Source organism: Epilithonimonas hungarica (assembly GCF_900102265.1).
In the GTDB taxonomy this organism is placed as follows: Bacteria; Bacteroidota; Bacteroidia; order Flavobacteriales; family Weeksellaceae; genus Epilithonimonas; species Epilithonimonas hungarica.
This window is the reverse complement of the sequence record NZ_FNBH01000003.1, coordinates 1-230686: the sequence shown is the minus strand read 5'-3', so window position 1 is coordinate 230686 and position 230686 is coordinate 1. Positions and strand designations below refer to the sequence as shown.

At 35.5% G+C, this 230686-nt stretch carries 221 protein-coding genes, 2 tRNA genes and 1 other RNA gene (1 of these 224 cut by a window edge); 92 read left to right on the top strand and 132 right to left on the bottom strand.

The features are described 5' to 3' along the window. Both BLT30_RS12865 and BLT30_RS12860 read right to left on the bottom strand, forming a co-directional pair. A protein-coding gene (locus BLT30_RS12865) for an autotransporter outer membrane beta-barrel domain-containing protein (protein ID WP_089873950.1) crosses the window boundary here: on the bottom strand, window positions 1-680 show its 5' portion. It extends 664 nt beyond the left edge of the window; 680 of the gene's 1344 nt are visible here — the first part of the coding sequence; its start codon is at window positions 678-680; its stop codon lies beyond the left edge, outside the window. A gap of 7 nt (window positions 681-687) precedes the next feature. Continuing rightward, window positions 688-1137: a T9SS type A sorting domain-containing protein gene (locus BLT30_RS12860; RefSeq protein WP_089873949.1), complete on the bottom strand. Its 450-nt coding sequence runs from the start codon at window positions 1135-1137 to the stop codon at window positions 688-690. Between the two features lie 98 nt (window positions 1138-1235). On the opposite strand from BLT30_RS12860, the gene tpx reads away from it, so the two are divergent. Both tpx and BLT30_RS12850 read left to right on the top strand, forming a co-directional pair. Beyond that, complete coding sequence (gene tpx / locus BLT30_RS12855) at window positions 1236-1733, top strand: thiol peroxidase (RefSeq protein WP_089873948.1); 498 nt, start codon at window positions 1236-1238, stop codon at window positions 1731-1733. Between the two features lie 67 nt (window positions 1734-1800). After that, window positions 1801-2373 carry a Crp/Fnr family transcriptional regulator gene (locus tag BLT30_RS12850; RefSeq protein ID WP_089873947.1) on the top strand — a complete coding sequence of 191 codons (573 nt, stop codon included), beginning with the start codon at window positions 1801-1803 and terminating at the stop codon, window positions 2371-2373. Between the two features lie 67 nt (window positions 2374-2440). On the opposite strand, the gene tatC is transcribed toward BLT30_RS12850, so the two are convergent. Both tatC and BLT30_RS12840 read right to left on the bottom strand, forming a co-directional pair. Then, complete coding sequence (gene tatC, locus BLT30_RS12845; protein ID WP_089873946.1) at window positions 2441-3259, bottom strand: twin-arginine translocase subunit TatC; 819 nt, start codon at window positions 3257-3259, stop codon at window positions 2441-2443. A gap of 47 nt (window positions 3260-3306) precedes the next feature. Beyond that, window positions 3307-4266 (bottom strand): KpsF/GutQ family sugar-phosphate isomerase, encoded by a 960-nt coding sequence (locus BLT30_RS12840; protein WP_089873945.1) that lies wholly within the window; start codon window positions 4264-4266, stop codon window positions 3307-3309. A 186-nt stretch (window positions 4267-4452) separates the two neighbouring features. Here BLT30_RS12840 and recQ point away from each other — a divergent pair, with 186 nt between their 5' ends. From recQ to BLT30_RS12820, 4 genes are all read left to right on the top strand, one after another. Beyond that, entirely contained in the window at window positions 4453-6663 is a 2211-nt protein-coding gene (gene recQ / locus BLT30_RS12835) for a DNA helicase RecQ (RefSeq protein ID WP_089873944.1), read from the top strand. Between the two features lie 76 nt (window positions 6664-6739). Then, entirely contained in the window at window positions 6740-7810 is a 1071-nt protein-coding gene (locus BLT30_RS12830; RefSeq protein WP_089873943.1) for a glycosyltransferase, read from the top strand. Between the two features lie 15 nt (window positions 7811-7825). Beyond that, window positions 7826-8749: a sterol desaturase family protein gene (locus BLT30_RS12825; RefSeq protein ID WP_245707179.1), complete on the top strand. Its 924-nt coding sequence runs from the start codon at window positions 7826-7828 to the stop codon at window positions 8747-8749. Between the two features lie 2 nt (window positions 8750-8751). Then, window positions 8752-9207, top strand: coding sequence for a hypothetical protein (locus BLT30_RS12820; RefSeq protein WP_089873942.1), 456 nt, complete (start codon window positions 8752-8754; stop codon window positions 9205-9207). A 31-nt stretch (window positions 9208-9238) separates the two neighbouring features. On the opposite strand, the gene BLT30_RS12815 is transcribed toward BLT30_RS12820, so the two are convergent. Beyond that, window positions 9239-9655: an NUDIX domain-containing protein gene (locus BLT30_RS12815; RefSeq protein ID WP_089873941.1), complete on the bottom strand. Its 417-nt coding sequence runs from the start codon at window positions 9653-9655 to the stop codon at window positions 9239-9241. 130 nt (window positions 9656-9785) lie between these two features. Here BLT30_RS12815 and BLT30_RS12810 point away from each other — a divergent pair, with 130 nt between their 5' ends. The 3 genes from BLT30_RS12810 to BLT30_RS12800 all read left to right on the top strand — a co-directional run bounded on the left by BLT30_RS12810 (window position 9786) and on the right by BLT30_RS12800 (window position 13042). Further along, the gene (locus BLT30_RS12810) at window positions 9786-10415 is read left to right on the top strand and encodes a response regulator (RefSeq protein ID WP_089873940.1); all 630 of its coding nucleotides are present in this window, start codon (window positions 9786-9788) and stop codon (window positions 10413-10415) included. A gap of 3 nt (window positions 10416-10418) precedes the next feature. Beyond that, window positions 10419-12152: a tetratricopeptide repeat-containing sensor histidine kinase gene (locus BLT30_RS12805; protein WP_089873939.1), complete on the top strand. Its 1734-nt coding sequence runs from the start codon at window positions 10419-10421 to the stop codon at window positions 12150-12152. Between the two features lie 83 nt (window positions 12153-12235). Beyond that, entirely contained in the window at window positions 12236-13042 is an 807-nt protein-coding gene (locus BLT30_RS12800; RefSeq protein ID WP_089873938.1) for a laminin B domain-containing protein, read from the top strand. Between the two features lie 49 nt (window positions 13043-13091). Here the strand turns inward: BLT30_RS12800 and mnmD are convergent, their stop codons facing one another. Continuing rightward, entirely contained in the window at window positions 13092-13766 is a 675-nt protein-coding gene (mnmD, locus tag BLT30_RS12795) for a tRNA (5-methylaminomethyl-2-thiouridine)(34)-methyltransferase MnmC2 (protein WP_089873937.1), read from the bottom strand. Window positions 13767-13849: 83 nt separating this feature from the next. Between mnmD and BLT30_RS12790 the strand changes: the two genes are divergently transcribed. The 3 genes from BLT30_RS12790 (at window position 13850) to BLT30_RS12780 (ending at window position 16700) form a co-directional block, all read left to right on the top strand. Further along, on the top strand, window positions 13850-14920 hold the full coding sequence (locus BLT30_RS12790) for a branched-chain amino acid aminotransferase (RefSeq protein WP_089873936.1): 1071 nt from the start codon (window positions 13850-13852) through the stop codon (window positions 14918-14920). Window positions 14921-15068: 148 nt separating this feature from the next. After that, on the top strand, window positions 15069-15581 hold the full coding sequence (locus tag BLT30_RS12785) for an FKBP-type peptidyl-prolyl cis-trans isomerase (protein ID WP_089873935.1): 513 nt from the start codon (window positions 15069-15071) through the stop codon (window positions 15579-15581). Window positions 15582-15602: 21 nt separating this feature from the next. Then, the gene (locus BLT30_RS12780) at window positions 15603-16700 is read left to right on the top strand and encodes a peptidylprolyl isomerase (RefSeq protein ID WP_089873934.1); all 1098 of its coding nucleotides are present in this window, start codon (window positions 15603-15605) and stop codon (window positions 16698-16700) included. 75 nt (window positions 16701-16775) lie between these two features. On the opposite strand, the gene BLT30_RS12775 is transcribed toward BLT30_RS12780, so the two are convergent. The 6 genes from BLT30_RS12775 to BLT30_RS12750 form a co-directional block, all read right to left on the bottom strand. Beyond that, entirely contained in the window at window positions 16776-17312 is a 537-nt protein-coding gene (locus tag BLT30_RS12775) for a biliverdin-producing heme oxygenase (RefSeq protein ID WP_089873933.1), read from the bottom strand. Further along, window positions 17293-19500, bottom strand: coding sequence for an ATP-binding protein (locus BLT30_RS12770; protein WP_089873932.1), 2208 nt, complete (start codon window positions 19498-19500; stop codon window positions 17293-17295). The genes BLT30_RS12775 and BLT30_RS12770 overlap by 20 nt, the downstream gene beginning before the upstream one ends. A 211-nt stretch (window positions 19501-19711) precedes the next feature. After that, window positions 19712-20953: a DUF1015 domain-containing protein gene (locus BLT30_RS12765; RefSeq protein WP_089873931.1), complete on the bottom strand. Its 1242-nt coding sequence runs from the start codon at window positions 20951-20953 to the stop codon at window positions 19712-19714. A gap of 3 nt (window positions 20954-20956) precedes the next feature. Continuing rightward, window positions 20957-21913 carry a D-2-hydroxyacid dehydrogenase gene (locus BLT30_RS12760; protein ID WP_089873930.1) on the bottom strand — a complete coding sequence of 319 codons (957 nt, stop codon included), beginning with the start codon at window positions 21911-21913 and terminating at the stop codon, window positions 20957-20959. Between the two features lie 161 nt (window positions 21914-22074). Continuing rightward, entirely contained in the window at window positions 22075-23130 is a 1056-nt protein-coding gene (gene serC / locus BLT30_RS12755) for a 3-phosphoserine/phosphohydroxythreonine transaminase (protein ID WP_089873929.1), read from the bottom strand. Between the two features lie 27 nt (window positions 23131-23157). Next, on the bottom strand, window positions 23158-23508 hold the full coding sequence (locus BLT30_RS12750; RefSeq protein ID WP_027382188.1) for a 4Fe-4S binding protein: 351 nt from the start codon (window positions 23506-23508) through the stop codon (window positions 23158-23160). Between the two features lie 49 nt (window positions 23509-23557). Here BLT30_RS12750 and BLT30_RS12745 point away from each other — a divergent pair, with 49 nt between their 5' ends. Beyond that, the gene (locus BLT30_RS12745; protein ID WP_089873928.1) at window positions 23558-24592 is read left to right on the top strand and encodes an acyl-CoA reductase; all 1035 of its coding nucleotides are present in this window, start codon (window positions 23558-23560) and stop codon (window positions 24590-24592) included. A gap of 11 nt (window positions 24593-24603) precedes the next feature. On the opposite strand, the gene BLT30_RS12740 is transcribed toward BLT30_RS12745, so the two are convergent. After that, window positions 24604-24897 carry a zinc ribbon domain-containing protein gene (locus tag BLT30_RS12740; RefSeq protein ID WP_089873927.1) on the bottom strand — a complete coding sequence of 98 codons (294 nt, stop codon included), beginning with the start codon at window positions 24895-24897 and terminating at the stop codon, window positions 24604-24606. A 153-nt stretch (window positions 24898-25050) separates the two neighbouring features. Between BLT30_RS12740 and BLT30_RS12735 the strand changes: the two genes are divergently transcribed. Next, window positions 25051-27483, top strand: a complete 2433-nt coding sequence (locus tag BLT30_RS12735) for an alpha-ketoacid dehydrogenase subunit alpha/beta (RefSeq protein ID WP_089873926.1) — start codon at window positions 25051-25053, stop codon at window positions 27481-27483. A gap of 4 nt (window positions 27484-27487) precedes the next feature. On the opposite strand, the gene BLT30_RS12730 is transcribed toward BLT30_RS12735, so the two are convergent. Continuing rightward, window positions 27488-27748 (bottom strand): hypothetical protein, encoded by a 261-nt coding sequence (locus BLT30_RS12730; protein ID WP_089873925.1) that lies wholly within the window; start codon window positions 27746-27748, stop codon window positions 27488-27490. Between the two features lie 173 nt (window positions 27749-27921). Here BLT30_RS12730 and BLT30_RS12725 point away from each other — a divergent pair, with 173 nt between their 5' ends. The 4 genes from BLT30_RS12725 to BLT30_RS12710 all read left to right on the top strand — a co-directional run bounded on the left by BLT30_RS12725 (window position 27922) and on the right by BLT30_RS12710 (window position 31242). Beyond that, window positions 27922-28422, top strand: coding sequence for a GbsR/MarR family transcriptional regulator (locus tag BLT30_RS12725; protein WP_089873924.1), 501 nt, complete (start codon window positions 27922-27924; stop codon window positions 28420-28422). A 197-nt stretch (window positions 28423-28619) separates the two neighbouring features. Further along, window positions 28620-29438 carry a DCC1-like thiol-disulfide oxidoreductase family protein gene (locus tag BLT30_RS12720; RefSeq protein ID WP_089873923.1) on the top strand — a complete coding sequence of 273 codons (819 nt, stop codon included), beginning with the start codon at window positions 28620-28622 and terminating at the stop codon, window positions 29436-29438. A gap of 62 nt (window positions 29439-29500) precedes the next feature. Beyond that, entirely contained in the window at window positions 29501-30217 is a 717-nt protein-coding gene (locus BLT30_RS12715; RefSeq protein ID WP_089873922.1) for a YqjF family protein, read from the top strand. 134 nt (window positions 30218-30351) lie between these two features. Next, entirely contained in the window at window positions 30352-31242 is an 891-nt protein-coding gene (locus BLT30_RS12710) for a TIGR01777 family oxidoreductase (RefSeq protein ID WP_089873921.1), read from the top strand. A gap of 48 nt (window positions 31243-31290) precedes the next feature. On the opposite strand, the gene mgtE is transcribed toward BLT30_RS12710, so the two are convergent. Next, on the bottom strand, window positions 31291-32610 hold the full coding sequence (mgtE, locus tag BLT30_RS12705) for a magnesium transporter (RefSeq protein WP_089873920.1): 1320 nt from the start codon (window positions 32608-32610) through the stop codon (window positions 31291-31293). Between the two features lie 67 nt (window positions 32611-32677). Beyond that, complete coding sequence (locus BLT30_RS12700) at window positions 32678-33253, bottom strand: pyruvate decarboxylase (protein ID WP_089873919.1); 576 nt, start codon at window positions 33251-33253, stop codon at window positions 32678-32680. 135 nt (window positions 33254-33388) lie between these two features. On the opposite strand from BLT30_RS12700, the gene polA reads away from it, so the two are divergent. The 5 genes from polA to BLT30_RS12675 all read left to right on the top strand — a co-directional run bounded on the left by polA (window position 33389) and on the right by BLT30_RS12675 (window position 38366). After that, the gene (gene polA, locus BLT30_RS12695) at window positions 33389-36220 is read left to right on the top strand and encodes a DNA polymerase I (protein ID WP_089873918.1); all 2832 of its coding nucleotides are present in this window, start codon (window positions 33389-33391) and stop codon (window positions 36218-36220) included. A 50-nt stretch (window positions 36221-36270) separates the two neighbouring features. Then, window positions 36271-36540, top strand: coding sequence for a YciI family protein (locus BLT30_RS12690; RefSeq protein WP_027382175.1), 270 nt, complete (start codon window positions 36271-36273; stop codon window positions 36538-36540). Between the two features lie 12 nt (window positions 36541-36552). Then, window positions 36553-36903: a bleomycin resistance protein gene (locus tag BLT30_RS12685; protein ID WP_089873917.1), complete on the top strand. Its 351-nt coding sequence runs from the start codon at window positions 36553-36555 to the stop codon at window positions 36901-36903. A 6-nt stretch (window positions 36904-36909) separates the two neighbouring features. Further along, the gene (locus tag BLT30_RS12680; protein WP_089873916.1) at window positions 36910-37251 is read left to right on the top strand and encodes an SdpI family protein; all 342 of its coding nucleotides are present in this window, start codon (window positions 36910-36912) and stop codon (window positions 37249-37251) included. Between the two features lie 89 nt (window positions 37252-37340). Next, window positions 37341-38366 carry a M28 family metallopeptidase gene (locus BLT30_RS12675; RefSeq protein ID WP_089873915.1) on the top strand — a complete coding sequence of 342 codons (1026 nt, stop codon included), beginning with the start codon at window positions 37341-37343 and terminating at the stop codon, window positions 38364-38366. 68 nt (window positions 38367-38434) lie between these two features. Here the strand turns inward: BLT30_RS12675 and BLT30_RS12670 are convergent, their stop codons facing one another. Together BLT30_RS12670 and BLT30_RS12665 are read right to left on the bottom strand one after the other, a co-directional pair. Next, window positions 38435-39202: an NUDIX hydrolase gene (locus BLT30_RS12670; RefSeq protein ID WP_089873914.1), complete on the bottom strand. Its 768-nt coding sequence runs from the start codon at window positions 39200-39202 to the stop codon at window positions 38435-38437. Further along, the gene (locus BLT30_RS12665) at window positions 39180-40343 is read right to left on the bottom strand and encodes an MFS transporter (protein ID WP_175487187.1); all 1164 of its coding nucleotides are present in this window, start codon (window positions 40341-40343) and stop codon (window positions 39180-39182) included. Before BLT30_RS12665 ends, BLT30_RS12670 begins: the two co-directional genes overlap by 23 nt. Window positions 40344-40588: 245 nt before the next feature. On the opposite strand from BLT30_RS12665, the gene BLT30_RS12660 reads away from it, so the two are divergent. Genes BLT30_RS12660 through BLT30_RS12640 form a run of 5 tightly spaced genes read left to right on the top strand, consistent with a single transcriptional unit; the run spans window position 40589 to window position 48775 of the window. After that, on the top strand, window positions 40589-43510 hold the full coding sequence (locus BLT30_RS12660; RefSeq protein ID WP_089873912.1) for a SusC/RagA family TonB-linked outer membrane protein: 2922 nt from the start codon (window positions 40589-40591) through the stop codon (window positions 43508-43510). 10 nt (window positions 43511-43520) lie between these two features. Further along, complete coding sequence (locus BLT30_RS12655; RefSeq protein WP_089874341.1) at window positions 43521-45056, top strand: RagB/SusD family nutrient uptake outer membrane protein; 1536 nt, start codon at window positions 43521-43523, stop codon at window positions 45054-45056. Then, a complete protein-coding gene (locus BLT30_RS12650) occupies window positions 45056-46492 on the top strand; it encodes a glycoside hydrolase family 30 protein (RefSeq protein WP_089873911.1) in 1437 nt (478 codons plus the stop codon). The genes BLT30_RS12655 and BLT30_RS12650 overlap by 1 nt, the downstream gene beginning before the upstream one ends. An 18-nt stretch (window positions 46493-46510) precedes the next feature. After that, window positions 46511-47299: a glycoside hydrolase family 16 protein gene (locus BLT30_RS12645; RefSeq protein WP_089873910.1), complete on the top strand. Its 789-nt coding sequence runs from the start codon at window positions 46511-46513 to the stop codon at window positions 47297-47299. Window positions 47300-47335: 36 nt separating this feature from the next. Further along, entirely contained in the window at window positions 47336-48775 is a 1440-nt protein-coding gene (locus BLT30_RS12640) for a glycoside hydrolase family 30 protein (protein ID WP_089873909.1), read from the top strand. Window positions 48776-48824: 49 nt separating this feature from the next. On the opposite strand, the gene BLT30_RS12635 is transcribed toward BLT30_RS12640, so the two are convergent. Then, entirely contained in the window at window positions 48825-49331 is a 507-nt protein-coding gene (locus BLT30_RS12635; RefSeq protein WP_139166656.1) for a hypothetical protein, read from the bottom strand. A gap of 177 nt (window positions 49332-49508) precedes the next feature. Further along, window positions 49509-50612, bottom strand: a complete 1104-nt coding sequence (locus tag BLT30_RS12630) for a M14 family zinc carboxypeptidase (RefSeq protein ID WP_089873907.1) — start codon at window positions 50610-50612, stop codon at window positions 49509-49511. A gap of 924 nt (window positions 50613-51536) precedes the next feature. On the opposite strand from BLT30_RS12630, the gene BLT30_RS12625 reads away from it, so the two are divergent. Both BLT30_RS12625 and BLT30_RS12620 read left to right on the top strand, forming a co-directional pair. Beyond that, window positions 51537-52052 carry a helix-turn-helix domain-containing protein gene (locus BLT30_RS12625; RefSeq protein ID WP_089873906.1) on the top strand — a complete coding sequence of 172 codons (516 nt, stop codon included), beginning with the start codon at window positions 51537-51539 and terminating at the stop codon, window positions 52050-52052. 21 nt (window positions 52053-52073) lie between these two features. Continuing rightward, window positions 52074-52145: transfer RNA gene (locus tag BLT30_RS12620), tRNA-Arg, on the top strand. Window positions 52146-52489: 344 nt separating this feature from the next. Here the strand turns inward: BLT30_RS12620 and BLT30_RS12615 are convergent. From BLT30_RS12615 to BLT30_RS12590, 6 genes are read right to left on the bottom strand one after another with little or no spacing between them, the layout of a single operon-like run. Next, a complete protein-coding gene (locus BLT30_RS12615) occupies window positions 52490-53509 on the bottom strand; it encodes a CLH domain-containing protein (RefSeq protein ID WP_089873905.1) in 1020 nt (339 codons plus the stop codon). Beyond that, window positions 53502-55211, bottom strand: coding sequence for a hypothetical protein (locus BLT30_RS12610; protein ID WP_089874340.1), 1710 nt, complete (start codon window positions 55209-55211; stop codon window positions 53502-53504). The genes BLT30_RS12615 and BLT30_RS12610 overlap by 8 nt, the downstream gene beginning before the upstream one ends. Further along, window positions 55195-57585 (bottom strand): hypothetical protein, encoded by a 2391-nt coding sequence (locus BLT30_RS12605; RefSeq protein WP_089873904.1) that lies wholly within the window; start codon window positions 57583-57585, stop codon window positions 55195-55197. Before BLT30_RS12605 ends, BLT30_RS12610 begins: the two co-directional genes overlap by 17 nt. After that, the gene (locus BLT30_RS12600) at window positions 57576-58319 is read right to left on the bottom strand and encodes a hypothetical protein (RefSeq protein WP_089873903.1); all 744 of its coding nucleotides are present in this window, start codon (window positions 58317-58319) and stop codon (window positions 57576-57578) included. The genes BLT30_RS12605 and BLT30_RS12600 overlap by 10 nt, the downstream gene beginning before the upstream one ends. Continuing rightward, entirely contained in the window at window positions 58292-59425 is a 1134-nt protein-coding gene (locus BLT30_RS12595; RefSeq protein ID WP_089873902.1) for an AAA family ATPase, read from the bottom strand. Before BLT30_RS12595 ends, BLT30_RS12600 begins: the two co-directional genes overlap by 28 nt. A gap of 15 nt (window positions 59426-59440) precedes the next feature. Then, window positions 59441-60082, bottom strand: coding sequence for a hypothetical protein (locus tag BLT30_RS12590; RefSeq protein ID WP_245707178.1), 642 nt, complete (start codon window positions 60080-60082; stop codon window positions 59441-59443). Between the two features lie 126 nt (window positions 60083-60208). On the opposite strand from BLT30_RS12590, the gene BLT30_RS12585 reads away from it, so the two are divergent. After that, window positions 60209-62404 carry a B12-binding domain-containing radical SAM protein gene (locus BLT30_RS12585; RefSeq protein ID WP_089873901.1) on the top strand — a complete coding sequence of 732 codons (2196 nt, stop codon included), beginning with the start codon at window positions 60209-60211 and terminating at the stop codon, window positions 62402-62404. A gap of 35 nt (window positions 62405-62439) precedes the next feature. Continuing rightward, window positions 62440-63126 (top strand): DUF1826 domain-containing protein, encoded by a 687-nt coding sequence (locus BLT30_RS12580; RefSeq protein ID WP_089873900.1) that lies wholly within the window; start codon window positions 62440-62442, stop codon window positions 63124-63126. A 129-nt stretch (window positions 63127-63255) separates the two neighbouring features. On the opposite strand, the gene BLT30_RS12575 is transcribed toward BLT30_RS12580, so the two are convergent. Together BLT30_RS12575 and atpD are read right to left on the bottom strand one after the other, a co-directional pair. Next, the gene (locus BLT30_RS12575) at window positions 63256-63537 is read right to left on the bottom strand and encodes a FoF1 ATP synthase subunit delta/epsilon (protein WP_089873899.1); all 282 of its coding nucleotides are present in this window, start codon (window positions 63535-63537) and stop codon (window positions 63256-63258) included. 84 nt (window positions 63538-63621) lie between these two features. Beyond that, window positions 63622-65130: a F0F1 ATP synthase subunit beta gene (gene atpD / locus BLT30_RS12570; RefSeq protein WP_089873898.1), complete on the bottom strand. Its 1509-nt coding sequence runs from the start codon at window positions 65128-65130 to the stop codon at window positions 63622-63624. Window positions 65131-65290: 160 nt separating this feature from the next. On the opposite strand from atpD, the gene BLT30_RS12565 reads away from it, so the two are divergent. Next, window positions 65291-66217 (top strand): bifunctional riboflavin kinase/FAD synthetase, encoded by a 927-nt coding sequence (locus tag BLT30_RS12565; RefSeq protein WP_089874338.1) that lies wholly within the window; start codon window positions 65291-65293, stop codon window positions 66215-66217. Between the two features lie 54 nt (window positions 66218-66271). On the opposite strand, the gene BLT30_RS12560 is transcribed toward BLT30_RS12565, so the two are convergent. The 9 genes from BLT30_RS12560 to BLT30_RS12515 form a co-directional block, all read right to left on the bottom strand. After that, window positions 66272-68530, bottom strand: coding sequence for a glycoside hydrolase family 3 C-terminal domain-containing protein (locus BLT30_RS12560; RefSeq protein WP_089873897.1), 2259 nt, complete (start codon window positions 68528-68530; stop codon window positions 66272-66274). Window positions 68531-68703: 173 nt separating this feature from the next. Next, window positions 68704-69057, bottom strand: coding sequence for an MmcQ/YjbR family DNA-binding protein (locus tag BLT30_RS12555; RefSeq protein ID WP_089874337.1), 354 nt, complete (start codon window positions 69055-69057; stop codon window positions 68704-68706). Between the two features lie 97 nt (window positions 69058-69154). After that, window positions 69155-69817: a histidine kinase gene (locus tag BLT30_RS12550; RefSeq protein WP_089873896.1), complete on the bottom strand. Its 663-nt coding sequence runs from the start codon at window positions 69815-69817 to the stop codon at window positions 69155-69157. Window positions 69818-69906: 89 nt separating this feature from the next. Then, window positions 69907-70629 carry a 3-deoxy-manno-octulosonate cytidylyltransferase gene (kdsB, locus tag BLT30_RS12545; RefSeq protein WP_175487186.1) on the bottom strand — a complete coding sequence of 241 codons (723 nt, stop codon included), beginning with the start codon at window positions 70627-70629 and terminating at the stop codon, window positions 69907-69909. A 72-nt stretch (window positions 70630-70701) separates the two neighbouring features. Beyond that, complete coding sequence (locus tag BLT30_RS12540) at window positions 70702-71955, bottom strand: pyridoxal phosphate-dependent aminotransferase (protein ID WP_089873894.1); 1254 nt, start codon at window positions 71953-71955, stop codon at window positions 70702-70704. A gap of 191 nt (window positions 71956-72146) precedes the next feature. Further along, window positions 72147-73868, bottom strand: coding sequence for a phospho-sugar mutase (locus tag BLT30_RS12535; RefSeq protein ID WP_089873893.1), 1722 nt, complete (start codon window positions 73866-73868; stop codon window positions 72147-72149). Between the two features lie 18 nt (window positions 73869-73886). Further along, entirely contained in the window at window positions 73887-74588 is a 702-nt protein-coding gene (locus tag BLT30_RS12530; protein ID WP_089873892.1) for a GIN domain-containing protein, read from the bottom strand. A 312-nt stretch (window positions 74589-74900) separates the two neighbouring features. After that, complete coding sequence (locus tag BLT30_RS12520) at window positions 74901-75854, bottom strand: glycosyltransferase family 2 protein (RefSeq protein ID WP_089873890.1); 954 nt, start codon at window positions 75852-75854, stop codon at window positions 74901-74903. Between the two features lie 100 nt (window positions 75855-75954). Then, complete coding sequence (locus BLT30_RS12515; protein ID WP_089873889.1) at window positions 75955-76542, bottom strand: DUF4199 domain-containing protein; 588 nt, start codon at window positions 76540-76542, stop codon at window positions 75955-75957. A gap of 132 nt (window positions 76543-76674) precedes the next feature. On the opposite strand from BLT30_RS12515, the gene ffs reads away from it, so the two are divergent. Next, window positions 76675-76772: signal recognition particle sRNA small type (gene ffs / locus BLT30_RS12510), an RNA gene on the top strand. A gap of 95 nt (window positions 76773-76867) precedes the next feature. On the opposite strand, the gene BLT30_RS12505 is transcribed toward ffs, so the two are convergent. The 6 genes from BLT30_RS12505 to BLT30_RS12480 all read right to left on the bottom strand — a co-directional run bounded on the left by BLT30_RS12505 (window position 76868) and on the right by BLT30_RS12480 (window position 82767). Further along, window positions 76868-77551 (bottom strand): metal-dependent hydrolase, encoded by a 684-nt coding sequence (locus BLT30_RS12505; RefSeq protein ID WP_089873888.1) that lies wholly within the window; start codon window positions 77549-77551, stop codon window positions 76868-76870. 6 nt (window positions 77552-77557) lie between these two features. Further along, on the bottom strand, window positions 77558-78538 hold the full coding sequence (locus BLT30_RS12500; protein ID WP_089873887.1) for a tetratricopeptide repeat protein: 981 nt from the start codon (window positions 78536-78538) through the stop codon (window positions 77558-77560). A gap of 28 nt (window positions 78539-78566) precedes the next feature. Beyond that, window positions 78567-79496 (bottom strand): 1,4-dihydroxy-2-naphthoate octaprenyltransferase, encoded by a 930-nt coding sequence (gene menA, locus BLT30_RS12495; RefSeq protein WP_089873886.1) that lies wholly within the window; start codon window positions 79494-79496, stop codon window positions 78567-78569. Next, entirely contained in the window at window positions 79497-81038 is a 1542-nt protein-coding gene (locus BLT30_RS12490) for a serine hydrolase domain-containing protein (protein ID WP_089873885.1), read from the bottom strand. A gap of 28 nt (window positions 81039-81066) precedes the next feature. Continuing rightward, entirely contained in the window at window positions 81067-81903 is an 837-nt protein-coding gene (locus BLT30_RS12485; RefSeq protein WP_089873884.1) for a 1,4-dihydroxy-2-naphthoyl-CoA synthase, read from the bottom strand. 372 nt (window positions 81904-82275) lie between these two features. Further along, window positions 82276-82767, bottom strand: a complete 492-nt coding sequence (locus tag BLT30_RS12480; protein WP_089873883.1) for a DUF4920 domain-containing protein — start codon at window positions 82765-82767, stop codon at window positions 82276-82278. Between the two features lie 186 nt (window positions 82768-82953). Here BLT30_RS12480 and BLT30_RS12475 point away from each other — a divergent pair, with 186 nt between their 5' ends. Continuing rightward, window positions 82954-83769, top strand: a complete 816-nt coding sequence (locus BLT30_RS12475) for a head GIN domain-containing protein (RefSeq protein ID WP_089873882.1) — start codon at window positions 82954-82956, stop codon at window positions 83767-83769. A gap of 76 nt (window positions 83770-83845) precedes the next feature. Here BLT30_RS12475 and BLT30_RS12470 read toward each other — a convergent pair whose 3' ends face one another. From BLT30_RS12470 to parS, 4 genes are read right to left on the bottom strand one after another with little or no spacing between them, the layout of a single operon-like run. Continuing rightward, window positions 83846-84622 (bottom strand): zinc ribbon domain-containing protein, encoded by a 777-nt coding sequence (locus BLT30_RS12470; RefSeq protein WP_074234111.1) that lies wholly within the window; start codon window positions 84620-84622, stop codon window positions 83846-83848. Between the two features lie 2 nt (window positions 84623-84624). Then, complete coding sequence (locus BLT30_RS12465) at window positions 84625-85722, bottom strand: Nif3-like dinuclear metal center hexameric protein (RefSeq protein WP_089873881.1); 1098 nt, start codon at window positions 85720-85722, stop codon at window positions 84625-84627. 10 nt (window positions 85723-85732) lie between these two features. Further along, the gene (locus tag BLT30_RS12460) at window positions 85733-86185 is read right to left on the bottom strand and encodes an RES family NAD+ phosphorylase (protein WP_089873880.1); all 453 of its coding nucleotides are present in this window, start codon (window positions 86183-86185) and stop codon (window positions 85733-85735) included. Between the two features lie 6 nt (window positions 86186-86191). Beyond that, window positions 86192-86650: a type II RES/Xre toxin-antitoxin system antitoxin gene (gene parS / locus BLT30_RS12455; RefSeq protein ID WP_221405583.1), complete on the bottom strand. Its 459-nt coding sequence runs from the start codon at window positions 86648-86650 to the stop codon at window positions 86192-86194. A gap of 122 nt (window positions 86651-86772) precedes the next feature. Here parS and BLT30_RS12450 point away from each other — a divergent pair, with 122 nt between their 5' ends. Both BLT30_RS12450 and BLT30_RS12445 read left to right on the top strand, forming a co-directional pair. Beyond that, window positions 86773-87600, top strand: a complete 828-nt coding sequence (locus tag BLT30_RS12450; protein WP_089873879.1) for an ion transporter — start codon at window positions 86773-86775, stop codon at window positions 87598-87600. Between the two features lie 104 nt (window positions 87601-87704). After that, window positions 87705-88502 (top strand): alpha/beta hydrolase family protein, encoded by a 798-nt coding sequence (locus tag BLT30_RS12445; RefSeq protein ID WP_089873878.1) that lies wholly within the window; start codon window positions 87705-87707, stop codon window positions 88500-88502. On the opposite strand, the gene BLT30_RS12440 is transcribed toward BLT30_RS12445, so the two are convergent. The 11 genes from BLT30_RS12440 to BLT30_RS12390 form a co-directional block, all read right to left on the bottom strand. Next, on the bottom strand, window positions 88474-89277 hold the full coding sequence (locus BLT30_RS12440; protein WP_089873877.1) for a patatin-like phospholipase family protein: 804 nt from the start codon (window positions 89275-89277) through the stop codon (window positions 88474-88476). The genes BLT30_RS12445 and BLT30_RS12440 overlap by 29 nt on opposite strands. 66 nt (window positions 89278-89343) lie before the next feature. After that, window positions 89344-90735, bottom strand: coding sequence for a dihydrolipoyl dehydrogenase (gene lpdA / locus BLT30_RS12435; RefSeq protein WP_089873876.1), 1392 nt, complete (start codon window positions 90733-90735; stop codon window positions 89344-89346). 86 nt (window positions 90736-90821) lie between these two features. After that, complete coding sequence (locus BLT30_RS12430) at window positions 90822-92972, bottom strand: VWA domain-containing protein (protein WP_089873875.1); 2151 nt, start codon at window positions 92970-92972, stop codon at window positions 90822-90824. 11 nt (window positions 92973-92983) lie between these two features. Next, window positions 92984-93508, bottom strand: coding sequence for an RNA polymerase sigma factor (locus BLT30_RS12425; protein ID WP_089873874.1), 525 nt, complete (start codon window positions 93506-93508; stop codon window positions 92984-92986). 174 nt (window positions 93509-93682) lie between these two features. Then, window positions 93683-94294: an inorganic pyrophosphatase gene (locus BLT30_RS12420; protein ID WP_027382114.1), complete on the bottom strand. Its 612-nt coding sequence runs from the start codon at window positions 94292-94294 to the stop codon at window positions 93683-93685. Between the two features lie 8 nt (window positions 94295-94302). Then, on the bottom strand, window positions 94303-94812 hold the full coding sequence (locus tag BLT30_RS12415) for a DUF7935 family protein (RefSeq protein ID WP_089873873.1): 510 nt from the start codon (window positions 94810-94812) through the stop codon (window positions 94303-94305). Window positions 94813-94862: 50 nt separating this feature from the next. Beyond that, window positions 94863-95768: a hypothetical protein gene (locus tag BLT30_RS12410; protein ID WP_089873872.1), complete on the bottom strand. Its 906-nt coding sequence runs from the start codon at window positions 95766-95768 to the stop codon at window positions 94863-94865. Further along, entirely contained in the window at window positions 95768-96445 is a 678-nt protein-coding gene (gene radC, locus BLT30_RS12405; RefSeq protein ID WP_089873871.1) for a RadC family protein, read from the bottom strand. The genes BLT30_RS12410 and radC overlap by 1 nt, the downstream gene beginning before the upstream one ends. Continuing rightward, window positions 96445-96927 carry a murein L,D-transpeptidase catalytic domain-containing protein gene (locus BLT30_RS12400; protein ID WP_245707177.1) on the bottom strand — a complete coding sequence of 161 codons (483 nt, stop codon included), beginning with the start codon at window positions 96925-96927 and terminating at the stop codon, window positions 96445-96447. The genes radC and BLT30_RS12400 overlap by 1 nt, the downstream gene beginning before the upstream one ends. 186 nt (window positions 96928-97113) lie before the next feature. Continuing rightward, window positions 97114-97782 (bottom strand): ABC transporter ATP-binding protein, encoded by a 669-nt coding sequence (locus BLT30_RS12395; protein WP_089873869.1) that lies wholly within the window; start codon window positions 97780-97782, stop codon window positions 97114-97116. 73 nt (window positions 97783-97855) lie between these two features. Continuing rightward, complete coding sequence (locus BLT30_RS12390; protein ID WP_089873868.1) at window positions 97856-100186, bottom strand: ATP-dependent helicase; 2331 nt, start codon at window positions 100184-100186, stop codon at window positions 97856-97858. 156 nt (window positions 100187-100342) lie between these two features. On the opposite strand from BLT30_RS12390, the gene BLT30_RS12385 reads away from it, so the two are divergent. Further along, window positions 100343-101422 carry an FUSC family protein gene (locus tag BLT30_RS12385; RefSeq protein WP_089873867.1) on the top strand — a complete coding sequence of 360 codons (1080 nt, stop codon included), beginning with the start codon at window positions 100343-100345 and terminating at the stop codon, window positions 101420-101422. Window positions 101423-101439: 17 nt separating this feature from the next. On the opposite strand, the gene BLT30_RS12380 is transcribed toward BLT30_RS12385, so the two are convergent. The 3 genes from BLT30_RS12380 to BLT30_RS12365 all read right to left on the bottom strand — a co-directional run bounded on the left by BLT30_RS12380 (window position 101440) and on the right by BLT30_RS12365 (window position 103935). Beyond that, window positions 101440-101784 carry a TMEM14 family protein gene (locus BLT30_RS12380; RefSeq protein ID WP_089873866.1) on the bottom strand — a complete coding sequence of 115 codons (345 nt, stop codon included), beginning with the start codon at window positions 101782-101784 and terminating at the stop codon, window positions 101440-101442. Window positions 101785-101968: 184 nt separating this feature from the next. Beyond that, entirely contained in the window at window positions 101969-103027 is a 1059-nt protein-coding gene (locus BLT30_RS12370; protein WP_089873865.1) for a hypothetical protein, read from the bottom strand. Beyond that, a complete protein-coding gene (locus BLT30_RS12365) occupies window positions 103024-103935 on the bottom strand; it encodes a glycosyltransferase family 2 protein (protein WP_089873864.1) in 912 nt (303 codons plus the stop codon). Before BLT30_RS12365 ends, BLT30_RS12370 begins: the two co-directional genes overlap by 4 nt. Window positions 103936-104029: 94 nt before the next feature. Between BLT30_RS12365 and BLT30_RS12360 the strand changes: the two genes are divergently transcribed. From BLT30_RS12360 to BLT30_RS12335, 6 genes are all read left to right on the top strand, one after another. Continuing rightward, entirely contained in the window at window positions 104030-105127 is a 1098-nt protein-coding gene (locus BLT30_RS12360) for a TlpA family protein disulfide reductase (RefSeq protein ID WP_175487184.1), read from the top strand. A gap of 104 nt (window positions 105128-105231) precedes the next feature. Beyond that, entirely contained in the window at window positions 105232-106422 is a 1191-nt protein-coding gene (locus tag BLT30_RS12355; protein WP_089873862.1) for an MFS transporter, read from the top strand. Window positions 106423-106466: 44 nt separating this feature from the next. Continuing rightward, a complete protein-coding gene (locus tag BLT30_RS12350) occupies window positions 106467-107993 on the top strand; it encodes a SulP family inorganic anion transporter (protein ID WP_027382099.1) in 1527 nt (508 codons plus the stop codon). 658 nt (window positions 107994-108651) lie between these two features. Beyond that, window positions 108652-110244, top strand: a complete 1593-nt coding sequence (locus BLT30_RS12345; protein ID WP_089873861.1) for a peptide chain release factor 3 — start codon at window positions 108652-108654, stop codon at window positions 110242-110244. Window positions 110245-110351: 107 nt separating this feature from the next. After that, the gene (locus BLT30_RS18405) at window positions 110352-111419 is read left to right on the top strand and encodes a PIN domain-containing protein (RefSeq protein ID WP_175487204.1); all 1068 of its coding nucleotides are present in this window, start codon (window positions 110352-110354) and stop codon (window positions 111417-111419) included. A 225-nt stretch (window positions 111420-111644) separates the two neighbouring features. Beyond that, window positions 111645-112589: a DUF4349 domain-containing protein gene (locus BLT30_RS12335; RefSeq protein ID WP_089873859.1), complete on the top strand. Its 945-nt coding sequence runs from the start codon at window positions 111645-111647 to the stop codon at window positions 112587-112589. Window positions 112590-112658: 69 nt separating this feature from the next. Here the strand turns inward: BLT30_RS12335 and BLT30_RS12330 are convergent, their stop codons facing one another. Beyond that, entirely contained in the window at window positions 112659-113201 is a 543-nt protein-coding gene (locus tag BLT30_RS12330; RefSeq protein WP_027382095.1) for a hypothetical protein, read from the bottom strand. 183 nt (window positions 113202-113384) lie between these two features. Continuing rightward, a complete protein-coding gene (locus BLT30_RS12325) occupies window positions 113385-114488 on the bottom strand; it encodes a pyridoxal phosphate-dependent aminotransferase (RefSeq protein WP_089873858.1) in 1104 nt (367 codons plus the stop codon). A gap of 167 nt (window positions 114489-114655) precedes the next feature. On the opposite strand from BLT30_RS12325, the gene BLT30_RS12320 reads away from it, so the two are divergent. The 3 genes from BLT30_RS12320 (at window position 114656) to BLT30_RS12310 (ending at window position 117485) form a co-directional block, all read left to right on the top strand. Further along, a complete protein-coding gene (locus BLT30_RS12320) occupies window positions 114656-115387 on the top strand; it encodes a CPBP family glutamic-type intramembrane protease (protein WP_089873857.1) in 732 nt (243 codons plus the stop codon). A 10-nt stretch (window positions 115388-115397) separates the two neighbouring features. Then, window positions 115398-116600, top strand: coding sequence for a sensor histidine kinase (locus tag BLT30_RS12315; protein ID WP_245707176.1), 1203 nt, complete (start codon window positions 115398-115400; stop codon window positions 116598-116600). 177 nt (window positions 116601-116777) lie between these two features. After that, on the top strand, window positions 116778-117485 hold the full coding sequence (locus tag BLT30_RS12310) for a LytR/AlgR family response regulator transcription factor (protein ID WP_089873855.1): 708 nt from the start codon (window positions 116778-116780) through the stop codon (window positions 117483-117485). Between the two features lie 34 nt (window positions 117486-117519). On the opposite strand, the gene BLT30_RS12305 is transcribed toward BLT30_RS12310, so the two are convergent. From BLT30_RS12305 to BLT30_RS12270, 8 genes are all read right to left on the bottom strand, one after another. Beyond that, complete coding sequence (locus tag BLT30_RS12305; RefSeq protein WP_089873854.1) at window positions 117520-119085, bottom strand: glycoside hydrolase family 10-like protein; 1566 nt, start codon at window positions 119083-119085, stop codon at window positions 117520-117522. An 81-nt stretch (window positions 119086-119166) separates the two neighbouring features. Then, window positions 119167-120000: a formyltetrahydrofolate deformylase gene (purU, locus tag BLT30_RS12300; protein WP_089873853.1), complete on the bottom strand. Its 834-nt coding sequence runs from the start codon at window positions 119998-120000 to the stop codon at window positions 119167-119169. Window positions 120001-120062: 62 nt separating this feature from the next. Further along, window positions 120063-121871 (bottom strand): translational GTPase TypA, encoded by a 1809-nt coding sequence (typA, locus tag BLT30_RS12295; RefSeq protein ID WP_089874335.1) that lies wholly within the window; start codon window positions 121869-121871, stop codon window positions 120063-120065. Window positions 121872-121996: 125 nt separating this feature from the next. Continuing rightward, on the bottom strand, window positions 121997-123154 hold the full coding sequence (locus BLT30_RS12290) for a class I SAM-dependent methyltransferase (RefSeq protein ID WP_089873852.1): 1158 nt from the start codon (window positions 123152-123154) through the stop codon (window positions 121997-121999). Window positions 123155-123240: 86 nt separating this feature from the next. Then, window positions 123241-124638 (bottom strand): MFS transporter, encoded by a 1398-nt coding sequence (locus tag BLT30_RS12285; RefSeq protein WP_089873851.1) that lies wholly within the window; start codon window positions 124636-124638, stop codon window positions 123241-123243. A 40-nt stretch (window positions 124639-124678) separates the two neighbouring features. Next, complete coding sequence (locus BLT30_RS12280; protein WP_089873850.1) at window positions 124679-125767, bottom strand: agmatine deiminase family protein; 1089 nt, start codon at window positions 125765-125767, stop codon at window positions 124679-124681. Continuing rightward, complete coding sequence (locus BLT30_RS12275; RefSeq protein WP_089873849.1) at window positions 125757-126119, bottom strand: four helix bundle protein; 363 nt, start codon at window positions 126117-126119, stop codon at window positions 125757-125759. Before BLT30_RS12275 ends, BLT30_RS12280 begins: the two co-directional genes overlap by 11 nt. Window positions 126120-126212: 93 nt before the next feature. Then, a complete protein-coding gene (locus tag BLT30_RS12270) occupies window positions 126213-127088 on the bottom strand; it encodes a carbon-nitrogen hydrolase (protein WP_089873848.1) in 876 nt (291 codons plus the stop codon). A gap of 179 nt (window positions 127089-127267) precedes the next feature. Here BLT30_RS12270 and BLT30_RS12265 point away from each other — a divergent pair, with 179 nt between their 5' ends. The 5 genes from BLT30_RS12265 (at window position 127268) to BLT30_RS12245 (ending at window position 132666) form a co-directional block, all read left to right on the top strand. Then, window positions 127268-127681, top strand: coding sequence for an acyl-CoA thioesterase (locus BLT30_RS12265; RefSeq protein WP_089874334.1), 414 nt, complete (start codon window positions 127268-127270; stop codon window positions 127679-127681). 165 nt (window positions 127682-127846) lie between these two features. Further along, window positions 127847-129982 carry a S46 family peptidase gene (locus BLT30_RS12260; protein ID WP_089873847.1) on the top strand — a complete coding sequence of 712 codons (2136 nt, stop codon included), beginning with the start codon at window positions 127847-127849 and terminating at the stop codon, window positions 129980-129982. 60 nt (window positions 129983-130042) lie between these two features. Further along, window positions 130043-131044, top strand: coding sequence for a polysaccharide deacetylase family protein (locus tag BLT30_RS12255; protein ID WP_089873846.1), 1002 nt, complete (start codon window positions 130043-130045; stop codon window positions 131042-131044). A 51-nt stretch (window positions 131045-131095) separates the two neighbouring features. After that, window positions 131096-132160 (top strand): GNAT family N-acetyltransferase, encoded by a 1065-nt coding sequence (locus BLT30_RS12250; RefSeq protein ID WP_089873845.1) that lies wholly within the window; start codon window positions 131096-131098, stop codon window positions 132158-132160. A gap of 8 nt (window positions 132161-132168) precedes the next feature. After that, window positions 132169-132666, top strand: coding sequence for a MepB family protein (locus BLT30_RS12245; protein WP_089873844.1), 498 nt, complete (start codon window positions 132169-132171; stop codon window positions 132664-132666). 4 nt (window positions 132667-132670) lie between these two features. On the opposite strand, the gene BLT30_RS12240 is transcribed toward BLT30_RS12245, so the two are convergent. The 5 genes from BLT30_RS12240 to BLT30_RS12220 all read right to left on the bottom strand — a co-directional run bounded on the left by BLT30_RS12240 (window position 132671) and on the right by BLT30_RS12220 (window position 137042). Then, on the bottom strand, window positions 132671-134080 hold the full coding sequence (locus tag BLT30_RS12240; protein WP_139166653.1) for a hypothetical protein: 1410 nt from the start codon (window positions 134078-134080) through the stop codon (window positions 132671-132673). 203 nt (window positions 134081-134283) lie between these two features. Then, window positions 134284-135045: a triose-phosphate isomerase gene (gene tpiA / locus BLT30_RS12235; RefSeq protein WP_089873842.1), complete on the bottom strand. Its 762-nt coding sequence runs from the start codon at window positions 135043-135045 to the stop codon at window positions 134284-134286. A gap of 6 nt (window positions 135046-135051) precedes the next feature. Next, window positions 135052-135402, bottom strand: coding sequence for a tellurite resistance TerB family protein (locus tag BLT30_RS12230; protein ID WP_089873841.1), 351 nt, complete (start codon window positions 135400-135402; stop codon window positions 135052-135054). A gap of 8 nt (window positions 135403-135410) precedes the next feature. After that, on the bottom strand, window positions 135411-136487 hold the full coding sequence (locus BLT30_RS12225; protein ID WP_089873840.1) for a BT_3928 family protein: 1077 nt from the start codon (window positions 136485-136487) through the stop codon (window positions 135411-135413). An 18-nt stretch (window positions 136488-136505) separates the two neighbouring features. Beyond that, the gene (locus BLT30_RS12220; RefSeq protein WP_089873839.1) at window positions 136506-137042 is read right to left on the bottom strand and encodes a DUF1599 domain-containing protein; all 537 of its coding nucleotides are present in this window, start codon (window positions 137040-137042) and stop codon (window positions 136506-136508) included. Window positions 137043-137173: 131 nt separating this feature from the next. Between BLT30_RS12220 and folP the strand changes: the two genes are divergently transcribed. The 5 genes from folP to rplI all read left to right on the top strand — a co-directional run bounded on the left by folP (window position 137174) and on the right by rplI (window position 141368). After that, the gene (folP, locus tag BLT30_RS12215; RefSeq protein ID WP_245707175.1) at window positions 137174-137998 is read left to right on the top strand and encodes a dihydropteroate synthase; all 825 of its coding nucleotides are present in this window, start codon (window positions 137174-137176) and stop codon (window positions 137996-137998) included. Window positions 137999-138267: 269 nt separating this feature from the next. Beyond that, window positions 138268-139902 (top strand): T9SS type A sorting domain-containing protein, encoded by a 1635-nt coding sequence (locus BLT30_RS12210; RefSeq protein ID WP_089873838.1) that lies wholly within the window; start codon window positions 138268-138270, stop codon window positions 139900-139902. Window positions 139903-140024: 122 nt separating this feature from the next. Then, window positions 140025-140366: a 30S ribosomal protein S6 gene (rpsF, locus tag BLT30_RS12205; protein WP_089873837.1), complete on the top strand. Its 342-nt coding sequence runs from the start codon at window positions 140025-140027 to the stop codon at window positions 140364-140366. Between the two features lie 26 nt (window positions 140367-140392). Then, window positions 140393-140695, top strand: a complete 303-nt coding sequence (gene rpsR, locus BLT30_RS12200; protein WP_027382072.1) for a 30S ribosomal protein S18 — start codon at window positions 140393-140395, stop codon at window positions 140693-140695. Between the two features lie 154 nt (window positions 140696-140849). Then, window positions 140850-141368, top strand: a complete 519-nt coding sequence (gene rplI / locus BLT30_RS12195) for a 50S ribosomal protein L9 (RefSeq protein ID WP_089873836.1) — start codon at window positions 140850-140852, stop codon at window positions 141366-141368. A gap of 67 nt (window positions 141369-141435) precedes the next feature. On the opposite strand, the gene BLT30_RS12190 is transcribed toward rplI, so the two are convergent. After that, window positions 141436-141978 carry a thioredoxin family protein gene (locus BLT30_RS12190; RefSeq protein WP_089873835.1) on the bottom strand — a complete coding sequence of 181 codons (543 nt, stop codon included), beginning with the start codon at window positions 141976-141978 and terminating at the stop codon, window positions 141436-141438. An 86-nt stretch (window positions 141979-142064) separates the two neighbouring features. Here BLT30_RS12190 and BLT30_RS12185 point away from each other — a divergent pair, with 86 nt between their 5' ends. Genes BLT30_RS12185 through BLT30_RS12175 form a run of 3 tightly spaced genes read left to right on the top strand, consistent with a single transcriptional unit; the run spans window position 142065 to window position 144477 of the window. Continuing rightward, the gene (locus BLT30_RS12185) at window positions 142065-142943 is read left to right on the top strand and encodes a lysophospholipid acyltransferase family protein (RefSeq protein ID WP_089873834.1); all 879 of its coding nucleotides are present in this window, start codon (window positions 142065-142067) and stop codon (window positions 142941-142943) included. Further along, window positions 142943-143923: a glycosyltransferase family 2 protein gene (locus tag BLT30_RS12180; protein WP_089873833.1), complete on the top strand. Its 981-nt coding sequence runs from the start codon at window positions 142943-142945 to the stop codon at window positions 143921-143923. The genes BLT30_RS12185 and BLT30_RS12180 overlap by 1 nt, the downstream gene beginning before the upstream one ends. Beyond that, window positions 143923-144477, top strand: a complete 555-nt coding sequence (locus BLT30_RS12175; protein WP_089873832.1) for a 3'-5' exonuclease — start codon at window positions 143923-143925, stop codon at window positions 144475-144477. The genes BLT30_RS12180 and BLT30_RS12175 overlap by 1 nt, the downstream gene beginning before the upstream one ends. Window positions 144478-144548: 71 nt before the next feature. Here BLT30_RS12175 and galE read toward each other — a convergent pair whose 3' ends face one another. Continuing rightward, complete coding sequence (galE, locus tag BLT30_RS12170) at window positions 144549-145568, bottom strand: UDP-glucose 4-epimerase GalE (protein ID WP_089873831.1); 1020 nt, start codon at window positions 145566-145568, stop codon at window positions 144549-144551. Between the two features lie 15 nt (window positions 145569-145583). Continuing rightward, window positions 145584-146723, bottom strand: a complete 1140-nt coding sequence (locus BLT30_RS12165; RefSeq protein ID WP_089874332.1) for a DegT/DnrJ/EryC1/StrS family aminotransferase — start codon at window positions 146721-146723, stop codon at window positions 145584-145586. Between the two features lie 142 nt (window positions 146724-146865). Here BLT30_RS12165 and BLT30_RS12160 point away from each other — a divergent pair, with 142 nt between their 5' ends. Continuing rightward, window positions 146866-148464 (top strand): S8/S53 family peptidase, encoded by a 1599-nt coding sequence (locus BLT30_RS12160; RefSeq protein WP_089873830.1) that lies wholly within the window; start codon window positions 146866-146868, stop codon window positions 148462-148464. 60 nt (window positions 148465-148524) lie between these two features. Here BLT30_RS12160 and BLT30_RS12155 read toward each other — a convergent pair whose 3' ends face one another. From BLT30_RS12155 to BLT30_RS12120, 8 genes are all read right to left on the bottom strand, one after another. Further along, window positions 148525-149397, bottom strand: a complete 873-nt coding sequence (locus BLT30_RS12155; RefSeq protein WP_089873829.1) for a ChaN family lipoprotein — start codon at window positions 149395-149397, stop codon at window positions 148525-148527. Between the two features lie 79 nt (window positions 149398-149476). Next, a complete protein-coding gene (locus BLT30_RS12150; RefSeq protein WP_089873828.1) occupies window positions 149477-150499 on the bottom strand; it encodes a hemin-degrading factor in 1023 nt (340 codons plus the stop codon). 82 nt (window positions 150500-150581) lie between these two features. Then, on the bottom strand, window positions 150582-151226 hold the full coding sequence (locus BLT30_RS12145) for a class I SAM-dependent methyltransferase (protein WP_089873827.1): 645 nt from the start codon (window positions 151224-151226) through the stop codon (window positions 150582-150584). A gap of 125 nt (window positions 151227-151351) precedes the next feature. After that, window positions 151352-152128: a heme ABC transporter ATP-binding protein gene (locus tag BLT30_RS12140; RefSeq protein WP_089873826.1), complete on the bottom strand. Its 777-nt coding sequence runs from the start codon at window positions 152126-152128 to the stop codon at window positions 151352-151354. Beyond that, entirely contained in the window at window positions 152125-153165 is a 1041-nt protein-coding gene (locus BLT30_RS12135; RefSeq protein WP_089873825.1) for a FecCD family ABC transporter permease, read from the bottom strand. Before BLT30_RS12135 ends, BLT30_RS12140 begins: the two co-directional genes overlap by 4 nt. A 137-nt stretch (window positions 153166-153302) precedes the next feature. Continuing rightward, window positions 153303-154184 (bottom strand): heme/hemin ABC transporter substrate-binding protein, encoded by an 882-nt coding sequence (locus BLT30_RS12130; protein WP_089873824.1) that lies wholly within the window; start codon window positions 154182-154184, stop codon window positions 153303-153305. 18 nt (window positions 154185-154202) lie between these two features. Further along, entirely contained in the window at window positions 154203-155306 is a 1104-nt protein-coding gene (locus tag BLT30_RS12125; protein ID WP_089874331.1) for an HmuY family protein, read from the bottom strand. Window positions 155307-155316: 10 nt separating this feature from the next. Next, a complete protein-coding gene (locus tag BLT30_RS12120) occupies window positions 155317-157455 on the bottom strand; it encodes a TonB-dependent receptor plug domain-containing protein (RefSeq protein WP_089874330.1) in 2139 nt (712 codons plus the stop codon). Between the two features lie 104 nt (window positions 157456-157559). On the opposite strand from BLT30_RS12120, the gene BLT30_RS12115 reads away from it, so the two are divergent. From BLT30_RS12115 to lipB, 3 genes are all read left to right on the top strand, one after another. After that, window positions 157560-158351, top strand: coding sequence for a T9SS type A sorting domain-containing protein (locus BLT30_RS12115; RefSeq protein ID WP_089873823.1), 792 nt, complete (start codon window positions 157560-157562; stop codon window positions 158349-158351). A gap of 188 nt (window positions 158352-158539) precedes the next feature. Next, window positions 158540-159814, top strand: a complete 1275-nt coding sequence (locus BLT30_RS12110) for a T9SS type A sorting domain-containing protein (RefSeq protein ID WP_089873822.1) — start codon at window positions 158540-158542, stop codon at window positions 159812-159814. Window positions 159815-159922: 108 nt separating this feature from the next. Then, a complete protein-coding gene (gene lipB, locus BLT30_RS12105; protein ID WP_089873821.1) occupies window positions 159923-160633 on the top strand; it encodes a lipoyl(octanoyl) transferase LipB in 711 nt (236 codons plus the stop codon). Window positions 160634-160642: 9 nt separating this feature from the next. Here the strand turns inward: lipB and BLT30_RS12100 are convergent, their stop codons facing one another. After that, entirely contained in the window at window positions 160643-161998 is a 1356-nt protein-coding gene (locus BLT30_RS12100) for a deoxyguanosinetriphosphate triphosphohydrolase (RefSeq protein ID WP_089874329.1), read from the bottom strand. A gap of 71 nt (window positions 161999-162069) precedes the next feature. On the opposite strand from BLT30_RS12100, the gene BLT30_RS12095 reads away from it, so the two are divergent. The 3 genes from BLT30_RS12095 (at window position 162070) to BLT30_RS12085 (ending at window position 163890) form a co-directional block, all read left to right on the top strand. Next, complete coding sequence (locus BLT30_RS12095) at window positions 162070-162804, top strand: DNA-formamidopyrimidine glycosylase family protein (RefSeq protein ID WP_089873820.1); 735 nt, start codon at window positions 162070-162072, stop codon at window positions 162802-162804. Window positions 162805-162906: 102 nt separating this feature from the next. Further along, entirely contained in the window at window positions 162907-163587 is a 681-nt protein-coding gene (locus BLT30_RS12090) for a DUF2461 domain-containing protein (protein WP_089873819.1), read from the top strand. 102 nt (window positions 163588-163689) lie between these two features. Next, a complete protein-coding gene (locus BLT30_RS12085; RefSeq protein WP_089874328.1) occupies window positions 163690-163890 on the top strand; it encodes a YqaE/Pmp3 family membrane protein in 201 nt (66 codons plus the stop codon). 80 nt (window positions 163891-163970) lie between these two features. Here the strand turns inward: BLT30_RS12085 and BLT30_RS12080 are convergent, their stop codons facing one another. From BLT30_RS12080 to BLT30_RS12065, 4 genes are all read right to left on the bottom strand, one after another. Next, entirely contained in the window at window positions 163971-166883 is a 2913-nt protein-coding gene (locus BLT30_RS12080; RefSeq protein ID WP_089873818.1) for a M16 family metallopeptidase, read from the bottom strand. Window positions 166884-167025: 142 nt separating this feature from the next. Then, window positions 167026-167499: a hypothetical protein gene (locus BLT30_RS12075; RefSeq protein WP_139166651.1), complete on the bottom strand. Its 474-nt coding sequence runs from the start codon at window positions 167497-167499 to the stop codon at window positions 167026-167028. Window positions 167500-167666: 167 nt separating this feature from the next. Continuing rightward, window positions 167667-168308 carry a hypothetical protein gene (locus BLT30_RS12070; RefSeq protein ID WP_139166649.1) on the bottom strand — a complete coding sequence of 214 codons (642 nt, stop codon included), beginning with the start codon at window positions 168306-168308 and terminating at the stop codon, window positions 167667-167669. 10 nt (window positions 168309-168318) lie between these two features. Continuing rightward, a complete protein-coding gene (locus BLT30_RS12065; protein ID WP_089873815.1) occupies window positions 168319-168888 on the bottom strand; it encodes a hypothetical protein in 570 nt (189 codons plus the stop codon). Between the two features lie 149 nt (window positions 168889-169037). Here BLT30_RS12065 and BLT30_RS12060 point away from each other — a divergent pair, with 149 nt between their 5' ends. After that, entirely contained in the window at window positions 169038-169349 is a 312-nt protein-coding gene (locus tag BLT30_RS12060) for a DUF3817 domain-containing protein (RefSeq protein ID WP_089873814.1), read from the top strand. A 54-nt stretch (window positions 169350-169403) separates the two neighbouring features. On the opposite strand, the gene BLT30_RS12055 is transcribed toward BLT30_RS12060, so the two are convergent. The 4 genes from BLT30_RS12055 to BLT30_RS12040 form a co-directional block, all read right to left on the bottom strand. Beyond that, on the bottom strand, window positions 169404-170321 hold the full coding sequence (locus BLT30_RS12055; protein ID WP_089873813.1) for a ribonuclease Z: 918 nt from the start codon (window positions 170319-170321) through the stop codon (window positions 169404-169406). Window positions 170322-170376: 55 nt separating this feature from the next. Beyond that, complete coding sequence (rdgB, locus tag BLT30_RS12050; protein ID WP_089873812.1) at window positions 170377-170961, bottom strand: RdgB/HAM1 family non-canonical purine NTP pyrophosphatase; 585 nt, start codon at window positions 170959-170961, stop codon at window positions 170377-170379. 194 nt (window positions 170962-171155) lie between these two features. Further along, on the bottom strand, window positions 171156-171971 hold the full coding sequence (locus BLT30_RS12045) for a CPBP family intramembrane glutamic endopeptidase (RefSeq protein WP_089873811.1): 816 nt from the start codon (window positions 171969-171971) through the stop codon (window positions 171156-171158). Then, complete coding sequence (locus BLT30_RS12040; protein ID WP_245707174.1) at window positions 171971-172888, bottom strand: ABC transporter substrate-binding protein; 918 nt, start codon at window positions 172886-172888, stop codon at window positions 171971-171973. Before BLT30_RS12040 ends, BLT30_RS12045 begins: the two co-directional genes overlap by 1 nt. Before the next feature lie 182 nt (window positions 172889-173070). Between BLT30_RS12040 and BLT30_RS12035 the strand changes: the two genes are divergently transcribed. After that, window positions 173071-173144, top strand: a tRNA-Arg gene (locus BLT30_RS12035). 258 nt (window positions 173145-173402) lie between these two features. On the opposite strand, the gene BLT30_RS12030 is transcribed toward BLT30_RS12035, so the two are convergent. The 5 genes from BLT30_RS12030 to kdpB form a co-directional block, all read right to left on the bottom strand. Continuing rightward, window positions 173403-175127 (bottom strand): ATP-binding protein, encoded by a 1725-nt coding sequence (locus tag BLT30_RS12030; protein WP_089873809.1) that lies wholly within the window; start codon window positions 175125-175127, stop codon window positions 173403-173405. Further along, window positions 175127-176248: a histidine kinase gene (locus BLT30_RS12025; RefSeq protein ID WP_089873808.1), complete on the bottom strand. Its 1122-nt coding sequence runs from the start codon at window positions 176246-176248 to the stop codon at window positions 175127-175129. Before BLT30_RS12025 ends, BLT30_RS12030 begins: the two co-directional genes overlap by 1 nt. A 77-nt stretch (window positions 176249-176325) precedes the next feature. Continuing rightward, a complete protein-coding gene (locus tag BLT30_RS12020; RefSeq protein ID WP_089873807.1) occupies window positions 176326-177417 on the bottom strand; it encodes a porin in 1092 nt (363 codons plus the stop codon). A gap of 85 nt (window positions 177418-177502) precedes the next feature. Further along, entirely contained in the window at window positions 177503-178066 is a 564-nt protein-coding gene (locus BLT30_RS12015; protein ID WP_089873806.1) for a K(+)-transporting ATPase subunit C, read from the bottom strand. Window positions 178067-178079: 13 nt separating this feature from the next. Then, window positions 178080-180146 (bottom strand): potassium-transporting ATPase subunit KdpB, encoded by a 2067-nt coding sequence (gene kdpB, locus BLT30_RS12010; protein ID WP_089873805.1) that lies wholly within the window; start codon window positions 180144-180146, stop codon window positions 178080-178082. A gap of 153 nt (window positions 180147-180299) precedes the next feature. On the opposite strand from kdpB, the gene BLT30_RS12005 reads away from it, so the two are divergent. Beyond that, complete coding sequence (locus BLT30_RS12005) at window positions 180300-180656, top strand: four helix bundle protein (protein WP_089873804.1); 357 nt, start codon at window positions 180300-180302, stop codon at window positions 180654-180656. Window positions 180657-180755: 99 nt separating this feature from the next. Here BLT30_RS12005 and kdpA read toward each other — a convergent pair whose 3' ends face one another. The 13 genes from kdpA to BLT30_RS11940 form a co-directional block, all read right to left on the bottom strand. Then, window positions 180756-182453: a potassium-transporting ATPase subunit KdpA gene (gene kdpA, locus BLT30_RS12000; RefSeq protein WP_089873803.1), complete on the bottom strand. Its 1698-nt coding sequence runs from the start codon at window positions 182451-182453 to the stop codon at window positions 180756-180758. Window positions 182454-182549: 96 nt separating this feature from the next. Beyond that, entirely contained in the window at window positions 182550-182627 is a 78-nt protein-coding gene (locus tag BLT30_RS18495; protein ID WP_139166674.1) for a potassium-transporting ATPase subunit F, read from the bottom strand. A gap of 358 nt (window positions 182628-182985) precedes the next feature. Further along, entirely contained in the window at window positions 182986-184332 is a 1347-nt protein-coding gene (locus BLT30_RS11990; protein ID WP_089873801.1) for a sigma-54-dependent transcriptional regulator, read from the bottom strand. A gap of 388 nt (window positions 184333-184720) precedes the next feature. Then, window positions 184721-187222: a cation-translocating P-type ATPase gene (locus BLT30_RS11985; RefSeq protein WP_089873800.1), complete on the bottom strand. Its 2502-nt coding sequence runs from the start codon at window positions 187220-187222 to the stop codon at window positions 184721-184723. Between the two features lie 98 nt (window positions 187223-187320). Then, window positions 187321-188013 (bottom strand): DUF1003 domain-containing protein, encoded by a 693-nt coding sequence (locus BLT30_RS11980; RefSeq protein ID WP_089873799.1) that lies wholly within the window; start codon window positions 188011-188013, stop codon window positions 187321-187323. Between the two features lie 346 nt (window positions 188014-188359). After that, a complete protein-coding gene (locus BLT30_RS11975; RefSeq protein ID WP_089873798.1) occupies window positions 188360-188578 on the bottom strand; it encodes an SHOCT domain-containing protein in 219 nt (72 codons plus the stop codon). A gap of 4 nt (window positions 188579-188582) precedes the next feature. After that, window positions 188583-189116: a Dps family protein gene (locus BLT30_RS11970; protein ID WP_317040533.1), complete on the bottom strand. Its 534-nt coding sequence runs from the start codon at window positions 189114-189116 to the stop codon at window positions 188583-188585. 96 nt (window positions 189117-189212) lie between these two features. Then, window positions 189213-189875 (bottom strand): BON domain-containing protein, encoded by a 663-nt coding sequence (locus BLT30_RS11965; protein WP_089873797.1) that lies wholly within the window; start codon window positions 189873-189875, stop codon window positions 189213-189215. Between the two features lie 684 nt (window positions 189876-190559). Then, window positions 190560-191624, bottom strand: coding sequence for an MlaD family protein (locus tag BLT30_RS11960; RefSeq protein ID WP_089873796.1), 1065 nt, complete (start codon window positions 191622-191624; stop codon window positions 190560-190562). Window positions 191625-191630: 6 nt separating this feature from the next. Next, window positions 191631-192410, bottom strand: coding sequence for an ABC transporter ATP-binding protein (locus BLT30_RS11955; protein ID WP_089873795.1), 780 nt, complete (start codon window positions 192408-192410; stop codon window positions 191631-191633). A gap of 5 nt (window positions 192411-192415) precedes the next feature. Next, the gene (locus BLT30_RS11950; protein ID WP_089873794.1) at window positions 192416-193174 is read right to left on the bottom strand and encodes an MlaE family ABC transporter permease; all 759 of its coding nucleotides are present in this window, start codon (window positions 193172-193174) and stop codon (window positions 192416-192418) included. Window positions 193175-193264: 90 nt separating this feature from the next. Next, window positions 193265-193930, bottom strand: coding sequence for a BON domain-containing protein (locus BLT30_RS11945; RefSeq protein WP_089873793.1), 666 nt, complete (start codon window positions 193928-193930; stop codon window positions 193265-193267). Between the two features lie 244 nt (window positions 193931-194174). Then, on the bottom strand, window positions 194175-194789 hold the full coding sequence (locus BLT30_RS11940; RefSeq protein ID WP_139166647.1) for a hypothetical protein: 615 nt from the start codon (window positions 194787-194789) through the stop codon (window positions 194175-194177). Between the two features lie 135 nt (window positions 194790-194924). Here BLT30_RS11940 and BLT30_RS11935 point away from each other — a divergent pair, with 135 nt between their 5' ends. The 6 genes from BLT30_RS11935 (at window position 194925) to BLT30_RS11910 (ending at window position 200615) form a co-directional block, all read left to right on the top strand. Next, window positions 194925-196355, top strand: coding sequence for a L,D-transpeptidase family protein (locus BLT30_RS11935; protein ID WP_245707173.1), 1431 nt, complete (start codon window positions 194925-194927; stop codon window positions 196353-196355). Window positions 196356-196367: 12 nt separating this feature from the next. Further along, complete coding sequence (locus BLT30_RS11930) at window positions 196368-197249, top strand: universal stress protein (protein WP_089873791.1); 882 nt, start codon at window positions 196368-196370, stop codon at window positions 197247-197249. A gap of 132 nt (window positions 197250-197381) precedes the next feature. Further along, window positions 197382-198581, top strand: a complete 1200-nt coding sequence (locus BLT30_RS11925) for a PAS domain-containing sensor histidine kinase (RefSeq protein ID WP_089873790.1) — start codon at window positions 197382-197384, stop codon at window positions 198579-198581. An 18-nt stretch (window positions 198582-198599) separates the two neighbouring features. Next, a complete protein-coding gene (locus BLT30_RS11920) occupies window positions 198600-199652 on the top strand; it encodes a response regulator (RefSeq protein ID WP_089873789.1) in 1053 nt (350 codons plus the stop codon). A gap of 79 nt (window positions 199653-199731) precedes the next feature. Continuing rightward, complete coding sequence (locus tag BLT30_RS11915; protein ID WP_089873788.1) at window positions 199732-200094, top strand: Rossmann-fold NAD(P)-binding domain-containing protein; 363 nt, start codon at window positions 199732-199734, stop codon at window positions 200092-200094. Window positions 200095-200183: 89 nt separating this feature from the next. Beyond that, the gene (locus BLT30_RS11910; protein ID WP_089873787.1) at window positions 200184-200615 is read left to right on the top strand and encodes an Hsp20/alpha crystallin family protein; all 432 of its coding nucleotides are present in this window, start codon (window positions 200184-200186) and stop codon (window positions 200613-200615) included. A gap of 328 nt (window positions 200616-200943) precedes the next feature. On the opposite strand, the gene BLT30_RS11905 is transcribed toward BLT30_RS11910, so the two are convergent. The 11 genes from BLT30_RS11905 to BLT30_RS11855 all read right to left on the bottom strand — a co-directional run bounded on the left by BLT30_RS11905 (window position 200944) and on the right by BLT30_RS11855 (window position 211449). Next, on the bottom strand, window positions 200944-201633 hold the full coding sequence (locus tag BLT30_RS11905) for a DUF4397 domain-containing protein (protein ID WP_089873786.1): 690 nt from the start codon (window positions 201631-201633) through the stop codon (window positions 200944-200946). 210 nt (window positions 201634-201843) lie between these two features. Continuing rightward, window positions 201844-202590, bottom strand: coding sequence for a LytR/AlgR family response regulator transcription factor (locus tag BLT30_RS11900; protein WP_089873785.1), 747 nt, complete (start codon window positions 202588-202590; stop codon window positions 201844-201846). 35 nt (window positions 202591-202625) lie between these two features. Beyond that, window positions 202626-203597, bottom strand: a complete 972-nt coding sequence (locus BLT30_RS11895; RefSeq protein WP_089873784.1) for a sensor histidine kinase — start codon at window positions 203595-203597, stop codon at window positions 202626-202628. A 32-nt stretch (window positions 203598-203629) separates the two neighbouring features. Then, window positions 203630-204511: a DUF6268 family outer membrane beta-barrel protein gene (locus tag BLT30_RS11890; RefSeq protein WP_089873783.1), complete on the bottom strand. Its 882-nt coding sequence runs from the start codon at window positions 204509-204511 to the stop codon at window positions 203630-203632. Further along, window positions 204504-205634, bottom strand: coding sequence for a hypothetical protein (locus BLT30_RS11885; protein ID WP_139166645.1), 1131 nt, complete (start codon window positions 205632-205634; stop codon window positions 204504-204506). Before BLT30_RS11885 ends, BLT30_RS11890 begins: the two co-directional genes overlap by 8 nt. Before the next feature lie 194 nt (window positions 205635-205828). Continuing rightward, a complete protein-coding gene (locus BLT30_RS11880) occupies window positions 205829-206221 on the bottom strand; it encodes a DUF6515 family protein (protein WP_139166638.1) in 393 nt (130 codons plus the stop codon). 195 nt (window positions 206222-206416) lie between these two features. Further along, complete coding sequence (locus BLT30_RS11875; RefSeq protein WP_089873780.1) at window positions 206417-207088, bottom strand: ABC transporter ATP-binding protein; 672 nt, start codon at window positions 207086-207088, stop codon at window positions 206417-206419. A gap of 212 nt (window positions 207089-207300) precedes the next feature. Beyond that, window positions 207301-208542 (bottom strand): ABC transporter permease, encoded by a 1242-nt coding sequence (locus BLT30_RS11870; RefSeq protein WP_089873779.1) that lies wholly within the window; start codon window positions 208540-208542, stop codon window positions 207301-207303. A gap of 55 nt (window positions 208543-208597) precedes the next feature. Beyond that, window positions 208598-209731, bottom strand: a complete 1134-nt coding sequence (locus BLT30_RS11865; RefSeq protein WP_175487183.1) for an efflux RND transporter periplasmic adaptor subunit — start codon at window positions 209729-209731, stop codon at window positions 208598-208600. Window positions 209732-209762: 31 nt separating this feature from the next. Next, window positions 209763-211070, bottom strand: a complete 1308-nt coding sequence (locus BLT30_RS11860) for a TolC family protein (protein WP_089873777.1) — start codon at window positions 211068-211070, stop codon at window positions 209763-209765. 13 nt (window positions 211071-211083) lie between these two features. Then, complete coding sequence (locus tag BLT30_RS11855; protein ID WP_089873776.1) at window positions 211084-211449, bottom strand: DUF2147 domain-containing protein; 366 nt, start codon at window positions 211447-211449, stop codon at window positions 211084-211086. Between the two features lie 203 nt (window positions 211450-211652). On the opposite strand from BLT30_RS11855, the gene BLT30_RS11850 reads away from it, so the two are divergent. From BLT30_RS11850 to BLT30_RS11830, 5 genes are all read left to right on the top strand, one after another. Further along, complete coding sequence (locus tag BLT30_RS11850; protein WP_089873775.1) at window positions 211653-212249, top strand: TetR/AcrR family transcriptional regulator; 597 nt, start codon at window positions 211653-211655, stop codon at window positions 212247-212249. 64 nt (window positions 212250-212313) lie between these two features. Then, a complete protein-coding gene (lpdA, locus tag BLT30_RS11845; RefSeq protein ID WP_089873774.1) occupies window positions 212314-213717 on the top strand; it encodes a dihydrolipoyl dehydrogenase in 1404 nt (467 codons plus the stop codon). A gap of 30 nt (window positions 213718-213747) precedes the next feature. After that, window positions 213748-214182, top strand: a complete 435-nt coding sequence (locus tag BLT30_RS11840; protein WP_089873773.1) for a GNAT family N-acetyltransferase — start codon at window positions 213748-213750, stop codon at window positions 214180-214182. A gap of 52 nt (window positions 214183-214234) precedes the next feature. Beyond that, the gene (locus BLT30_RS11835; protein WP_089873772.1) at window positions 214235-214690 is read left to right on the top strand and encodes a VOC family protein; all 456 of its coding nucleotides are present in this window, start codon (window positions 214235-214237) and stop codon (window positions 214688-214690) included. Window positions 214691-214700: 10 nt separating this feature from the next. Continuing rightward, on the top strand, window positions 214701-215513 hold the full coding sequence (locus BLT30_RS11830; RefSeq protein WP_089873771.1) for a class I SAM-dependent methyltransferase: 813 nt from the start codon (window positions 214701-214703) through the stop codon (window positions 215511-215513). Between the two features lie 82 nt (window positions 215514-215595). Here BLT30_RS11830 and BLT30_RS18400 read toward each other — a convergent pair whose 3' ends face one another. Both BLT30_RS18400 and BLT30_RS11825 read right to left on the bottom strand, forming a co-directional pair. Continuing rightward, window positions 215596-215721 carry a hypothetical protein gene (locus BLT30_RS18400; RefSeq protein ID WP_262488088.1) on the bottom strand — a complete coding sequence of 42 codons (126 nt, stop codon included), beginning with the start codon at window positions 215719-215721 and terminating at the stop codon, window positions 215596-215598. 138 nt (window positions 215722-215859) lie between these two features. Further along, on the bottom strand, window positions 215860-216465 hold the full coding sequence (locus BLT30_RS11825) for a DNA alkylation repair protein (RefSeq protein ID WP_089873770.1): 606 nt from the start codon (window positions 216463-216465) through the stop codon (window positions 215860-215862). 638 nt (window positions 216466-217103) lie between these two features. Here BLT30_RS11825 and BLT30_RS11820 point away from each other — a divergent pair. The 4 genes from BLT30_RS11820 to BLT30_RS11805 all read left to right on the top strand — a co-directional run bounded on the left by BLT30_RS11820 (window position 217104) and on the right by BLT30_RS11805 (window position 221474). Then, a complete protein-coding gene (locus BLT30_RS11820) occupies window positions 217104-218354 on the top strand; it encodes a site-specific integrase (RefSeq protein WP_089873769.1) in 1251 nt (416 codons plus the stop codon). A gap of 230 nt (window positions 218355-218584) precedes the next feature. Further along, window positions 218585-219511, top strand: coding sequence for an SMEK domain-containing protein (locus tag BLT30_RS11815; RefSeq protein WP_089873768.1), 927 nt, complete (start codon window positions 218585-218587; stop codon window positions 219509-219511). A gap of 2 nt (window positions 219512-219513) precedes the next feature. Continuing rightward, complete coding sequence (locus tag BLT30_RS11810; RefSeq protein WP_089873767.1) at window positions 219514-219750, top strand: hypothetical protein; 237 nt, start codon at window positions 219514-219516, stop codon at window positions 219748-219750. Further along, complete coding sequence (locus BLT30_RS11805) at window positions 219747-221474, top strand: DUF2326 domain-containing protein (RefSeq protein ID WP_089873766.1); 1728 nt, start codon at window positions 219747-219749, stop codon at window positions 221472-221474. Before BLT30_RS11810 ends, BLT30_RS11805 begins: the two co-directional genes overlap by 4 nt. A 74-nt stretch (window positions 221475-221548) precedes the next feature. On the opposite strand, the gene BLT30_RS11800 is transcribed toward BLT30_RS11805, so the two are convergent. From BLT30_RS11800 to BLT30_RS11790, 3 genes are all read right to left on the bottom strand, one after another. Continuing rightward, entirely contained in the window at window positions 221549-221830 is a 282-nt protein-coding gene (locus tag BLT30_RS11800) for a helix-turn-helix domain-containing protein (protein ID WP_089873765.1), read from the bottom strand. Further along, window positions 221827-222225, bottom strand: coding sequence for a helix-turn-helix domain-containing protein (locus BLT30_RS11795; protein ID WP_245707172.1), 399 nt, complete (start codon window positions 222223-222225; stop codon window positions 221827-221829). The genes BLT30_RS11800 and BLT30_RS11795 overlap by 4 nt, the downstream gene beginning before the upstream one ends. Window positions 222226-222516: 291 nt before the next feature. Then, window positions 222517-223017 carry a DUF3408 domain-containing protein gene (locus BLT30_RS11790; RefSeq protein ID WP_089873764.1) on the bottom strand — a complete coding sequence of 167 codons (501 nt, stop codon included), beginning with the start codon at window positions 223015-223017 and terminating at the stop codon, window positions 222517-222519. A 548-nt stretch (window positions 223018-223565) separates the two neighbouring features. On the opposite strand from BLT30_RS11790, the gene mobA reads away from it, so the two are divergent. Next, a complete protein-coding gene (gene mobA / locus BLT30_RS11785) occupies window positions 223566-224000 on the top strand; it encodes a conjugal transfer protein MobA (protein ID WP_089873763.1) in 435 nt (144 codons plus the stop codon). A gap of 4 nt (window positions 224001-224004) precedes the next feature. Continuing rightward, window positions 224005-225267 (top strand): conjugal transfer protein MobB, encoded by a 1263-nt coding sequence (gene mobB, locus BLT30_RS11780; RefSeq protein ID WP_089873762.1) that lies wholly within the window; start codon window positions 224005-224007, stop codon window positions 225265-225267. 16 nt (window positions 225268-225283) lie between these two features. Here the strand turns inward: mobB and BLT30_RS11775 are convergent, their stop codons facing one another. Further along, on the bottom strand, window positions 225284-225664 hold the full coding sequence (locus BLT30_RS11775) for a Fur family transcriptional regulator (RefSeq protein WP_002984834.1): 381 nt from the start codon (window positions 225662-225664) through the stop codon (window positions 225284-225286). A gap of 109 nt (window positions 225665-225773) precedes the next feature. On the opposite strand from BLT30_RS11775, the gene BLT30_RS11770 reads away from it, so the two are divergent. Then, window positions 225774-226049 (top strand): hypothetical protein, encoded by a 276-nt coding sequence (locus BLT30_RS11770; RefSeq protein ID WP_002984835.1) that lies wholly within the window; start codon window positions 225774-225776, stop codon window positions 226047-226049. Window positions 226050-226057: 8 nt separating this feature from the next. Next, window positions 226058-226666, top strand: a complete 609-nt coding sequence (locus BLT30_RS11765) for a class I SAM-dependent methyltransferase (RefSeq protein WP_002984837.1) — start codon at window positions 226058-226060, stop codon at window positions 226664-226666. A gap of 92 nt (window positions 226667-226758) precedes the next feature. Here the strand turns inward: BLT30_RS11765 and BLT30_RS11760 are convergent, their stop codons facing one another. After that, window positions 226759-227106, bottom strand: a complete 348-nt coding sequence (locus BLT30_RS11760; protein ID WP_089873761.1) for a winged helix-turn-helix transcriptional regulator — start codon at window positions 227104-227106, stop codon at window positions 226759-226761. A 91-nt stretch (window positions 227107-227197) separates the two neighbouring features. Here BLT30_RS11760 and BLT30_RS11755 point away from each other — a divergent pair, with 91 nt between their 5' ends. From BLT30_RS11755 to BLT30_RS11745, 3 genes are all read left to right on the top strand, one after another. After that, window positions 227198-227722, top strand: a complete 525-nt coding sequence (locus BLT30_RS11755; protein WP_089873760.1) for a dihydrofolate reductase family protein — start codon at window positions 227198-227200, stop codon at window positions 227720-227722. A gap of 234 nt (window positions 227723-227956) precedes the next feature. Then, on the top strand, window positions 227957-228700 hold the full coding sequence (locus BLT30_RS11750) for an RteC domain-containing protein (RefSeq protein WP_449401665.1): 744 nt from the start codon (window positions 227957-227959) through the stop codon (window positions 228698-228700). Window positions 228701-228963: 263 nt separating this feature from the next. Then, a complete protein-coding gene (locus BLT30_RS11745; protein WP_089873758.1) occupies window positions 228964-230514 on the top strand; it encodes a type I restriction-modification system subunit M in 1551 nt (516 codons plus the stop codon). The last annotated feature ends 172 nt before the right edge of the window (window positions 230515-230686 follow it).

Here is a 230686-nt window from a genome sequence, read left to right as displayed (position 1 = left end):
AAAATTACATTTCCTGTTTGATCTGCTAAAAATTTAATTTGGTCTCCTGATTTTAGATAAATGAAACCATTAAAACCAGAACCAAACGGTTGAATATTTTTGCCAAATTCAATCGAAGATGTCGCAGACCAATTATTAAAAGAACCATATAAATATAAGTTTGATGGACTTGTGCTTGATGAATTTGAAGTTGGTAAAGATAGTTGTCCAGCATCATTTACTTTCACTTCATAAGGAGTTCCGTTCGGAGAGACCAAAGTAATTCCTTGTCCAGCACCGGTCACAACAGTTTTGCTAACTTGAGCATAAGGAACACTCATCAATTGATTCACTCCAACATTAGTATAATTACTTCCGCCAGTTGGGTCAATTTCCACTTTTACAAATTTTGTATTCGTTCCCCAATTGATTCCGCCGAAGTTTCCTGTAGTTGCAGTCCCTTGTCCGATATTAAGATTAACCAAACCTTTGGAATTGGTTGTTTTTGTATGAGTCTCAGTATATAAGACAGTTCCTGTTGCAGAATTGTCCAGAATGCTGATTCTTAATTTTACATTTCCATTAGCAATTGGCGCACCAGCAGAGTTGAATGCAATTGTTTGATAAGTAAAAGCTTGTGGAACTTGTGAATAGGCTAAAGAAGCTAAAAATAAGCTTAAAGCGATATAGAGTTTTTTCATTTGGTTTTTATTTTTTTATAATTTTTATAGGTTTGATGTCTGTATTTGTAAAATAAAGTAGATAAATTCCTGTATTGAGGGAGCGTAAATCTATTTTATCCGATTCGATTTTTGTTTTTAAAATCATTCTGCCGGAATTGTCGTAGATAACAGCTTCGTCAATTTTAGTTTTCGAACTTAATTGTAGATTGATAAAATCGGCAGTAGGATTGGGATAGATTTTAACTTCGTCTTTCAATATTTCATTAATACCTAAAACCTTTAAATTGGTTTGGTATAAGATTCCCAGTGTTCCGGAATTAGCATCATCCGGATTAGACGGTATTACATAGATTTCTCCTACAGAATGGCTGAAAGAATTCTCAGAAACAGCACCGGAATTAATATTCCCAATGACCGACTGAGCGCTTCCTAACAAAGGAAAAACCAGTAATACACCAAAATAGAGTTTTTTCATTTGTGTATTTAATAATTTGGGCGCTAAAATAAGAATATTTGTTAATATTTATTTCGAAAAAAAATATCTAATTTTGAGTCTTACTAAAAAATAAAACAATGTCACAAATTACATTCAAAGGGAGTCCTATCAATACGGTTGGAACTTTGCCGGAAGTTGGAACTATCGCTCAGGAATTTACATTAGTCGGAGCAGATCTATCAGAAAAACATCTGGCCGATTATACTGGAAAAAAAGTATTGTTGAATATCTTCCCAAGCATCGATACGGGCGTTTGTGCTGCTTCTGCAAGACAATTCAACAAAGAAGCTGGTTCTTTGGAAAATACTGTTGTTATTAATGTTTCCAGAGATCTACCATTTGCGCTTAATAGATTTTGTGCGGCTGAAGGTCTTGACAATGTAGAAGTGTTGTCGGACTTCAGAGGGAATTTCGGAGAAGATTACGGCGTGACTTTGGACGATTCCCCATTGAGAGGTTTGTTGAGCAGAGCAGTTATTGCTTTGGATGAGAAAGGAACAGTAATCTATACAGAGCAAGTTCCGGAAATAGGGCAGGAACCTAATTACGAAAACGCTATCAATGCATTGAAATAAAATTTCAATTAAAATAATTCATATTAACGGAAAATCCATTACTTTAGATTTTCCGTTTTTTTATTTTATGGACGTACTAAAAAACATCTATCAGCATCCCGCTTTTTCTGAAGAAGGCCTCAGTCTGATCTTCAATAAACACGAAAAGATAAATTATAAGAAAGGTGATTTTTTCTTAAAGGAAAATGAAATATCCAATGATTATTTCGTACTGGAAAGTGGCGTTGTGCGTTCGTTTGTTTATGATATCAATAATGATGATATCACGATTAATTTCTTTACGATCAATGATATTATTATAGAAGCGTCTTCAATATTCCAAAGAATTCCTTCGATAGAAAATATACAGGCGGAGACAGATTGTGTGGTTTGGAAGATCAGTTATGAGGATTTTCAGGAATTGTTCCATAGTATTCCGGCGCTTACGGAATGGGGAAGAGCGTGGATGTCTTATCAGTTATTCTATCTTAAAAACCGTTCTGTGGAAATGATAACCAAATCAGCTACAGAACGTTATCTTTCTTTAATTGAAGAAAAGCCTGATGTTCTGAAATTTGCACCACTTAAAAATGTGGCTTCTTATCTTGGGATTACGGATACGTCTCTGAGCCGCATTAGAAAAGAAATTGTTAAAGGTTAATTTTAAACTTATTCTAATAAAAAGATCAGCAATTATGATTGGCTGATCTTTTTATTTTTATCCGGGCTTAGTTTCCGTTTTTCAGATATTGTCTTTGCATTTTCTTGTAAATAAAGTTTGACATCAAAACACTTATTTCATAAAGGATAACTAACGGAAGTGCCGCTGCCATCATGCTCAGAACATCAGCAGGTGTAATGATCGCTGCAACTACCATTATCAGGACAATAGCGTGTCGTCTGTAAGTTCTGAGGAATTTTGGTGTCAGTATTCCGATTGATGTCAAAATATAAACGGCAATTGGAAATAGAAACACAACACCCATCCCTAGTGTAACTTGCAAGAATAGAGTAGTGTAATCTGACAGATCGAAAAGCTGAACGATATTATCCGAAACCTTGAACAGCAACCCAAAATTGATCGCGAATGGCAAGATCAGAAAATAGCCCGTCAAAACACCGCACATAAAGAGGATCCAAATAGAATTGATATAGAAAATAGAATTCTTTTTTTCTTTCGGCATCAGTGCAGGACTGATGAATTTCCAAATTTCCCAAACGATATACGGAAAAGCCAAGACAACTCCCGAAAATATTGAAACTGCCATCATCACATTGAACTGTTGAAACAATTGCTTCTGCTGAACACTGAATTGTGCTGGTAAAATAAAACTGTCATTGCCTGTCAGTTCTCTGGAGTAATGATTCACGATCCGGAATGTCAAGAAATCATTTCTTGTAGGTCCGAAAAAAATATGGTCCATTACCCAATTGATATTGAACCCGACAATAACCGCCAAAATCACAATTGCCAAAATAGACCTCACCAAATGTGCTCTTAGTTCTCCGATATGCCCAAGAAAGGACATTTCCTTTTCTTCACTCATTATTCTATATTAATAATAAATTATAATTGATCTTATGATTCTTAAGATTAATTAATCCCTTCGTCAAGTAACGTATGAATGTCAATAATCCCGTAATATTTTCCACCGTTTGTGACAATTAATTGTCCGATATTATATTCTTTCAAAATTTGCATTGCTTCTTTCGCAAGATTATCTTTATCAATGATTTTTGGATTTTTACTAATGATGTCAGAAGCTTTTACTTTAGAAATATCATCTTGATCAAGAAGCATTCTTCTGATGTCTCCATCTGTGATTACGCCAACAATATTTTCATCGTCGATAACAACAGTGATCCCATGTTTTGAGCCACTTACTGATATGATCACATCTCTGATGCTCGATTCCGGAGAAACTTCCGGTTTGTTCTGAGAAACAAATTGTTCCACTTTTGCGGTCAGGTTTTTACCAAGACTTCCTCCGGGATGAAACTTCGCAAAATCAATATCTTTAAAACCTTTCAGTTCCATCAAACAGACTGCTAAAGCATCGCCAAGAGCCATTTGAACTGTTGTAGAGCTTGTTGGTGCCAATTTATTTGGGCAAGCTTCTTTGTCAACGTGAGTATTCAGAATAATATCAGACGCTTTTCCAAGTTTACTTTCAGGATTTCCTGTCATCCCGATTAGAACAGAAGAATAATCTTTCAGAAAGGGTAAAAGATTAACGATCTCCTGAGAATTTCCCGAATATGAAATGCACAAAACAATGTCCTGTTTTTGAATAACGCCCAAATCTCCGTGAATAGCTTCCGCTGCATGTAAAAACTGAGACGGTGTTCCTGTAGAGTTAAGCGTTGCAACAATTTTATTTCCAACATGTGCCGATTTTCCAATGCCGACAACTATCAGTTTTCCTTTTGACTCATTGATCGCCAAAACACTTTTGATGAAGCTGTCGTTTAATCTGTCTCGCAGTTTTTGCAATTCGTTAATTTCTATATCTAATGCCTGATGGGCATTGGAAATGATTTCTTTTGGATTCAAAACTTTTAAAAATGTTTGATTATTTTTTTTAATAATATTTATTTTGTATCTTCACGCTAATAATTTTAACAAGGAATGAAGTTTTCGGGCTTCATTTTTTTATCCACTAAAATCAAGGATTCTCTTGTTAGATCTTAGTCGTTTAACTTTCAACAAAATGCAAATTTAGCAAACAATATCTTAAGGATGGACACAAAAGACATCAACTTATCTGCAGAACTGAAAAAATATTTTGGTTTTTCTAAGTTCAAGGGACAGCAGGAACAGATCATCAAAACTCTTTTGGGAAATAATGATGTATTTGTATTGATGCCGACAGGAGGCGGAAAATCTCTTTGTTATCAGTTGCCTGCACTTATTTCGGAAGGAACAGCTATTGTTGTTTCCCCTCTTATTGCATTAATGAAAAATCAGGTTGACGCTGTTAATGGGCTGTCGTCTGATGAAGGCGTAGCTCACGTTCTTAATTCTTCTCTCAATAAGTCACAGACAAAGCAAGTTATGGATGATATAACGGCTGGTAAAACCAAGTTGCTGTATGTTGCTCCGGAATCCCTCATCAAAGAAGAATATCTTGAGTTTCTGAAAGAAGTGAAAATTTCTTTTGTTGCTATTGACGAAGCGCATTGTATCTCGGAATGGGGACACGATTTTCGCCCGGAATACAGAAATCTGAAAGGCATTATCGATAAAATTGCTGAAGTCCCTGTAATTGCTTTAACTGCGACCGCTACACCTAAAGTACAAGACGATATCCAGAAAACTCTGGGAATGAACAATGCTTTGGTTTTCAAGGAAAGTTTCAACAGAGCTAATTTGTTCTATGAGATCCGCCCAAAAGTGAACGTGGATAAAGAGATTGTAAAATTCATCAATCAACATAAAGGAAAATCGGGTATTGTCTATTGCCTTAGCCGAAGAAAAGTAGAAGAGTTTTCTCAGCTTTTGCAGGTCAATGGCATCAACGCTTTACCTTACCATGCAGGTTTGGATCAAAAAACAAGGGTTCTCCATCAAGATAAATTCTTAATGGAAGAGGCAGATGTGATTGTTGCAACCATTGCTTTCGGAATGGGAATCGATAAGCCTGATGTTAGATTTGTAATTCATTATGATATTCCGAAATCTCTGGAAAGTTACTATCAAGAAACCGGTCGCGCAGGGAGAGATGGAGGAGAAGGTTATTGCCTGGCATTTTATGACCCTAAGGATATTGAGAAATTAGAAAAATTCTTGGCTCAGAAACCTGTTTCCGAAAGAGAGATCGGACTTCAATTGCTGAATGAAGTGGTCGGCTATGCCGAAACATCGATGAGCAGAAGACAATATCTTCTTTATTACTTCGGTGAAAAATTCGACCCGATAAAAGGTGAAGGCGCAAAGATGTGTGACAATTCACAAAATCCACCAAAACTAAAAGATGCGACAAAAGACTTGAAAAAAGTTTTGGAAATGATCAAGTCTTTGGGTGAAAAATTCCGTACAAAAGATCTGATCTCCATTATTGCAGGGAAAGAATCTGCCGTTACTAAATCTTATAAATTAGAACAAACTGATTTTTTTGGATTTGGAAAAGCAGAAAGTGATAATTATTGGAAATCGATTATCAGACAAGCTACTGTTCAGGATTATCTTAAAAAGGATATAGAGACCTACGGTGTACTGAAACTTTCTGAAAAAGGAAAAGAAGTCATCGATGGGAAATCCAAAAGTACATTTCTAATTGCAGAAGATAGAGAGTACGACCTATCCCAGATCAAATCAAAAGCAGATAGCGATCTGATACAGACCCAAGCTGGTGGTGGACTTGACCAGTTATTGTTTGGACAATTGAAGGAGCTTCGTAAGACCGTGGCCAAAAAACATGGGATACCACCTTACACGGTTTTCATGGACCCAAGTTTGGAAGATATGACAGTCCAATATCCGATAACAGTAGAAGAAGTAGCCAAGATCTATGGTGTAGGAGAAGGTAAGGCCAGAAAATACGGAAAAGAATTTGCAGATTTCATCAAAAAATATGTTGAAGACAATGAGATAGAAAGAACCCAGGATATGGTGATGAAACAAGTGGCAAACAAATCCAGCCACAAGGTTTTTATCATCCAGAATACTGATAAGAAGATCGATCTGGAAGATATTGCCAAAGCGAAAAATCTCTCCATGACAGAACTTCTTTCCGAGATGGAAAGTATCATTTATCAAGGCACAAAACTGAATATCGATTATTATATCGATGAGAATTTTGATGAAGATATTGTAGAAGAATTTATGGATTTCATGAAAAATTCTGAAAGTGACAGTATGAAAACCCTTCTGGCAGAATATGGAGATGATCTTACAGATGAAGAAGTAAGGATTTTGAGAATCAAATTTATAAGCGATGTAGCTAACTAAATACACCAATTGTTGGAGAATTTTCCAACAATTTTTATTTATAGGATTTACCAATTCGGTTTTGTAATTTTGATAGATGAAAAAATCAATCATTTTCATATTGCCCGATCTGGAAACTGGAGGTGCAGAGCGCATTATTACAACGATTGCAAACCATCTTCCAAGAGACCGATTCTCCCCATCAATTCTTTTGTTAAGAAAAGAAGGTGCATATCTTGATTTTTTGAAACCGGATGTTGAAATCATTGACATTCAAACGCCTAGAATTAGAAACTCTTTGAAACCAATTCTTCTGGAGATCAAACGGAGAAAGCCTGATATTGTGTTTTCTGGTTTTGGAGAGGTGAATGCTTATTTGTCATTATTCATAAGATTATTTCCTAAAACCAAGTTTATAGCAAGAGAAACCAATGTTGTTTCCCAGCATGTGACCAGAAAAGAAATCCGTTTTTTTTATAAATTCTACAATGGATATGATAAAATCATTGCTCAGAGTAATGATATGCAACACGACCTTGTTAAAAATTTTGGTATCAAGAAAAAGAAATTGGTTAAGATCAACAATCCGGTCGATATCAATTTCATTGAAGAAAAACTGAAAGAATCCGAACGTCCAATTGAATTCTCTCATCAGCACAAAAATGTAGTTGCTATTGGAAATCTCTCCGCCAGAAAAGGTTTTGACAATCTTTTGAAAGTTTTTTCAAGACTTAAGAATCAGAATATTTTGCTTCACATTCTTGGCGATGGAAAGGATAAAGAAATGCTTTTACAGATGAAAGAAATGTTGGGATTGGACCATGTTATTTTTCATGGGAAGAAAAGTAATCCTTATCAATATCTCAAATATGCCGACTTGTTTATTTTATCCTCACGTTACGAAGGTTTCCCAAATGTTCTTTTAGAAGCTGGAGCCTGCGGGATCTATTCTTTGGCAAATAATTGTCCAGGTGGAATTGACGAAATCATCCTGGATCAAATCAATGGAGAGATAGCAAATATCGACAATTACGATAGCTTTGCTGAAAAAATAAAACACGCTGTACATAAAAATAATAACAAAGAGAATATAAAAGAATCAATCAAAAACAGGTTTTCCAAGGATATCATTTTGCAGATGTATGAAGACCTGCTTTGGAATATCTAAGAATTCAAATTAAATATGCTTAAAGAGATTTTCAGTGAAAATGGTCAGGGCATCATTTATATGTGGTCTATCCCGATTCATGCTGTTGTGATTTTAGGAGAGATGGTTTACAGTCATTTCAACAAAGAAAAATTATATGAAACCAGAGATGTTCTGTCAAATGTTTATCTGGCAGTTCTAAATTATGGATTAGACTTGCTAATGAAAGGCGTTTCTATGGCTGTGATGTTTTTCTTTTATCATCATCGTCTTTTCAATTGGGAATTCAATGTTTGGTATTTTGTGGCCGTTTTTGTTTTGCAGGATTTTGCCTATTACGTTTTGCATTATGTGGATCACCATTCCAGGGCATTTTGGGCAGTTCATATCACGCATCACAGTTCAGACCACTTCAATATTACAACAGGATTTAGAAGTCCCGTTTTACAACCATTATACAGATACTTATATTTTTCGCCATTAGCATTTTTGGGCTTCAACCCTTGGCATATAATGGTTGCCTATTCTGTATTGCAGGTCTATGGGACCTGGGTTCATACGCAAACGGTCAAGAATCTTGGATTTTTGGAATGGTTTATGGTAACACCTTCTCATCACAGGGTTCATCACGCTTGCAACATCCGGTATCTTGATAGGAATATGGGAATGGCTTTGATTATTTGGGACAGAATTTTCGGAACATTCGAAAAAGAAGTTCCTGAAGTTCCTATTAAATATGGAATCTATCCAAAGATGGAAGATAATGGTCCGGTAAATCTGGTTTTTTATGAATGGAGAAAAATAGCAGTAGATTTGAAACAGCCTGATTTGAAATTTACAGATAAACTAAAATATCTTTTCTATTCTCCGGGCTGGCGACACGACGGAACAGGAAAAACCGTCAGAGATTATCAGAGAGAAGAATTGGAAAGAAGAATGAAAAAACAAAAAACATTGTAATTATGAGAAAATTGATTTCATACATCGTTTTATTATTGATTTTAATTAATTGCAATTCGTCAGTTAAGTCCGGCGACTCAACGCTCAATGAAAAAGTTCCTTACAAAGAAGCTAAGAATTACTTTGTTAAAAATAATATCGATGCTGTAATTGATAGTCCAAAGTTTGAAACACAACAGGAATTTGATAAAGTTTTCGGAATGGCAACAACTATGAGAGAGAATGGTAAACCGACGCCAATTGATTTCTCTAAAGAATTTGTGGTCGCTCAAATCGAAGACCCTTCAACCCAAAGTATAGAACTGAAACCTGTTTCGATAAGAAAAAACAGTAATGTTCTTGAAATCAAATATAAAAGGATCGCAGGTGAAAATCAATCTTACACCACTCAAACTGCAATGATTCTGATTATTGATAGAAAATCCGAAGGCGATATCAATTTTGTAGAAGTTCAATAATTATATAGATTAAATAAAAAATTCCTGGATCTTAATTCAGGAATTTTTGTTTTGCTATGTCAAAAACGCGTTTGTCAATTGGCAACGGGAAAGGATTTGCTCCTTCCAGCGGAATCCATTCTGTCTTTTCGATACAAGGGTCTAGAATAAGAAGGTCTTCTTCATTTAAGATTTCAGCCAAATAATAAACTGTTATAAGTTGCTCATTGTCTCGGAATCTGGAAACCAAAAAATCATCTTGAGTATAAAAATGTTCCTTGATCTCGATCTCAAGATTTAGTTCTTCTTGAAACTCTCTTTTAAGGCATTCTAAAGTGCTTTCTCCAAATTCCAACCCACCTCCCGGCAATTTTAAAAGATGGTCTCCGGCATATTCTTCATGAAGTGCGAGTACTTTATTGTCTTTTATACAAAGCGCATACACACGAATGTTGATTTTGTCTATCATCAGTTATTGATTTCGGGTTTTAAAGTTATGATTTTTTGTGTTAATGACAAGGCTATTTGATAATTTATACGCCTTTTTGCGTATTTCAATAATTAATTAATAACTTTAAATTCGTTGTTTTATAGGAGTAATGACAAAAAAGAAAATTTGTATTGTAGAAGATGATCCCGATTTGCGAGATGCAATGGGATTGATGATCCAGTACACACAGGATTACGAGCTTTCCGGAAGTTTCAAAAACTCGGAGGAAGCTTTGGAAAACATTCCGGTTCTCTCTCCTGATGCCATTTTGATGGATATCAATTTACCCGGAGAAAGTGGAATTACCTGTGTTAGAAAGATCAAATCAAAACTTCCGCAAGTTCTTATTTTGATGTGTACATCTTATGAAGATGAGGATAAGATTTTCGCCAGTCTTCAGGAAGGTGCAACAGGATATATCTTGAAAACAGAAGGTCCTGCAAAAATCATCAGTGCTTTGGACGAACTATTTGAAGGTGGAAGTCCGATGAGCGGAAGCATTGCCAGAAAAGTAGTAGCCAGCTTTTGTAACTTCGAAAATAAAAAACTGATTTCTGAAGGATTGACTGCGAGAGAGCAGGAGATCCTTGACTTACTTTCAAAAGGTTTGATGAATAAAGAAGTGGCGTCTATTCTGGAAATTAGCCAAGGAACGGTTCGGAAACATATCCAGAATATCTACACAAAATTACACGTCAATACCAGAGTAGAAGCCGTGAACATCTACCTTAAACGATAAACGATGAAATCTTTTTTACTCATTATACTTTTATTTCTTTTTGCTGGTCATAATGGGCAGATAACAAAAGGTTTCGATAATTGTAAAACGAACGGATGTAAGGCGAAAGAATCGTTCAAAGCCTCAAAATATTATTTAGAAATTGACAGCATCAATCTTTCGCAGAAATGGCTTGATATCACCAAAGATCATCATCCGGAAAATAGCAATGATGCTTTGTCTTTTCATATTCTAAGCCTGCAGTCTGAAATTTTTTATTATGTTGGATTATCCCAATTTGGAAATCAGGAAGCAAAGAAAGCGGTGAAAAAAGCAAGGTTTCTTAAAGATAGTTTGTTGATTTCTGATGCTTATTTTTTCGAAGGACTCAATCTTTATGAGTTAGGAAAAAATAACGATGCTGAAAAATCATTCAGATTATCATTGAATTTTTATCCTGAAAATCCTAAAAAAACATTTTTTGAAACCATTGGAAATGAACATATTCTTAATAATATTTCTCAGCTCAAACGGACAATTGGAGAAGCGGATTCGGCTTTGTATTACAATCAAAAAGCTTACGATATTGCTCTGAAAAAGAACAGCAAAAGAGCTATCGCAAACTGTGAACAAACTTTTGGTGAAATCTATCAGTTGAAAGGGGATCTGATCCAATCCAACCAATTTTTCCTGAAAAGTATTGAATCGGCGAGACGTTTTAGGAACTTTGATGTTGCTTTGCTTAGCTACGGTTTACTTCTGAAAAATGAAGTTAATAATCCCAAAGTTTGCAAAAATTATTTCAATCAGGGAGAAACGCTTATCGAGCAACAAAATATAAACCTTTTTTTCAGACGAACTTTCTATGAATATGCTTTGCAGGCATTCGAAAAGATGAACTCATCAGAAGATATTCGAAAAGTTCAATCAAAAATCATTGTACTTGTCAACGAAGAAAAGTCCAAAAATAATGTTTACATTCAGGTCATCAGTAATCAATACATAAAAAACGAAAATAAGCTTCTGAATCTTGAAATCGAGAAACTCAAAAGAAAGAGAAAGATCTCTGTACTTCAGCTTTTGGTTGCTGGTCTTGCAATTGTGATCATGGCTTTGACCATTATTATTTTTAGAAGGAAAAATAAAATCCAACAAAAACTTCTTCAACAGAAAACCGATATCAGCAAGGATTTGCACGACGATATAGGAAGTGGTTTGGGGAGTATTCTTATCCATTCCGAATTGCTTTCAAATAACAAAATTTCGAGTGAACAACAGCAGAAATTATCTTCTAAAATCTACGAAGTCGGAAAGGAAATTTCACAAAAACTCAATACATTTATTTGGTCTTTGAGTAATGAGAATAACGATTTGAGAAACTTCTGTGAGTATGTTTTTTCTTACGCCAACAATCTCACGGAAGAAACTGATATCAAATTAATTTGTACAAAATCGAAAACTTTGGATCTATCAAAAGAATTGGATGGGCAAATCCGTAAAAATCTTTTCTTCTGCATCAAGGAAATTCTCAATAATTCCCTGAAACATTCTTCCGCAAAAACAATTAAAATCTCTGTGAATATAATTGACAAGAAGACTTTAGAAGTTATAATTTCTGACAACGGAACTGGCCTGAAAAAAGAAAACCAATTCGGAAACGGAATCATGAACATTAAAAACAGAATAAAAAACCTAAATGGAAACGTTTCTTTTCAGAATAATAATGGATTGACCGCAATCATTACGGTTCCTATTTGATTTCCTATACGCACAATGTCGTATTGTTTTGATTTTCAATTTGTTTGAATTTTACATCTATTAATAATTCAAACATTGGTAAAATGAAAACAAAATTATTTTCTTTTTTAGGTCTTATTGGTTTTACACTAATTTTTTCGCAGGATATCACCAGTACTTTTGATACAGATGACGAAGGCTGGCTAGTTGTTGGAGATGCCACAAGTAGTGCTCCGGATTGGCATTCTACAAATGGAAATCCTGGTGGTTATATTTCTGCAGATGACACAGTTGCTGGCGGCGTTTGGTATTGGGAAGCTCCAAGTAAATTCAAAGGGAATCAACTGGCGTCTTTTGGGAGGAATTTGAAATTTCAGCTGACTCAGAATAATTTTTCAAGTCCATTCGACTACTATGATGTAATTATCGAAGGAAATAATAAAACCTTAGTTATAGATTTATCTCCAAATCCTCTTGCAACTTGGACGCAGTATGTTGTGAAATTAGATAATTCTGTTGCTTGGAAAATCAACACGTTTGAAGGAGATCTTGCTACCAATAATGACATTCAAGAAGTGTTATCCAACATTGCAAGTCTTAAAATAAGAGGAGAATTCGAATCCGGTCCAGACACAGGTCAATTGGACAATGTGATTTTAGAAAGCAATTCTTTGTCTGTTGATGATATCCAAAATAAGAAGTTTCAGGTTTATCCAAATCCAACTAAAGATTACATCAATCATTCTAAGGACTATAAAAAGCTGGAAGTAATAAGTGTGGATGGAAGAGTATTAATGACCAATTCTAATAATTCTAAAATTAATTTGTCAGATCTTTCTGCTGGAATTTATATAATTAGGGTTTATAATCTTGATGATTCAATTAGAACATTTAAAATTATTAAAAAATAAAATATTAATTGATCAATAAAAGCAGAACTCGATTGAGTTCTGCTTTTTATTATTTTTTCCAAGCAATCAGCATTTCTCTTTTTCCAGGTGGGCCTTGTCTTTTCTCGACTTCGAAACCTAATTCTATTAAGGCTCGTCTCATAGTTCCTTTGGAAGAATAAGTTGTCAATAATCCTCCTGTCTTCATTTTGGATGCAACGATCTCAAATATTTCCTTTTCCCAAAGGTCAGGCTGAACTCTTGCTCCAAAACAATCAAAATAAACCAAATCGATAGGAGGTAGATCCATATTTTTTATATTGAAGAAGTCGTCTTTTATTTTTTTGAGATTAAAATTAACATCTAGTTCAACTAATTTTTCCCATTCCGTTTTGTGGATTTTTAAAGACAGATCTTTAAGGATTTGGTTCGGAAATAATTCAGAATAAGACAATTCTGATGCTTCTTCAAAAAAAATCGGATATTTTTCTACGCCAAAATAATTGATCACATGATTTTTGTCATTTCGCAAATATTCATCAAATGTTACCAAAACGTTAAGACCTGTTCCAAAACCTAACTCTAAAATATTAATTTCACAATAATTTATTAAATTAAGTCCATTTTTGACAAATACATGTATTGCCTCTTGTAAAGCACCATGTTTAGAATGATAGGTTTCATTTAAATCATTGATTAATAATGTATTACTTCCATCACTAGTGCTGATCAATTCTCTTTTCAAAGTATTTTTTTACAAAATTAAACTAAATTTTTATTATTAAAAAATTATTATATATTTGTAATACCTCAACAAAAAATTAAAAAATGATAATTCAAAAATCTACCAACCCAAGAATCTCAACATTCGATCCTGATAATTTTTCATTTGGAAACACTTTTATCGACCATATGATAATTTGTGAATATGAGAATGGAAAATGGGGGGACGTTCAATTAGTACCTTACGGTCCGATCGGTTTTACCCCTGCAATGATGGGGGTTAATTACGGGCAAGCATGTTTCGAGGGAATGAAAGCTTATAAAGATAAAGATGGTCATGTATTCCTTTTTCGTCCAGAAAAGAACTTTCAACGCATTAACAAATCCGCAAAAAGATTGGCAATTCCTGAGATTTCCGAAGACATATTCCTGGAAGGCCTGAAAGCTTTGGTAGATATAGATAGAGACTGGATCCCACACGGAGAAGGAATGTCTTTATATCTAAGGCCGCTTTTATTTGCGACAGAAGAAGCGCTTAAAGCTAGGATCTCAGAAAAATATATGTTCGCCATCGTTGCAACACCCGCTAAAAGTTATTACACCGCACCCGTTTCTGTAAAGATTGCCGACCATTATTCCAGAGCGGCAAGTGGAGGCGTGGGTGCTGCTAAAGCTGCAGGAAACTATGCTGCATCTTTCTACCCGACACAATTGGCCATAGAAGAAGGCTACGAGCAAATTATCTGGACGGATGATTGTTCACATGAGTATTTTGAGGAAAGTGGTACGATGAACGTTTTTGTAAGGATCAATGATACCATTTATACCCCAAAGACTTCTGATAAGATCTTGGATGGTGTTACAAGAGATAGTTTTATCCAACTTGCCAAGAAAAGAGGTATCGAATTGGTCATAGGTGATGTGAAAGTTTCTGATGTTATCGAAGCTCAAAGGAACGGAACCCTGAAAGAAGTTTGGGGTGTTGGGACAGCGGTTGTTACAAGCATTTTTCAAGCATTGGGCTACCAAGGCGAGCATCTTTTATTACCGGAACTTTCTGACGAAGAAAGTTTTGCCGCCATGCTGAAAAAAGATCTGGTAGACATCCAGACCAATAATGCAGAAGACCCTTTTGGATGGAGAGTTTTGGTTGAAGAAAATGTCTATAGTCTTTAGAGTTAAATAAAAGTAAATTGAAGAACAAAGACCGGAAATTATTTTCCGGTTTTTGTTTTAATGATAATTAAGTCTATTAAAATTCTTATTTTTGCACCTGTCCTCTGGAGTTTTTTGTTTTATTGCTAGAGAACACTTGATCCGATCAATGAAAAAAGTAATTTATATAGCATCTCTGATATTGTTGACAGCTTGCGCAAAGCAGCCAAATATCCATCAATCCGAAGAACGAACTATGACGGAAAGCGATTTGGAGATCTCCAAAAACAGAACCAAAGAACTTAATGATCTAGAACGATTGCAGATACAAGATTGGATCAATTCTCAAAGTGTGAAATATTATCCAATGGGAATGAATTATTGGGTCAACATCCCAAATCTCGAAAACAAACATCGCAAGAATGATGGGGAAAAAGTCTCCTATGAATATTATATCTATGATTTTGACAGAACCAAAGTTTACGAAACACCTATAGGAAATACAAATGTCACCTTTGGACGCTTCAACGAAATGGACGCCGTAGAAGATGTCATAAGATATCTGGAAAAAGGGCAAGAAGCGGAACTATTGATCCCATCTGTTTTAGCTTACGGGACATATGGTGATAACAAAAAAATAACCAATGATACACCTTTGATCATTAAAGTAAAAGTATTATAAAAAACAACGATATTATAAGCAATGAAGAAAATTATAGCACTTTCTATAACATTATTAACATTAATAAATTGTAAAACATTGGAAATAGACAAAGAAGTTTATAAAAGTCTGCCAGACGGACTTTATGGGAATTTGGTAACGAGCAAAGGGGATATTCTGGTGAAATTCGAAGATGAGAAATCGCCGGTTACCGTTGCTAATTTTGTAGGCCTTGCTGAAGGTAAGATCGAAAACAAATCCAAGAAAAAAGGAGAACCTTTCTATGATGGTACAATTTTCCACAGAGTGATCAAAGATTTCATGATTCAAGGTGGTGATCCTCAAGGAACAGGAATGGGAGATCCGGGCTATAAATTCGCTGATGAGAAAAACGATCTTCAACACACAGGAAAGGGAATTTTATCTATGGCTAATTCCGGACCTAATACCAACGGTTCACAATTCTTTATTACAGAAGTTGCAACGCCTTGGTTGGACGGAAGACATACTATTTTTGGTAAAGTTGTACGTGGTGAAGCCGTTATCGATTCTATTGCGAATGTAGAAAAAGGTGCTCAAGACAAGCCTAAAACGGATATCGTTCTTACCAAAGTTGCCGTTTTTGGTAAAGGAGACAAATACAAGCATTATGATGCATCAAAAGTTTTCGCTGAAGGAAAAGAAAAAATCGAAGAAAAAAATAAGGCATATTTAACTAAAGCCGAAGAAGAGAAGAAGAGAAAAGAAGAGGAGTTCAAAGCCAATCAACAAAAATTGGTTGATAACCTAAAGGCAGGAATGCAATCTACTCCTTCCGGATTATTCTATAAAATCACAAAAACAACGACTGGAGCTGCTCCAACGGCAGGACAAACTGTTGCTGTGCATTATGCCGGGAAATTGGTAAATGGAGAAGAGTTTGACAATTCTTTCAAAAGAGGGCAGCCTATCGATATTCCAATTGGTGTTGGACAAGTTATCAAAGGTTGGGACGAAGGAATCATGCTTCTTAAAGAGGGTGAAACTGCAACATTGTTGATCCCGCCAACTCTGGGTTATGGAGAAAGAGGAGCAGGAGGTGTCATCCCACCAAATGCATGGTTGGTTTTCGATGTGGAACTAGTTAAAATCGGAGGTTAACCTATACACATAATAACAAGAAAAAGGAGCGAAATTAATTTCGCTCCTTTTTCTTGTTAAAAATATTGGTATCTATTATACTAATAGCTGATAAGCCTTTTTAGCTCCGGTCACACAATCGTCATATTGTTCTTCGGTAATTTTCTCATCAATAATAGATTTGAATTCCTGCCAGAACGGTCCCGTATTTTCTCCATAAACTCCAAAATAATTGAACTCTATATTTTCGAATTCCGGGTTTCTTTTCAGTTGCTTTGCGATGACATTTCCACCCAAAGTTGAACCTTCCATAACGTATAAAGCACCAAAAGCCTCTGCTTCGTTTTCAAGATTTTGAGTAGGAGCTTCTGACTGTGTCTCAATGTTCAAATTATTTAAATCAACTTTAAGAGCATCCACCTTGCTTCTTAGGTCCAATTTCAATTCAGGATAACCTTTCAATTGTTCCTGGATCTGAGGTTCATATCTGCTGATCAGCTTATAATTATGAATCAGTAATTTCTTATAATCATCTAAAGTATATGACTTATCGAAGATCTTTTGAGATTGTAATTTCGCTTCTGTATCGTCGTGTTGTTGTTTTGTCTGTTCCTTAAGAAATACTGAAATCATAATTGGGTTTTTGAAATTTTAATATAAATGTTGTTCCTTTTCCACTTTCGCTCTCATAGCTTATTTTTCCACCCATCTTATCCATCAGATGATGAACAATGCTTAGTCCTACACCATTTCCGTGGAAATCTTTTGCATTACTCATTCTACTGAAGATCTTGAACATTTTATTAGAATCTTCTTTTTTAATTCCTATCCCGTTGTCGGATATCCTATAAGTTACATCATCTTCATAGACCTCTCCCACGATCTTGACTTGAGGTTTTTCTGATTTTGAAGAATATTTCACAGCATTGCCGATGATGTTCACAAAAACCTGATAAACCATTGTTTGATTCCCCAAAACTTCCGGAGTGTCCTCTATGATGATTTCTGTATGAGGGGAGTTGAAACTTATTTTTGACTCCTCAGCTAATTTATTGATCAATGAATCCACTTCAACCCGTTTGAGTTCTATTTCAGATTTTTTGATCTTGCTTAGCTCAAGTACATTTTTGATCATATCACTCATAGAATCAACCTGATTAATGATCGCATCAATGAATTTCTTAGAATTATCATTAACTTGAGACGTTCTCTGAAGCATCTGTGCATTTAGTTTGATGACAGTTAGCGGTGTATTGAGGTCATGCGAGATCGTATAAGAAAAGGTATCCAATTCTTGATTCAGTTCCTTTAACTTACTATTAAGGTCTTGAATCTGTGATGATTTGGTGTGAGATGCTTTTAGAATGACAGATGTGATCCATTTTGCCGATTCTATCTCCTTGATCTTCCAAGGTAGGGAAGTCCCTTTCACATATTCTTTCCAGACCTCAAAGGATTTTCTTGGGGAAAATTTGATGATCTCTATACCATCTTTTATTTCTGAAACAGTTCTTTTTTCTGGTTTTCCTGCCCATTTGATTTTTTGGCCTTGCTCTTTTCTCAGCCAGATCAGCATATCGGAAGTATTATTTCCCAAAACACTGATGATGATCCCACAACTGGTTTCCGGATTTTCTAATTCCGTATCGATCTTTTTACAGAAAGTATCGGAAATAAATATATTTTCCTCAAAATCCTGATTGTTATCTATGCTCCATTTGATGATCTTTTCTATATCAGAATTATTCGGTACACTTCCTGCCGTTATTATCTCATTATTGATTTTAATAATCATTCCATCAGCATCGCAAGTTTCTCTTATATCCTGAATATTATTCTCTAGACCTTTTTTAAAACTCTCTTCACTGAGGAGATTTTGCCGAAGCGAGATATTATTGAGATTGATTCTCTGATATTCTTCCAAAGTTTGTAGAGACCTGTTCGCCGAAAATGTATTGGCAGATGTCCGGGTAAGCGTCTCCACCAACAATCTGCTTTGTATGTCCAAATGTTTTGGTTTTGCATTTTGACAAGCTACCAATCCCCATAATTTACCATTCACAATGATAGAAGTACTGAAACTTGCTTCTACGCCTGCATTTTTGAGATACTCTCTGTGAACGGGAGAAGAAGACCTGGTAACGCTGTATGTCAGATCAATATTTTCCTTGGGAATGATACCAACGATCGGGAATGTTTTCCCAGAAACATGCGAAGTAATCCTTACTGGATTTTTAAGATATAGTTCCCTTGCCTGCGCAGGAATATCAGATTCCGGATAGTGCAGATGTAGATAACTATCAAGGTCAGGCTTTACCAATTCTTCTATCACTTCGCCACTACCGTCATACAGAAACTGGTAGATCATCACACGATCAAAATCTATGATCTCCTGAATTTCTTTTAGCAAAACAGCCCAGACATTATTGTCATTGGACATTCTCAGAATATTTTGAACTGCCGCATATTCCTTATTGATCTTATGATTCGGAAGGACTTTCTCTATCTCAAAAAAAGTGATCTCATTATTGGTATGGATACTTAAGGTATATTCTTCGTTTTTAAATCCAATATGCTGTATTGCAAGATTTTCATTGGAAGAATAATTTTCCCAATTGACATCGATATCATAATTTTTGAAAAATGCATGAATGTCTGTTCCAATGACAGAATCAGAACCTAAAGAAAACAGCTCCAAAACATTCTGGCTGTAAGAAACTATTTTAGAATTTTGAGTGCCAATTAGAAAACCGTATTCCTGGACTTCTCCACAGATATGAATGGGTTCCTGATCACAATTGATATATTCCTTGGGGTACATAATTGATTATTAATTTGATATACCTTTTGTGTTTTGTCTAGTAAAGATATATAATATAATTAACAATTGTTAATTATATTTGGAATTTGAGTTTTATATTAAAAATATTTTGTTTAAGATGTTGGATTTCAATTTCAAAAGTTAAATTAACAGATATAGGGTAATAAAAAAATGGCAATAACTGCCACTTTTTATTCTATTTCCTCAAAGGTTACTTCATATCATACATTATCAAAGCTGTGATGAGTTTCGGTTCGATCAGGGTACATTTTGGAGGCATTTTGATCTCTTTATCAGAAACTTTCAATAGATCCGTAAAACTGATGGGATAGATTCCGAATCCTACCTTATATTCTCCGTTGTCCACTCTTTCTTTCAGGTCGCTGATCCCATTTATATCAGATGTTCCCTTTTGATAGGTGATTTTATCGGTATGTTTCGCATTCTCTATTCCGAAGATCTTTTCGAAAATATATTTGTCGACTAAATGATGGTCCAAATCATTTCCATTTCTGTTTTCCTCACGGATATTGTGCTTCACGTGCAGGCTATAAAACTTACCATTTAGATACATGCTGATGTGGAACTTCTGTGAAGGGAAATAAGGAGCTTCCCCTTTTTCGTGAATTTGGAAATCCTCTTTTAGCTTTTCTAGAAAATCTTCTTCTGATAGGCCATTTAAATCCTTAAGAAGACGATTGTAGTCATTGATCTTGATCGATTGGTTAGAAACTATAAAGCTGTAAACAAAGTTATAGTGCTCCGTGCCGTGTGATCTTTTACTTTTATCTCTTTGTTTTTTTGCATATTCCGCAACAGAACCTATACGATGATGGCCATCTGCAATGTAGAACGAATCAATAGGGTCAAGAACTTCCTTGAATTGCTGAAGTTTCAGCCTGTTGTCAATTCTCCAGATCTTATGCTTTACGCCCTTTTCATCTTTGTAATTGATGATTGGAACATTCTTTTGTTCATGGGTCATCAATAATTCTACTTTCGAGTTAGAATGGTAGGTCAGAAGAACAGGCTCAGCCTGAACGCCTACTTTTTCAAGGTAATGTGCCATTTTCATTCTTCTTTCGGTGATTGTAGATTCATGCTTCTTGATTTTCCCTTCCCAGAAATCATCTACACTTACCAACCCCATAAGTCCTCTGAAGGTGGTTTTATCTGGCATTGTTTGTTCGTAGAGATAATATGCAGAATCATCCTGCATTAATTTTTTATCCTCTAACATCTCTTCAAAATTAGATCTGATCTTTCGAAGGTTTCTATCTACATCTTTTGACTTGCTAACAACAGCAGGTTTTATCATTTGAATGTAAGAATCGTCCTGTTGTGCCTTCTTGTTGATCTCTTCCTGAGTAAAATTATCCAAAGAATAAGTAGGAAAAACATCGACAAGGTCAGGGTTTGGTCTGATTCCTCTAAATGGTTTAAATACTGGCATATATTATAGTTGAGCTTTTATTTTAATAATTTGTTGTGCTAACTCTTCCCCGATTCTGTTTTGAGCATCGATCGTGTTTCCGCCGACATGAGGAGAAAGAGATAGGGCAGGGTTCATTAATATCAATACTTCCGGGACAGGTTCTTTTTCAAAGACATCCAAAGCGGCACCATAGACCTTTCCGCTTTTTATAGCGTCTAATAAAGCCACCTCATTGATGACACCACCTCTTGCTGTATTGGCAATGAAAACACCTTCCTTCATCAGTCCTAATTCTTTGGAATCAATCAGATATTCGCCTGTGAAGCCTGTATTGAGGCTTATAAAATCGGCATTTCTTAAAACTTCATCTAAATTTACAGATTTAATTTCGAAATCCAAGGATTGACCATCAAAAAAGGTAAGCTGAATTTTCTCAGTTTTCGGTGTTCTGTTGTAAGCTAAGATTTTCATTCCGAGAGAAATACCCATTTTGATCACTTCGATTCCAATATTTCCCATTCCGATGACGCCAAGGGTTTTTCCGGAAAGTTCAGTCGCATTGTTGAATGACTTTTTAAGCGCATTGAAATTGGTTTCCCCTTCCAAAGGCATCAATCTGTTGCTCTCGTGGAGAAATCTTGCCAATGAAAAAAAATGAGCAAAAACCAATTCTGCAACAGATTTGCAAGAAGCTTTTGGGGTATTGATGATATAAATACCTTTATCAATCGCATATTCTACATCAATGTTATCCATCCCGATTCCGCCACGACCGATGATTTTAAGATTCGGACATTCATCTATCAGATCTTTTCTGACCTGCGTGGCACTTCTCACCAAAAGAGCATCAACATTGTTATCATTGATGAATTTGCTCAGATGTTCAGGAGATACTCTGGCTTCCAAAACCGTAATATCTGCCTCTTTCAGAAGCTGAACTCCCTTTTCGGAGATTCCATCATTAGCTAATACAATCATTGTTTAATTCAAAAATCCTTTAGTTACTGGGTTTTCTTGATTTGTTTGAGTTAAAAATCAAGGTTGGCTAAGATACGACTTTTTCTCCTGATTAACATTATATTAACAAAAAAACGTCCTGAATTAACAAGGACGTTTCTGATTTATAAGGAGAAAAGTAATTATATACTCTTCATCACATCTACTAAAACCTGCACGCTTTCGATTGGCATCGCATTGTAAATACTTGCTCTGTAGCCGCCCACACTTCTGTGACCGTTCAGTCCACTGATTCCAGCAGCTTTCCATGCTGTATCAAAAGCTTCCTGCTTAGATTCATCTGTCAGAGTGAAAGTCACATTCATAAAAGAACGGTCTTCAACAGCTGCCACACCTTGGAAATTCGGATTGTTGTCGATTTCGTCGTAAAGCAATTTGGCCTTGGCATTATTCTTAGCTTCAGCTGCCGCAATTCCACCGTTTTCTTCCAGATGCTTCAATGTCAAATAAGAGGCATAAACCGCAAATACCGGAGGTGTATTAGACATTGATTCTTTATCGATATGAACTGCGTAATCCAGATAAGTTGGAATCTGTCTTCTTGTTTTTCCAAGAATTGATTTTTTAACCACGACCAAAGTTGCCCCAGCCGGACCCATATTTTTCTGAGCACCTGCATAGATCAGATCGAACTGAGAAAAATCCAACTGTCTGCTGAAAATATCAGAAGACATATCGCAAACCAAAAGTGTGTCTACTTTTGGGAAAGACTTCATCTGGGTTCCAAAAATCGTGTTGTTGGAAGTACAGTGGAAATAATCGTATTCTGAACCAACAGTAAAATCTTTTGGAATATAATTATAATTAGACTCTTTAGAAGAAGCAACAACATCTACATTACCAATCATTTTAGCTTCCTTTATTGCGCCTGACGCCCAAGTTCCCGTGTTGGTATAAGCTGCTTTTCCGTCCACAGACAAAAGATTGTAAGGAACCATCAAAAACTGAAGACTTGCTCCGCCTTGCAGATACAGCACTTCATAATCGTCGCCAAGATTCATCAGTCTTTTTACAATAGCACGAGCTTCATCCATTACCGCAACGAAATCTTTACTTCTATGGGAGATCTCCAAAAGAGACAAACCAATTCCGTTGAAATCAAGGATGGCTTCCGAAGCCTTTTGGAAAACTTCCTGTGGTAAAATACTTGGACCTGCGCTAAAATTATGTTTTTTCATTAGTTTATTTTGATTAAGTGATTTAGATTATTCGTTGTGAAGGAAGGCCTTTTTAGCTAGAAGTTGCTCTTCAGTTTCTACATGGTCTTCATCCGGTACGCAACAGTCCACAGGGCAAACAGCCGCACACTGCGGTTCCTCGTGAAAGCCTTTACATTCGGTACATTTGTCGGTTACAATGAAGTAATAATCGTCCGCAACAGGTTCCTGAGCTGCATTTGCATCTACAGTAAGGCCTGATGATAAAACTACCATTCCTCTCAGTTCTGTACCTTCTGACGCTTTCCAGTCTACAGCTCCTTCATAGATGGCGGTGTTGGGACATTCCGGTTCACAAGCACCACAATTTATACATTCATCAGTTATCTTGATAGCCATTGCTATTTTATTTTTAATTTTGTGCAAAATTACAAAAAAAAAGCCAGCTATGCTGAACGAAAACAAAATTTTGGGGCTCGAAAAATTAGGAAATTTCATCAAAGATTCTTTAAAAAAAGAGGAAGATAATTACAATGAAAAAGAGGAACGCTTAGCTTATCTGATGACGCGCTCTGAGATTGAAAATCCTTGGTTCACAAAAGAGAACCAAAGATACAATTTAGAACAATGGTCAGGACTTTTCACCAAAGAAAATATCGAAAACTGGCTTTCAAAATATCAACTTTCCAATACTCCTAAAAGAGTAGGGCTGATATTGGCAGGTAATATTCCGCTGGTTGGATTTCACGATGTTATTTCTGTGATATTGAGCAACAACATCCCTGTCATCAAATTATCCTCAAAAGACCGGTTGGTTTTGCCTTTCCTTTTAGAATTATGGAATGAATTTTCAAATCAAGAAATTGAATATCATATTGTTGAAAAATTAGAAAACTTCGATGCGGTTATCGCAACCGGAAGCAACAATACCGCGAGATATCTGGAATATTATTTCAAAAACAGCATGAGTATCATCAGAAAAAACAGAACTTCTATCGCGGTTTTGAAAGGCGATGAATCGGATGAGGAATTGAAGTTATTATCCAATGATATCTTCCGGTATTTTGGGCTAGGCTGTAGAAATGTAACGAGAATCTTGATTCCCAAGGACTTTAAGTTAGACAGATTATTTGAGAATTTCATCAATTACCGGGAAGTCATTAATCATAATAAATATGCCAATAATTATGACTATAACAAAGCGATCTATTTACTGAACAGAGATCTTTTCTGGGACAATAATTTTGTAATGATGAAAGAAGATGAGAAACTGTTCAGCCCGTTATCTGTGATTAATTTTTCCCGTTATGAAACTTTGGACGAAGTAAAACAATTCGTAGAAACCAACAAAGAAGAAATCCAAACCATTGTTGCAAAACCAGAATTGGGATTGGAATCGATTGGTTTTGGAGAGTCGCAAAATCCTTCATTGGATACCTATGCGGATAATGTCGATACGATGGCTTTTTTATCGGTGATTTAATTTATTTATCTTTAAACCACATCAATACTGACGATCAGTACGGAAAGTATGATACAGAGTAGAGCAACAAAAAAAAGTATATCAGCAATATTCTCTAATATATTAGACGTTTTTTCCTTTGTTGATTTTATTGCTAAAAATGATAAAATACAACTTATTGAAAGACAGAAAATAGCTCCCACAGCAAATTCGTCCAGATAAGAATGATGATTGAACTTGGTGATCTTCAAAGAAGTCAATATGACCAAACAAAATCCTAAAAGATTTGTAGAAGCGTTAAGTATATGTGGCGCGGTTTTGTTCATTAAAATATATTTTGATTAAATTTATCAAAATATTATACAAATCAAATAGTGTTTATCATAGTTTATAAATACTTAAAAATTTCTTTAAAACTCAAAATATCATTTTCGTAAAAATTAGCGAAAAAATTTTATATTTGTCAAAATACTCAGGCTATGCAATCAACTTATATAGAAACTCAACAAGTATCATTTCAGGACTTCAAAAATAGTGTGATCCATGATTACCGTTTGGGAAGAATTTCTCGTGAGATGTCATATTTGGGAAGGCGAGAAGTGCTTACGGGTAAAGCAAAATTCGGGATTTTTGGAGACGGGAAGGAGTTGCCGCAGTTGGCGATGGCGAAGGTTTTCAGAAACGGGGATTTCCGTTCGGGCTACTATCGCGACCAGACATTTGCTTTGGCAATAGACGCTGTTTCTATAGAAAGCTTTTTTGCACAATTGTATGCAGATACAAGCGTAGAAAGGGAGCCTGCTTCTGCCGGAAGACAAATGAACGGCCATTATGCAACAAGAAGTTTGAATGAAGACGGAAGCTGGAAAGACCTAACAGCCCAAAAGAATATATCATCAGATATTTCTCCAACCGCGGGACAAATGCCGAGGTTATTAGGATTGGCTCAAGCCTCTAAGATTTACAGATCTGTAAAGTTTGAGGGTTCCGAGAAATTCTCAAAAGACGGAAATGAAGTTGCTTTTGGAACGATTGGAGATGCTTCTACAGCCGAAGGTCATTTCTGGGAAACCCTAAATGCAGCGTGTGCTTTGCAGGTTCCTATGATTGTTTCGATTTGGGATGATGGTTATGGGATCTCCGTACCTACACAAAACCAAAGAGCTAAAGCGGATATTTCTGAGATGCTTTCAGGTTTTCAAAGAAACGAAGATGAAAAGCAAGGCTGCGAGATAATCCAGGTGAAAGCGTGGGATTATCCAGCATTGATGGAAGCTTATGCAAAAGCAGAACATTTCGCAAGATACGAGAGCGTTCCTGTCATAATTCACGTGACTGAAGTGACCCAGCCTCAGGGACATTCTACTTCCGGTTCTCACGAACGTTACAAATCGGAAGATAGATTGAATTGGGAATCTGAGTTTGATGGATTATTGAAATTCAGAGAGTGGATTTTGGACTATAATATAGAAATCGAAGGTCAGGAAGAAGTTTTAGCAACTATTGAAGAATTGGATTCAATTGATTCTGAAGCTAAAAAATTAGTGAAGGAAGGTCAGAAGAGAGCTTGGGAATATTATCAGAACACAATTTCTGAAATTAAAAATAAAGTTCTTCCAATGATCGAATTGCTTCAAAACCAGAATTCTGAAATTGGTACTTTGATTGAAAACTTCAAAAAAATAATTTCGGTTTCCAAAAAAGATGTTTTTTCATTGGTAAGGAAATCTTTGTTGGTGACAAGAACTAATCATTCTTCAGAAAGACAACAACTTCAGAATATTTACAATGAAATCCTGAAAGTTGAAAAAGATAATTATTCTTCCCATTTATATTCGGAATCTGAATGGAAAGCAACAAATGTGAAAGAAATCGAACCAATATTCTCTGAAAATTCGGAAGATGTGGACGGAAGAGTTGTTATCAGAAATAACTTTGATAGAATCTTTGAAAAATACCCTGAAACTCTTGTTTTTGGTGAAGATGCCGGAAATATCGGAGATGTGAATCAAGGTCTGGAAGGACTTCAGGAAAAATATGGTAATGTAAGAATTGCTGATACGGGCATCCGCGAAGCAACTATTCTTGGACAAGGAATTGGCTTGGCAATGAGGGGTTTAAGACCAATTGCGGAAATACAATATCTAGACTATATATTGTATTGCCTTCAAGGGATGAGCGATGATTTGGCAACAGTCCAGTATAGGACAAAGGGCGGCCAAAAGGCTCCAGTAATTATCAGAACAAGAGGGCATAGGCTAGAAGGCGTTTGGCATTCTGGCTCGCCAATGGCAGGAATTCTAAATTTGTCTAAGGGTATCAACATCTTAGTTCCAAGAAGCCTGACAAAAGCTGCAGGATTCTACAATACAATGCTACAAAGTGATGAACCAGCTTTGATCGTAGAATGCCTGAATGGCTATCGATTAAAAGAAAAACAACCAGATAATCTAGGCGAATTCACAGTTCCTGTTGGGAAAATAGAAGTGACCAGAGAAGGTAAAGATGTGACTTTGGTTACTTATGGCTCAACTTGGAGAGTGGTGACAGAAGCGGCTAAGGAATTAGAAAAATTAGGAATTTCTGCAGAAGTTGTTGATGTTCAATCATTGATCCCTTTTGATTTGACACATGAAATTGCAGAAAGCGTGAAGAAAACCAACAGATTGGTAGTTATAGATGAAGATGTAGAAGGAGGAACTTCCGCGTTTATTCTTCAACAGATTTTAGAAAAACAAAAAGCTTTCAGATATTTGGATTCAGAACCCTTGACCATTGCCGCGAAAAATCACAGACCAGCATATGCAAGTGATGGGGATTATTTTAGTAAGCCTTCCGCAGATGATATTGTAGAAAAAGTTTATGCTATGTTCAATGAACTTGATCCGATTAAAAATCCTGCTATTTACTAATTTTTTAAAAATTAAATAATCCAAAGAAAACTTTTGAAGATTCTATTTTCAAAAGTTTATTTTTTTGAAGGTCTTCTATGAAATTTTGTTCGGTATCATGACGGATCAGAATATTTTCGAAAGTCGCTTTTCTATAGGAGTAAGCTTCCATAAAATCTTGATTGTCAATCCATTTTTGATGGTCCATTTTTTTCATCCAGCTCACGAATTCGGTTTCCGATTTTGTACGGAAACTTTTTTTTCTTTTTATTAAAGTATATTTCATAGTTTGTTTTTAGCAAATTTAACATTAATAAACCGTTATTCTTGGTTAAATTATAATTAAGTTTTCATTAAAAGTATTTGTTTCAATTCAGAAAATTTATTTAATTGTTTCAATAATTTTTGAAAGTTTAGAAAATTTAATTATATTTGTACAAGAATTTAATCATTACAAATATGAAACTCGACGAAGCCAAAGAAAAATACATCCAGACCTGGGGAACTTTTGCCACCAATTGGGGAATCAACAGAACAATGGCGCAGGTTCACGCACTTCTTCTGGCAAGTGGAAAACCGTTGTCCACCGATGATGTGATGGAGCAGTTGGAAGTTTCGCGCGGTAATGCCAATATGAATCTTCGGGCTCTGATGGATTGGGGAATTGTAAAAAAAGAATTCGTGAAAGGGGATAGGAAGGAATATTTCATTGCTGAAAAGGATGTCTGGTTTCTATTCAAACAGATTACAAAAGAACGTAGAAAACGGGAAATAGAACCTGTTGTCGCATTTTTGGAAGAATTAAAAAATGTAGATGACGATTCTCAGGAAGCCAAAGAATTTATCAAACTGATGGAAGATTTTGGAAACGTGACCAACAAGATCAACAACATAATGGACTTAGCGATAAAAAGCGATGACCATTGGCTGGTTGGAAAGATTACCAATTTATTGAAGTAAATGTCATTCTGAGCCTGTTGAAGAATCTAAAGGAATTCATTTTCCTTTTTTATTTCAAATTAATTTTCAAAAATTACTGAAAATATAAAAACATTAATAATTATGAAAAACCTAATATTTAAAATCATAATGTTCTTCCTTTTCAGAAGAAACCGAAGAACAAAGGGCGATTTCCTAAACCTTTAAAATCAAATACAATGAAAACTTTACAAAACCATGTTCTGATTTACGACAACGATTGTCCAATGTGTAATATCTATTCCAAAGGATTTATAAAAAGCAGAATGCTTGATGAGAATGGAAGAGAGGCTTTCTCTGAGATTTCTCCAGAAATCAAAAATATGATTGATTTTCACCGTTCAAAAAACGAAATAGCATTGATCAATACCAAAGAAAATAAAGTTATTTATGGATTAGAAAGTCTTTTGACAATCATTGGTAATTCTTTTCCGACTTTTGAAAAAATCGCGAGAGTAAAACCTTTGTATTGGTTTTTTCAAAGGCTTTACAAATTTGTGTCTTTCAACAGAAAACAAATCATTCCTTCGGCAAAAGATTTGACAAAAGACAATTGTGTTCCGGATTTCAATCTGAAATATAGACTTTTCTATCTTGGATTTGTTTTAATGTTTTCCGCTTATGTTCTAGGGTTTTATAATCAAAGATTGTTTCCGGATTTTAAAAACAACTTCGGGATAGAGTTCTTCATTTGTTGTATGCAAATCGTTTGGCAGAGTACATTTATGGGGATCTATCTTAAAAATAGAATTTGGGATTATCTTGGTAATATGATGACAGTTTCTCTACTCGGAACTTTACTTTTAATTCCAACTTTATTCTTTTATTTTAGTCAGATTTTCTATTTTATTTACTTCGGAATTGTTGTGTTCATCATGTTTCTGGAACATTTGAGACGATGCAGAATCTTACAATTTGGGATTGTTCCTACGATTTCCTGGATGATCTTCCGACTTACTTTCGGAGTGGTTCTTCTGTATATTGTCACGAATAGCTAAAAACTCAAGGAGCAAATCTGTACAATTAGCTTGACCTGTAAGCATTATAAAAAATTAAAAAGATGAAATTCCTAACCGCAGAATGGCGAAAACTGGCCATCATCAATTACGAGATCAATCCGGAAATTCTAAAACCTTATTTACCAAAAGGAACCGAACTCGATTTTTACAAAGAAAAATGTTTGGTAAGTCTTGTTGGTTTTATGTTTCTCAATACAAAACTTCTTGGGATTTCTGTTCCTTTTCATAAAAATTTCGAAGAAGTTAATTTGAGATTTTATGTGAAAAAATTGGAAAATGGGGACTGGAAAAGAGGCGTTGTCTTTATTAAGGAAATCGTTCCTAAAAAAGCTTTGAGCATGGTTGCCAACAAATTTTATAATGAAAATTATTGCACTTTGCCGATGGCACACTCAATTATTGAATCTGATAATGAACTTTCAGTTTCTTACAGCTGGCAAGCTTCAAAACTGAATACAATGACATTAAAAGCTGACAATATTCAGGGAGAAATGATTGAAGGCTCTGATTTCGAATTCATTACCGAACATTATTTCGGGTTTACCAAAAACGAAATTCAAACTTCTGAATACGAAGTGAAACATCCAAAATGGAATTTCTACAAAATCAAAAATTATGAACTAACAGTCGATTTCAAAGAAAATTATGGAAGCGTTTTTACTGTTTTAAATAATTCAAAACCAATATCAGCAATGCTTGCCGAAGGTTCTGAAATTGAAGTTCACACCAAGAGAAATTTGGAATTTACTATTAATTAAAAAAGCATTTTAAACCACATAGACACATAGTTTTTTATTTACTAAAAGATAAACTTTGATATTCTACTATCTGTTCTTTTTCCTTCCAAAAATTTAATATTATAAATGTGGTCAACCTAAAAACATTAAATACAATGAAAATAATCATCGCAGCAGGAACCGGTTTCCTTGGCAAAAACTTAGAGCAATATTTTCTAAATAAAAATCACGAAGTTAAAATCCTGACCAGAAATCCAAAACGTGAAAACGAGATTTTCTGGGATGCAAAAGCTTTGAGCAACTGGAAAGACGAATTAGAAAATTCGGATGTTCTCATAAATCTTGCAGGAAAATCCGTGGATTGCAGATACAACGAAAAGAATAAAAAAGAAATCTATAACTCCAGAATAGATTCAACACGAGTTTTACAACAAGCCATTGACGAATGTCAGAATCCACCAAGAATCTGGATAAATGCAAGTTCCGCAACCATTTACATTCACTCAGAAACGAATCTTAATACCGAAGCTAACGGAATCATCGGTGATGATTTCTCAATGAATATTTGTAAAAGTTGGGAAAAGGAATTCTTTAAAATAGATAATCAAAATATCAGAAAAGCCGCACTTCGAGCTTCTATTGTTTTAGGGAAAAATGGTGGCGCTTTTCCAAAATTTAAACAGATCTCAAAGCTTGGACTCGGTGGCAAACAGGGCAGAGGAAATCAATTGATGAGCTGGATTCATATTGATGATTTTTGTGAAGCAGTTAATTTCATTATTGAAAATGAAAATCTTCAAGGTGCAATCAATATCACGGCTCCCGGTCCTTTATCCAATGAAGAAATGATGAAGCAAATGCGTGAAAAAATCAAAATTCCATTTGGGATTCCAAGTCCGGTTTGGTTGTTAGAACTAGCTTCAATATTCATTAAAACAGAAACTGAATTGATGCTGAAAAGTAGAAATGTTTATCCTGAAATTCTTATTGGAAATGGATTTCAGTTCAAGTATGATGATTTTGAAAAAGCTTTGAATGAATTATGATTTAATTTTAACAATTATCAAAACAATGAGAAAAACAATCGACTTGGTTTATAACAATTTTCCTGTAAGAAACAATCCAGCAACTGAAAAATAGATGATCAACCCTGTAACATCTACAAGCGTTGCAACAAATGGAGCAGAAGAAGTAGCCGGATCTAGTTTTAATTTTTTAAGAATAAAAGGAACCATAGACCCGGAAAGTGTTCCCCAGAGTACGATCATTATTAAGGAGACTCCTACACTTAATCCTACAAACGGCCAATATTCCCCATAATTGAAAAAACCTGCTTCGTGCCAGATCATAATCCTTAAAAAACCAATAATACCAAGAATACTACCAAGAAATAGCCCCGTGAAGATCTCTTTTTTCATAACATACCACCAGTCTTTCAAACCGATTTCCTGAAGGGCCATTGCCCGGATTATCAATGTTGCTGCCTGTGATCCGGAGTTACCTCCACTGGAAATAATTAATGGTACAAACAGTGCCAAGACAACAGCTTTCTGGATCTCATCTTCAAAATACCCCATTGCAGAGGCAGTTAACATTTCTGAAAAGAACAAAATGATCAGCCACATTCCTCTTTTCTTTACCATTTCGATAAGAGAGGTCTGGGTATAAGGAACATCCAAAGCTTCAAGACCTCCAAATTTCTGGATGTCTTCCGTATTTTGAGATTCGATTTGATCCAAGATATCATCGATAGTTACAATTCCTACCAAGACTCCATTTTCTGTGATGATCGGTAATGCGCTTCGATCATATTTTTCAAAATAGGGAACTGCATTTTCTTTAGAGGTCGTTGTTTTGATCGCAACAAAATGATCATCACAAAGCTCAGATATCAATTGCTCTTCGTCAGCCAATAGGAGAGAACCAATGGTAATGTCATCTATCAATCGATTTCTTTCATCTACAACATAAAGAAAATTAAGAGTTTCCACTTTCTTTCCAACTTTCTTGATCTGCTGAAAACATCTTTTTACAGTCCATTCTTTTCTGATCTGGACGTAATAAGGCGTCATAAGACGCGCAATAGAATCAGCTTCGTAGCCTAATAATTTAAGAGCAACCCGTCGCTCCTGAGGATTCAGAAGGTTGATAGAGTATTTGATCAATTCATCCGGAAAATCTTCAAAAAGCTGGGTCCTGTCATCGGGAGACATTTCGTTCAAGATATCAGAAACCTCATGACTTGCAATACTTCTAATCGTATCTTCCTGGAAATCAGGGTCAAGATGTGAGAAAACTTCTGCCTTCTCAGATCTTGGTAATTTCAAAAACTGCAGGATACGTTCTTCCGCTGGCAACTTGCTCAGGGATTCGGCAATATCCGCAGGATTTAATATGATCTCTTGATTCTCGATACTTTAAAATTTTTGCACTGCAAAAGTATTAAAATCTTAAGAAAAAAAAGTATTAAGATTACGTAAATTAAGATGCTTTTCTTAGAATTACCTGTCGATTTCGGAGTTCTTTCTCCATTTTTCTGATGGCACCTTTTGTCCCGATGATCACAGAGTTTTCTGCACTTCCTAGCAATCTTGCATTTCCTTTATAAGTATCATAAGAAGTTTCCATTACAAAGTTCCCTTTGGAATCATACAATTTTAGGCTCACAACAACTTGATTAGAAAACACATACTTGCCAAATCCTACTTTGAAATATTTCACTTTCGGGATCACAGCAACGTCGGCATTATTATTTTTACAGATCTCTTTTATCATTTTAGAATCCACTTCATCAAAAGGAATAGAGGTATTGACCTGGAGATATTTGACACTGCCTATGGATCTCATCTTGTCAGATGTTGCATTGTAGAAGGCAGAAAAAGTAGGGTCTTTTATTTCTGTAATATCAGGGAAAACTTCTGGCTCGAAATAAAGGACTGTTTTTATACCGTTGATCTTTGCATCCTTGTTGAAATAAAGAAGGCTGTCCCCATAATTGGCACATGAAACAAAAAAGCAGATCATAAAAACAGAATAAAAGTGGTAATTTTTCTTCATTGTATTAATGCAGCAAAAATACAACCAAATTTCATTATTTATAGCAAAAATTTAAGATTTTTTAACAAAAACTTTTTTTATTATTTTAAATGTATTCATTATCGAAATCGGTTACAAATTATTACTTTTGTTTTTATGACTTCTATAGACAAAAGATTATATCTCATCGATGCCTACGCCATGATTTTCCGTGGGTATTTTGCATTTATTAAAAATCCTAGAATTTCGACAAAAGGACTGAACACGTCTGCCATTTTCGGGTTCACCAATTCTTTGATAGAATTGATCAAAAGAGACCGCCCAACACATTTGGCAGTCGTCTTTGATGTGGGAAGGACCAATGTTCGTCACGAAGACTATGCCGAATATAAGGCCAATCGTCTGGAAACTCCGGAACCTATTCTTTTAGCGAAACCTTATATCAATAGTATTTTAGAAGCTATGCATATCCCGATTTTGGGAGTTGAGGGTTATGAAGCAGATGATGTCATTGGAACGATTGCATGCAAAGCCGAAAAGCAGGGCTATAATGTTTTTATGGTAACGCCGGACAAAGATTTTGCACAGCTGGTTACAGATAAAATTAAGATGTACAAACCCAGCTCAAAAGGGGGAGATATTGAGATTTTGGGCGTTGAAGAAGTCAAAGCTAAATATGAAATCGAAAATCCGAAGCAGATCATCGATTATCTTGGAATGATGGGTGATGCTGTAGATAATATCCCAGGTTTGGAAGGTGTGGGCGAAAAGACAGCCAAGAAGTTTATCCAGGAATTTGGATCAATGGAAAATCTTTTGGCGAATACGCATCAGTTGAAAGGAAAACTTAAAGAAAAAGTTGAAGCAAGTGCAGAAAGAGGCTTATTATCCAAAAAGTTAGCAACTATTCTTTGTGATGCTCCAATCGAATTTATTGAAGAACAATACGACCTAGAAGTTCCGGATTTTGAGAAAGTAAAGGAAATCTTTGATGAACTGGAATTCAGAAGACTTTACGAAAATCTTTACCGTGCGTTCTCAAATAAAGAATATATAGAAGAATTGCTAGACAACAACGATAATAAAACTGAGAAAGCAAAAGATTCTGCAGTTCATAAAAATGGAACGATGGATCTCTTTGCAAGTTTTGAGCAATTGGAACAGGCGACCACAACAAAAACAAATATCAAAGAGAACGATCATCTTTACCAGTACATCGATTCCCCAAAAGCGCAGAAAATCCTATTAGAAAACCTTTTAAAACAAAAAGTCGTATGTTTTGATACGGAAACAACTTCTCTTAATGAGTTGGAAGCAGAATTGATCGGTATGAGCTTCTCCTATAAAAAAGGCTTGGCGTATTACATTCCGATTTCTGAAGATCAGGAAGAGGCACAGAAGACAGTTGAGATCTTCCGTCCATTTTTTGAAGACCAGAATGTTCTGAAAATTGCTCATAATTTGAAATACGATTACAAAGTTCTTCAGAATTACAACATAGATGTATCAGGGAAGTTGTTTGACACAATGATCGCTCATTATCTTTTGAATCCCGACGGACGACACGGAATGGATTATCTTTCTGAAATGTACCTGGATTACAAACCTGTTTCTATTGAGACCTTGATCGGAAAAAAAGGGAAAAATCAGTTGACACTTCGTGAAGTTGATATTCCTACTCAAACGAATTATGCTGCAGAAGATGCAGATGTTACGTTTCAATTATATGAATTATTTGCGCCCCAACTAGCTAAAGAAAACTTAGAGGAATTATTCTACACCGTCGAAATGCCGTTGATGAAAGTTCTTGCCAAAATCGAACTGAATGGTGTGAAGCTCGACAGCAATTGGCTGGCGAAGGAAAGTATTGATTTGGAAAATGATTTGCGACTATTAGAATCCAAAATATTCGAATTATCCGGAGAAGAGTTCAATATGAACTCACCAAAACAATTGGGAGAGATCCTTTTCGAGAAAATGCAGCTTGACCCAAAAGCGAAGAAGACCAAAACCGGACAATACGCTACATCGGAAGATGTGCTTCAGAAATTATCTTCCAAGCACGATATTATTTCATCGATCCTGGAATATAGAACGTTGCAAAAACTGAAATCAACTTATGTGGATGCTTTGCCAAGTCAGATTGATAAAAAAGATAACCGTGTTCATACCACTTTTGCACAAACTGTCGCAGCAACAGGACGTTTGGCAAGTGTAAACCCTAATCTTCAAAATATCCCGATCCGAACTTTGAGAGGACAACAGATCCGTGGTGCGTTTGTTTCTGATGAAGGAAAAAAAATCATCTCTGCCGATTATTCTCAGATCGAATTAAGACTGATCGCCGAGATCTCCGGTGAACAAAATATGATCGCCGCTTTCCAAAATGGGGAAGATATCCATGCTTCTACAGCAGCAAAACTCTTCGATGTGGCTTTAGAAGAAGTGACGAAAACACAGAGAAGTCAGGCAAAAACAGTGAACTTTGGTATTATTTATGGACAAGGTGCGTTCGGATTAGCTGATCAGACCGGACTTTCCAGAACTGAGGCCAAGAAAATGATCGATGCTTATTTCGAGACCTATCCAAGGCTTAAAGAATATATGAACGAGCAGATCGAGAAAGCAAGAAAACTCGGTTATGTAGAAACGATTTTGGGAAGAAAACGCCATTTGAAGGATATTAATTCAACAAACTTTGTGGTAAAAGGTCACGCTGAAAGGAACGCCGTGAATGCACCAATCCAGGGAAGTGCAGCCGATATCATCAAATTGGCAATGATAAAGATCGACAGTGAGCTGGAAATTCAAAAGCTAGAAACCAAAATGCTTTTACAGGTCCATGATGAATTGCTCTTCGAAGCACCAATCGATGAAGTGGAAACTGCGACATCTTTGATCAAAAAAGAAATGGAATCTGCTTTTCCAACGAATGTTCCTTTGTTAGTAGAAGTTGGTGTTGGGGATAACTGGCTGGAAGCGCATTAATAAAAATTATGAATTATAAATGATTTAATAAAATTTAAAAACAAACAAATATGAAAGCAGTAATTTTTTACGAACATGCGACAGACAAAACAATGGACGAGTTTATGGCCGTTTTCCCACGTCACGAAGAATTTGAAGCAGAGTTTATAAAGTCTGGAAAGGTTTTGGGAACAGGCGCTTTTGGAAACCCTGGTGAAGGGGCAATGGCCATTTTTGTGGACAAAGAAGCTGCAGAAGCTTTTGTGAATGGCGATCCTTTTGTACAGGAAGGTTTAATCGCTAAAGTCACCATCAGAGAATGGAATGATGAATTAGCCTAAAAGTTTTAAATTATGATCTCACAGATAATTCCAAAGATCCCTTTTATTGACAAAGGAAAAACAATTGATTATTATAAGAATCTGGGATTCGAGTTTGTTGCGGATTATGATAATTATCTGATCGCAAACTATAACAATTCCGAGTTGCATTTTTTTGAGTTCAAGGACCTTTCCCCAGCAAAGTCAGATTTTATGCTTTATCTCAAAATTTCGAATAACATTGATAAATTCTTTGAACAGACAAAAGCGAAGGGTATCGAGATCCATCCAAATGGAAACCTTGAAACAAAACCCTGGAACATGAAAGAGTTCTCTCTTTTGGATCCAGCCGGAACATTGCTGACCTTTGGAGAGAAAATATAGAACAAGATGGAAAAATTAACACTTGTTCCAAATTTAACCGGCGCTATTTTCATTATGGCAGGATTGGCCATGCTAATTTTTCCACCTAAAAAGATCAACAGTTTATATGGTTACAGAACGCAGAGATCTATGAGAACCATAGAAAACTGGAACTTTGCCCAAAGGCTTTGTGCAAAATTATTATTGATTGCAGGATCTCTACTTTTATTGATAGGAATTGGAGGAATAGTTTTTGGTCTGAATGAAAAAATTATTGATTCATTTGGATTGATCTCGATGATCATATTTGCTATTATCCTAATTATCATAACAGAAATTAGAATTAAAAAGTTTGAAAAGTCTTTGTAACAATCATTCCATTACTTCGACTTAATATTAAATTTGATTTATGAAATCGCTTGCGGTTACATATGGCATTAGAAAAATAAACTCTACATATGAAAAATATAAAACTATATGGTTTTTTGATGGGCGTTGCTCTACTTAACAGCTGTGCTTCTACAAAGAATTTTTCTTACGACGGAAAAGGCTTCAAGGATGCTTATAATAGTATTACTTCGGAGGAACTGAAAACCAACCTTTATGTGATCGCGGCGGACGATATGGAAGGTAGAGATACAGGAAGTGCCGGCCAGAAAAAAGCAGGTGTTTATATGATCGAGCAATACAAAAAAAATGGGATCGGTTTCCCTGCAGCTTTAGGTTCTTATTATCAGAAAGTTCCATCCGAAGCAATGAAGAAATATGGAGAAACTCTTCCGGATTCTGAGAATATTATGGCTTTCATAGAAGGTTCTGAAAAACCAGACGAAATTATTGTAATTTCTGCACATTACGACCACGTTGGAATGAAGAAAGGAGAAATCTATAACGGCGCTGATGATGATGGCAGTGGAACCGTTGCCGTAATGGAAATTGCCCAGGCTTTTCAGGAAGCTAAGAAAAAAGGTTATGGACCCAAACGCTCTATTCTTTTTCTGCACGTAACAGGTGAGGAACACGGACTTTTCGGTTCCGAGTACTATTCTGACCATCCTGTTTTTCCTTTGGTAAATACTGTTGCTGACCTTAATATTGATATGATAGGACGTGATGACCCGGAGAACAGAGGCAAACAATATGTTTATGTAATTGGTTCAGAAATGTTGAGTTCTGAGCTTAAGAAGATCAATGTTGCCGCAAATGACAAGACAGTAAAGCTTGAACTCAATTATAAATATGACGACCCAAAAGATCCTCAAAGATTATATTACAGGTCAGACCATTACAACTTTGCAAAGCATAATATCCCGGTAGCATTTTTCTTTGACGGCATCCACGAGGATTATCATAAACCAACCGATACGCCCGATAAAATCGATTATCCATTGCTTCAGAAAAGAACGCAACTGGTTTTCACAACGGCTTGGGAACTGGCTAACAGACCAGACAGAATCGTAGTTGATGGAAAAAATGACAGATAATAATTATCTAATTAAAGAATAAAAAGACGACAAATATTTGTCGTCTTTTTATTTGTAAGCTCATGATTCTATTTATCAAAATCCGATTGTTTGATCTCGGAACCTTCCAAAAAACGATAGAGATAAGGTGCTTTGTTCGCTGAACCTGTAAAATGTTTTTCCAATCTTTCTAAGATGTTCATACTCAATATTTTTCTTTGAAAGTTGTTGCGTCTTAATGGTTCGCCAAGAATGGCTTCATAGAGATGTTGAAGTTCCTTCATCGTAAATTTATCAGGAAGAAGATTGCTTCCCATTACCTGATAATCAATATTTTTTCTGAGATAGAGTAGTCCTTTTTCTATCATTTCCTTGTGATCAAAAGCCATATTTGGCAATTCGCTGATATTGAACCATTGGCAGACCTCGTTGAAAGAATCCGGAAAAGTGTAAGTCAACGTGTAATCTATTAATGCACAATAACCTACAGAGATAAAACGTTGATAGATCCAGTGGTTTTTATCGACTTCTATATTTTTATTTTCCAGAAGTTTTTGGTGGGTATTATTCTCTGTCCTTTTAATATCCCCAAATGTGTAGAATTGTTCCAAAAATACATCAGAAAGATGTGTCCTCTCGTACAAAGTTCTGGCTGCTGCATCATTGAGGTTCTCATCGTTGAAAATAAACCCTCCAGGTACAGACCAAAGATCCAGGTCATGATATTTCAACAAAAGAACTTTGAGAGTATCCTTATGAAAGCCGAATATCACGCAATCAACCGATACGTGTTCCACAAAATCATTGGTATCTATTAACTCTTTTAGGTTCTGTTTATTCTTGTTGATTCCAGTCATAGGTTATTGTTGTTTTATTTAGAAAAAAAGTGAGACCAAATATAATTAATAATGGCAAAGAAATGAACAAAGGATAATAAGAACTTGCATTTTTATGAAAAATAATAGCCATATAAAGCGATCCGACGGAGCTTCCTAAAGATGAACATACTACAATCAATGAAACAAATAAATGGGTTTTTCCTTTTGAGACCTGATTCAGAACTTCCGAATTGTAAAGCGGGAAAAGAGGAGACAGGAACAATCCGATTACAGGGATTATAAATATCAATAAAAATCTAGATTCGTTATAAAAACAGGATATTAATACTTGAGATATTCCTAATATGAAAAAGACCATAAAAAGGCAAACGAAAACCATCTTTAACCAATAGAACCTCAATACCAGCTTGCTTGTGGCAAATCTCCCAAGAAATGAGAACAAGGCCAAAAAAGCCGATGATTGTAATGCAAAATAAGAATTGACATGGAGATTATTTTTGAAAAAACTAGGTAGCCAGGAATTAAAACTTTGTTCCACAAAAACCATGAAAAAGACGATGATGAAAAAATAGATCAGCTTTGGTTTCAAAAAAAATTTCCATCCACCAGATTCTTTTTTTGTATCAGGGAATTGTTCCTCTTCAATTTCAGAATTTCTAAGCATCAATACATTGATCATACTTAAAATGGCAATCACCCAAAATCCGTACTTCCAATATTGTGCATAATCGCTTGTCAACAAACTTCCAAAACCGATATTCACAAAGAAGATACCTATCATAAAAGATGCATCTACGCTGGAAACAGCACTTGCCAGTTGTTTGTCCTTGAAATTATTTTTGATAATACTGAAAACCGAAATTTTTGCCAAGGCAAAACCGACACCTACGATACTCAACCAGATCTTGAAAAACCAAAATGCATCAACCAATGGGAGGGCAATAGAACTGATCATTATAAAGATCAAAGCAAAGATAAGGGCATTTTTGTTACCAGTTTTAGCGATCCAGTTGACACATAATAATGAAACTACAGCCATTGGAATATCCTTGAAAGATTCCAAAATACCAAGACCTTTATAAGAAACCTGATCTGATAATTGCAATATGATAACGCCCATGCTATTCAGCAACATTGAAAATATCAAAAAGCTGAGCATAAGAGGGAGTTTTATTTTGTTTTTATTAACACTCATTTATACGTTCATTAACTTTAAATTAACACTAAGGTGCATTTTTGGGGATTCCAAATATAATAAAAATAATAAATTTTCATGATAATTATACCGTTAAATGTCCTATAAATAAAAGGGTTATTAAAAAAAATGAAAAATTATTTTGTCATATCAAAAAAAAAGATACTTTTATTGTCTCAGTTTGAGATTAACAAAAAATTAATTAAAATATGAACTTAAAGTATTCAAAATGTCTTGGGTTAGCAGCTGTACTTTACTTCACAGCAAACTACTCAGCTCAGCAACGGGTAAGTGACACGGCTTCTAAAGAAAAAGTAATAGAAGAAGTAGTGGTTATCGGTTATGGGACTCAAAAGAAAAGCAATGTGACAGGAGCCATTGCCAGTATCAAAGCTTCTGATATTGAAAATATTCCAGCAGGTAAACCAGAACAGGTGTTACAAGGTAGAGCTGCAGGTGTTTCTGTAGTTACTAATTCTGGACAACCAGGAGCTCCTGCTACGATACGTGTGAGAGGAATTACCAGTTTTGGAGCTGGTAGCAATAGTCCTTTATGGGTTGTTGATGGTATAGTTGTCGATAATATTGGATGGCTTAATCAATCTGACATAGAAAGTATTGAAGTCCTTAAAGATGGTGCTTCTTCTGCAATTTATGGTGTTTCGGCGGCTAAAGGAGTTATTCTTGTAACTACCAAAAAAGGTAAGAAAGGAAGACTAAATCTTTCTTATAATGGTTTTTATGGTTTTGGAAATGCTTCAAAAAAATTAGATCTTTTGAACGCATCACAATATGCAACCGTCATAAATCAAGGATTAGTAAATGATGGTGGTACACCGCGTTTTTCAAATCCAGAATCTTTAGGAAAAGGTACGGATTGGCAAGATGCTATTTTCGGAACGGGTGAAAAATCTTCTCACGAGATAAGCATCAATGGTGGAAACGAAAAATCAACTTATTATGCTTCTTTTGGTTATTTTGATCAGACAGGAATAGTATTACCTGAAATGTCATATTATAAAAGACTAAACGCTAGACTTAATTCTACACATAAAGTTACTGATTATTTGACTATAGGGCAAACTCTTGCTTACACTCATACCAAATCACAAGGGATCAGTCCAAATGAAGAATTTGGTGGACCTTTAAGCTCTGCTATTAATTTGGATCCAACTACTCCTATTGTTGTAACAGATATTAATTCTCAACCCTTTCCATCAGATTATTCCAACCAATATATAGTTAGGGATGCGAATGGAAACCCATATGGAATTTCACATTATGTAAATCAGGAGATGACCAATCCTTTGGCTTTCCAAGAAATTCAACGCGGAAGATACAGTTGGACAGATGATTTTATTGGAAATGTTTTTGTTGAAGTAAAGCCAACAAAACATCTCAATTTTAAATCAAGTCTTAATGGGAAAAAATCTTATTGGGGAAGCCAAGCTTTTACACCTTTATACTATTTAAGTCCAAATTACAGCAATGTAAATTTTAATAATTTGAATAGAGTTAACGAAAACAAATTTGAATGGAGTATGGAAAATACTTTAAATTATCAAAATAAGTTTGGAGACCATAATTTGAATATTTTAGTTGGGCAGGGAGTTTATAGATATAATATTTCAAGCGGCGAAAGTTTAACCTATTCCAATTTGCCAGTAAATAACTATCAAGATGCTTCATTTAATTTTGGAATTTCTCAGGATAACATTACCGCTACTGGATGGGATGGGGTAGAAACCCGAAAAGTATCTTATTTTGGAAGATTAATCTATGATTACAAAGATAAGTATCTTCTTACAGGAACTATAAGAAGAGATGGTTCTTCAAAATTTGCTACAAACAATCATTGGGGAACTTTTCCGTCTATATCGTTAGGATGGAATATTAATAAAGAAAATTTTTGGCCAGAAAATAAAATTATTAATACTGTAAAACTTAGAGGAGGTTATGGAGTTTTAGGTAATGATGAAATGGATAATTTCAAGTTTGCAAACTTTATGGTTTCAGGAAGTAACTATACCAATTCTGGAAATAATATCATTATTGGATATGCACCAAGTACATTAGAAAATCCTACTCTGAAATGGGAAGAAACAAGTCAATTAAACATTGCTGCCGATATCAGATTTTTAAGTAATTTCACCTTTACAGCAGATTTATACGAAAAGAAAACAACTGGTATATTGAGACAAGTCAATATACCTGGTTACGTAGGTGTACCTAATCGACCTTGGGCAAACGTCGGGGATATGACCAACAAAGGTATCGAACTTGAATTAGGCTACAAGAAGAATTGGAATGATTTCGGGATTTCAATCAATGGAAATTTTGCAGCTGTTAAAAACGAAGTTACAAGACTTGAAAATGACATTGAATTTCAAAATTTGTATGGTTTTCAATCAATGGGGTCGGTTACAAGAATTGCTGTTGGTCAACCTTATGGTGTTTTCTTTGGTCATTCATATGAAGGTGTTTTCCAAAATCAAGAGCAAATTAATTCTTATACCAATAGCAATGGAAATATGTTGTTACCAAATGCCAAACCAGGAGATTTTATTTGGAAAGATATAAATGGTGATGGTGTAATCAATGAAGATGATGTAGAATATTTGGGAAGTTCTATTCCAAAATTTAATTATGGACTAACAGTCAACTTAAACTATAAAAATGTTGACTTTATGGTGTTTGCACAAGGGCAAGGTGGAAACAAAATTTTCCAAGGATTAAGAAGGTTAGATATGCTTGATGCTAATTATCAAACCAAAATTTTGGATAGTTGGAATGGCGAAGGTTCTACAAACGAAAATCCAAGACTAACAAGAAATGATCCAAATCATAATTATTCTTGGATGTCAAATTATTATTTGCAAAAAGGAGATTATTTAAGAATTAAGCTAATTCAAGTTGGATATACAATTCCAAAAGATGTTACAGAAAAATTTGGAATGGGTAAAGTTAGACTTTATATAACAGGTGAAAATCTTTTCACTTTTACGAAATATACAGGATATGACCCAGAAATAGCAGGAAGAAATAACTCTGACTCAGATTCTATAGGTATTGATAGAGCATATTATCCGCAAGCAAGAACTTTTTTATTTGGAGCCAACATTCAATTTTAATTTAAAAAAAATGAAATACAGAAAAAATTTATATAAAAGTCTTTCGATATTTTTATTATCGGGACTAGGTTTGGGAATCATCTCCTGTGGTGATGATTATATCAATGATGTGCAGAACTCAGGACAGTTTGATACTGAAAATTATTATCAAAATGAACAGCAAAGTTTTAGTAGCTTGGTTTCTGTTTATGATATTTTAAGAAAATATTCTGGAGGTTTTGAGAATACAGTAACATTTTTCAATGCTGGTTCTGACGATTTTTATTCCGGAGGTGGTAGCTCTACAGATGGAGCTGGAATTCAAGGCATTAACAACTATACCATCAATACTAATACTATGCCTGCTAGCTATTGGAGAGATTACTATCAAGGAATTGCAAGAGCTAATTTATTGATTGATAGAGTGCCTGGAGCGAATATGAGTGATAATCTTAAAAATAGATTTATTGCTGAAGCAAAAGTTCTTCGTTCTCTATATTATTTTGAATTACTAAGAATGTTTGGAAATATTCCACTTATTCTAAAACCCATCAATGCAACAGATGATTATTGGAATATTCCGCAAGCGCAACCAAGTGAAGTATACACACAAATAGAAAGTGATATAGTCGCTGCAATTCCAGACCTAATGCTTACTGCTGATGCTGGTGATAAAGGGAGAATTACTCAAGGTACTGCCAGAGCAATATTAGGTAAGATTTATCTTTATGATAAAAAAATGCCACAAGCAGCAGAACAATTTGCACAAGTGAATGGGACACCTGGAGGAACAAGTCAATATGGTTACAAATTAGTTTCTGATTATGCAAGTCTTTGGGTTGTCGACAACAAATTCACCACTGAATCGATTCTGGAAATTATGCATACAAATAAAGGAAACTCAGATTGGGGCTTTTGGGGACAAGGTAATGATGAGGGTAATTCTATAAACATTATGGTTGGTCCTCGTTCATATTCTTTGAATACTAATTTTCCTAATAATAATGCTCCAGATTTAGTATCAGGATGGGCTTTTAATCCAGTTACAAATGATTTATTCAACTTTATGCAAAATGATCCTAGATTGGATGCTACAATTTTAAATATTAAGCAACTCCAATCTGACAATAAAGTTACATATTCATCCGCATTTTCTGATACTGGATATTTTTTAAATAAGTATATGCCAACAAAAGATGAAGTTTCCACATTACCTGGAGCTGCTGAATTAAATTTCCGTCAAAACTATATTGCTATTAGATTAGCAGATACATATCTAATGGAAGCTGAAGCATTAGGAGCAACTGGAACAAGGGCACAAGCTTTATTAGATGCTGTTAGAGCTAGAGTTGGATTAGGTTCAGTTCCTGTTTCTTTACAAGCAGTTAAAGATGAAAGAAGAAGAGAATTAGCTGGTGAAGGCCACCGTTGGTTTGATCTCGTAAGATGGGGAGATGCTCCTTCTAAATTATCATCTAAGGGTTTTGTTGCAGGCAAAAATGAAATTATGCCTATCCCATTTAATGAATTACCAAATACTGCAATGCATCAAAATCCCAATTATTAATGGTATTCTTTAACATATCAAATTATTATTTTCTTAAAAGTGCTGCAATTTTTGCAGCGCTTTTTTCAGTTTTATTTTTTTCAGCACAAAAATCTGTTTCAAAGAAAAATCCTAAATCGGCAGCTGTCTGGCTCACAAAAGCAGACGAAACTGTAAAGCTTCAGAAGCAAAGCGATATTTTTTTTAAAAATACTTCCAATAACTATCAGACCATTGATATCGATGCCGGGCAAAGATACCAGACCATTGATGGCTTCGGATATACTTTAACTGGTGGAAGCGTTCAAGTAATTAATCAATTATCTCCCGCTAAGAAAGAGGAACTATTACAACAGCTTTTTTCAAGTAGTGATAATTCCATTGCTGTCAGTTATTTGAGATTGAGCATTGGTGCATCAGACCTCAATGGGGAGGTTTTTTCTTATAATGATCTTCCAGCTGGTCAAACAGACACATCCTTATCTCAATTTTCAATGGCCAAAGATCAGGCTGTTATTGATATGCTGAAAAAAATTCTGGCCATCAATCCAAATATCAAGATCATTGCAACACCTTGGTCACCTCCTGTTTGGATGAAAGACAATGGAAGCAGTATTGGTGGAAGTCTTTTACCCCAATATTATGGTGTTTATGCTCAATATTTTGTTAAATATATTCAAGGGATGAAAGCACAAGGAATTACTATTGATGCCATTACACCTCAAAATGAGCCGTTGCATCCTGGTAATAACCCAAGTATGTATATGACATCTGCTCAGCAAGGCGACTTTATAAAAAATCATTTGGGTCCTGCTTTTCAGAATGCAGGTATCAATACCAAAATTGTTCTTTATGACCATAACTGCGACAAACCGGATTATCCGATGGATATCTTAGCCGATGCTGAAGCGGCAAAGTATGTTGACGGTTCTGCATTTCATTTGTACGCTGGAAATATCGGTGTTCTAAGTAATGTTCATTTGGCTTATCCAACTAAGAATCTTTATTTTACCGAACAATGGACTGGAGCAAATTCTTCATTCTCAGATGATCTGATCTGGCATACAAAAAACGTCATTATCGGTTCTATGAGAAACTGGAGCAAAATAGCTCTTGAATGGAATGTTGCCAACGATGCTTCCTATAATCCTCATACCCCTGGTGGTTGTACAGAATGTAAAGGAGCAATTACAGTCAATTCCAGTGAAATGTTTACAAAAAATGTAGCTTATTACATTATTGCCCAGGCTTCAAAGTTTGTTCCTCAGAATTCCCAAAGAATTGCATCTACACAGCCTGGAAGTTTAAGTTCTGTAGGATTTGTAACACCTGGCGGAAAAATCACACTTATTGTTCTGAATGAAGGTAACAATACCGAAAACTTCAATATCAGATACAACAATAAAAGTGCAGCAACTTCTTTGCCTCCAAGGTCTGTAGCGACTTTCGTTTTTTAATCTGATAAATTAATTATAATGAAAAGTATCATTTCAATTTCTGGTATCGTTTTATTGTCAATTGCTATTTCTTGTTCTACAGCAATGGAAAAGCGGGTTTTGGTCTTTCAGGATGAATTCAGTGAAAATTCTATTGATCCATCTAAATGGACTTTTGAAACAGGAGGAGATGGTTTCGGGAATAATGAACTTCAGTACTATACCAAAGACCGAAAGGAAAATGCAAGGATCGAAGATGGAAAACTCGTTATCGAAGCCAAAAAAGAAAAATGGGAAAAGAATGATTACACCTCTGCAAAATTGGTAACCAAGGAAACTTTTCCTTTCAAATACGGAAGTGTAGAAGTACGAGCAAAATTACCAAAAGGGAAGGGAACCTGGCCAGCAATATGGATGCTGAGCGAGAACATCAAAGAATGGCCGGATGATGGAGAGATCGATATTATGGAGCATGTTGGTTATAACGAAGGTTTTATCCACGCTTCGGTTCACACCAAAAAGTATAATCACATCATCGGAACTCAGAAAACTGATACTATTATTGTAAAGGATGCAACAAGTGAATTCCATGTTTACAGAGCAGATTGGACACCTGAGAAAATCGAGATGTATGTGGATAACAAAAAATATTTTACTTACATCAATACAGAAAAAACCTACGATGCCTGGCCATTTGACCAACCATTTTACCTGATCCTGAATCAGGCTGTTGGTGGAAATTGGGGCGGAAAAGTAGGCGTAGATTCTGGAATTTATCCTCAGAAGTTCTTGATTGATTACGTAAGGGTCTATAAATTAAACAATTAACTAATAAAAAATTCTATTTAATTAGAATATCAAAGAATGAAAAGATTGATCATATCTTGTTTTATGACAGGAATTATCATTAATTGCAATGCGCAGAATTACTGGAAAAATGGCATAAAAGAGGGGAGAGTTATTATCACTTCTCAGAAAAATAATGAAAAATTTGCTAAAAAAGAGAATGCAAAATTCATAGATTTCCCTCAGCCGAAGGAAACTGATGTTTGTGTTTTTGTTGACCCTGATTTCAAATATCAGAAATTGATAGGAATCGGAGGCGCAATTACCGATGCATCTGCCGAGGTTTTTGCCAAATTGCCGAAGAACAAACAAAAGGAACTCATAGAAGCTTATTATGGTAAATCCGGAATTGGTTATAATCTTGTGAGAACCAATATGAACTCGTGTGATTTCTCCAGCGACAATTATACTTATGTAAAAGATAATGATACATCTCTGAATTCCTTTGATATAAAACACGATGAAAAATACAAAATTCCTTTGATCAAATTGGCTCAGAAAGAAATTGACCCGAAAGATTTCAGATTTTATTTCAGCCCGTGGAGCCCGCCAGCCTGGATGAAATCGAATAACAGCATGCTGAAGGGTGGAAGATTATTGGATAATTATTACCAGGTTTGGGCAAATTATTATGTTAAATTCATTCAGGAATATGAAAAGAGAAATATTCCGATCTGGGGATTGACGGTTCAGAATGAGCCAATGGCAACACAGACCTGGGAATCTTGTATTTATACAGCTGACGAAGAAGGAAAATTCCTTAGAGAAAATCTTGGCCCGACACTTTGGAAAAATGGTTACAAAGATAAAAAAGTCATCATTTGGGACCACAACAGAGATTTGATCTATCAAAGAGCAACTACAACGCTACAAGATGCAGAAACTTCGAAATATGCTTCGGGAATTGGATACCACTGGTATGAGACATGGAATAATAAATCCCAATTGTTCGACAATCTTGCTGAAACTCAAAGAGCTTTTCCTGACAAATTCCTGATCTTTACGGAAGGTTGCAAAGAACAATTCGATTTTAATAAAATTTACGATGTAAGTCTGGGTGAACTTTATGGAAGAAACATGATCAATGATTTCAACAAAGGAACCGCGGCCTGGACAGACTGGAACATTCTCTTGGACGAAAAAGGCGGCCCGAATCATGCTAACAATCTATGTTTTGCGCCAATTATCGCGGACACCAGAACAGGGGAGTTACACTATACTTATGAGTATTATTACATCGGTCACATTTCAAAGTATGTAAGACCAAATGCACAAAGAATCGGAACTTCGACCAACAAAGATTTTCTTTTGTCAACCAGTTTTATGAATGAAAATGGGGAACTGGTGGTAATTGTGATGAACGAAGGTAATGCAGATACAGATTTTAATCTCTGGATCGAAGGAAAATCTTCCAAACTGTCTGCACCGGCACATTCTATACAGACTATAGTTTTATAAATTATATATTTTTAAGGGTACGAACAGCAGCTGATCAGCTGCTGTTTTTTTATTTAACTGATTTACAATCAACCGGGTTCAGTCTACGTCCTTTGGAATAATTGATTGCTTTTGACGATTGATAAACAAGTTTTCCGGAATTATTGTCCGCATAATTTCCAATTCCTTCCAATAGAACGCCGCTGTCTTGTAAGAAATAAATTTCTCGTTCGCTTGTAACGCCTTCAGAAACAAACTTATAGTTTACTTTTAACGTATCTGCGGAAATAGTTCCTGTAATTTCGCCAGAAGACGAATCCTTCTCAAAGTTTTTGTATTTCAGTTTCCCGTTAACAATCCCATCAATAACTTTGTAAGTCATAAACATGGAATCCTTAGCCAGAACATTCAGATAGCAATAATCAACATTCTCAGTTTTTGAGATAATATTTTTTTCTTGATTCGGTATAGCCAACGTGTCTGGTTTTCGGTTTTCTACATTGGTTTGTTTACCATCGTTTTTTTCACAGGAATTCAAAAACATTATTCCACATATAATTAAAAATAATTTTTTCATAACAGTTTATTTATAATAGAATTGATTTAGAAAATATTATACCAAAAAAATCGATGAAAATAGAGCTACATCCCTCCCTTTTAAATAATTATAAAATGTCCTATAATTTATATTATGTTAAATTGGATATTTATTTCATTTAATTTCAGTCATTTATAATTTAAAAAAATAATCAAATTACTCGATTTTAAAATCTGCCAATGCATCAAGTTTTGGAAATCTTTTAACTGATATAAATTTCTTATCTGTACAATCGATTTCTGTCCAGCCTTTTTTGTGATTCAGATCGCCAACTTCAACGACATATGGTTGATACGTCAGATCTCTATTATCATCTAGAATTTCTCTGTACTGCACACCGATATCCAAAATACATTCGAACTCTGTATTGAGCCTGACATTTCTATAAATAAGATCAAAATGGGTTTCCCTGTTTTGCGGAATGTCAAAATAAGTTTCATAGCTGTAAGTATCGCCTTTAAGCACTGAGATCGCTTTCAAGGCAAAATATAAAGCATGTGTGTAAAACTCTCTTGTTTTTTCTCTGTTTAGATCATTCTCATAAAAACCGCCTTCAAATAAAATTGGTGTAACGCCAGCCTTCATAAAATTATCACCACTTGATGTCGGATAGAACTCATCTGTGTACTTGGCGATCCTGTTTGGTAGGATTTGTTTCATCTGCAGGTAGATTGCTGCAATGACAGCCATACTTTTTTTCCTGTTTTCCGTAACCGTCCTTTCCACATTTTCTGATGGTGCAAGAAATGATAAGGTTGCCGGATGTTTCCCATCAGTCGTGAAGATCGTACGTTGGTCGTGGAGATTAAGTGCATAATCGTAATTCCCTTCTAGAACGACAGATTTCAGGATCTTCATTTCAACGCTGGACATTCTCAGATAATCTCGATTGATATCAATATCAAAAGCGTTTCTTCTTGTCCATACTTCAGAACCATCAGGATTTAGCATAAAAATGAAATCCAATTGGATCGAATCAAAAAGTTTTTCTTTCAGTTCGGGATGCTTTTCCCAAATTGATAGCAGGTCCAGCATTGCCAGTGTTGCAGTAGATTCATTACCGTGCATTTGCGACCAGGCAGCAACTCTAGTTTTACCATTTCCAAGACTCATCATATAGATAGGTTTCCCAAAACTGGATCTTCCGATCTCTTTTATATAATCGCTGTAATTGCTCTGTAGATAGGAAAATAATTTTTCAGGAAAAATATAGCGTTTTGGGAAGTTTACATTTTTAAAATATGGAAAACTGAAATTCATTTTGACTTTTTGATTTTGTTCAAAAATAAGATTTAATCACACATAAAACCAAATTACATTTGTAAAATGATTAAACAAAACACATTGTCAGTTTGTCTGTTGATTTTTTTGTGGACTACATTATTGATATTTCATATATTTAAATTATTAAATATCAGTTATTTATATAATTTAATTAAAGTTTATTTGTAAAATTGCTTTAACGTGGTTTTAACCTTAATGATTTCATCTGTTCATCAAATCATTAAACATTATTTTTAAATGAAATCACTGATTTTTACAAATGTATAAATAGTTAAACCACAATCAAAATGCTATTTACTACACTATATTTACAATAAGTACATTTTGATTTAACTGGATCAGTGATTTATGTTAAATAGAATTACTCATAATTAATCCCACACTTCCCTGCCCCATTCACAAATAATAATGTTTGAAAGGAAAATATCAGGTATTTACTTCTTAATGAGCTCGATAAAGAACTTTTATATCGGATAAACCAAACGAAAACTAAAAAAAAGAGAATCAATAATTGGAATTATAAATCAAAGTTGTCAAAATTATATAATTGTATTGTTAGTAATTATTATTTTTATCACCATAAAATTAAAACCGAAAATTATTGTATAGTAAAATGCTTGATTTTAAATAATATATCTATTCCCATTTAAATCTAATTTTATATATATTAAAACTAATCGCCAATGCGGATAAGGATTTGGTGCTTATCCAATGTTTAGTTTTCAACATACATTTTTCTCAAGTATTATAAATAGTAAATAATTTGTTTTTTACTAACATTTATATTCATAATAAATTATATATCAATGATTTATTTTCAATTAATTAATGTTACAAAAGTAAATTCAAATACGTTACAAATGTAATTTGCATTCTATTTTAATTCGTTACATTTGTAATATGGATTTTAATGATAGAATTACAAAAGTAATCGAATACTCAGAGCTGTCTCCTGCAGAATTTGCAGAAGAGATCAATGTTCAGCGTTCAAGTATTTCTCATATTATTTCTGGGAGGAACAAACCTTCTTTAGATTTCATTACAAAAATCAAAGTTGCCTTTCCAAAAATAGAATGGGATTGGTTAATAAATGGAGAAGGTGAAATGCTTATGTCTGAAAAAGTAATTGAGCCTACTGAAGAAAAATCTGAAAGTGCCGAAAAGAAAAAGCCATCTTTACCAGATCTGTTTTCTTTGATCAATGATGAAAATTTTGGAATGACTGAAAATGAAGATAAACTCGAAAAACCAAAACCGCGAGAATCTGATATTCCTAAGCCAATGTCAAAAAAAAATATTTTAACGGATTCTCAGCCATTAGAGAATTTTGATAAAAAGCAAGAAAATTCATCTAAAAAAATTAGACGAATTGTATTTTTTTATCAGGACGGAACTTTCGAAACCTATGAAAATTGATTATTTTTGCAATCTATTGATGGCCTCATAGTTCAACGGATAGAATAGAAGTTTCCTAAACTTTAGATCCAGGTTCGATTCCTGGTGAGGCTACAAAATTTGACTAAGTTTCAAAATTTTATATTTTAAATCAAGGTAAAAAGTATAGAATCTTCTTTGCATTTGCTCTACCTTCTGAGCTACTTTTCCTTTCCGAGGGAAAAGGCAGGAATTGAACCTGCGACACAATGTTTATCCAATCTCGAAGTATGATTCTAAGACGACACTTGATTATTTTATATTTTTTAAAATCGAGCAAAAAAGCAGAAAGAGGCTTTACAATTTGGATTCGAAGTAACTCTTTCTTACGGCACCGATTATAAGTAAGGTGAAAAGTCAAACAATAACACAAACATAAAAAAGTTTGTAGTCTTTTTTCCATTTCAATTTTTATAAAATCAGTTTCTAAACATTTTATTCCTCCCAGTTTTATATCTTGAAATATCCTTCAAAATAATCTCATCATTAGGATTGAAAAATTTCAATTCATTCACGATTTCGGAATGGGCATTCACTTTTTCCGCAATTATTTCGTATGCAATATTCCTTGTTGTTTCTTGGAGCTTCTGATTTTTGTTAAACTCAATTTTAATAGCCTTTAAATAATTCATCTTTTTCTCCGAAGCCAAATCCTGATACAATTCCTGAATCTTTTGGTCCAAAGTTTTAACATCAAAGATATTGGCAAAATAATTATTAAGACAATTAAATCCATCTCTGTCTTCTTCCCAGCCTTTCAACAAAATTGACTGCGCTTCATCAGGCATTTCCATTTTTTTTCGATAGATGAGAGAAGCTTTTACCATTTGGCTATTATTTGTATAATCATCTACAACCATTTGGTAATAGGTATTTGAGTTTTTAATATCATTGATCTCTTTATACAGATCACCTACCTTCTCTTTGTTTCCAAGCTCTTTATGTAGATCAATTGCTTTTCTGTATTGTTTTGCTTTTTCGTAACAATTGGCTGCATCGGATCTATTGTTCAATTTTTTAAGATAGATCACAGCTGCCTCATTATATAGGCCTGCATTTTCCAAGGTTTTAGCGCCCCGATAATTATCTTTTAATAAGTTCATATAAACCTTTGCTGCTTTGATATAATTCTTCTCATCAATATATTTTTGTGCAAGTTCTTCATACTTATTGAGCAATCTATTAAAAAGTGAACCTTCCACATAAGCACTTCCTACCCGTGAATTTCGCCTTCCAGAATTTCCCCAATTATTTTCTTTACTTTTCAAAGCAGCAACGACTAAAGATAAAATAAAGACCACGACAATCACAAGAAATAAACTTCCAATAGCTGCCCAAAAACTCTCCTTAATAACCTGGGCCAACACACTGATGATCTTTATAATCGCCAAAATGAGAAAAGCAGCCAAAAACTTATCTATAAACTTCTGCTTATTCATCTTTATCTGATCTTAAAATGGTTTTATCTTCACTGAAAAGATAGTATAACAAAAACACAACGCAGATGATCAAGATCCAAGTAAACAAATTATATCCATACATTTTTATGACCGGATAAAAGAGATAGACCAGCATACCAACAAGAATTACCATCAAAGAAATCTTCACTGCAACAGGAATATTGTCACCACCCATATTCAAGGATTTTTTTCTGAAAAAATAAGAATATATGCCAATAACACCAACGATACCTAATATCAAATAGATGATCTCAAAAATTGAAATATCTTTTTCCTGAGAAGAAACCCCATGATCCAATGTTTGGACCTTTGTAGCTTTTTTAGAATACATTTCAGGTTCCTTATATTCTTTTGTTCCATAAAGACGACCTAAAGAATCCTCAATTAAAACCTGTTTTTTCTTTAAAATTGTTGACACAATTCCTTGATCTGAAGGTGTTCCTGAATCTGCTTTCTTTAGAGAATCTTTGATTTTCTTTTTATATTTTGCTTCATTTTGAGTTAGAAATTTCACGATCTTTTTCCTGTAAACCAGTTTCAAGGAATCTGTGGCAAGATTCGTTTTTTCATTAAGCGCTAAAATTTCAGACTGGATTTCATTGATTGGTCTTCCGCCCTCTTTTAAATAATCTTTATAACTTTTCTCATTGGTATTACTAAAGCTTAACGAGGCATTCATAAGCTCAGCATTTAGCCTTAACCTTTTATCGCCATACATCGAATCAATTTTCATATCGATATCTGTAACACCCGATCTATATGCCATAACAGCGGGAGGAGGAGGCGATTCAGTATAGGTTTCAGAAACATCCTGTAAAGAACCTGAAGATTGTTTTGGCGCTTCAAGTTTATTTGAATTAAAGTTGATCCTTATAACTGACAAGATGATCAGTACGGCAAAGATTATCCATACAGGACCAAAAGTACCTTTACCAGATGATTCTCTATTGTTGCCAAAAATACCGCTAAACCAATTATTTCCAAATTTGAAATTTGACCAGCCGTCTCCGCGTGAGGTTCCGGCAACATCCAGAGGAACACCAAGATCTGCAACTCTATCCGGATATTTTTCTAAATACTGCAGATATTTTTCTACCTCTTTTTTATTGCCCGCCATTACCTTTTTTAGATCGAAAGGCAGATTTTTCATCCATTCTTCCTCGGTCTGAGGTTTCTGAAGTGTTTCGAGGATTTTCTCATCATTCATCTCGACAGTGAAGCTTTCGATTTTTTGAGGGATCCTAATACCTTTCGAGGCTTTTATTATAATATCATTACTTTTTTGCGATTCCTGAAGTAATGCAACCCAATCTATCTGCTGTGCCAATTTTACCAATCCGAAATCGGGATGCATGATCATAAAATCGTGATAGATATTTTGCCAATCTTCCCGGGTTATTTTTGGATAAAAGATTGTATTCTCCGGAATAAACAGTTTATTATTAACACATTGAAAATAAGAATTTTTACCAATTTCTGTCGGAGCCAAATTGTCAAAGACCAAGAGGCAGCCGTACAAAACATTTGGTTCATTTGAAGGAATTGCATATGATCTTATCAGACTGATATTGATTCCTAAAAACTCCATTTCAGAAAGCCATACCAAAGGAGAAGAGCTCCTGATAAGAATTCCTTTTTTAGGATAGCTATTTTCGGAGAAAGGTTTAATGATCAGTTCCATAAGCCAAGATTTGATCAATATAAGCATCAAGATATTCCGAATACATTTCTTCTCTTTCCCTTATTTTTAATTTGGAGGACTCTGGTAAATAATATTCTGAACCACCAAATTCATAGGCCGTTGCGAGCGCTAAAAAGCCATCTTCCGAAGAAGGAATATAGAAAACCGGAATATTTTTATTACTACTTGTAAAAGTCAGCATTCCTCGCGAATCTGTAATAATCTCGCTACCATCGGAAAACATGAATTTATTTTTATCCTGCTGAGCCAAGCTCCTGATTCCAGATCTATTTTTATATAATGTCAGCGAGTTATCATATTTTTTTGCCAATTCATAACTAGAAATTACAAGATTATTTTCTGTATTGATCCCGATATTATTAAAACTACTTAATATTTTGGTTTCATTATGAATTTGTTTATTAATTTCAACTTCAACTTTTTTTAGATTTTTACTGATATTATCATTATTCCTGACCATTTCGATGGAAAGGTCACCATCTATATTTAATTTGAAAACGGAAGGAAAATCTTCCTGGTAAAGATAGAAAGCTCTGTTGAAGTAGATCGGTTCAAAGTTCAGTGGAATATGATGACCAGTAACATTAAGCTCAGAATATTCTTTCGTATTAAGATTAAGCTTAGAGACCAATTTCTTATCCGGCTGATATTGGCAAAGAATAAATTGCTGTTGTTTATTTCTTGCCAATGCAAACTTCCCTTTTGGCTTTACGGATATATTTTCTATCAAAACTTCACAGCCTCTATGGATCTTATATTGTTCGTAATAATTTCTGTTATAATAATTACTGGACACATAAGTCCTAAGCAACTGTTTTTTAGAGCTTAAAATATAGAATTCGCCTTCATACAAAAATGTGGCGATCTTGTTTTTCGGTGTTGGGAACAGTAACGGATAATTCTTTGGGACATCTATTCTCTTGTTTTTTTTGGAATTGTTATCATTGTGTCCTTCAGATTTTATTTGAGGTGGATTTGCCCACAACTCCTTAAGTGGTAGAACAATTTTCTGTATATGTTTCCTCGCTCCTTTGTGATGTTTGTAAAAATCAAGTTCCCCATTTGCGGAAGTTGTCACCAGAAATTTCAGTCGGTCCCTGTTTTCGTGAATGACTCTCTGAAGGTTTTGATTTGAGAGATTTTCCTGATTTGTGATCAAGAATACTTCCAGATCTTTTTCTTTATGCTCTTCCTCAAAAAATTTCTGAAGAGCATTTGATGCTTCTAAAACAGGACTTACCTGATTCAGATTATCAATAACCTGCTCTACTTTGTCTAAAGAAATTGGAATCGTATTTTGTCCCAATGCGAAAACCTTACATTCAGAATTAGCTTTCGGATGTTTGATCACAGCAATTGCCGATGCAAAAGCCAAAACTTTCGGAGTTCCCCAATTCCGAATGGAAGTATCAATCAAAATAATCCGTTCAAAAATGTTTTCCTCCGGTGGAATCTCCCTTTGGATATACAACGCTTCATTATTTGCCACACGATTCATAAAGACTTCATCTTCATTGGCAAACTCGGACAAAAGCATCCTACTGAAATCGCCTTTATTTGTCATATCAGAAACACCTCCAATTGGTTGCTCACCGGGCGAAAGATGACGCATAGGAATTTTCAGGCCACTCCAAATCCTTTTGATCAAACTTCCGACCTGAAAAGTTTTTGGGTCTTCCATCAATTCCTGGATGAAATCTTTATCTGTTTCAACAGTCGTTTCTTCTTCAATAATTTCGTCCTCCAGATCGTCAACATCAACTATGTTTTTCATAGCATTGATGATAGATTCGGTCGTTGGAAATTTGTTCTGAAGTAATGCTAAAACTTTGATATCTCTGTTTAAGACAGATTGCATCAAATCACTTTTGTGCGCTGATTCTGAGATTTTATGAGGTCTTTTTTCAAATCTTCGAATAATCAAATCCGAGGCTCCAGAAGAAATAATATTATGACAATCTTTGAAAATTGTTTTTAAAAGAATAATTTTATTTTGTCCCTTTTTAAAAGAGCGGCCAGAATGACTCAAATTTTCTAAAAAAGTAACAGCAAGTTCGAAATCATTTAAATATATATTCTTTTGTCTCTTCAAATGAAAAAAAGCACCATTTAAATTCAAATATCCATCTTGTAAAGCGTACAAAACAAGAAGCAGAGAACCAAAAGGTGGGAACCCCTGATCTTTCAGTTCCTTTAAAATTTCAATGACATAAGCCCGATAAGCAATCACACCTACATTTGGAATTGATAGAAGATTATTCTCAGAATATCCTGTGTTATCCTGAATATCTTCATCTGTTCCCCACTCCCAGAAATAATCATCATAAGACTGAAAATATGATACTAGATCCATTCTTTTGCTTTTTCAGTGAGACGAAATGAGCTTACGGACAATTTCTGAAGATCATTTTTATCGATGTTCAAATAACTTCCATCCTCTTTCCATAAAAGCCATTGATCCTGATCTGCATTATATTTTTTCTGTAGCAAGAAACTCAGATTTTTAAATTCAAAATCGAAACCCGCAGGTAAAAGATGTCCGTCTTTCGTCCAGTATGTTTTTCCGGGAAAACTTAATAATGGCGTTCCAACAAACAATGCCTTATCATTAATGACGATCCAATCCAATTTTTCCAATTTGAATTTTGGCAAAGTAATGATGATGTCTTTAATTTCAGCTATAGGACTTAACAGTACAACTGCCGGTTGTTCCTCTTCACTGACTTTTAATTTAATCTCAATTTTTTTATCGATTCCAAAAAAATTATTATTTGAAATAGGAAAAGTCAGCTTCAGAGCTTTATCGATTGGTGTCCAGAGCAAAGCCGTCCTCACTCTCTTGCTGGGAACCAAAGCATCTTTTCGGAACAGAAAACCTTCTCTCAATTCATACAATAAAAAATTAGGCAATTGTTGAATCTCCGACGAGACAGCTTGTTCATCGGTAAAACCCTTTAGCCAGATCACCTCCTCGTCCAATGCAACCTGAATATTTCCCCAATCACGCATCGAACCCAAGAATCCTTCATCAGCACGAGGAAGTTCCGCCCAATAGTCTTTTAAACCGTTTGAAGGATTTTTTGCCATAGACTTTCTATTTCTTGTTGGATGTATTGTTTTTGTTCTGGATTTCTGATCCAGTCGCAACGGGTTTGCAGATATCTCAGCTTGTCTTTGATCACATTTTGTTCTTCAAAACTCAAGTTTCCTAGATCCCATTTTTCTACCAGGATTTTTACATCCTTCATGACTTCTTCCGGATCAGGAGTTTTATTTTGTAAGGCCTGCGGATGGGATTTTGGATGATCATCTTTTTCAATGGTCCTGTTGATAATCCCCTCAAGTATCTCAATCTGTTCTTCAGTATCCCAAATGTGCTTCAATACCCACAGATCAGAAAGGACAGCCTCGTTTCTGCCGCATATCAATGCACTTGCAGCAATAAGATTCTGAAGTTTCACTGCTCTACGGTCAGAAATAGCAATTCCTGTATTTCTAAGATTGATTATAGTATTCAGATAGACTTCGTAAATTGGTTTGAGGTCTATCGCCTTACAAAGATTTTGAAGTTCTTTTATCTCTTGCGAAAGAATTTCAGGAATTTCTGTTTCAACATTATTTTCTAATTTTCTTCCAGCTAAAAGTACTTGTTGAAGCAGATCAGGATTCACATAGTCCACATTGATCCTGATCAGAAAACGGTCGAACAATGCATTCAGTGCTTCATCTTCTGGAAGAACGTTGCTTGCTCCCACGAACATAAGGGCAGGAAGATGCTTGGTCTCTTTCCCTCGCTTGAAGATCTTTTCATTTAAAGCCATCAAGAGTGAATTCAGGATCGCAGAATTTGCATTGAAGATCTCATCCAGGAAAACCATTGATGCTTCCGGCATCATACCTTCAGTATTGGTCAATAACTCACCTTCCTTTAATTTTCTGATGTCGAATGGTCCAAAGATCTCGTTAGGCTCTGTAAATCTTGTCAGAAGATATTCGAAATTTTTCCCGTCTTTTACGGTTTTCGCCAGTGTTCTCACGATTGCAGATTTTGCTGTTCCGGGAGGACCATACAAAAAAGCATTTTCTCTTGCCAATAGGCAGATTCCTAATAAATCTACTACATCATTTTTCCCTACAAATGTGTCTTTTACGTACGTGAGGACCGAGTTTAATTTTTCAATATTTTGAGTCATTTACTTATTAGTTTTTTAATTTTCTATTACTTTTAATTCCCTCCAAAAAACATCTTTATACATCCCGAATTCTGCAATAAGTAATTGATTGATGTATGGAATTTCTGCCAATTTATAAGCTTTCTTTTCCACGACTCTTTCGAGGTATAACTTTCTGTATGTATGGTCTTTCAGTTCTTCTTCCCAATTAACTTTTCCCAAATCCAGATCAAATCCAACTGCTGAATAATGGAATTGCTTTAAAATATTTTCCAATATCTTAATTAATGGGTCCTCTGAATCTGCGTTTTGCAAAGACAAAATAATTTGTGGTAAAAACCTTAAAGACAAATCTGCCGATAAGGCAGATGAAACATTAATTTTTCCTTTGAATGGTGGAATTAATTTTTCTAGATTTTTATCCGTATCTTTCCTGATCAAATATAGTTGTGCACTGTGATAAAGAACGTTGGCTGCCCAGATTGCTGCTTCATGGTCACAATTGATCTGATCAGACAAAAAATCTAATCTTTCCTTTTCAAATTCAGATTCAAGATAACTTATAGCATCTTGTTCTTCCTTTTTTGAAATTTTCTGGATATCTGTGAAAATGGTAATACATTCTTCCTCCCGAAGCAGAAATAAAGTATCTAGAAACGGGAATTTATTTTCCATCATTCAACAAAATTAAAATTATTTTTCTGAGAACAAAATTTTTTGACTTAGTCATTGATGATACACAAATCCTTAAAATAGACTTTTTACAAAAAATTTTAAAACCTTAACTTTGACGAAAATAATCTTTTGAAAGACCTCCTTCTTATCACTCCTCCTTTCACGCAATTGAATACGCCTTATCCTGCCACGGCTTATATTAAGGGTTTCCTGAAAACCAAAAATATATCAAGTTATCAGATAGATTTGGGTATAGAGGTGATTTTAGAGCTGTTCTCGAAGGATGGGATCCGGAAGATTTTCGCAAAAGATATTGATATCAAAACGATTTCCGAAAACGCACAGCGTATCTTCTCTCTGCGAGACGAATATATAAAGACCATCGATCAGGTGATTTTGTTTTTACAGAACCAAAATCCGACATTGGCGAGACAGATATGTTCTATGAATTTTCTTCCGGAAGCATCCCGCTTCAATCAGCTGGATGATATGGAATTTGCCTTTGGGAATATGGGTTTGCAGGACAAAGCGAAACATTTGGCGACCTTATATTTAGAAGATATTTCGGATTATATTGTAGAAAATATCGATTCTGATTTTGGTTTTAGCAGGTATGCAGAACGCTTAGGAAAAAGTGCCAATTCTTTCGATGAGTTATATTTTAAGATTAATTCTGAGGAAACTTTCATCGATCATATCACTTTAAGAGTGCTAAAAGAAAAATTAGACATTGTCCAACCAAAACTGGTTTGTTTTTCGGTTCCGTTCCCAGGAAATTTATATTCTTCTTTCAGATGTGCAAAATTCATCAAAGAAAATTATCCTCACATCAAAACAGCGATGGGCGGTGGTTTCCCGAATACCGAACTCAGAGAGGTGAATGATAAAAGAGTATTTGAATTTTTTGATTTTATCACTTTGGATGATGGCGAACTGCCTTTGGAACTGGTTTATGAAAGAGTCTTTCATTCTGAACAAATTGAAGAATCCCAATTGAAACGCACATTTCTAATTGAAAACGAGAAAGTCACTTACAAAAATAACTCCACAAAGCACGATTATAAACAAACACAAGTCGGAACGCCGGATTATTCTGATCTAAAGCTAGATAAATATATTTCCGTTATCGAGATTGCCAACCCGATGCACAGTTTGTGGAGCGATGGCCGATGGAACAAGCTCACAATGGCACACGGCTGTTACTGGGGAAAATGTACTTTTTGCGATATTTCTTTAGATTATATTAGGATATATGAACCTGTTTCCGCCAAAATTTTGGTTGACCGAATGGAAGAGTTGATCGCAACAACTGGCGAAACAGGATTCCATTTTGTGGATGAGGCCGCTCCCCCGGCTTTGATGCGCGAAGTTGCCTTAGAGATCTTAAGACGTAATTTGGTTGTAACTTGGTGGACGAATATCCGCTTCGAGAAAAGCTTTACCAGAGATCTCTGCTTTCTACTGAGACATTCCGGATGTGTCGCAGTTTCTGGAGGACTGGAAGTGGCTAGTGACCGATTACTAAAATTGATAGACAAAGGTGTTTCTGTAGATCAAGTAGCAAAAGTCACAAGAAATTTCACCGAATCCGGAATTATGGTTCACGCCTATTTGATGTATGGCTATCCCACTCAAACTGTTCAGGAAACGGTAGATTCTTTGGAAATGGTTCGCCAGCTTTTTGAAATGGGAATATTACAAAGTGGTTTTTGGCATCAGTTTGCAATGACAGCGCACTCACCTGTCGGAATCAATCCTGAAGAATATGGTGTAATTCCAGTAAAGCAAGAAATCTTATTTGCAAATAATGATATTGATTTTATTGATAAAACAGGGATTGACCATTCTAAATTTAGCTTTGGACTGAAGAAATCATTATTCAATTATATGCACGGAATTAATTTTGAGATGCCTCTACAAAGTTGGTTTGATTTTAAAATTCCTAGGACAACGGTCCATCCTGATTACATTCATGACTCACTTTTAGAGGAAGATAATTTTAGTCTTAAGCCGAATTCGAAAGTTGTTTTCTTGGAGAAAAATGTGATCGCTGAAGATTTTATTAAAACTAAAAAAGGCAATTCCTGGGAACTTTCACAACTAACTTTTCATTTGAAAACCAATATTTTGAAAATCGAATTGGCCAGAGAACAAGCACATTGGCTAATCAAGATCCTAAATGAAAATTCGATAGAAAGTGCAAAAAAACCAAGTCTCCAACAACTTAAAGATCAATTTGAAGAAAGTTTTGAAGATTTTGAATTGTTCTGGTTCTCAAAACCAATACAGCAATTGAAAGAAAATGGAATTATATTAATTTTGTAGGTATTAATCGATTCAACAATTAAATCTGTAAATATATGCTATCCACAACTAATTCAATAAAAATAGTTTCAACTTTTTCGGAACTTATAAATTCTGATTTTGAAGGAAAAATAAATGCCATTAATTGGCAACGAGATCTGGATGGTGATTTTGAGGAAATTGTTACCAAACTTGAATTAAATGAAAATATCACTGAAGTTTATATTGAAGATCTAGAAAATCTAATACTTTCAGAAAATGGACATATTGCAAGAGAAATTATCTTGAACGACCTTCGTTTACTAAATGATTTTGGAGCATCCCCATCACTCAATTTACTTAAGAATTATGAGCGAGACAATGAGTTCGATTTTATTTCGACAGATGTATATTCTTACCATGTAGATCGTTCTCCTATTGCTACAAGTACATTTTTATGTACTTATTATGGTACATCAAGCGATATTTTACCTAATGACCAGACTATACAGAAAATTTTAATTCCGGAAATCCGAGAAAAACTAAAAAAACTGCATAATGGTGAAGAAGAAGATTTTGAAACTTTCCTGAAAGAGTATTATTTTGACTTGCACTATCAACCAAAACCCGATGCTCATCCCATAAATTTAGGATTGGGAAACCTTTGGCGCCTGTCCGTAGATCATCCAGAACAAAAAGTTCTGCCCTGTGTTCATCGTGCCCCGATAGAAAATGATAAATATCGATTACTTTTGATCTGTTAAAAAAGCATTTCTATTTTTTATTCCCTTCAGCGTTTATCTAACTGTTGAATGAAGGTATATAAAAAAATATTTCCAAAATAAAAAGCGAACCATCTCTGATTCGCTTTTTTATATTGTTATAGTCTTGACTTATTCGCAAAGAATAATCCCTTTATCATTATTGAACTCTAACACACCACTCTTGATCTCATAAGAATAAGATGACTTAGCCTCGGTTTCCTTGATAAGGTATTTTTGGTAAGCAGAACCTACTTTTTCTGTATAGATCTTTACTTTCCCACCCACCAAAGCAGATACAATCGCAGCGTGATTTTTGAATATCTGGAACTGCCCACTTTTTCCTGGAAGAAGAACTGATTCTACTTCACCTTCAAAAATTACAAATTCCGGAGTTAAAATTTTTATATTCATTCTTTTAGATTTAAAGATTTCAGACTTCAGATTTCAGACATTAAAGTCTCTCATGTCTATAATCTGATATCTTGTGTCTAATTATTAAGCATTCTCTGCAAGCATTTTCTGCCCGGCAGCAATAGCTTCTTCGATAGTTCCCTTCAGGTTGAATGCAGATTCTGGGTATTGATCCAATTCTCCATCGATGATCATATTGAATCCTTTGATGGTATCCTTGATATCCACCAATGATCCTTTGAGACCTGTAAACTGCTCAGCAACGTGGAAAGGCTGAGATAAGAATCTCTGAACTTTTCTAGCTCTGTAAACTACCAATTTATCTTCCTCAGAAAGTTCTTCCATACCAAGGATCGCAATAATATCTTGCAACGCTTTGTATCTCTGAAGGATTTCTTTTACTCTTTGTGCACAGTTATAATGTTCTTCACCGATGATTTCCGGAGCCAATATCCTTGACGTAGAAGCCAATGGGTCTACCGCCGGATAAATACCTAATGAAGCAATTTTTCTATCTAATACAGTCGTTGCATCAAGGTGAGCAAACGTTGTAGCCGGCGCCGGGTCAGTTAAATCATCCGCAGGTACGTAAACAGCTTGTACGGAAGTAATTGAACCATTTTTAGTAGAAGTAATTCTTTCCTGCATTGCACCCATCTCAGATGCCAATGTCGGCTGGTAACCTACCGCAGAAGGCATACGACCCAAAAGTGCAGACACCTCTGAACCAGCCTGTGTAAAACGGAAGATATTATCCACAAAGAAAAGTACATCTCTACCTTGTCCACTTTCTCCACCATCTCTATAATATTCTGCCAATGTAAGACCAGACAATGCTACTCTAGCTCTTGCACCTGGTGGCTCGTTCATCTGTCCAAAAACGAATGCAGCTTTGGAATCCTTCATTACTTCCAAATCTACTTTGGAAAGATCCCAACCTCCATTTTCCATAGAGTGCATGAAGTCATCACCATATTTGATAATTCCAGATTCCAACATCTCTCTCAAAAGGTCATTTCCTTCTCTCGTTCTTTCTCCTACTCCTGCGAATACCGAAAGTCCACCGTGTCCTTTTGCGATGTTGTTGATCAATTCCTGGATCAATACTGTTTTTCCAACACCTGCTCCACCGAACAATCCGATCTTACCTCCTTTTGCATAAGGTTCAATAAGGTCGATTACTTTGATACCAGTGAAAAGAACTTCGGCTGAAGTAGATAACTGATCAAATTTTGGTGCTTCTCTGTGGATTGGCAAACCTCCTTCTTTTGACAAGTTCTGAAGTCCGTCGATAGCATCACCCACAACATTGAATAGACGTCCATTAACGCCTTCTCCAATTGGCATTGTGATCTGTAGACCAGTTCCAAGAACTTCTTGTCCTCTCTGAAGCCCATCGGTAGCGTCCATTGCAATACATCTTACAACGTCCTCGCCAATGTGCTGCTCAACCTCTAAAACAACTTTTTCTCCGTTGGTTTTAGTGATCTCAAGAGCGTCATATATGTTTGGTAATTGTTCAACTTCATTAAAGACCACATCGATAACTGGTCCAATAATTTGTGAAATTTTTCCTTTAATTTGGTTTGCCATTACTAAATTTTTACTTGTGCGCAAAGATAATAAAAGTTTGTATATGTGCATTGTCAGAAAAAAAGATTTTTATCATATTTGCATGACAATTTTACACACCATTTTTAGGTGTATTTTTACACAGGCAGAATTTTTGTTGTCTTGCCATAAAATTCAGGATTTGAAAATCATCAGAGACCTTACAGATTACCACTCGGAAACACCATTAGCATTATCTTTAGGTATGTTTGACGGTGTTCATCTCGGGCATTTATCCATCATTAATAAATTAAATGAAATTGCAGAAAAAGAGAATTTGGAATCTGCAATACTAAGCTTTTGGCCACATCCGAGAAAATTCCTGAATCCGGATGACGATGTCAAAATGCTGAATACGCTGGAAGAAAAATTGGAACTTCTGGAAAAAAGTGGAATCAGAAATATCTTTCTAAAGACATTTGATGAAGAATTCAGAAATCTTACAGGAACTGAATTCTGTGAAAAAGTTTTGGTTGATAAACTAAACGTTAAACATATTATTATTGGCCATGATCATACATTCGGGAAAAACAAAAGTGGAAATTTCGAATTATTGAAATCAATTTCTGATGAACTAGGCTTCAAAGTCAACCAATTGGAAGCTGTCCAAACGAATGACCTTAATATCAGTTCTACAAAAATCAGAATTGCTCTCTCGGAGGGAAGAATCAATGATGCCAACGAAATGCTGGGCTACAGTTATCCTTTGACCGGGAAAGTGATCCACGGAAAAAAATTGGGCAGGACCATTGGTTATCCAACCGCAAATATTGAAGTTCCTATCAATAAGTTACTTCCGAAAAAAGGCGCTTATATTGTAGAAGTTTGGATTGACGATCAATTCTATAAAGGAATGCTAAGCATCGGGACCAATCCGACCATTGATGATCAGAATGAATCTCTACATACAGAAGTTTACATTCTTGATTTTAACAAAGAGATTTACGATAAAGAGATCACTATCAAATTCAGGGATTTCCTGCACGATGAGATCAAATTTGATGGTTTGGAGAAATTGATCGAAAAGCTGGATGAGGACAAAAGACTGACGGAAGAATATCAGTTTTAAGAAACAAAAAAGGATAGCAATTGCTATCCTTAATTTTTATATTTCCTATGAAAATTATTTCAAAGTGAATTTGATTTTAGTTCTGATATCAGAAGAAGAACTTCCCACCAAAGCTTCGAAATCGCCTGGTTCTGCAACCCAATCGTGTTTTACCGGATCAAAGAAACTCAATGCCGATCTGTCAACAGTGATAGAAACTTCTTTGGATTCTCCTGCTTTCAAATAAACTTTATCGAAACCTTTCAGTTCTTTCAATGGTCTTGGCAGTGATGATTTCAAATCACTAATGTACAATTGTACAACTTCTGCTCCATCAACCTTACCAGTATTTTTGACATTAACCGTAAAAGTAATTTTATCATTCGCAGTCAACTCGGTTTTGTCTGACTTTACTTTTCCGTATTCGAAAGTCGTGTAACTCAAACCGTGCCCAAAACTGAATAATGGTTTGATATTCTTTGTATCATGCCAACGGTAACCTACTAAAATTCCTTCATTATAGGTAATATTAATTGGGTCTTTCAAATCTTTTCCTTTTCCTGCAGCCAATTCTTCTTTATTTCCAGGATATTCTCCCAAAGCGTGCGCCGAATTATCCTCTAACTTGACAGGAAAAGTGAAAGGCAATTTCCCGGAGGGATTTGTATCACCAGCCAAAACTGCTGCAATCGCATGTCCAGCTTCCGAGCCCAAATACCAAGATTGCAAAACCGAAGGCACTTCTTTGATCCAAGGCATTGCAACTGCGTTTCCGGAAACCAAAACAACTGCAAGATTTTTATTTGCTTTTGATAATTCAGAGATCAATTTGTCCTGATCATAAGGCAAACCGTAGCTTTCTCTGTCCATTCCTTCTGCATCCTGACGGTCACTTTTGTTAAGCCCTCCTACAAATACTACAAAATCAGATTCTTTGGCTAATTTCACCGCTTCAGCAATCAATTCTGCAGAAGAACGTGTTTCTTTTAGATTCTGGCCGGATTTCACACCATTATAATCGCCGCCAACATCCCCAACATAACCTCTTGCATAGACAACTTCGGTTTGTTTTCCGAAACGTTCTTTGATTCCTTCAAGAGGTAAAGTCTCATATTTTACTTTCAAAGAGGAACTTCCCCCACCAACTGTCATCATTTTGATAGCATTCTCTCCTATCACTGCAATTTTCTTAGTCTTAGACAAATTGATCGGCAATGTTGCTTTTTGATTTTGAAGCAAAACAATCCCTTCTGATGCAATTTGTTTTGCAGCAGCCATATGTTCTTCTGAAGCAATCGACCCAAATGGCTTATTCTTATTCATTGATGTTTTGTAAGCTAATCCTAAAACCCGTCTCACTTTGTCATCCAATTCCTTAGTTCCGACTTTTCCAGATTTGATCAGATCTAAGTAGGGTTTTGCTAAGTAATAGTTTTCATAGGCATTGCTCGTTCCCTTTGATAAACCGTTTGTCCAGGTTCCAAATTCCAGATCCAAACCATTATGAATCGCCTGATTGGTGTCCAAAACAGCGCCCCAATCTGAAATAACAACACCTTTATAACCCCATTCACCTTTCAAAATGTCATTTAATAAATATTGATTGTGACTGGCGTGCTGACCTTTGTAAAGATCATAAGCACCCATGATCGTCCAGGAATCACCTTCCTGAACAGCTGCTTTAAATGGTGGTAAATAGATCTCATACAAAGCTCTGTCATCTACGATCACATTACTTGTGTGACGGAAAGTTTCCTGATTGTTCAAAGCAAAATGTTTCACACTTGTTGCAACGCCATTAGATTGAACACTTTTAATGTAAGGCACAACCATTTGAGAGGTCAAAAATGGGTCTTCTCCCATATACTCGAAATTACGGCCGTTAAGCGGTGTTCTATAGATGTTGACACCAGGTCCAAGAATTACATCTTTACCTCTATATCTCGCTTCTTCTCCCAAAGATTTCCCGTAGATAGAAGACATATTTCTGTTCCATGTTGCGGATAATGCGGTCAAAGCCGGATATGCGATAATAGAATCATTCGTCCAACCTGCCTGATCCCACTCGTCCCAAAGCACTTCTGAACGTACACCGTGAGGCCCATCTGCCGTCCACAACTCAGGAATCCCTAATCTTGGAACACCGTGTGAACTGAATTTGGACTGAGCATGAATCAAGTTGATTTTTTCCTCCAAAGTCATCCTTGACAATGCATCTTCTATGCGTTGTTCTACAGGCTTGGAATCATCTAAATAAATGGGTGTTTTTTTCTGAGCAAAACCAAACTGTGTCATACAGCCAATTACAGAAAGTAATATTAATTTTTTTATCATAAAATTTACTTTTTTCAAATAGAAATTTTCGAATGCCTAATATACAAATTATTTTATTATCCCAAAATGAGAAAATAAAAATTTACTATAATCCATAACCATTCATAAGGTTTGAAAATATAAATTAGAATCTGTTTGTAAATTGAATTTTAATGAAATTAGCGTTTGAGAATTCAACTGTTTAAGATCTCATCTTTCAGCTTTTTTGTCAAAGATTTGAAGACCAAATCGTAAGAATGGTCAATTAATTTCAGAATCAATTCTTTTTTGAGACCTTCACAAAGAACTGAATTCCAATGGGTTTTATTTAAATGAAATGCGCCGTTTATTTGAAAATATTTTTCTCTGAGTTCCTCGCTCCAAGCCGGATCAGTTTTCACAGAAAATGTTGGCTGAGTACTTTCCAAAGGCAGAAACAGAAATATTTTTCCACCAACCTTGAAAACCAAAGTCTCGTTATCAAAAGGAAAACCTTCTGTTACAGCTTTTTTGGATAGACAATATTCTCGGATCTCCTCGATTTCCATTTTTTTAATTAACATTTTAGCAACCTATCAGTATAACAATAAATTTAACTTTTTCTAAAAAATTGTTACATTATTACATTGATACATTGTTACACTTTTAAAACTTAAAAGTATTCTTCGGCAACTCTTTATTGATTTCGATTTTATTGATCATCATTACATAATCGCTGTCTTTTTTAGGCGAAGACGACTCGATTCTGTAAGGCATTAATAAGTTTCCTACTTTTCTGTAATCAGAATAAGTTAAAGTTTCATCTTTCTTGATCTCACGGAAAAGTGAGTAATTTTTGACATCAAAGTAATAAATAGTTTTATTGACGTTCTTTGTCAATTCTACTTTGAAATAGATTTGTTCTCCGATTTTTTCTTTACCTAACAATTCTGCTTCAAAACCTTTGTTTTCCCAGTCTATAAAGTCATTGTCAAAACTCTCAGGAATGTAATCGTTATACTTTTGTAGCTTGTTCTGAGCGTAGTTCATTGCGTAACCATTCGTCCCGTCATAGCCTTCAACAGGTGTTTCCTTTCCACCCACTACAATTGCCGTTTTGGTGAGATTTGGGCGTTGCTGGTAGATTTTCATCAGATAAGAATCATTCACGCCAAGCGTTACCCGTCCTTGTATCTGAACCGTATTCAGAAGTTTCCAATTGGTAAGACCTCCGGAACTTTCGATATTTCTATCGATGATTTCCTTTGCGGTTTGTGCAAAAATTATTTGTGAAAATATAATAGCAAAAAGGACGATTATTCTGTTCATTCAAAAATTTTAGGATTTCAAAGATAGGATTTTTATTAAGTTTTGAACTTTTTAGACATATTAAATCTGACTAAAAAAGACATTAATCATTATATCAGCAGTTTTGCTTTCTCCAAATCTTCCGGAGTATCAATCCCAATCCCAACAAAATCAGTTTCTACCATCTTAATTTTCATTCCATTTTCCAAATAGCGTAATTGCTCTAGTTTTTCAGAAATTTCCATCGGTGTCATTTCCAAAGAAGAGAATTTGATCAAAGCTTCTTTTCTGAAAGCGTAAACGCCAATATGTTTGTAATATTTGACATTATAAGATAATTCTCGATGAAAAGGAATCACAGAACGGCTAAAATATAATGCAAATCCATTATTATCAGTAACGACTTTTACATTATTTGGATTCAGGATTTCCTCAGATTCTTTCAACTGAATTTTCAATGAAGCTAAGGAAACCTCTTTTTTATCATCATTAGAAAAAACATCAATCAGTTGTTTCAACGGTTCTTTTTTAAGGAAAGGTTCATCACCCTGAACATTGATGACGATATCACAATCGATATTTTTTACAGCTTCTGCAATTCTATCGCTTCCTGTTTCGTGTTCGCCTGTCATTACAGCTTTTCCACCGTTTTTGGAGATTTCCTCAAAAATCAATTCGGAATCTGTAGCAACAAATACTTCATCAAACAAACCTGTTTCCACAACATTCTGATAAGTGGTTGTGATAATGGTTCTGTTCCCCAAAATCTCCATCATTTTACCTGGAAATCTTGTAGAATTATAGCGTGCAGGAATGACTGCGATAACTTTCATATTGATATCAATTTAAAAATAAAAATGTAGCAATCATAATCAATTGCTACATTAATTTATATTATTAAGACTTTAGTTTAAAGCATTTAAAGCTTTCTCCAATTTCGGCAAACAATCTTTAATATCATCCAGAGAACAACCTCCAACAGAAGCTCTGAACCAAGGAACTGACTTATCATTTCCAAACGCTGAGAAAGGAACCAAAGCCATTCCTGCATTATTAATCAGATAGAAAACCAAATCTGTAGAATCCTCCAAAACTTTTCCGTCTGGTGCAGTTTTTCCAAGGTAATCGAGTTTGATTGTCAAATAAAGTGCTCCCATTGGTGAGATACTTTCGACGTCAAAACCTTTGGATTTCAAATCCTGGATTCCTGCATGAAGTTCTTTTAAACTTGTATTCAGTTTTTGTTTGTAATCATCTAAGAAAGTATCAACTGCAGAATCGTCAGCCAAAAACTCTGCAACGGCTTCCTGTTCTGGTTTTGGTGCCCAAGCTCCAACGTGTGTCAACAAAGCTTTCATTTTATCAATTACCAAACTCGGCCCGAATCCCCAACCAACTCTAACACCTGTCGCCGCAAAACATTTAGACGTTCCGTCAACATAGATCGTGTAATCTTTCATTTCCGGAAAAAGACTTACAGGATTGTAATGGTCTGCACCAAAAGTCAGCATTGCGTAGATTTGGTCATACATCAGGTAAAGCGGTTTTTCGTCTGCTCCTCTTCTTTTATTTTCTTCCAAAACCAATTCGCAAATCTCGGACAATTGCTCTTTTGTGAACATTGTTCCAGTTGGATTGAGTGGAGAACAAAGACAAAGCAAAACTGCGCCTTCTAAATGTGGTCTCAAATCATCCGCTGTCGGTAAGAAATTATTGGATTCCTGAGTCTGAACTTCAACCGCATTCGCACTTGTCAAGTAAGCATAATGATTGTTATTCCAGGAAGGAATCGGATAGATCACTTTATCGCCTTCGTCAACAATCGTTTTGAAAACCGCATAAATCAAAGGTCTGGAACCAGCTGTAATCAGAATGTCATTTGCCGAATAATCAAGATTCCAACGTTTTTTAAGGTCGTTGCTCACAGATGCTCTCAAAGATTGTAAACCGTTTGCTGGCGGATAGTTAGTAAGATTATTTTTATAGGCTTTCTCGATTCCCTGTTTCAATTCTTGTGGAATTGGATAGATATTAGAATTAAGGTCGCCGATTGTAAGATTTGAGATTTGTGCACCTTTGGCCTTCAAATCGTTTACTTCATTTCCGATTTTGATGATTTCTGAACCAACAAGGTTAGATGCGAGTTTTGATACTTTCACTTTTTTAATTTTAGATATTATTTCAGACTTAGAATCTGATTTTATTCTTTAAGGATTACAAATGTCTTAAATGTAACTGACTAATTCAAATTACACAACAAAAAAGTTCTCAAAACTAAATCACTTTAGTAATTGAGAACTTTATATTAAAAATATTTGGAGTTATATTTTGATCAAATAAAAATTTTCAATTACAAATTGAGGTCCTGTTTTACCTTGGCAATCTTTTCTTCCAGCTTAGGAAGTTTTTCAACAAAATCTTCTTTGGAAGAGATGCTGTCTTTCACAGAAACATAGAATTTGATTTTTGGCTCGGTTCCGGAAGGACGAACGCAAACTTTAGTTCCGTCTTGAGTATAGAAAATCAATACGTTAGACTTTGGAATATCGTCCATTACTTTTTTCTCGTTCTTGGAAACTACGAAACAAGTCTGCTCTTTGAAATCCTTCACTTCTTCTACAGGAGAACCAGCAATTTCTTTTGGAGGATTACTTCTGAAATCGCTCATCATTTGGGTAATTTCTTCAGCACCTGTTCTACCCTTTCTTACGACATTAATCAAGCCTTCGTAATAGAATCCAACTTCTTTGTAGATGTCAATCATATATTCGTAAACCGTTGTTCCATTGGCTTTACACCACGCAGCGATTTCACAAGCAGTCAAGATTGAACCACAAGAATCTTTGTCACGAACAAAATCTCCGGTCATAAAACCGAAACTTTCTTCGCCTCCACAAATGAACTTTTCCTGACCTTCAAAATCACGAATCATCTTCCCAATCCATTTGAATCCAGTCAATCCAACTTTGCAGTCCACTCCGAATTTCTCTGCAACATCAAAAAACACATCCGAAGTTACAATTGTAGAACCAATGAACTCTTTTCCAGTAATTTTTCCGGCTTTTTTCCATTGGTCAAGGATATAATAAGTTAAGATTGTATTGGTTTGATTTCCATTAAGAAGCTGCATTTCTCCTTCAAGATTTCTTACAGCGATTCCTAATCTGTCACCGTCCGGGTCAGTTCCGATAACGATATCAGCATTGGTTATTCTTGCCAAATCCATTGCCATTGACAATGCCGCAGGTTCTTCCGGATTCGGGGAATCTACCGTTGGGAAGTTCCCGCTTGGAATCATTTGTTCCTGAACCAAATCTAATTTTGTAAATCCAGCTTTTTTCAATGCTTTTGGAACGGTTGTATAAGTTGTTCCGTGAATCGACGTGAAAACGATGTTCAGATTATCTCTTCCAACATTTTGGTAAAGAGAATTTTCCATACAAGCATCGATGTAAACATCATCCTGGTCTTCTCCAACCCATTCGATCAGGTCATCATTTCCATCGAATTTGATATCTTCAAACTTGGTTGAATAAACTTCTCTGATGATATTTTCGTCATCCGGCGGAACAATTTGTGCACCATCATTCCAATACACTTTGTAACCGTTATATTCCGGTGGATTGTGAGAAGCCGTCAAAACGATTCCCGCATTACATTTTTTATCTCTCACTGTGAAAGACAATTCCGGAGTTGGGCGATGTTGCTTGAACAGCAGGACTTTGATTCCGTTCGCTGTCAAAACATCAGCAACAATTTTCCCGAATTCTTTTGAGTTGTGACGAACATCATAAGCAATTGCCACTTTGATTTCTTCGCCGGAAAATTGCTGATGAAGATAATTAGCCAATCCTTGAGTCGCTTGACCTAAAGTATATTTATTTAAACGATTGGTTCCAACGCCCATTACACCACGCATTCCTCCTGTTCCGAATTCTAATTCCCTATAAAAAGAATCTTCCAAATCCGGCGAATTGGAATCGATTAAAGTTTGAACAGCAGTTCTGGTTTCCGCATCAAATGTTTCAGAAAGCCAAAGTTTTGCTTTATCTAATGTTGATAATTCTGACATTATTTATAGTTTTTTGTTTTAATTAATTTTCTTGTTTTCCAAAGTCGCTTTTTCAGTTACTTTCAGTTTTTTCGAAGGATTTCCGTAATAAATCAACTTCGAAGTATTACCGATTTTACCTTTGATTTCTTCATCTACATTCAGTTCTGCATAATTTCCGTTCTGAGACTCAATTTCCAAATCTTTGATATACCAATATGGCGAAATAATGCTCGCAGTATCTTTGATATTAAGCTTGACCAAAGTCGTTTTCCCCAACAGATTAGCTCTGCTTTTGTTCGTCATTTCTATTTCAGCATTTTCTGAAATCACTGAACCGATAAATTTAGCATTATCTTTTAAATGAAGTGCAAAATTTTCAACTTTCATTTGACTTGAGATGTTAAGTTCTACAGAATCAGCTATTTTAATCACATCAAAAGGATTTTTGCCATAAATTGTAATATTATAGAAATCCACTTTATCCGTTTCACTTTTCTCTGAGATTGACAGATTTTTGTCTTTAACCTCAATATTAAGATTATCAAAGAAATTAGGATAAGTTTCTACATTCACAAAATTGTGTGGACTTTGCACATAAAACACTCTGAATTTTCCTTTTAAATCCAGTTTGGAAAATTCAGCCAATTCAACATCTTTGGACTGGATTTCTCCTTTTGGTTTTACTTTTCCGCAGGAAACGATTGTTAAGATTAGAAGTAAGTATAATAGTTTTTTCATATGAATTTAAAAACCTTCTATTATTAGTTCGTTGATTGTAAAATATATTATCGGCAAAACAATTATAAAGTTTACAAAAAGTAGAATAATTGACATTTTTCTTTTCGTATGTTTTAAAAATTGCTTTTCAAAAATAAAATTGAAAATTATTAATAAAATCAATACTAAAAACCAAAAGCTTTCATCTTTGACTGCTGTAGGAAATTCTTCTCTGACTCTAAAAGTTTTAAATACACGATAATCAAAATACAATGAATAAAATATATTAAATAGAATCAATCCAATTTTTAATAGCCAATATTTCATTTATAATTATATCATTTCCTCAATATGATAATTCTTCTGCTCACGGTTGGTTCTGATGATCAATTCGCCTAAGAATCCAGCTACGAAAAGTAAACTTCCGAGAATCATCATTGTCAATGCAATGAAAAACCAGGGATTGTTGGCAATCAGATTTCCATAGATTTTGAAAATATAAACATCAATCAGTTTTGAAATGCCAAGCCATATCGCAGATAAGAAACCGATGATGAACATCAAAGTTCCTGCAGCACCAAAGAAATGCATAGGCCTTCCTCCAAATCTACTCACAAACCAAAGTGTAACCAAATCTAAAAATCCGCGAACAAAACGTTCCGTCCCAAACTTCGAAGTTCCGTAAGGTCTTGCCTGATGCTGAACCGGTTTTTCGGTAATATTTCTGAAACCTGCATTAGCCGCCAGAACAGGAATATATCTGTGCATATCGCCGTAAACGTCAATAGATTTTACGACTTGTTTTCTGTAAGCTTTCAAACCGCAATTGAAATCGTGAAGCGAAACACCAGACACTTTTCTAGCCGCCGAATTGAACAATTTTGACGGAATATTTTTGGTCATTACATTATCGAAACGTTTCTTTTTCCATCCGGAAACGATATCGTAATTTCCAGCTTTCAGCATTTCGTACAATTCAGGAATCTCTTCCGGAAAATCCTGTAAATCAGCATCCATTGTAATTACAACATCGCCATTCACCTTTTCGAAAGCTGCGTGAAGTGCCTGAGATTTTCCGTAGTTTTTGGAGAATTTAATTCCGTGAATCTGTGGATTCTGAATTTTCATATTTTCTATGATAGACCAGGACAAATCTGTACTTCCGTCGTCTATGAACCAAACTTCGTAAGACAATTTATTGGAACGACAAACAGTGTCAATCCTTGTGAACAACTCTTCCAGAGAGTCTTGCTCGTTAAGCAATGGAACGATTATAGAAAGATTCATTTTTTTTATAAAAGATGTTAGATATTGATATTAGATTTTCAAATTTTAAGATAAATGATTTATTTAACAAAAGCCATTTAACTATTTATTATCCAACCTCTTATTCGTAGCGTTTCTTGTTTTTCAAAAAGCCAGCGATGATAATAGACAAAAGTAAATAAAATAGTAAAAAACCACCAAAGATGGCTGATAAAAATTGGAAAGAAAAATAATTTTTGTTCTCCTTTCTAGCAATCTCTCTCGCTAATTTTGCATCGTTGTAATTATCTTCCAATTCTTTAGCTTTCGTACGGTCTTTTTGATTTGCCGCTTCTACTTTCAGTTTTGCATAAGACTCATCCAGATTTTTCATTTCTGTTTGGATGTATTGATGATTCAGCATTTCTCTGGCATCTGTATCAACATAATTCAGGAAAGCGAAAATGGACAACATAGAAAGTCCACCACCTACGAACAAAGTCACAAAACATTGCTTGAAAGCTTGCGGATATGTGATTTTGTTGTTTCCACGCAGCCAAAGAACGGAAAGAAATCCAGCCAAAACATACAGGAAGGTCATCCCAAACGCATTGACTTTCATACTGGTATCAAAATAATTGGCATCTGCGAAAAAGTAATAAACAACGAAGAAAGTCAACATTGTCGCTAAAAATAAACCAAAGCCAACGGCTACAGGATTTTTTGTCATAATTTTATTTTTCTAAAAAAATTGAAAATTTTTAATTCTGAGAATCAGTTTTTTAAATTCATAATTGGATTAATAATCTCAATATCCTGTGTTTCTCATTTTTTAATTCAATATTAAATTTTATCTTTGCACCGGCAAGTCCTAAACAACCAGCTCCTGAGAATCCTCCAGGGTGGGAACGCAGCAAAGGTAATCGGTTGTAGCGGTGTGATTTAGGTAGCTTGCCATTTTTTGTATCTATACATTAAGAAATTCTGAGATTAAGTGATTTAGAAATCGAAAGATTCGACGAAGTCAAATTATTTAATCTCAGAATTTTTTTTATTTAAAATTCGAACTCCTCTCCTAGTTTTGGTAAAGTAAAATCGATGTTCTTATCTATGAAAAGTTTTTTAGCCTCTTCGTGATTGATTTCAATCGGTGGAAAAGTATCGAAATGACATCCAATTACTTTAGGAGTTTTCAATAATTCTGACGCTGCAAAAGCCGCTTTTCTAGGGCACATTGTATAATGTTTACCAACCGGAAGAATGGATAAATCTAATTTCCCGAAAACTTGCGGAAACAAGCTCATTTCGGCAGTTACACCTGTATCTCCGGCCAAATAAAGGTTTCTTCCATCAGCAAATCTAAAAATATATCCAGAAGCCAATCCGCCATAAGAACCATCCGGGAAAGAGCTTGTATGCAACGCAGGAACCATAGAAATCTTCAAACCGTTAAGCTTAACAGAACCTCCGAAATTAATATCTATGTTATTTGAATGCTTGAAATAACCACAAATCTCCGGCTGACTGATTACAGTTGCATCAGGATGGTTTTCTAGAACTTCTTTAACGTCTGCGATATGGTCGCCGTGCGCGTGTGTAATCAAGACATAATCGATTTTCTGAGCTTTGATATCAAATCCGGATTGCGCTTTCTGATAGTTGTAAAAAGGGTCTGAAAGAATTATTATGCTGTTATATGTGAACAAAAAACAGTTTTGTCCTAAGAATTTTATTTTCATTTTATATTATCTTTTTTTTCTTTTAATTATAAAAATTGAAAGTATTGCTACAATCAAAATTATTGGTAAAATTATCCAAAATGGAAAACCCACTTCCACTTCTGGAACTATTTTGACATTCTTGAATTCGGGAGTTTTATTTTTATCTTCATTTTGGTAATATAATTCTTCATTAGTTGTCTCCTTTACTTCTTTTCCGGAATCTTTGTTATCTTTAATAAGCTGAGCAAAGTAGGAAACCCGTTTATTTAACAACGGATTTTCGTATCCATATTTTTTTGAAAGATTATAAGCTTTCTGAGCTGATTCTAAATCGTAAACTATAGACAATGCGTTTCCCAATTCAAAATACAATTTTCCAACAATCTTATCTGTTGGTTTGACAAATTGAGTCCTTTCTGATAATTGGTAAGAAACATCATTTATGAACTCTGTCAATTCTATTTTTTTATATTTTGAAGTTGGAGTTTTATCATTTCCAAAATCAATATCCAAAAGATTTTCGAGGGTTCTTTTGCCTAATTTATTTTCTAAAATTTTTACGTGAATCCACTCAGAACCGTGATGAGAATCTTTGTTGAGTTGTAACGCTTTCTGGATATATTTCAGGGCATTTTTATTATCTCCAATTAATTCATAAGCTGTTCCCAAGTTAGAAGCGAGTTCATATTTATCTGGTTGCTTTTCTTCTATTTCTTTAAATATGGAAATTGCTTTATCATAATCACCCAGATAAACCAAAGAAGTAGCATAATTTAAATAGTTATCAAGATTTTTGGTCTTCTTATATTCTTCCAAATCATACTTTCCATTTTTTTCAATCATTGATTTGTCAAAATCATAGATATGCAATCCTCGGTGATGTTCCTTCATTGCATGAGTCGTTTTTCTTTTGCCATTGACATCTGTTCCGACAATCGAATAATTAAGACAAGCGAAAGCCAAACCTGAAATAACAAATGCTAACAAAAGTGAAATTTTCTTCATACTCACGAAGTTAATAATTTGAAAAAAATTAATTAACAAAATTAAGCCCGAAAGCTGTCAAAATAGCCATCATAAAAGTCAATATTCCGACCTGTTTTAGAAATGGGTCGAGTAATTTTGGTTCTTTTACAGCCATTATACTTCTCCTTAATTTGATGAATGGGAAAATCAAAATCATCACGATGAAAGGATAATATTTCCCCTGTGCCTGGAAGCCGTTGTACATTAGAAAAGCCAGCATCAAAAGAATTGGTAATTGCAATAAGATGATTTCGTAAATCATAGCATTTTTAAAACCAAGCTTCAATGCAAACGTTTTTTTGCCAGATAATTCATCATTAACGATGTCTCTCATATTGTTCAGATTAAGAACAGCCATACTCAACATTCCGACTGCTGTTGCAGGAAATAAAACGTCCCAACTGAATGATTTAGTAAACAGAAAATAACTTCCGCAAACCGAAACCAATCCAAAAAATACAAACACGAAAATATCGCCCAATCCCATATATCCGTAGGGTTTTTTACCCACTGTATATCCAATTGCTGCCAAAATACAAGCAATTCCTAATCCTATAAAAATCCAGAATTCTCTGATATTCGCTGGGTAAAAAGCAACGTACAATAATGCAATTGTTGCTACAAAAGATAAAATCGAAAGCAGAATAACTGCATTTCTCATTTGGATTGCTGTAATTTTTCCAGAAGCTACTGCTCTGCTTTCTGCTTCACCTATCCTATTTTTGTCCGTTCCTTTTACGCCGTCGCCATAATCGTTGGCAAAATTGGAAAGGATTTGATATAATAATGTTACGAGAAGTGCTAAAGCGAAAATTCTCCAATCCCAAGTTCCTCCATTCTCAGAAAGTCTCCATTTTGCAATGAAAGCTCCCATAATAATTCCACTGAGTGAAAGTGGTAATGTTCTAAGCCTCGCAGCCTGTATCCAATGTTTCATTTATTTTATTTCTGTGGCCTTTAAAATCGTTGATTTTTTTCCAAAATCCGCGCTATTTTTTAGTTCGAAAATGAGAGAATCATTATCGAAAGTAATTTCCATTAAATGTGAATGCGGCGTTTCCAGATAAATCGTTTTCAGTTCCAAAGTTTTTTCATCTTTCCAACGAAAACTATTTGTGATTTTCGCAGGATAAAGTTTGTAGCTGTCTGTTATCGATTTTCTGTCCGAAGTTGGCTGAATCCACATTGTTTCCTGCTGATTCCATTTTCCTGAAGTGAATTCGAATGGATAAGATTTTCCGTTAATAGTCAATTTCATTTCGAGTTTTTGACCATTCGATTTTAATTCGACCGATTGATATTTATCTTTGTTCTCAGCGAAACTAAACGTTTTGTTGATTTTCGGGAAGATGTCACTTTTCAGAGGTTCAATGGAAAGATTGTTCTCCAAGCCTTTGAGTTTCTGGTAAGCCGATTTATTTTCGGGAATCGCTTTTGGTTGAAAAGCTGGTAAAAGATGTTCCCAAACGAGATTTAATTCTTCCTGAAGATTGTTACTTTCTGCCGTTATAATCACAACTGCATCTTGTTCTGGCAAAACCAACATATATTGTCCGTAAGCGCCGTCACCACGGAAAGAATTGAATCGATTTCTCCACATCTGATAACCGTAACCTTGTACCCAATCGTTTTCGCTTTTAAGTTTTTCATCGGCATTTGGATTTTGTAAAATGTGTGCTGAACTGGCTTCTTTTACCCATTCTTCAGAAATAATTTGTTTGCCATTCCATTTTCCTTTTTGGAGAAAAAGCTGGGCAAATTTGGCCATATCTTCCGTTTTCACACGCAATCCCCAACCTCCTGTATTAATTCCTTGCGGATTACTTTCCCAATCGTAACCTTTGATTCCCAATGGGTCGAATAATCTTGGTTTCAAATAATCTGCAACAGTTTGACCGGTCACTTTCTGCATAATCGCAGAAAGCATAAATGTGGCCAACGAACTATAATTGAACTTACTTCCTGGTTTATTATCAATAGGAACAGCCAGATAAGCTTTTACCCAATCGTTTTCGCTTCCACGGATAAAATCAGGTTCTTTTTCCATTCCAGACGACATTGTCAAGAGATTTTGGATTGATAATTCTTTTAGATTATCACTGATTTCAGAAGGTTGTTTATCAGGAAAAAATGAAATCACTTTATCGGTAACTTTCAACTTATTTTCCTGAACGGCAAAACCAATTGCAGTTGCTGTAAAACTTTTACTGCAAGAATATAATCTGTTCTTTAAATCTTTCTGATAAGGATTCCAATGCACATCCGAAATCACTTTTCCGTGTCTCAGAAGCATAAAACTTTTGAACTCGGTGGATTGCAATTTATTTGCAGCTTGTAAAAACTTGACAATTGCTTCTGATGAAATCCCTTCTTTCTCAGGAACACTTTTTTGTAAAGGACTCTGAGCCGAAAACAATGCACAAGCAAAAGCCATTTGTGGCAAAACTGCTTTTCTGCAAATAAAAGACGGATTGAACATTAGAAATAAATTTAAAATAAATAATTATTTAGGAAATCCATTGGTCATCACCAAAGTTCGGCTTACGCTTCTCCAGGAATGCATTTCTGCCTTCTTTTGCTTCTTCTGTCATATAAGCCAAACGGGTTGCTTCGCCCGCAAATATCTGTTGCCCAACCATTCCGTCGTCTGTCAAATTCATTGCGAATTTTAGCATTCTGATGGAAGTTGGAGATTTTGCAAGGATTTCCTGAGCCCATTCGTAGGCTGTGTCTTCTAATTCAGCGTGAGGAATTACGGCATTTACCATTCCCATATCAGCCGCTTCCTGAGCCGAATAATTTCTACCTAAAAAGAAAATTTCTCTGGCTTTTTTCTGACCAACCATTTTCGCCAAATAAGCAGAACCATATCCACCGTCAAAACTTGTAACGTCCGCATCGGTTTGTTTGAAGATAGCGTGTTCTTCACTTGCCAAAGTCAAATCGCAAACCACGTGAAGCGAATGTCCTCCTCCAACTGCCCAACCATTTACCACAGCAATCACAGCTTTTGGCATAAAACGAATCAAACGCTGAACTTCCAAGATATTAAGACGATGTCTCCCGTCTTCGCCAACATAGCCCTGATGGCCACGCGCTTTCTGGTCGCCTCCACTACAGAAAGCGTGTCCGCCGTCTTTTGGACTTGGTCCTTCTCCTGTCAACAGCACAACACCGATTGAAGAATCTTCATAAGCATCATAAAAAGCATCGTAAAGTTCTGAGGTTGTTTTTGGTCGGAAAGCATTTCTGACTTCTGGTCTGTTGATAGCGATTCTTGCTACGCCATTTGATTTTTTATAAGTAATATCTTCGTATTCTTTGACGATTTTCCAGTCTGCCATTTTTTGAAAATTTAGGGTGTAAATATAAGCAGAATTGACGGGGTTTCAAAAGAATTATGTTGTAGTTTGACAAATGCTAGAGCTTCTTTTTTGAAGAAATTTTCTAACTGTGACAAATCGTGATTCTTGCGCCACCGCGTAAGGGATAGAAACGGTTATCCTTTTGTTTTTTTGGGATTCGGGTTCTATCAGAAAGACAAATGTTTATAAAAAAACAAAAGATATGAGTGGATAGCCCGACCCGCTTGTTTTGTTTGCCTTGGATAAAATTTCTTTTGCAGACCGAGCGTGAAAAGCAAACGAAACAAAGGGATACGCCCCAATAAAAAAGCTCCGGAAAATCCAGAGCTTATAAATTATATTGTAATGAAATTATTCTACAACTTTGATTGCGCTTGCCAAAAATCTTGTCTCAGTTTTTGGTTCTTTAATCGCATCGATTTCTGCCTGAGATTTTTTAGCGTCTTCTGCGTAATGTTGCAATTCTTTTACAGAAGTGGTTTTGCTCTCCGCACTGCCTTCCAAAACAACCGTTTTGCCTTCCAAAGCTGTTGGAACAAAGAATGCATAATCTTTCATCTTAACGAAGAAAGTATCACCGGAATCTGTCGCCAGACTTACCCAGCATCCTTTTTTAGGACAAACGCCAGTCACTTTTCCTTTCACAGAAGTTTTAGCAATTTTAGGTGTTGATTTCAATTCTTTGTTAAGCTCATCCGGAGAAATAGCTTTTTTAATTGCTTTCGCGGAAACGTCCTGACCGTAGAATTCTCCAACTTTAGCATCGCCAGCTGGCGGACCAGATTGTGCGAATGCAGAAACAGACAGTCCAATCAAAACGAATGCGAATAATATATTTTTCATATGAGGTTATTTATTAATTTTAATGTCATATGGAATCTAAACGATTTCATAATTTAATATTTATTTTTTATGATGTAAATTTAGAAAATTAAATTAATTGCAAAAAAATAATTTTTTGATGTAACGAAACAGACTTTCCAATTGTCTTACCTATATTAAAACAAGAAACTATAAAAAATCATTCTTATGAAAATAAAACTTTTATCCCTAGTTCTTTTGGCATCGGTTACCAATTTTTCTTGCATACAAACCAAAAACGGTTCAAATGATGTGATGTTTTCTCACCTATTATCAGATTCCGGAAAAGGCGATGTGATTGAAAAATCTTATTCGGTTGACTTTGACGAATTGCAAATTTCGACTTCTCTGAGCGCAGAAGTTTATAAATCCAGTGAAGAAAAAATTGTTGTTTACGCACCTTCTGACCTGATGCAATACGTGGTTGTAAAACAGGAAGGAAGAAAAGTTCAGGTGAAAATCCAATCTGAAGGAAAACTGAACATATCAACTGACAGAATTAAAATTAAAGTTTATGCTAGAGACTTTGACAGATTAGCGGCAAATTCCAGCGCAAGTATTGTTTTGAAAGATGATTTCAAATTCTCTGACCTTGATGTGAAAGTTTCCAGCTCAGGAAATATCAAAGGGAATATCAATGGAGATAATGTGAATATCCAGGCTTCCAGCAGTGGGGATTTCAACGGAGATGTCGTTGCAAAAAGCCTTAATATGCAATCTTCTTCATCTGGCGGAATCAACATCAAAGGAAAAGCAGACAATGTGAATGCGCAAGCTTCTTCTTCGGGAGACATCAAAGCTGAAGATCTGACTGCAGACAGTGCGGTTCTCACGACTTCTTCTTCGGCCGATATTACGATTGGTGTTCGTCAAAGCCTGACAGCTAGCGCATCTTCCAGCGGAGATATCAACGTCGTGAAAAGAGGCGATCTGAATAAAGTGACCAAAAACGAAAGCAGTTCCGGTTCTGTTAATATCCGGTAATTATATATTATTTTCTCAAACTGAAAAGAGACCTGAAATTCAGGTCTCTTTTGTATTTATTGAAATCAAATTCCGATTAGAACTTGATGATATCTTCCATTTTGGCATTTTCTTCATTTACCAACTCGTCATCTACCAAGATCTTTCCAGAGTGCTCATCAATAATGATTTTCTTTCTCTGAGCGATTTCCATTTGTTTCTGTGGCGGAATTGTGAAGAAAGAACCTTTTGGTGCTCCTCTTTCCAACCCTACAACTGCAAGACCAGTGGATGAACCTTGACGGATTCTTTGATAAGAAGCTAACAATCTGTCATCGATTTTCTCAGCAAATTCTTTAGATTTTTCCAATAGGTAATCTTCTTCTTTTTGAGTTTCTGAAACCAAATTATCCAACTCATTCTTCTTGTGGGTCAAGTGGTTTTTCAGTTCATCGATTTTAGCGTTCAAATCAGCCAAAGTTTCTTTTTTGTGATCGATTTTTCCACCGAATTCTCTGATTCTTTTTTCAGCTAACTGAATTTCCAATTCCTGATATTCTACCTCTTTTGACAAAGCTTCGAATTCTTTGTTATTTCTAACGTTATCTTGCTGCGTTTTATATTTATCAATAAGAGTTTGAGCTTGTTTCATCAAATCTTTTTTGCTGTTGATCTCAGCATTTTGCTCAGCAATTTCAGATTCGAATTTTTGGGCTCTTTTTTCAAGACCTTCAATTTCTATCTCAAGGTCTTCTACTTCAATCGGCAACTCGCCTCTTGTATTGCGGATCTCATCCAAACGGGAATCGATGATTTGCAAATCGTAAAGAGCTCTTAATTTTTCTTCAACAGAAATTTCGTTTACTTTAGCCATATCTATATAAAATAATTAACAGGATTTGTTTTTATTGTCGTTTTAGCGATTGCAAATGTAGTGAATTTTTCGGACAAAATTTCAAATAATTGTTGAGTTACAAATTGTTCTGACTCGAAATGTCCAATATCGCAAATCAGCATTTTATCTTCGCCTGAAAAGAAATCGTGATATTTCACATCGCCAGTCAAATAAGCATCACATTTAGCAGATATTGCAGACTTGATCCCACTTGCTCCGCTTCCTCCCAAAACACCTACTCTTTTGATTTTTTTCTGAGTTAAAGAATTGTGCCTGATGACATTAAGATTGAATTTTTCTTTTACGGATTTCAGAAAATCAGCCACATCCATTTCTCTTTCCAAATCTCCGAATCTTCCCAAGCCAGTATATTGATTTTCATTTTCGAGAGAAATCAATTGATAAGCGACTTCTTCATAAGGATGATTTTGTTTCATCGCAAAGAGAATCTGATGTTTTTTATAATCTTCAAATATCACAGAAAGTAGAACTTCATTCGCATTTTCTCTTTCATTCTGAGTTCCGGTTACTGGATTTGAGCCTTCCAAAGGTCTAAAAGTCCCGTTTCCACTAATAGAGAAACTGCATTCGTCATAGAAACCAATATTTCCTGCTCCCGCTTCAAAAAGTGCATCTTTTAATTTTTCAGCCGAATCAACGGGTACGTAAATTTCCAACTTTTTCAATTGATTTTGTTTTGGCATGAGGATCTTTTGATTCTTCAAATCAAGGGCTTCACAGATTTTATAATTAACACCAAAATAATCATTGTCAAACGCCGTATGAATTGCATAAATGGCGATTTTATTCTCCAAAGCTTTCAGAACTGCTCTCTCAACATAATTCTTTCCTGTAATCGATTTTAACCCGGAAAAAATGATTGGATGAAAACAAAGAATCACATTGAAATTCTTTTCAATTGCTTCATCAACTACAGATTCCAAAGCATCGTGAGCAATCAGAATGCCTGAAATCTCTCTTTCTTGATTTCCACAAAGCAGACCAACATTATCAAAATCCTCCGCTTGTCTTGCCGGAATTATTTTTTCAAATTCATTTATAAATTCTTTGATTTTCATATTCGATATTTTATCTGATAAACAATCGGTCATCAAAAGTAAACTTTTCTATTTTTTTAACTTTGATTTCGGAGGAACCAATATTTCTGGGATTAATGACATAATTGAATTCTCCTTGTACTGCTGCGGAGGGAACTTTCATTATAAGAAACTTATTCTCTTTAAGGAACTTATCTCCAATTTTCTGGGTGCTGTCCGGATGTGGAAAAGTATTCCAGTCTTTCGGCAATCGTTTCGGTTCAAAGAGATCCACATCCGGAATCTCTATATGCACAAGGCAATAATCTCGTGGTAAAATCCCCAGAGGAATATGAACAGCGATCTCCGTCACACACAAAGCAATAGATTGTGCTGTGTATAATGCAGCGTTTCCTTTGCTATTCCATCGTCCGCCAGCAATCTCTGCTCCTTTTCCCGAGAGGTCGCTGGCATAGATTTCTTTTGAAAGTCTGTAAACAATCATCCAAAGTTATGCTAAAACGCCATGTTCTATACGAGTCAACTCATCCATAAGAAGCGATATCCCAAAAACACTACCCAGTAAATCCTGTGGTTTTGTTTTTCCAAGAGCAACATTCTCTGACTGAAGCCATATCAGGAAATTATCGGAAGAACCAAAAACCTCCTCCCCTCTTTTGTAAAGCATTTCTATTTGTAAAATCTTTTCTGATTGTAATACATCAAAAGATTTGTCTTCTTTTTGATAACGGGACAATGTCTTTCCGGAAATATGTAAAAAATCTGCCCAATCCTGCATCGTAAATGGGAACTTTTTCGAAAGACCATCAAATATTTTAAAAGAAATACCTTTTTGAGCGATGTCTATCAAACCAAAAACACCAACATCATCAAAATTTTGATAACCATAAGCCATTACAGGCTCCTTAACAGCAATGACAGAAGGCTCTGGAGTTTTATATTTTTTCATTTTGCAATTTTCTTTTCACAAATATACGACTTTTGTCTTAATAAAAAAGACTTTTGTCTATTTTATTGTTATAAAATTGTTAGATGGTTTATTTTTGCTATTTTCATTTATTATTTCATGTTATGAGAATAAAACCAGAATTCGACCTCATTCCTGAAGAAGGTTGGAGAAAGAAGATTTACGAAATTGTTTATTTGTCCCACACAAAGGCAGGCAAGATCTTTGATATCAGTTTGCTTATTTTGATTTTGTTCAGCACCATTTTATTAATGGTAGAAACAATTCCTATTATAAGGCTTCAATATTATAAAGAATTCTATTACGCAGAGTTTTTCATTACATTAATATTTACAATAGAATATATTTTGAGAATCATTTGCATAAAAGACCGGGAAGAATATATTTTTAGTCCGTTAGGAATCATTGACTTTCTTTCCATAATCCCATTTTATATTAGTTTATTTTTTCCAATCTGGCATTTTGTCGCTATTATCAGAATGTTAAGAATACTTAGGATCTTCCGGATATTCAACCTTGCAGATTATATGCACGACGGCAGATTTATTGTTTCAGCATTGAAGCATAGCTCTAGAAAGATCTATATATTTCTTTTGTTTATGATTATTTTCATTGTCATAATCGGTTCATTGATGTACGTTGTAGAGGGAGGAAAAAATGGCTTTAGCAGTATCCCGCAAAGCGTGTATTGGGCTGTTGTTACTATCACTACTGTTGGTTATGGTGATATTTCTCCAGGTACGCCTGTTGGTAAAATCCTCTCAATAATCGTTATGCTCTGTGGATATAGCATCATTGCGGTCCCGACCGGGATCGTGACATCGGAATTTAGGAAGCAGAAAAAAAATAATTTTCAGTGTCAAAGATGCGGAAATCAAGACAATGATGAGGATGCAAGATATTGTAAAACATGTGGAGAAAAAATAATTTAAAATAATTTAATTTTACTTTACAAATAATTAAAAATAAACAATTACATTTGAATAATATAAAATAATATTTGAAAATAGTCAGATAACAATTTAATTACGTCCCGATGAAAGGTTTTAATTTCATACTTTGGATCCTACTTATAAATTGTTTGTGTGGTTGCTCATCGACCGCATCAGTTTCTGTCAATCATTCTTCTGAAATCCTTAATGTAAAACATCATACTTACAAAACCATAAATTTTCCAACTTCCGATGAGTTGACGGTTTATGCTGACTATTATTCAGGCAATGGAAAGCGAAGCCCATTGATCATCCTTTATCATCAGGCAGGTTTCAGCAGAGGAGCTTTTAGGAATATCGCTCCCAGGTTGGTCGAGCTAGGTTTCAATGTTTTAGCTGTCGACCTTAGATCCGGGGATATGGTAAATCATGTTATTAATCTTACCCAAAAGGAGGCTTTGAAAAAAGGAAAATCTACCGCATTTACAGATGTCATCCCTGATCTGGAAGCAACTTACTACTATGCTAAAAACAAATTAAAAGCAAAGAAAATAATCTATTGGGGTAGCTCTTATTCGGCATCGTTAGGGTTTTACATGGCTGCAAAACACCCATCAGATTACAAGGCCCTTATCGCTTACTCTCCTGGGGAATATTTCAAAATTGAAAATAAGAGCATTTCTACTTTTGCAAAAGATGTCAAAATCCCGGTTTATATCTCTTCTGCAAGAAACGAAGAATCCAATTGGAGACCCATATACAATGCATTAGAAACAAAAAAAGATTTCTACCTTCCTTCAAAAACTGCTGGGCACCACGGTACATTTACACTTTCTTCCTTTTATGACGATGCTGAAGAGAATTGGCAAACCATCATTCCTTTTTTGAAAAAATTGAAATAAAATCTTCTTCATTCTCGGAGAAAGTCCGTTTTGCTTCTTCATAACCGATTTGGAAAATTTCTTCTAACCTTTGTGGTTTTCTTTCAAAAGTTCCATATTTTGAAAGTTTTTTGGATGTGATGAACCAATCGCAAAACGCAAATTTATATATCTCTGTTCTGTGAGACAACAGTTCATAGGCACGGGTTGTAACAGAACGGATACTTCTGAGATCATTCAGTTCCACATCCTGCGGCGGTGTAACATAAACGCCAATCATCTTATCACATTCGTTATGAATGACATCCGCAGGAAAATTGTTCAAAACCCCTCCGTCACTGTACATTTCTTTGCCTATAAAATATGGTGTGGAAATCCCCGGAATGCAAGACGAGGCAATGATAGCGTCAACCACTTTATAATTTTTCTCAAAAACTTTTTGCTGTCCTGTAATAAGTTCCGTAGCAACAATTCTGACGTCTTTACTCAAATCCCCTATAGTCATTTCCTCAAAAATGGGATTGAGGTAGGTTGAAAAAATTGCTGAGGAAACCAAACCTGGTTGGTTGAATGTAAAATGTTTCCAATTGAAAAAGTAAACCGACTGAAAAAAATCTAAAATCTCTTCTGGTGATTTTCCAAAAGCATAAAGAGAACCTACGATGGAACCAGCACTACAACAAGAAAGAATATCAGGTTCAATATTTTTCTCTTTAAGAAACTTCAAAACCCCGGCGTGAGCCAACCCACGTGTTCCGCCTCCTGAAAGTACCAATCCTATCTTTGAATTTCCCATTGAGTAAAATTAAAAAAACCGTAGAAAATTCTACGGTTTTTATATATGAATATTATGTTATTCTTATTAGATATGGATCACCTCTCCATAAGCAGCAGCAGCAGCCTCCATAATAGATTCTGACAATGTCGGGTGTGGATGGATTGATTTGATGATATCATGACCAGTTGTCTCTAATCTTCTTGCTACAACTGCTTCTGCAATCATATCCGTTACGCCGTCACCAACCATATGGCAACCAAGCCACTCACCATATTTAGCATCGAAGATCACTTTGATGAATCCGTCAACATCACCATTAGCCGTAGCTTTTCCAGATGCTGAAAAAGGGAATTTGCCAACTTTGATCTCGTAACCTTTTTCTTTGGCCTGCTTTTCTGTCAAACCAACAGAAGCAATTTCCGGATGGCAATAGGTACAACCTGGGATATTTGCGTAATCAATCGCTTCAACATGAAGACCTTTGATCTTCTCAACACAAGTAATTCCTTCTGCAGAAGCCACGTGAGCCAAAGCCTGAGTTGGGATGATATCTCCAATTGCGTAATATCCAGGAACAGAAGTCTGATACCATTCATTAACCAAAACTTTTCCTTTTTCAGTTTTGATTCCAACTGCTTCCAGCCCGATTCCTTCTATGTTTGCAGCAATTCCGACAGCGGAAAGAAGAATATCAGCTTCAAGCATGATCTCTCCAGTTGCAGTTTTCACTTTTGCCTTCACACCATTTCCTGAAGTATCAACAGATTCCACAGAAGCGTTGGTCATTATTTCGATACCTGCTTTTTTCAGAGACTTCTCAACATGTTTTGAAACTTCCTCATCCTCCAAAGGAACAATGTTTGGTAAAAACTCCACCACAGTAACTTTGGTTCCCATGGAATTATAAAAATCAGCAAACTCAATTCCGATAGCACCAGAACCTACAACAATCATAGATTTTGGCTGTTCAGGAAGAGACAATGCCTGTCTGTATCCGATCACTTTTTTACCATCCTGAGGAAGGTTTGGCAGTTCTCTTGAACGAGCCCCGGTGGCAATGATGATATTAGTTCCGGAATATTCTGTTGATTTTCCTTCCGCATCTACAACAGTTACTTTTTTACCAGCTTTCACAGTGGCAGTCCCCATAATGACATCGATTTTGTTTTTCTTCATCAAGAAAGAAATTCCACCGCTCATTTTAGAAGCTACACCTCTACTTCTTTGGATAACTTTAGTAAAGTCAAATCCTGGATTTTCCACTTTATTAAGACCATAATCCTCAGCGTGTTTCAAATAATTGAAAACGTGAGCAGATTTCAATAATGCTTTTGTAGGGATACAACCCCAGTTAAGGCAGATCCCTCCAAGATTTTCTTTTTCGATGATGGCTGTTTTGAAACCCAATTGAGCAGCTCTGATTGCAGTCACATAACCGCCAGGTCCACTTCCAATAACAATAATATCGTAGTTCATTGTGATTAAAAAATTTTAGCGAATTTACGGAAAATTATTGAAAGCATAATATGACAAAAAGCAACTCTTGGAGTTGCTTTTGTAATTTAGTTTTTTATCAATTTGAATGTTTCTGATTCTGTTCCATATTTCAATCGTACAAGATAAACACTTTGAGGATACTCTGAAATATCAAATGAATTAGAGCCTTTGCCCAAATTATTTTTCCTTAATAATATCTTGCCTGTATAATCATATAGAACAAATTCTTCGATATCTCGATTTGCATCAATTTTGAAAACACCTTTTGTCGGATTCGGATAGATTTTGGTCGAAAAACCCTTCTTATCCAAACTTTCTATCTCCAATTTTTTATTGATATACTCTTTCGTAACACCATTTTTACAATCAGGAACTGTTGAGCGTTGAAGAATTAATCTCAACAACAGATCATTCAATTTTTCAACCTCATATTCACTCGCCGTTGGCTTGATATGATTGTTGCCAATTCCGCTGTCATTGGTTAAAAATGTATAAGTTCCGTTCGTAAGCAGGGCGAATGTACGCATCAGATATTCCGTTTGTTTATCCGTATCACTTGCGGCAATTGGGATGATCGTGATTCCTTTTTCGGAAGCTGACTTAATTTTTTGATGGAGTTTTTCAATGTTCCCATCCGACAAGTGTGGCGGAGCATCCAGAAGAAGGAACATTATTTTTGTTGAATTTTCGTTGCTCCAATCCAATCGATCAATTGATGATTCCATAGCTTCCACGACTGCTTCCGGTGTGTCTCCTCCTCCATCTGCATCTTGTTTTTTAATGAAATTGATCAAGTTTTCTGCATTATTAGAAAAATCAAATTTCCTGGTCACATACTCATCACCGTTATCACGATAAAAAACAGAGCCATATCTTACATTGGTATTCTTCAGATTAGATTCAACTTTTTCCAAAACATCCAGTAATTCTGACTTCAGATAATTGATTTCGTCGCCCATAGAACCCGTTGCATCGACCACAAAAACCAAATCCAAAGGTCTTTTTCCTATGCAACTTTCATTGATCTTGATCAAATTCTGACCGGTTCGGAATTCTTTTGGATTATTTGACAAAATATTTCCGTCTTCATCAATAATAGAATATTGTTGTGAATTTAATTTTTGATCTATTAATGAAGAAATCCACAATTCTGCATTTCCACGATTATCTGTCACGCTTTCCCAAACCACTTCTTTTTTATCATCGATTAATTTTAATTTCTTTCCGATAATTGGATTGTTATCAAAATTGGTTAATTGTACAGAAACTCTTCTATCTGGGAAAAATTTCCAGGTATTTTTATATTGGTCAAGAATTGGGACTGCAATATCCTGCCAATAATCCCATTTGGAAAAATCATTGACTTCGCCTGCGGTTAGTTTTCCTGCTTCAGGTAATTCTTTTTCGATTTCAGTGATTGGAACTTTGTTTTGTGATTTTTTGAATAGTTTTTGCCAAAAAGTTTTTTTGTAACCTACTACAACTACTTCTTCAATATCTTTATTATAACTTTTTGAAGAACTTCCTGAAGTTCTGACACCATGCGAAATTGCAAGGCCGGCAGCTTTTCCTTCTAATGCCGAACTAACTTCTGAAAAATAAGCCGATTTAGCTTTTACAGTTTCGACTTTTCTTTCATCATAAGCATAATTCTCAGCAATTCCGGAAGACGTTTCCAATTTCTTCGAAATTGGTGGTGGCGGAGTTTCTGAATCTTTCTTTTTAATATATTTTTCGTCAAAAATAGCGACCGATTGTTTCTGCATAAAAATCTCATCATTTCTCTTTTTTTGAACTTCCAAGTCTATTTTATCTTTCTTAGAATCAACTTCGTGATAAGCAATAATCTCTTTTTCCTCAGCTGGTTTAATTGGATTTTTTACCAAATTCTCTTCAAATGTTTTATTGATTTCTTCAACTTTCTTAGGGATTTCTGATTGGTTTGGATTGATTGGTTTCCCATAATTTTTTGATGCAATTTGAGGTTCTATTTTAGCTTTATCGTCATTCATAAAATATAAAATACCAAATGTCAAAGCCAATCCTGCAGCAATTCCGTAAGGCAACCAAATCGGGATGATTCTTTTCTTTTGTTCTTTTTTATCTAATTTCTCTTCAACTTTTTCCCAAACTTTTTCAAAAGCAGGAAATGTTGGATTTTCTTCTGCAGATTTCCCAGCATCGTTGAACATTTTATCGATATCTTGATTTTCCATTTTTTTAAACTTTAAGAATTAATCGTTTGAAGCTTCACTAGTTCCTGCAATTTTTTGCGGGCAAAATTCACTTGGGATTTGGAAGTCCCTTCCGAGATGGAAAGCATCTGAGCAATTTCTTTGTGAGGGTAACCTTCCATTGCAAACAGATTGAAAATCGTGCGACAGCCTTCCGGAAGGAAATTAAGAAGAGACAAAATCCCTTTCTCCTCACCAGCGTTTTCCGGTTCAGGATCTGGTAGGTCCACAAAATTCTCTTCAATAGAAATTGAGAATGGCTGTTTCTTGCGAAGCTTTTGGAGACATTGATTCACGACAATCTTCTTTGCCCAGGCATCGAAAACCTGAAAATCTTTGAGTTGTTCCAGCTTTGTGAAAATAATGTAGAAAGAATCTGCCAAAACTTCTTCCGCATCTTCGTCGTTTTTCAGGTAACGTTTGCAGGTTGCGAAGAATCGTCCTGCATATTCTTCATAAAGTTTCCGCTGCGCATTGCGGTCTTTATTTCTGCATCTTATGTATATTTCGTATTCCATACATTGGCTTTTATAAGAAAAGATGCAATAGTTTAAAAAAGGTTGGAATTATTTTGAAAATTTATGAAAAAAACTTTGAAATAAAAAAAATCAAAATTCCAGATTCCATAGTTATTGTATCATAAAAAAATACCATCTTAAAAAGACGGTATTTTTTATTTATTTTTCAACAAATTACTTTGCGTAATTATCTGTATAATCTTTTTGTGAAGCTACGATTACTTTCTTAGCATGATCTGCGCCATAAACCAAATCGATTTTAACTTTTGCAGGCTCGGTCGGCAGGTTTTTATAACTTAAGAAATAGTGCAACAAACGATTGATCTCTGCTTTTGGTAACTCAGAAATATCTCTGATATGACCATAAACCTGGTCTTCTACCAAAACAGCAATGATCTTGTCATCTGCTTCTCCTTTGTCAATCATCTGGAAACCTCCGATTGGAATAGCTTCCATAAGAATATTACCGGAAGTGATATTATGCGAACTGAGAACACAGATATCCAACGGGTCATGATCACCTTCTGTAACATCTGTAGCACCGGTTGCCACCGCTAGATTTTTAACTTCTTCTTCGCAATACGTTCTCGGAACAAAACCGTACAATGCAGGAATAATGTTGGAGAACTTCTGCGGACGGTCTACTTTAAGATATCCGGTTTCTTTATCTACTTCATATTTTATAGTATCTGTAGGAACAATTTCTACAAAGACATTGACAACCTCTGGAGATTTTTCTCCAGCAGAAATCCCATGCCAAGGATGTGCTTTAAAATTAGGAATCATGTTTATTTTTATATTATTTTGTTAAGTTCTTTTCTAAGATTCTCGATCGTATCTGAGATATAATCTTCTGAGTTGACGTAACTCATTAAGAAAATAGTTTTGAAATCCTCTAACCTTGAGTTTTCGTTCAACTCTTCATAAGTCTTGTGAAGTAATTGAAGTACATTGCTCTTACTCGTCAGAATATCTTGCCAAGATGATCTGGAAATATATAATTGCTGAGAAGAATTGTATTCAAATTCCTCGGTGATATTCTTCTCAGTAAGGAAAACAAATTCGTGAGGCTGAAGGTCTTTATCAAATTTCATTACAAGGTTTGCTGGTTTCAGACGTTCCAAAAACAACGTCATTCTTTCCAAGGCCTGTAATTTTATTTCACTATTAGATTTGGTTGCCAGGAAATTGATTTCCTGTTTTTTAAGTCTGATGAAACTGTTCACAAATTGTTTTGCAAAAACCAAGAAAGGCAATGCGATGATAACTGCAACAGCGTAAGGTAAATAATCTGAATCAAACATATCTGAAATCGGTTTGCAAAACTAAGACTTTTTGAGCTAAAAAAGAATTTTTAATTAAGAAACAGTATTTTCTTAATGATCTGCTTCAACACTTCTTTTTTACTATTCTGAATACACGGATAAGGTCTTAGCTCCGGACGAAAACCACGGAAAAATTCTTCTACAGCAGGAATTTCGCTGCCTTCAAAATCGAAGATCTTGGTCTCTATATTTTCAGATATCACTTTATCTATCAAATAAGAAGATCCGCTCAACTTGACATATTCTCTTTCATTATAAGTGCCCAGCAATGCCAAAGAATACTTTTCCCTGTAAACGGCAATCATATTGATCAATTTTTGATGATAGAAAAAACCATAAAAATCCAACTTGTCATTTAAATAAAATTTTGAAAAAAGATTAATAAACTGCTCCATATCTTTTGTGTCAGCGCCTAAACCTGTGCTTCTTATGAATTCTTTAATAGATTGTAAATCAAAATTTTTAACAATTTCTGAATTATCCAAAACCTCCTGATCAAGTCTCAGTTTTCTTTTTCTTTTAGGAGAATATTTTTGTCTTACGGTTTCATACTTGTCAGGAAATATCAAAAAATTATTTCTTCTTTTCAGTGGTTTTGAAAAAGAATTGGCGTCGTTGTAAGTATAATATCTGATGACATAATTCTTAGTAAGATAATCGTGTAGCTTGTCATTGACATCTCGTAAATCGGTTTCAGAAAAAACACCCAATTGCTGGCAAAGTTTCGGATTGTGGACAATTTTCATCCCCATCTTTTTCACGAATGGGACAGGCATTACCGCTTCATAATCATTATAGATCAATAATTCCCAATTTTTATCTGTGCTAATGTCCAAAAAAAAACGTTCTGCATAGAATTTTTTCTGAACAGAATTTTCTATACATCGGTTATATTTATCAAAATCAATATCTTGATATTTAAGTCGCTTTATCATTATAAAATCCCTTCTTCTTTGAAACTGTAAAATTTGTTTTGCGTAATGATGATATGGTCGAGCAATTCTATTTCCAATAGTTTACCAGCTTCGTTTATTTTTTTTGTGATATTAATATCTTCTCGACTTGGTTTCAGACTTCCTGCTGGATGATTGTGGGCCACAATGATTCTTGTGGAAAAATGTTCCAAGGCCATTTTAAAAATCACCCTTACATCCGCCACAGAGCTGGCAATCCCACCTCGAAAAAGGCAGGTTTTGTACAAAATTTTGTTCTGATGATTCAGAAAAACTGCCCAAAATTCTTCTGTTGGCAGATCTGACAAATGTGGTTGTAAAACTTCGAAAACATCTTTGCTGTTGGAGATTTGTTGCCGCTCCAAAACTTCCTGCTGAGATCTTCTGTTCCCGATTTCCAGAGCTGTTGCTATAGAAATCGCTTTTGCTTCGCCTACTCCTTTGAATTTCATCAGATCTTTTATAGAAAGCTGACTGAGTCTATGCCAATTATTCTCTACTGAATTTAAAATTCTCCTTGCCAATTCCACAGCAGATTCTTCACGGTTTCCACTTCCCATGATGATGGCCAACAGTTCAGAATCCGAAACTGCGGCTTTTCCCTTCAACAGGAATTTTTCTCTTGGGCGGTCGTCTTCCGCAAGGGACTTGATACTCATCAGTTATAAGCGTAAAGAATTATTTTTTTATCCGACTTATCAATATGTTGCTCCAAAATCTTGAAGAAATTATCTGAAACCATTGGGCAACCCCAACTTAGACAGATTTCATTTTTTTGTTCCATATCTGGAACACAATCTAATCTGTGAAGAACGATTGCTCGTTTTCTAGCATTGTTATTGGTTTCATCCAACCCGTCCAATCTGTAAGACAAACCAAATTGACCTTTATATTTTTCTGAAATCGCATATTTCCCAAGGGATGAACACCGGGAATTATTTTGATTACTGAATTTTAGTCCTCCTTTTTGTTTTCCAGCTTCAGAACCAGACCCGTGCGCAACCAAAGCTTTTTGGATAACTTTTCCTGTTTTCAAATCGATGACAAAAAAACGGAATTGAGAAGACGGAATTGAAAAATCGATCAAAAAAGCTTTATCCTGATTATAATCTAAATCTTTTGTGAATGTTTTTAAATCCAATATTTTTTGAGAAAGATCATGTTCTGATTTTACAAAACCAAATGCCTGGTTTTCCTGAGATTTGACTTCGCAGGAAATTAAAAGAATTGAAAAAATAAAAAATAGAAATGGTTTCAAGAAAATATTAGTTTATGATTCAAAACGAATAATTATAAAAAATAATATGAATTTCAATTATTATTTTAGTTACAAAACGATCTGCCCATCTTTCATTACCAGTTTTCTGTCCGTGCTTTCTGCCAAGACAGAATTATGTGTGACAATCACAAATGTCTGCTGATATTTGTCTCTCAAATCAAAAAATAATTGATGAAGCGCATCTGCATTTTTAGAATCGAGGTTTCCTGTTGGTTCATCAGCAAAAATGATTTTTGGAGAATTGATCAGCGCTCTGGCAACCGCAACTCTTTGTGCTTCTCCTCCGGACAATTCTGAAGGTTTGTGATGCAATCGGCTTGCAATATTAAGGTCTTCAAATAACGAATGTGCCTTTTCAATCACTTCCTTTTCAGAGATCCCGCCTATCCTTGACGGTAACAAAACATTTTCCAAAGCTGTGAACTCTGGTAAAAGCTGATGATTTTGGAAAACGAAACCAATGTTTTTATTTCGGAATTTGGATAATTCCTTATCTTTCATTTTCAGATAAGAATTCCCATCCAAAGTTATTTCTGTCTTATATTTATCGATATCCGAAGGTTTGTCCAAAGTTCCCAAGATCTGAAGCAATGTCGATTTTCCAGCTCCGGATTCGCCAACGATAGAAACCACTTCGCTTGGTTTTATATGGATATCCACACCTTTCAGAACTTCCAGAGTTCCGTAGAATTTATGTATGTTTTTTGCTCGAATCATTTATTTAATGTGTTAATTTGAGAATTTGTTGATTCGATAATCAGCTCATTATCGAATTATCAAATCATCTCATTTATATCTTCGTCAATTTAGCAAATTTCAGAATAAGGTTTTTCTCGCCTTCGTTGGCAAAAATTACTTTAGCTTTGATATTTTGTGGGTCTGTTCCGTCCAAAAACTCCACTTTGCCGACTCCAAAACGGTCGTGTCTTACCATATCTCCTACTTCTATATCTTGTGAAGATTGTCCTGCAGGATTGATAATTCTTGCAGTTGCAACAGGTTTCAATGTTTTTTTCGGAGGTGGAACATTGGTATTTCTTTCCAGCGTTTTTTTCTCCTCTTTCTTTTTATAAAATCGAGGTTCTGAAGGTGTTTCGTCAAAAATACTAGAATCAAGTCCGGAACGATTGATAAATTTCAGTTCTGCAACAGGATTTATCATTTCTAGGTAGTGAGAATCAATTTCGCTTAAAAATCTTGAAGGTTCAGCATCAGTGATTTTACCCCATTGAAATCTGGAAACGGCGTAACTGAAAAATACTTGTTTTTCTGCTCTGGTCAATGCTACATAAAACAAACGTCTTTCCTCTTCCAAATCCTCTCTGGTCGCAGAACTCATAAAACTTGGGAAAAGATTTTCCTCGAGTCCAACTAGATGAACGATTGGAAATTCCAAGCCTTTGGACAAGTGAATCGTCATCAATGAAACTTTGTTCGTATCATCATCTTTGTCAGTTTGAGTGTCAGCCGAAAGTGCAATATTCTCCATAAAGTTGGATAAACTCGGGTCGCCATCTTCAATCTGAATCTGTTCATCAATAAAACCTTGCATCGAGTTCAGTAATTCCTGAATATTCTCTACTCTGGAAATCCCTTCCGGAGTTGCGTCTTCTTTCAAGAACTTAATCAAACCACTTCGTTTAGCAACTTCCATTGCAACATCGTAAACATTATCTGTTTTCAACATTACTTGGAACGCTTTTATCATCGCCCAAAAATCGCCCAATTTGGTAAGAATCCCATTATTAAGACCTAATTGTGGTGCATAAAAACCAAGATTATCAAGAACTTGAGAAACTGATAGATTCTGAGAATCTGCAAAAACAACCAATTTATTTTGAGTGGTTTCACCAATTCCTCTTGCCGGATAATTGATGATTCTTGACAACGCTTCAGAATCATTTTCATTAACCAAAATCCTCAAATAAGCCAGTAAATCTTTAACTTCTTTCCTTTGATAGAAAGACAATCCGCCATAAACTTTGTACGGAATATTCTTTTTTCTAAGTGCATCTTCAAATGCTCTCGTCTGAGAATTGGTTCTGTAAAGAATCGCAAAATCCGAGAAATGGCGCTGTTGCGTATTGTGCAATTCGTAAATATTAGCAGAAACGAAATTGGCTTCGTCAGCATCAGAAAGACTTCGGTAAATTTTTATTTTTTCCCCAACTTCATTCTCACTGAAAACATTTTTCTTGAATTGTTGTAAGTTTTTAGAAATCACAACATTCGCTGCATCTACAATATTCTGCGTAGAACGATAATTCTGTTCCAAAGAAACTGTAACTGCATCAGGATAATCCTTTTTGAAATTCAAGATGTTATAAATATTCGCACCACGGAAAGAATAAATCGATTGTGCATCATCTCCAACGACACAAATATTTTCAAACTTCGAAGCTAAAGCTTTGACAATCAAATATTGAGAATGGTTTGTATCTTGATACTCATCCACCAAAATATATCGGAATCTGTCCTGATATTTGGCTAAAACCTCAGGGAAACGAGTCAGTAATTCGTTGGTTTTCAATAACAAATCATCAAAATCCATTGCGCCATTTTTGAAACAAGCTTCCACATATTTTCTGTAAACTTCTCCCATGTGTTTCATATTGGCTCTTTCGTCAGCTTCCATCAATTCCGGATTGTTGAAATAAGCATTAACCGTAATGAGATTGTTTTTATATTGAGAAATTCTGGACATTACTTTTTTCGCTTTGTAGATTTCAGCGTCTATTCCCAAATCCTTGATGACCTTTTTCAGAACATTGAGAGCATCTTGCGTATCATAAATCGTAAAATTGGACGGATAACCAAGATAATGACCTTCGATTCTAAGAATTCTCGCAAAAACCGAGTGAAAAGTTCCCATCCAAAGCGAACGCGCATTGCTGTCTCCTACAAGTTTTGCGATACGTTCTTTCATTTCCTTCGCCGCTTTGTTGGTAAAGGTCAAAGCCAAAATATTGAAAGGGTCAATTCCATTGGTAATAAGGTGAGCAATCCTCATCGTCAGAACTCGTGTTTTGCCGGAACCTGCGCCTGCCAAAACCATCAAAGGTCCTTCTAATGTTGTAACTGCTTCAAACTGTGGCTCATTCAATCCTTTCAGATAATCCATTTTGGTTTCAAAATTTTAAGGTAACAAAAATAGCGATTTTTAAACAATTTATCATTGCCTCAGAAGTTGATATTGGATGATTATTAGTAATTTTGCATTGGCAAAAATAACAAGTTATGACTGCCAAAATCTAATTCTAAAGTAAAAATCAATCCATTGAAAATCAATTATATCAAAAAAGAAATCAGTTCTTTTTTTGTACTGAAACCTTCACCCAGAAGTTGGCACATTCCTTTTCTTGCAGGACTTGCAGTGGGAATTCCGTTATTATTCGGATATTTTTTTGCTGATGTCAGGTCCGCTCTTACAGCAAGTTTAGCCGGATTGGTCATCCTTTACATTCCGAATAGCAAAGACATTTTTGAGATAATGATGAAGATGTTTGTTTGTTCTTTCGGGATGATTATTTCTTATATTTTTGGATTGGTCTTTAGTTTTAATATGTGGATTGCGCCTTTTGCTTTCGGTATTTTTTCGGCAATTGCTTATTATATAGTGAGGTATTTCAATCTGAAATCGCCAGGAAGTTTTTTCTTCATAATGATGGCTTCAATGGCGATTGGACTTCCACATCATCCCGAGGCAATTCCTCAAAAAATCGGGATTTTTACTATCGGGACTTTGAACGCTTGCCTTATTTGTTTGATCTATAGCTTATTAAAAAACAAGAAAGAATCAAAGTCTGTTTTAACAACTTTCCAGATCAATCCTTACGTAAATCTTGTAGAATCTTTTATTATTGGAATTTGTATGTTTGCTTCGGTTTTGGTTGGGCAGATCTTTAAACTCGAATATCCTTATTGGATTCCAATTTCCAGCTTAGCGGTCTTACAAGGTGTGAATCAATATCATATCTGGAAAAGAGGCTTGCACAGGATCATTGGAACCATTATAGGACTCGGAATTGCATGGTTTATCTTCTCTTACGTGAATGATATTTTATGGATCTGCGTGGCTATTATCTGTCTTCAAATCATTGTGGAAATGCTGATCACAAGACATTATGCTTTGGCGGTAATGTTTCTGACACCAATGGGAATCCTGCTTGCTGAAACCGGAAGTTCCACTTCACTTAATCCTGATTATCTTCTAAAAATGAGATTATTGGAGATTTTAATCGGAAGTGCGATTGGTTGTGTTGGTGGATGGTTTTTGTATAATGAAAGAATTAGGTTCAATTCTATAAAACATTTGAGAAAGTCAAAAGTTGTTTTGAGAAAGAGCTTTCAAAAATGAAAAGTTCAGGATCAAACCTATTTAATATTTGAGACCAGCATAAGAATCAACAATATTGCCAATCCAATTAAAATTGCATTAGCTGTAGAAAGTTGCGTTTTATTGCTTCTGCTTAATCTGATCGCTTCCATTATCATAAGAACAAACCAACCAATAACGATCATAAGTGCTAAAACTCCAAGACCGACTTGCGAATCGTAAGCAGCCACAAATAAAAGTAAACAACTCGCAACTCCTGCAACTAACAGAATGATAGTTCTTATCAATGCATGAACTATTATTTTTTGATTGGTAATTTGAACGGTTGGTCTATCCTCCTTATCTTCCTTAATATCAAATAACTTATTAAATTCTTCGTTCATATTATTTCTGTTTTTGATACAATTTAATGAAAAAAGCGGTTAATCCGGCATAACTCAAAACCTGTAACATATTGGTTATCATGTAAGTATTTTGAGAAAAACCTATCTGAGGAAATAGATAAAACAAATGGGTTAATGTGAGGGTCACCAAAGAAATAATTGCAATTAGTGTATGATTTTTCATCTAAATATTTTTGTTGATCAATGTATCAACTAATATCGTTATTTTTTTTGAAACATTTTCTAATGAGTATGATCGGAAATCGAATTTCAGATTCCTCACTTCTGAAAGCTGCGTTTGCAAATCCTGTTTTTCTTTGATAATAAATTCTAGATCTGAATCATAAGTTGAAGGAAAAATTGCTGGTTTTCCATATTTGATAGCATCACCAATATTGCCACTAATCTTTGTTTTTCCATAGATTTCTTTGATTGAAAAGAACTCAGTTTCATTTTGAACCGGACAATACAAAACGTTTGCCTTTCTCATCCAATCATCAAAAACATCTTGTTTTATTTTTTCTTCAAAATATTGAATTGCAATAAATTTTGGAATATTATCCGAAAGTAGCTTTAACTTTTTCAATTCTTTTTCAGAAGCTTTTCCAAGTAAGATAATTTTATAATTGATCCCTGTATTTTTGAACTGTTTCAATTTTTCAAAAAATGAATCATAATCTCTTCTGCTTTGGGAAACAGCTCCGGGAATCACAATTCTAATTGTTTCTTGTTGAGGGCTTTGAGTATCAAATTGATTGAAAAAAATCGGTAAAAATCTCAGATTACTATTATTCGACATCAATTCATCAATTCCCAAAAGATATTTTGCTTTCCGATAAACTTCCGGAGCTTCCAAAAGTCCTTCTTTCAGGAATAATTTCAGACGATATTTAAAATCTTTTTTGAAAATACTTTTACATAATTCCCATTTTGAAGCTTTGGTAAAATTCAGATTATGAACAATAATCGCTGTGTTGAATTTCTGCACGATCGCTTTATAGAAAATAAAATGGCGATGAACGGTTCCAATGATGATCAAACCATATTTTTCCTTTTCCAAGACTTCCAAGAGTTGAGAATAATCGGTTAGGAAAACATTTTTCTCATTAATATTCAGGAATTTAAAAATCTTTTCGGAGAAGTAGAAATCCACAGAAATCTCATCAGAATCTTTGGTCAATTCATAAAAATTGGTTGCTAATTCTGCATGCGTATCGAGTTCTATGTAAGCGATTTTTTTCATAAACCAAAATTTCTGAAAAACTCTTTCCAGCGCAGATTTCGGATGAATTGTATCTCTTCTTTGCTGAGATCTCGTTTTTCTTTTTGTTTCAGAAAAGAATTGATGGTAATGAAAAATTCTTTTACAGAACGGTTTTTAAAACTGGATTTTGCTGAAGAGATCATTGCCAAAGGCAAATTCAAACCGATGTTATAAAAATACTGACCGAGTTTTTCCGCCTTTTGAGATTTGTATTTGTAAGCCGTCGGGCGAAGATGTTTTACCCAAAGTTCTTTGACAGTAACAACTTCCCAATTACTTTTTTTAGCCAGTAAAATATCGAGATTGTCCCAGCCCAGAACAGCCCGCAAACCATCCATATCTTCAAAGCACTCTTTCCTGTAGGCTTTTATCGGACCGCGAACGTGATTTTTGGAAGACAGATTTTCGAAGATCCATTCCTGATTTTTATTACTGAAATCTGCCCAGTTTTCATTCGGATTTCTGAGGTTTTTGATCTCAGGATTTTGTTTGTAATTCCTGATATACACCAAGCCTGAAGCGATTCCCGTTTTCGGATTTGTTTCGAAGACTTGATTAATTTTCTCCAGATAATTCTGAGGAAAGACAATGTCCGCATCATACTTACAAATCACATCAAAGCTTTTCCAATCAACAGATTCCAAACCTTTGTTAAAGGTTCTCACAACCTTGGCTCCCGGCTCGTGTTGGGACCTTTCGAGATCTAAAAGTTGGAAATTGGAAGTTGAAAGCTTGAAGTTTATTATAATTTGTTGAGTCCTATCAGTCGAACCATCATTCACGACGACACAAATAAAATCCTGAAAACTCTGGTTTTTCAGAGATTCGAGACAGGGAAGAATGTTATTTTCTTCGTTGTGAGTTGGAATGATAATGAGGAATTTCAAATCGAATTCAAAAAATTTAGAAGCCGAAAGTTACAGATTTTCTAATATTTTCTTTTACAAAAAAAATGTATTTTTAAAATCAATTAAAATTCCAATGAAAAAACATCTTATCCTTTTATTGATCTCACTATCATTTCAATTATATTATTCACAAAAAAGTTCAAGCTTGGAAATTGTTGCACCAAATTTAAAACTTGACACCATCTTTGTAACTTACCCTTCTGCTGCTAGAAATACTCATCTCTTGCACCACTATAAATTCACAGTTGAAGGTTCGAAAAAACTGGCGGAGCAAGGCGATATGAAATTGTCAGCAAAAGGAACTGTAAAAATAATAACAAACTTTGATTATCCTCAACCAGCAGCAATTTCTTATTATGATACGGTTAAAAATTCCGGAATGCAATCGCAGCCTTTTTTTGTTGAGAGCGGGACTTTGAAATTGTTACTTAAAGATGACAAATTGAATTTTGAACTTTTGTCTTCATCTCCTGCTAATTTCGAATATGATAAACTGAGTGCAATACTGAAACCTTATGAGAGCAGATTAAAACCTTACGAAAGTAATGATGCTGAAAATCTGGAAGGTAAAGAACTAGAACTTCAAAAATACATCAGGAAGAACCCTAAATCTTTTGTTGCTCTTTGGGAAATTATTAATGATTTTTCTAGATATGGCTATCACCCAGTTTATTTTGAAAATTTGAAACTATTTGATATGACTGTCAAAAAAACTTACACTTATTTAGAATTCGGTAAACTTTTGAAATTGGAAGCAGAAAAGATTTTTCCTGATGTTAACCTTGATAACAGTAAACATTTATCAAAAGAAACATTTAAAAACTATAAATTAACTTTAATCGATTATTGGGCAACGTTTTGCAAGCCTTGTATAGAAGATATGCCTAGGTTAGTTGAACTTTACAATCAATATAAAAATCTAGGTGTAAATTTTATTTCTATTGCTGATGAACAAACGCCAGAAAGAATGGTCAAAGCAGCCGAAATTCTGAAGAAAAATAATATAACTTGGGAAAGTTATTTTGATAAAAATAAAGATTTTCCGAAAAAACTAAATGCTTCTGGTTATCCTTTGCAGATTTTGGTAGATTCTGAAGGTAATATTGTTAAAAGGGCTTATGGAGAATTAGATGTTATCAAAGAATTTATGACAAATTATTTGAGTAATTAATAAAATTATCGATTTCATCTATAAAAATTTATTGATTAATTAACCGTAATCTTTCTTATTGAGAAGTTTATAAGAGGTAATTTTGCACCTTTGATTTTAATGTCATGGATGCAGCGATTGGACAAAGCAAAAACTTCTCATATTCCATTATTTCCTATGTATTTTTTACTTTTATAGGTTACTTCATCATCGGATTGTCTCTTTCAATTTTACCGATTTTCATTAATAAAGGTCTTGGATTCAGTATGTTGGTTGCCGGAATTGTAATTAGCTTACAATATGTGATGACTTTTGTGATGCGGGCTTATTCTGGGAAAATCATTGATAATCAAGGGCCTAAATCTGCTGTTCTTACGAGTATGCTAAGTTTTTCTTTGACAGGCATTATTCTGATTGTGGCATATTACTTTAAATTTTCACCGATCGTCAGCTTAGGATTTCTGGTACTAACAAGATTATTCACCGGTTCTGCGGAAGGAATGATAGGTGCAAGTCCCATTAATTGGGCGATTATGGCGCTGGGGGAAAAACATACGGCAAAGATCATTTCTTATAATGGCGTTGCTTGTTATGGCGCTTTAGCATTAGGTGCTTCTTTAGGTGTTACGATTATAAAGAACTTCAGTTTTTATGGATTGGGGATCTTGATCTTCATTTTAGGAATTCTTGGTTACCTGTTCGCTAGAACAAAGGAAAATATGTCAAACAAAAGGTCCGCGATTGAAGAAGAACAAAAATCCTTCTGGAATGTTCTTGGAAAAGTCGCACCTTTTGGACTTTGTCTGGCTTTGGGAGGTTTAGGATTTGCAACGATCTCTACTTTCATAACACTTTATTATGATTATTACCATTGGCAAAACGGTGCAATGTGCTTATCTGTTTTTGGAGTTCTATTTGTTGCAGCAAGATTAGTTTTCAGTAATGCGATCAATCGCTTTGGCGGAATCAACGTTGCAATAGTAAGTTTAGCAGTTGAAGCACTTGGATTAACAATTATCAGTTTGTCTTATCATCCTTATTTCGCATTAATTGGTGCCGGAATCACAGGATTAGGATTTTCATTGATTTTCCCGGCTTTGGGAGTTATGGCAATGAAAACGGTTCCTTCTTCCAATCAAGGCTCGGCATTGGCTGGTTATGGATTATTTATCGATATTTCTCTTGGTGTGACAGGCCCTTTGATTGGCGGTGTTGCAGATGCATTTGGCTTGCCTTATATTTTCCCTTTCAGTATTGGGATTGTGATGCTAGGTTTAGCCTTGGCTTATTATCTGAAAATGAATCAATCGAAATAAGATTTCTCATCCAAATTCTTCCTATTTTCGCATTTTAAATTGATATGCAGAAAGTTCTCAATCTTTTTGATTTCTCCCAAAAAGTAAATTACAGAAACGAAATATTCGCTGGATTGACCGTTGCAATGACGATGATCCCGGAATCTTTGTCGTTTGCGATTCTTGCAGGATTTTCTCCATTGACGGGGTTGTACGCCGCTTTCATAATGGGATTGGTGACAGCAATTCTCGGCGGAAGACCTGGATTGATTTCAGGAGGCGCAGGTGCAACTGTAATCGTTTTGATCCCATTAATGATCTCCCACGGCATCGAATATGTTTTCGCAACCGTTGTTTTAGCCGGGATCATCCAGATCATTATTGGAATTTTCAAACTCGGTAAATTCATTAGATTGGTACCACAGCCTGTGATGTATGGCTTTGTGAATGGATTGGCAATCGTCATTTTTATGTCACAGATCAATCAGTTTAAGATCCAGGGAACGGAAAAATGGCTGTCAGGAAATCCACTCTATACAATGATTGGTTTGGTTGCACTGACGATTTTTGTCGTATTAATATTTCCAAAATTCACAAAGAAAATTCCGGCCTCTTTGGTGGCGATTGCTGTCACTTTTGCTTTGGTAATGATATTCGGAATCCAAACCAAGACCGTAAATGATATCGCTAATATTGCCGGAGGTTTCCCACCTTTTCATATCCCGAAAATTGAATTATCTTTTGAAGTTTTAAAAGTCATTTTTCCATTTGCTTTGATAATGTCAACCGTTGGATTGACGGAAGGTCTATTGACCTTAAATCTAGTCGATGAAATCACGAATACCAAAGGAAACAGCAACCGCGAATGTATTGCGCAAGGAACCGCCAACATCCTGAACGGTTTTTTTCTTGGAATGGGCGGTTGTCCGATGATCGCACAGACTTTGGTTAATTTATCAGCCGGAGCAAGGGCCAGATTATCCGGAATTATCGCTGCTTTGGTAATTCTTTTAATCATTCTATTTGGTGCGCCAGTAATCGGAAAAATGCCTGTTGCTGCACTGGTCGGCGTCATGATAATGGTTTCTATCGGAACATTTGAATGGGCAAGTTTCAAAGCGATAAAACGATTTCCGAGATCTGATATTTTCGTAATGGTAATTGTTACATTGATCACTGTTTTCCTTCATAATCTGGCTTTGGCCGTTTTGATCGGAGTGATCATTTCGGCTTTGGTTTTTGCCTGGGAAAGTGCAAAAAGAATCCGTGCAAGGAAGTTTATTGATGAAAATGGAGTGAAATATTACGAGATTTTCGGACCATTATTCTTTGGCTCTACGACTATTTTTGCAGAGAAATTCGATGTGCTGAATGACCCCAAAGTAGTTATTATTGATTTTAAAGAAAGTCGTGTAGTAGATATGTCCGCAATTGATATTCTGAATAAACTGACCGAACGTTATCAAAGTCAAGGGAAAATCCTCCGATTGAAAAATCTGAGTCGTAATTGCAAACGATTGATAAAAAATGCGGAAAATGTGGTTGAAATCAACATTGTCGAAGACCCGGAAGATGGCGTTTTAAAGAATTGAGATTTATAAGGAATTTTTTTTTATAGATCTTCGAGAGCCTCAGACTGACAATATTTTACTTCCCGCAATTCGTTTAGAATAAAACACACTTGAGTTTTAGTTACAACGATCTGTTTAAAGCAAAACACATTTGAGTTTTGGTTCCTGCAATCTGTTTAGAACAAAACACACTTGAGTTTTAGTTACAACGATCTGTTTAAAGCAAAACACACTTGAGTTTTAGTTTCCGCAATCTGTTTAGAACAAAACACACTTGAGTTTTAGTTACAACGATCTGTTTAGAATAAAACACACTTGAGTTTTAGTTACAACGATCTGTTTAGAGCAAAACACACTTAAGCTTTAGTTCCCGCAATTTGTTTAGACTAAATGCTATTTTATTCATCAATGTTGATCGTAAGACTACCCTCCTAGCCACGATTGACTCTGAGTTTTTTATTTATAATTTGAATCGTCGAAACTTCGTTTTGCAGCGGCATCTTTTTTTGTCGTAGCTTAAAATTTTGTTTTGATGGCAGAACTTCTGAGACAAAAAAGATATAACACTTCGACAGGCTCAGTATAAACTACAAGCGGGATCAAGCTCCTAATTCATTTATAAAAACTCGATTTTCAGAATCCAACTAAAATCACGATTTTTGCAATCTCAAATTTTATTATGTCTTTAGAACAAGAAATCAGCAAAAGAAAAACTTTCGGAATCATCTCCCACCCCGATGCGGGAAAAACCACGTTGACGGAAAAACTACTGCTTTTCGGAGGTGCGATCCAGGAAGCCGGTGCTGTAAAATCCAACAAGATCAAAAAAGGAGCGACCTCCGACTTTATGGAAATCGAGCGTCAGAGAGGGATCTCTGTGGCGACTTCCGTTTTGGCTTTTGAATACCGTGACCACAAGATCAATATTCTGGATACGCCCGGTCACAAGGATTTTGCGGAAGACACGTACCGAACGCTGACTGCGGTTGACTCTGTAATTGTTGTGATCGACGTGGCGAAAGGGGTTGAGGAACAGACGGAAAAGCTGGTTCAGGTTTGCAGAATGCGAAACATTCCGATGATTGTTTTCATTAATAAACTGGACCGTGAAGGTAAAGATGCCTTCGATTTGCTGGATGAAGTGGAACAGAAATTAGGTTTGACGGTTTGCCCGCTTTCTCTGCCGATTGGTATGGGAAGCGACTTTCAGGGGATTTACAATATTTGGGAAAATAACATCCAATTGTTCTTGGAAGAGAAGAAACAGAAAGTTGGAGAGTCTCTGAAAATTGATGATATCAACGATCCTCAAATTGATGAATTGGTTGGTTCAAAAGCGGCGACAACTCTACGAGAAGAATTGGATCTGATCCAGTCTGTTTATCCGGAATTTAACCGTGAGGACTATATGAATGGTGATCTGCAGCCGGTTTTCTTCGGTTCTGCTCTTAATAATTTTGGCGTTCGTGAGCTACTGAATGCCTTCATCGATATTGCACCAATGCCGCAGCCGAAAGAAAGTGAAACCAGATTGGTAAAACCTGAAGAACAGAATTTCACCGGATTTGTGTTTAAAATCCATGCGAATATGGACCCGAAACACAGAGACCGTCTGGCGTTTGTGAAAATCGTGTCCGGAACTTTCAAAAGAAATGAAAATTATCTCCTTGTTAGAGAAGGTAAAAAAATGAAGTTCTCCTCTCCTAATGCTTTCTTCGCTGACAAAAAAGAAGTGGTGGACGAGAGTTTCCCTGGCGATATTGTCGGACTTCATGATACAGGAAGTTTCCGAATTGGTGATACGTTGACGGCTGGCGAAAAGCTGAATTTCAAAGGAATCCCGAGTTTCTCTCCGGAACATTTCCGCTACATCAATAACAACGACCCATTGAAAGCAAAACAATTGGCGAAAGGTGTAGACCAGCTAATGGACGAAGGTGTAGCCCAGCTTTTTACGCTGGAAATGAATGGACGAAAAATCATCGGAACGGTTGGTGCGCTCCAGTACGAGGTTATCCAATATCGTCTGGAACACGAATATGGTGCGAAATGTTCTTATGAGCCCATCAGCATCCATAAAGCGTGCTGGGTGGAAGCGGATGAAAAGTCTGAGGAATTCAAAGAGTTTGCGAGATTGAAACAGCGTTTCTTAGCGAGAGATAAATATGACCAATTGGTTTTCTTAGCCGATTCGTCTTTTACGATTACGATGACTCAGGAAAAATTCCCGAATGTGAAACTTCATTTTATCAGTGAATTTCAGAATCATTAAAATATATAATCCGCAGCGTTTTCTGCGGATTTTTTTGTTTTTCAAAATTATAAATCCTTTGAATAATTGATTATATTTGAATATTTATAACTATAAAATAAGCCAAGATTATCGCAAATCATATAATTTTTTTAGATACAAGCATATTAGAAGCAGAAAATTATTTCGAAGGAAGAAATATTAATATTCTGTTTGGTTTAGCTAAACAAAGTTTAATAGAGCTAAAAATAACCGATATTGTATTTCGAGAGGTTTCAAATAGAATTGATAATTATGCTATAAAGGCAATTAATCTATTTAAAACTCAAAAACTTAATTTTGACAAAGAAGCTAGAATTCTTAGAAATATTGACTTATTTAATGATAATTTTAAAAAAATTGATTTTAAGAAATTAAAACAAAATACGAGAGATGATATTAATAATAAATTCTTAAATATTTTAAAGGAATTCAATATTGAAATCATAGATTCTAGCATTATAGATATTAAAAATGTTTTAGATGATTATTTTGCAACAAATCCTCCATTTAAAGAAGGTTTAAAAAAGAATGAATTCCCAGATGCATTAAGTTTAAATGCAATAAAAGTATGGAGTGAAATAAATTCAAAGGATGTTATTCATTTGTCAAATGATAAAGACTTTGAAGAATATGTTAGTAGCTCTATCGACTGTACACAAAATCTCTCCACTCTTTTAGAATTATTATTTAAGGAAAATAGTGATATTCAATTTGAATTCATTACAGCCATATATCAAAAGTCACTAGACAATGTAAAATACTCAATTGAAAAAGAACTTGCAGAAGACTTGTCTAGTTTAGCATTTTCAGAAATGGAAAATGACGCTTGGTATGAAGATGTAGAAGTGGATTTCTTAAGGGTCGATGAAATTGAAATTGTAATTGGGGTAATCAATGAGATAAATGACAAATTATTTTCGTACGAAATTGAAACTAACATTTATTTTGAAGTAGAATGTTATTACACTGATTTATCAGCTGCATTTTATGATAAAGAAGATGGGGTATGGTTTGGGGAAGAAAGAAAAATTGAAATAAAAAGATATTGTGTAAATACTTTAATCTATTCCGATTATAAGTTAGAAGACAATAAAATTGATGGAAGTTTTATAGAGATAACAGATTTCGAGTTTAGAGATTTAGAGGAAGTATAATTGAACCTTTATTAATTATAACCTCTTATAAATTATAAAATAAGTTTTACTTAAATTAAAGCATCCAGTTTTGGATGCTTTTTTTAAAAAAAATTTTGTAAATCATTTGTAAAATAAATTTAAATACTTGATTTTCATCAATTTAAAATATTACAAGAATTATCGAATTCTTTTACAAATCATTCTTTTCGTTTCGGGATAGCTTTACATCATAAAATTATCCCAATGAAAAAATTAATATTGACCACCGTTATTTTAAGCACACTCACGATGTGTAAAAAAGCAGATCTACAGGAAGCTAATCATACAATCGCCAGTGCAGATTCTTTGATGGATAAAACTTCTGAAACTGTCAAAAATCTGGATTCTAATGCCAACGCTGTTTTAGATTCGGTGAATCTAAGAGCTAAAAATCTTATCAAAAATAAAGAAGATATCGAGAAAGCTTTTGAAAACAGCAAAAATAAAATCGATTCTATTTCTGAAAATATCGAGAAATTCAAAAAAAATGTCGAAGATAAAAAGCTCACTTCTAATATTGATTCGATAAAAAATCAAATCAAAAAAGAAATCCCGAAAACGACTAAAGTTCTTACCAAAGTCATCTACAAAGACAAACCTGCAAAAAAGGAAAATGTGGTTCCAGAAGCTTCTCCAATGGTAAAAAATGGTTCTGTGGAAATCAATGTCGACAACATTTCCGAATCCAAACAATCTCTCAGAGAAATCATCCGAAAATATGACGGAACTGTCAAAACCGAAAATCTGGTGAGTAATGATGAATTTCAGACACTCTATGTTACAGCGAAAGTTCCAGTTGAAAAGTTTGATTATCTTGTAGAAGACCTTCAAAATTTGGGAATCATCCGAAATAAAAATCTGGAAGAGAAAGGTGATACCTATAGTCCTAATAAATTGGGCAATCTGGAAATCACGCTTTATGACAACCACCTGAAACCTCAGGAAAATGAAAAAGATAAGACTTTTGGTGAAAAATCCGCAGATGCAATTTCATCCGGATGGCATGTGATTGGAAGTATTCTGTTGTTCCTTCTACCCTTTTGGCCGGTATTCCTGATTGCTGGAATTGGTTATTATTTTTATAAAAAGAAAAATCAGGACAAGAATCAAAATATTCCGAAGGATGATGACCTTAATGACAAATTGTAGTTTTGATTATAAAGATTAAAAGAAAAAGACGCTTAAATTAAGCGTCTTTTTTATGATTGAGATTTGATTTTAGTTCATCAAGCTTTTACTTAGATTAAGCGCATCTTGATTGGTACTGTCATATTGCAAAGATTTTGCTATATACTGCTTAGCTTTTTCTTTATCAGTATCCTTCTCCTGAAAAGCAATGAAAAAATAAGCGTAAGCCAGGTTCTGCTTATTAGCTTCTACCTCTTCCGGTTTTACTTTTGCAATGTATTTATCATAAGCAGCTTTTGCTCCTTCGTTGTTTTTTGCCGCCTGATTGGCATAACCAATGCTATAATATGCCGGTGCCCAATCTGGAATGATCGTTGTGATCTGATTCCAAGTTGCAATGGCAGATGTATAATCCTGAGCGTCCTGATAAGCCGTTGCCAATGCTACCAAAGATTGTGTGTCTTGTGGATTGGCAGCAATTTTTTGTTTCAGTGCATCTATTTGAGGGTTGGCAGTTGAACTTTGAGTTGTAGTTGCCGTTTGTGTTTCATTGGTTGTTTGGGCATTTACATAACCAACTGTTAGTAATGATAATCCAAACAATAAACTTTTAATTTTCGATTCCGTTTTCATAACCTTTTTATTTTAAGTTATGATGATTATCGCAACTACGATTCCATAAAGGCAATAAATTTTGAAATTTTATATTTTTTTAGAAACTTTTAATAATAATCAAATAGTGTTTAAGAAATTTTAAAATAATTTATTATTCAAACTTGTTTGAATCTTCTATAGTTTAGCTTTTAAAATTATTCATCATAAGACCACTTCAAAATACTTGTTCATCTGGTCCACAGTTCCCAAGCTGATCCTTGTCCATTTTCCTTTTTGTTCATAGGTTTTCCCACCTAGTATTTTGGCGTCTTTCAATTTTTTGAAATAATCGCCATTGTAATTTTCCAAGGAGAAATAAACAAAATTAGCTGATGATGGAATCGTTTTTATTCCTCGTTTATTAAATCCTGACATCACAAAATCTTTCACTTTTTGATTATTAACCAGAACTTTAGTAATGAATTCCTTGTCTTCCATTGCTGCAATTGCACCAGCCATTGTCACAACACTGATCTCTGCACCGCTCCAGCTTTGGAGCTTTTTCAGTTCAGCAATTAATCTTTCATTTCCAATGACATAACCCAATCTTGCACCGGCAAATCCATAAAGTTTTGAAAATGTTCTTGTTATAATCAGATTTTTGTAAACGTCAACCAAATCGCTGAGAGATTTCTGCGTCGTAAACTCGATGTAAGCCTCATCAACCAAAATGATGATATCATCTGGAATCGATCTGATAAAATTTTCAACTTCCTGTCTTGAAAGCAAATCTCCGGTTGGATTATTAGGATTGCAGATGTAGATGAGTTTCGTGTCTTTTTTGACAGCACTTTTCATCTTCTCGAGGTCGATCTTCTTTTTGTTGTTCAGAGAAATCACAGATTTTGACATTCCGAGAAATTCGGCAATCGGTTCAAAAATCGTGAAAGATGGGTCAGGAATAATGAAATGTCCCTTGTTAATAGAAACATATTTGGTAACCAATTCCAACAGAAAAGAAGAACCTGCAGAAACCAGTAGATTTTCTTTTTTGACCTGATTGCTTTCAGCCAATTTCTCACAAAGAACATCAGCAAATTTGAAATCATACATCGATGCTGAAGAAAGACTTTCTTGCATTGCTTCCAAAGCTTTCGGTGAAGTGCCAAACGGATTTTCATTGAAACATAATCGGATTGTTTCGCTGTCTTTTTTTAATAAGTTGAAATTCGGGGTTTCTTTTGCGAAAAACTCCAATGGAGAAATTGTGAGAGCTGCGCTTCCCAAAAAAGCGGTCTTCAGCCAGTCTCTTCTGTTGATTGACATCGTTTATTTCAAATTTTGAATAAAATTAAAGTTTATTCTTTATTCTTCAAGTTCTTTTACCCGATTTTTTACGATTTCCATCCGGCAAACCGACATTTTCATCGGGTATAATTGATTTAGTCTTCATTCAGAAATACATTTGGATCAGAAATTAAAACAAATAAAAAATGTCCTTACTTACTCCTCTTATCTGGCTTCTGATAATGTTACCGATTTTCATTATCTCTTTCTTCAAATCCAAAAAAGGAAATTTGAAATTCCTTCTGTTGTTCTTAGTTATCTATTTAACTGACAATTACATTCAGATTTTGACCAAACAATATTTGCCGGATTTTGGGCTCCGATTTTCTTGGTTGGGAAAATTCTTAAGTTTGGCAATTTCATTATCAGTTATCTATTTTGCTAATAAAAAAGACAGAAAAGAGATTGGTTTCACCACTTCTGCAAACTCAAAAAAACAGATCAAATTCGGCATTTTGGTTTTTCTTGGATTTTTGACATTTGATTTTATTTTCAAATTCATTCTGTTTCCAAAAGGTGGAGAATTTGATTGGGAAACATTTGCTTTTCAGGCAACAATGCCAGGTTTGACGGAAGAAATCCTTTTCCGAGGAATCTATCTTTGGATTTTTGACAAGGTCTTTTTACCGAATTGGAATTATAAAGGAATCACATTTGGTTGGTCTTTTGTGATTGTGACACTGCTTTTCGGAGTTGCTCATGGCGTTGTTTTGACATCGGATCATCAATTCAGATTTGACATTATTACAATCATTTATCTGACTTTGATTTCGTCTTTCAGTTTGGGAATTCTCAGAAAATTCTCTGGTAATCTTATCTACTCGATTGTTGGTCACAATGTGATCAATGTAATGAACGCTATTATTAGAATACTTTAGTTTAATTCTAATGCAAAAGCTTATTTTTGAAATGCCTTTTTACACAAGCAGAATGCAGACAGAAACAACAATAACCGAACCTCAATCCAATCAAAACATCCTGTTGGAATTCGAAAAATTCTATAACAAAAGCCCGAAAATAATTTTCCATTTTTTGATGTGGTTTGTGTTTTCAGTCTTGTTATTTCTTAATTATTATTTCGAACTCAGGCTCACTGTATTTGACAGCGTAATTCTGACAGTAAGAAATGCAGTCAATAACATGGTCGTTTTCTATATTTTCTTTTATTTATTAGTTCCGAAAATATTCCTATTAAAGAGAAAAACATCCATTATATTATTGATCCTGAGTATTCCGGTTTTGATCTATGTCTGGATGATCATCAACCATTTCATGTATGTGATCTATTACCATTTGGGTTACGAAATCAACGTTCCTGTTTATAAAGACATTATTAAAAAAAATGGCTCCATAAGCTTGATGGAAGCAATTCCTTTCAAGGCCGTTATTGGAAATGCGGTTCTTGTTATTTTTACAATGCTTCCTTTTTTCTTCGTTAAGATCTTGTTTGAAATCATCAAAATACACAACAGAACTACAGAATTGCAACAACAAAAACTGGAAGTCGAAATCCAGAATATCAACATCGAAAAAGACTTTCTGAAGTCTCAGCTCAACCCACATTTTCTCTTCAATACTTTGAATAATCTTTATGGTTTAAGTGTCAAAAAAGATGATTCTGCGCCAGAAGTTATCCTGAATCTTTCTGATATAATGAGTTACACGCTCTACGAATCCAATTCCGAGAAAGTGCCTTTGGAAAAGGAAATCGACTTTATCAAAAATTATTTTGAGTTGGAAAAGATGCGTTATCCGAAAGACAAAGATATTCAACTGGAAATCTCCGGATACGAACAAATTTCGGGTCTTTATATTGCTCCACTTTTGACATTTACGTTTATTGAAAATGCTTTTAAATACGGTTTAAAAAGCCAAAATCCTTTCATCAAACAAGAAGTTATTATTAATGAAAATCAATTCTTGTTCATTGTTGAAAATGACAAAGAAAAGCTGAGTGAGAAAAATAAATTCGGAGGAATCGGAATCGAAAATATTAAAAAGAGATTACAATTGTTATATCCTGATCAACATCAATTGGAAATCAAAAACCTTGAAAACAGTTTTAGAATCGAACTAAAAATTAATTTGTAATTATTTTCTCGCTGATTTAGGAAATTAAACTAATTTAAGATTTAAATAAAACCACATAGGCGCATAGAAAAATAGAATACTTCATAAAAAAGTTGAAATAGAACATTGACTATTTTATCTTAAATTCAAAGAAAAACTATGTGCCTATGTGGTTAAAAAATATTCACTTTTGTAACAATGGAAAAACTAAAATGTCTGGTTTTGGACGACGAACCAATCGGAAGAGAAATCATTGAAAATTTTGTCAGCGAAATTCCTTTTCTAGAATTGGTCTCTTCTTTTGGCGACCCTTTGGAAGCGATGACTTTTCTGCAAGCCAACAAGATTGATTTGATTTTCAGTGATATTCAGATGCCGAAAATCAATGGCTTGGAATTGGTTCGAGCTTTGGAAAATCCGCCAGTCATTATTTTCATTACGGCTCACCGAGATTTTGCCTTGGATGGATTTGAAACCGGCGCAACAGATTATCTCGTAAAACCTGTTCGTTTTGATCGTTTCCTGAAAGCTGTCAACAAAGCCAAAGATTATATCGAACTGAAACAAGGATCAACAGTTCATCAAGTCAATTCTGACCGAATTTTCATCAAGTCCGACGGAAAATTGACGAAGATTCTTTTAGACGAAATCCTTTATGTAGAGGCACAAGGCGATTATTTGAAAATAGTAATTAATAATGAAACTTACACCACTCTAGCCACTTTGAAATCGATGGATGAAGTTCTGAATTTGCCGAAGTTTTTCCGAGTTCAACGTTCATTTATCATCAGTCTGGAAGCTATCCGAAGCCTGAACGGAAATATGGTTGAATTGACGAACGGAAAAAGTATCTCAATTGCCTTGAACAAGAAAGAAGAATTGTTTCAGATTTTGGGGATTAGATAGAAGACCCTCAAGACCAAAGGTTTTTAAATATAATCTAATTAATCATAGTAACTTTATAAGCATTCAACTTCCCTAGTTTGTTAACAGACCTTACAACAACTGTCGAAAGTTTTTTCCCTTTAAATTCTGAAACTACATTTTTATTAATTATTTCCGGAGAAAGGATTTCTGTTTGCCAATTGTTACCATATTTTAGGTAAATAACATAAGACAAGGCTTCGGTTTGTTTGTTCCAATTGATTGAAACATTATTAGATTGTTTTTTCCAAGTTACATTCAACTCTGGTAATTCTTTAGAAGTTAGCCAAGTTGTTTCGGGAATCAAAACTTTTTCTTTGTAGGAATTGGTTTTTAATTCCTGTTGCATTGCGTAATTTTTTGTGATTCCGGCAATACTCCAATGCACTTCTCCCGTATTTTTTTTCAGGATTTGTCTTGTGACATCTATTTCCCGGGCGATTTCAGAAACGGGATTTGAAGATTTTACAGCAACAGTATTTAATCCGGGCCAAAGATGGCGGCCTTTTGTGTTCTCATCACTCCACCACTGCAAAAGAAGCGGAAAACTTTGCCCCTGCGAATCTACAGGCCAATACAACTGAGGCGTGAAATAATCAATCCAACCTTGGTTCAGCCAAAGTTTTGCATCCGCATACAATTCATCATATTGAGAAGAGCCTTTGATTCCCGTAGGAAAACCAGGTTTCCAAATCCCAAAAGGACTAATTCCAAATTTGACATCATTTTTCTGAGCTTTGATCTCGTCATAGATCCGCTTCAAGAATTTGTTAACATTTCCACGTCTCCAATCCGCTCTGGAAAGCGTTCCGCCAGATTGCTGATAAAGCGTCCAAGATTTGTAATCCGGAAAATCCTTTCCGCCATTATATTCTGCATAAGGATAGAAATAATCGTCAAAATGAATTCCGTCCACATTATATCTGGAAACAATATCTTTTACGACTTTTAAAGCTTGTTCCTGCGTTCTGTCGTCAGCTGGGTCAAACCAATACATTCCGTTTTTCAGCTTAACGATGTTGTCTGGCGATTTTTTAACCATTGATTCTGATGTGATCTGTCCTCCGTTGGAATGATGTGCACGAAACGGATTGAGCCAGGCATGAAATTCCAGACCGCGTTTGTGGGATTCTTCAATCCAAAATTCCAACGGATCATATTCCGGATAAGGAGCTTGACCAATTTGTCCGGTTAAAAAATAAGACCAAGGCTCATGCGGACTTTTATACAAAGCATCTGCAGAAGGACGGATTTGTAATATAACGGCATTAAAGTTAAGGTCAACTAGAAGATTCAGTAATTGTATTGCTTCCTGTTTTTGCTGGTCAACAGAAAGATTATTTCTCGAAGGCCAATTGATGTTGGCAACCGAAGCAATCCAAACCGCTCTGAATTCCCTTTTGATTTCAGGTAAATCGAAATTATCTAATTTGACAACTGGTTTTGGCGGAAGCTTGACTTCTGTCTTTACAACAGGTTTTTTAATTCCAGATTTGGAAGTTATTTTTTTAGTTTTTGTAGCACAAGAAACTACAAAAACAGCCAGCAATAATATTTGGAAAAATGATGATCTGAAACGCATAGTTTGCAAAACTAAACGATAATATCAGAAATACAAAAAAGCATCCGAATAATTGGACGCTTTTATAATTTGTTAACTTTTCTATTCAAAAATAATGGTCTTATTTCCGTCAATGAAAACCTTGTCCTCAAAAACTAGTTTGAGTGCATTTGCCAGAACAATCCGTTCTACATCTTTTCCCATTTTAGCCAAGTCTTTCGCTGTTTTGGAATGACTCACTTTGATAATATCCTGATAGATGATCGGGCCTTCATCCAAATCATTCGTTACAAAATGGGCCGTTGCTCCGATGATTTTAACACCTCTTTCAAAAGCCTGTTTATAAGGATTTGCACCAATAAAAGCAGGTAAAAATGAATGATGAATATTGATAATTTTACCTTCGAAATCCTTCACAAAATCAGGAGAAAGGATTCTCATAAACTTTGCCAAAACAAGATAATCGTAGTCGTAATCTTTAAGAATAGTTTTGATTTTTTCTTCGTGTTCTTCTCTCGTGAGATTTTCTGCAGGAATATAAACAAAAGGAATATTGAATTTTTCCGTCAATTCTCTCAAGTTTTCATAATTCCCAATAACCGCAAGAATGTTGAAATTAAGGTCTTTGAATTGATTTCTTATCAACAAATCCGCTAAACAATGATGTTCCTTGGTTACCAAAACCACCACATTTTTAGATTCATTTTGACTCAATTCAATGGAACAATCGCCTATTTGTTTCTTGAGCTGTTCAATTACTTTTTCAGGTTCAGCGATTCCGGCAACTTCGGTTCTCATAAAGAACAGGGATTTCTCATTATCCACGAACTCATCATTCTTGATAATATTGAGTCCATTTTCCAAAAGGATTTCAGAGATTCTGTAAACCAGACCTTTTTCGTCTTTGCAGGTGATTTTTATGGTAAATTGTTTCATCTTGGTTTTTGTTTTAAATTCAAAAAAGCCTTCAGAATATGAAGGCTTTTAAATTTATAAGTTTAAGATTTTGCTTGTCTTTCAACTCTTTTTCTATCTTCTTCGGAAAGAAGCTTTTTTCTCATTCTGATGAAGTTTGGAGTTACCTCGATCGCTTCATCACCTTGGATATATTCCATACATTCTTCCAGAGAGAACAAGATCTTTGGTGCAACACCAGTATCTTTATCTTTTCCGGAAGCTCTCATATTGTTCAATTGTTTAGCTTCCACGATGTTTACAACCAGATCTCCTGGCTTGTTTTGCTCACCGATGATCATACCGGCATATATCTCCTCACCCGGATCAACAAAGAATTTACCTCTGTCTTGTAATTTAGCGATAGAATATTCCGTTGCAGGTCCTTGAGTTTTACTGATCAATACACCATTGTTTCTTCCAGGAATTGCACCTTTGAAAGGCTTATATTCTGTGAAACGGTGTGCCATAATAGCCTCACCAGCAGTTGCAGTCAACATCTGAGAACGCAATCCAATTAGACCTCTGGAAGGAATCTCGAATTCCATATGCTGCATTTCCCCTTTGGTCTCCATAATATGAAGGTCACCTTTTCTCTGAGTTGCCAAATCGATAACCCTAGAAGCAAACTCTTCCGGAACATCAACTACCAAAGATTCATACGGCTCCAATTTTTGACCATTTTCGTCTTCTCTCAAGATAACTTGTGGCTGACCAATTGTCATTTCGTAACCTTCTCTTCTCATCGTTTCAATCAAAACTGACAAGTGAAGAATACCTCTACCAAAAACAAGGAAAGTGTTTGCATCGTCAGTCTGTTGAACTCTCAATGCCAAGTTTTTCTCTAATTCTTTGGTTAATCTTTCTTTAAGGTGATTTGAAGTCACATATTTACCATCTTTACCGAAGAAAGGTGAATTGTTGATAGAGAACGTCATATTCAACGTTGGCTCATCAATTGCAGTTCTTGGCAATGGTTCTGGATTTTCCAAATCTACGAAAGAATCTCCGATCTGGAAAGCATCGAAACCTACAACAGCACAGATATCTCCAGCCTTTACTTCAGTTACTTTTTTCTTTCCAAGACCTTCAAAAACATAAAGCTCTTTGACTTTTCCCTTCAATACTTTTCCGTCAGCCTGAGCAAGACCGATCCATTGTGATTCTTTGATCTCACCTCTGATTACTTTCCCGATTGCAATTCTTCCCAAGAAAGAAGAGAAATCAAGAGAAACGATCTGCATCTGTAAAGTTCCTTCCTCAACTTTAGGTTCAGGAACGTATTGTAAGATCCCGTCTAATAATGGGAAAATATTGTCAGTTTGTTCTAATGAGGTGTTGAACCAACCTTGTTTAGATGAACCGTAGAATGTTGGGAAATCCAATTGCTCTTCAGTCGCATCCAAGTTGAAGAACAAGTCAAAAACTTGGTCGTGAACTTCGTCCGGACGACAGTTTGGCTTGTCCACTTTATTGATAACTACAAGAGGTCTCAATCCAAGTTCCAAAGCTTTTTGAAGTACGAATCTCGTTTGCGGCATTGGTCCTTCGAACGCATCTACCAACAGGATCACACCATCTGCCATTTTCAGAACTCTTTCTACCTCTCCACCAAAATCGGCGTGACCAGGCGTATCTATTACATTGATCTTAACGTCTTTGTAATTTACAGAGATGTTTTTAGAAAGAATCGTAATTCCTCTTTCTCTTTCCAGATCGTTGTTATCCATGATCAACTCACCACTCTCCTGATTCTCTCTGAAGATGTTCGTTGCGTGAATGATCTTATCAACCAAAGTCGTTTTTCCGTGGTCAACGTGTGCGATAATCGCTATATTTCTAATGTTTTGCATATCCATTTTTTACGCGTGCAAATGTAGTGAATTTTTACGGGATGATGAACTGCAATTCAATTATTTTTAAAAATATGGCTAAATAATTAACATCTAATTAAAGCTTTGTTAATCAATAAATTAAATTACAGACTTCTCAGGATTTCTTTTCCAGCAACAGATTGTGTGAAAATCAGGTAATGATTCCCGCCGTCATTCAGTTTGTGTTTTTTCTTGATCTCTTCCGGTTTCAAAGGATAATTTTTGGAAATCAAATTATACTTCTCTCCTTTTTTCAAATCTTTGGCGTCGATTTTTTCTATTTCTAAAATTCTTCCTGGAAAATTTTCGATTTTATGTTCTGAAGTATAAAAATGTGTATTTGGATGTAGTTTTTTCAATCCGAATTTTTCTGAAATCATATTAAATGCTCCCGCCTTCAAAATCGAATTATTCGGAATATAAAGAAATTTCAAACTTTCTGAGAATTCTGACTTTGCAGATTTTTCATCCTTGAAATTGAATAAAAATTCGGGTTCATCAGATTCTAAATTAATACAACGAATCTCAACATCCCGCTTCTTTTGATTCTCAATAATTAAAACTAATTCTTTCACTTCATTCCTAACAGCAATAATTTGGATTTCAGTAATATTTTTCAATTCTGAAATCAAATATGAAATATCAATCAACGGCGATAATTTTACGATGATTTTATCTGAAATTGACCTTAATTTCTCTTCAATTTCTAATAGATCAGGAGAAAGGTCTTCGAGTAGAAATTTCTTTTTGTTTTGCTGGTCTCTTCTTGCCGGGTCAAGATAAATGACATCAAAAGTAGCATTGTCAGTCAGACTTTCTAAAAATACTTCAAGATTTTCATTGATGAAATTAGCTTTTCTGTTTAAGGTTTTCCAGTTGTGTTCAACAATAGAAATCAATTCGGGATTTTGTTCGATCAGCGTAACTTCATCAAAATTCTTAGATAAAAAATAAGCATCAATACCGAATCCACAGGTCAGATCAATAAAGGATTTGCCTTTTAGATCTTGAGCTTTATATTCTGCGGTTGATTGTGATGAAGCTTGTTCAAGATTGAGATTTGGAGGGAAGATAATTCCTTCTTTTATTAAAAATGGAAATTTCTTTTCTGCTGTTTTTTTGCCTTTGATCTGCTGAACAATTTCCTGAATCGAAACATCCGGAAATGGCGATTTTCTCAATAATATTTTAGTTAAATCACAATTGAGATTTTGATTGATATAATGTTGAATATCAGAAGAAATTAATTTTGAAAAATCCATTAGTAAATTATCAATATCCTTTCTTTCGAATTTAAAATATAAATTCTAAAAGTCACAAAGATAAATGATTCGAAAATAATCTGTGTTTAAACCGATTTCATATTCTCACCGTCACGAAAATTCAGCCTTCGGAAAACCAAACCGGAAAGTATCGTTAGAAAACCTACAACCAAAAAAGTGTATCGGAAAGCTGTGTGCACTTGATTTTTAACAAAAGTCGTATCGCCTTCAAACAATTTCAAAACAATCAGACCAAACGCAATCCCGAATCCAATTGCAAACTGCTGATTTACTGATACCAAAGAATTCCCACTGCTATTTTGATAAGGTCGCAAATCGGCGATGGAAATCGTATTCATCGATGTAAATTGAATCGAATTAAAAAATCCAAGAATCAACAAAATTGGCACAAACCAGTAAATCGAACTTTGAACACTTGGGATTGCTAAGCAACAAATTAAAATCCCGATGATAAATGTATTGACCATCAAAGTTTTGCGATAACCAAACCTATCCAAAATCCCAATCACAAAAGATTTTCCAAACATCGCCGTAAGCGCCATTGGTGCAATAATCCAGCCCGAAGTCAGCGCCGATTGTCCATAAGCGATCTGGATCATTAGCGGAACCAAAAGCGGAATGGAACTGATTCCAAGTCTTGTTGCCAGATTTCCTAAAATCCCAACTCGGAAAGTCCGAACTTTAAAAAGATTCAGTGGAAAAATTGGATTATTATCTGTTTTAGCATGTTTGTAGTAGAAGTAAAGCATCAGAAATCCTAAAGAAAATATCATCAGAACAGGTGTGAGATTTTGTGCATTTCCTAATATTTCCAATGCGCTCGACAGTAATAATGATGCCAATGCGAAAATCAAAAATCCCTTCAAATCAAAGTCGATGACAGGCGACCTGTAATTCGGCATATATTTTAAACTGAGACCAATTCCTAGAATTCCTATTGGGATATTAATCAAAAAAATCCAATGCCAGCTCAGATAATCGACCATATATCCACCAACTACAGGACCCATTACCGGACCAATCAGTGCAGGAACGATAGCGAAATTCATAGCTTTCAGAAGTTCATTTTTATTGAAGGCCCGGATCAATGCCAGCTTCCCAACCGGCGTCATCAAACTTCCGCCAACACCCTGAATAACTCTGGAAATCACCAATTCGGTCAGGTTTTGAGATAATGAGCAGAACAATGAACCTAACGAAAACAAGACCAGCGAAAGAATGAATATTTTTTTGGTTCCGAATTTGTCTGCCAAAAATCCGCTAACAGGCATAAACAAAGCCAAAGTCAATACATAACTGATGATGGCATTCTGCATATCCAAAGGCGATTCCTGTAAATCTCTGGCTATGGATGGCAAAGAGGTATTCAAAATCGTAGAATCCAGCATCTGCATAAAAATCGCCGTTCCCAAGATCAAAGGAAGGAATTTTTTGACTGATTCAGTAGTTATATTGTCACTCATAATAATCAAAATAAAAAACCTGCAGTTCTGCAGGCTAAATCTATACCAAAGGCTCTTGCTGACTTAAACAATGAAAACTTCCCAATCCCCAGATAATGTCGGTAGAATCTATTCCAACAACTTCCCTATCCGGAAAACATTCCTGGATAATTTCCAAAGCCAGCGCATCTTTGTCACATCTGTAAGTCGGAACAATCACCGACTTGTTTGCGATGTAAAAATTAGCATAAGAAGCCGGTAATCTTTGTCCGTCGCAATAAACTGCTTCTGGCATCGGAAGCTTGATGATATTGAGTTTTTCGCCATTTAACAAAGTCATTTCTTTTAACTGACGAAGGTTGGTTTGAAGGATCTCATAATTGTCATCTTCAGGATCATCTTCGATAACTGTCAGAACTGTATTTTCATTCACGAAACGGATTGTATCATCCACATGACCGTCTGTATCATCGCCTACAATTCCGTCATCTACCCAAAGAACCTGTTTTTGTCCGTAATATTTTTTCAGGAATTCTTCCACTTCTTCCTGAGAAAGATGCGGATTTCTGTTTTTATTAAGAAGACAAGATCTGGAAGTTAAAACTGTTCCAGCACCGTTGAATTCAACGGAACCGCCTTCCATAATAATTCCAGGATAAAGAACCGGAAGATTTTTTTCTTCAGCAATCTTAGTCGGGATCACATCATCCAATTCGAATGGCGGGTATTTTCCTCCCCACGCATTGAATCCCCAATCAACAATGATTTTCTTTGGTTCTTCTCCATTTTTATTCACTAAAAATGCCGGACCGTGGTCTCTGCACCAAGCGTCATTAGTTTCATTGAAATAAAACTCAACTTTTGATATATCTGCGCCAGCTTTGGAAATGTGTTCCATTGCAAAAGCCTGCATTTCCTGGTCTTTCACATTGATACAAACAAATTCACCTTTTGTCAATTCAGCAATAAATTTGGCATAAGCAGGATAGATCAAATCGATTCTTTCCGGCCAGGATTCCTCCTTGTGAGGCCAAGACAGCCAGGTTGCTTCGTGTTCTTCCCATTCTGCTGGGAAAACATAGTTTTCCAAGTCCAAGGTCTGATGTCCGATGTCAGAAGATTGTAATTCGGAGTTATTATTATTGTTCATTATCTAATTTTTTGATGAGAGCAGTAATCATAGCCAAAATCTCTTCGCTCATCTCATATATTTTATTAAAATTTTCTTTTGAAATAATTTTTCTTTCTCTTGCTATGAAAATACAACTTACTACCTCTATGTTAGAACGTAAAGAATATCTTAAAAACTTGATGAATTCTTTATTTGATTGCCCTGTAGAACCTTCTGCAATATTCAAATTAATAGAATCTGCTGCTCTTTTAATTTGAGAAGTAAGAATAAACAGTTCTTCCTTTGGAAATTCTCTTGTGATATTATGAACTAATGTTGATAATTCCAAAGCTTTTTGCCAAACCCGTAATTTTTCAAATTTAAAAGCCATAATATTTTGAAGTCAGAATATCTATTTTTATTATTAAATTATATTGTTTCCGAATTTAAAATCTTCCGACATCGGACATCTATCCTCTGACAATTAGTTTTCGTCAATAAAACGTTTTGTGATCGGCGAATAAGTGTCGATTCTTCTATCTCTCAAGAATGGCCAGTGCTTTCTCATATAATCTGTTTGAGCAAGATCAACTTCTGTTACAACAACTTCCTCTTTATCGTGAGAAGCCAGATATAACAATTTTCCTTGAGCATTCGTTACAAAACTTCCTCCCCAGAATTTCATAGCACCGTCCTGTTCAAAACCCACTCTGTTTACAGAAACTACAGGAACACCATTCGCAACTGCGTGCGAACGCTGAATCGTCTGCCAAGCATTATATTGATCTTGATTGGTTTCTTCATCTTGGTCTGTTGCCCAGCCAATTGCTGTTGGATAGAACATGACGTCTGCTCCCATCAATGCTGTAATTCTTGAAGCTTCCGGATACCATTGGTCCCAACAAATCAACACTCCAACTTTCCCAAATTTGGTGGGGAAAACTTTATAGCCCAGATCTCCTGGCGTGAAATAAAATTTCTCATAAAATGCCGGGTCATCCGGAATATGCATTTTTCGGTATTTCCCAAGATAGGTCCCATCTGCATCGATAACAGCCGTTGTATTATGATAAAGTCCCTGTGCTCTTTTCTCGAACAACGAAGCAATGATTACAACTCCCAATTCCTTCGCAACTGGAGAAAGTGCATCTGTTGAAGGACCCGGAATAGGTTCAGCCAACTCGAAATTGTCATAATCTTCTACATCACAAAAATATAATGATGTAAAGAGCTCCTGTAAACAAATGATTTGAGCACCTTTTGCGGCGGCTTCTTTTATTTTTTCAATGGCTTTGTTCAAATTTGCTTGTTTGTCGGCAACACAAGACATCTGAACGGTTCCGATTTTAACTTTTGACATTTAATCTAAATTTTTTACAAAAATACTAAGATTCTAGGGAATCAAAAATTCAACCAAAAGATTTTTAGATCAATATTTTAAAAAATTAATTAGGTCATCTGTATTTTCTATATTCTAAAACTGCTAAATATCTCTGAAAACTTTACCTTTGCACCAAATTAAAATGCGATAGAATTATGATGAATTATCATACGCGAAAATGGATAAAACCGGAAGACCTTAATCCTAATCATTCGCTTTTTGGAGGAAGACTTCTGGAGTGGATCGATGAAGAAGCGGCACTTTATGCCATTATTCAGTTAGAAAATACAAGAACGGTAACCAAGTATATCTCCGAAATCAATTTTGTAAGTTCTGCAAAACAAGGTGACATCATCGAAATTGGAATAGAAGCAGTTGAATTCGGAAAATCATCATTGACGTTACGCTGTGAAGTCAGGAACAAAATGACACATCAGATCATCATCACAATTGATAAACTTGTTTTTGTAGGATTGGATGAAGACGGAATGCCAAAACCCCATGGCAAAACAAAGATCGAATATGTTGAGGATAGATTATATGTAAAAAATACGTCTTCTGAAAATAAGTAAGCAATTATTGATTTTGATATCAAGAAAATTTCAGAAACATAGGGATATTTTGAAATCCTTGAAAGTAAATAGAATCTAAATTTAAATTCTATTTTTTTATGATATACCACGGATAATTCCGTTCAAAAAATTTTCTTTAAATTCGTGAAGTTTAAATTAAAGTTAATGAAAAGAAAAATCCTTTTATCAGCCTTGTTCTTTCCGGCTGTAATGGCGTTTGGTCAGCAATACGGCGGAATGTGGATTCCGACAGAAGTCAATGAAAAAGAAATGAAGGAACTGGGAATGAAAATCTCTGCAAAAGATATCTTCAATCCTGAAAAAGCGAGTATCAAAGACGCTGTTGTACAATTTGATGGTGGCTGCACTGCAGAGATCATTTCTCCAAATGGACTTTTATTAACCAACCACCACTGTGGCTATGACAATATTCAATCCCATTCTACTGTAGAAAACGATCTTTTAACTAATGGTTTTTGGGCGAAAGACATCAATGGAGAATTGCCAAACCCCGGCGTAACTGTTGATTTCATAACTGACATCAAAGAAGTTACAAGTCAGATTCTTGCAGGAACAGAAGGCCTTGCAGGAAGTGATCTGTCTAAAAAAATCAATGACAATATTGATGCCTATAAAAAATCACAGAAAACAGAATCTTATCAATCTATTTCTGTAAGATCTATGTATTATGGCAACAAATACTATGCGTATGTTATAGAAACCTACAAAGATATTCGTTTGGTTGGTGCTCCGCCTTCTGCTATCGGAAAATATGGTTCTGATACAGACAATTGGGTTTGGCCAAGACATACAGGAGATTTCTCTATGTTCAGAATATATGCAGATAAAAACAATAAACCTGCAGAATATTCAAAAGACAACATTCCTTATACTCCCAAACACTTTCTTCCGATATCTATAAAAGATAAAAAGGAAGATGATTTCACTTTTGTTTTTGGATTCCCTGGTAGAACAACAGAATATCTGCCAGCTATTGCAGTTGAAAAGATCATGAATGAAACAGATCCTGCGATGATTGCTGTACGTGATGTTGCTCTCAAAACTCTTGATGAAAAAATGAGAGTTGATCCTGCAACTAAAATCAAATATGCTGCAAAATATGCACGCGTTGCAAACTATTGGAAAAAGTGGATTGGTGAAGTTGAAGGTCTTAAAAAATCCAATGCTGTTGAGAAAAAGAGACTATATGAACAAACTTTGATTTCAAAAAATCCAGCTATAAAAACAACTATCGATGGGTTAAATGCAAAGTATAATGAACAAGCACCATATAACCTTCACAAAGCTTATTATTCTGAAATTGTAAGGAATTCTGAGACATTTACACTGGCAGGTATTTATTCAAATTATATTAAAGCATACGAAGATGATAAAATGGATGCAAAATCTTTGGAATCTTTAAAAGCAAGATTAAATGAAATTTATAAAGATCATGACGCAGAGTTGGATGCAAAAGTGACTGCAAAAATCCTTGCTTTATATGCTAATAAAACTTCAACTCGATTTATTCCAAAAGACTTTGATCAACTAAAAACTGAGAACAGAAATATTGGAATGATGGAAAATCTTTCTAAGATTTCTATGATAACAGGAAGATCCAATGATGATAAAAATATTGCAAAAAATATAGATAAGGCTTTTGCAGATCAAAAAACATTAGTTGAAAATCTAAAAAAAGATCCACTTATTCAAATGTTTGGAGCATTCAAAACTTCTTATCTTGAAACAACGGATAAGCAGGTTACGACTTTACAGGCTGATATAGACGCTTTGCAAAAAACCTTTATGGCTCAGCAAATGGAAACGGACAAAGACAGAAAATTCTTTCCTGATGCCAATTCCACGCTTCGTGTAACTTATGGAAAAGTGAAAGGCTCTGATCCAAGAGATGCCGTTTCTTATGGTTATCAAACCCATCTTGCCGGCGTTTTGGAAAAATATATTCCCGGAGATTATGAATTTGACCTGCCTAAAAAATTAATCAATTTATATAACACAAAAGATTACGGAATCTATAAAGATAAAACAGGTGACGTTCCTGTAAATTTTACAGCAACCAACCATACAACCGGAGGAAACTCTGGAAGCCCTGCATTGGATGCTTATGGAAATCTTATTGGTCTTAACTTTGACAGACAATGGGAAGGAACAATGAGTGATATCAATTATGACCCGAAATTATGTAGAAACATCATGGTCGATACAAAATACATTCTTTTTGTGATCGATAAATATGCCGATGCAAAATGGCTATTGAACGAGATGAAGATCGTAAAGTAATTAAATTTTAAATCAATACTGCTTTGCCAAAGATGATCATCTCTGGCAAAGTTTTTTCTGATGAGCTTCAAGACCAGGTTTTTCCGAATTATTAATCCATTGTCAAAGAATTTTTCCTTTGATCAATTTTCAAAGCTATTACCTTTTGAGAGTATTATTTTGGTTTATCATCTGGTCTCGGACAATGATGTAAAGCACGTTAAACATCTTTTTCCTTACCGTTCTCCCAAACAATTTGAAAAAGACCTGGATTTTCTTTCAAAACATTTTGAATTTATTGACTGGGATGATTTTATTAATAAAAAGAAAACTTCAAAACCTAGCGTCCTATTGACTTTTGATGATGGTTATCGTGAGTTTTACGATATCATCTCTCCTATTCTTCTTAGAAAAGGAATTTTTGCGATCAATTACATCAATCCAAAATTCATTGATAATAATGAAATGATGTGGCGAAATAAAGCCAGCCTGATTGTTTCGGGAATAATTGAGAATAAAAATTTCCAAGATAAAATGTTCGAATGGACAGGAAATAAATCAAAAGATATTATTTCTTCGGTCCTAAGTATCAACTTTAAAGATAAACACCAATTGGATGAGATCGCAGATCATTTAGAAATTGATATTAAAAACTATCTTAAAACAAATCCTGTATATCTTACGGCAGAACAACTACAAAAACTAAAAAATGATGGCTTTGGAATTGCTTCCCATGGTTGGGACCATCCACTTTACAATCAGCTTTCCTTAATAGAACAATTGGAGAACACGCAAAAATCTCTTGATCATATGAATGAAAATCATTTTATGATTGATTCTTTCGCTTTTCCTTTCACAGACCATTTGGTCAAAAATCAATTTTTCGATTCGGTTTTTAGTCAAAATCCAGACCTGAGAGTTACATTCGGTGCTGCAGGTCTGAAACTGGATTCCAATGAAAAGAACATCCAGAGAATTCCTATAGAAATTAGAAATTATTCGGTTGAAGAGGTTCTTAAAAACGAAATTATCTATTATCAATTTCTTAAAAACATTAAGAAGAATATGATTAAGCGAAGCTGAAATTATGCTTTGAATAAAGTGTTTCTTATATTTGTTAAAAATTAATGATAGGTGATAAAAATCGTTGGATTAAATAAAAACCAGTTAAAGGGTTTTACAAAAACCGAAGCATTTCGAAACTTTGAATTTGCCCCAATTTCAGAACTAAGAGAGATTTCTCATATCCATAATCCACGAGCAAAATCTGAAGATAATTTACTTTTTTTGGCCTATGAAAACGATTGTCTTGCCGGATATTTGGGAATGTTGCCCGATGATGTAACTGATAGAAATGGTCGTAAAGTTCATTTTGGATGGTTGTCTACATTATTCGTCAGTGAAAAATTCCGGGGTAAACAAATTGCTCAAAAATTACTTTATGCAGCGGAGGAATCTTATAACAAAAATCTTATGATCACCGAGTTTACACCAAGTGCAGAAAGATTATACAGAAAGATCGGAATGTTTGAAGACCTAAGTCCTAAAAAAGCTGTTCGGTATTATTACAAATCCAATTTGGCAGAGCTTTTACCTTCTAAAAATAATATTTTTCTAAAGAACAAAACCTGGCTGAAACGTTTTGATAATTTTATCAATATTTTTATTCCTTATCTAGGAAAAGGAAAAAATCACATATATAAGATCTCAAGATCTATTGATGATCATCTAAGCAAATTCATTTCTGATCAAACTAAAAATCCAATTGCGAGAAGCTCGGAAGATTTCCAATGGATGTTGAATTTCCCTTGGCTTTCACAGGAAAAAGAAGAGCCTAATTATCTTTTTTCATCTTATTCCAAAGATTACGAAATGTTTTGGGTTACAGTTTATGAAAATCAACATGTTGTTTCCGCAATGTTTTGTTCCGTGAGAAACGGTCATTTGAAGATGCTTTATTATTTTGGAAATTCTAAAATTATTTCAGAGATCTTACCAAAGATCATCAGGAAGTATAAAGTGAAAATGATGACGCTTTATGATGATCATCTTAATCATTCAATTAATGATCTTCCCAAAGCTATCTACAAAAGACCATTGGAAAGAGAATATCTTATCCATAAAGGTTTCAAAGAAAAATTAGGACAAGACTTCGATTTCAGTTTTACAGATGGAGACGGCGATTTTTCATTTACTTAAATAGATCAATGAACATTGAACTACAACATTTAAATGATTTAATTTTAAAAGAATTAAATCTTCAACTTTCAGAAATCACTCCAGATTTGGAATGTGAGGAATATTCTGGTTTTAATTTTAAAATTAATCAAACCAATTATAAATTCAGAAAGTCAAAACTGACACCGAAGAAGGTTGGTCAATTTGTGACCTTTTGGAAAAGAGATTTATACGGAAAAACGGTTCCCTTTGATGTTAATGATGATTTCGCTTTTTACATAATTTCTATTGAAGAAAGCGAAAACTCTGGGTTTTTCTTGTTTCCGAAAGTTATTCTAGAAAAAGAAAATTTAATTTCCAGCGAACAAAAAACTGGTAAAAGGGGTTTTAGAATTTATGCAGATTGGCATTTCCCAAATAACAAGCAGGCTGAAAAAACAAAACTCTGGCAAACCGAGTATTTCATCAATTATTCTGATTCAGATGAATTAATTTCTAATCAATTTAGAAAAATTACAAAGCTCTAATACTCTATTTTTCACAATCACACTTTTCCCTTCTGTGTCGTTTAAGCTCATTATCCCAAAACGGATAGAATTTAATTGCCAGATAAAATGCTGCGGCATGAAGATGTTTATGTTTGAAAAACACCGGAAAAAGATTTTCACTTCCCAATATCAAAGGTCCCAAACGCAAATAACCACCGAAATAAAGATGTTTATATTCTGACAATGATGTGGAAACTCCATAACCAAACGCTTCTTTCTGAACCGAATAATTGGCGTTGACCATATTGTTGCGCCTGACAGAATTCTTGAAAAAAGGAATCCTCTGGATCCAATTGAAATTGATGAAATGATTCTCTTTGACCCTTTGGCTGTAATTAGCATTGATACTCGTAGGTAAACCGATCCGGAATCCATTTCCCACAAAAGAAGCATTTTCATCGCCATAGGCTTCTTGACTTATTTTTCTAAGATAGTCTTCTGGGGTCGTAAAATCCTCATCTTTGAAAACCGGATTATTTTGTAACCATACGGTTTTTCCATTTTTGAAAGAATGATTGATCCCCTGTCTGAAATTCACAGAACCGATGTCCAAAATATTCAAGGAGAATTTAGAATTATATTCATCCTCCCGTTTGTCTTTATCCATCATCGTGATTCCTATATCCAATCCCAGCCCTGACCCGTTCTGCTTGTATTCATATCTATCGTTCTCAAAGTCATAATTGGTAATATAATTCAACGAAATATCGTAATTAGAGGCATAGATATTCTTATAATCAGGATCTTCTGTAGGTGCCGGCTCACTGGCTGATAGATCTATATCCTTATGACTGATGATATTGGCGGCGTCCAGACCCATTTCATATTTTAGATTGATACCCAAAATCCAATGTTTATCAGAGTAAGGAAAAATCTCAGTCGCAGCATTCAATCCAACCTCATTCCAGCTCATGGTTGCAGATGAGAATGGATTCATTTTATAATCCGAAGGCTGCGGGACCATCTCGTTCCCAAAGCGGAAATAATTATCCAGTTTCAGAACCGCACCTTGCGCTCTCATGCGGCTGAATAATCCAAATACATATTTTTTTTCTTTTATAATTGTGGTTATAGAAAAGGATGGTCCCATGGCATCATAATTCATCAGAAGATCAGCCCTTTCTTTGTTATAAAAATCGAAAACATTAGATTGGTTCTCACCTTTTATGTTCTTCTTTGGATTCGCAATTTGAATTTCAGCATTCAATAAGCCTAAAACGTTCTGTTTTGAAATGTAAGCGTAATTATTTTGTAGAAAGATATCAGCTGATATCAGATTGACATCCCAGGGATTTGTATTAAAGAAAGCTTGTGTAGGAGAAAGAACAACAGAGTTGATCCCACTATAATTATCATTGGAAAAACTAAAATTATTTTGTGCCGCGATTTTCACAAAGCAGAAAATAAAGAGACAAAAATAAAATAGTTTCAACATTATATGTCCGAATAAATAGCAAACTAATTTACACAGAAAATATTGTTGAAAACTTAAAAAAATTAAACAAAAGTTATTATTGTCAATAAAACGATAACTACAAAACAAACCTTGCCAAAGATCTAAACTATGACAAGGTTTGTTTTTGTGTGAAATTTATTTTAAGAATTGAATCCTTCGATAATCTTTGAGAAATCTTCGATTTTAAGCGCAGCACCTCCAATCAAGCCTCCGTCAACATCGGGTTGAGAGAAGATCTCTTTGGCATTATCCGGCTTCACGCTTCCTCCGTAAAGGATAGAAACTTCGTCAGCAACCTCTTTACCATATTTGTCAGCGATCAGGCTTCTGATGTAGGCGTGAACTTCCTGCGCTTGTTCCGCAGTCGCCGTTTCGCCTGTTCCGATTGCCCAAACTGGTTCATAAGCAATCACGACTTTTTTGATCTCTTCGGCAGATAAAGTGAAAAGAGCAGTTTCTGTTTGGTTTTTAACGACCTCGAAATGTCTTCCCGCTTTTCTTTCCTCCAACTTCTCGCCGTTGCAATAGATCGGTGTTAAACCTTTGTCCAAAAGCGCTTTTACTTTTCTGTTTGCGTGGCTGTCGGTCTCTCCGTGAAAAGTTCTTCTTTCTGAGTGAGAAACCAAACTTCCGTCAGCAGCTATAGAAGCTAACATATCGACAGAGATCTCTCCTGTGTAAGCACCACTTGCATATTCGGAAACGTCTTGAGAGAAAACCCCTACTTCACCATTTTTGAAGACTTCTTTAGCGGTTGTGAGATACAAAGCCGGGGGGGCGATATAAACCTCACAGTTGGTTGTATTATTTTTTTTGTATTCTAAAAGCTGAGCCATCAATTCCTGAGCTTCAGCATAGGTTTTGTTCATTTTCCAGTTTCCTGCAACAATGTTCTTTCTCATTATATTTTAATTTAATTTCCAAATATTTTTTAGTAATATATAAAATTGATGTTCTTCATCTGTTACCTCATTATCAGCTTTGATCAATGATTTTGCGAATTGGATGAAGTCTTTCCTTTCAGCTTCTGTAGAATCTTCCTCGAAGCATTTTGCGTGGAATTCAAAATGTTCTTGCCATTGGTCAGCTGTAAGTTGTGCAATGATCTCTAATTCGTCGTCCAGGTTCAAACGAAATGGAAATTCCTCAGCCATATATTCACGAACTTTAAGTCCTTCTTCTGGTTTTATAATTCCGTCCACAGCTGATAAAATCATTAGTAAATGATATCCAGCAATTGGTTTATTTGATTTTCTCATTATATAAATTATTCTTTTTCTAAGTAATCTTTAGCTCCTAATTTCTCCACGATTTTTCCTTTTTCCAAAACTAAAACAAAAGGATTGCTTCTCGCAATGGTTTTGATAGCAATTTCATCCATCATATAATTGGGGATTTGCCTGTAAAAATCAGGTTGTGTACTGGTACCGTAAACTTTAGCTTTTTCTGATAAAGCTTTGGTTTCCGTTTTTTTAACCAATTCTGCATCAGCTTCTTTTGGTTTGTAAGTAAAAATGATAATAACCCTTGGCTCTTTCAAGATCTCATCCGTGATAGGATTACCATTAACATCTTCAATCTTGAATTTGGAGATTTCAGATTCGTAACCTTTTTTGGAGATTTCGGAAGTTGTTTTTCCGTCTTCGATTTGCCAATTGGTGTCTTTCCAATATTCTTTGTTGATATATTCGTCCTGGTCTACTTTTTTCACTTCGCCAGTTTTGGAATTTTTAAGTGAGTAAAACGTCTTATATTCTGAAGGATTTTGTGCAATTTTCTGCTTTTCTGAGGCTAAATCTGTTCCGATAGCATAAGCTCTGAAATCAATCATCGGTTCATGAGCAATTCCTCTGTACATCACGAAAATCATTACTAAGACAAAAACGCCTAACAATGGTAATTTCCCAAATCTCACTTTCTCATCTTCTTCCCTTTTTCTATAAAGAACAGCCAGAATCAATAATAAAACTAAAAGTGTAATATCTTTCCAGAACGATTGCCAAGGTGTGAATTTCAAGGCATCTCCGAAGCATCCACAATCTGTTACTACATTGTAATAAGCAGAATAAAATGTCAGAAAACCAAAGAAAACACAAAGCGCGATCAATGCATAAATTGTTTGTTTAAGCTTGATTTTCATCAATAACATAAATCCTAAGACCAACTCCAAAACAACCACGATAATTGAAAATGCCAAAGCATATTTTTCCAAAAATGATAAATTGAAAACAACTGGTGAAAAGTACTCTTCCAGTTTGAAAGAAAATCCCTTCAAGTCTACAGCTTTTACAAATCCGGAAGCAATAAATATTATTGAGACAATATATCGTAAAATTGTGCGCATAGTTTTATTGTGTTTATATTAATTTTTGAATTTAATCAGACAAAAAACAGCATAATTCAGCATATCAAAATAGTTCGCATCCAAACCTTCGGATACCAAAGTTTCTCCCTGATTATCTTCTATTTGCTTGGTTCTAAGAACCTTTTGATAAATCAAATCCGTAATAGAAGAAATTCTCATATCTCTCCAAGCTTCGCCGTAATCATGATTTTTGCGTTCCATCAATTCTTTTGCTTTTTGAGCGTAAGAATCGTAAAGATCGATGATTTCTTCCGGATCGGCATTCAGTTCATCAGAAAAACCTTTTTCCAACTGGATCAATCCAATAATCGAGTAATTGATAATCGCAATGAACTCGTCTTCTTCGCTTTCGTCCACCATTTTTACATCCGTCATTTGTAACGTCCTGATTCTATTGACTTTGATATAGATCTGATCTGTGATAGAACTTGGGCGAAGAACGCGCCAAGCGGTTCCATAATCTTTCATTTTCTTTTGAAAAAGGTCTCTACAAGCCTTAATAACGTCGTCAAACTGGGCGGATGTATTGTGCATAAATCTGTCTATTGGTTCAAAGATACAAATTTAGTTGAAAGTTAAAAGTTGACGGTTATCAGTTTTTGAATCTATAAAAATAACTTAGGCCCAATACATAATAACTCACAACTAAATTTTATTTTTGTGATATGGACTTTTCTAAAACCAACTCTAAGTTTTCCTTAATCAATCGCAACGGCAGATTGATCGATCTATCAAAGCCAAAACTAATGGGAATCTTAAATCTAACCCCGGATTCCTTTTCTGACGGAGGTAAATTCAATAATGAAAGGTCAGCCTTGCAACAAGCTGGAAAATTATTGAAAAACGGCGCAGCAATCATTGATATTGGTGCGCAGTCGACTCGTCCAAATGCTGAGTTTCTTGAAGCAGATGAAGAAATCAAAAGAATCGGAAATATCATTTCATTAATCAAAAAAGAATTTCCTGAAAGTTTGATTTCCCTCGATACATTTTATTCGGATGTTGTGAAGTTTGGTTTTGATGAAGGAATTGATATTGTGAATGATATTTCTGCAGGTCAATTTGATTCTGAATTATTAGATACGGTTTCAAAAACGGGTTTACCTTATATATTGATGCATAATAATCCGACTTATGGATCGATGCACGATAAAATCAAATTTGATGATATTATTCTTTCTGTCAATCGATTTTTCTCAGAGAAAGTTGATCTTTTAAGGCAAAAAGGAATCAAAGATATCATTCTCGACCCAGGATTTGGATTCGGGAAAACCATTGAAGACCAATATCAAATGATTGACGATCTTGAATATATTGGATTTGGCAAATTGCCAATTCTGGCTGGGATTTCAAAAAAATCATTCATCTACAAGCCTCTTGGAAAACAACCGAACGAAGTTGAAAGAGAAACATTAGACCTACATCGCAAGCTATTAGAAAAAGGAGCAAACATTATCCGCCTTCATAATCCGGAAACTTTGATTATTTAAATTATTATTATCTTGATTTTCATATTTTTAAAATGATCTGGCAGTAAAATATAATTTTAATTTTTTATGTAAAATTTTCGCAAAAATCCTGAAACACTCGATCAATAAAGAAATTTTTATAAAAATTCAGCATTGATAAGTAATTATTTAAACAAATTATAATTTAACAAAAATATAAAACAAGTGGATATTCAATAATTTTATCAGAAAATACTTGGTTATTTCAAAATAATTTAACTAAATTTGAGAGAATTTAAAAAATTAATTTTATGAAAAAAATTCTATTTTCTTTGCTGGCCTTAGCAGGCTTATCAACAACAAACACTGTAAATGCACAGTATGTTGTATTTCAAGACAGTTTTGAAAGTTATACCGACTTTGCAATTTCAAATGTTGGCAGCTGGACTTTACTTGATGTAGACAACAGTCCTTCCGGAGGATTTAACGGAATCACTTTCCCTAATGGAAATGGTACCAGCAAAGCCTTTCAGGTGTTTAACTCAACTACTACTACTCCCGTTTTAACTCCTTCTGAAACTTCTGATTGGACAGCCAGAACAGGTCAAAAAACAATGGCCTCTTTTTATCTCACAAGTGGAGCTTCTAACAATGACTGGCTTATTTCTCCAAAGATTCAGTTGGCTGCCGACGGAGGTGCGTTAAGTTTTTGGGCAAAAAGTTGTGATTCAGATTATGGTGCAGAAAAGTACAGGGTTTACATCTCTACTACCGGTACTGCTGTTGCAGATTTCACGCCGTTATCAGCTGTACAGACTACACCATCGGATATTACTTGGCACGAATTTACAACTAGCTTGAGTGCTTATGCTGGACAACAAGTCTATATCGCTATACAATGTTCTTCTACTGATCAGTTTGGCTTTGCAGTTGATGATTTCAAAGTAACAACTTCAATTGCACCAACTACCGCTCCAAACTGCTCCACTTTAACATCTCCGACAAACGGAGCCATTGATGTAGCATTCACATCCACAACATTATCTTGGGCGCAATCTGCTGGGGCAGAATCTTATGACGTATATTTAGACAAAAACCCTAATCCCACAACTCTTGTCCAAAATGTAACAGGAACAAGCTATACTGCAGCTTCCTTAGACCTATCATCTACCTATTACTGGAAAGTAGTTCCTAAGAACACAGTAGGATCAGCAACCGGATGTTCCGTATATTCATTTACGACTGCAGCAGCTACTTATTGTACAGCTGGCGCAACATCTACAAATTGGGAAAAAATAAGCAATGTTACCTTTGCAGATATCAATAACAATTCGACAGCTACAGCAGGATACGAGAACTTCACATCTGTTGTAGGGAATGTACTGGTTGGATCGACCTACACCTTCTCGGCCTCATTCACTGGAACATCCTATGACGCTGATCAAGTTACGGTTTGGATAGATCTAAATAATGATAAAGATTTTGACGATGCGGGCGAACAGGTCTTGGTAACTCCTACGAAAGTATCACCTTGGACAGGATCAATCACCATTCCTACTGGAGCAACCATAGGAGCAACTCGCATGAGAGTGAGATTAAATGACACAAGTTCATCTTCTTCCAATACTACCCCGTGTGGCACAGCTACTTTTGGACAAGTTGAAGATTATACTTTAAACATTGGAACATTAATAGCAGTTAATGAAGTTTCTAAAAATGGAATCAAAGCCTATCCAAACCCAGTGAAAGACATCTTCACTATTGAGGCTGCAGGAAAAATCCAATCTGTGAAAGTGTTTGATGCTACCGGAAAACAATTGCTAACTAAAGATTTGAACGAGGTTAAATCTCAGATTGATTTAAGTAAATTCAGCGCTGGTGTATATGTTGTAACAACTACAATGGTAGATGGAAGCACAACATCAACCAAAGTGATCAAGAAATAAATAACTGATCCTAATAATTTCAAATCCCGCCAATTGGCGGGATTTTTTTATAGAAATATTTGTAGTTCAGAAAAAAGTTGTACTTTTGCAACTCGAATTTTTAATTAAAATTAATTAACATTATGAACAATTACGAAACTGTTTTCATTTTAACTCCCGTTCTATCTGATGCCCAGGTGGAGGAAGCAGTGAAAAAATTTGAAGACCTATTGACTTCAAACAATTGCGAAATCGTTGCCAAAGAAAATTGGGGACTTAAGAAATTGGCTTATCCTATCCAATTGAAAAAGAATGGTTTTTATACCCTTATCGAATTCAAAGGAGAAGGAACTGTAGTTGCAGACCTAGAAACTGCTTTTAAACGTGATGAGAGAGTTATCCGTTACTTAACGACTAAACTTGACAAGCACGCTGTAGATTATGCAGTAACAAGAAGAAGCAAACTAAGATCTGCTAAAGCTTAATTATTAACCTTTAAAATTTTAAAACAATGGCAATAGATGATATGGCAAAACAAGCCTCTGCTGGAGGTGAATCAGAAGTAAAGTTTCTTACTCCACTTGATATCAATACAAAATCTGAAAAGAAATATTGTAGATTCAAAAAATTTGGAATTAAGCACGTAGATTACAAAGATGCTGACTTCCTTTTACAATTTGTAAACGAACAAGGTAAGATCTTACCAAGAAGATACACTGGAACTTCTCTTAAATATCAAAGAAAAGTATCTGCTGCTATCAAAAGAGCAAGACACCTTGCTTTGATGCCTTACGTAGCTGACTTATTGAAATAAGAAAAAATAATAAAAGAAGTAGGCTCGCCTGCTTCTTTTGTTGCTGAATAAATTAATTAATTCTAACTTGATTTAGATTTCAGATTTCAGAAACCAGACTAATAAAGTCTAATATCTAATGTCTAAATCTAATATCTAAAAAAGGACAACAACAATGGAAATTATCCTAAAAAAAGACGTGGAAAACTTAGGACTTGAGTTTGATACAGTAAACGTAAAACCAGGTTATGCAAGAAACTTCTTGATTCCTCAAGGTTTTGCATTATTAGCAACCCCTAAAAACAAAGCTGCTTTAGAAGTAACTTTGGAATCTAGAAAAGAAGAAGAAGCTAAATTGGTAGCTGCTGCTAATGCAGTTGTAGAACAATTGAAGAAAACTACAGTTACTATTCCTGCAAAAGTAGGTGCTGGTGACAAGTTATTCGGTTCTATTAACAATGCTGACCTTGCTGCTGCTTTGGAAAAAGCTGGTGTTAGCGTTGATAAAAAGTATATCAGAATCCCTGGTAATACGATCAAGAGAACTGGTAAATTCTCTGCAGTTGTAAGACTTCACAGAAATGTTGAATACAACTACGAGTTTGATATCGTTTCAGACGCTCCAGTAGAAGCTCCAAAACCAGTTGCACCTAAGGCAAAAGTAGAAGAAGAGACTTCTTCTGAAGAAGCTTAATCGAATAAAGATTCAAATAAAAAACCACTTCAGATGAAGTGGTTTTTTGTTTTATTATAACTGTCTTTTAAGATTTCTTTGGTTTCCAGGTATTAAAAAAATCTTTTACTTTTTCAAGGCTATAACCACTTCCTTCTTCTAGAACTGCGCTATCCTGCGTATGGATTTGTTTTCCATTTTCGTCCAGAATTATAAATACCGGGTAACCAAATTTTTCTCCAGGATTTCCATAACTTGTAAAGATTTTTTCATTTTTATTTTCTGGTGACCAATTCAAATGGTAATAGATGTAATTATTATCAACAATTTGTTTCAGTTCAGGCGTTTGCTGCAAATAATTATTGAATCTCAAACACCAGATACACCAGTTCCCCCCAGCCTGTATTACCACATTTTTATGCTCTTTTTTAGCAAGTTTTACAGCATTTTTGATATCCAATTCTGCGTTGGCTTCTGGATGATATGGTTTAGGTAATTTAGCCTTTTCTTCGGCAGCAGCCTTTTTCTTAGCTTCGATTTGTTCTTTGGTAAGCTCAGTGGTTTGAGCATTTGTAAGAGAAAATAAAAGTACACCTCCGACAAATAACAATTTCTTAACAGATTTTCTCATTATTATTTATGATTGATTTTAATAAAGACCAAAGTTAATCAAAAATTCATCCATTTTTCAGTATATTTGCCAATATTCATTATACATTGAATCAATTTTTATTCGGCATATTATTACTAATTTCCAGATTACCACTCAGAATATTATATTTCTTTTCAGATATAATGTTCTTTGTCAATTATTATATAGTAGGCTACAGAAAGAAAGAAGTTTTGGAAAATCTTAGAAATTCTTTCCCTGAAAAATCGGATAAAGAAATCAAGGATATTTCGAAAAAATTCTTCTCCAACTTCTGCGATTACCTTGCAGAGATGCTCAAAGGTTTTACAATTTCCGAAACCGAATCCAGGGTAAGAATGCAGCACTTGAATCAGGATCTTTTCCAACAGGCCAAGGACGAGGGCAAAAATATCATAATGCTGTCTGGACATGTTTTCAACTGGGAATGGTTCAATGCATTGGCGACACTTATACCCCAGAAAGATTGTCATCCTGTCTACCGTAAGATGAGCAGCCCATTTTGGGAAGAAAAGATCAAATTAATCAGAAATAGATTTAATAACAAATCCCTTGAAGCGACTGAAGTCATCAAACACATCTTCCGAAACCAAAATAACGGAAATTCGGCTTATATGTTCGTAGCTGACCAAACCCCGAATGTACATTCTGTTAATTATGGACTAAAGTTCCTGAATCAAAAAACCCCGGCTTTCATTGGATATGACAAATTATCAACTAGAATGGATATGGTTTTTATCTATTGCGAAATGAAGAAAGTGAAACGTGGATTTTATCAAGTGAATTACCATAGAATTTATCCGGACGGAGAAAAATTTGTAGAACACGAGGTCGTGAAAAAATTCCATAAATTGTTGGAGAACACAATCAGAAAAAATCCAGATAATTGGCTTTGGTCACACAGAAGATGGAAATATAAGGATGCCATAAGAACTTACGAAGAATAATGACTGTCGCAATCACAATCCTCAATTGGAACGGAAAAAACTGGTTGGAAAAATTCTTGCCATCTGTAATTAGATATTCTCCTGATGCAGAAATTTTCGTTATTGATAATGCTTCTACAGATGATTCGGTTCAATTTTTAAATAATAATTTTCATTCGGTCAAAATCATTCAAAATCAAAGTAATTCCGGTTTTGCCGCGGGTTATAATGAAGGATTAAAGTCGATTAACGCAGATATCTATTGTTTATTAAATTCTGATGTAGAAGTAACAGAAAACTGGATTTCTCCAATCATAAAATTATTCTCTGAAGACAAAAACATCGCAGCAATTCAACCAAAAATTCTGGATTACAATCAAAAAGAAAAATTCGAGTTTGCTGGCGCCGGCGGTGGATTAATTGATAATCTCGGTTATCCTTACTGCAGAGGCCGTATCTTTGACGATATTGAATTTGATAACGGTCAATACGATGACGAAACTGAAATTTTTTGGGCTTCCGGTTGTTCATTATTTATCCGCTCACAAGATTTTTGGAGTATGGATGGTTTTGACGAAAGATTCTTCGCACATCAGGAAGAGATCGACCTTTGTTGGAGACTGAAAAATACAGGAAGGAAAATCTATTACACAGGAAGATCCAAAGTCTATCACGTTGGTGGTGGAACACTTAACAAGCAAAATCCGCAGAAAGCATACTTAAATTTCAGAAATAATCTAACGATGATGCTGAAGAATCTTCCTTCATCAAAGGTATTTTTCATTCTGTTTTCCAGACTTTCTTTGGACGGGGTTGCCGGAATTTATTTCGGATTCAAAAATGGATTTTCACATCTTTGGGCGATTTTTCGTTCACATATGGGATTTTATTGGCAACTACCAAAATCAATCCAGTTGAGACAAAAAAATCAGATCGATAATTATTACCAGACGAGATGGTTGATTTTCAAACATTTCTTGGGCTCAAAAAATGATCAGTAATGGATTTTATTGCTTTAGATTTTGAAACCGCGACGCACGAGAAGAATTCCGCCTGTGAATTAGGAATTTGTATTGTAGAAAATGGTCAAATCAAAGAAACCAGATCTTGGCTGATAAAACCACCATCTTTTCCTTATTTCAATCATCACAACATCGCTGTTCACGGGATTACCTCGGAAGATGTGCAACATTCCCCCACTTTTGCTGATGTTTGGTATGAGATAGAAAACCTGATGTACGGAAATCTAATGATTGCCCACAACGCTGCTTTTGACGCCAATGTTCTGAGAGGCTGTCTTGAGCATTACGGTTTTTTCAAACCAAATATAAACTATCTGTGCAGTATTGGTGTAGCGAAAAAAGCTTGGAAAGACCTTAAAAGTTATGGCTTGAAAAATCTGGCAGAACAACATCAGATCAAATTCAATCATCATCGTGCAGATGCTGATGCAGAAGTCTGCGCAAAAATCTCATTATTAAGCTTCGAAAGATTGATGATAACCCGTAATGAAGAAATTAAAGATGTTTTTAGCAAAAGAATTAAGATTTTATAAAATTATCTTAGAAATCTCAGAAGAAAAATCTAAGATAATTAAACTTTAACATCAGATTCAGTCAGGGATAATTAATTATTTCTGTCCTTCAAATATTTCTGCCATTCCCAAGTGGTTTTGAGCGCTTCTTCCAGGGAAGTTTCAGACTTCCAATTGAGTTCTTTTTCGGCTTTGTCTGCATTAGCATAAGCAATTGTGATATCGCCTTCTCTTCTAGGGCAGATCTGGTAAGGAACCGGCACATCATTGGCCAACTCAAAAGCTTTTACAACCTCCAGAACCGAAGAACCTTTTCCTGTTCCCAAATTGTAAATATCAAGAACTGTTTCTTCCTCTGAGTGAATCAATTTTTGCAGAGCCGCAACATGTGCTTTCGCCAAGTCCACAACGTAGATATAATCACGGATCGCTGTCCCGTCCGCCGTTGGATAATCATCCCCCCAAATACTCAATTTTTCTCTGATACCCGCTGCTGTTTGTGTAACGTAAGGAACCAGATTATTAGGAATCCCTGCCGGCAATTCTCCTAGTAAAGCTGTTGGATGCGCACCTATTGGGTTGAAGTATCTTAATAAAGATACTCTTTTTTGATAAGCTCTCGAGAAATCTTTCAGAATATCCTCGCCCATTTGTTTGGTTTTTCCGTAGGAAGATTCGGCTTCTTTCAGAGGTGTATTTTCATCAATTGGCATTTGGTCTGCCTGTCCATAAACCGTACAAGATGAACTGAAAATGAAATTGGAAATATTCCTTTCTTTGAATTCCTGAAGAACATTGATCAATGAAAACAAGTTGTTCTCATAATATTTCAAAGGCTCTGTCATACTCTCTCCTACTGCTTTAGAGGCGGCAAAATTGATACAGCCTTCGATATCATGTGCATCGAAAACTTGCGTTAATAATTCTTTTCTTCTTAAATCAAAAGGGTAAAAAATAGGACGTTTGCCTGTGATCTCCTCAATATTATCAAGGATAAATTTTTCCGAATTTGATAAATCATCTACAATGATGACATCAAAATTATGATTGATCAATTCTACAACTGTGTGTGAACCGATATAACCGAGACCGCCTGTTACGAGTATGGACATTTAATTAATTATGGGTTATGAATTATTAGTTTTCTCAAAGAATTCCAAAACAGAATCTGTAATATATTTCAATTGTTCTTCATCCAATTCTGTGTGCATTGGTAAAGAAATCACTTGATCAAGTAATTTATCCGTATTTACAAAATCTGCTGGATTACTTTCCTGGTAATAAGCTTTCTGTTTTCTAAGCGCCACTGGATAATAGATCATTGCAGGGATTTCTTTTTCTGTTAAAAATTGCTGTAATTCATTGCGTTTTCCGTTGGTAATCCTCAAAGTATACTGATGAAAAACGTGTGTTGAGTTTTCTGCCCTTTTAGGCGTCAAGATGTTCTCATTTTCGGCAAAAGCTTCATCATAATAATCTGCCGCTTTTCTTCTAGCATCATTATAAGAATCAAGATTTGGCAATTTCTTCCTCAAAATCGCTGCCTGAATGCTATCCAATCTGGAGTTGACACCAACTTCGTCGTGGTAATAACGCTCGTACATCCCATGGTTTACGATTCCTCTTAATCTGTGTGCCAATTCGTCGTCATTTGTAAAAATCGCACCACCATCACCATAGCAACCAAGATTTTTTGATGGAAAGAAAGAAGTAGTTCCAATGGTTCCCATTGTTCCTGATTTCTTTGATGTTCCGTTTGAGAAAATAAAATCAGCACCAATGGCTTGCGCATTATCTTCAACGACATAAAAATCATGTTCTTTGGCAATTTTCAGGATTTCTTCCATATTTCCGCATTGCCCGAAAAGGTGAACAGGGATAATAGCTTTGGTTTTTGGTGTAATTGCCTTTTTGATTGCTTCTGTGTCAATAGTAAAAGTATCATAATCGACATCTACTAAAACGGCTTTCAATTTCAATAAATGAATCACTTCAACCGTAGCAGCAAAAGTAAAATCTGCAGTAATTACTTCATCTCCCTCTTGTAAATCCAAAGCCATTAATGCAATTTGAAGTGCATCTGTTCCGTTGGCGCAAGGGATCACATGTTTTACATCCAAATAATTTTCAAGGTCGGCTTGAAAGGATTTCACTTCCGGACCATTTATAAAAGCGGCAGAATCCATTACATTGAGAACGGCATTATCAACTTCACTTTTAATTTTATAATACTGGCTTTGTAAATCAACCATTTGGATCTTTTTCATACTCAAATATTTATTATTAAAGGCATTTGAAATCGTTATGAACATTGCTCCAAATATTTTTTGAAAGCCATTTCAAATGCAAAAACATTATTTTGTAAATTTACATTTATTTATCAGTTTAAAAAATCAAAATCCCTGAAACGTGAGAAAAATCTTTACAATTTTATCAGTTAGCTTTTCTTTAATTGCAACGGCTCAAACCGAATTAGTTTTTGTTTTCTTCAAGGATAAACCCAATAAAGCGGCTTTTTATTCCAGCCCTTTAACTGAACTGACACAGAAATCTCTCGACAGAAGGGCAAAACTTGGGATTGCATTGACAGATCAGGATGCGCCGATAGAGCCAACTTATGTTCAAAATATAAAAAATCTTGGCTTCACAGTAACAGATTATTCCAAATGGCTGAACGGTGTCGCAGTAAATGCTACATCTTCCCAGATACAGACCTTGTCCCAGCAAAGTTATGTTGACCACGTAGAGAGTTTTGTGAAAAATCCAAACGGCGGAATCAGAAAGGAAAAGATTGAAAAATTTAAAGAGTTCAGTAACCGTGATGCATTGACAACTTTCAATTACGGAGGCGGACTGAACCAGATCAACCAGATCAATGTTCGTGCACTCCATGTTGCCGGTTTTACAGGAGCTGGAATGACCATCGCAGTTATCGACACTGGTTTTCCAACAGTAGATACGGGAAATGCTTACAAAAGACTTCGTGATAACGGACAGATCAAGGGCGGTTATAACTTCATCAGTAAAAATACAGACATTTATAATACTTCGCTCAACACCCACGGTTCTATTTGTATGGGAGCAATTGGTGGCTATCTGGACAATCAGTTCGTAGGAACAGCACCTGATGCAGATTTTTATCTGTATGCTTCGGAAGACGGAGCCAATGAAATTCCCGAGGAAGAACTCTATTGGATAGAAGCCGCGGAGGAGGCCGACAGAAAGGGTGTAGACATCATTTCTACTTCTTTGGGCTATACAGACTTTGATGATAGCAGATATGACTATACTTATGCCGATATGAACGGAACAACATCTTTCATCGCAAGAGGGGCACAAATAGCTGCCGAAAAGGGAATTTTCTTAACTGTTTCCGCAGGTAACAGTGGGAATAGTGCCTGGCACTACTTAGGGACACCCGGAGATAACGAAAAGGTCTTCACTATCGGTGCCGTTACAAGCCAAGGGAACGTTTCCAGTTTTTCATCTTTCGGACCAAATTCTGCAGGTGTGATAAAACCGGACGGAAGCGCTAGAGGAACAGATACTTATACTGTTTACGGAAGTCAGGTTACACAAGCCAGTGGCACTTCTCTTTCCAATCCGGTGGCAGCTGGCGGTGTGGCCTGCCTTTTACAAGCTTTACCCGCAGGTACACCATTAGAAGAAGTAAAGGCAAAACTGAGACAAAATGCATCCCTCTATCCAAATCCAACTTCACAAATGGGTTACGGAATTCTGAATTTTTATAAAACTTATCAATCCTATCTTGGAGTGAATGAGGTGAATAAAATACAAATTAAAATCTATCCAAATCCTGCAAAAGACCTTATCAATATTACTTCTGATAAAAAGATCAATTCAGTTGAAGTTTATGATTATTTAGGCCGATTGATCAAAACAGAATTCTCAAACAAAGTCAATATTTCCCAACTTTTAAAAGGGAATTATCTTTTGAAAATAAAGACAGATTCAGGAGAGTCTATAGAAAAACTCATTAAAGAATAAAATAAAAAAAACGCTGAGAGATTTTTCTTAGCGTTTTTTATTTGTCAAATTCCTTTTTCATCAATAAGTCTTTGTCATATCACTCGGAATTACAAGATTGAATTCTGTTGGAACAAAATCTTTTTCAGGTAAAGACAAATCCTGTTTTTCGGACTCAAAAACAGAGATTACTGCGATTTTAAGATTTGGATTTTTCTTTTTCAGATACCAATAGATTCCGCCGTATTGTTTGCTGTGATAATCGCCGTTGTAATGGATAAAGGTTTTTCCAGACTGCAAATTTTGAAAAATCGATTCTGCCATAGTTGCATCTTTTACGGCTTGAGCTGAAACAAAATTCATTAATTTCATTTCGTCAACATGGTCGCCCATTAGAGATCTCATTTCTTTGTAACCCGGCGTTTCCAAAGTCACTTCTATTGGTAATTTCGCTATATATTTCTTCTCGGTCTCAGGTAACTCATTCAAGCTTTTGATGCCGTTTTTGGAAGTTTGAGAAGCGTATTTTCTAGGAACATTGGTTGCAATGAAATTTAGTTTTTTGTCTTTCGCAAAATCAACCAAAGGTCTGTAATCAGTTTCGTAATTTTTCCAAAGTCTTACCGAATCTTTCAGATTTTTAGCATCGATTTTTCCTGCGAGATAAGAATTCAAAGCTTGTTGATTATCTCGTTCGAACATTTCCGCACCTAAAATAATCTGTCCATTTTTCTTTTCAAAAAGTGCTTCCGTAATTCTTTTTTCCAGCCAATGATTGATAGAATTATCATGATGTTCTCCAATGAAAACGACATCGTATTCTGCCAGTTCTTTGATTAATTTTTTGGAAGAAACTTCTTTTGATTTTTTATTATAGAAGTTAAATACATCAAAATTTTGAGCATTTAGATTACTTAAACTAATTATAGCAATAAACAATAATAACTTTTTCATTAGCAATAAAATAAAAAAGTCGTTCTAAAGTAAATTAAAACTATAAAACGACCTCAGATCAATAATAATTATTTCTTATTTATAAACCGGCAACCAAGTCTTTCCACTCCTGAAGTTCCGGATTACCCGGCTTTCTTTTTCCAAAGAACTGAACAATAAATTCACCTTCTTTGTTGAACACTTCTACCGAAGTTACTTCGCCGTCTTCTGTTGGTTTTTTCGTGATCCAGGTTTCACCAATTTTGGTTGTATCAAGGTGCAAGTTAAAATCAGGGTCCATTACATTAAACCATTGCTGATGCCAAAGCGTCTTTTTAACTTCTCCTGTGTGAATCTGAATAATTCCTCTGTTTCCGACAAAAACCATTATCGGAATATGTTTTTCAGAAGCATCTTCCAAAACATTCACGACTTTAGAATTATCTATTTTTTGAGCAAATCCTTCCGGAGCTAATCTCAAAGCCTGAGTTCTGCTAACTCCGAATTTCTTGGTCATCATAAAGAAATCGTGTGTGTCTTGTAAATCTTTCCAAGCTTGTTGGAAACCAGCTACATCAATCTCAGAATCTGCTTTTTCTTCAGGTTTTGGAGCAATTGGTTCCGTCGCGATTTCTGTGGATTGCTTGTCGGCTTTATATTTTTGTGTTAAAGCATCAAATTCTGCTTCGTTGCTTTTGTTTGTCAAATAGATCTTGTGAAGTGCCAAGCCATCTTTCCCAAAGAACTGGAAACTTTTTCTATCGCCTTCAATCACAGAAAAAACGAATTTCCAAGAGTTGATAAAGATTCTCAAATCGATGTCTTCTCCTACGAAAACCTGCCCGTGTGGATTGCTGAAATCTGGATTCAAATAAACGCCTTTTCTCTCGTGAACGCATTCGTCGTTTCTTGTCAAAGCCATTACTTTGTCAAGCTTTACAACCTCCTGCAAAAGCGACGCGAATTCTGGTTTAAGAACCGTCACGCCATTTCCTATGTTTGTAGCCAAAAGTTCTGCTTCGCTAACGCCTAATTGTTCTGCGGCGTTTCTTATTCTAAGATGTGGATTTTCTGCTTTCAGAGCTTCCCATTTTGTTTTTAAATCGTTTATTAATGTACTCATATTGATTTGTTTTTTGATTGTTTGCAATTTATTATTCCACGGGTTTCACCCGGGGCTACTTTTATTTAACCACTTCGTGGTTTTATTTTTTGATTGTTAGAACTTTGTATTCTCTTTTTACTAATGTTCCGGTTTTGCTGGTTATCCATTCTTCTTTATCGGAGTGGATCATTCTTTTGAAATTTGTTTGTGCTACCAATTCTTCTACGTCTTCGTAGTTATAAAGCTTGAAATCCGCTGTAAAAGGCAGATTTTTCATAAAGTCTTTCTTCGCAAATGTTAGAACAAAACTTCCGTCTTTCTTTAGAATTCTGTAAATTTCATTAAAGAACTCCACCGGATTTTCCCAGAAATAAATTGTATTGACAGTCATTACCTTATCGAAGCTTTCATTTTCAAAAGGAATTCTATTTCCGTCATATAATTGAAATTTGGCTTGAGAAACATATTTTGAATTGATATTTTCGGCTTCGGATTTCATTGTTTCAGAAATTTCCAAGCCTGTGTATTGGATATTTTCTGCAAAATCCAAAAGATAAGACAAATGTCCTGCGTTGCCATGTCCAAGTTCCAAAACCTTTTCGTTATCCATTAAATGCAAAGCTTTGGTGGTTTCTTTGGTCATCGAAATGTTGGTCTCGTTCATCATTTTAGCGACTTCTCTTCCTGTTTTTCCTTCCGGATTTGCCAGGTTTTTTGCTAATATTTTGAGTTCTTGTTCTGTCATTTTTTAGTTTTTATTATAACAGAGAATCTTACGCAGCCCGACCTGAGTGGAGCTCATCCGCCAGAGGCGGATAGCGGGAACGGAGGGCGGATCAAGCTGCCATAATTAATCTGTCTTTAAGTTTTTTAACCAAATAAGATCATTGTGCTGTCTTTGACCGGATGTTTGCAAATGGTACACGGAAAGTTGTAAGCACGGCTGATTTTTTCCTCTGTAAAAACCTCTTCCGGAGCGCCGTAAGCTAACACTTCACCTTTTTCCATTAGCAGAATTTTGTCGGCGAAACTTGCAGCCAAATTCAAATCGTGTAACACAACGATTGCGGTGTTATTATTTTGAGTAAATTTTTTAATTAATTCTAATGTATTGTACTGGTGTTTGATGTCCAGATTATTGAGCGGTTCATCCAAAAACAAAAGCCTGTGTGCAATCTCGTTGTCCAGCTGAGCCAGAACTCTCGCCAAATGAACCCTTTGTTTTTCACCTCCGGAAAGCGAGTTATAATCTCTGTCCCGAAAATGAATAATCTCTGTTTCCACCATAGCAATTTCCGCCGATTTTATATCTTCCAAGGTCGGCTGAGAACCGAAGTATGGATAACGCCCCATCATCACAACATCTTTTACCAAAAGCGGAATATCCTGAGCGTTGTGCTGAGAAAATTTGGCTTTATGTTTTGATAATTCTTCGAGTTTCCAGTTGTAAATTATTTTGTCTTTGAATAATATCTCTTGTTTTTTATCGGTTTTAATTTCGTTGGCCAGGACATTTAGTAGACTGGATTTCCCTGCTCCATTTGGACCAACAATCGCCAGAAACTCACCGTAGCCGACATTGATATCAATACTTTTCAAGATGCTGACATTTTGACTTTGATAATTGATTTGGTGTCCTTTTATCATCTCAAAGTATTTTTATATTTGATCAAGATCGCAATGAAAATTGGACCTCCGATCAATGATGTTAAAATTCCGATTGGTAATTCTGACGGTGCAACGATTGTTCGGCTGATCGTGTCCGCAAGCAATAGCAAAATACTTCCACAAATCGCTGACAATGGCAAAATGAAATGATAATCTGAACGGAATAACAATCTTAAAATGTAAGGGACAATAAGTCCCACAAAACCGATTGTACCGGAAAATGCTACGCACGTTCCTATCATCAATGATGTTATCAATACGATTTGTTTTTTCAAAGTCTCAACATTGATACCCAAATGCTGTGCATCTTTTTCGCCCAATAACATTGCATTCAATGCTTTTCCTTTTGGTAAAATAATGATGTATGAAAACAATAGAACAATAGATAAAATAATGTTCCTTGTCCAGGTTGCGCCCGCTAAACTTCCGAGATTCCAGAATGTCAAGTCTCTAAGCTGTTCGTCTTTTGAAATGTAAATCAAAAATCCTGTAATCGAAAAGCCAATTGATGTGATAGCAACTCCGGAAAGGAGCATCATTACAACGTTTGTTTTTCCTGCACTTGTTGAAATCCTATAAACGATAACCATCGCTAAAAATGCTCCTATAAATGCAGAAACGCCGACCAAGGAATTTCTTATGAGTTCCGGAAGATATTGTTCAAAAGTATGTCCGAGAACAATTGCAATCGCTGCTAACAATGTGGCTCCCGATGTTAAACCAATCGATTCTCCTGTTGCTAAAGGATTTTTGAACATCCCTTGTAAGGTTGTTCCAGAAACGGCCAACATACTCCCTATCAAAACTGCCATAATGATGCGTGAAGTCCTGACTTCCCAGATCACATATTTTTCACTTAATGATAAAGAAGAATCACCAGTTAAAAACTTCCATAACACTTCATATGAAGAAGAACCACCGAAGTCATAAACTCCAATATTTAAAGCTAAAACCATCATCAGTATTAATAAAATAATACCGATAATGGCGTAAAATGTAAGACTTTGTGATTTCAAAATATCAATTTTTCTTCCATAGGTTTGACCTATGGTTATTAATATTGAACCCTTTGGGTTCTGTTTTATTTTACATTGTTTTCCATAGGTTTTACCTATGGCTATTCAAATTGAACCCTTCGGGTTCGTTGTTTTGATTATTTTGAATACTCGATTAAAAGTTTGTTGAGGCTTAATGCTGCTTCTCCAACTCTTGGCCCGAAAGATGATAATAATCCACCATCAAGCGCAATCACCTTTTTGTTTTTCCCAGCATTGGTTTGAGGAACACCAGGCATTTTAAGAGCTCCTTCTATCCCTCCGGAACCCTGTAATCCGCTTGTGAAGAACAACAATACATCAGGATTTGATTGCACAACTGCTTCCGGAGTCAAAGGTTTGAAATCTTCGAAATCGTTAGCAGCATTTTCTCCGCCAGCAATCTCTATAATACTTGCCATTGGTGTGTTTTTGCCTCCAACCATCATCATATTTCCCCTTGCATAGATGAAGAGAACTTTTGGTTTTTTAGCAATTGGCTGGATTTGTTTTACATCAGCATCAATTTTATCCAGTAATATTTGCTGATTTGTGTTCCCTAAAGCTTTTGCAACCTGGTCAATCAATTTTTTGGTTCCATTGATAGAAAACTCCTGTTGGAATAATTCGGTCTTGATTCCGGAAGCTTTTATTTTTTCTAACAGATCAGGATTGATATCTTTATCAGAAGCTAAGATCAACGTTGGATCAAGCTTCATAATTGGTTCGATTGTCATAGAACGAACGTGTCCTAATTCTTCAGCTGTCGATTTCAGACTTTCAGGATAAGTACTTGTAACATCAATTCCAACAATCTCTTTCTCATGGCCAAGTGCAGCAACAATCTCTGTAACACCTCCGCTAATGCTTACTATTTTTTGATCAGAAACTGGAGCTTCTGTTTTTATTTCTTCTGGTTTTGCAACTTTAGAGTCTTCTTTTTTGCATGAAAAACCTGTTAAAAGAAGTGCTGACAAAACAGCTATTTTGATATTTTTCATATGTTTATTTTGGTTTGGTTAAAGTGGTTTGTACTCGAATTGTGGAAAGCCTCTTACTCCCTGATCGTTTGTCATTCTCAGAAACTTAATCTTAAAGTAAAAGCCTTCGGGATCTTTCAATACATAAAACCTGTCTCCATAAGTTTCTAATCCATTTGTACCAACAGGATTTCTCCAGTTTGCTCCTATAGTTCTGTGATCTGTATAATTGAATTTTGACATATCAATATCAGAAGCTTTGAAATTGTTATAATATTCCGTTGCATTGACATTTGAAGGAATCGTAACTTGATAAGAAGCAGCGCCTCCCATTATGTTATCTAATACAAAGTCTCCATAAATATACGTCCCTGCCCCTTCTATCACATTGGTGAATACCGTAAAACAAAGATCCCATTTCTCTTTCTGAGGCTGAATAAGGAGCTCCCTCTCATTCTTCAAACTAAAAAAACTATAGTTGTAATCTGTATTTTTATTAATAATGTATTCTTTATAGCTTGTATCGGAAACATTAGCATATTTAATTTTATATGCGGTGCTTCCACTTCTTGTAATTTGGATCTTCATCCAACCTCTATCATCTCCAACCGTAGTGATTGAGCCCACAGGAACACCCCCAGAATAGATATCTTTACCCATATTTAGAAGATATACAGCATTATCCACATCATTAATTGCTATTTCTGAAATGGCTGTTGGACTTATAGGAAAGTTTCCTTTAACATCATCCACATAAGCAACATTACTCGGGTCGAAGTTAGCAACCTGAACTTTTGTCTTAAGGACTGCAACATCCGATTCTTTTACTTGATTAATATCTGTAATGTTAGGAATTTTCCCAGCAGCCATTACAATAGAAGAATTAAGGATCACTTTAAATTGATCTCCAGAATAGAAAGCTAAATCCCAATCTGTACGTCTGTTAAGTGTTTGTTTTGGATTGCCTTCAGCATCAACTTCACTTAAATCTACCCAAACTTGATTAGGCTGGGTAGGACCTGCAACATTTGGATTGGTTATTTTTCCCTCTATAGGTGAAACTGACACTGGATCCTCGTTATCTCTAAGGCATGATTGAAGGATAAAAGTAGTCGAGAGTACTATAAATAATAATTTTTTCATTTCTCTGTTTTTAAAAATTATAATTGACTCTGGCAAAATAACTTCTGCCATAGAATAAGTTTTGCAGATCTGTACCCGCATTGTGTCCGTCTCCTGCTTGTGTTGTATTTCGAATGCTTGTAATATCAAAGATATTTTTCACACCCAAAGCCAATTCAAAATGATTATTGAAAAACGGTTGGCTAACTGTAAAATTTAGCATACTGAAATCTCCAATGTCACCTAGAACATAATGCCCCGTGTCGGATGCATCTTTAAATTCCAATGTATATAACTTGCTTCTACCTGTATATTTGTAGTATAAAGCAAACAATGTGTTAGTAATTGGTAAAGTATAATTAGCCGCTGCATTGACTTCTACATAATAATTAAAATCATCTTCAGAAGTTGTGTTCCCTGTATTTAAGCTTTGAGAAATCCCTAATGTAGAAACTCCTGCATTAAATGAAAAATTACCTTTTCTTGCGCTAAAACTCCCACTAAAAAGAATAGATTTATAATTATCAATATTCAAATAAGTATATTTCATAGGAATATTACTGATGATGACACTTTCTATACGGTCTTTAACATCCATGTACATTCCACTCAAACCTGCATTCAGTTTCCAATCACCTGAAGTTGCGGTGGCATAATCCCAAAAAGCACCAGCGGAATAACCTGTTTCCGGCTTTAGATTTTCATTACCTCGGATATCATGATTAGCATCAACCCTCCATGTATAAAGTTCATCATATTTGGGGAAGCGGTTAGCCGATCCAAAAATCGTTCTTATATTAGACTTTTCAGAAGTTATAAACCTTGCTGTTAAAGAGTAATTATATTGGCTATTAAATTTATCACTTAAAGCTAGTCTTACTCCAGGACGGAAAGAAAGCCATTTCAGAGGATTCCATTCTGCCGAAACAAAATTAGCATAGTTAAAGATGACCCTATTTACATTTCCTTCCCCATCGGGTCTATTATTGTCCGCAAATGTTGATTGATCTGCAAAACCTTTGGTCCTATCTAATTCATACCCCACCTGAAAATTGATCTTCTCACTATCCAAAAAATTACTGAACATTCCTCGGGAATATAAAACTTCTGATTTATAAAAAGTTCTCTTAGCTTCTTTAGATCTCACATACCGATTAGGCACATCATAGAGAATATCCTGAGATTGCCTTTCTTGGATTTGATAAGAAAAATCGCCATTATAATTGATCCTAGAGCCTAATTTGGTTGTAACATTAAGTTGATGAATCCAGCGTGTTGTAAAATAATCTTTATCGCCCGCAGTATAAGTTTTTTCACCGCCAGAAAGTGGTAATATTTTGGTGGTTGGGTCGTAGTAATTAATTTCCTCGTTCAGAAAATTGACTTTATAAAACAAAGTCGTATTATTTTTTGCATAGCGAATCGCAGCATTAGAGATTAATAAATCCTTAGGTTGCCATTCATAACCTCTTTGCCCGCTGTTTGTTTCGTCAAAAAACTTATATCCTTTTTGAACACCTTGATATCCTTGAAAATCATTATGATTAACATCAGCAGTTATGGTCAAGTTATCAGAGATCTTGTAACCTATATTAAGACTTTGAATGTGTCTTCCATTCCCTTTTTTATACCAATCATAATCCTTACCAACTGTTTCTTCTTGTAAAGAGGCATTGATATTAATTTTCTTTTGGTAATCTTTTTTTGTAATGATATTGATAACACCAGCCATCGCATTGTTACCATATTCTACACCCATTGACCCTTTTACGATCTCTATCCTCTCGATGTTATTAACATTGATCTTAGTTAAATCAAAGATATTTCCCATTCCTTGATCATTCACAACTGGTATATTATCGATTAAAACTTTGGTATATTCACCACTCAAGCCCATTATATTAGCATTGGAATCTCCAGAACTAGAATTTGGTGTTATAAGAATATTAAGATTTTGGTTCAGAACTTCAGCGACATTGGTAACCGCCATATTTTTTATTTGTTCCGCAGAGATAACTTCTACTTTGTAGATGGATTTATTAATAGATTGCGGAGTATATTGCCCTGTAATCACGACTTCTTCAATATTTTTTTGATTAAGAGTGTCCCTCTGCGCATATGCTAAATTCAAAATCGCTACAGACAGAAGGCTCATCGTTCGCTTCTTCATTGAAAAAAATTTTTGCGAAGATAAGATTTTATTTAGAATCATTAAAAACAATTTTGTACTTTTGTGGAATAATTCTAAATAACAATTAAATCTGAATAGGATCTATGAAAGCAAAACTACTTTTAGCCGCGTCATTATTTGCCGTAGTTGCGCAAGCCCAATTATCAACAATTAATGAAGATTTCAATAATTTCACAGCTGGAAATGCGACTTTCCCTCAAAACGGCTGGTCAGCCGTTTTACCTACAGCACCATTTCCACCACAGCCCATGATGCTTGTTGTTGCTGCCGATGCCACCAATAAAGTCATTCAGGCGTATCCCGGAAGCAGCTCAAATCAACCATTATATCTTGTAACACCTCAGATTGTTGCTCCAGCCGGAGACAAAGCCATCTCTTTTGATACGGGATTAGTAGCTTCTTCACCTGGCACCACAACGATCCAGGTAGGTGTTGCATCCAGCCCTACCGATATGACAACTTTCGTGGCCATAGGTGACCCAATACAAATTACAAGCACTGCCATCCAAAATGTAAAGGTGAATGTTCCTCTTTCTACCGGAACTTATCTTGTTATAAGACATACGCCAACTGCTGCGCATACGGCATTACAAATTGATAATGTAAAGTATGATACGAATTTGGCAGTTAACGAAAGTGCTTTCAACTCAAGCAATGTGAAATTTGCCGTATCTACAGATAACTCAACATTAAGATTTGTATCTCCCATCTCCCTTTCAAATGCAAAGATCTATTCTGCATCTGGACAATTGGCCAAAGAGGGCAAAATCAATGACAACAGTTTTGACATCAATGGATTGAGAACGGGCGTTTACTTCATTGTTATCGAGAACAAAGACGGACAAACTGTAAAATCTAAATTCATCAAGAAATAAAATTGGATATTTTTCTATTACGTTAGCCTTTTAAGTTTTCTTAAAAGGTTTTTTTATACTTTGTGGCAAAGAAGAAAAACAAATATGATTTTTATCATTTCAATAATTATTTTAATTTTTAATCATTCTAAATAAGAATTAATTATTAGTTTTGTAGAATCATTCTAAATAATTAATTCTTCATAAACATGAAAACAAAACTATTATTTGCAGCTGCACTTTCTCTTTCGGTAAGTCAGACTGTTTTATCCCAAACCGATGAATTTGGTTATACTCAAGTAGAGCTCACAACAGGGCCTAATTACTCAAACAGAGTATTCTTTGACCTGTCAGCCAATAACATCGTTTCTCAACCGGCCAACAGTTGGGATGTTGCATTTTATAGAAACAGCTCTTTTGGATTCGGTTCCAGAATAAATGATGCACAAAATATTGAAACTTATCAGGCGTCCAACAATCCAGCCGATTGGGACAATATCGATATTGCAAATATCGGCTCATGGGGCGCAGCTCTATACAATCCCGATCAGACAACTTCTATAGAAGAAGGTGCATTTGAACAAGGTTCTGCAACATACGGATGGGGAGAATATAATGTAGGAAATCACCATATAGAAGGTAAGGTTATCTTTGTATTGAAATATCTTGGAACAACACCTTCTTATGTCAAGTTCATGATCACGGACTATTTCGGAGGGTATACATTCAAATATTCCAAATGGAACGGAACTTCTTGGGATGCGACCGAAACCAGAACTATAGCTAACGGAACAGATGATGCTTTCTTTAACTATTTCTCTTTTACAACTGGAGCCAAAGTAGAAAATATGGAACCTGCAAGAGCCAACTGGGACCTCATGTTCACAAGATATTTTACTTTCTACAACAATATCTCGATGTACAGATTATCAGGAGTCATCCAATCTCCTAACATCAGTGTGGCATATGTAAAACCGGAAACTCAGGCAACAGCTATAAATAATGCGCCTGCTGAAGCATCTTTCTCAAAAAACATCACCACTATTGGACACTCTTGGAAACCGACAACCGGAGTATATACCGATGTCGTTTATTACATCAAGGAAGGAAGCAACTATTATAGAATGTATTTCACTTCTAATGGAGGTGCCACAACCGGCAACATGTACTTCAAATATAAAAATGTGACAAACGAATTGGCTGTGGCAGATTTCGGTAAAAAAGGAACTTTCGGGATCTATCCAAACCCTACCAAAGAAGACAAAAAAATCAATATCCTATTTGATGTAAAAGAAGCAGCTTCTAAAAACGGGAATATCGAAGTATTTGACTTCTCAGGAAAAAAAGTATATGAAACGGCTATCATAAACAAGTCTGGTTTCTCTACACAAGAGGTTGACCTTAATAAGCTTTCTACAGGAACTTACTTGGTGAAGATCACTTACGGAGGACAGACAGAAACTAAAAAGCTTATCGTAAAATAAGCCATATTTTCAGATTTTATTCTTTATAGGAACCACCTTCGGGTGGTTTTTCCATTAATTGTGATTTGGTAAAATAATGAGTAAATTTGTAGAAATAATTCAATCAAAGTGAATTCCCTCATCAACAAAAAAGTAAAATTCCAAGACCTTGAAACCAAAGATTATCAGCCAAGCTGGGATTATCAGGAAGAATTGCTCAAAAATAACCTTGAGATAAAAATCCATAACAGGGAGAATCCTGAAGATCAGAAAACAACTGAAAATCATCTGCTTTTTGTAGAACATCCGCATGTTTATACTTTAGGGAAAAGCGGTCACGAATCTAATCTTCTTGCCAACGAAAACAAGCTAAAGGAGATCAACGCTACTTATATCAAAGTAAATCGTGGCGGTGATATCACTTATCATGGTTTTGGTCAGATCGTTGGTTATCCTGTTTTGGACCTAGAAAATTTTTACACAGATATCCATCGTTATATGCGTGATCTGGAGGAGGTCATCATCAGAACTATTGCAGAATATGGACTCAAAGGTGAACGCTCCAATGGTGAAACCGGGGTTTGGCTGGACGTCGGGAAACCTTATGCCAGAAAGATATGTGCAATGGGCGTAAAGGCATCTCGTTGGGTCACGATCCACGGATTTGCCTTGAACGTCAATACCGACATGAAATATTTCGAATATATCATTCCTTGCGGGATCACGGACAAACAAGTTACTTCCCTAAAAAGAGAATTGGAACATGAAGTTGATATCGATGAAGTAAAGCAAAAGATCAAAAAACATTTTGCAGATGTTTTTGGATGTGAACTGATTTAAAATCTCATTTTACATCGTCATTCCGATATCGATCCCTTTGATCTTTCTGTAAAGGTCGGTTGCAAAATTATCCGTCATTCCGGAAACAAAATCGATTACGCCAAGAACCTTCTGATAATCCGTTCCTTCTTCATAGAAGAATTGCTTGGGAAGCAGTTTCAAAGCTTTATTATCATAGGATTTTCTTTCACTAGCCGATTTTAAAATTGATGGGATGAAATGATCCAGCAACTCGTACATGACATTATAGCCAGCATTCTCAATTTCCACAACCGCCTTGTGATTGTATATTTTTTCAATAGAGAAGCTTTCTATATCCTGTAAGGTTCTATTTTCAGACTTATAAATATCGAGAAGTCCTTTTTCCAAATTTCCATCAAGGATCTTATCAAAATTACTTTTATAAAGTTCCACCGACTTGTTGATCAAAGCATTGATGACCTTGGCCCTCAGATAGGAGACCTGTTCATTCTCATTGCCAATAGAATTGAGTTTACGTTCTACTCTATCAATATCATCTGTCTCAGATTTGATCAATTCAAAAAACAGATTTTTACAATCAACAGTTGAAACAATGCCCAACCTGTGAGCGTCCTCCATATCGATGATGTTATAACAGATGTCATCCGCAGCTTCTACCAGCCAAACAAACGGATGTCTTTTGAAAATATAGGGATCATCGTTTTCGGAGATCATATTTGTTTCTTTGGCTATCTCAAGGAAAATATCTTTTTCATTTTGAAAAAAACCGAACTTCTTTCGATGAATGATACCTTTCTTTTTAGCAATTGCTTCACAAGGATACTTTGCAATACTAGCAAGAGTCGCAAATGTCAACTGGATCCCGCCTGCATCTTTTCCTTGTTGCTGCTGAGCCAAAACTCTGATCGCATTGGCATTACCTTCAAAATTTACAAGGTCTGCCCATTCTTTTTCATTGAATTTTGGCTTCAGGTCGTTTTCGTTTCTTTCAAAATAACTGGCGATCGCATCCTCCCCAGAATGCCCGAAAGCAGGATTCCCAACATCGTGGCAAAGACACGCCGCCGCGATAACGTTCCCCAGATTATGGAGATAAAAATTCTTGGAATCTTCCGTCAGATCATTCTTAAAACTGTCGTGGATGAACTCGCCGATCACGCTTCCCAGGCTTCTCCCAACGGAAGAAACCTCCAAAGAATGTGTCAAACGGTTATGAACAAATACACTTCCCGGAAGCGGAAAGACCTGCGTCTTATTCTGAAGTCTTCGGAAAGCCGATGAAAAAATAATTCGGTCAAAGTCTCTCTGAAAATCTGTTCTCGAAGCCTTTGTATGGGGATTGTTTCCTGTTCTCTGGTTGGTGAAAATCTGGTTTAAGTTCATCATTTTTCAAAATTAGTTCAAATTTTATTTTTATCGGAATAATATTTGAGATTTTATCCTAAAAATCAATTATGCCAGAAGGACCATCCATATTGTTAATGAAAGAAGACCTCCAGAAATTCGTAGGTAAAAAAGTTATCACAGCAGTTGGAAATGCAAAGATCGACAGAGATCTGCTTATTGGTAAAACTTTAAAAGAAATCAGGCTTTATGGGAAACAAACCTACCTTATTTTTGATGAGATCAATGTCAGGATCCATTTGCTCATGTTTGGTTCCTATGAAATTGACCAGCAAACAAAACCTGACAATAATCTGCGTTTAGGATTAAGTTTTCAAAATGGCAAAGCATTCTTTTACACCTGCTCTGTCAAACTTTTACCAAATGATTTTCTGAAAACCATTGACTGGGAAGCAGATGTAATGAGCAACATTTGGAATCCTGAAAAGACCAAAAACAAACTGAGATCCAATCCCGAAATGATGGTCTGCGATGCATTGATGAATCAGGATATTTTCTCGGGAGTCGGCAATATCATCAAGAATGAGGTTCTTTTCAGGATCGCTGTTCAGCCTGAAAGTCTTGTTGGAAACCTTCCGCCAAAAAAACTGAATGATCTGATTACAGAAGCCAGAAATTATAGTTTTGAATTTTTGAAGTGGAAACGGGAATTTGTACTTAAAAAACATTGGAAGGCACATCAGAAAAAGAATTGTCCAAAATGCGGAAGACCATTGATCAAGAAAATAACCGGAAAATCTAAGCGTAGAAGTTTCTTTTGTGAAACTGATCAAAAATTGTATTAAGGATATCATATCAAAAATTTCAGTCTTTAAAAACAAATAAAATTGAAGATCCTGCCGATAAAGCAGGATTTTTTATTTAATTTTAATCAAAATATTATTCTGATGAAAAACGTCATAAATCCAGAAACGTTGAACTTCCTTTCAACACTTGAGATCAATAATAACAGAGATTGGTTCAACGAAAATAAAAACCTGTATCTGCAAGCAAAAGAAAATGTTGAAAATGTAGTCAACGAAATCATTTCCGGAGTTTCAGAATTTGATAAGAGCGTAGAACGATTGGAAGCAAGGAACTGTATTTTCAGGATCTATAAAGACACAAGATTTTCCAAAGACAAAACGCCTTATAAAACCAATATAGGAGCCTCTCTCGTAGAAAAAGGCCCAAAAACACTTAATAATGCAGGCTATTATGTTCATTTGGAACCTGGTAAATCGTTCCTTGCCGGCGGTGTTTATATGACCGAACCTAAGAATCTAAAAGCCATCCGTGAAAAGATAAGTTCTGAAGGTGAAGATTTCTTGAAGATACTCAATAAAAAATCATTCAGAGACAATCTTGAATTACAAGGTGATAGATTGGTAAAAGTTCCTCAGGGTTTTGATAAGGAAAATCCAATGGGTGATTATTTGAAATTCAAACAATTCACAGTTTTTCATCCTTTATCAGATGAAGATGTTCTTGATGAAAATTTTGCCAAAAACGTGGTGAAACTCTTTAAAGAGATTTATCCATTTAACCAGTTTTTGAATGATGCGATCAGCTCATCAAATTTAAATTAATTCTTATAACAAACGATCTGATATAATTTTTTCTTCAGATCGGAAATTTTATATTTGAAAACTATCAGAATTTTTCCTGATCATATACAAAAAATCAAAACTATGTTACTAGCGATCCTATTACCTTTTGTCTCATTTTTTATTCGAGGTAAAATCATAACTGCAGTGATCTGCTTAATCTTACAGATTACCGTCTTGGGCTGGCTTCCTGCCGCTATATGGGCTGCCTTGTCGCTTAATAATGCAAGAGCTGAGAAACGCAATAAAGAGTTGATTCGAGCAATAAGAGAAAATCGACAATAATTTTATAATTAGATGAATATTTAAATAAAAAAAGTGAAGCACTTCTGCTCCACTTTTTCATTTATAAAACATCTTCAGAATCAATATCCAAAAATATCTTCTAGGCTTACTTCTTGGAACTCTCCCATTTTGTTGACAGATTCTATATTCAGGTTTTCCTTTTTCCCAATGATGGCTGTATTAAATTGCAATGGCTTGATCTCAGAATTGTAAAAACTAGTCAATTCCGGCAATGTCAATTTCTGGATCTCAGCATAGATATCTTTTCTCACATCATAATCGATTCCCAGTTTTTTAAGTGACAATTGGTTATAATAAGTTACTGTCCTGTTGATCCTGTTAGATGCGATCTGTTTAAGGGCCGAACCTTTTGCATTCTCGAACTGAGCCGGAATCTGTGGGAAATCCGTCATTAGATCCGTCATTGCCGATACAGCCAAAGGTAGTTTATTTGCCTGCGTCCCGATATAGGTCGTTACATAATTCGGATGATTTTTCTCTGTCGCATTAGCATAAGAAACATAAGCAGAATAAGCTAAAGACTTACTTTCTCTGATCTCCTGGAAAACGATGGAAGACAATCCTCGTCCAAAATACTCATTGAAAACACTTGCTTTCCCGAAATTGACAACATTTACATCACCAGCTTTGGCTACCTTGGACATTTCCATCTGTACCATATCATAAGGTGTGAAATATACTTTCCCTGCTGTTGCCGGCTCAGCATACATTTTAGCTGCTGCAGGCTGTAGTTTTGTATCTACAATATATGGTTTTACTGCTTTTTCCAATCCTTTTTGGTCTTCTCCGTAAAGGAATACTTCGTAAGGATATTGGTTAAGTGTTTTGATCTTGGAGGTCAACTCAGAAACATTGATACTTTTCAGACGGTCCTTGGAGATAACATCAGTTAGCCGGGATTCTTTTCCAAATTTCGCATAATTAGTGAGCGCAGCCATGATCCTGTTCTTATCTTTCTTCGCAACTTCTCTGGATTCCAAGATCGTATTCACTGTTTGATCATAGATCGCCTGATCTGCTTTCACATTATTGATCCAGTGATTCATAAGCTCAACGCCCTTCTTCATATTGCTTTCCAATCCACTCAATGCAATGATCATCTGGTCATTCGATGTTTTGAATTGATTAGTGATCCCAAGTTTATAAAACTCTTCTTTCAATTGTTCCGGTGTGTATTTGTCTGTCCCAAGATATTGAAGAACTGTTACGCCAAGTGCCAATTCCTTATCGTTATCTGTCCCGAATGGGAATACATAATTTACCTGGGCCACTTCATTATATTTGTTCTTGATGAAGCTTACTTTCTTGTCTTTGATCGTAGAAGTCGCAATTGCAGTTTTGAAGTCAACGAACTCCGGTTTTATGTCAGACGATTTTGTATTGATAATATCTTTCAGGAATTGGGATTGAGCTTCTCTGTTCAGTTTGATTGGTGTAATTCCCGGATTTTCTACACGTACCAATTTGTCATTCACACCTTTTTCTTTGTAAACGACAACATAATTATCCTTAAAGAAATCATTCGCAAATTTTACAACATCTGCTTTGGTAATCGCTTCATATCGGTTTATTTCGTCCAGTTCCTGCTCCCAGGTTCTGTTGCCAATATAAGTTGAATATAATGTTGTTGCCAATCCGTCAGCTGTTTCCCAACGTTTCATTCTCTGAACTTTCAGATCGTTCACGATAGCGTTCAGCATCCAGTCTGGGAATTGTCCTTTTTTAACAAGATCGATCTGATCCAATAACAATTTTTTAGCCTCATCAAAGCTTTGCCCTTCTTTAGGAACAACTGTGAGGACAAAGGCACCGTAAGTTTTGAATGGTGATTCATAGGCACCAGCTCCCAATGTTTTTTGTTTTTGATTTATATTGAGGTCAATAAGACCCGCATCACCGCTGTTACTCAATATTTCCGCTACCACATCTGCCAGTCTTGCTTCTTGGGTACCGTTGGAATCTGTTCTCCAGGCCAAAGACATTCTAGGTGTAGATGGACTTTTCACAGTTCTGGAAACGATACTTGTCATCGGTTCTTCAGAAACCATTTTTTTCATTGGCAATTCCTTGTATTTGAAAGTTCCAAAGTATTGGTCCACCATTTTTATGGTCTTGTCAAAATCCAGGTCTCCAACCAAAACCATCGCCATATTATTAGGCACATAGTAAGTATCAAAATACTTATGGATCGCTACCATAGACGGACTTTTCAAATGCTCTGAAGTTCCAATTGTCGTTTGCTGTCCGTTCGGATGTTTTGGAAAGAGCGCTTCCATCATTGCATAATTCACAAGACGCCCGTCGTTATCCTGAGCACGGTTATATTCCTCATAAACTGCTTCCAGCTCTGTATGGAACAATCTCAAGACCAATTCTGAGAAACGCTCCTTCTCTACTTTCAGCCATTTTTCCAGCTCATTGGATGGAATATTATTCTTATATACTGTCTCGTCCAGCCAAGTATGGGCATTGGTTCCTGTTGCTCCAAGGGAAGAGATCGCTTTATCATATTCGTTGGCGATCGCATATTTGGATGCTTCCTGGGAAACTTCGTCAATTTTCTTATAAAGTGCCTTCTTCTTTTCCGGATCTTTTTCCAATTTATGCTGTTCATAAAGATCAGAGATCTGTGCCAATAAAGCCTTTTCTTTTTCCCAATCCTGAGTTCCCAGATGTGAAGTTCCCTTGAAAACCATATGTTCCAAATAGTGCGCAAGACCTGTGTTATCGCTTGGGTCATTGTTAGAGCCTGTTCTTACAGGGATATAGGTTTGGATCCTTGGTGCATCGTCGTTTTTAGCGAGGTAGACCTTTAGTCCGTTTTTCAGGGTATAAACTCTTACGCCTGACTGGTCATTTTTTACAGTCTCGTAAGTATAACCTTGTTTATCTGTTGAGGTTTGCGTTTCAAATTTCTGTGCCATTGCATTTATCATAAATAAGAGTGAAATTGAAATAAAAATTTTCTTCATATTATACTTTTATTTTTTTAATTTTTATTTTGGTGCGTAATTTACGCAACATTTTATTAGTCACAAAGAATTAAGGATTGTTACTTTGGATTAGAATCAAAAAACACAGATCATAAATCTGTGTTTTGTTATTTCTGTAGTATTATAGGTGTTCTAATTCTAGATGATGGATTTCTACTTTTGCATTTTTGTTCCAAGCTTTTAATTTGAAACCTAGATAATATTTATCAGGAAAGTAACTTATATTGTCAACTGTAAATTCGGATCCAGATAGATCATTTAATAATTTACCTGAGAACTTCCCTCCCTGTTTTATAATTTCCAAGGTCAAAACACCATTAAAGTCTATTTCAGGAATTTTTTTTTGTTCATATGTTACAGATTCTCCTCCTGAACCAGAATATCTATAAATCCCTTTAGCCTTATCAAAATCTTTTATTTCTTTTTTCCGTGGATACAGGTTTTCCAATCTGCCATAATCATAGGTCACATCATACGCTGCAGGAGTACCGAACAAGACCCATTTTTTATATTTTTGAATGCTTATATAATACCCTTTTCCGATATAAATATAGAATACATCATTCTCTGTGTTCAGATCAATTTTCAGATCCATTGTTATTCTAAAATCTTTAGAAAAATCAAACTTATTGATGTTTCTGAATAATCTGGCTTTTTCATATACAACTTCTTTGCTTATTCCCAAATTCAGCCAATCTCCGGAATTATAATTCTGAGTCGTGATATTAAGATGATTATCTTTTATTTCGGTATAATTAGTTGTCAGTATATAAGTGTAGAATACTTAGTAAAAACAGGTTCTTTATTGAGGTTCCAATTGTCTGCAGATGAGAAATCTTCAACAATTTTTAATTTAGGGGAATTAATATTGTTCTTACTTAATTTTCCAAGAGTTGGAGTGATAATTTTTATTTTTTCTTTTAATTTTTCCTCTTCTTTAATCATTCTATTGAGATCGGAAAAAAAGTCAAAAATTTTGAATCCTACACCAATGGCATTATTGGTAATATTCCCTTGTGTGATATCGTAGATACCGTTATAAAACATCAGCCCGTCACTGATATTTTGTGATAACTGCTGGAATTTTTGATTGGGAACTGCACCCAGCAAAGAAGAATTGACAAGTTCTACATATTGTAATGTATTTAGATCGGTTGAGTTTATGGAATTAAGGTTCGTAGAAAAATCAGCATTCTGAAGATAATCATTGACGTCGGAATTGTATCGGTAAACAGTTGCCAAATATGCTTTGGCATTATCATTATCCAGTTTCCCATCAACAAGCAGACTTTCCAACAATGTTCCGAACTCCTCGTTAACCAGTTTTTCAAAATTGTTGTTTTGTTGTGCAGTAAAAAATATGACATTGCAGAAAAACCAAAGAAAAGTAATTTTTATTCTCATAATTTCTTGTTTAATAATTAGGGACTGCATCCCATTCGGACTTTGGAATTACGTCTTCACAAGGGCATCTGTTTTGATCCTCCAAAATAGCTTTTAGTCCTGCAATAATGGTTTTATTATATGCCTGACTTGCCTCGGCATTGTACGTGCACTTAGCAATTGCAGCAGCACCGCAAAAGGTCCATGCTTGAACTTCAACGGGATCCTCTTGGCTCAACTTCAAATATTTATCATACAGAGGGCAGTTATCTACAGATTCTATAGTTTCACTAGGATTGGTACTGGAAAGGGTAAACAGAAACTCATTACCATCATTTTTACCAGAATAGAATTTGTTATTCCCAACAAGTCTTATATAGTATGTATTATACTTTGGCTCTGTATTATAATAGTAATCTGAAGTTGTTTTCTTATAGATATTCGATTTGTTAGGTTCTATGAGACTGATCTCATCACCACTTTGTTCAATACTTACAGTATAGTTTCCGTCGCTTGATGTATAATTGCCTGTTTGCAACGCTTGTGCATTGAGCAGAAAACAGGCTAAAACTAATAAGATGAAATAAAATTTTGTCCGCATAATCTTAGTTTTTAATTCAAATTTAAAATTAGAGCAGTTAATTCAAACTTGAAATACCCTGTTTAAGGTATTTTGACCCTTTACAAGACAAGAATAAAATATTCTAGAATGGAATTCGTTTCTTTGTTTTTTATTCAAATCAATATAAAATGTCCAAAGAGAAAGAATTTAAACTAATCAATGTCTATCGGCATATCGCATTGGTAGAAGCTGTTTCCTATTTGATCCTACTTTTTATCGCGATGCCTTTAAAATACATTTGGGATATCCCAGAGGGTGTTAAATATTTTGGGTGGATCCATGGCGTATTATTTCTTTTCTATTTTGCAATTCTGATCGCAGCCGCTTTCAAGTACCGTTGGAATATTTTAAGAATTATCTATTATCTGACAGCATCAGTAGTACCCTTTCTGCCTTTCCTGATCGATAAGAAATTGAAGCAAGAATCCTTAACTGCATAAATAAAAAACGGAAACTTGCGGATCCGTTTTTAGTTTTAATATTGATTTCTATTGTTATCCTACTTTCACCATTTCCAACGCTTTTGGTAAAAAAGTGTTCGGAAAAATTTGTCTGGCTTCGTCTGTCATTACACTTAGATCGCTGTAACGATTGGAAAAATGTCCTAGAATCAGCTTACCGACCTGGGCTTTCTTGGCAATAGTAGCGGCTTCCAAAGCTGTGGAATGTCCAGTATAATCCGCCATATCTTTCAAGTTATGAAGGAAAGTGGACTCATGGTAAAGAACGTCCACATTTTCGATGATCGGGATGATGTCTTCCTTATATTTGGTATCGCTGCAAAATGCATAGGAGACAGAAGGTTTCGGGTCTGTCGTCAACAAAGAGTTTTTAATCACATTTCCATCTTCTGAGACGAAGTCTTTTCCCAGACGCAGATTCTGGAAATCACAGATCTCTATTTCCTTATGTTTGGAGATCTCATTCATATTCAGATGACGTTCTTTTGGTTTTTCTTTGAAGAGATAACCGTTGCAATAAATCCTATGATTCAATGGGATCGTGTAGACCTCTACCCTTTTGTCTTCGTAGATTTTTACAGATTCTTTCCCTTCGAGCTCGTGGTAAACCACTTCAAAGCCTTTATAGGTCTCGGTAATTTCAAAGATCGTATCCATCATTTTTTTGATGCCTTTTGGACCATAGATGTTCAAAGGCGTCTTTCTTCCCAATAATCGGAAAGAAGCCACCAATCCGGGTAGTCCAAAACAATGGTCACCATGAAGATGGGAAATGAAAATATGATTGATCTTGGAAAATCGCACTTTTGCCTTGCGCATCTGCACCTGTGTTCCTTCACCACAATCGATTAGAAAATGACGCTCTTCCATTTCCAAGAATTGAGAAGTTGGAGAGGAATTAATGGTCGGAATTGCTGAATTGAATCCCAAAATTGTAAGATATGTGCTCAATTTTCTTTTTTGTATTGAAAATTAAAAGGGTAAATATACGAAAACATCACAAAAATCACAACGCACCCCCTCTAGAATTCAGGAAATCCAAGAATAACTTCAAAGCTTCACTTCTGTGGCTGATCTTGTTCTTTTCTTCAGGCAGCATTTCTGCAAATGTTAAATTGTAATCGTCCGGAACAAAGATCGGATCATAACCAAATCCGTCTGATCCGAACACTTCATTTGTCAAATTACCGTAAACCCGACCTTCAAAATAATGTTCGCCATCTTGGTCCTTGAAACAAAGCACCGTAATGAAATAAGCCCTTCTATTCGGTTCGTCTTTCATTTCTTCCAAAACCTTCTCGATGTTCTTTTGGAAATTGTGATTCCCTGCATAACGCGCCGAGAAGATGCCTGGTCTGCCATTGAGAGCTTCCACTACGAGACCACTATCATCCCCTATACTTGGTTTCCCTGTTTTCTCGAAGCAATATTTGGCTTTTATGAGAGCATTTTCAGCAAAGGTATTTCCATCTTCTATAATCTCGTCATTCAGATCATAATCTGACAAGCTCGTGACGATATATTCTGACCCGAGAATCTGCTGTATCTCTTCTTTTTTATGTAAATTATGTGTTGCTATAAGGATTTCCATATGTTGTTATAAATGATAGTTGATGAGTGATAATTGATTATAATTTAATTTTTGAAAGTTCGAAGTTTTGACAAGGTTTGAATTGATGCAAATGTTGGATTTTGCGAAGCGCAGCCCGACCTGAGTGGAGCTCTTTTTCTTTTTATCAAAAAAGAAAAAAGCGGGAACGGAGGGCGGAAATAGCTGCCATAAATTTAATCTTTATAAATAATATTCTTCTGAATTGCAAAAAAGTAAAATGGAATTGCAAAGACCACAATACCAATTACCAAGATCAATTCTTTGTTAATATGCACCAGATCGGAAAAAGTCTCTGAATCCGAATACAGCATCATCACTGCCGAGGTGAAATTGTTGAATGCATGAAGCAATATCGGCATCAGCAACGACCTGGTCTTGTTGTACACCAAACCTAATACCAAACCGAGTAAAAATGCACCTGCAAATTGCCAAGGATTGAAATGTACCGCTCCAAAAATGAAGGCAGATATAACAATCGCCATCGTTGGTTTTACTTTATTATTGACCATTCCTTTCATAATAATGCCCCGGAAAAGAATCTCTTCCAAAATCGGCGCAAGAATGACCGTCATAATGATCAATGAAACTGGATCTTTCAAAAGTTTCGCAAATTGGTCATTGTAGATCTTGTAGATAGGGCCAAGCAGGTCACCGGTCGTAGGAATCAGTTGTGTGGTATAATCTGCAACCAGCATCATCCCAAACATCATTGGAAATATCAAAAGATAGACACGAAATGGCTTGGTAGAGAAATCGAAATTGAGCTTACTTCCGTCTTTTCTGACAATGAAAAAATCAAAAAAGAGAATAGGGACTATCATTGTCGCCATATACATAAAAATGTTAAAAATACCTGTATCACTGATGTCCTCGCCAAATAATGCCGAGAACCCTAAACCGATCGCATAAGCAACCGATTGTCCAATGAAAAGTCCCACTACCAATAAAATCCCTACGAAAAAATCGACTTTGTAATTTTGATTTTCCATTATTTCAGTTCTTTCATATAGATTAAAGGTTCTGACTGGAAAGTTACGTCTTCCGGATGAAATATCTTGAAATAATCTCTCAAAACCAGATCACATCTCACAACACCTGATTCAAAATAATCATTGGCATTGTCTTTCTCTCTGTTATTTATCATATACAGTTTTCCGGAATTGAAGACTTTCATTTTGCTGTAGTTCGGATTCATTGTCAGTAGTTCTTTTTTGTTTTTGTGAGGACTGATGTTGATCCAGTAATCTACGTTTTCTGACTTGACGAAAACTTCTTCAAAACTCAACGGAACAGAAGATGATTCTTTGTTGTCTTTCAGAATGTAATCTCCGCCGGCATCCTTAATCAGCCTTGCTACGAAAGAGCTTCCTCCTGGTAGGAACCACTGGCTTCCGTACATCTCATTGCAGAGAACTAAGGAATTTGATCTTGATTTTTTTGATAAAGCCTGGATTTTTTTGTAATTATCTTCTATATTTTGATAAGTTTTTTTCGCCTCTTCTTCTTTGCCGAGGAGTTTTCCGAAAAGCAAAAGGTATTTTGATTTTTCTAATGGATCCTGTTCCATAAAATCGTCGAGGAAAATGAGCTCGATTCCGTTGCTTTTCAGGACTTCGTAAGTGTTGGCGAAGTTGGGAACGTAATTGGTAAAGATAACATCCGGTTTGTTGGAAAGGATTTTTTCGATGTCGTATTTTTGTTCGTTTCCGATGTTCAAAATTTTATTTTCATTGATCAGCTGATGGATTTTTTCCGAGAAAATATATTCGGGATTAGAGACACCGGTGATTTTATTTTCTAAATTCAGTTCAGAAAAGAAACCGATCAGACTCGAATTTAGCAACATTGCTTTTTTGAAAGGCAGATTTTTGTTTGGAATTACATTTTTGAATTTTCCCGATGTCAAAGTCAAGCTATTAAAACCCTCAATATAATTAACTCGTGATGAGATGGTTATATTGTCATTTGATATTTGGATGTTTTCTTTTTTGCAGGAGATTGAAAAAAGAAATAAAATTAAGAGTAAAAAAATACGTTTCATCTTCCAAAGAAAGCAAAAAAGTACTATATTTGCAAACCTTTAAACAAGGCCTCGTGGCGCAACTGAATAGCGCATCTGATTACGGCTCAGAAGGTTACAGGTTTGAATCCTGTCGAGGTCACAAACAGCCAAATGGCGCCAACTAAAGACAGTTGGCGCCATTTTTATACCAATAATTAGACTTGTATGTTGTTAGATACAGTCCTGTCGAGGTCATAAAAACCAATGGCTAAATTTTATACTAATATTGAGTTTTTTTGAAAATGTTCTTATTGTTATTCTATATTTTTTAGAACATTAAAATATATTGTTTTCCAAATTCAATATCTTCTTTTGGATTTGAAAACAAATTCATTTTCAACAGAGAGAGAATTATGAATTACGCCTTTAAATCAAAGGTGAATGTACTTCCAGCCCCATATTCACTTTTAACAGTAATTTCACCGCCTTGTGCTTCAATAAATTCCTTACTGATGCTCAATCCCAAACCTGTTCCTTCTTTTTTGCTTCCCGGAACCCGGAAATAGCGGTCAAAGATTTTGGATAAATATTGTGGTGCGATTCCCTGCCCTGTATCAGTAACAGAAAACTGAATCTTGTCATCAATTTTTCTGACGTCAATATTAATATTAGAATTTTCGTAAGAATAACGAACGGCATTTGAGAGCAGATTATTAAGGACCCAAGCTGTTTTTTCACTATCAGCTAAAACCACTGACAAACCTTCTTCTATGTTGACCTTAAAATGAATATGTTTTTGTTCAGCAGAAGATCTGTTTGCACCAATAGCATAATCAACAATATTTTTGATATCTGAAGCTTTCATATTAAGCTGTATCAAACCGCTTTCTACTTGTGTGATGTTAAGCAATTCTCCTGTAATTTTCAATAGACGGTTGGAGTCTTCTCTAATTCCATTGACTAGATTTTTCTGTTCACTATTCAAATCTCCTATTTGTTCATTTTCCAGTAATTGTAATCCCATTTGGATAGAAGAAATTGGTGTTTTGAACTCGTGAGAAACCGTACCTAAAAAATTGGTCTTAGCTAGATCCAATTCTTTGAATGGCGTAATGTTTCTAAGCATGATCACCTGCCCAATAAAATGACTCTGCTGCTCACCGGTCGGAACGATATTGATGTCGACAATTTCTTTTTCAAAATAACTCTCCTTTCCGTTGGCATAGATCTTCATCGGTTCTTTTTCAGGATTTATCTTATCCGGAACAATCACATCTTTGATAATATCTCTTACCAAATCATTATTTACAGCAACATCCTGAATCAATTTTCCCACAAAATTTTCTTTTCTGAGTCCTGTAATTTTCAGAGCTTCATCATTCACAAAAAGAACTTTTCTATCCTCATCAATTCCGATAACCGGGTCGTGCATATTATCTATCAAAGTTTCAATACGTTTTTTTCCTCTGATGATTTTATCAAGTCTGCTTTCAGAATATTCCTGAAGTTTTTCCGCCATTATATTGAATGAATTTGTTAAATCTCCAAACTCACTTCGGCTTTCAAAATGTACACGTTCTTTATAGTTTTGATTCGCAATTTGCTTTATACTTTCAGTAAGGCTTTTGATGGGATCTGCAATATTTGAAGGGAGATTGACCATCAGTATAAAAGCTATAATAAAGCACACCATTCCTACAGAAGAAATAACAATAATCGCATTTTTTGCCGTCGAATCTGCAACCGTACTTTTATGCTCAATGGCGCTCATATTGATTTGCATCAGTTCAGCGAGGTCTTTCCTGATAGAGGTTTGAAGGCCAAAATTGGCAGGATGTTTTTTCAAAGCTTCAAAATGTATGGCAACATTATCTGTAGCTTCCTTTTCGCCGGGTTCGGTCACATTTTTCTGCTGTTGTTGAAGATGTTTTTCAAAAACGCTGAATGCCAACGGGTCAGAATCAATTTCCTCCAAAGCCAGCAACATATTTCTGGAATATTGAAGTGTATTATAGTTAGCTTTCAGGATATTATTGGTGTCTTTTTTAAGCTGATTGATATACCAACCGCTTAAAACTGACAATACGAATATCATCATAAAAAGCACTCCGACACCTATATTGAGTTTTGTTTTTATTTTCATTAGGACAAAATTACTAAGTCTATTTTTCCCTGGGATAATTTATTAAGCAATGTATTGAAAGTATCTGTCGCCAAAATTACTTTCCATAGATTTAAATGAGGTCTTCCGATGCAAACCGTTGTGATTTTTCTTTCTTCGCATTGTTCCATGATAGCGTGAGCAACTTTTGTATCTTCAACTTTTATGATTTCTGCTCCCAGTTCAGTCGCCAGTTTAAAGTTATTGATCAAATGTCTTTGTTTATCCAAAGCAATTTTATCAGAACTCTCTCTGGGAATCTGAACATACAGAAGATACCACTGGCTGTTGTAATAATTAGCTAATCTCGCTGTTTTTCTGATGACGTTTTTCGCAGTTTTTTCGTTTGAGCTAATGCATGCCAGAAATTTTTCTTTTTTGACCGACTTATGAATCGTAACTTCCGTCTCCACTTTTCTAGTCACCTGCGAAGCAACTTCTCTCAAAGCCAATTCACGGAGTTGTAGAATATTTTCAGATTTAAAAAAATTATTGAGTGCCGAATTGATTTTTGATTGGTCGTAGATTTTTCCGGCTTTCAAACGGTCAATCAATTCTTCGGAAGTAAGGTCAATATTCACAACTTCATCAGCCTGGGCCAAAACATTATCTGGAATACGCTCTTGAACTTCAATATTAGTAATCGATTTAACATCTTCATTGAGACTTTCAATATGCTGTATGTTGACTGCACTGATGACATTAATCCCAGAATCCAGAATATCCATCACATCCTGCCAACGTTTTTCGTTCTTGCTACCTTCAATATTGGTATGGGCCAATTCATCTACAATCACAACTTCCGGGCGAAGATTGATAACCGCCTGTACATCGAGCTCTTCTAATTCTTTTCCTTTGTAGAATAACGTTCTTCTCGGAATGATAGGAAGTCCGTCCAGCAAAGCATGGGTTTCTTTGCGATGATGTGTTTCGATATACCCGATTTTTACATCAATCCCACTTGCTAAAAGAGCATGCGCTTCCTGAAGCATACGATAAGTTTTCCCAACACCGGCACTCATTCCGATATAGATTTTGAATTTTCCCCGTCTTGATTTTTTTATCAGATTGAGAAAGTCTTGTGCAGAATTTTTTTCAGCCATAAAGAATTGCCTTATTCAAAGTTAGTAAATCCCCTGCCAAAATTTTAACAAGGGATTCTTAGTAAATATGGAGATTTTTAAAAACTCACGGCAAGAGATGTCACTGCCATCAGATTATTATTTTTAAAATTATTATCTCTGTTGATAAAGATGTCGTCTTTGCTGCTTAGATTTTTAAGTTCGGTTCTCCAAACCAAATTGGGAAGAATCCAATAATCTGCGTTTACAGAATAGCCAAACGTTTTAAACCCATTTGCAGTTCCTGTCGCAATGATTACCCCTTTTTCATCGCTGTAGTATTCTCCTCTTGCAGCAAAACTTAATTTTTCTGTTGGAGAATATTTAGCAACCACAACCGGAGAATACCAAATATTATATTGGTCACTTCCTTTGGCTTTCTGCTCTGCACCAATGTCGAAACCTGTAATCAGCGCCAACTTTTTACTGATTTGGAAACTGCCGTACAAATTATGGAAGTATCTCATTTGTCTGATGCTGTCCGGTTTATCATTTCCGATGAATGAGCTGCTGTTTAAAGTAATTTTTTCGTTTGGTTTGTAAGTTAACTGATGTCCAAAAGCAACCGTAGAATTTCCATCCACACGCTGGATTCTTTGCCATCCGTTAAGAACCAAACCGCTTACAAACCATTTTCCGCTGTCGCTTGTATAAGAAATTTTTGCTCCACTTTCGAAATACGGAGAATTGTCTGCCAAAATACTTCTTGTCAAAGTAAAGCAGTCTTTGCTGATAGCGCTTTCAAAACCGATGTGCGAAGGCAAAATCCCGGCATCAACCCAAAGATTTTTGTTTTTTGAGATTTTTACTCCGATATTGGCTTCATAGATATTTTTCAAAACACCCGCTTCAGCTGCGTAGTTGGAGTTCATATAAGTTCCGACACCCAAAGCAACATTGGCTCTTAGTTTTTCAGTTTCGTAATTGGCTTTTACAAATCCTAAATTAAGGTTGACCTCGTTGTTTCTGTTGTGGCTGTACACAAATCCCGGTCTTGTATTGTTTTCAGGATTATTAAAATCATACTGATAATACACTTCTGCGTAGCCAGAGATTTTCAAAGGGTTTTTAGGTTCAGTTTCTTCCTGAGCGTGTAGCGTAGAAACTGCTCCAAGAATTGCAAATACCAATAATGATAGTTTTCTTTTCATTTCTAAATTTTTTATAATTGGTGAGAAGTAAGATGTAAGAAATTTTTCAGTAGTTTCTCACTTTTAGCTTCTCATTTTTAACTTTTCACTCTAATCCGTTTAATGCGATATTGAGTTTTAAAACGTTGATTTTTTCTGTACCGAACATTCCAAGAAAAGGAGATTCGACACTTTTTTCGATAAGTGAATTGACTTTGCTGATGTCTATTTTTCTGATGCTTGCAATTCTTTGAGCCTGAACTTTTGCTGCCTGAACAGAGATATTCGGATCTAGACCAGCTCCACTTGCAGTAACAATATCGGAAGGAATTTCAGATTTCTGAACACTTGGATTGTGTTTCATAAAGTTCTCGATTCTTCCTTCAACATCTTTCAGATAATCAGGATTTGAAGGCCCTTTATTGCTTCCTCCCGCTCCGGCGGCATTATAATCCACAGCTGAAGGACGAGACCAGAAATATTCGTCTTTATCGAATTTTTGTCCAACATTGGCATAATACTTTTTACCATTGTGTTCGATGATTTCTCCTTTACCATTATTGGGAGCAGTCTGAGCAATGCCAAAAATTAAAAGTGTATAGAATCCTGAAAAAAATACAGCACAGAAAAGCGTTAATCTGATAGCTGGTAATATATTTTGTTTAAACATTTTATTTAATAATTTAAATGAATAATGACACGATTAAGTCTATGATTTTGATACCGATAAATGGAATTAAAACACCTCCCAAACCGTAAATCAAAAGGTTTCTTCTCAATAATGCACTTGCACCGATTGGTTTGTAAGCCACTCCTTTCAAGGCTAATGGAATCAACATTGGAATTACAATCGCATTGAAAATTACCGCTGAAAGAATCGCTGATTCAGGAGAATGAAGTCCCATAATATTCAGGCCTTGTAATGCTGGAATTGATGCAATAAATAATGCCGGAACAATCGCAAAATACTTGGCTACGTCATTCGCAATGCTGAATGTTGTCAACGTTCCGCGAGTCATCAATAATTGTTTTCCGATTTCAACCACTTCAATCAATTTGGTTGGGTCGTTATCCAGATCCACCATATTTCCGGCTTCTTTTGCAGCCTGGGTTCCGCTGTTCATCGCTACACCCACATCTGCCTGAGCCAGAGCCGGAGCATCATTGGTTCCATCTCCCATCATTGCGACCAGTCTTCCTTCGGACTGCTCTTTTTTGATGTAGTTCATTTTATCTTCAGGTTTCGCTTCTGCGATAAAATCGTCCACACCTGCTTTTTCAGCGATGAATTTTGCAGTCAATGGGTTGTCTCCGGTAACCATTACGGTTTTGATACCCATTTTTCTAAGACGGTCAAAACGCTCTTTGATTCCTGGCTTAATGATATCCTGTAATTCTATGACTCCAAGCGCTTTTTCATTTTCTGAAACCACAAGCGGTGTTCCTCCGTTTTGAGAAATTTCTCTGACTCTTTCTGCAACTTCTGGCGGGAATGTGTTTCCTGCATTTGTAACAATACTCTTAATTGCATCAGTTGCGCCCTTTCTGATTCTTGTGTCTTCATAATCAATCCCTGAACTTCTTGTTTCTGCTGTGAAATTGATGTAAGTAGGTAAGAAGTGAGAAGTTAGAAGTGAAAGTTCATTTTTTATTTCACTTTTTACATCTAACTTTTCACTGAGCTCTACAATGGATTTCCCTTCCGGAGTCTCATCTGCCATAGAACTTAGAACAGCTGCTTTAATCAATACTTTTTCATCAATTCCATTAGCTGGATAAAAATGTGTTGCTTTTCTGTTTCCGATAGTGATGGTTCCTGTTTTATCTAATAGTAAAACATCAATATCACCCGCAGTTTCTACTGCTTTACCACTTTTAGTAATCACATTTGCTCTTAGAGCTCTGTCCATTCCTGCAATACCGATAGCTGATAATAATCCACCAATCGTAGTTGGAATAAGACATACAAATAATGAGATAAATGCAGCAATTGTAATTGGCGTATTAGCATAATCACCAAAAGGTTTCAAAGTAACTGTAACGATAATGAAAACCAATGTGAATCCCGCCAATAGAATTGTCAACGCAATTTCGTTTGGTGTCTTCTGTCTAGAAGCACCTTCAACCAAAGCAATCATTTTGTCCAAGAAACTTTCCCCTGGTTCTGTCGTTACTTTTACTTTGATTTTGTCTGAAAGAACTTTCGTACCTCCCGTCACACTGCTTTTATCACCACCTGCTTCACGGATTACGGGAGCAGATTCTCCGGTAATGGCACTTTCATCAATCGTGGCTAAACCTTCAATGATTTCTCCGTCAGACGGAATAATGTCTCCTGGCTCGCAAAGAAAAATGTCTCCTTTTTTAAGTTGAGAAGATGGAACAATCGTCAATTCATCATTGAAAATTTCTCCGTGAGGATTAATCCATTTTGCCGGTGTTTCTTCCCTTGTTTTTCTAAGCGAATCTGCTTGTGCTTTCCCTCTTGCTTCTGCAATAGCTTCTGCGAAGTTGGCAAACAATAATGTGATGAATAGAACAGCCGTTACAATAACGTTGTAAACCAAACTACCCTGGTTTTGTTCTCCTAATGCAATCCAAACGCAAACGCCTGCCATTACGAGAGTTCCTACCCAAACCATAAACATTACCGGATTGCGGAACATTTTGGCAGGATGTAATTTTATAAAAGATTGCTTCAATGCCTCATTGACTAATTCTGCCTGAAACAAATTGTTATTTCCTTTCATTTTTTTAGTTGTTAGAAGTAAAATGTAAGATGTTAGAAGTTTTTAAACTGTTTTTTATTTTCAACATAATTTTAGTTTTAATTCTCAGAATCAAGTTGAGAAGTTGATTTGCATAATTATTTTTACTTATTTTTAGTTTTTAAACATATTTTGATGAAACCACACAGAAATTTAAAAGCCTGGAGCGACAGCATTTTGTTAATAAAAGATTTATATCTCATTACCAAATCTTTTCCTAAAGAAGAACTTTTTGGCATTATTTCGCAAATGCGGAGAGCTGCGTTATCAATCCCTCTAAATATTGCCGAAGGTGCTGCAAGAACCAGTAAAAAAGAATTTGTTAGGTTTCTTGATATTGCTATAGGTTCTATTGCGGAACTTGATACTCTGTTTATCATTTCATATGAGTTAGAATTTCTGTCGGATGAAGATTTCAATCAGTTAAATTCAAAACTCGACTTAATCGGAAAACTGGTTTATGGATTAAAGCGAAAATTGATTAGTGAGTGATACTTAAAGAGTAAGAAGTGAGAAGTGAGAAGTAAGATGGATTAGGTAATCTTACACTAATTATTTTAAATTAACATTTCACTTTTTACTTCTCATTTCTCACATACTAAAATATTCTGCAATAGGTCCTAAGGCTAGTGCCGGGAAAAATGACAACGCTGCCACAATTGCGATAACTGCAAATACCATTAAACCGAATGTTGCTGTATCTGTTTTAAGTGTCCCTGCACTTTCAGGGATATATTTTTTGGCAGCAAGACTTCCAGCAATGGCAACCGGACCGATGATTGGCAAGTATCTCGCCATCAGCATCACAATTCCGCAGGCAATATTCCAGAACGGATTGTTATCTGCTAAACCTTCGAAACCGCTTCCGTTGTTGGCACTTGAAGATGTAAACTCGTACAACATTTCACTGAAACCGTGGAAACCCGGGTTGTTTAGCCAACTTCCATAATCATCAGGATCATGAGCCACCATATAACTTGAAATTGCAGTTCCTGTAAGAATCAAGAAAGGGTGAAGAAGTGCGATAATCATTGCGATTTTCATTTCTCTGGCTTCGATTTTCTTACCTAAGAATTCAGGCGTTCTACCAACCATCAATCCACTGATGAAAACGGCAAGGATAATAAAGATGTAAAAATTTAAAAATCCTACACCAACACCGCCGTAGAAAGCGTTGACCATCATTCCAAGCATTGTATTCATTCCGGAAAGCGGCGTCAGTGAGTCGTGCATTGCGTTGACAGAGCCATTACTTGTAACCGTTGTGTTAATTGCCCAATAAGCCGAAGCCGCAGGTCCGAAACGGACTTCTTTACCTTCCATACTTCCCAGATTCTGAGCAATTCCCATTTTTTCAATGGCTGGGTTTCCGTTTATTTCATTAATAACTGTTGGTATTAATAATAACAAAAAACCTATGGTCATCGCCCCGAAAATCGTCAACGCCAGTTTTTTTCTTCTTAAAACATAACCCATTGCAAATACCAACGCAATTGGAATCAGCATAATAGAAACTGTCTCGACAATATTGGTAAAGTAACTTGGGTTTTCTAGCGGATGTGCAGAGTTGGGCCCAAAAAACCCACCACCGTTGGTCCCTAATTGTTTGATCGCTACAAAGCCTGCAACAGGACCACGGCTCACTTCTACTTTGTCTCCCTGTAAAGTTGTGATCGAGTCTTTACCCTCAAAAGTCATTGGTGTTCCGTTGAAAGCTAATAAAGAAGCAACAACAACTGCTAGAGGAAACAAAACTCTTGTACACGTTCTGATGAATAAGAAATAAAAATTTCCTAATTTATCTGTCGTTCTCTCTTTCATGGCAAGGAAAACAACACCTGCAATGGCAATACCACAGCCTGCAGAAATAAACTGCCACAACATTAATGTTAATTGTCCTAAATAAGATAACCCGGATTCTCCCGAATAATGCTGAAGATTGGTATTGGTCACAAAACTTACTGCGGTGTTAAATGCCAAATCACCGCTCATTGATGGGTTATTGTCCGGATTGAGAGGAAGCCAGCTCATATTGGTCAACACAAACATAGAGATAAGAAACCAAACGATGTTGATGGTAAGTAATGCTCCAAGATGTTGTTTCCAGTTCATTTCCTTTTCAGGATTGATGCCGGCAATTTTATAAAATAGTTTGTCTAATGGATTAAAGATCCCGTCGAGCCAAGTTTTTTCGTTGCTGAATATTTTACCGATGTATCGACCTAGTGGAATAGCGAGTAATACCACCAACGCAAACATCAATATAAGTCCTAAAATTTCTGTGTTCATAATCTTTTTAGTTAAAAATGATTTTCTTAGTCAGAAGTAAGAGAGGTTAACTTTCCACTTCTAACTTTTTACATTTAACCTTTGTAATTCATTAGTTTAAAATTCTTCTGGTTTTACAAGCACGTAGCACATATATGCAAATACGGCGATGGCGATGATAAATAATGCTGTCATATCTTTTCAAAATATTTTACGGTTAGAAAAAAGAGTACAAAAAGTACAATACCCGAGATGGTTAATACTAGTGTCATAGTTTATTGATTAAAAATTCTGTATGTAATTCCAAAGAATATAATAAGTCCATAAAGGATTGCTAATAGATGCCAAGATTTCAGTCTCCTGTACATTCTGATCTTCCATTTTTGCATGATCTATTTTTATATTATGCCAGAATATTGTCAAATCCGACTCCAGAAAGAAAAAAAATTCACAAGCAATTAATTATCAGAAATTTAAAATTTAATTTGAATTTTTTAAAACAAAAAACCCTTTCAAAATGAAAGGGTTGATACTATTGTTATGATAGGGTTTTTTATTTAATCTGATATTCCTCTATTTTTCTGTATAATGTTGTGAGCGCGATTCCTAATAAATCTGCAGTTTTGGTTTTATTTCCGTTAGCGTAATTCAGTACTTTTTGAATATGGATTTTTTCCGCACTTGCCAATTCAAAAGCAGATAACGTTTTTGAGCTTGAGTTTACAGAATGATTTTTTTGAAATTCCGAAGGAAGAGAGTCCGATTTTAATTCCAAACTATCGGAAAGAATAATACTTCTTTCAATGATGTTTCTAAGCTCGCGGATATTTCCCTTCCACGGATGTTGCTTCAGAGCTTCGAGATATTCGGGAGAAATAGCCGTCATTTTCTTTCCTGCTTTCTGGCTGAATTTAGCCAAAAAATATTTTGCCAATTCTTCAATATCAATCACCCTTTCACGAAGCGGAGGAAGCTGAATATTGAAAATATTGATACGATAGTAAAGATCCTCCCGGAAATTGCCATTCTCTATTTCATTCTGCAAATCACGGTTGGTCGCCGCTATGATTCTTACATTAACTTTTGTAGGCCTGTTATCCCCAACTTTCAGAAATTCTCCGGATTCTAAAACACGGAGCAATTTTGCCTGCAGATCCAGAGGCATTTCGCCGATCTCATCCAAGAAAACCGTTCCGTTGTTGGCTTCTTCAAAAATTCCTTTTGCATCTTTTACAGCGCCGGTAAAAGCACCAGCTTTGTGTCCAAACAATTCGTTTTCCAACAGTTCCTTAGAAAAAGCAGAACAATTGATTGCAATAAAATTATGTTTGGTTCTGTTACTCGCATTATGAATCGCTTGTGCAAAAACTTCTTTACCAGTTCCTGTTTCTCCTGTTAAAAGAACGGTCGCATCTGTTACTGCCACTTTTTTTGCGGACTCAATAGCGGATTGGATCGTTTTTGATTTTCCAATGATATTATCGAAAGAAAGCTTATCTCCAAGTTGTTTTTCGAGCTGGATCAGTCGTTTGTTAAGCGCCACTTTTTCAACAGCTTTATAAACAAGCGGAATGATTTTGTTGTTATCATCACCTTTTGTGATATAATCGAAAGCTCCGTTTTTTATCGCCTGGACGCCATCGGGAATATTGCCATAAGCTGTCAGAAGAATAACTTCGGTTGCAGGATGTTTTTCCCTGATGACCTTAGAAAACTCAACACCACTTCCGTCGGGGAGTTTAACATCGCTTAGAACAACATCGATATCTGAAATATCAAGTCGCTTTTTGGCATTCTTCAAATCAGAAGCCTGAAAAACTTCAAAACCTTCCAAACTGATAATTCTGGAAAGCAATATTCTTATTTTTTCTTCGTCGTCGATGATGAGGATTGTGTTCAATTGGAAATATTATGAGATTAAACGTAATCAAATTTTTGAATCGGAGCTACCACATTGTCAATAGGGTATTTTTTACTTTCTGCCATTAGTTTTCAACTTTCATACAAAGATAAATTATTTGAAAACGATTGGCAGATTTATAAAAAGGCTTTTTATCAATTAATTTTAAGATAATAACTGTTCGTCTTTTTTTATCTTAAATTTCCATGATCATAAATCTCATCCATCCTTCTTGTATTTCGAATAACAGATTGAATATTTGACACTTAGTAAGAACCCGCTTTGCAGGTAGCAACTGATGGTGTTGGGAGTGACCTCTGCAGAACTGGCAGTTCCAAAATAAGAGTTGCCTTTTTTAAGGATATGTTTTCTAGGAAATTGTCGCCATTTAATGCTTATCAGAACGATTGATCAACTTTACAAGTTCAAACCATATCACTGAAATAAATCCCACCAAAACCGAAATCAATAGATCCGAAAGCTTCAAGGTCTCAAATCCGAAAAATACTGTTATTGGTTTAACATAAAGCATCAATATTACCATAAAAACAGTAATTGATATGATAAGTAAAACAAGGTTGTTCTTGTATTTCAAAGTAGTAAAAAAAGAATAATAGAATGAGCGGTTGATCAACGTAAGAAAGATATTGGACGTGATCAAAACTGTAAATACCATTGTCCTTGTCAATGCCTCATCGTAACCTCTTTGAACAGAGTATTGGTATATGAACAACGTACCTGCGGTAATGACCAGTCCTTGCAGAATGCTTGTAGATAATTCTCTCCAGTTGAAAAAAGTAGTGGTCAATGCTTTCGGTTTCTGTTGCATCGCATTTTTTTCCATAGGCTCGTTCTCGTAGATTATGGAACAGGTAGGTCCCATAATGATCTCCAGGAAAATAATATGGATCGGTGAAAATATGTTGGGATATACCCAGCCTAAAGCCAACGGAATAAATACTGTAAGGATGATCGGGATATGAATTGAAATAATATACTGAACAGCTTTTTTCAGGTTGGTATAGATCTTCCTGCCCATCGCCACAGCATCCACCATTTTGGACAGATCATCTTCGAGCAAGATCAGTGATGCTGCCTGCCTGGCGATCTCTGTCCCTTTTTTACCCATTGCTATACCTATATGTGCAGCTTTCAAAGCAGGACCATCATTGACACCATCACCTGTCATTGCAACAATCTGGTCTTGGGATTTTAAAGCAGTAATGATCTTTAACTTGGCTTCAGGAAACATCCGGGTGAAAATAGCATTTTCCATCACGCTATTATTCAATTCGTTATCGCTCATTCTCATCAATTCGTCACCTGTAATGCTATCCTTATAGCCCTTGAGACCTATCTGTCTGGCAATTGCCTGCGTGGTCTCAGAATTGTCTCCTGTGATGATCTTCACTGCAATGCCAGCATCGTAAAAACCCTGCAATACCTTTTGTATATTCTTTTTCGGAGGGTCATAAAATGCAATGATGCCTTTGAATTGAAATTCAATATCCTGCTGATTTTCAGGATATTGAATTCCTATAAAATTGGAGATGCCTACGCCCAAAACCCTGAATCCATCTTTTGCCAAAAGCTGTATCGCTTCATTGATCTGCAGCTTTTCATCTGGAGTGAGACTAGAAACAGCCATCAAAGCTTCCGGGGCTCCTTTGGCTGCAATAATTCGTTCTCCTGAATTGTTTTCGAAGATATGGGTCATCATCGGCGGTTTTCCACCCAAAGGATACTCATGGATAAGATAGTAATTGTGCCGTTCATCTTTTTTATTAATATCCTGATATGTTTGATGCAGTGCTATTTCCATCGGATCAAAAGGAATAGGCTCGCTTGCCCACATCGCTGTAGTGATCAATCCTATTTCATCAACTGTTAAATTATCCCCAGGCTGGAATATTTTATTTGCGGACAGCAAAAAAAGTTTAGCCACGCTCATTTTATTCACGGTCAATGTTCCCGTCTTGTCTGTACAGATCACGGTTGCACTACCTAGTGTTTCCACAGTTTTCATTTGCTTCACCACGATGCCCAGTTTCATTAGGCGCCACGCACCTAAGGCCATAAATGTGGTAAATGCCACAGGAATCTCTTCGGGTAGGATACTCATGGCCAAAGTAAGTGATTGCAGTAAACTGCTCAATACATTTTCAGAATTCCAATAGTTGATTGCCCAGACAACCATAAAAACAATTGCACCGGTAATCGCCATTTTCTTCACAAAATTCGCGATCTGATTTTCCAGAGGTGTTTTTTCTTCGGTAATACTTTCAAGGCTACTTCCGATCTTGCCCAGTCTGGTCTCATTGCCTATGGCAGTTATCACTGCGACCGCTAATCCTCCGGCTACCGTCGTACCGCTGTAAATGAAATGATCTTCTTTTGTTTTGTCTTTTGATACCGAAAGAGACTCGCCTGTCAGGATAGATTCGTTAACGGAAAAATCGTTGGAATGGATGATACTACCATCTGCTGTGATAAGGGTTCCTTCCTCCACCATCAAACTGTCCCCTATCACCAGGTCTTCGCTTTTGATCTCTACAATGCTTCCATTTCGGATCACCTTGCATTTGGGCTGGGAAAGATCTTTCAATTTTTCAAGCGCATTTTTGCTTCTCGAATATTGGTAGAGTGAAATAGAGGTCGTGAATACTATGGCAGCCGTCAGAAAAATACCGTCACCTGTCTTTCCGCTTATAAAATAAATAGAAGCTGCAACCAAGAGTAAAATCAGCATCGGATCTTTCATGATGCGAATGAAAGTATCGATGAAAGTATTTTCCTTCTTGTAATTCAACTTATTTCGTCCATACTTTTCCCTAGCCTTGATGACCTCATTATCGGATAGACCTTTGATATTGAAATTATGGATAGGCATTGTAAATGTTTTTAAGATTAACTGTTAATGATTGATCATTATTTTGACTAGAAAAGATCAGAAGTTATTTACTTTCAATTGAGGTCTTTTCCATTAGATCACTTCTTCTTAAGAACGTTCATCAGGTCTTCCAGATAATCCGTTTGTAATTCCTGAATTTCCAATAGTTTTTTGTTTTGGTTGACCAGCAAATGGTCTATTTTTTCACTCAGTAGTTTTATTTCCAGTTCAGCCTTCAGATTGATCTTATAATCGTGTTCGCCTCTGATCCTGTCTTTCTGTTCCTGCCGGTTCTGGCTCATCATAATGATGGGAGCCTGGATTGCAGCCAGGCATGAAAGAATTAAATTCAATAAGATAAATGGATATGGATCGAAAGGTCTTGTCGACAAAATCCATATATTGATAAAGATCCAGATCATTATAAATGAGAAGAATACGAGTATGAATGTCCAGCTACCCCCAAAAGAAGCGACCTTATCTGCTAGTTTTTCTCCAATCGTCAGGTCTGCCTCGATTTCGTCCTGGATATTTTCAGAAAGGATGGAATTATTTTTAATGGCATCCATCACATCCAGGTCTATGATCTCCAGCTCTCCCCTTTCCTCGATAATCAATGAGGTCAGATACAACCTCCTGTATTGATTGAGCTCGGTAATGGAAATAAAATCATCTTTGCCGAACTGAGGGAAATTTTTATTGATGAGATCATATATACCTTCTCTAAGGTCTGCTCCTTTGACCTCTTCTCCTTCCGGAATCTCCTGATGACCGATGTAGCTGGTTTGCATTTGTTTATATTTTAAATGTATTGGCAATAAAACATCTGGACCTCAACTCATCGACCTAGAGTTTTTTGCCAATAAATAAAAAACAACGACAGGCCTTGCAAAATTGACGTTTCAAATATTGACTAAAGATAGGGATCGATTGACAGGTAAAAAAATGACGCTCGTCACATGTCGGGATGATCTGAAGCACGTATTATTAAGAAGAAAGCTTGTAGCTTCGAACAAATTCTGGTTATAGATAAAATGCCTTTTTTTCAAGTATTATTATATAAAAAGCAGTCCCAATAGTCCTTTATATTAAAAGGATTGATGACTGCATTTGTAAAGTGATATATTATTCGTAGGATCAGCCTTCAAGAATTTTTTTCTTTTCCTGATACTCTTCGGTTTTGATCTCTCCTGAAGCATAACGTTTTTTCAGCAGATCAAGTGGTGAATCCTTTTTTTTCCTTTGTCCCGGTATATCATAAGGCGTAGCAAAGATCCAGAAGATCACGATGCACCAAATGACCCACCAAACAAGGTCCATTCCCCAGAAATGATAGTTATAATAATCGTAAAACATAATTTTAATCTTTTAAATGTGAACGTAGAAACCATGCCATTTTCTCGTGTTCTTTCATAAGCCCCGTTATGAAATCTGAAGTTCCCGCATCGTGAACTTCATCGACAAAAGTTTTAATATGTTCGCGTAGTATAATAATGATACTTTGATGGTCTGCCAATAGTTCTGTAATAAATCCTTGGCTGTCGTTTTTCTCTCTTGTCTGTTCCGTGAGATGTGTCAGGTTCAGATATGACCTTAATGTTGCAGGTGCATAATGCCCCAGAAAACGAATCCTTTCGGCAACATTGTCTATTGCCTCATCCAATTGTCTGAACTGGCTTTCAAAGAATTTATGCTTTTCATAAAAATCAGAACCTTCAACATTCCAATGGGCATTTTTTGTTTTGATATACAAAACATTCTCATCTGCCAATATTTTTACCAATTCATCTGCCACGGTTTGGCGATGAACATCTCCTATACCTATCTGTATTTTCATAATATTATTATTAGTGGTTTGCTTATTGATATTTTTGAACTGTTTTTCAGCCCTCATTGTTCTGATTTTCAGCTTTATGCACTACCGGCACTCCTGATTTGTTTTGATCATCAGTTGATCTCATTGTAATAATTTTTTAAGATCTAATGATTGCTAAAAGGCGTATTCGTAATCAACAGCCAATTCATTTTTCACATGCCATATACCTGGTGTTTTCCATGCAATACGGCCTGCTTCTTCCTTGGCATACCAAGAGTTGACCACTCCCGTCAATGTCACCGTTGTGCCTGACACTGAAACATCGATATCGCTATCGTCAATCGAACTTCTTCTAAGTGCGTTTTTAACTGCTTTCTGCTCAATCTTATCGTGAACTTCAGACTTGATCTTAATATTGTTAATTACACCTTTCACACCTTTAAGATATTTTACCGCTCTTTTGGCGGCTTCTTTCTGGTAATTCCAAGGCAGTTCGCCCTCCAAAGTGATCCATCCATCTTCAACTTTTACCACTATTTTTTCATCCGGAACAGACCAGTCCGCCTTTAACGCTGCCAAAGCATCATTAGCAACGTCGGCATCAGTTTTTGACAAGGAATTGGGAAATTTCACTTCAATGTCCTCAACCAAAGCTTTTACGCCAGCCACTCGTTTAGCGGCATCTTCGGCTTCTGTCTTTTTGATGTAGCTGTCAACTGTACCTGTTAAAGTAACGACACCGTCTTTTACGATCACCCCGATCTCTGCTGAATGCAATAGTGGCTCCCATTTGATGGCATCCTGAACGTCTTTCTGTAATTCTGAATTAGTTTTCATTTTTTTGAACTTTTAATTTTGGAAATTTGAAACTGCATTAGTAATACTGATCTTTAAAAAGTATGATAAGCATACTTAGCAATGTTGTTTCCTGTTAAACAATTTTTAATTTTGATTTGATCCTTTGAAAATCGATTACGTAATCCTTTCGTTATTAAAGTGTTCCAAAGTTCCGTAAACTTTACTTGAAATTAAATGATGCTCATCATCATTGAATCTGATTGTCGTCAGTATCAAAATTTTGCCTATACGGTTTGCAGTAAATAGTTATCTACGAAAATCGAATGATGATGCACTTTGCATTTAATGAGATAATAATGACAACACCATATCATTTTTTTTAGTGATCAAAGTCATTAATTACTGAGTTCTTTATACAAAAATTACAGTATTGTTTCTAGAGTTGGTAGCTATATCGAACTAAAAGATCTAGTGTATCCCAATAACCTGATGATTTTTGAAACCCTTAAAACCAAATGTAAAATTGATAGGAATCCAACACCTCTGGCACGACATTGCACCCAGAGATCTATACCCTTGATATAATCCAGAATTTTTTTGAGGAATAGAAGGAAAGGCTATGAAGGTACCCGATTTCAAAAATAAAAAATATGCTTTACTTGTATTAAAGAAAGTATGGCAGATTACCTCAAGACCTGTTTATACTAAGATAATAAAACAGGCTCAATCACTATTTTTTTTTCTTTCGTCCTTTTTTTTCTTTTTGTTGAAATAACCTCTCAACAGAAAATTATGTTTGGCGGCATTTTCTATCTCCCTCAGTTCATCAACGCCTTTTTCAACGTTAGTGATTATAGAATCGACCGATTTCCCAAGCTGTGGATCGTTTGTAAGCCTGGAGATGACATTATCTTTATTATTTATATTTGAAGTGAATTGTACCAACTCGTCTGAACTAGTCTCAATATTTCTGAGTGTTCTATCTAATGAAATTGCCAGACTATCATTTGAAAGTATTTTGGAAAGTATATTGTCCTTATCATTTAATTTGATGGTAAATCGACTGATCTCATTGGTGCTGTTGTTCAAATTTGATATTATGACCTCTACATCCTCTGCCCATTTTTCATTGGTCAAAAGTTTTGCTACGATTCCGTTCTTGTTTTTAAGCATGGGCATAAATTGAGCGAGATCTTCAGAACTCTTTTGGAGGTTTGTAATTGTTTTGTTTATCCTTGCAGCAAAATATTTGTCGTTAAGGATTTTTGTCAATAGTCCATTTTTATTGTTCATCTTTTGACTGAACTGGACCAGCTCATTCGTGATTATTTTTGTATTATCTGCGCTCTTTTTTATGCTGGAAAGTATATCCTCTATTTCGACGGTCTTTGAAGATGCGATAATGTCGTTATCTTTTACAGTACTTGCAGAACTGGTCCCAGGTGAAATGATAAAGACCTTATCACCTACCAGACCATCCGATGCAATGCTGGCAACAGCATCTTTTTTTATGTATTGCTGTACATCTTTTCGGATCAAAAGATCGACCATTACCAGTGAATCTGAAATGAATTTGATCTTGCTCACCGTACCTACATCTATTCCCGATAAACGCACGGCACTGCCCTGCTTTAGCCCACTGACATTTTTAAATTCTGAACGCAGTACAAAGTTGGACCCGAACAGATTTCTGTTGAGGCCGATAAAGTAAACGGTCATTATAAAAAGGATGATCCCTGCCACTACAAAAACCCCAAGCTTCAAATTATTCAATGATTCTTTGCCCATAACTGTTTATTTTTCAAAAAAGGATCTTACCCATTCGTCCGTATTATTTTCAATATCTCTGAAACGGCCTTCAGTTTTCACAACGCCGTCTTTGAGGACTATGATCCTGTCGCTGTTGTACTTGGCACAGGTAAGGTCATGTGTTATAATTATTGAAGTGGTCTTATATTTTATCTTTATCTCAGATATCAGATCGATTATCTCACGAGCGGTGATGGTATCCAGTCCTCCTGTCGGCTCGTCATAGATCATAATTTCCGGCTGGATGATCAATGCCCTGGCCAGCCCAATTCTTTTCTTCATTCCACCGGAAAGCTCTGCTGGAAATTTATCTATGGATTCCAGCAATCCGACATTTTTCAGCGCGTCCATTACATAGGATTCCATTTGTGCTTCGGTCAGTTTTTTGTTGTGATGCTGTAAGGTAAAAACCAAGTTCTGCCTTACGGTCATCGAATCATACAATGCAGCACTCTGAAAGAGAAATCCTATTTTCATCCGAACCGAGTTGAGCCCGTCTTCATTCAGTTTTGTAATGTCCTTCCCAAAAACAATGATCTCGCCGCTATCTACCTTTGTGAGGCCAACCAGACATTTTACAGTTACAGATTTTCCCGAACCCGATTTGCCAAGTATGACAAGATTCTCGCCTTTGTTAATGCTAAAATTAATTCCATTCAGAACTTTATTGTCGCCGTAAGATTTATAAACATCTTTAAATTCTATCAATACTCCTTCGACAGCAGGCTCGCGGTGTGTATCTTGGATAATTTCTCTGGTTTGCATGATATTTAGAAAAAGAGGTCGGTTAGTTGTACTGCTATCATATCAATGATAAAAATGCTAAGCGATGCGGAAACCACAGCAGAGTTGGCTGCTTTGCCAACGCTTGCAGTACCTCCGGAGGCATTGAATCCCTCATAACAGCCAATAATCCCTATAAAAAAACCAAAAAAGAAAGTTTTTATAGTCGCGGGTAAGATATCCTCATACTCCAAAGAATCGAATACTGTAGAAAAGTAGTGCTGTAAATTGCCACCGCTATGCATACTGATGCCCACAAACCCTCCCATAATGCCTATCAGATCAGCATAAAATACCAAGATCGGAATCATTAATGTCGTAGCCATTGTTCTGGTTATCACCAGATAACGGTATGGATTGATGGCCGCAACTTCCATAGCATCGATCTGCTCTGTTACTTTCATCGAGCCCAATTCTGCTCCCATCCCGGACGATATCCTGCCTGCGCAGATCAGAGCTGTGATCACTGGTGCAATCTCCCTGATCAGAGATAACGAGACCATGCTGGGTATCCAGGACTCGGCACCAAATTTAGACATTGCCGGTCTGGACTGGATGGTCAATACCAGACCCATAATAAAACCTGTGATCGTCACTAATGGTAATGATCTATAGCCCACCGCAAAACATTGCCTGATAAATTCCTTGAATTCGAAACCCGGTTTAAAGATCTCCCGGAAAAAACGGACGGAGAAAGATGCAATACTGCCGATGAGCAAAAAACTGTTTTTCAGATCGGATTCCACGACTTTTATATCTATTATATGGTTTGTTTATAATCTCTGCCAAATGAATAGGTTTTTATAATACTGAACGCATTTGGGACAATCGATTATCTATAGATCATATTCATAGTCCACTTTCAATTCATTCTTTAGATTTTTTATACCTGGTGTTTTCCAGACGATCCTTGCTGCCTCTTCTCTCTGATGCCAAGTATGTACTGTGCCTGTGAGCCTAACTGTTGTTCCTGATACGGAAACGGTAATTTCCCGGTCATCAATAGAGCTTCTTTTAAGTGCTTTCATAATATCTTTCTTGTCAATAGTATAATGATGCATCTCGGGTACAATGGTGATGTTGTTGTATATACCTTTGATCCATGGGAGATGCTGGATCGTATTTTCAGTAACGTCCCGTAAATAGTCCCAGGAAAGTTCTCCTGTCAAAGTTACCCAGCCATTCTCAACCTTCACTTCTAGTTGTTCTTGTGGAATAACGGGGTTGGCCTCAAACGCTGCCATGATCTCTTTGGCTATTTCAATATCATTTTTTGTTTCATGTTTCTGTAATTTCACATCGATGTTTTCTACAAAAATGTTGACTCCAAAAACCTTTTTCACGACCTGTTCGATCTGTATTTTTTTAGCATAATTGTCCACAGTGCCTGTAAGACAAACAATGCCGTCTGTGGCTGTTATGCCGATATTGATGTTCTTTAACTGTGGTTCCCAGTTAATGGCATCCTGAACATCTCGCTGTAATTCTGCATTTGTTTTCATTGTCTTGCTTTATCTTCCAAAGTTCAAGAAATTTCAAAGAAAATAAAATAATGAAGATCATAATAATATATGATGATGGTCAAATTGATCTTGTCTGTTTTTTGTATATTATAGTTTTTTTGAACGCTCTTTATAAAATACATCGGATATCAGTAATAACTGATATTATTTATCAATACTAATTTTATTGGTCTTATCATCTGATCTGGTAAGTCGCCTCTTGGAATCCATGTTTTCATTCCTGTTACTTTTCAATAAATCCTTCCTGCTGCATTCTGTTGCGAATGACATGAGCGATTTCGGAAGTTAGACGTCTGACACCTTTGGGATCGTAGGTTGCCGTGATTCCGGACCATATTATTCTATCATCCTGAATAGAATAGATGACCGTTTCTATAATGAATTTTTTAGTAATTGTATAATAACCCGGAGTATTGTAATGCATCCAATTTCTGTAGTAATATTTTACAAAGTCATCATAGTACATCGGATACATATAATACTGTGCAGGTTCATAAACTTTTTCTTTGTCAACATCGATCAAACGCATAGTAATGGCCGCATCAAAGCCATCATTTTTAATTTTATGTCTCAATGTCTCTTCATCTTTGCGGTCAAAATTTTCGTCCAAATAACTGTAGGAAGTGACCCCTTTTCCGTTGAGGTATTTTACCATTTCATCTTCGGCACTACGGCGGTTGGTCTCGTTTCGCAACAGAGCCACCACCAAAACTTTTTTCCAGTCTGAAGGATGGATCTGTTTGTCGGATGCCCTCCAACTGCTGACGATCTGAGTGGAATTACAGGAATTCATTAATATCATAAGAATTACCAAAAGACTATACTGTACTTTTTTCATGATATATATTTTTAATGTTAGAATGACCATTACCAAAAACATTTCAAAGGTCTTGAATTGTTCTGCGAAATGATATGACGCCGGTTACTTATAAATCTGATACTGGTCAGGAACAGGATTAGATCATATTTTTTAGTGACCAAGATCATTATTTGGGAAGACAATTATTTGGAATTTTACAATACCAATTCCCATAATATGAAAGCTATTGCAACTTTTGTAGTTCTTGTTTTCTTCAACCTCGTTTTACAGGCTCAAAATTCAGATAAAACGACCAGAATTGCTACGTTATTGCAGGATAAGACCAATCTTTCGAAATTGTATTATCCAAAATCAGTTCTCAGATTTTATACGAAAGACAATATGGGATATACCTGGTTTGAAGGCTCGAATTCAGACCAACCTGAAATAGCAGTACTGTTGCTAGGTTATGCCGATCAATTTGGATTATCTTCTTCAGGTTATCATTGCCAGGAGCTATCTCCTGAAAAATTGATGGCAATAATTGATTCTAAATTTAATGACTCAGACGAAAGGGCTTGGCTGGATATTTTGATGACAGATGCTCTTATTACTTTCATCAACAATCTACATTTTGGAAAGTACAATCCAAAATATACCTCATCTGATATCGATGCCGGCTATATAAATGGGTTTTGCTCTGATGATAAATTGAGCTTTGCACTCAGCCAAAACGATTTCCTGAGAACTATTCTCGAAGTTCAGCCTCAGATCCATGCTTACAAACAATTGCAGGATCATTTGAACACACTCTATGCAAATGACCTGGTCAATACTTCTCAATCACAGATAGAGAAGATCGTCATCAATATGGAGCGTCTAAGATGGATAAATACTATAAGTGAAAATTATATTTTAGTGAATATCCCATCTTATTCATTAGAACTTCATACAAATAAGATACAACGTGATTTTAAGGTGATCGTAGGAAAACCCTCGACTCCCAGCCCTATCTTGGAAAGTGTGGTCACTCATTTTACGACGGCACCTGACTGGAAGGTCCCTCAGAGTATATTTCGAAAAGAAATGCTGCCAAAGATCCTAAAAAACAGCAAATATTTGACAGACCACCATTACTCAATATATGACAGAAATGGTAATGAGGTCACAATCAATCCAGCACGTCTGAAAGAGATCAGCAGAAATACCTCTTCATACAGCGTCAGACAGTCGTCAGGCTGTGATAACGCATTGGGAGCAGTAGTCTTCCGGTTTGAAAACACCTACGGTATCTATCTACATGATACCTCACAAAAGCAATTATTCAACAAAGAAGAAAGGGCATTGAGCCATGGCTGCGTTCGTGTAGAACAAGCTGATAAGCTTGCCAAGTTGTTATTGGAAAATGATCGTTCTGAAGATCAACTGCCCATTTTGGAAAATGCTATGGCCAATTACAAAAGAAAAGACTTTGTTTTGAAACAACCCATTCCCATCATCATCACTTATCTAACATATTCAATAAAAAACGGGAGACCTGTATTTTACAAAGATATATATCATCTTGACAGCGGTCTGATAGAAAAAGTCATTGCAAATAAATAAAAAATATACATTATGAGAACAATTTTAGTAGCCACAGATTTTTCAAAAGCTTCCAAGAATGCGGCAAACTATGCTTTGCACCTGGCAAGTCCATTAAAGGCCAATATCGAATTGTGCCACGCCTTTTCCCTACCTTCCGAAAGTCCTATGCTGGGACAGATCTCTTGGGTATTATATGAATATCCTGAACTGGTCGAAGAGAACAATAAAGAATTAAAAAAACAGGTTAAAGATCTGGAACAAAAGGAAAACAAGTTATTGGGAGATGAGGCCTTCCCTTTTCACCCATCCGTGGACTATCTGTCGGAGGTCGGCGATACGATCAAAGTGATAAATGATATGGCATCGCACAAAAATACTATTTTGATCGTTATGGGTATGACAGGCGCCGGAACGATCAAACGGTTTTTCCTGGGCAGCAACAGCATTCAAATGATCGATAAAACAAAGTACCCGCTTCTTTTGATCCCTGAAAATCATAAATACAAACCCATTACAAAAATTGCCTTTTCCACAGATCTGAATAAAAAAGATGTGAAGACAGCACAATCTCTGATCAATTTTGCCAAATACTTCAATGCTGAATTATTGATCACGCATATTCTTCAAAGTACGAATGATGTGACCGAAGACAGAAACTATGAACATACAAAAGAAAAATTCCTGAAAAATCTGGATGGCAAATATTGTTATAATTGTATATACAGTGAAAATGTAGATTATGGTCTTGACATATTGAAAAATAAGGATATTGATATTCTGGTGATGGGACATCAGCAAAGAGGATTCTTTGAAAGTTTAATCAAGAGCAGCCACGCTGTGAAGCAAGCAGAACATATGCAGATCCCACTTTTGATCATACCAGAAAGTGCAGATACCGTATTCAGATTCTGATAAATGACAATTTATTATGCATAAAGTGCTGGTTATTTTTAGCAAACAGACCTCAAATTTAAATTTTCAAATATTAATATTATAATTTAGATATAAAGTCTTAAATTTATAAGATTCAGATACTTATAAATCATGGAAAGTTCAAAACTCTTGCATGCTATAATCGAAACTGCCATTGATGGTATAATTACAATTGACAACAGGGGTATAATAGAAACATTAAATCCTTCAGCACTTAAAATTTTCGGTTATACGGAAGAAGAGCTGATAGGCAGGAATATTTCCGTTCTGATGCCGGAACCCGACAAATCAAGACATGACGGCTACATAGCAAATTATCAAAATACAGGTAGAAAAAAGATAATAGGTAAAGGGCGAGAGGTATGGGGGCTGAGAAAAGACGGAACCCAATTTCCTTTCAGGCTAGCAGTCAGCGAGGTCCAATATCAGGATAGGATCGTTTATACCGGTTTTATCCATGACCTCTCAAAAGAAAAAGAAGCTGAAGAATATCTGAAAAAATATACCAGTAAATTAGAAGAGACTGTTGAAGAAAGAACAAAATCGCTCAAACAAATGCTTCAGAAATTAGAAGAAGCCCGGGAGGAAGCGAACAAGTCACTGGAAAAACAAATAGAACTCAGCAAGATAAAAAGCCGCTTTGTATCGATGGCCTCCCATGAATTCCGTACCCCTTTAAGCTCTATGCAGCTTTCAGTAGCATTGATTGAAAAATACCTGCAGATTTCCGATAATGCACAGATCATAAAACATCTTCATAAAGTTAAAAGTATGATAGGAGGTCTCAATTCTATCCTTAATGACTTTCTTTCACTGGAAAAACTTGATACTGGAATCATCACACCTCATTACGAGTTATTTGATATTGTGAAGTTTGCTGAAGAACTTACAGAAGAGATGCAATTGATCAGCAAGGAGGACCAAATTATCATCTATCAACATACAGGACATGAAAATGTCATATATCTTGATCAGCATTTATTAAGAAATTGTTTGATAAACCTGATAAGCAATGCTATAAAATATTCCGGCGAACATACCCTCATTGAATTTTCGACGGAAATAAATGAAGAAAAATATATTTTGACATTAAAAGATAATGGTCTTGGAATACCAAAGGAAGACCAGCCTTCTCTTTTTCAGCCCTTTTTCAGAGCGCATAATACCGGTAATATACCCGGAACTGGTTTGGGGTTGAATATTGTTCTTAGATATGTCAATCTGATGCATGGACAGATTTATTTTGAAAGCGAAGCTGGAGCCGGAACTAAATTTATACTATCATTTCAAAAACAAATTAATGAACATTGACCATGTTCCTTTAAAGCAATGGAAAAAAAACGCATTCTGATCATTGAGGATAATGAAGATATCCGTGAGAATACATCTGAAATTCTTGAACTCGCGAACTATAAAGTATTTCAGGCCAGCAATGGAAAACAGGGAGTGGATATGGCCATCGAGCATCTACCTGATGTTATCCTGTGTGATATCATGATGCCTGAAATGGATGGTTATGGCGTGTTGCATCTATTGAGCAAAAGAGAAGATACGGGACTTATACCATTTGTTTTTATTACAGCAAAAACGGATAGAACAGAGATAAGAAAAGGAATAGAAATGGGAGCAGACGATTACCTCACTAAACCCTATGATGATATTGAGCTTCTAAATGCGATAGAGAGCAGGCTGAAGAAAAAAGAACTTCAAAAAACTCTTTATACTTCCAACCTTAGTAGGATGACGAATCTATTTCAGAATATAAATGGCCTTGAGGAATTAAAAAGGTCATTTGACGAAAGGAAAATAAGGTCTTTTAAGAAAAAGCAGGTCATCTATTATGAGGGAGACTCTGCAAATAATATTTATCTGGTCTTATCAGGAGCGGTAAAGACCACCAAAATGACAGATGATGGTAAGGAACTGATGACAGGCGTTTATCATGCGGATAACTATTTTGGGATTGTTTCCTTGTTCTCAGGAAAGGAATATAAAGAAACTGCTGAAGTATTGGAAGATGCCACACTTTGCTCTGTATCAAAAGAGATAGTCGATCAGTTACTTCATAAATATCCTGATATAGCAGAAAAATTCATTAGTATCCTGGCGCAAAATGTTAGTAATCATGAGGAACAACTATTACAGCTGGCCTATTTTTCTGTCAGAAAAAGAATGGCAGAAGTACTGATCAGACTACATAGCGGCCATCCAGATAAGAATAGTTTTGAAATTTCCAGAGAAAATCTGGCGTGCATGGCAGGCATGGCCAGTGAAACAGTTAGCAGGATCCTCGGCGATTTTAAAGCTGAAAAACTTATCGATAAAAATGCGGGTACCATAACAATAGTTGACATCAGTGGTCTTAGAAAGCTTAAAAATTAACTAAAATCATCTTTTTTAATGACCATGCGCACTATTTGGAATTAATCTCTTCGATATATTTGAATATTGAACAGACATTATGAAGGTCATCATCTACAATATTAGTCAGGACACAAAAAAGTCCCTTGCCTTATTGAATCGCAAAAAACATAAAATTACTATCATTACAGATCCATTAAAGGATAATAATATGCATTTCTCGGATGAAAAAGACGCTGTTATCTGTGATGAGACCAGCATTTCACCATCGATTGTAGGAAAATTGAATTCCTTTGGTGTAAAATACTTAATCCTTCGGTCAATGAAGCAGTTACCACTTCAATTAGCGAACTCCGAATATCATGGATTAAAGTGCTCGAAAATCGAAATAGATGATTCAGGATCAGAGGCATTTCAGATGATCAAGATACTTGATGCCTGGCAAGCTGAAAGCATGACGTGATCAGAATCACAACAAAATGAAATTACTGTCATAGTGTGAAAGATATTCATAATATACCTTTGGGATATTAATTAAAAAAAATTCCAATTATGAACACTTTACAAAAAAACAGCACGTTACCGTCGTTAAAATCCTTAATAGAAAACTTTTGGACAGCAGACGGATTTCTTGGCCAGCCCATTTTTGCCAATAATATGTATCCTACAGTCAATATTATTGACAAGAATAGCACCTATGAACTAACAGTTTCAGCACCAGGTTTTAAGAAAGGAGATTTCAAAATAGAAAATGAAGACGGACTACTTACGATCACTGCAAAAACCAGTACTGAGAATAAGGAAGAAAAAGAAAATTATCTCAGGAAGGAGTTTTCTACTTCTTCTTTTTCTCGTAGTTTTCGTTTGCCAGACAATATAACAGAAGACCAGATCAAAGCAAATTATGAAGATGGTCTGTTACGCATCCATATAACAAAAAATGCTGCAAAAAGAAAAGAAGTCCAGGAAATTAAAATAGACTGACAACATTTGCATTAGTCAATACTTGATCTGTTTTAAAATTAGTCAATTTGATTATAACTGTCAGATCAAGTATTGACTAATTCAGTTTATGGCTTGTTACCATAGATTTCCTTTAATGCATCACTCAATTTTTTTGGCTTTCTTCCTAATAGTTGCTTCATATGAATACATTTCACTTCCTGTCAATTCATAAATTCTATTTTCGTCATTAGTTTGCAAGTCTATTAGCAATTGCTTTACCCATTTCCCTGCGAAGAGCATATGCTACTTTCCCTTTTCCGGCAGGTAAGTAGGTCAAGACGAGTTCAGCTTTAGATACTACAAGTTTTTAATAATTTCGAATAATCTCCAAGGAAAAGTTATCGTTTGAACCTGAAGGAGCATCAACAAATCCTTTCGTATAAAGCGTGTAAATTCTGTTGGGATAAAAAACAACCGAAGATTTCTGGAATAGTGTATTACCGGTTTGTGTATCTTTTATTTCCACATTATATTCATTATCTTCAACATTTACAAAAGGGGAAGCTGTTTTAAAAGGAATATTGGATGTGATCAAATGACCATCAAGGTAAATATCTACGTTCGGAGCACCAGGAGAGAGATTTATCAGTCTGATGCCTGCGCGATAAAAACCTGGCACTTCCAAATGGTCTTCGAAACTAACAAGTTCCAGCTGGTCAAAATTGTTTACGGCAAAAAGAGAAAAAACATCTCCTCCATTTACTTCTCTTTGCTCAGTATCCAGAATATTTCCATTATTATCGCGAACAGTGAAAGTCCGCATCCCATCATAAAATCGATAGTATCCCTGAGCATTTGCATAGTTCAGTGCATTACCATTGATTTTATTTTCATCCGCAAAAAAATACAAATCTCCCGAATTGGGACTTGCATTGACTATTAATCCGCGGGCATCGTTCTGTTCTACATAATAACATTCATCGTCATCATCACAAGATATTAAAGTTGTTACCGCCATTGCAATGATCATTAATTTGAAAATAAATAATTTCTTCATAACATAATAATTTTATTGTTTATACAAGCAAAACTATTGAGTAATAACATTTAAAGAAATCAAAATTTGGATGAATTGAACAAACAAAAACTTCAATTGAACATTTGAGATATTGAATTTAATTGCAACGATTTTTCAATTAAAGGCTAAATAGCCATTAGTAGAAAGCAATTATCAAAATATCACTTGCGAATAGGGATGAAATATAAACTACGATTCCAACCAGTCTTTGAAAGCAGCAACTTTTAACCTGCTTACAATTAATTTTTCTGATAGGCCGAATTTTGTTTGAACAATGACTTTTCTATTGAAATATGGCTCAATAGACAATACTGCTTCTTTATTAATCAAAACCTGCCTGTTGATGCGGAAAAACTGTTTAGGGTCACAAACTGATTCGATGTACTCCAAATTCTTAAAAAGAGGGGATTTGTCGCCGTTGATGGTGTACATGTAAACAGTTTCAAATTCAATGTAAAAAAGAGCGATTTCTTTTACATATTTTACCAGTGTTTTATCCCGATATTGTGTTAGAAAGCTTTGCTGGTACTGAGTTATAGCAGGAAATTGTAAAGGTGTAGCTGATTTATCCCTAAAAGTTTGAGCTAGCCTTTTATATTTGTTTAGTGCGGCGTGAATGTCTTCCTCCTTGAAGGGTTTAAGGATATAATCAATGCCGTTGTTTTTAATGGCTTGTAAAGTATACTCATCATAAGCGGTACAAAACACTACGGGAACAGTAACGTCAATATGGTTAAAAATCTCAAAGCTATGCCCGTCGGCTAACTGAATATCCAGAAAAATCAGGTCTAATTTTTGCTGGTGTTTACTTAAATATTGCACGGCTTCGGCTACCGACTCCAAACGTTCGGTTACCAAAAAATCTTCATCCTGCTCAATTATTTCTTTCAGCAACTTGGAAGTATGTAATTCGTCTTCTACTATCAGTACGTTCATATTATTTCAGTTGAGAATTTAGATTGCATCCTCCATTAAATAAGTTTAAGTCTTACCAGAAAGTAATCATCTGTCGATTCAATATCAACTCCGTTTTCGATATTTAACAACTCATACCTCTTTTTCAAATTTTCCAATCCATAGCCGGAAGATGAACTGTTGGTCATCCTGGGTTGAACATTATTTTTAATTTCAATATAATTATCGGCACTTTTGATCTCAATATACAAAGGCATTTTCGATGTCATCATATTATGCTTAAAACAGTTTTCTACCACGGTTTGCAATGCCAATGTAGGAATTTGGTGTTCGTACAATTCTTCAGCAATCTGGATACTGATTTGTACGGCATCCTCATTTCTGTTCTTCATTAGAAATAAATAGGATTCCAATACCTTTACCTCATCAATCAGTTTAATCAATGTGCTTTCGTTGTACCGTAAAGTTTGCCGGTAAAAATCGGAAAGACTGAGGATAAACTGTTCAGATTTCGGGTCTCGATGCCGCACCATTGTACGAAGGGTATTGAGTGAATTAAATAAAAAATGCGGGTCGGCTTTGGTGCGTAATGCTTCTAATTGAACCTTGTAGTTTTCTGTTTGTATCTGCTGTTTTTCCAGTTCCAGTTGTGCTACTTTTTTGTTGGCACGAAAGGCATATTGAATTATTAAAAATGGAATAATGGCAATAAAATACCTCACCACAAACATCCATTTCAAATTCTTATTTTGAAATAGCGGTGTGAGCAGAAATATATTGTAAACTATAATAAGTAACGCTGTCGCTGCAATAATTGATTTAAGAAATCTGTACGTTTCTGCTTTTCTAGAAATATAATCCAGCAAGATCCAAAGCAGGTAAAGCATTGCAGAAACAGACGCCCACCGAAGTAATATCAAGGAATCAACATCAAAAATGTTTATAATCCCCCTCGTAGTAATCGCATTTAATGCCGGAAATACGATACATAAAGCAATGGGCAATATTTTTTCTATGGGTAATTTCATTTTTATGATAAAGTTACAAAAGATAAGGTCTTCTAGAACGGTTTAAATAAAATACCCACTTGAATATTCCATCCGTTGTTGTCTATTTCATAGATGGGGTCGGGCTTTTCACCTAAAGGCATAGTAATAACCGTCCAAGGTGTAGTAGCTGTATCATCATAAAGTTTGTAGCTCTGTCTAAAATTTCTACCGACCCCAATATTCAGTTCCCAGTTTTTTGCAAACTGATATTCCAGCTTTGCCAAACCAGTCCATTGATTGACCTGGATAAACTGATTGTCACTTTCCGTTGCTGAAAGCCTGTAGCTGGATGCATCTGCGGATACTTCAATCCCGGCACTCCATTTATCATTAAAATGGTAAAGCACTTTTGGTTTGATGGGGAACTGCCCCGTAATGCTCCATTTATCATTGGGTCTGTAATCTACATCAATGAATGGGATAATCTGGTTACCGAAAAACTGTCTGGAATAAGCCAGACCCCAACCTGTACGCAACTTTTCGGAATGTTTTACCCTGTAACGCAAGCCTGCAGTATACCTGAAATCTTTGCCACTCACATCTTGTAAATCTGAAAACAATCCTGTTTGAGCAAAAAAGGTCAGGCTTTTTCTGTCTGATAATTTATAGATCCAGACTCCCTGCAAAGTGAGACCGTGTAAATTGCCGGTATGATCCGCCGGGAAATTCTGTAGCGATAAATTTTTGTAACCCACTATTCCGACAATGGTATGTTGTTTTTTTTGGAATACCGGAAGTTTGAGTTTTACATCAAATAAATTGGCATTAGCAACAGTATCGTTATATTTTAATGTCGAAACTGCATAGTTGACATTCAATAAATCCCTATCCTGAGCAAGTAAGCTATTTGCAAATAAGAATGTCATTAATAAAAGATATTTATGTTTATTCATCTTTATTTTTTGTAGATATTGTAATGCCCAAACCAAGATTTACAGAAATGCCTGTGAATGCAGAGACGCTTCCTATAGGTTGTTTAAAGGCAGAAATATTGTATTGAAGATTGCTGTTTAATGAAAATGATTTTCCTAGTCTATAATTGAGTCCTGCATAAATGTTATAATATATACTCTTCTGGCTCTGCTTTTCTATATCCGTATTGTTGTCTCCGCCGCCAATAGTTCTGTTAGCAGTTCCGCCTCCGGCTATGGCGTTTATTATTCCGGAATCTATCCCTGTATTGATGCTTAATCTACTATGGGTGTATACCACAAAACCCAACCCAAGGCCACATCTTATCATTGCACCAGCATATCCGGAACCATTTACAGTAATACCGTCAGGGTCATCCCAATTTATATTGTCTATATTTTCCTGTTTACCAGAATAGATCAATGCAACATCAACATTGCTGTATAGACGGTTGCTGAAATAATAGCCTGCCCTCAAATTCCACAAAGTTTTATAGTTGGTAAAATCGACCAAAGTGTTTTTATCAAATGTTGTTTTATACTGATTTCCGATATGATGACTTCCTGCTGTAATCTGAAAGAAAATATCGCCTTTGCTTTTTTTGATGGATCTGTAAATTGCCTTCTGCTGGTTTTCGTTTTGCAATTGTCTCATCTCTTTCATACCCAAGACTTCATATTGTACAGAAGTTTTTCCGGATTGGCTTTTTTGCCAGATTTCTTCTGCTGTAGTATTGACATAGTTGTTGCAATAGTTATTTAATTTATCAGATAGTATATGTACGCTGCCCGTTATTTTACTAAGATTAGTAAAAGTGTCGCAGTTTATTTTATTCGATGAGCCTTGCCATACCAGATGTACTTCATTTCTGTTTATATAATCTGTTTCATAGCACCATTTTGTAAAGTCTTCTAAAAATTGTTTCAAAGTTTCATTATTCAACCAGTCAGCAGCTTTTATGTAGTAGAAGCAAGCATAATCATTCATTCCGCTAATGGGTATTTTTCGAAGTTTATCATTTTCATAAATAGTATCTAAAGTATTTCCGCTATTGACGATAATTATGAATGCCTTCATCCCAGGAAAAGCAAAATTGTTTTGCATTCTGTTGCTTTGTACCAATACTTCTATAGTTGTATTGTTGAATGAATAAACTCTTCTTATTTGTGCATGAAAAGACCCCCAGGTAAATCCTATGAGAAATAAAAGAATTGTGTTTTTGCCCATCTTTATTCTTGGAATATTCTTTTTTGTTTTTACTACAATTTTCCCCACCCATCATACTAAAAAACAAGGTATTATTGCATTTTTTCACCCACCAGTACATATCGTTCTGTTCCGTTTTCAGAGACAAGTTTTTCGTAATATGTATTATCGATCTTGTAATATCTCTTACCATTGATTGTTATAGTTTCGACTCCCGCCGGAAGAGCGATCAGATAGGCTTCCTTCGGAATTTCGACAATTTTGTAACTATTGGGCTGTTCCTGGATGTAGTAAACCCCACCAAAATAAAAATAAGTTCTTCCTCCGATTACAACGTTGGTATACCCGACTGGCAATACCCTCACCCGCAACCCAACCGGGGGAGTCACCACCACGTACCCACTGCGATGCGGTTTGTAATAATACCCGTTCGCATAGCGATAAGAAACACCGCTATAAACCACGACAGTGTTGTTTCGTGGCACAGCCCTTACAATACGTTGAGCTTGCAGATTGGATGATAGACCGGTAAGAAGGGCTATCGTAAAAGTGAATTTGGTAAATAACTCTTGAATAGTTTTCATAATAGTATTTATTTAAAATTTATTTTTTTTCTCAAATCAATGATTAATAGACATCGAGTTTTTTTAAGATTGGCCTTATAATTTCCAGTCAACCGATTAGTAAATGATTTTCCCATCTACCATTTCAATAATTCGGTCGCAATTGGCAGCAAATTCGTCATCATGGGTAACGGCAATGATGGTTTGCCCTTTTTCCCTGGCTAGCTGGCGAAAAATATCAAACACAATTTTGGTGTTTTTACTGTCCAGATTTCCCGTAGGCTCATCGCCCATAATAATGGCTGGTTCGTTTATCAAAGCTCTTGCGATAGCAACCCTTTGCTGCTGACCACCCGATATTTTGGACGCCTTTTTGGTTTCGTGGCCTTTAATATCAAGCAACGTCAATAGTTCCATTGCTCTTGCTTCTATTTCGTCTTTAGATTTCTTTTTAAGCTTCAAAGCCGGTAGCATTATATTATCCAATACGGAAAATTCCGGCAATAAATAATGAAACTGAAACACAAACCCGATATGCTCATTCCTGAACTTGGCTAACTGGTTTTGTGTTAACCCGGTAACCATAGTGTCATTGATAACGATGTTTCCTTCGTAGGATGTATCCATTGTGGAGAGTAGGTAAAGAAGGGTAGATTTACCCGAACCGGATTTACCAACAATGGCAACAAATTCACCTTTGTTTACATCAAAACTCACGTCTTTCAATACCTGAAACGTTTCAGGGTCGTGAAAGTATTTTGTAATTTTATTTGCAGTTAATGCTTTCATTTTTAATTTTTAATAACATCCATAGTAATAATAGTAATAGCAATAACACTCGCATTCATAACCGTATTCGTAATAATAATTGCAGTACTGGTAGTAATAGTAGCAATCCAGGTAATAAATAGATAGAGTTAACAAACCAAAAAAAACTGTCAGCCAAATGAATTCCGAGCCTTCATTTGGTAATAACTTCTTCTTAAAATTATTCTGTTCCATTATCCTCTTAAAATTTCTACAGGGTCTACTTTGGATGCTTTTCTGGCAGGTAAATAGCCTGCAATAAACGTGATGGCCAAGCCAAATACCATTGCCAAAATATAATCAGAAGGCAGATAGGTGATGGGTAATGTGTCAAAAGATGCGATCTTAAATGGAATGCTGTCTACCATAAAAGCAACAGCAAAACCTAATAACAAGCCTATAAAACCACCAATTAAGCCGATAATGACAGATTGGACCAGGAAAATGTGTACGATGTCCTTTCCATCAAAACCCATTGCTTTCAGGATGGCAATCTCCCGTATCTTTTCACTCACGGTCATGTTCATAATGTTATAAATTCCAAAACCCGCAACAATAAGTATGGTAAGTGAAACAGCAATCGCTATGATGTCCCGCAGGGTATTGGCAGATTCTAATTGGGCATTGCCTTCCTGCCAGGCTTCTGTTTTGTATTTAATATCTGGACACACTTCATTGGCAATAATTTTGGCATCGTTGTAGTCCTTTACATTTGCCATCACATCTGTTGCATAACTTTTATTCTTAGACAATAACTGTCGTGCCGTGTTGATAGAAATAATTGCACGGCTCTTATCAACACTTCCGCTCCCGGTTTCTAGTAATCCCACGACCTTAAAAATTTTATTTACGCCATCGGAAGTAGTAAGCGATATATTGTCACCCATTGATGCACTTAACTTATCTGCCAATCCACTGCCCAGTACCACAGCATCCGAACGCTTTTCTAAATCATACAAATTACCCTCTGTTATATACTCCGTGGTGTTGAACATCTGGATTTCATTCACTACATCAATGCCAGAAAGTGAACCGCTTACTTTGGTCACGCCATTTCTGAAAAATACGTTTTGATTGACCTGCTCGGTAATGGCGACAATGTTTTTGTTTTTTTGCAATACATGTTTTACTTCATCGGCATTGAGTATACCTTCCGTATAATTGATGTGCCTGGCATTGCTTACCATATTCAATGTATCCGAAGCATTCTTTTGCGACAACAATATTGTGGGTTCTCCGGCAGGGTCATTATATACCCTTATATGTGACATTGAGGTAAAAGTGATATCGGTCTGAGCATTATTTACACCGTTCATAAAGCTGTTCATAAAAACGTACATCGATATCCCAAATGTTACGCTTAGTACCGCTACGATCAACTGTTTTACTTTGGAAGTAAGATGTGTCCAGGATATCTTGTTATTTATATTTGTCATTTCTTTCTTTTTTTAAATTCCAGCACCAAAATGTAAGTCCATACCTATATATTTTCTACTCTCCACCAGGTTTTGCAACACCTTCTTCCTTACTTTTTCCCTTCGGTAAAAGGATGATATCTTTTTCGGTCAAGCCTTGTTTTACTTCAACCCAATTGCCTGATTTTTGTCCGATCTTTATTTCTTTTTCTTCACCATTTTTTAACTCTACATATTTGCCACGGATGACCGCTGCTGATGGAATGACCAAAACTTTCTTTGTGCCTTGCTGCTTAATATTTGCTTGTAGCTGTGTACCCGAAAGTAAAAGCTGTGGTGGATTTACAAAGGCTGCCTCTACTGTGAATGATTGTGCCGCCTCGTCAAATGCCGGAAGTATTTTGGTGATCGATGCCGTAAATGTGGTGTCGGGATAATTGTTCATTTGCACAATCGCTTCTTGACCTATGGAAAGTTTTGCAATATCATCTTCTGCAATAAATAGCTTCAGGATATTTTTACCACTGCCGATTTTGGCAATCACCTCGCCCTTTCGTACCAATTCGCCTTTCTTTTTTAAAACCTCCAGCACAATACCGTCCTTATCTGCTTGTATGCTGTAATCGTTTAAAATGGCCTGCTGTGTTTTTACCTGTTGCAAACTACGGTCGGCATTTAATTGTAATGCATCCTGTGCCTGTTTGTAACTTTTCTCCAATACCTGCAAGCTACTTTGTGAGGCTTTGTATTGTAGTTCTGCTTTTTCATATTCCAACTGCGATACAGAATTTTTCTTGCGCAAATCGGCATAACGCTGATAGTTGATCTTGTCAAGATTGAGCTGAGTCTTAGACTGGTCAATCTGTGATTTTATCTGCTCTAATTGCGGTGCATTGGCCGATGAATTTTGTTTCGCATCGTTATAAACTACTCGTGCTTCCTGCAACTGCGTATTGGAAACATCACTATCAATTCGCACCAGTAATTGTCCTTTAGAAATATAATCACCTTCACGAATGCTAAATTCCCGGATAGTACCATCGGCAGTCGCGGAAATTATATATTCATCCTCCTGCTCCATGTGGCCGCTTGCAAAAATGGCTTGCTGTATAGTCTTGTATTGTGGTGTCGTTTCCTCCTGAGGGTTGCAAGACAACAGGCCGAACATTGGAAGATAGAATAACCCAACTATTATTTTATTTGTTTTCATTGATATTTTATCATAACATTTATGATTATACTTAAAATTGCTTACGGATATAAAGCTTGTAATAGCTGATATATTGGTTGCTGAGGCTTTGCATATATTGATTTTGCACTTCCAGTAAATCCTTGAATTTATCCAGTCTCTCATCCAAGCCAATGATGCCGCTGTCGTAGCGATTCTTGGAATGTGTATCATTTTTATATTGTAATTGCAATACTTCTTCTTGTTTTCTAAAATCCTCAATTCCGTGCCTGTACTGTATTTTCAGATTGTCATCATCTTTTTTTACCATCAACTTTTTGCTGTCCAGTACCATTTGCTCTTGTTCCAATTGTATTTTCGACTGTTTGATTTTTGACTTGGTACTGAAGCCATTGAAGATGGGCACACTCAATTTTATTCCCAAAAACTGTTGTGGAAGGCTATTGGCTCCCGAAAAATCCGTCATCTTATCTGTTCCCCAATTGTAATTATATTGATAGCCCAGTGTAAGTGTTGGATAATGCAGAGATTTGGTTTGAGCCAATTGTTGCGCGCTTAGTTTTACCTGTGCTTCCTGCACCAATACCTCCGGATGAGACGTTGTTGTTACAAGAGCATCACCGGTATCCATTTCTCTATCGAGAAGTTCATCTTTCAAGGCAATGGGTTCATCGATGTTGAGTTGTGACTGCAATTGATTGTACAGTTGTTCCAAAGAAGTGGCAAGGCTGCTCACTTGTTGCTGTGCCTGTACCAGTTGAATCTTGCTGCGGTTCAGGTTTTCTTCCGTGAAAATTCCGGTGTCATATTTATCTTTTGCTATTCGGTAAATACTATCTGCCGCCGCAATATTTTCTTTGCTTATTGTCAAATATTTTTCCGTTAGCAAAATGGAAAAATAGGTCTGGGCCAGTTGGTTGTAAACCTGATATTTTGCATTGATGGTACTGGCTTGGTCCAATTGTAATGCAGCTTCGGAAGTCTTAATGTCAAACCATTTTTGAAAGTTCACAATATCCCAATTGGCTTGTACGCCGGTACTGTACATATATTTCCTTCCAAAAGTATATTCATTGAAAGTACCTTCCGGTGCAGCAGGATTGAATAAATTAGCCGGAACCAGGGTTGGCTGTATGGTAATGTTATCATTAAACCCGGCAGATGCATTTACAGTAGGCAATAAGGCTGTTTTGGATGCTTTGTTTTTTACAGCAGCTATTTGTTCCTGATGCAACGCACTTTGGATAGAGATGGCATTTTTATCTGCATAAGCCAGCACTTCCTGCAATGAGCCAAACTGTACCTGACCCATTGCATTGAAGCTGGTGAAACCCAATAGTGCCAAAATAATAGTTTTCATTGCCTGGAATAATTTAGAGCTTGGTCCAGGTTAGGGATTTAGACATCATGCCATAGCTCGCTTTAATGTACAGCGTAGTATCCCCAGAAAGTGAAGCCGTGCATTTTGCCGTTTTCCCCTTTTTGATAATGTGCAGCGTACCATCCGCAAATGAAGTCGTACCAGTTGCTTTCAGAGCTGTGATTTGCTTTTTACCAACTATGCCATTGTCTTCGGCCTTTCTAATGATGGCATCATAAACATCACCGCTCTTTACAAATTCGATGATACGGGTTTTGTCTTCGTTTGTCCATTTGCCCAAAATTTTATCATTGGTTGTTTGGGCAAAAATATTGAGGCTGAAAAGCAGCCCGGTTACCATTAAAATAATCTTTTGCATTGATATTAAGTTTTAAATTCAATACAAAGATGCAATCGCTTTTGGCGTGTTCCTCGGTGCAATTGGGTGAGTTGAACATTTTGCGGGTCGAAATGAACAGAGAAGGATTTAAATAAAAACTGTTGCAATTTAAAATACCTTCAAAAAAAAGACCGATTGTTCTATTTTTTATTTAACTTTGCATCGGATAAGAATTGTAGCTTATGAAAACTCAGAAATCCGAAAATACCAAACAACTGATCATAGAAAAAACTGCGACTGTTTTTAACGTGAAAGGATATGCAGGTACATCCATAAACGATGTAATGAGCGCCACCGGTCTTTCGAAAGGCTGCATCTACGGTAATTTTGAAAATAAGGATGAGATTGCATTAAGCGTATTCGACTACAATTTTGGTAAGGTTACACAGCATATGAAAGAGCGTATTTTAGCAACTGAAGATTCTATCGGAAGGTTGCTTGTTTATCCCCAGACCTATAAAAATTATTTCAGATATCCCTATCTACAGGCTGGTTGCCCTATCTTAAATACTGCTACGGAGGCTGATGATACACATCCATTACTCAAGGAACGCGTACAAAAAGCACTTGGCCTTTGGAAAACATCTATCGAAAATCAAATCAAACGTGGTATGGAAAGGAATGAAATAAAAGCAGATACCGATCCAACCGAAATCGCGATTGTCATGATATCAATGATCGAAGGCGCGTTTATGCAGGCAAAGGTCAACAACCATATGACAGAGCTTAATATAGCCATGTCTTTTTTAGAAAAACTGATCAAAGGTCTGAAAGTATAATTTTTTTACTTACAAAAAGACCGATTGGTTTATTTTTATTAATCAAAATATTAAAATAATAAAAATGGAAACATTTGATATTACCGTTATCGGGTCAGGTCCCGGCGGATATGTAGCAGCCATCAGAAGTGCCCAATTGGGATATAAAACAGCCATTATTGAAAAATATAATACTTTGGGTGGTACATGTACCAATGTAGGTTGCATTCCCACCAAAGCGTTGCTGGACAGTACGCATCATTACACCAATGCACTTAACAGTTTCGGAGTACATGGCATCGAATATTCGGATCTCCGGCTGAATGTTGAACAACTTTTTAAACGCAAAACAGAAGTAGTGGACAAAAACACACAAGGGCTGGATTTCTTGATGAGGAAGAATAAGATCACGGTTTTCCACGGCTCAGGTTCTTTTGTTAATAATGAAACCTTGAAAATTGTACACGATGATCAGACCGAGACCGTTATTAATTCGGACAAGTTCATTATAGCTACAGGGTCAAAACCGGCAACAATTCCGGGCATTATTATCGACAAAAAGAGGATCATCACTTCTACCGAAGCACTGGAATTGAAGGAAAAGCCCGAGAGCATTGTGATTATTGGTGGCGGTGTGATCGGTGTGGAAATGGCTTCCATATTCAACAGGATCGGAACCAAAGTGACCATCTTAGAATATGCGGATAATCTTATTGCTACGATGGATAGTGAATTAGGCAAGGCTTTAACGAAGATTCTAACCAAAGAAGGCGTGCAAATCAAACTTCAGCAGGCCGTTTACAAAGCTGAAAACCTGGACAACACAGCTAAAGTGTATTTCAAAAATAAACAAGGAGAAGAACAAGATCTAACCGCTGATTATATTCTGGTTGCTGTCGGCAGAAAACCTTATGTAACCGGTCTGGGTTTAGAAAATGCCAACGTGGAATTGAATAACAATGGTACCCTGAAGGTCAATGAATTGCTTCAGACTACAGCTCCAAACATTTATGCGATTGGAGATGTCGTGGGTGGTGCGATGCTGGCCCACAAAGCAGAGGAAGAAGCAGTATTTGTGGTGGAGAGGATCAATGGTCAGAAACCTCATATCAATTATGACCATATTCCTTCGGTAGTGTACACATGGCCAGAAGTGGCTTCTGTAGGTACTACCGAGGAGCAATTAAAGAAACAAGGAGTGGAATATAATATCGGTAAATTTCCTTTTGCCGTGAATGCCAGAGCAAGAGCGGGGATGGAAACGGAAGGTTTTGTAAAGGTCCTTTCAGATCCGAAATATGGCGAACTTTTAGGAGTGCACATCATCGGCGCCCGGGCAGCAGATCTGATCGCACAGGCCGTGGTCGGATTGGAATACGAAGTGACAGCAAATGACATGGCCTCGATGAGCTATGCCCATCCAACCTATTCCGAGGTGCTGAAAGAAGCTTATACCATAGCATCAGGAAGACCATCATTGAATATTTAATATATTTATATTTATTATTTTTTTAGAATTATGTCACAAAAAATCAGGCTCGCATTCTTAGATGATCATCCCAGAATTATGGAAATTTGGGAATCAGCGGTCAGAGCCACACACAACTTTCTTGCCGAAGAAGACTTTATTTATTTTAAACAAGCCATTCCAAAGGATTATTTGCCTAATTTAGAAGTATTTCTCCTTATTGAAAATGATGAACCCATCGGGTTTTCATCAGCATCGGAAGGAAATCTCGAAATGCTTTTTATCCATAATGATTACAGAGGCAAGGGATACGGAAAAAAACTATTTCATTTTATGAAGGAAAATCATGGGATTACGAAAGTTGATGTCAATGAGCAAAACCAACAGGCGATCGGCTTCTACGAGAAATTGGGATTCAGGCAAACAGGAAGATCAGAAAAAGACGGCTCGGGCAAAGATTATCCTATTATCCACATGCTAAGATGAAATAGTCGTCATTATTAAAATACTATAAATATTAATAATAAAATATATAAAAATGATTGAAGGATTATATGAGACACACATTCAAGTAAGTAACTTAGAAAACGCGGTTCAGTTCTATACTCAAATATTGGGACTTCAGTTTGCACACTATGATGAAACCAGACCTATTGCATTTCTCTGGATCGGAGAAAATAAAACGGCAATGCTTGGACTTTGGGAACAAGAAGGCAATCTCCATAAAAGGCATTTTGCATTCACCTGCTCAAAAGATTTTATTTTAAAATATGCAAATACTTTTTTAGAGAAAAGCGGATTAAAGGCCTACAATTTTCTCAAAAATGGCAGCAATGAACCAATGGTTTTTGCCTGGATGCCCGCACTTGCTCTTTATTTTGACGATCCAGACGGAAATCAACTGGAGTTTATCCATATTTTGAACGGCAAAAGTCAGCCAGAACTTGGCGTGCTCAGCTACGAGGAGTGGCAAAAGATCAATTCATCTCATTAGATAAATACATATGAATATAGAAGACAACTATCTGGAAATAAACAGAGATTCGTGGAATACGAGAACAGAAGCTCATATCAATTCTGATTTTTATAACCTGGACGCCTTTTTGAAGGGGAAAAGTTCATTAAAAGATATAGAGCTTAATTTACTTGGAGATTTGACAGGCAAATCCGTATTGCACCTGCAATGCCATTTCGGACAGGACAGTATCTCTTTAAGCCGTCTGGGAGCAGATGTAGTTGGGGTTGATTTATCCAATGTAGCAATAGAACAGGCACAAAAATTTGCTGAACAACTTAATGCCCCCGTTCAATTTATTTGTTGCGATGTTTATAATCTGCCCGATCATTTTGATCGTCAGTTCGATATTGTCTTTACAAGTTACGGAACGATCGGCTGGCTTCCGGATCTGGATCGGTGGGCAAAGATCATTTCGAAATTCCTGAAACCCGGCGGTACATTTGTTTTTGTAGAATTTCATCCAGTTATCTGGATGTTTGATTCGGCGTTTAAAAAGATCGAATACAGATATTTTAATTCCGGAGCCATTATAGAAACTGAAAAAGGGAGTTATGCAGATAAAGAAGCGGATATTGAAGTAAAAACGATCGGCTGGAATCACAGTTTAGGCGAGGTCTTCAGCAGCCTGATACAAAACGGGCTGGTAATAACTTATTTTGAAGAATTTGACTATTCGCCGTACAATAATTTTAGTCATTCGGTAGAATCTGAGCCAGGTAAGTTCAGAGTCGCTCATTTAGCGGATAAAATCCCTATGGTTTACGCTTTGTCAGCAATAAAAACTAATGTAGGACAATAGTGTGATCAATTAATATATAACATGATAAGATGCATAAGCTATTACTTTTTACATTTATTATTTTTTCATCGGACATCAACACTCAAAATTGTTCATTATCGGATTTCTCTAATTTTGGCCAGCAATAAGGTATTGCCCTTATCAACAGGCTTCTTCCGGCAGTGATGCTCAAAACCAGCCCATACGCTCTTCCGTTTGTTGCGGTCATGGTCTGAATGTCACTTAGCCTGAAAATCAATATAAATCTTTCATAATTAATTTCTGTTTATAAGAGAACCATATTATTAAGGAAGTGACACTTGATATCAAATTTATTTTTAAAATACTTCTCCGAAAGCAAAACCCATCAATGCCTCTTAAGTACATAGTCGTAGGTGAAGGCGGTCCTCCGGTCCTGAAGGTCCCATTTTGATGTTTCTAGCCTGACCATTTCCCCATACTTTTTGCTGATATCCCTCAACGAATTGCCAACCGATTTCCGGAGGTATTCACTATCGCTGGTTCTATGCTGGCTTATGAGATCGATGGCCACTTCTGGATGCGTTTTAAAATAAGGTCGCCCCGTCCATATCCGCAGGCCTTCGGTAACTGCACGACAAACATTGGGATGTTCATCACCGAGCCAGGCTTTGATCTCGGGAAGTGAACTCTCATAGCCATTATCTTTACAGTACTGATCAAATGCCTTTGCAATGATCTCCTGTACCTGCCAGCTTTCATCCGATCGGGCGACTTCCTTTAATAAACCGAGTACAGAATTATCTTTGGACGCAATATATCCTAGGATGAAGATGGCACAGCATCGGGCTTGGTAAAACTCACTTCGGAGCATATCCACAGCTATAGCTTTTGACTCCGATAAAGTTTTATTGTCGACTATTTTTTGAGCTTCCAATTCAAATGGTTTGAAGCCGTGTTCCACTGCTGTCAATTTCTGTATAAGCACATTCATTATTTCCTTATTTCTTCATGCAATTTACAACTATTAAGACAGTTGTAAAATTAACCAACAGGCAACAGATAAACGTGTTTTAAATTCGAGTATTTCAACCTTACTCAACAAAAAATTCGGTCTGCCGTTTGTTGACATCATCCAATTGCATGATAAAATTTATTAGCTACACTTACTCTTTTATTTTAGAGCTTTTTATATAGAAGTTAGGAGCAATATCGACTTTATTAATATAAGTATCATTTAGATTATTTGATTTCCAGGAAGTACTTGGTGAAATCCGGTCTTCAATACCAATAATCTTAATTGGCATTGTAAAATCATTAACACAGTTTGTAAATCGGTACTGCGGAACCGGAAGAATCGATTATTTTAAAATAAATTTTCAGTAAAAATACATCAAAGATTAATAACAGGGAAAACGATTGTAAATAAAGGCTTTACAATCGTTTTTGATTTTTTGGTAATGTGATAAAAAGCAGAAAAAAGCGAGGTTAGGCAAAAGTAAGGTTACTAAAACGTTACTTTCAAGCATTAGAAATAATCGTTTTAAATCTCTGTATTTCAGCTTTCTGCATAGTTTTTCATATTGTTCCGTAGCTCACATAAGTTTAATTTTATCATTAAGAATTGTGAGTATGGAAACGACAAAAAAATCAACATTTAAGGTATTGTTTTACCTTAAAAAGAATGCCCCGAAGAAAAACGGAAAAGTTACGGTTATGTGCAGGATTACCGTAAACGGCAAACAGTCTGCATTCAGTACCAAGCTGGATATTTCCGCAACAAATTGGGATTTGAAGTACGGCAGGGTTTTAGGCAAAAGCCGAGAAGCCCAAGAGGTAAACGGCAAACTTGACAAAATCCGTTTGGGGATTGAAGAATGCTATTCCAAAATCCTAAAGAACGAGGGAGCGGTAAACATTGCCAAACTTAAAAATGTTTTTCTCGGAATGGAAAGCGGAGAACTGACCTTTTTCAAATTTTACGAGCAGTTTATAGCGGACTTTGAAAAAAAGGTAAACAGCGGACTTCGGGTACAAGGCACATACCTCAGATATAAAACGCTTTTAAAGCACCTGCGGAATTTTGCCTTTGCTAAATACGGTTATACCGATGTAATGTTTAACGACCTTACTTCTAATTTTGTACAGGATTTCGACTACTATTTACGTGACGATTTAACCCTAAATCATAATACTATTTGGAATTATATGATTGGCTTTACTACGCTTTGCCGTTTGGCAATAAGCAGAAAGCACCTCGCTTTTAATCCATTCAGCGAGTATAAGAACACCAAAAAGGACAAAGACAGGGGTTATCTGTTGCGGAATGAATTGGAACAGCTAGTAACGTTTAACTGCGAGAAAAAGAAAGACGAGTTTGTTAAAGACTTGTTTGTCTTCAGTTGCTTTACAGGACTTTCTTATTCAGATATGAAAGGACTTAAAAACAGTAATATCCAAGATTTCTTTGACGGAAACCAGTGGATTATTGTCCGCAGGAGAAAAACAGCAACATCGTCCAATGTAATGCTGTTGGATATTCCCAAAATGATTATTGAAAAGTATGCAGGACTGTCAAAGGACGGCAGGGTTTTTCCTGTTCCGTCTAACAGTTCCTGTAATGATAGACTAAAAGCAATATCCAAGCTGATTGACTGTCTTAAAGAGAAAAAAGTAACCTTTCATTTGGCACGTCATACGTTTGCCACCTTGTTTTTAAGCGAGGGAGTTCCGCTCGAAAGTTTAAGCAAAATGTTAGGGCATAAAAATATTGCTACCACACAGATTTACGCCAAGATACTCAACGAGAAAGTTGGTAAGGATATGCAAAAAGTATCTCATAAATTCAAAGGTTTGGAACAATCTTTTGTGTCACAATTGTAGAAGTTTTAAAGAACTGTCAGTCCTGTTATTTATAAATAACAGGACTGCTTACTTGTACTTAAACAACCAATTTATATTAATAAAAATGCTTGTTTTTTCACAGCTTTATTTTCTAACCGCCATATAACATTTTTCGTGTTTCAGATAATTGGAATGAAATCATAACACTCAATTTAATATCTTTGTCAAAATCAAAATGTTGTATTGTAACAGTTACTTGGTATATATGTATGGACAATAGGCAATCATATTTAACTTTAATTGGAAGAAGATTAGCATACCTTAAAGCAGAGGTAGAACTACTCAATTCCCTTAATTTAACAGATATTAATGTCTATGCGGAAAATTTTTACCGAGATTTTTTCAATTTGTTTGGATATGAGTTTGAGAACACTAATTTCATTGAGAATAATTTTGCTCATATTGACTTAATTGATACTAAAAATAAATTGGCTATTCAGGTAACTTCCCAAAATGATAATAAAAAAATTAAGGAGGCTATTGATGGATTTTACAAAGATACCAATCGTAAAGACTATAAATTAAAACTTTTGCTAATCGCTAAGGATGCTAAACATTATAAAACAAAATTTGGTAATAACTTCAACCATAAGGAAGATGTCCTTGATATAAAGAAAATCTTAGCAGTAATAAATAATATCACAGATTTTGATAAGATTAAAAGTATTGCAGATTTTCTTAACGAACAGGTCTTACAAGAAAGGAAGAAGACAGAATCCAATGAGGTAGAAACAATAATGGCTTTGATTGAATATTTAAGTAAGGATGACAATCGAAGTATATCGGAGAAACCTGAAAATGTAGACCCACAATTTAAAATTTACAATAGATTCTCTGACCATAGTGTTTTTTTGATAAATTTATACTCAGACCTTTGTACTGTCTATCAACAACCTTTATTTGAAGCTAAACAAGGGATTGATAGTGTAAAGGCAATTAAAATATCAAATTATTTAAAAGATGAAAGCGATAAGATTTTAACGGCTGAGGCTAATAATCCTCAAATAGCGTTAGAAAGATTAGTTGAATTGTTTTATGGTAAACTTTCTGAAAACGGCATTAAGTTCGACAAAATAGCCATAAAATATTATCTATTGGATGAATTGATTAACTGTAATGTATTTCCAAATAATTAACAATGTTAGTATCTAAAGACGAAAATATAAAAACTTCATCTGTATATGTAGCTTCTTTGATTTTGAAAAATATTCAACGTCAAAAAGTGGATAAAATTTCTATTTTCGAACTATCTAAAGATCTTAAAAAACATAACATAACACGTTATCGTCATTTATTTTTTGGACTTGCGTTTTTATATTCATCAGGAATCATTGATTTTAAAGAGCCTTTTATTTATGTTAGAAAACAAAAATGATTAAAATTAATAGACTATATAGCGAGCCTCAAATATTTGCACCAATCACTTTTGAATATGGGATAAATATTATTATGGGAGAAGAGGCGGAAAGCACCAATAAGAAAATTGGTGTAGGTAAGTCTATTTGTATAGAATTTATAAACTTTTGTTTACTTAAAAGAATATCCGACAGCAGGTTAAACCTAATTCCTAAAAAATATACTGAAATAACAGAAAGTCAAATCAAATTAGACCTAGACTTTGATGATAAAAAATTGACTATTTCTCGTTCAATCAAAAATCCGGAGCAAGTAACTATTTTTGTTAATGGAGAAGAAAAGAACTTTGATAGATTGGATGATGCTTCGGACTATTTAGGGAATTTATATTTTGAACGTTTTTCTACAAGCTTAAAACGATTAAGTTTTAGAAACTTGTTACAACCAATTATTAGAGATGAAAGGTCGGAATTTAAAGATTTAATTCAGTGTCACGATACAAAAAAAAGGATACCACCAGATTTTGGACCACATCTTTTTTATTTGAATATGGGACTTGAAAAATATTCAGAAATTAAATCGTTGAACGATAATTTGAAAAAAAAGAAAGACTACTTTTCTGAAATAAAAAAAATAGTAACTCAAAATGATGAGTTAAAAATTCAGGATGCCAAAGCCCATTTAAATGAGTTAGAAAGTGAAGTTTTAAAAATCAATAAATCCATTGAGGGATTAAAGAATAATGAATCCTTTGAATTACTTCAGGAAGATTTGGTAAAATTGGAAAGTAGATTATCTGAACTTAGAACACGTCAACAAGCCATTAAATACGAGATTAAGCAAATTGATTCTTTACCAAAGCCAGAGAATATTAATGAAAATGAAATTTCTATAATATTTAATCAATTCAAACAAGGTCTTGGCGATTTAGTAGAGAAATCTTTAGATGACTTAAAAGAGTTTAAAAACAAAATTGATGGTTTTAGAAGCTCTATTGTAAATGACAGATTAATTGCTTTGAAAAAAGAACTTAATCAACTAAATGAAGTAGTTAGAAAATTAGATAATGATTATTCTCAAAAAATTAGTCTTATAGATAATGGAGAAGTTTTAAGAGATTTAAAGACTTCAATAAAAATATTTAATGATAAGAACAGTGAATTGAGCAATCTTCGTTCATTGATTGAAAGATATGATACCGCAGAAAGAGATAAAAAAATATTAGAGGCAGAAAAAACTGTTCTAATTTCTGATTTTGATGAAGAATTATATCAAAAAGCTAAAATAATTAAAAGTTTTAGAGAAACGATTTTAGAAATTCACGAAAAAATAATGGGTAATAGAGAAGCTCATTTCGAGATTAAAACAACAAAAAACAAAAATGTTATTGAATTTGTTATGAGAACCGATGATGATGGTAGTCATTCTACTGAAAGAATGAAAGTATTTATCTATGATATTTCATTGATGCTTAATGAATACACAAAACAATATCACCCAGGATTCTTAATTCACGATAATATTTTTGAAGATGATGATTCTATTGAAAAAAGCTTAAATTTTCTCTATGGCTACAATGAAAAGAGTCCTAATGAATTTCAGTATATCGTTACATTAAATAGTGACCTTATAGAATTAGCTTCCCAAAATAATAAATTATCATTCAATGTCAATGACGTAAAAAGAGCATCATTTACAAAAGAAAATAGATTTTTAGGGTTAAAGTATAATGAAACCAAATAGCAACACAGCCCACCGCTTTAAGCAATGGGCTGTTTCTTTAATTGACCGATACGGTTACAGTTTCAAACAATCGGCTAACGCTGATAGTTATCTTCCAACACCTTAATAATATCGCTTTCACGAAAAAGGATTTTCCGTTCGAGCTTGATAAAAGGTATCAGTCCGTCATCCCTATACTGTTGCAGTGTCCGTTTGCTGATATGCAACATCTCGCAAACCTGTTCGCCTGACAGATAAATTTCCCCTTTTAAGAGTGGATGAAAATATTCCCTGATATACAGCAGTTCGTTTTTGATACCTACCATAGCTTCAAGCAGGGCAAGCATATCCTCGTTTGAATTTCCAATTTGTTTCATTTCTTTTGCTTTTTTAATGGTCGCTCTCCTTGCATTAGTAACTCCACTTCAGATAATCTGAAATAAGTCTTCCGATTGATTTGCGTTGCTCCAAGAATGCCCTTTTCCCTGTAAGTCTGCAACGTTCTTTTACTGATGTTCAGTAGTTGGCAGGCTTCCTGTTGGTCGAGCCATTTCGTTGCCTGTTGCAATGCTTTGTAGGGTGCAGTCATTTCCGAAATCAATAGAGAAACTTCCTTTACTTCCCTGTGCAATGCCTTTAAAATCTGAATGTCTAAAACTGTTATTTCCATATCTGCATCATTTAAACCTCGAAAATAAAAGCTATTTACATAGGTCATTCCAATGTTGCCGTCAGAGGTAGCGTTTGGCTTACAGTTGCAGAATACTATCAAAGATTTTTTTTTTAATAAAAATCTAAAAAAGAACAAAAAGGTAGCAAAGATAAGGCGGACACCCACCGCACCGCCCAACCAAAAGCTTACGGCATAATGGCAGGGCAAATATGGTGACTTCGCCCAGTTGTTGTTGTTGTGTGATTGCCCTGCCACCCTTCGGGATTTATTCCGTTTCCTTTTGGTTCTTCCACCTGTCCGCCTTGTTAAAATGGCTTTCTTTTTTTTCTGTTTTTTTCTTTAGGAAACAATTTTAAGAAGGAGTTACGCATCCTGACCAAAGGACGGTTATCAAAATAACGGCTTGTGCTTCTCATTATAGATTTCGTTAATTAATTCACCGAACTCCTGAAAGTGGTACTCGATGATGTTGTCCAGATACGCATAAATCGTTAGTTTGTCGATGCCCATAATATTGGTAAGCCTGTTAAATCTTTCGTGGTGTTCCTGCCGTACATAGACCGATTTACCCCTATTTGCAATACTGTTCGGAATTTTAAAGAACTGTCCGCAGTAGTCCTGTTTGGTCAGCTTCTTTGGCTTGGAGGTACTTTTTTTCGTACTGTTCATTAACGGTTTAATTTGTTCCGTTTCTGTTGCTATTTCCTCGGGTTCTTCTTCTGCCATAACACGCATAATAGCTTCCTCATCCACATCGAGTTTGGCAAAGTCTTTCCGATGTGTTATTCCTTTTTGTTCCATCAAAGGTTGTTTCTTTTCATCAGTCAGGAAATTTTCAATAGAAAAATCCTCTTTTTCGAGTTGCTGACTTTTGTTTTCTTCGTGTATCATATCTCTCAATTTTAATATTATATCTATTTAGCTGTTAGCCTAGCTAAGCATTCATCTGTATATACTATTGTATCTATGTAACTAAATATCTACCTACGCAAGTGCATACCTTTAATTAGCTAGTTTATTAACTCAAAAATCTGTAATAGGTCTGCATTCAATCACGCAGATTTGCTGTCGGGATTTATGCCGATTGGCTATATAGTTAAGGTTATAACCAATCAGCCAGTTAACCAGTTACAAAGGAAACAAAAGCAATTCCAATCCTCATAAAGGTGGTAGTATTTGGCGTTTATTGGCATTGTTTGGCGTGATTGTAAGTCGTTGTTATTCAAATGGTCTTATCGAACTTTGTAACGAAAGCGATGAACTTTTTCAGCTAACTCCAATCCGTTTGCAAAACGGATTTTTATGAACTCCTGTTCAGAGCAAGTTATCTCTTGAGGTCCTCGAAATAAATTTCCGCACCTCAAGAGCACTTGCCCTTGCAGGGGGCTGGAAACGGCTCCGAAGTCGCCCGTTTGTTTAAAAATTAAAATTGGATTATTATGGAAGAGAAAAACAGAAAACAGATTAGGAAAACAGGACGAAAACCAAAGATTGACCCTGCGGTCAATCGGTATTCCATCAACCTGAATGCAGAGGACAATGCCAAATTTCTTGCACTCTTTGACCAATCAGAAATCAAAGTAATTGCTCATTTTATAACAGCCTGTATCTTTCAGAAGACCGTAAAGACCGTAAAGATTGATATGGATGCAATAGAATATCACGAAAAGTTGACCCGATTTTTTAGCCAGTTCCGAGCAATCGGAACAAATTACAATCAAATTGTGAAGATATTATACCGCAATTTTTCAGAGAAAAAAGCAGGAACATACCTTTTTAAATTGGAAAAAGAAACGATAGAATTGGTAAAAGTTACTAAAAAGGTTATCCGTTTAACACAGGAATTTGAAGAGAAGTATCTGAAAAAAGAGTAAAGTTATGATTGCAAAAATTGGAAAGGGAAGCAATATGTACGGAGCGATTTTGTACAATCAACAGAAAGTAGATAAAGAAAACGGAGCGGTTCTGCTCTTGAATAAGATACCTGACACAGTTGACGGCAAGTATTCCGTAACCTATTTTAACAAATGCTTTGAGCTGTATTTATCGGCAAACATCAAAACGGAAAAGACGGTACGCCATATTTCACTGAACCCAGATCCTGCGGATAAGGTCAGCGATGAACAATTTATGGAAATGGCACAGGAGTATATGGAACGTATGGGCTATGGCAACCAACCGTACATAGTTTTCAAACATACGGACATTGATCGCACGCACATTCATATCGTTTCAACCTGCGTAGGTATTGACGGAAAGAAAATTCCCGATGATTACGACCATCCACGTTCAATGGCAATCTGTCGGGATTTGGAACAGAAGTATAATCTGCAAAAGGCTACTGAACAGGAGCAGAAACAAGCCAATAAAGTTTTCAAGCCTGTAAATCATAAAAATGGCGACATCAAAAGTCAGATTGCTTCGGTAGTACGGCATCTGCCAAAGTATTATAGCTTTTCAACTATGGGTAGCTACAATGCGTTACTTTCTCTTTTCAACATCACAGTGGAGGAAGTCAGAGGTGAACGGAACGGACAACCTGTAAACGGATTGGTGTATGTAGCATTGGACGAGAATGGAAACAAGGTTAGCAATCCGTTCAAAGCATCGCTATTCGGAAAAGATGCAGGCGTTGTACAACTTCAAAAACACCTTGAACAGTCCAAAGAGAAAATGAAAACCAATACTGCAAGGTCTGTTCTGAAAAACATGGTTGAACTTGCCATTCATACGACAAGCAACGAAACGGATTTTAAAAAGCAATTGTCCGAGCAGGGCATCAATACAGTTGTCCGTAGGAACGACAGCGGACGGATTTACGGTATGACATTTATTGACCACGAAAGCCGTAGCGTTTGGAACGGTTCGCAATTGGATAAAAACCTCTCGGCAAACGTGTTCAATGATTGGTGGAACAATGGAAACAAACCCGAATTGAAGATACAGAATAACCCTGTTTCTAAAGCAAATAAAATAGACAGCGTACCGACAAAAGACCTTTTTGAATTTCTTCCAAAAGAGCATTCGTCCAATTCCGATTTAGGATTGCTCAGCTTATTACCCGATGCACAGGGCGAGGACTACGAGGAAGAACAGTTTGCCAAACGAATGAAAAAAAAGAAGAAAGGGAGGAGATTGTAATAATCTGTTTTTCTTACTATAAAATCGAACAATCCTTGCAAATTCCCGTGAGTACACAATTCACACTTTCAACATTGTAGCCATTGGGAACAGAAAAATTAACAGCTTCGGGTAAACACTCTATTGTCTGACATTTGACACAGCGAAAATGAAAATGATTATCGGCAAAACTTTTTTCATCACATTTTATACATATGGCAAAATATTGTTTTCCGTCTTCGGCTACAATTTTATGCACTAACCCGTCCTCACAAAAACGATTTAATATTCTGTAAATAGTAGCCCTGTCAATTTCTACATCTATTTTTTGTTCAATCGCATCACGGCTCATTGCTTTTCCTGTATTTGCCAACAAGTTAAAAATAACTTCTTTTGACGGTGTATTTCTACGTTTCATATCTACTATTTCTCTTTGGCAAAGTTAATGCAAATTATTTGCATTAACTTATTACTACACTGTCGCAATAATAGAAACTTTTTTATCTTTGCCAAAAGATTTGAATAAAATGACAGCAGAAAAAACCTTAAAATTTGATGGAATAGAAGTTTTCACTACAAATATCAAAAGCAAAATTCAGGCAGAACGCATTGTACAAATACTTGAAAGCAGTTTTCCAAAATTGAAAATCAATTTTGATTTATGCGAAACCGAATTACCTTATCCTTGTGGACATACGATTTTACGAGTTGAAGACAACGAAATAAATTCAGAAAATATAATTTCAATCATAAAGCAATCGGGGTTTATGTGCGATATTTTAGAAGATAAAGTCTGTAAATAATAAAGAATATGACAGAATTTTGGGAAGAAGCATTTAAAGACAAACAAGAAATGTGGGGCTTAGAACCTGCAAAATCTGCCGTTTTGACAAAGGACATTTTTCTTGAACATAATATCAAGAATGTCCTTATCCCAGGAATTGGGTATGGACGTAATGCACAAATTTTTATTGAGAAGGGAATGACCGTAACAGGTATTGAAATCTCGCAGACAGCCATTGATTTGGCTCAAAAACATTTTGGAAGCGGATTGAAAATTTATCACGGTTCTGTTACAGATATGCCTTTTGACAACAATTTATATGACGGAATATTTTGCTACGGTTTAATTTACTTGTTGGATAAGGACGAAAGAGCAAAATTGATCCAAGACTGTTTTAGTCAATTGACCAAAGATGGATTAATCATTTTTACAGCAATAACTAAGGACGCTCAAAGTTATGGACAAGGAACGCTAATAGGCAAAGATCGTTATGAAATGTTTGGTGGAGTTAAAATCTTCTTTTATGATAGGCAAACCATTGAAGAAGAATTTGCCGATACAGGACTTCTTGAAATAACCGAAGTGACAGAAAACTATCCGTTTTACTTAATCAAATGCAAGAAAAGAACACTATAACGAAGAAGAACTTATCCGTTATATAGATAGGCAATTGTTCTATTGCCTGAATATTTTTTCAGAAATGACAAACTGAACTCAATATAGAAAAACTATTTCCCTTTTATCTTTTTTCTATGCTTTAGTCCAAAATCAATTAAAGCATTGACAACTTCTTCCGTTTCTTTGGCGTGTGCGGTAAGTGCATAAGAAACGGTAACAGGTTTGGTATTATTAACCGTTCGGGTAATCAGCAAATTATCTTCTAATTCCTGAAGCTCTTTAGATAGAACTTTTGGTGATATTCCCAGAGCCATTTCTTGCAAATCTTTAAACCTCATTGTGCCATAGTTCTGTAAATTGTGCAGGATACAAAATTTCCATTTGCCACTCAGCAGTTCAATGCCATCTTTTAATGCCAATATACTTTCTTTATTGATGTCACTCTTTTTGTCTTCCATAAAAATAGTTACTTTCCAAAAGGTAATGAATAGCAAATATAAATCGAATATCTGATAGTTTTGTAGTCAGAAATTACAAAAACAGTTCATTATGAAAGTAACAGTAATCGCAAACATTTCGGCTAATGGAAGAATTTTAATAGCCGATAACCCTCATCATCAGCTACCACCAGAAACGATGGAATTTTACGTGCAATTTGTAAGACAAGTTGGTAACGTTGTGATAGGATTGAAAACGTTTGAAAATTTTCTAAAATTCCCAAAAGAAGTAAAAGAGCTTTTTAATGGGGTAGAAATCATCATCTTGTCTGATAAACCTTATACAGTTGATGGCTACAAGACCGTAAGTAGCTCAGAAGAAGCCATCGAATATATGTATGGAAAAGGTATGCAGGAAATTGCTATTGGAGGCGGAGCAGGTACTTTCAATGCCTTTATCGACAAAGATTTGGTTACAGATATTTATTTTAACATCAACCCAATAATCACTGGAGCTGGAGCTATTTTAGGAAACAACAGTGAACTTAACGCTAAATTTAAACATAAAGCACAAAAGCTTAAAAACGGTTTTGTTCAGCTACATCTAGCTAAAGAAGGAATAAAAACGAACCTATAGCCCTGGAAAACAGGAGTTGAACCGATTCCTGAATTTTTATTTGTAATAACAAGACAGAAATGAGTTTAAAGAAATTGTGAAATAGATGGACATTATCTTTTGTTTTAGCGTTTGCAAGTTATCCATTATATAAACTGAATGATATCTTCATTAAATCATATTATCTCAAAGATACAGCGAAAAGAAAATGCTATTTCGCTGTCTGCACCTAATGCAATTGATGAAGCATATCAAATGACTATATACCTAAAAGAATACTTATGGTCTATACGAGAGGGTGTTACAAAGCAAGGTTTTAAAAACCATTGGGAGGAGATCAATTTCTTTCGCAATATCAAGCCATATATTCTCTCCAAGCTCATTTATCACAATAAGATATTTCGCATACAGACAGCTTGCCCTGTTGATGGTGGGAAAATGTATGCGAGTTATTTTTTGGAACAGTTGAAGGAATTAAAACAGGAATACAGGGAGCATATCTACAATTCAGATTTTTACAGATATTACCGTTCAGGAAGAACCGATCGTGATGAAACTTACTTTAGGTTAGGCAACATCAATTTCCACGATGGTTTGAACAGTTTTGTCTTTGAAATTGACCCTCTGTTTTCAACTTATTATGATAACAAAGTGGCTCGGATAATAGCCAATGAACTACTCTATACCTACATTCTCCAAAAAATCAATGATGATGAAATGGCAGATTTTTCTGCGAGGGATATATCTGATAGCATCCTTTGGACGGATACCAAAAATGCCTTGATAGAACTGATTTATGCTCTTTACGCAAATAGCTCTCTTTCTAATGGTAAAATAGGTATACGCAAAATCAGTTTGGCTTTAGAAAGAATGTTTCAAATTTCTTTAGGAGATTTGCATCATTCTTTCCACCGAATGAAATATCGTGCTGGATCCCGAACAGCATTTTTAGACCAACTGAAATCTTCTTTGGAAGAATATATGGACAAAGATTTATAAAAAATACTTCTAAGATATCCTTGTCAAAAACAGATGAATAAAACGAAAGAGAAAAAAATGTTCTTTAAATTCTTATAGAAAGAAATAGCTGATTTCTTCTAGTATTACTTGTAACAAATGCATTTTCAAAATTTTCTAAACCAAATTTGTCTATTCAAACAACTACCTTTTTTACAGCCTAAATAATGTTTAGTAGCTAAAAGTTTACTATTTTAGTGGATTCTTAAGGATTAAAAATCCCTAATCAAATAACGCTTATTTCAATGTCAGAAGAACAGAAGAAAATATTAGAGCAACAGCTCTGGAATATAGCCAATACATTACGTGGAAAAATGAACGCCGATGAATTCCGAGATTATATTTTGGGATTTATTTTTTATAAATACTTGGCTGAAAAAATGGAAATCTATGCAAATTCCATTTTGGAAGAAGATCAAATTCAATTCAGAGATATCAAAGAAGATACGCCTAAAGGTTTAGAATATATTGAAGCCATTCGAGAAGAAGCTCTGGAAACATTAGGGTATTTTTTAAAACCTTCTGAGCTATTTAGCGAAATTACCAAAAGAGGTGATAACAATTTTATTCTTGAAGATTTACAAAAAATCCTGACCAATATCCAGCTCAGTACAATGGGTACACAAAGTGAAGAAGACTTCGAGGACTTGTTCTCTGATATGGATTTGAATAGTAATAATCTGGGTAGAACTGCTGATGCTAGAAATACACTTATTGTAAAAGTTCTAAAGCATCTCGATGAAATTGACTTCAAATTGAATGATACAGAATTGGATGTTTTAGGAGATGCTTATGAGTATTTGATCGGTCAGTTTGCCAGCGGTGCAGGAAAAAAAGCGGGAGAGTTTTATACGCCTCAAGAAGTATCCAAAATTCTTGCAAAAATTGTTACAACAGGTAAAAATCGTTTAAAATCGGTATATGACCCAACTTGTGGTTCAGGATCATTACTATTACGTGTTGCAAGAGAAGTAAAAGATGTCAATAATTTCTACGGACAAGAAATGAACCGTACAACGTACAATCTTGCTCGCATGAATATGATCTTGCATGGAGTGCATTATCGTCAGTTCGATATAAAACAAGAGGATACACTAGAACATCCACAGCATTTAAACGATATGCCATTTGAAGCAATTGTCGCAAATCCTCCTTTTTCAGCGAAATGGAGTGCCAATCCATTATTTTTAAACGATGACCGTTTTAGTCAATATGGAAAATTAGCACCATCAAGCAAGGCTGACTTTGCATTTGTGCAACACATGATTTATCATTTGGCAGAGAATGGAACAATGGCTATTGTTCTTCCTCATGGTGTGTTGTTCCGTGGAGCATCAGAATTACACATCCGTAAATACCTGATTGAACAGAAAAATTATTTGGATGCAGTCATCGGCTTGCCTGCCAATATTTTCTACGGAACCAGTATTCCGACTTGTATTCTGGTGTTTAAAAAGTGTAAGGAAGATCCTGACCATATTTTATTTATCGATGCTAGTAAGGAATTTGAAAAGGTAAAGAACCAAAATATGTTGCGGGAAGAACATATTGATAAGATTGTTGAAACCTATCGTAACAGAACGACTATTGAAAAATACAGTCACTTAGCTACTTTGAAAGAAGTTGAAGAGAATGACTACAATCTTAATATTCCAAGATATGTGGACACTTTTGAAGCCGAAGAAGAAATCGATATCCTAGCCGTAATGCAGGAAATCAAATCTTTAGAAGCAAAACGAGCAGAACTGGACAAAGAAATCGACGTGTATTTCAAAGAATTGGGACTTGTTTTTTAATTTTTTACATCCTTAATGTTTTTACTAACGAAAATTGAATCATCGAGATGATAAATAAAAAATTAAAAGTAGGTAACGTTCCCAATTTGAGATTTCCTGAATTTACGGAGGAGTGGGAAACTAAGAAGTTGGGGGAAGTAGCAACAAATGTTATGTACGGTATGAATGCTGC

Coding starts and splice junctions, on each gene's coding strand:
- BLT30_RS12440 (WP_089873877.1), bottom strand. CDS start 89,277: ATGGGAAATTCAAAGATAGGATTGGTACTTTCAGGAGGCGGAACACGT.
- BLT30_RS12710 (WP_089873921.1), top strand. CDS start 30,352: ATGAAAATAATCATCGCAGCAGGAACCGGTTTCCTTGGCAAAAACTTA.
- BLT30_RS12670 (WP_089873914.1), bottom strand. CDS start 39,202: ATGACTGGAATCAACAAGAATAAACAGAACCTAAAAGAGTTAATAGAT.
- mobA (WP_089873763.1), top strand. CDS start 223,566: ATGGAAGAGAAAAACAGAAAACAGATTAGGAAAACAGGACGAAAACCA.
- tatC (WP_089873946.1), bottom strand. CDS start 3,259: ATGAGTGAAGAAAAGGAAATGTCCTTTCTTGGGCATATCGGAGAACTA.
- BLT30_RS11970 (WP_317040533.1), bottom strand. CDS start 189,116: ATGAGGGCTGAAAAACAGTTCAAAAATATCAATAAGCAAACCACTAAT.
- BLT30_RS12815 (WP_089873941.1), bottom strand. CDS start 9,655: ATGATAGACAAAATCAACATTCGTGTGTATGCGCTTTGTATAAAAGAC.
- BLT30_RS12120 (WP_089874330.1), bottom strand. CDS start 157,455: ATGAAGAAGCGAACGATGAGCCTTCTGTCTGTAGCGATTTTGAATTTA.
- BLT30_RS12380 (WP_089873866.1), bottom strand. CDS start 101,784: ATGAACGAAGAATTTAATAAGTTATTTGATATTAAGGAAGATAAGGAG.
- BLT30_RS11885 (WP_139166645.1), bottom strand. CDS start 205,634: ATGCAAAACAATTTTGCTTTTCCTGGGATGAAGGCATTCATAATTATC.
- parS (WP_221405583.1), bottom strand. CDS start 86,650: ATGAAAAAATATAAAACTCCAGAGCCTTCTGTCATTGCTGTTAAGGAG.
- BLT30_RS11810 (WP_089873767.1), top strand. CDS start 219,514: ATGTTAGTATCTAAAGACGAAAATATAAAAACTTCATCTGTATATGTA.
- BLT30_RS11900 (WP_089873785.1), bottom strand. CDS start 202,590: ATGAACGTACTGATAGTAGAAGACGAATTACATACTTCCAAGTTGCTG.
- BLT30_RS12685 (WP_089873917.1), top strand. CDS start 36,553: ATGATCTCACAGATAATTCCAAAGATCCCTTTTATTGACAAAGGAAAA.
- BLT30_RS12130 (WP_089873824.1), bottom strand. CDS start 154,184: ATGAAAAATATCAAAATAGCTGTTTTGTCAGCACTTCTTTTAACAGGT.
- BLT30_RS12590 (WP_245707178.1), bottom strand. CDS start 60,082: ATGATGGAAAATAAATTCCCGTTTCTAGATACTTTATTTCTGCTTCGG.
- BLT30_RS12595 (WP_089873902.1), bottom strand. CDS start 59,425: ATGACTCAAAATATTGAAAAATTAAACTCGGTCCTCACGTACGTAAAA.
- BLT30_RS12015 (WP_089873806.1), bottom strand. CDS start 178,066: ATGTTTAAACAAAATATATTACCAGCTATCAGATTAACGCTTTTCTGT.
- BLT30_RS12150 (WP_089873828.1), bottom strand. CDS start 150,499: ATGAGTACATTAATAAACGATTTAAAAACAAAATGGGAAGCTCTGAAA.
- BLT30_RS12330 (WP_027382095.1), bottom strand. CDS start 113,201: ATGAAAACGGAATCGAAAATTAAAAGTTTATTGTTTGGATTATCATTA.
- BLT30_RS12355 (WP_089873862.1), top strand. CDS start 105,232: ATGGATGCAGCGATTGGACAAAGCAAAAACTTCTCATATTCCATTATT.
- BLT30_RS12760 (WP_089873930.1), bottom strand. CDS start 21,913: ATGATTGTATTAGCTAATGATGGAATCTCCGAAAAGGGAGTTCAGCTT.
- BLT30_RS11920 (WP_089873789.1), top strand. CDS start 198,600: ATGGAAAAAAAACGCATTCTGATCATTGAGGATAATGAAGATATCCGT.
- BLT30_RS12825 (WP_245707179.1), top strand. CDS start 7,826: ATGCTTAAAGAGATTTTCAGTGAAAATGGTCAGGGCATCATTTATATG.
- BLT30_RS12175 (WP_089873832.1), top strand. CDS start 143,923: ATGGATTTTATTGCTTTAGATTTTGAAACCGCGACGCACGAGAAGAAT.
- BLT30_RS12145 (WP_089873827.1), bottom strand. CDS start 151,226: ATGACAGAACAAGAACTCAAAATATTAGCAAAAAACCTGGCAAATCCG.
- BLT30_RS12780 (WP_089873934.1), top strand. CDS start 15,603: ATGAAGAAAATTATAGCACTTTCTATAACATTATTAACATTAATAAAT.
- BLT30_RS11770 (WP_002984835.1), top strand. CDS start 225,774: ATGACAGCAGAAAAAACCTTAAAATTTGATGGAATAGAAGTTTTCACT.
- BLT30_RS12275 (WP_089873849.1), bottom strand. CDS start 126,119: ATGGCTTTTAAATTTGAAAAATTACGGGTTTGGCAAAAAGCTTTGGAA.
- BLT30_RS12140 (WP_089873826.1), bottom strand. CDS start 152,128: ATGATAAAAGGACACCAAATCAATTATCAAAGTCAAAATGTCAGCATC.
- BLT30_RS12735 (WP_089873926.1), top strand. CDS start 25,051: ATGCAATCAACTTATATAGAAACTCAACAAGTATCATTTCAGGACTTC.
- BLT30_RS12270 (WP_089873848.1), bottom strand. CDS start 127,088: ATGTCAAAAGTTAAAATCGGAACCGTTCAGATGTCTTGTGTTGCCGAC.
- BLT30_RS11870 (WP_089873779.1), bottom strand. CDS start 208,542: ATGACAAATATAAATAACAAGATATCCTGGACACATCTTACTTCCAAA.
- BLT30_RS12830 (WP_089873943.1), top strand. CDS start 6,740: ATGAAAAAATCAATCATTTTCATATTGCCCGATCTGGAAACTGGAGGT.
- BLT30_RS12740 (WP_089873927.1), bottom strand. CDS start 24,897: ATGAACAAAACCGCGCCACATATACTTAACGCTTCTACAAATCTTTTA.
- BLT30_RS11895 (WP_089873784.1), bottom strand. CDS start 203,597: ATGAAATTACCCATAGAAAAAATATTGCCCATTGCTTTATGTATCGTA.
- BLT30_RS12425 (WP_089873874.1), bottom strand. CDS start 93,508: ATGGAATACGAAATATACATAAGATGCAGAAATAAAGACCGCAATGCG.
- BLT30_RS12715 (WP_089873922.1), top strand. CDS start 29,501: ATGAAATTCCTAACCGCAGAATGGCGAAAACTGGCCATCATCAATTAC.
- kdpA (WP_089873803.1), bottom strand. CDS start 182,453: ATGAACACAGAAATTTTAGGACTTATATTGATGTTTGCGTTGGTGGTA.
- typA (WP_089874335.1), bottom strand. CDS start 121,871: ATGCAAAACATTAGAAATATAGCGATTATCGCACACGTTGACCACGGA.
- BLT30_RS11890 (WP_089873783.1), bottom strand. CDS start 204,511: ATGAATAAACATAAATATCTTTTATTAATGACATTCTTATTTGCAAAT.
- tpiA (WP_089873842.1), bottom strand. CDS start 135,045: ATGAGAAAGAACATTGTTGCAGGAAACTGGAAAATGAACAAAACCTAT.
- menA (WP_089873886.1), bottom strand. CDS start 79,496: ATGAAACATTGGATACAGGCTGCGAGGCTTAGAACATTACCACTTTCA.
- BLT30_RS12480 (WP_089873883.1), bottom strand. CDS start 82,767: ATGAAAAATATATTATTCGCATTCGTTTTGATTGGACTGTCTGTTTCT.
- BLT30_RS12325 (WP_089873858.1), bottom strand. CDS start 114,488: ATGTCAATCAACAGAAGAGACTGGCTGAAGACCGCTTTTTTGGGAAGC.
- BLT30_RS12725 (WP_089873924.1), top strand. CDS start 27,922: ATGAAACTCGACGAAGCCAAAGAAAAATACATCCAGACCTGGGGAACT.
- polA (WP_089873918.1), top strand. CDS start 33,389: ATGACTTCTATAGACAAAAGATTATATCTCATCGATGCCTACGCCATG.
- BLT30_RS12515 (WP_089873889.1), bottom strand. CDS start 76,542: ATGACAAAAAATCCTGTAGCCGTTGGCTTTGGTTTATTTTTAGCGACA.
- BLT30_RS12165 (WP_089874332.1), bottom strand. CDS start 146,723: ATGAAAAAGATCCAAATGGTTGATTTACAAAGCCAGTATTATAAAATT.
- serC (WP_089873929.1), bottom strand. CDS start 23,130: ATGAAAAAACATAATTTTAGCGCAGGTCCAAGTATTTTACCACAGGAA.
- lpdA (WP_089873774.1), top strand. CDS start 212,314: ATGGAAACATTTGATATTACCGTTATCGGGTCAGGTCCCGGCGGATAT.
- BLT30_RS11865 (WP_175487183.1), bottom strand. CDS start 209,731: ATGAAAACAAATAAAATAATAGTTGGGTTATTCTATCTTCCAATGTTC.
- BLT30_RS12505 (WP_089873888.1), bottom strand. CDS start 77,551: ATGAAAATAAAATTCTTAGGACAAAACTGTTTTTTGTTCACATATAAC.
- BLT30_RS11755 (WP_089873760.1), top strand. CDS start 227,198: ATGAAAGTAACAGTAATCGCAAACATTTCGGCTAATGGAAGAATTTTA.
- BLT30_RS12675 (WP_089873915.1), top strand. CDS start 37,341: ATGAAAAATATAAAACTATATGGTTTTTTGATGGGCGTTGCTCTACTT.
- BLT30_RS12255 (WP_089873846.1), top strand. CDS start 130,043: ATGAGCTTCAAGACCAGGTTTTTCCGAATTATTAATCCATTGTCAAAG.
- BLT30_RS11940 (WP_139166647.1), bottom strand. CDS start 194,789: ATGAAAAAAGTACAGTATAGTCTTTTGGTAATTCTTATGATATTAATG.
- BLT30_RS12475 (WP_089873882.1), top strand. CDS start 82,954: ATGAAAATAAAACTTTTATCCCTAGTTCTTTTGGCATCGGTTACCAAT.
- BLT30_RS12490 (WP_089873885.1), bottom strand. CDS start 81,038: ATGTTCAATCCGTCTTTTATTTGCAGAAAAGCAGTTTTGCCACAAATG.
- BLT30_RS12210 (WP_089873838.1), top strand. CDS start 138,268: ATGAAAAAAATTCTATTTTCTTTGCTGGCCTTAGCAGGCTTATCAACA.
- BLT30_RS12720 (WP_089873923.1), top strand. CDS start 28,620: ATGAAAACTTTACAAAACCATGTTCTGATTTACGACAACGATTGTCCA.
- kdsB (WP_175487186.1), bottom strand. CDS start 70,629: ATGAAAGTTATCGCAGTCATTCCTGCACGCTATAATTCTACAAGATTT.
- tpx (WP_089873948.1), top strand. CDS start 1,236: ATGTCACAAATTACATTCAAAGGGAGTCCTATCAATACGGTTGGAACT.
- BLT30_RS12225 (WP_089873840.1), bottom strand. CDS start 136,487: ATGCGCACAATTTTACGATATATTGTCTCAATAATATTTATTGCTTCC.
- BLT30_RS12230 (WP_089873841.1), bottom strand. CDS start 135,402: ATGAGAAAATCAAATAAACCAATTGCTGGATATCATTTACTAATGATT.
- BLT30_RS12075 (WP_139166651.1), bottom strand. CDS start 167,499: ATGGATCTGAAAATTGATCTGAACACAGAGAATGATGTATTCTATATT.
- BLT30_RS12445 (WP_089873878.1), top strand. CDS start 87,705: ATGAAAGGTTTTAATTTCATACTTTGGATCCTACTTATAAATTGTTTG.
- BLT30_RS12550 (WP_089873896.1), bottom strand. CDS start 69,817: ATGAACAGAATAATCGTCCTTTTTGCTATTATATTTTCACAAATAATT.
- lpdA (WP_089873876.1), bottom strand. CDS start 90,735: ATGAACTACGATATTATTGTTATTGGAAGTGGACCTGGCGGTTATGTG.
- BLT30_RS12745 (WP_089873928.1), top strand. CDS start 23,558: ATGCTGAACGAAAACAAAATTTTGGGGCTCGAAAAATTAGGAAATTTC.
- BLT30_RS12640 (WP_089873909.1), top strand. CDS start 47,336: ATGAAAAGATTGATCATATCTTGTTTTATGACAGGAATTATCATTAAT.
- BLT30_RS12555 (WP_089874337.1), bottom strand. CDS start 69,057: ATGGAAATCGAGGAGATCCGAGAATATTGTCTATCCAAAAAAGCTGTA.
- BLT30_RS12800 (WP_089873938.1), top strand. CDS start 12,236: ATGAAAACAAAATTATTTTCTTTTTTAGGTCTTATTGGTTTTACACTA.
- BLT30_RS12420 (WP_027382114.1), bottom strand. CDS start 94,294: ATGATTCCTAATTTTAAAGCACATCCTTGGCATGGGATTTCTGCTGGA.
- BLT30_RS12090 (WP_089873819.1), top strand. CDS start 162,907: ATGAAAAACGTCATAAATCCAGAAACGTTGAACTTCCTTTCAACACTT.
- BLT30_RS12750 (WP_027382188.1), bottom strand. CDS start 23,508: ATGGCTATCAAGATAACTGATGAATGTATAAATTGTGGTGCTTGTGAA.
- BLT30_RS12615 (WP_089873905.1), bottom strand. CDS start 53,509: ATGAATAAGCAGAAGTTTATAGATAAGTTTTTGGCTGCTTTTCTCATT.
- BLT30_RS12125 (WP_089874331.1), bottom strand. CDS start 155,306: ATGAAAAAATTATTATTTATAGTACTCTCGACTACTTTTATCCTTCAA.
- BLT30_RS12535 (WP_089873893.1), bottom strand. CDS start 73,868: ATGTCAGAATTATCAACATTAGATAAAGCAAAACTTTGGCTTTCTGAA.
- BLT30_RS12575 (WP_089873899.1), bottom strand. CDS start 63,537: ATGAATATAAAAATTTTAACTCCGGAATTTGTAATTTTTGAAGGTGAA.
- BLT30_RS12065 (WP_089873815.1), bottom strand. CDS start 168,888: ATGCGGACAAAATTTTATTTCATCTTATTAGTTTTAGCCTGTTTTCTG.
- BLT30_RS12560 (WP_089873897.1), bottom strand. CDS start 68,530: ATGATAAAAAAATTAATATTACTTTCTGTAATTGGCTGTATGACACAG.
- BLT30_RS12350 (WP_027382099.1), top strand. CDS start 106,467: ATGCAGAAAGTTCTCAATCTTTTTGATTTCTCCCAAAAAGTAAATTAC.
- BLT30_RS12460 (WP_089873880.1), bottom strand. CDS start 86,185: ATGATTGTTTACAGACTTTCAAAAGAAATCTATGCCAGCGACCTCTCG.
- BLT30_RS12450 (WP_089873879.1), top strand. CDS start 86,773: ATGAGAATAAAACCAGAATTCGACCTCATTCCTGAAGAAGGTTGGAGA.
- BLT30_RS12025 (WP_089873808.1), bottom strand. CDS start 176,248: ATGGCTGAAAAAAATTCTGCACAAGACTTTCTCAATCTGATAAAAAAA.
- BLT30_RS12190 (WP_089873835.1), bottom strand. CDS start 141,978: ATGAGAAAATCTGTTAAGAAATTGTTATTTGTCGGAGGTGTACTTTTA.
- BLT30_RS11765 (WP_002984837.1), top strand. CDS start 226,058: ATGACAGAATTTTGGGAAGAAGCATTTAAAGACAAACAAGAAATGTGG.
- BLT30_RS11985 (WP_089873800.1), bottom strand. CDS start 187,222: ATGCCTATCCATAATTTCAATATCAAAGGTCTATCCGATAATGAGGTC.
- BLT30_RS12310 (WP_089873855.1), top strand. CDS start 116,778: ATGGAAAAACTAAAATGTCTGGTTTTGGACGACGAACCAATCGGAAGA.
- BLT30_RS11830 (WP_089873771.1), top strand. CDS start 214,701: ATGAATATAGAAGACAACTATCTGGAAATAAACAGAGATTCGTGGAAT.
- BLT30_RS11915 (WP_089873788.1), top strand. CDS start 199,732: ATGAAGGTCATCATCTACAATATTAGTCAGGACACAAAAAAGTCCCTT.
- BLT30_RS12860 (WP_089873949.1), bottom strand. CDS start 1,137: ATGAAAAAACTCTATTTTGGTGTATTACTGGTTTTTCCTTTGTTAGGA.
- BLT30_RS11905 (WP_089873786.1), bottom strand. CDS start 201,633: ATGAAGAAATTATTTATTTTCAAATTAATGATCATTGCAATGGCGGTA.
- BLT30_RS11955 (WP_089873795.1), bottom strand. CDS start 192,410: ATGCAAACCAGAGAAATTATCCAAGATACACACCGCGAGCCTGCTGTC.
- BLT30_RS12360 (WP_175487184.1), top strand. CDS start 104,030: ATGAAAAAACATCTTATCCTTTTATTGATCTCACTATCATTTCAATTA.
- BLT30_RS12775 (WP_089873933.1), bottom strand. CDS start 17,312: ATGATTTCAGTATTTCTTAAGGAACAGACAAAACAACAACACGACGAT.
- BLT30_RS12315 (WP_245707176.1), top strand. CDS start 115,398: ATGCAAAAGCTTATTTTTGAAATGCCTTTTTACACAAGCAGAATGCAG.
- BLT30_RS12085 (WP_089874328.1), top strand. CDS start 163,690: ATGTTACTAGCGATCCTATTACCTTTTGTCTCATTTTTTATTCGAGGT.
- BLT30_RS12765 (WP_089873931.1), bottom strand. CDS start 20,953: ATGCCAGTATTTAAACCATTTAGAGGAATCAGACCAAACCCTGACCTT.
- BLT30_RS12580 (WP_089873900.1), top strand. CDS start 62,440: ATGCTATCCACAACTAATTCAATAAAAATAGTTTCAACTTTTTCGGAA.
- BLT30_RS12060 (WP_089873814.1), top strand. CDS start 169,038: ATGTCCAAAGAGAAAGAATTTAAACTAATCAATGTCTATCGGCATATC.
- BLT30_RS11925 (WP_089873790.1), top strand. CDS start 197,382: ATGGAAAGTTCAAAACTCTTGCATGCTATAATCGAAACTGCCATTGAT.
- BLT30_RS12770 (WP_089873932.1), bottom strand. CDS start 19,500: ATGTACCCCAAGGAATATATCAATTGTGATCAGGAACCCATTCATATC.
- BLT30_RS12410 (WP_089873872.1), bottom strand. CDS start 95,768: ATGATAAAGCGACTTAAATATCAAGATATTGATTTTGATAAATATAAC.
- BLT30_RS11860 (WP_089873777.1), bottom strand. CDS start 211,070: ATGAAAACTATTATTTTGGCACTATTGGGTTTCACCAGCTTCAATGCA.
- BLT30_RS11745 (WP_089873758.1), top strand. CDS start 228,964: ATGTCAGAAGAACAGAAGAAAATATTAGAGCAACAGCTCTGGAATATA.
- BLT30_RS18495 (WP_139166674.1), bottom strand. CDS start 182,627: ATGACAGCATTATTTATCATCGCCATCGCCGTATTTGCATATATGTGC.
- BLT30_RS12730 (WP_089873925.1), bottom strand. CDS start 27,748: ATGAAATATACTTTAATAAAAAGAAAAAAAAGTTTCCGTACAAAATCG.
- BLT30_RS12345 (WP_089873861.1), top strand. CDS start 108,652: ATGTCTTTAGAACAAGAAATCAGCAAAAGAAAAACTTTCGGAATCATC.
- BLT30_RS11835 (WP_089873772.1), top strand. CDS start 214,235: ATGATTGAAGGATTATATGAGACACACATTCAAGTAAGTAACTTAGAA.
- BLT30_RS12020 (WP_089873807.1), bottom strand. CDS start 177,417: ATGAAAAGAAAACTATCATTATTGGTATTTGCAATTCTTGGAGCAGTT.
- BLT30_RS12520 (WP_089873890.1), bottom strand. CDS start 75,854: ATGAATCTTTCTATAATCGTTCCATTGCTTAACGAGCAAGACTCTCTG.
- BLT30_RS12095 (WP_089873820.1), top strand. CDS start 162,070: ATGCCAGAAGGACCATCCATATTGTTAATGAAAGAAGACCTCCAGAAA.
- BLT30_RS12220 (WP_089873839.1), bottom strand. CDS start 137,042: ATGCACAATACATCCGCCCAGTTTGACGACGTTATTAAGGCTTGTAGA.
- BLT30_RS11855 (WP_089873776.1), bottom strand. CDS start 211,449: ATGCAAAAGATTATTTTAATGGTAACCGGGCTGCTTTTCAGCCTCAAT.
- BLT30_RS12650 (WP_089873911.1), top strand. CDS start 45,056: ATGGTATTCTTTAACATATCAAATTATTATTTTCTTAAAAGTGCTGCA.
- BLT30_RS12390 (WP_089873868.1), bottom strand. CDS start 100,186: ATGGATTATCTGAAAGGATTGAATGAGCCACAGTTTGAAGCAGTTACA.
- BLT30_RS12470 (WP_074234111.1), bottom strand. CDS start 84,622: ATGGCTAAAGTAAACGAAATTTCTGTTGAAGAAAAATTAAGAGCTCTT.
- BLT30_RS12180 (WP_089873833.1), top strand. CDS start 142,943: ATGACTGTCGCAATCACAATCCTCAATTGGAACGGAAAAAACTGGTTG.
- BLT30_RS12700 (WP_089873919.1), bottom strand. CDS start 33,253: ATGAAGAAAAATTACCACTTTTATTCTGTTTTTATGATCTGCTTTTTT.
- rpsR (WP_027382072.1), top strand. CDS start 140,393: ATGGCAATAGATGATATGGCAAAACAAGCCTCTGCTGGAGGTGAATCA.
- BLT30_RS12635 (WP_139166656.1), bottom strand. CDS start 49,331: ATGAAAAAATTATTTTTAATTATATGTGGAATAATGTTTTTGAATTCC.
- BLT30_RS11840 (WP_089873773.1), top strand. CDS start 213,748: ATGTCACAAAAAATCAGGCTCGCATTCTTAGATGATCATCCCAGAATT.
- BLT30_RS11930 (WP_089873791.1), top strand. CDS start 196,368: ATGAGAACAATTTTAGTAGCCACAGATTTTTCAAAAGCTTCCAAGAAT.
- BLT30_RS12820 (WP_089873942.1), top strand. CDS start 8,752: ATGAGAAAATTGATTTCATACATCGTTTTATTATTGATTTTAATTAAT.
- recQ (WP_089873944.1), top strand. CDS start 4,453: ATGGACACAAAAGACATCAACTTATCTGCAGAACTGAAAAAATATTTT.
- BLT30_RS12690 (WP_027382175.1), top strand. CDS start 36,271: ATGAAAGCAGTAATTTTTTACGAACATGCGACAGACAAAACAATGGAC.
- rdgB (WP_089873812.1), bottom strand. CDS start 170,961: ATGGAAATCCTTATAGCAACACATAATTTACATAAAAAAGAAGAGATA.
- BLT30_RS12850 (WP_089873947.1), top strand. CDS start 1,801: ATGGACGTACTAAAAAACATCTATCAGCATCCCGCTTTTTCTGAAGAA.
- BLT30_RS11825 (WP_089873770.1), bottom strand. CDS start 216,465: ATGAATGTGCTTATACAGAAATTGACAGCAGTGGAACACGGCTTCAAA.
- BLT30_RS12530 (WP_089873892.1), bottom strand. CDS start 74,588: ATGAAAAAACTATTATACTTACTTCTAATCTTAACAATCGTTTCCTGC.
- BLT30_RS11910 (WP_089873787.1), top strand. CDS start 200,184: ATGAACACTTTACAAAAAAACAGCACGTTACCGTCGTTAAAATCCTTA.
- BLT30_RS12070 (WP_139166649.1), bottom strand. CDS start 168,308: ATGAGAATAAAAATTACTTTTCTTTGGTTTTTCTGCAATGTCATATTT.
- BLT30_RS12155 (WP_089873829.1), bottom strand. CDS start 149,397: ATGAAAAAGTTATTATTGTTTATTGCTATAATTAGTTTAAGTAATCTA.
- BLT30_RS12280 (WP_089873850.1), bottom strand. CDS start 125,767: ATGAACAATAATAATAACTCCGAATTACAATCTTCTGACATCGGACAT.
- BLT30_RS12245 (WP_089873844.1), top strand. CDS start 132,169: ATGAACATTGAACTACAACATTTAAATGATTTAATTTTAAAAGAATTA.
- BLT30_RS12810 (WP_089873940.1), top strand. CDS start 9,786: ATGACAAAAAAGAAAATTTGTATTGTAGAAGATGATCCCGATTTGCGA.
- BLT30_RS12500 (WP_089873887.1), bottom strand. CDS start 78,538: ATGAAGAAAATTTCACTTTTGTTAGCATTTGTTATTTCAGGTTTGGCT.
- BLT30_RS11875 (WP_089873780.1), bottom strand. CDS start 207,088: ATGAAAGCATTAACTGCAAATAAAATTACAAAATACTTTCACGACCCT.
- BLT30_RS12260 (WP_089873847.1), top strand. CDS start 127,847: ATGAAAAGAAAAATCCTTTTATCAGCCTTGTTCTTTCCGGCTGTAATG.
- BLT30_RS12785 (WP_089873935.1), top strand. CDS start 15,069: ATGAAAAAAGTAATTTATATAGCATCTCTGATATTGTTGACAGCTTGC.
- BLT30_RS11800 (WP_089873765.1), bottom strand. CDS start 221,830: ATGAAACAAATTGGAAATTCAAACGAGGATATGCTTGCCCTGCTTGAA.
- BLT30_RS11775 (WP_002984834.1), bottom strand. CDS start 225,664: ATGAAACGTAGAAATACACCGTCAAAAGAAGTTATTTTTAACTTGTTG.
- BLT30_RS11760 (WP_089873761.1), bottom strand. CDS start 227,106: ATGGAAGACAAAAAGAGTGACATCAATAAAGAAAGTATATTGGCATTA.
- BLT30_RS12790 (WP_089873936.1), top strand. CDS start 13,850: ATGATAATTCAAAAATCTACCAACCCAAGAATCTCAACATTCGATCCT.
- rpsF (WP_089873837.1), top strand. CDS start 140,025: ATGAACAATTACGAAACTGTTTTCATTTTAACTCCCGTTCTATCTGAT.
- BLT30_RS12005 (WP_089873804.1), top strand. CDS start 180,300: ATGAAACCACACAGAAATTTAAAAGCCTGGAGCGACAGCATTTTGTTA.
- BLT30_RS12805 (WP_089873939.1), top strand. CDS start 10,419: ATGAAATCTTTTTTACTCATTATACTTTTATTTCTTTTTGCTGGTCAT.
- BLT30_RS11975 (WP_089873798.1), bottom strand. CDS start 188,578: ATGTTTTACGATTATTATAACTATCATTTCTGGGGAATGGACCTTGTT.
- BLT30_RS11850 (WP_089873775.1), top strand. CDS start 211,653: ATGAAAACTCAGAAATCCGAAAATACCAAACAACTGATCATAGAAAAA.
- BLT30_RS11945 (WP_089873793.1), bottom strand. CDS start 193,930: ATGAAAACAAATGCAGAATTACAGCGAGATGTTCAGGATGCCATTAAC.
- BLT30_RS12625 (WP_089873906.1), top strand. CDS start 51,537: ATGGATTTTAATGATAGAATTACAAAAGTAATCGAATACTCAGAGCTG.
- BLT30_RS12305 (WP_089873854.1), bottom strand. CDS start 119,085: ATGCGTTTCAGATCATCATTTTTCCAAATATTATTGCTGGCTGTTTTT.
- BLT30_RS11965 (WP_089873797.1), bottom strand. CDS start 189,875: ATGAAAACTAATTCAGAATTACAGAAAGACGTTCAGGATGCCATCAAA.
- BLT30_RS12605 (WP_089873904.1), bottom strand. CDS start 57,585: ATGGATCTAGTATCATATTTTCAGTCTTATGATGATTATTTCTGGGAG.
- BLT30_RS12465 (WP_089873881.1), bottom strand. CDS start 85,722: ATGAAAATCAAAGAATTTATAAATGAATTTGAAAAAATAATTCCGGCA.
- BLT30_RS12285 (WP_089873851.1), bottom strand. CDS start 124,638: ATGAGTGACAATATAACTACTGAATCAGTCAAAAAATTCCTTCCTTTG.
- BLT30_RS12430 (WP_089873875.1), bottom strand. CDS start 92,972: ATGGAAAATCAAGATATCGATAAAATGTTCAACGATGCTGGGAAATCT.
- BLT30_RS12395 (WP_089873869.1), bottom strand. CDS start 97,782: ATGATTCGAGCAAAAAACATACATAAATTCTACGGAACTCTGGAAGTT.
- mobB (WP_089873762.1), top strand. CDS start 224,005: ATGATTGCAAAAATTGGAAAGGGAAGCAATATGTACGGAGCGATTTTG.
- BLT30_RS12600 (WP_089873903.1), bottom strand. CDS start 58,319: ATGGCAAAAAATCCTTCAAACGGTTTAAAAGACTATTGGGCGGAACTT.
- BLT30_RS12030 (WP_089873809.1), bottom strand. CDS start 175,127: ATGAAAATAAAAACAAAACTCAATATAGGTGTCGGAGTGCTTTTTATG.
- BLT30_RS11805 (WP_089873766.1), top strand. CDS start 219,747: ATGATTAAAATTAATAGACTATATAGCGAGCCTCAAATATTTGCACCA.
- BLT30_RS11790 (WP_089873764.1), bottom strand. CDS start 223,017: ATGATACACGAAGAAAACAAAAGTCAGCAACTCGAAAAAGAGGATTTT.
- BLT30_RS12115 (WP_089873823.1), top strand. CDS start 157,560: ATGAAAGCAAAACTACTTTTAGCCGCGTCATTATTTGCCGTAGTTGCG.
- folP (WP_245707175.1), top strand. CDS start 137,174: ATGGACTTTTCTAAAACCAACTCTAAGTTTTCCTTAATCAATCGCAAC.
- BLT30_RS12045 (WP_089873811.1), bottom strand. CDS start 171,971: ATGGAAAATCAAAATTACAAAGTCGATTTTTTCGTAGGGATTTTATTG.
- BLT30_RS12320 (WP_089873857.1), top strand. CDS start 114,656: ATGTCCTTACTTACTCCTCTTATCTGGCTTCTGATAATGTTACCGATT.
- BLT30_RS12265 (WP_089874334.1), top strand. CDS start 127,268: ATGAATTATCATACGCGAAAATGGATAAAACCGGAAGACCTTAATCCT.
- rplI (WP_089873836.1), top strand. CDS start 140,850: ATGGAAATTATCCTAAAAAAAGACGTGGAAAACTTAGGACTTGAGTTT.
- BLT30_RS11960 (WP_089873796.1), bottom strand. CDS start 191,624: ATGGGCAAAGAATCATTGAATAATTTGAAGCTTGGGGTTTTTGTAGTG.
- BLT30_RS12680 (WP_089873916.1), top strand. CDS start 36,910: ATGGAAAAATTAACACTTGTTCCAAATTTAACCGGCGCTATTTTCATT.
- BLT30_RS12645 (WP_089873910.1), top strand. CDS start 46,511: ATGAAAAGTATCATTTCAATTTCTGGTATCGTTTTATTGTCAATTGCT.
- BLT30_RS12100 (WP_089874329.1), bottom strand. CDS start 161,998: ATGAACTTAAACCAGATTTTCACCAACCAGAGAACAGGAAACAATCCC.
- BLT30_RS12290 (WP_089873852.1), bottom strand. CDS start 123,154: ATGGATTTTTCAAAATTAATTTCTTCTGATATTCAACATTATATCAAT.
- BLT30_RS12655 (WP_089874341.1), top strand. CDS start 43,521: ATGAAATACAGAAAAAATTTATATAAAAGTCTTTCGATATTTTTATTA.
- BLT30_RS18400 (WP_262488088.1), bottom strand. CDS start 215,721: ATGACCGCAACAAACGGAAGAGCGTATGGGCTGGTTTTGAGCATCACT.
- BLT30_RS12415 (WP_089873873.1), bottom strand. CDS start 94,812: ATGTTTGATTCAGATTATTTACCTTACGCTGTTGCAGTTATCATCGCA.
- purU (WP_089873853.1), bottom strand. CDS start 120,000: ATGAAACAATTTACCATAAAAATCACCTGCAAAGACGAAAAAGGTCTG.
- atpD (WP_089873898.1), bottom strand. CDS start 65,130: ATGGCAAACCAAATTAAAGGAAAAATTTCACAAATTATTGGACCAGTT.
- BLT30_RS12485 (WP_089873884.1), bottom strand. CDS start 81,903: ATGGCAGACTGGAAAATCGTCAAAGAATACGAAGATATTACTTATAAA.
- kdpB (WP_089873805.1), bottom strand. CDS start 180,146: ATGAAAGGAAATAACAATTTGTTTCAGGCAGAATTAGTCAATGAGGCA.
- BLT30_RS12630 (WP_089873907.1), bottom strand. CDS start 50,612: ATGAATTTCAGTTTTCCATATTTTAAAAATGTAAACTTCCCAAAACGC.
- BLT30_RS12335 (WP_089873859.1), top strand. CDS start 111,645: ATGAAAAAATTAATATTGACCACCGTTATTTTAAGCACACTCACGATG.
- BLT30_RS11980 (WP_089873799.1), bottom strand. CDS start 188,013: ATGCAAACCAGCTACATCGGTCATCAGGAGATTCCGGAAGGAGAAGAG.
- BLT30_RS11820 (WP_089873769.1), top strand. CDS start 217,104: ATGGAAACGACAAAAAAATCAACATTTAAGGTATTGTTTTACCTTAAA.
- BLT30_RS12080 (WP_089873818.1), bottom strand. CDS start 166,883: ATGAAGAAAATTTTTATTTCAATTTCACTCTTATTTATGATAAATGCA.
- BLT30_RS11815 (WP_089873768.1), top strand. CDS start 218,585: ATGGACAATAGGCAATCATATTTAACTTTAATTGGAAGAAGATTAGCA.
- BLT30_RS12370 (WP_089873865.1), bottom strand. CDS start 103,027: ATGAAAAAAATCGCTTACATAGAACTCGATACGCATGCAGAATTAGCA.
- BLT30_RS12665 (WP_175487187.1), bottom strand. CDS start 40,343: ATGCTCAGCTTTTTGATATTTTCAATGTTGCTGAATAGCATGGGCGTT.
- galE (WP_089873831.1), bottom strand. CDS start 145,568: ATGTCCATACTCGTAACAGGCGGTCTCGGTTATATCGGTTCACACACA.
- BLT30_RS11750 (WP_449401665.1), top strand. CDS start 227,957: ATGACTATATACCTAAAAGAATACTTATGGTCTATACGAGAGGGTGTT.
- BLT30_RS12660 (WP_089873912.1), top strand. CDS start 40,589: ATGAACTTAAAGTATTCAAAATGTCTTGGGTTAGCAGCTGTACTTTAC.
- BLT30_RS12610 (WP_089874340.1), bottom strand. CDS start 55,211: ATGGAACTGATCATTAAACCTTTCTCCGAAAATAGCTATCCTAAAAAA.
- radC (WP_089873871.1), bottom strand. CDS start 96,445: ATGAGTATCAAGTCCCTTGCGGAAGACGACCGCCCAAGAGAAAAATTC.
- BLT30_RS12110 (WP_089873822.1), top strand. CDS start 158,540: ATGAAAACAAAACTATTATTTGCAGCTGCACTTTCTCTTTCGGTAAGT.